This is a genomic window from Rhodoflexus caldus (assembly GCF_021206925.1).
GTDB lineage: Bacteria > Bacteroidota > Bacteroidia > Cytophagales > Thermoflexibacteraceae > Rhodoflexus > Rhodoflexus caldus.
Map to the genome: position 1 here is coordinate 1 of NZ_JAJPRF010000001.1, position 230,686 is coordinate 230,686.

Sequence of the window (230,686 nt, forward strand, 5' to 3'; positions counted from 1 at the left end):
AAGCAGAGTGAAGCAAAAAGAGCAGATATTAGAAAATTTCCAATTAACCGCAGGCTTACATAATTACAAGTTGAAATTTTCAATCAATTGATTTTCAGTATTTTAACTTCCAAAAAGTCTAATGTATGATTTCTTATGCTATTTTTTCTGAAACCTACTTTTACATCAGAACTTAGTTTGTCGCTCTGCCAAATTCCTAATGATGTGCCTGTAAAGGCAAATCGTAAGAATTCTAAAAATTTCGCATATCCAAACTTAATCGGGTCAAAACCAATAACACTAACATTTATTGCATCTTTGAGAACGGAAGGACTGCAACCCGATATTCTCAAATCAGAACTAAACTCTGTATCGTTTTCAATCCAACTAATAACTTCCTTAACTTTTTTAAGAATGACATCTTGGCTTTCTGATGCTTTTATGCTTTGTACTTTCCTTTGCATTCTTTGTACTCTTGGGTCTGACGCTTGCACATCTGCATAGTTAGCAATTTGCTTCAAATTTGCAGAGTTTAGCAAGGTATAACCTGTGAGTTTACGGTTTTTATATGCTACTCTTACTTCTGATGGTGGAATTGTATAAACAGACAAGTCTGTCCCTTCAAAAGCCTTGTTGAGAAATTCAACAAATTTGCCGAATCCTAATTTTGTATGGTCAAAGCCCTTTATGACACCATTTATTAGTTCTCTAAGTGCTGCGGGATTTATACCGACTTCTAACTCTTGTCTATATTCACTTGAACTTTGAAATACAACTAATATCTCTTTAATCTTTGCCCAAATATCAGTTTCAGAATACGTTGCATCTATTTTGAATATCTTATCAATCAATCTTAATGCACGGCTGTCTGTAATCCTAATGTTTGAGGCATCGTCCCCACTATCTTCTGGGTCTTCAATCCATACAAAATTGTCGCAAACGGCTTCAAAGACTTTGTTTGTCGCTTTTTCGTATGCACAGCCTATTACAGTTTTACCATATTCGTGCAATTTCTTTGCAAGTGAAGCATAACCACCATCTCCTGACACGATTACAAAAGTTTCAAGTGTTGGGTGTGTATGCACTAAGTCTGTTACTTCTACTGCCAATTGAATATCTGCTACATTTTTATTGCCACCATATGAAAAGCCAAAAACCTGTATAGGTTCTATTCCTAACTCCAAAAGTTCGTTCTTCATAAAACCCAACCTAACATCACTCCAATTTGCATATGCACGCTGAATTGCAACTTTTCCGATGGCTTCCGTTGCCTGAATTTGTTTAAAAATTTCTTTGAGGGACAAACCTTGTATTATTCGTTGTCCAAAACCATAGCCCTTTAAGAGGTTTTCTATGTCGTAAAATATCGCTGTGTTAAATTTCATTTCGCTGTTGTTTTTCGTTTATGCTTGCCCACAACATATAAATATACGCAACTCACGCACTTCTCTGCAACAATGTTGCGTATCAATCAACACATAAGTAAGCAATTTCCTAACAACAAGTAACTTGCTCATAGTTAGGCTTTTAGCCGCTATTGACAATATGAAATACGCATTGCGTCAATACAACCTGCCTGATAAGGACATGTACTGCATGTACCCAACTGACAATACAAATGCGCAACATCATACACGCAACTTTTCGGCTCACTTTATGCTTACAGCAATACTACTTATTTCTTTGCCAATAAACAAGACTAAAACACGAGAAATTCATCACTCCACCAGCGCCTCCCGCAGAATCTCTGCGGGTTGCTGTGCCGTGCGCCCCGTGCCATCATGGATTTGGTGGCGGCAACTCGTGCCGGGCGCGGCTATCAGTGTACGGCTGTCGGTTTTTTCTACCGCAGGGAAAAGTACCAAGCCGCCAAGTAGCCCATAGGTTATTACAGCATCTCTTTGAGATGTTTCAGTGAAGATGCAACTTTCCGCCCTGAGTGCCCAAGCCGCCCAACACAATCCTTTTTGCGAGAGCTTGGCTTGCCTGAGGTTCAATGACAGTTTGCGGACAGCTAACAACTGCCTTGCAGGGTATTTTGCGCCGAGATGTCGGTTTGACGGCGGTGCTGTTCTTTGCAATCTCAAAAAAATCAACAAAACCGCCCTTCCCTTCTGCAAAAAAAATCACCCGATTTTTGCTCTGCGAACAGTTTACGAACAAGTCCCCAGCGCATTCCAAGCGAGTTTTTGTCGTTTTTAGGGCTTTTGCAGGTGGAAAGAGCACTTGAATGCCTGTTTTTGGGTGATTTATTTTGCAAAATACCCGTTCTGCCTCATGAATCCCCGCCTTTTTTTGCCGCATCCAACTGCCTCAGCCAGCGCTCTAAGGCATCTTCGGGTGTATTGACGTACTTCATGAGCGTTTCTACATCGTCATGCCCCGTGAGGCGCTGCAATACATTGAGCGGAATGCCCCGCGTGCCCAATATCGTAATTGCCGTCCTTCGTGCGCAATGGCTGCTCACCAATTCGTACTTGGAGCATTCAATTGTTACCAACTGATTGCCGCTGTATCGTTGGATGCGTGCGGTTGCCGTAATACCCGCTATCTGACACACCTCTTTGATGAGGTGATTAAAACGATGCTGCGATATGTGGTTAGGTAGGTTGCCGTTGTATTTATTGAGGATGTCCCAAGCACCGCCGCACCAGCCTACCAACGGCACGCGGATAAAATCTTTGGTTTTGTAAGAGGTAAATTCCCAGTAATTGCCTTTTATCTGTTCGGGTCGGAAGGCTTCCACATCGCTCCAGCGTTGTGCCGTATAGCAGGCAAAGAGAAACAAATCCCGCACTTGTTCCAGTTGCTTGCGGGTGCTGAAATCATAGTCGCGCAGTTGTTCAAATTCCTCTTCGGTCAGTACGACAATATCATTTTTGCCCCCGCTGCGGGGTTTATCGTTCCGTCGGCTTGCATTGAAGTTGCGGAAGGCTTCATTGTCGTGGTAGCCCTTTTCCAATGCCCATTTCATAAATGCCTTGAACTTGCTGAAATACTTGGCGATGGTGGCATTCAAAAGCCCTTCGGGAACGCCTTTTTCCTTGTAGCGGGAAGTTTTGCGTTGCAGCAGATAGGCACGGAATTTATCTTCAAAGGTTTTGTCGATGCGCTTGAACGTCAGCTGATAGCCTGTAAGAGTTTCAAACTCTTGCAACATGTTAATCAGCGTTCGGGTGGGTTTCAATGTCAGTTCAGGCGTTTTGTTTTCTTGCTGCCATTGGTAGTAGGCTTCCAGATAGTCAAAGAAGTTGTAGAGGCTGTCGGCATTGTTTTTCAGGGTGTTGCGCAGGTGTAGGCGGATTTCTTCGGGCGTAGGCAATTTTTCTTGTTCAAGGGCTTTTTTGTAATAGGCAATGACAATCTGTTCTACCCGTTCCAGATAGATTTTGTAAGTGGTATAGTGGGCGGTGCTTTTTTTGGGTGCTTGCTTTTTAAAATCCCACATGTGGGTTTCAATGCTGATGCCTGTTGAACAGGTCAGCGCCCGACTGTGGTAATAGAACCGCAGGTAGATGGCGGACTTATCTTTTTTGGGATGCACCAAGTAAAAATGGACATTTTTATCGGGCATAAATCTTTGCTAAATGGTGGAAATGCTATACGCGAATTTAGATGTTTTTTGTGAATTTATATGGTTTTGTTTTGCTTAATTGTGCTCAAAACCTTAATTTAGAGCGTTCAAAGGGCTATTTGGCAACAATAAGAAGTAAAGAAAGATATATTTATAGTGAAGGGAGTACTCTGACTCACTTTTCGCACAAGTGATGGTTAAATAAGACTTGTCGCAATCCATCTCTTATTGAAGGGAGTACTCCGACAGACTCTGCGTTACCTACACGAGATGAATAAAAACGTCGCAATCCATCTCTTATTGAAGGGAGTACTCCGACTATGAAAAACCCATCGCACAATTTTTTCGCGACGGTCGCAATCCATCTCTTATTGAAGGGAGTACTCCGACACAATTCCTCCGTACGCATGTGCGAATGGTTTTATGTCGCAATCCATCTCTTATTGAAGGGAGTACTCCGACAGTCTGCCCCAAATACATAACAATTTGGGGTAAATGTCGCAATCCATCTCTTATTGAAGGGAGTACTCCGACGGTGGCAAAACGGTGATTGCATCGGAAATCATCAAAAGTCGCAATCCATCTCTTATTGAAGGGAGTACTCCGACGAAGTGAGTTAGGAACCATGCTCACAAATAGTACGTCGCAATCCATCTCTTATTGAAGGGAGTACTCCGACTCTCAAAAAGCTCGCTATTGAACAAGGCATTAATGTCGCAATCCATCTCTTATTGAAGGGAGTACTCCGACACTAAAACAATATTATATGCACAAAATTGTAAAGGTCGCAATCCATCTCTTATTGAAGGGAGTACTCCGACCTGTTCAGAGGTGTGTGACCAAGAGGTCACATTAAGTCGCAATCCATCTCTTATTGAAGGGAGTACTCCGACAAAAACAACTTATTCGAAAAAGGCTCCAAGCCTTGTCGCAATCCATCTCTTATTGAAGGGAGTACTCCGACAAGTCAGGTAGAAGAAGAGCAAGCTGCTCCTTCATGTCGCAATCCATCTCTTATTGAAGGGAGTACTCCGACCTGTAGATTTTAATATCCAAGTTAGAAGCGATATTAAGTCGCAATCCATCTCTTATTGAAGGGAGTACTCCGACGGTCGCAAAGGGGCTCTACATGAAGTCCTAATAGGTCGCAATCCATCTCTTATTGAAGGGAGTACTCCGACTATTGTGGTAAACCATGCTAAGACCACGTTAAAATAGTCGCAATCCATCTCTTATTGAAGGGAGTACTCCGACTGTACTAAAAACTTTATATATATGTATAACAAAATAGTCGCAATCCATCTCTTATTGAAGGGAGTACTCCGACCTTTTTGAGGTTCCGGCATATTATTAATGGTTTCCGGTCGCAATCCATCTCTTATTGAAGGGAGTACTCCGACAGTACCCGAGAATATAATGGGTAGAAAGTCTCTCGTCGCAATCCATCTCTTATTGAAGGGAGTACTCCGACTTGACTGTACTGTCAAAGAGAAGGTTCGATTCCTTGTCGCAATCCATCTCTTATTGAAGGGAGTACTCCGACTCGGTATAAAAACGTACTTGCCGAAGGGCTGTCAGTCGCAATCCATCTCTTATTGAAGGGAGTACTCCGACGGATTGGATTATCCGTGGGCACACACAAAAGAGAGTCGCAATCCATCTCTTATTGAAGGGAGTACTCCGACGTAATAACTGGAGTTAGATATGAAAATGATACTAAGTCGCAATCCATCTCTTATTGAAGGGAGTACTCCGACCCTTGTAGGTAATATCCTCTGTTAGTTACGGTTAAAGTCGCAATCCATCTCTTATTGAAGGGAGTACTCCGACAACTCTGGGTAGTTTTAAAATTCAGCGATCTTTTGTCGCAATCCATCTCTTATTGAAGGGAGTACTCCGACCATTAGCCACATGAGGTAATGGCACAACCATACACAGTCGCAATCCATCTCTTATTGAAGGGAGTACTCCGACTAGTTTACATAGGCTTAGCCTAGGTACTATAGTGTCGCAATCCATCTCTTATTGAAGGGAGTACTCCGACAAAGTTTACATAGGCTTAGCCTAGGTACTATAGTGTCGCAATCCATCTCTTATTGAAGGGAGTACTCCGACAAAGTTCTTAAGTAATCAAAAATTGGAACAAGTTGTCGCAATCCATCTCTTATTGAAGGGAGTACTCCGACTGACCAGAGCGTGGTGGAGCTTCCACCATCTGTGGTCGCAATCCATCTCTTATTGAAGGGAGTACTCCGACTGGAAGAATATAACTCTTTATATAGCTGCGAGTGTCGCAATCCATCTCTTATTGAAGGGAGTACTCCGACTGGAAGAATATAACTCTTTATATAGCTGCGAGTGTCGCAATCCATCTCTTATTGAAGGGAGTACTCCGACTACAAGCTACTATTGCAGAGAAGGTTCGATTCCTGTCGCAATCCATCTCTTATTGAAGGGAGTACTCCGACCGGGAAAGGGTCGGTATAAAAACGAGATGCTAAACGGTCGCAATCCATCTCTTATTGAAGGGAGTACTCCGACTTACTTGCATCCAGTCTACCACTGAACGTAAGTCAGTCGCAATCCATCTCTTATTGAAGGGAGTACTCCGACGAGTTACCCATTTGTACGTAACAAAAGATACGGAGGTCGCAATCCATCTCTTATTGAAGGGAGTACTCCGACTTTCTTTTATCTTAGTATCGATTTGATCCATTAGTCGCAATCCATCTCTTATTGAAGGGAGTACTCCGACACTCTATGTAATGTATAACAAGATAACGGTGGAGTGTCGCAATCCATCTCTTATTGAAGGGAGTACTCCGACGGGTTCCCTGCGGGGGTTAGTGTGCCATACTCATTGTCGCAATCCATCTCTTATTGAAGGGAGTACTCCGACTAAAGTTTAATTAAATATTATAATTTGGCTTATATTGTCGCAATCCATCTCTTATTGAAGGGAGTACTCCGACCACACTTACATTGTGGGCTAATCTCTTTGCAGGTGTCGCAATCCATCTCTTATTGAAGGGAGTACTCCGACTTGAACTAAAATTAATTAAAATGTATAACAAGATGTCGCAATCCATCTCTTATTGAAGGGAGTACTCCGACCTCTATCTTTAATAATAAAGATATAAGAGGATAAAGTCGCAATCCATCTCTTATTGAAGGGAGTACTCCGACACTATAGTTTCCCCCCCCCAAAGGGGCCCCTCACGTCGCAATCCATCTCTTATTGAAGGGAGTACTCCGACTTTTACACACAGGTTTCTCCATTCCCTGTACTATTGTCGCAATCCATCTCTTATTGAAGGGAGTACTCCGACTAGTTACCATCATAGGCGCCTTCTCCTCAAAAGAGTCGCAATCCATCTCTTATTGAAGGGAGTACTCCGACATTAAAAAATTATGTATAACAAGATAACAGTGGAGTGTCGCAATCCATCTCTTATTGAAGGGAGTACTCCGACTCTCCGTGAAACACGCGTGGTATTATTTTTTAGCGTCGCAATCCATCTCTTATTGAAGGGAGTACTCCGACACACCTTGGCTGAAGCCCTCCCCGTTGAAATAAAGTCGCAATCCATCTCTTATTGAAGGGAGTACTCCGACTATTGTACAGTTCAACAGTAGTAGTCTCCGTGAAAGTCGCAATCCATCTCTTATTGAAGGGAGTACTCCGACATTAAGAGAGAAGAGAGTCTCTTACGGTTAAGACAAGTCGCAATCCATCTCTTATTGAAGGGAGTACTCCGACATTAAGAGAGAAGAGAGTCTCTTACGGTTAAGACAAGTCGCAATCCATCTCTTATTGAAGGGAGTACTCCGACAACACCTTGGCCGACGTCCTCCCCGTGGACGTTAGTCGCAATCCATCTCTTATTGAAGGGAGTACTCCGACGCCTGTTCATTGCGAACCACGTGTCAGTCTTCGGGTCGCAATCCATCTCTTATTGAAGGGAGTACTCCGACTTCAACAGTACAAGTGAACTTACACCCGGCCTCGTGTCGCAATCCATCTCTTATTGAAGGGAGTACTCCGACAAAGTGGCCCTCTCACTTCTGACAAATTTATTGTGTCGCAATCCATCTCTTATTGAAGGGAGTACTCCGACTCGCAATCGCTTTCCATGTTGGAGGCGATTATCCTCTGTCGCAATCCATCTCTTATTGAAGGGAGTACTCCGACTATAGCAAAGTCATAGTGGAGTCGCCCGGCAAGATGGGTCGCAATCCATCTCTTATTGAAGGGAGTACTCCGACAGCGAGGAAGCCCCTTCATAATAAATAATGAAAAAGTCGCAATCCATCTCTTATTGAAGGGAGTACTCCGACGGATAGAAATATATCGTGGTATCATGCTAAGACGTCGCAATCCATCTCTTATTGAAGGGAGTACTCCGACTGGCGCCGTTCATGACTTTTCTTCTTCAAGACTAGCGTCGCAATCCATCTCTTATTGAAGGGAGTACTCCGACTATCCATAGGTTTTAGCACCGTAAGGTGATGAGGAAGTCGCAATCCATCTCTTATTGAAGGGAGTACTCCGACAGTTATAGTGGAGTCGGCCGGCAAGATGGCCGGGCGTCGCAATCCATCTCTTATTGAAGGGAGTACTCCGACTTCGGATAAAGATTCCACTCTTTCCTCACTACGGGAGTCGCAATCCATCTCTTATTGAAGGGAGTACTCCGACTTCAACAGTACAAGTGAACTTACACCCGGCCTCGTGTCGCAATCCATCTCTTATTGAAGGGAGTACTCCGACATCATAGTATAACTATGGCGTATCCTTGGTGCTTAGTCGCAATCCATCTCTTATTGAAGGGAGTACTCCGACTTGAAGTATAAAACAGTATAGTTATGTATAGTAAAGTGTCGCAATCCATCTCTTATTGAAGGGAGTACTCCGACAAATTTAAAAAAGATGTTTAACAGCAAAAAAAACAGTCGCAATCCATCTCTTATTGAAGGGAGTACTCCGACATTCAAACGACGAGTGTATTTTATGACCATCTCACTTGTCGCAATCCATCTCTTATTGAAGGGAGTACTCCGACAAGAGGTATTTATAGATTTCCATTAAGATCTTATTTAGTCGCAATCCATCTCTTATTGAAGGGAGTACTCCGACTAGTTATGTACAGCAAAGTAACAGTAGAGTCGGCAGGGTCGCAATCCATCTCTTATTGAAGGGAGTACTCCGACTAAAATAATGAATATTTCAAAAATCATTAGAAAATCGTCGCAATCCATCTCTTATTGAAGGGAGTACTCCGACCGTACAAATCTTTATCGGAGAGCTCGCCTTTCCGAATGTCGCAATCCATCTCTTATTGAAGGGAGTACTCCGACACGGGGAGGATTTTCGCCAATTCATTTTTATACCGTCGCAATCCATCTCTTATTGAAGGGAGTACTCCGACAGCGTTAGCAAAACTTGTATCCGGAAAGTTCTTAGTCGCAATCCATCTCTTATTGAAGGGAGTACTCCGACTAAATGCAAGAAAAAATGAAACAAAAAATCACAAGTCGCAATCCATCTCTTATTGAAGGGAGTACTCCGACTCTCACCCACCAAAAAAAAGATTGGTGGAGAGTGTCGCAATCCATCTCTTATTGAAGGGAGTACTCCGACGAAGAGATGTTAGATGCTACTTCTAGCGCTTTGAGTCGCAATCCATCTCTTATTGAAGGGAGTACTCCGACGATAATCCAATCCGATGCAAATCCGTCCGGCCCGGTCGCAATCCATCTCTTATTGAAGGGAGTACTCCGACGACTACCGCTATGTCCGCCTTTCCACCGTCGAAGGTGTCGCAATCCATCTCTTATTGAAGGGAGTACTCCGACGGGAGGATGGTTTCGTTCATTGTAATTGCCAAGCCGGTCGCAATCCATCTCTTATTGAAGGGAGTACTCCGACGGTAATCTTGTAAATCAAAAAAAGAATCAGCTGGTCGCAATCCATCTCTTATTGAAGGGAGTACTCCGACCAGGTTGTAGTTGTAAATGAAGTTGGGAGAACTGTGTCGCAATCCATCTCTTATTGAAGGGAGTACTCCGACACAGCTTTCTTTAAGCTATAAGCACCAAGAATACACGTCGCAATCCATCTCTTATTGAAGGGAGTACTCCGACATAGTTAAACACGGAAGGCAGGTCGAAGTCTATAGAGTCGCAATCCATCTCTTATTGAAGGGAGTACTCCGACATTCTCACAATTAATTTTACAAGACCCGTTTACACAAGTCGCAATCCATCTCTTATTGAAGGGAGTACTCCGACACAAGTCAGAGTATCAACATTCAAATTTGACAGATGTCGCAATCCATCTCTTATTGAAGGGAGTACTCCGACACTCTGAATTGATTCAGAAGTATCTTGATAGGAAAGTCGCAATCCATCTCTTATTGAAGGGAGTACTCCGACTCAGTCAGTTTCGCGTCCTTGGCCCGTATGATTACGTGTCGCAATCCATCTCTTATTGAAGGGAGTACTCCGACTTAACAACGTTGAATACGTTCCGTCTGAAACAATGTCGCAATCCATCTCTTATTGAAGGGAGTACTCCGACCTAAACACTCAAAATCATGGCTATTGCAAATTCCGTCGCAATCCATCTCTTATTGAAGGGAGTACTCCGACTATCCCCCGATGACACCTTTGTTGGTGGCTTCTTGGTCGCAATCCATCTCTTATTGAAGGGAGTACTCCGACCGAATGACATTCTTCAGAGGGAAAGACGATCCCTGTCGCAATCCATCTCTTATTGAAGGGAGTACTCCGACACAACCTGTCCAACAGGCATTCGCAGGGTATCAAAGTCGCAATCCATCTCTTATTGAAGGGAGTACTCCGACACAAAGAAGGGTAGAGTAAATCAAACCCTTCTTGTAGTCGCAATCCATCTCTTATTGAAGGGAGTACTCCGACACTTGTGATGTGGTCATGCCTGAAATAATAAGGGGTCGCAATCCATCTCTTATTGAAGGGAGTACTCCGACTTTTTATCCAATGACACACAAAGAGATAGAAGCTGTCGCAATCCATCTCTTATTGAAGGGAGTACTCCGACATTTAGGAATAAAAGTTTTAGTTTTCAAATCAAAGTCGCAATCCATCTCTTATTGAAGGGAGTACTCCGACCGGGTAGTAGTTTAAGTAAAAGTAGTGGTAACCAGTCGCAATCCATCTCTTATTGAAGGGAGTACTCCGACTATATGACAAGGTACAATCGTAAGGATTATCTTTGTCGCAATCCATCTCTTATTGAAGGGAGTACTCCGACTTGATTTGTTATATTAGATGGCCCAAATATAGGAGGTCGCAATCCATCTCTTATTGAAGGGAGTACTCCGACTCTCTTCTTCCAATCCATAAACTCACACCCATATAGTCGCAATCCATCTCTTATTGAAGGGAGTACTCCGACTGAACATAGTTCTCTGTCCACACAATTTTTTATTGTCGCAATCCATCTCTTATTGAAGGGAGTACTCCGACAGACTTGGGCTCAGGTATTACAGCTACGTTCACGAAGTCGCAATCCATCTCTTATTGAAGGGAGTACTCCGACAACTTTCGTCGTAATATAAATTGCTTATCGTACCAGTCGCAATCCATCTCTTATTGAAGGGAGTACTCCGACTCAACACCGCCCTATCTCGCAATGAGGACATTTTGTCGCAATCCATCTCTTATTGAAGGGAGTACTCCGACAGATACCTAATACCATTGGAAAAACATGCTAAAAGGTCGCAATCCATCTCTTATTGAAGGGAGTACTCCGACAGAGAAAACAAAGTTAATAATAAAAAGTTAAATGTCGCAATCCATCTCTTATTGAAGGGAGTACTCCGACTTTCGTGATAGTTTTTACTATCAATTGGAAAAATGTCGCAATCCATCTCTTATTGAAGGGAGTACTCCGACAGCAATCTCTGCAAATCGGTCTGATAACCAAATACTTGGCTTGAAATTTTCCCCAAACTTTTTTGCAGCCACTGCATTTATCTTATTTTTTATTTGACTTTTCCAATAAGCCAAAGAGCGGAGTGGTCGGTTTTCCGCCCCCTCGTTCGGTAATGCAATTTACGCTAAAAAAACAAAGTATTAGCCCGCCCCAGTGTAATTTCCATGTCCACTTCGCGCCCAATCAGGCGCATGGAGCGGAGGTCTTGTTCGGCAACGGGCACAATCATAATCGTATCCTCATTTTCATAGGCGGCTTGCAGGGCGTGCATGGTTTGGTAGATTTCCTGATAGGCTTTTTGGTGCAATTGTCCCAGAAATACTGACTTTTGCACGCGCTGCAAACCTTTCTCAATCAGATAGTCCGCTATTTTTTTGCGGATGCGGTTGTCTTCAATGTCGTACATAACAAAGCAAAGCATATAGCCAACGGGTTTGGGTTTGAGTTGCGCAAAGTAACTTTTTAAGGCTTCCACGCGCTCGGTAGCAGCCGCCAACTGGTCGCTGTCGGGTTTGGGCATTCCTTGCGGGCGACGCGGTGCACGTTTTTGTATGGTCTTTTCGGCAATGGCCGCAGTTTGTTCTACCCATGCTTCATCGGGTTGAGGGGGAGCATCGTCTATCAGGAAAAACGATATGCCGAACACATCCGTAGGTGTGGCGGTATCTTCGGCAGTATCTTCGGGGGGGGACTGAGGCACATCGTCGGGCAGGGGTGGCTCCTCTGCTGTTTTTTGGGGCACATTTGTTCCCATCAGGCGATTGTGAATCGCTTGGTTGCGCCTTTGCAGCGATTTATTGAGCTGCCGCATCAGTTCAACGGGGTCTTTCATAGGCGATTGCCAATGGTTATTGGGGCAGTTACAAGCAATGCGCAACGGGCACACCTCTTCCCTACCCTACACATTTTCAGTGTCCATTTTGAGCAGTTGCTGCGCCAGTTCGTGGGCATCGTCCTGAATGTGTGTCAATCGGCTGCGGCGGCGATGATTGTAGTCTATCACTTCGGCCAGATAGTCGTTGAAAGCCGTAGCCAGCAGGCGCTTGCCGTCGGGCTCCATCCAGTAGCCGCCTTGCTGAAATATGGCCATATTGGGCGTAAGCAAGCGGCGGAAGCAAAGTTGCATCAGTACTGCCTCTGCCCAGTGGCGGTAGCGTTCTATGCAGTCGTAGGCAAGTACGGGGCGGTTGTACTCGTCGGCGTGCAGCACGCCCAAGTAGGGGTCTATGCCTGCTTTAATGAGTGCCCCCTCTACGTTACCGTACAATATGCCGTACAGATAGTTTAGGGCAGCATTGAACAGGTCTTGTGCCGGGCGACGGCTGCGGGCTTCAAAGCGGTATTGTTCGGGCAAAAGTTCCGAAAGCGTTTCAAAATAGATGCGCGATGAGTTACCCTCGTAGCCTCGCAAAGTGGCTGCCCACTCTTGGGTGGCTGTTGGCGGCAGTTCGCGGATGCGGTCGGCAAAAGCATCTTTGCGGGCGAGCACTTCGCTGATGAGGCCTTCCTGTGCGGGGCGGTCGCGCCCGATAGCCCGCAAAATGGACTGTTGTGCCCTGATGCGATGAATGGCGGTTGCCTTCACCCACTCGCCGCCGGCAGGGCCTTTGGCAAATACAATTTGCTGCTTGCGGATGGTGCTGATGCTGCCGTATTTATGACTCCATACGCGCCCGACAGGGTGGCCGCGGCGGTCGGTAAACAGGATTTCAATTTCGTTTTCAATGGCCAGCAAAACGGCATCCGAACTGATACGGGCGGCAGTGCTGATAACTAAGCTGCGGATTTTGTCGGGCGAAATGCGCGTTTTGTTTTCCTGTGTAACAATTTCAAAACTGCCCTGTACCCTGTGGACGGCAGCGCCGTAGGTATTGATGTGTATCTGTGTCATGGCTGATTGGATTTGTTATAGCGTTCAATGGCTTTGCGAATGAACCAGCCCACTTGCAAAAAGGCCAGCACGATGATAAGAATATCAACAAAAATGGCGGCAGGATGACGGCTTTTGTAAAGCCATCCGTACATCTGTCCGTCTTCAATCATGGCTTGCTGCTGATAGGGAGATGGGTAGGGCTGCTCCAACGGAATTGCCCGATAGTTGCCGCGCCGTTTTTGGCCGGGTGCTATCTGCACAAGTCGTTCCAGCGGTGCATCGGGGGGCGTTCCCTGCGGCCCGTAGAGCCAGAAAGCAACACCGCCATGCCCCGAGCAAGTGCCGCTATTGACCGAGTAGCTGCGCGTGCCGTCTTTGCAGAGTGCCCCCACACGGATGTAGGTGCGCATCGTTTCAGGGTCGGGTTCGGGTGCGCCCTCTTGTTGCCGATTGCCGTTGCTTGCGTTGCTGCCGTTGCTTTTGCCGTTGTTGGGTGCAGGTTGAATCCGAACGGGCAGGTTTTCATTTTCTTTGTCGCCGAAAAAGCCGGGCGGCACGTCGGTATCGTTCTGGGCAGTGGCTGTGCCTGCCACCACAAGCAGGCACAGCATCCAAAAGAAGCGTTTCATCGGGCAAAACAGTTAGCGACGCAGAGCAAAACCTAATGCTAAGTTGTTGTAATACGCATACAAATACCATTGGTCGCTGTCATCTTTATCTACAATGATGCGCACCGTACATCGGATACCTTCTTCGTCAATGGCCTCATAGTCAAAATAATCGTCCCCGTCGCGGTCTTTGCCGGTATCGGTCTGGTCAAGTAAATCAAATTTGGTTTCTGCCTTGTTGTAGAATTGAATAACCATTTTGTCAAAATCCATGACTACTTTGATGGTACTTTCAATGTCTCTCCATTCGGAAAAACGCGCATCGGTCTTCTTCTTTTCGCATCCGGCGATATAGCGAAACACCGCAACATTCTTCTGCGCCCAAAGGCTTTGTCCGCTTACAAGGATGAATAAAAACAGGCTCACAGCCCATACAATCGGATTTTTCATGTTGATAATCAGGGTTTTATGGTAGGATTAAAAAATTTTACGGGTTAGGTTGCCATTACGCCGCATGAAATACATGCGGCAGTTCGTTGCGCAACAGCGCACGTACATTGTTAATGGCGCGGAATTTTTGCTTTTTGGCAGCGTTTTCGGAAGACAATCCAAAATGATGGGCAATTTCTACCATGCTCATCTTGTCAAGGTAAAAGGCCGTCAGAATTTGCTTGCTGCGGTCGTTGGGCAGGTTTTCAAAGGCACAAAGTACCTGTTCTTCTTCGTAGGCACAGCGGGCGGCCTGTTCTTGTTCGCGATGCCATTTCAGCAGTTGGCTGTGTCTTTGGGCAATGCGGCGGCGGCGGAGTTCTTTCATCCACAGCCGACATGCCACAGCACATACGTAGGTAGCCGGTGTGGCCTTATCGGCCGGTTTGCCCTTACTCAGGTAAATCAAAAGTGCATCAGACAGAATTTCTTCGGCATCTTCCAAAGAGCCGCTGTTACGAATAACCATTTTTTTCACGAAAGGCAGGCAGGCATTGCGCAGCACATCAAATTGGATTTCCATAAGGTGAACGTATGTTTTCTGTTATTTGCCAATGTTTAATAACAGAAATGTGCCATCCGTTCCCAAATACCCGCAAAAAATCTTTTAACTCACTGATAATCAGTAAGAAAAAATTTTTTTGATGTGCTGATTTAGGCGCAAAAAGAGGCTAATTTTTCAGTTTTTGATAGTCAATATTCAAAAATTGACAGGTTATATTTTATTGCCAATATGAATTTCAATTACTACCGATATGCAGCACCTACGGCGCAGGGAGCATATTTGGTTAACTTTCGGCAGTAAATTTCCCGTAGGGAATCAATATCGGTAGTATCATATAATGCTCTACACTACTGCTCATAACGCCGGAATCGGCAGTGGCGGAACACGCGCTGCGTAACCACCGAACCGTCGGGCTGCACCGCATCCACCGATCGGCGCTGCGTAGTGGCATAAACGGGCGTTCCCAAACGGTTGGAGATGCAATAGTGCACCAGCGACACGGTTACGCCAAAATCCCCCTGAATAAGCACAAAATCAGCGGGTTGCACGCGCTCTGCCAGCCATTGGCGCACAGGTTGCAGGTACTCCCGCAGCGATTCCAAGTCGGGCGGCACATTGCTGAACAGTGCTTGCAAGTCGGCAGGCAGAGCTTCCAATCGGCTCACGCCTAACGAAGCCTCCGCATCGGCTTGCTGTTCGGGGGTAATTTGGTGAGAAAATAAGAGGTAGAGGGTGGGCATGGGATGATTAGAATTTTTCAAGAAGGAATTTTTGGAAGGTTTGCTCGGTTTGAAGGGTTTGGTAATCTACGGGTTTGTTGATGCGTAAAAGCTCACAACGCTTTTTAATGGCTTCAAAAGAAGTCGGGTTGGCGGTCAGATTGTTAGGCGTAATAAGAAATGCTTTGGCATTCAAACCCAATGGCTGCTTAATAGCCGCTAATTTGTAGAGATGACTATGAATACTGCTTACTCCTTTTGATTGCTGCAAATTCTTTGCTTTTGTTTGACTTGTGTAAACCTTACATTCCATTATGTAGAAGTAGTTATTGCGTACAAAACACACATCAATGTCGTTATCCTTGTTATGGTTCATTTGTATTTCTTCATCACTATCAATCGGGTAGAGTGCTGCGCTGAGTGCTATTTTCGCATCGCTTAGTTTGAGATGTTGTTTAATGGTTTGATAGACATACAACTCAAACCACTGACCGGTATAAAACACCTGTTGTTCAGCTAAGTTTTTAGTTGTATTGATTTTTTCCTTTAACATCAGACTTTCCCCTACAATCCCGTTCACTCTTCTACATTCTTTCATGATTGTAACAGATTCTTGCAGATGCAAAGGGTCTTGCAGCTTAGGGTTTGCCATAGACTTAAATACCCGCCCGTGTGCAGCCAAATATTCGCTCAAACTGACTTGGTAGTTAATCGGATACAAACTGCTATCGGGAAACAACTTCTGAAAATGTTTGTTATCCACTGCCAGATAGAAAATAGCTGCTTCGTGGCGGGCGAAGAAGTCAAAGGCGGCAATGGACATGAGCTTATTACCGCCCGTGATGTTCACTTGCCAATCGGCAGAGGGTTGCAGCCCTGCATTTTCCAAACTTTGCAAAATGCTGCCAAAGTCATCCTGATTCACGGTGATGCGTTGCACCTTTTGGGGCGCAATACCTGCAGCACGCATAATCCATTCGCTGCGCTTTTCCTGCTCCATTTTGGCGGTGGTGATAAACACGTGCCGCTCGGCAGGAAACTCTTTGATAAACAGCACATTAGGCAGCGTCTCGGCAGAAATTAGCAGGACTGAGGCGGTGGGCATGGGGGTTGTTTGAATAGGAAAATGTGATGTTTGTTTACAGAATAGATGCCTTGATTGGATCTGTTAAGCCAAACAGCGACTTTTGCTTCTGTATTTTCATACCATCTATTACGGTTTCATGTAACCGTAACCGATGGCGGTTTTTGCGCCGATGCCGCGTTCTTGCAGAGCTTCTTTGAGAAAGTCCGAAACTACCGAAAGCATATCACCTCTTTTTGACCCTAACGTAATATGTGCATTTTCCATGCCTTTGTGCAAGCCTACCATAAATTGGAAAGTGAGGTTTTCAACGGTGAGGAAAATGATGGGGTTCAATTTGTGATAGTCGGCAGGTGGTGCTTCGCCGTTGTAGTAGGGCTGATAATGGTTGTTCATTATATCTGCCTTGATGCAACCTTGCGGGCTGCGGGTGGGGTAGGCATCAAAGAAGATGACGCTGCCTTGCTCTGTTTTGTCAGACAGGATTTCAGGATTGACAGGATTTTTTTGGAAGTCTTCTTCGCTGTAATGTGTGCCGAATATTTTTTTGATGTTAGCTAAGTCTTCGTTTGTTTTGGCGTTTTCAAGGGCGTAATGGTGCGTGATGCCTTTAATAGCACTTGCCGGAATATACGGAAATCCGTAAACGTGATGCAGAGAGATAGAGGTTTCAAACACTGAACCGCTGCCCAAACCTACAGCTAATCGCCAATCGGGTTTAAATTGCAGATCATTTATTTGATTGTTGTCATACACTTTGGGCAATAAATTACCACCTGTGAGTTGTAATGCGTTGCGATGATGGCGAGTGATGAAGTTTTGATAATACTTTTTAACTGCTTCATCTTCACTGTCCCCAAAAGCAGTTTGACAATCTTCGCCTCGCTTTTTTAACATGCGATTTTCTATTTTAAAATTCGTATCGTCAAAAATCTTCTCCTTGTGAAGTTTGAGAGCGAAGTTTTCTAATATCAACTTTTTAGCCAATGCTTTTAATGAAAGAATAGTCCAGCTAGGTTTTCCCTTATATTTAGTTGCCTGAATTTCAAGCTCAAACTCGTCGCCTTTTTTAGGATTTAAATTTGTAGATTTCTTTTGCTGTAAGGTTGCATAGTTTATAAAAATATCCGGGCTTACATCTCTTGCAACAAGCCAACCATTCTTAGCATTGGTATCCCAACTGCTCACAGTAGCAAGTACTTTTTTCATTTCTGCCATAGTTATTCCGATTTAGCGAACCTACGCAACCAATTGAGCAAGGCTAATACTTCGGTGGTGAGTGCAATATGTTGTTTTGTATCTTCACATTGACCCACAAGAGTTTCCATTGCAGATTTCCTGAAATCATTAAGAGATTTTATCTTCCTCTCAACTTCTTGTTTTTCTGCCTCTGATAATTTTTTATCTTTATCTTTCTCTTTTTTCCGTATTTCTAAGGCTTCTTTAGGCTTTATTGGCATTTGAAGCGTGAAAAATGGATATTTATCACCTTGATTATTTCCCGTTAACCATTCAATAATCAAAAGGAAAACACTTTCGTAATCTGCTTTTGAATAGCAAAAAGCCATTGTATTGAGCAAACCATTGGTTTTGATGTAAGTGGGTACTTTATCAACCGATGTTGAAAATTTATCACTTCCTAAATCCTTCGCACATTCCCACGCAAATTTTGCTCGTGCCTGGGCGATGCTTTTCATGGTTGAGAGGTTTGACATATTGTTTTGAGTTTAAAGTTTTTTATTTCTGACAGGATTGCAGGATTAACAAGATAAATTTGAAATAAAAAAATCCTGTAAATCCTGAAATCCTGTCTAACTCGCTTTGGGTTTATACACCCGATACTTGCGTTTTACCTCTACCGACGAGCCGAAGTTTATCAGCAAGCCTATGTCAAGCCCTGTGCCTTTGAGGTAATTGACCAACTGCGTTTCGTGCAGCGGGTGTAGGTTCTCTACGGCTTTTAATTCTATAATCACTACGTAATTCACCAACAAATCGGCATAATACTCACCTACCAACTGCTTTTCGTAATATACATCAATAGGGTATTGTTGATAGACTTCAAAACCATTGTTTTGTAACTCTATCTTTAAAGCGTTTTCATACACCTTTTCCAAAAAGCCCGCCCCCAATGTATTATGCACCTTGTAGGCACAGGCAATGATTTGTTTGGTGAGTTCTTCGTGCTGCATACGTTATTGTTTTTGACAGGATTTCAAGATTTACAAGATTTCTTCTATCCTGTTAATCCTGAAATCCTGTCTGTTAAGTATTTACAAATTTAGTTCTCACAATTCCTTTACCTAAGGTAGCGTTTCCGCCGATTTGTACGATAGACGGTAATTGTCCGAAAAACTCTTCTACCTGCGATGCCGTCATCTTTCCTTCTTTATCTGAAAACTCATCCGAAAACATTACCAAAGAGTACATAACGCTCTCGGCGGGAAGATATTCTTCGCTGAACAATGCACTTTGCTGTACCGTACCTGTTTCGTTGTTGATTTTGGTGCGGGTAATCACTTCGGTAGCAAGGGTTACGAAGTCGCGGAAGTCGTTGTCGTCAAGGACTACGATGTCGGTTTTGATTTTTTCAGACCAATAACTTTGGTCATCGTTGAATAAGGTTTTTGAAAGCCAAATACCTAACTTATTTACTTCGTTATCAGAAGTAACAGGATTCACTTTTGAAAAAACAAATTCTTCTAATTGCATCTTTTGCCCTTGGCCAAAAAGAGCAGAGCCATTAGCCACCATTGCACCGTTAATTTCTTTGAAATCAAATTGCAAATCGGTCAATCCCAAATCCGAAATAAACTTCTTTATCACTCTCGGACAGGTAATCCACGCAAATACGCCGTACAAAGACTTGACGGGAAACAACAACAAGCGGGCATCGGTCAGGGCTAATGCTCCTGAGAATTGGGAATTGTCTTTGAATGCTTCTTTTAAATGGTCTTTCGCAGAGAAACGTTTTTTTACATCAATGCCTAACTCTCCATCATCAAAGCCAAAAGCTTTGTTAATTTTGATTAGGTTATTTTTTGCTTTATCATCGTCTTTTTCAGACAAAACTAATTCACTCTCAAAAGCCTCTCTCAACGCACCTTTGAGCGAAGAGGCTTCTATCTTGGGGAAATTGGTGTGCCTTTCGCGTTGGATAGGCAAATCTACGATACCTAAATCTGAGCCGCTGCCTACGTGCAGGGGCGTTTCACAGATGAGGAATAAAGGCTTGGCATTTTTGTACATCGTGTTTTAAGATTTTAGTTTATTCCAATACTTGATTTCGGTTTGAAAGTGCTTTGAGATTTGCAACAAGGAAACATTTTGTTGGGGTTTCAAATGTTGTATGTTCTCATCGGCTATGTCGTCTATGAAAATCAAAGCTCTTTGAAAAAGGGTTTTGCTTAGGTTTTTCTTTTTGACGGTAGTCATTTCAAACAATTCTTTGAGCGAAAAATGCTCTTTATTTAACACGTATAAATCGTAATAATCACGAAACTTTGCTCTCAAAAATAAGGTATTCACTTTCATCACCGCCAAAACAGGCAATTCGGCGATGTACAGAAAATCAAATAAATGATTTCTGTTTTTAAGCTCCTCCCAACCATTGGCAAAAAAAGTCACTTTTACTCCATCTATCACAAAATCGGCTTGTTGCGGTGATAAATTCACGATTCTGATAGTTTCAAATTTGCCGCTGTTTTGTAAATTGTTTTGTATAGTCGTGGCTTGTAAATCGTTTTTCCAAGTAAAAAAATTAAGGTCTTCGCTATGACGACGCCCCAAATAAACCGCCAATGCCGAACCGCCTACAAAAGTAAAATATTGCAGTAAGGGCATAGTGGCTAACCGGCGCAGCACTTTTTCGGTATCAGACAGTAAATTGTCTAATCCTTTCATAGCGACTGTATTTTTTTTGTAACGGCAAAATGTGCCTTTTCGGGTTTTGAATGTTGAAAAATATGGCTGCCAAATAGAAGTTGTGCCTGTAAATCCGCTCATCGGGCAGCATTTTTTCACGCCAAATCCTCTTGATTTCTTTGACGGAAAACATTTTGAACAAAGTTTGCAATTCCTCCACATCTCCCCACCGCAAAGCTTCCTCTATCAATACCTCGTCAGAAATTTCGGCATCGGGGGCATAGCTCCAAAATGCTCCGAGCTGGCGCAGGCGAGTGATGAATAAAGACTTGGCGTTTTTGTACATCTTGTTTTATGGTTTTAAATGTTTGCTCTCGTTTTCAATCAATAATTTCTCCCTTTCCAATTCCATAATCAACTCATTTTCGGTAGGCAAGTACAATACGTATTTGGAAGCAAACAACTGCTTGCTTTCGCTCAAAACGGAATATTTTACAATCGTTTGGTCTTTGTGTGTGCAGAGAATTAGCCCAATGGTTGGGTTGTCGTCAGCGTTTTTGTATTTGTCCTCATACAAGCGGACGTACATATCCATTTGCCCGATGTCTTGGTGAGTGAGTTCGCCTACTTTGAGGTCTATGAGTACAAAGCATTTCAAGATGTAGTTGTAAAAGACCAAATCAATATAAAAATGCTTGGTTTCGGTGCTGATGCGTTTTTGCCTGCCCACAAAGGCAAAGCCCTTACCCAATTCCAACAAAAACTCATTGAGTTTGTCCATCAATGCCTGCTCTAATTCGCTTTCCAAGTAGGTTTTGCTGTCTTTGAGTTGCAAGAACTCCAAAATGTATGGGTCTTTCAAAAATGTTTCGGGTTGTAAGTCTTTGGTTTTTTCCTGCATTTCTGCCTTTACTTCGTCTCGGTTTTGGGACGAAAGCAGGCGTTCGTAATACAAAGACTTGATTTGCCTGTCCAAAGCCCTTGTACTCCAATGGTTGGCAATGCTTTCTTGGATATAAAACTCTCTTGCTTTTTCGTTTTCTACTCTTAACAAAGTTCTATAATGCGTCCAACTTAATTCTGAACGCACTGCGTTCAAAATCGGGAAAGTGAGGTAAAACTGTTTGCAGTAAAGCAAATTACGTTCGCTGTAAGCATTGCCAAATTCGTCTGAAAGTTTATCAGCAAGATGTTTGATAAGGTTTTTGCCATACTCAGCTCTGTTTTTTCCCTGCTGCTCGTCTTCTACTATGTACCGCCCTATCAGCCAATAGGCTTCCAACATTGCCACATTGACCGTAGCAACTACCTTCTGCCTTGCCTCCAAAATCGTGAGGCGGATATTTTGATAGAGCGTTTCCATTTTGTGTTTTTAGGACAGGATTTCAGGATTTACAGGGTTTTGGTTTTGTTGTGTTGAAAATATTTCACATACATTCCCAATGGTTGAACGCATAAACTCTTGGTATCTGAGCCTATTTCTGTTTCCGTCAATGACGTTCTGATTGATTGTCATTTTCTTTATCTTGAAAACAATGTTAGGAAATTCAGTTATAACTTCTTGATTTAGCACACTTTGGCACCAATTCAATTCATTCTGAAACGGGTTACTTTGAAACTCATATAAGATTATCCAAAACTCTTGCAAACTAACTTGTGGATTTAATTGATTGATAAGCCCAATGTTTTTACGTATTTTACTACGCATTGCTTTCGCACTTATTGAAGATGGTTTTATTTCAACGGCAATAACATTGTTATTTCCTTCATTAGAAAACCACAAGTCGGCATCTTCTAAATCTCTGTCAGGTTCATCTGAAAGTTTGAAACCAAGTATAACATTTGTATAACCGTGAGGCTTGTTTGCAACAAAGTATTCATAAAGTTTGTATTCAACGAAGTAACCCATTGTGGTTTTTTCAAAAGGTAAATCGTCAGAATTGAGTTTGTTTTTTATCAATTCACCAATTACTGAGAGTTCTGCGGGGATATTTTCAGACTTCAAAAGTCCTAATTTGAACATTTGATTTACAATAGCCTGATGATTAACACTCAATAAGTTAGGGTTTATGATAAAATTCACGTAGTTCTCAATGTAGCCCAAGTCAAAATTTATCGGCAAATTCCCCACCGTTACCAATTCATTGGTTTTATCCAATTCGGTTTCGTTGTAGATGTACTTCAAAGGAATTTCTTTGAGTTGTCCGTAGAGCGTGAGGATAGGGATAATTGCCTTATAGCCTCCCGTGATGTTGAGAATGTCGTTTTTACTTAATTTGAGTTTGTCTAACTGTTCAATCAAGTTCATAAAACCTTTTTCGTAGTTGCCTTTGCTATCTACTCGCAGGTCTTTGATGATGTGGGTGTCGTTGTGTGCAAAATGAACCGTTATTTTCTGTGTTACTGACTTATAATTTTCAAACCACTCCTTAATCAACTCACAAGCCAATACACTCAATACCGTATCAGTCGCCATGAGATACACTTCTGTATCTACTTGTGCTTCTTCCGTTATCTTGAGAATGGATTTTATTTCGGCGGATGCATTGTCATCTGATTTTATGTTATTAAAAACGTTTTTACGTAAGCCATTTTTTTGGCTTAAACCTTTTGTTCCTTCAATGCACTCTATTACCTGATTATCATTCCACTTATCAAAAGAATGATTTGCCTTATCAAGCGTATCATAATCATTTTTAAAAGTTGCATTTTTCCCGTCTTTAAAAAAATTGCTAAAAATGGAAGTCCCGACAGTGGTGATTATTTTTTTCATTTTCCGATATAAGTTATGCCAAAACCTTCTTTGGCGGTATCACATTCTGATATGGATTTAAAATGAAATGCTTGGATAGCATCTTGATACGTACCCTCTAAAATTTCAAAATAATACACCGAACCCGCAGGAACATATTTATTCATTTCTTTGGGTTGTGCATTTTTTACATCAAAGCCACCTAATGAAATAGGTTTGCCCAAAGCGGTAGTCAATAATTTTACTTTTAAGATGCTTTCAGGAAAAGTGCCTATGAGCGTATTTTCGTCAATCCAATTGGGCAGCCAACCTTTTTTGAAAAGGGCGGGGGTTGTCAGACATACCCGAAAGATATTATTTTCTATTGTTTGCGGGTAGTCAATAAAACCATTTTCAGGAATTGCTACATTTTCCAATTCATAAGAAAAGGTCTTACCCTCACCGCCAATTTTTGAAATGTATTTTTCGGGCAGTTCTAAGTTTTCAAACAGAACTACAATCTTAACACCATCTTGCAAACGTAACATTTCCACCCTATACAGTCGCCCTTCTTCCGTTGCTCTGCTTGCCTTGTTTCGTGCAATGCCTACTTTAGGCTCTTTGAATAAAAATCCTTTCTCTTTCACAGAAAGTTGTCCGATGTGTTGCTTTGCTAAAATATTTGTAAAATTTGCTATATTTGTCAATCCTTCTATTCCTTCTGATAAAGCATTGGCAACGAGCACCTTATCAGTTTTGCAAGAACTGTAAGTTGGTTTGTTTTCTAACTTCAAAAAAGCAAATGTGTTGGTGTCTTTTTCTTTCACCACATCCTTCGGGACAGGCAAATAAACATCACCGTCTATTTGAAGGTAAATACCTTTTATCTTGAAGTCTTTGGTAAGTTCGTCTAATGCTTGTTTTGTCAAATCAAGTTTGCCATTATATGCAAAAAACAAAGTCCTCAACGCCCCATAAATCACACTAGGCGAGGGCGGAAACACACTGTCAGCCCAAGACTCATCTCCCATATCAAAAGGTTTTCCGTCCCGAAAAAAGAAAGTATCCAAAGGATTGATGCGTATAATCATGTCGTTTATTGGTTTTTAAGTTCTTTGTTGATGAATTTGCTAATGTTGAGCAATTCCGAAAACTTGTGAAAGTGATAATCTACACTTGCCAATAACAAGTCTGCTTTGCCGCTTAGGTTTGCTACTTTTTTGGCTTTTGCTTCTCCCGTAAGGTTGCAACTTCTGCTCAAAAGCCTTTTCATTTCGGTTTTAAACATTTCTCGGTGTGTCAATTCAAGCATGCCTTTTTCATTTGGTATCAGTCTAAATTCTTCTTGAATGTTTTTTATCCAATTTGCCGAAAAATCATTTTGCAAACTTTCCGTAATCTCTTTGATACGAATTAAGTTTTCAACATTTTGCTCCCATGTCAATACAGTTTCGTGGCTTTCCCCCGAACGTTTGAGTACCGAAATCGCAAAAGCATTTCTGCCACCACCTCCCTTTGCTACATCTTCTTTGGCTTTATGTTCCATTGCTTTGGCAGTTTTCAGCACAATATTCAAAGGTGTTTTGTAGTGGGCAATGCAAATGCCTGCGGAAAAAGTAAAGTCCTCTTGTAAAGGATAAACTTTTTGCAGTTCTTGGTTTACCTCTGTATCAAACCTTTGTCTTAACTCTTGCAATACAGCAAACAAATGATGTAAATTGACGAAACCCAAAAAGTCATCACCGCCTGCATAAACGGCTTGCCCATTATTATTTCTCTCATCTAAATACCCTTTTGCCCAATTTGCATACGTACCCAACAAAGAAGAAATTTTATTTTGGTAGGCTTGTAAATCGGCATTTTGGTCTTGCAATAATTCGCCTGAAAGCATTTTGCCCATTTTATCGCCATCAAAAACCAACAAAGCGTAGTAGTTCGTTTTGAGATACTTCTTTATTTTGTTGTGGTTTGCAATGATGTTGGGCAATTTGTCTAAATATTTTTCCAAACCGTGATTTTCAAAATATTTTTGAGTTAGATTTTCCTCAAAAAGCAGTTGCTCATCAAAATCTTTGTCGCTAAAAAATTTTTTATAGCAAGCAAACACTATTTTGGCATCAGCATCTTTTTCATCTTTACTGTTTTCCAATTTATTGATGTCGTGCATCAAAGCAATTTTAGCCGTAGAAGGAAAACCTCCACTGCCATAAAACCGCTTTGTCAGGCTTACGGCACTTAATCCTTCGCCTTTGGCTACTTTTACCTCGTCTGTGCCGCCTAATTCTACCGCACCGCTTTGTTTGTTCCATTTTGTTTCAGTCCAAAACTTGCTGTTTGTACCTTGTCCGAAAAACAAAGCATTCCTTTCGCCGTCCAAACTGCATTTTCTGCCTGATTCGGGCATTTGCTTGAAAGTTCGTACATTTTTGATAGCCCCTAAGTTTCTTTCTATGTTTTGATAGGCGGTTTTGTAGGCTTCGTTTGTATCGTCAGCGATAGGTTCAAAGACCCAAAAGATTTCCAAGTGGTTTTCTATCTGTGTATCAAAAGCACTTGGTTTGTTATGCTCTTTACCTGCATTTTTCAAAGCATTTTCGGATAATGCTTTGAACTTATCCCTTACGGCTTTCTCCACTTTTTCGCCTAAGCCTTTCAAGTCATCACAATTTGCAATTTTGCCCAAGAAACGATTGGGCTTAGAATTATTACTTACGTTTGGAAAAATGATGTTTGCTGCTCCAAAAGCATTTATTCCTGCCTCTGTCAATTCAGACAAAATCTTGCTCCCCGCCCACAAATCTTGTGTTTTGCGTGCCTGCGAGATAAAACTCTGGACAGGGGTAAGGGTGAATAGGAATAGGTGGGTCATAGTTACACAAGATTTAATTTTTCTTGAAGTTTTTCATTGAATTTTTGAGTGGCGGCATCATATGCTTCTTGAACAGAACCTAAATTCTGTATTTCTCTACCATTTCTATCTTTATATTCTTGTAAATACTTATATGGCAAAAAAAGTATTTTCCCTTGATAAGGTTTTTGTGTATTGTTAGTTTTATGCAAACTCAAAAAATATGGCTTAGTGTGCCTTTCAAGCTGTTTTAATGGAGGCGTTGAGCCTTGCATTGGTAAAGCAATGTATTGTTTTTCACTTTGCTTTAAAGAACTTTTAGCGTGATGATAAGCAACTGCAATCTCTGATAAAGCCTCGTAAGGACTAGTAAACTCTTTTCCTTTATATAATTTGCTGAATTTTGAAAAGGAGGTATAACTTTTCAAATCTCCTTTAAACAGTTCTTTTACTTCAATGTCATTAAATCCATTATAATTAATGGAAATAGAACCCAAGCCGTTACGGCTTTTAGCACCCAATCCGCCAAAATAAGAAAAAACAAAGAGTGTTTTTAAAATTTCTTCTTGTAAATTCTCAGGAAAACTTAATACTAAGTCAAATTCTTTTTGGCTACGTAGATACTCTCGGTTGAAACTTTTTTGTGGGTCAAAATTTTCAATTCCATAAGCCAAATAATCAATAGCGTGCATTGTACCAAGACCCACATTTACAGAATATCCTTTGGGCAAAAAATCTTTTTGTTTAGTGTTTTCATTTGTCAGACGTCGTTTTCCAATTCTCATAATCACCTTACTCCTCTGAGCAGGCTCGGTTCCGCCAAAAATCTCACTTTCTTTTTTCTTTAATTCTTCAAGGCTTAAATGCCCATTCATAGCTCTCCACCAAAAGCGTAATGCACCTTTGATGCTGGGCGGTCTCAATTCAGGTGTGCTGGCATCTGCTCCCGAAAGGAACATCGGTGTAATGGTTTCGCATGTAAAAGTTATCGTTTTCATATAGCTCATGTCGTGGTTTCAATGGTGGATTGTTACTTACTTCCCTTCCCAACAAAAGGTACCTACTCTTTTTTGCGTGCCTGAGTAACAACGCCGTAGCCGATGCTCACGTGTCGCCCTAAGCCGATGAGGTTGGGCAGCGATACGTTGGTTTCAAAGGTAGCATCGAAGGCAAGCAGGCGGGCATCGCGGATGGTGTGGCGCACAGGCTCGCTCAGGTGCAGCAAACGGCACACCACGGGGCGTTCTTCTTTGGGCGGCAGTTGCCATGCCACGCCTTTGGCAAATGCCATGATTTGCCCGCGCAAAACAGCTTCTAACAGTTCGCGGCGCTCGGCGTCGGTGGTTTTGCTGCGGTAGGCGGCATAGCTTTCCGAACTGAAAGGCAGCCAGCGGCGAATCTGAAAGCGGATGGGCGCATCCCAGATTTGCAAGGGGTGTTTGCGGGCATCCAAGCGCTCGATAGACATTTCTACGTATCGCCTGCCGATGCGCAAGTCGTACGGTCTGCCGGCTTGGAACAAGTGGCTGATGGCTTGCGTACCTTCACCTATACAAACGATGCTCGGTTTGCCGCCGATTTGCTTGTATTGAATCAACGGGTAGGCATAGCGGAAACCGTCTTCGGTGTGGTTGTGGAATAAGGTGTGTTCGTAGCCTGCGGTTTGAGCGACTGCACCGCGAAACATTGGGATATCGCGCCCGTCAATGGGGGCATTGAAGCTGATGCGCAAATAGGGAAGAGCGAGTAACATAGGTTGTTTTTAGGTTTAATGCCGTTACCCGCCAAAGGTTCCGCCTGAAAGGCCAAAAATCTTTTGTAACGTGTAACAATTTTGCAGTGCCTCAAAATAGTAAGAGGATTAATCGTGAGCAAGTGTTATGTGAATATTTTTTTATGCTTGTATGTTTGGCAGGTCATACTTATCGCTGTGCATGAATTTTTTTATACTGTATAGGTTTTTTGTGCCGATAAATCCCCGATATGCGTTCGTAGATGAAGAAATCAAATAGGTAAACAGATTTTATCTGCACATATGTAGATTGATACACTTAAAAATGTATATTACTCTGTTACAAAACACGCATAGTGATAACTTTTTTAGTTGTATGCTTTGTGGCAGTGGTTGCGATGTTGCCCAATGCCAAAACAAGAAGCAGTTAAACAGTAGAGTGCGGCAAGCAGGCAGCAGACATGCACTTGCGCAGATGTTGTTGTAAACCCGCTTTTTTATGGCGTATCTTTAAGCCATTCATTACCACAAACCACATGAAAGCAAAACTTACCTTTTTGTTGCTGTGGGTGGCGGCAGTAGCGGCGGCGCAAAGCCCGCAACTGAGCGTCTCCTACATCATGCGCGACCCCAAATGGATAGGCATTTCGCCCGAAAATATCCGCTGGGCTGATGACGGCAAAACGCTTTACTTTGATTGGAGCGATGATAAAAGCCTGCACGCTGCCGACCCTGTAACGGGCAAATGGCGCAAAGTGCCTTTGGAAGAGGAGTGCAATCTTGCATTTGGCGGGCAGTACAATGCCGCCCGTACCCGCCGCGTGTATGCCAAAGACGGCGATATTTTCATCAAAGACATGACTTCGGGCGCGGTTACGCAACTCACCCAAACCGTTGAAACCGAATCCGTGCCCCGCCTGAGTGCCGAAGGCGACCGCGTATTTTTCCAACAAGGCTTGAATCTGTTTGCCATACATCTCAAATCGGGGCGATTGGAGCAACTCACCGACTTCCGACGCGGCAACAAACCCGCCGAAACTAAAAAAACTGAGCAGGCACTTTGGTTGGAAGCCGACCAGCAGCGGCTGTTTGAGGTACTGCGGGAGCGCAAAGCCGCCGAGGATGCCCGCAAAGCACGTCAGGAGCTACTGCGCCCCATTCGCCCGAAGGAGTACTATTTTCAGGAAAAGCAGTTGGATAACTTCACCGTCAGCCCCGACGGCAACTTTGTGCTGTTCCGCGTAGGCACGCGCCCTGCCGGCAGCAAACCCTCCGCCGTACCGGACTATATGGCAGCATCGGGCTATACGGAAAACCTCAATGCGCGCCCCAAAGTCGGCGACCAACTGCCCACCTACGAAATTGCGCTCTACGACCGACGCCGCGATACGCTGCTCTACCTTTCCACCGCCCAACTGCCGGGCATTGACGAGCCGCCCGCCTACCTTGCCAACCCGCAGAAAAAGAAGCGCGAACTTACCCCGCTGGGGATGCAGTGGAGCGAAAACAGCCGCTATGCCCTGCTTGTGCTGCGTGCGCAAGACAACAAAGACCTTTGGATAACCGTTTTAGACCCGCAAACCGCCGCGCTGAAAACCATTGACCGCCAACACGATGACGCATGGATTGCCGGACCGGGCATCGGCTTCAACAACGGATGGATTGACAACCGCACCGTTTGGTTTCAATCCGAAGAAACGGGCTGGTCGCACCTCTACACCGCCGATGTGGAAACAGGCACAAAAAAAGCGCTGACCTCGGGCAAATATGAAGTTCGCTTTGCCCAACTCAGCCGCGACAAAAAACATTTTTACATCGCCACGAGCGAGGTGCACCCGGGCGAAGACCATTTGTACAGAATTCCCGTAGCGGGCGGCGCTATGCAGCGGCTCACCTTCCTAACAGGCGGCAACGAGTTTGCCATTTCGCCCGACGAGCGGTTTATTGCCATTCGTCATTCGTACAGCAACCGCCCTTGGGAACTGTACGTAATGGAAAACAAACCCAATGCCGTGCCGCGTCAAATTACGCAGTCGCAATCGGAGGAATTTAAGAAGTATGCTTGGCGCGAACCCGAAGTGCTGACCTTCAAAGCATCGGACGGTGCGGATGTGTACGCGCGACTCTATCAGCCCAAAGCGGACGTTAAAAACGGTGCTGCCGTAATTTTCGTACACGGCGCGGGCTATCTGCAAAATGCCCATAAGCGTTGGAGTACCTACTTTCGCGAGTACATGTTCCACAACCTGCTGGCAGACAAGGGCTACACCGTTTTAGACATTGACTACCGCGGCAGCGCAGGCTACGGACGCGATTGGCGCACGGGCATTTACCGACACATGGGCGGCAAAGACCTCAGCGACCACGTGGACGGGGCAAAATTCCTTACCGAAAAATACGGCATAGACCCGCAGCGCATCGGTATTTACGGCGGCAGTTATGGCGGATTTATCACCCTGATGGCAATGTTCACCACACCCGATGTGTTTGCGGCAGGTGCGGCGCTTCGCCCTGTTACGCATTGGGCGCACTACAACCACGGCTACACGAGCAACATCCTGAACACGCCCGTGCTGGATAGTGCCGCTTATGCCAAAAGTTCACCGATTTACCACGCCGAAGGGCTGAAAGGCTCATTGCTCATCTGCCACGGCATGGTGGATGTAAATGTACATTTTCAGGATGTCGTACTGCTGGCGCAACGTCTCATTGAATTGGAAAAAGACAATTGGGAAGTAGCGATTTATCCCGTAGAAGACCACGGTTTTGTAGAGCCGAGCAGTTGGACGGACGAATACAAGCGAATCCTGAAACTGTTTGACGAGAAGCTACTCAAACGGTAGCCGCACTAACGGAACAACTGTTTCAGGCTGACTTTTAGCACTTCGCCCATATTTTTACATTTGAGGAACTCGTCGCGCTTGTAATGGCGGGCGAGTTCTTCTTTAAGTTGGTCAACATTTTCCTGCGGGGCAATGGTATCCTGCAACATTACTTCCATTACGTCTTTGAGTACATAGCGCGAAGTGCGCAAGCGGTTTGCCATCAGCGAGCGCTCTTCCAATTGATACTGCCGCACGCTTTCAGGCGTCAGCACATCGTAGCCCAATTCAATAATCGGGTTGTTTTGTTTGAAATATTGCGGCAGGTAAATGGATTTGCGCCCTTCATAGCTTTGCTGGTCAAAGTCAATGGCGCGGATGCGGTAGTGCATTTCCTCAAAGTCGGGCGTGGTGTCAATCACAAAGTTGCTGGAGTGCATATCGCCCAGCAGGCGCACAAAACAGCGCTCATTGAACTTGACAAACTCTTTGGCCAAGCGAATTTTATTGACATCCGACAAATGCGTGCGGATAAATTGGTCGGCAGGGATGCCCAAAATGTGTTCTTCTATGAGCGTATCCTTGTGCAACAGATAGCGTACCCGATTGGGAGAAAGGATATCTTCCAGTTCCATTCCGTAAATGCGCGAAGCATCCGCAACTTTTACGTAAAAATAATCAAAATTATCATTGACTTTATTGACTATTCGCACGCGAAAGGGCTTGGTATTGCCATAGGTGCAAAGGTCTATGCGGTCTATGTAGAGGTGGTCTATTACCGAGAGGTTGCCTGCAATTTTTAGGTGCGCATAAATTTGTCGCAGGCTGGTAAAAATATATTCTTGGTCGCTTTCCGAGTAATAAACGCTTACCCACAGCGTATCGTTTCCTTGGCGGTCGTAGAGAGTGGTTGCACCGATAAACCGACACAAGTCCTGATATTGCAACGGAATAGCGATTTCCTTGCCGTATTTGTGCAGCAATCGGCGGAGTTTGTCCCCTACTTTGTAGGGTACTTTCTTTTTGCTGATAATCGCCATAGCAGGAGGGGGTTATTGCAAAGTGTATTGCCAATGAAAGTTGGTTGCATTCAATAGACAATCGGTAGCGGCTGTTAGTTCATTTCCCAAACGCCATAAGCCAAATTTAAGCAATGCACATAAAAAAACCCGACAGGTTTCGGAAATCTGTCGGGTTTTGGATGCGGGCAGAAAGTATTATGCCCAACCGTCAATCACGCGGCATAGGTTGGCAAAAATTTCTTCGATTTCGCCAATACCGTTGATAGAGGTAAACTTGCCTTGTGCGGCGTAGAAATCGGCAACAGGGCGGGTTTTGGTGTTGTATTCCTGTACGCGCTTTTGCACGAGCTCTTCGTTTTGGTCGTCGGGGCGGCCCGAGGTTTGCCCGCGCAGCAGGAGGCGTTTAACAAGTTCGGCTTCGTTTACTTCCAGCGCAATCATGCCCGAAATGGCTAAACCGTTTTCCTGCAACATTTTGTCGAGCGCTTCGGCTTGTGCTACCGTGCGCGGGAAGCCGTCGAAGATAAAGCCTTTAGCACTGCGGTTATCCTGAATTTTATTGCGAATCATGCCAATAACCACCTCATCGGGTACGAGTATGCCTTGATCCATCAGCTTTTTGGCAGATAGCCCAAGCTCGGTTTGTGCGGCAATTTCGGCACGCAATAAATCACCCGTAGAGAGGTGAATCAGTTGGTATTTTTCTATGAGTTTTTGGCTTTGTGTGCCTTTGCCGGCACCCGGAGGGCCAAACAGTACCAGATTAATCATGTGAAAGGTTTGTATTTATTTGCCAAAGGTTGATTTACAATTTGTTCATATAGCACAAAGGAAAGGAGCAATCGGTAAAAAATCAAAAATCCGATTTGAGATATTCATAATCGTCTAATGCTTTTGCCTGTTTGTAGTAGCGTTGAGCAACGGGCTGATTGCGTTGCTGCTTGTAGTAGCGGTACAGTCCGGCGTAGGTATAGAGTTTGTAAGGGTTGGCATAGCCGATTTTTTCGGCCAGCAACAGGTTCTCGGCCGCCTGATAAAATTTAACGGCTGCGGTCAAATCTTTGCGTTGAAACTCGGCCAGTATACCGTTGAAAACTTGGGCGGCTGCCATAAAAAGCGGTCTTTGCGATTTTTGCAAAGCAGGCAACATTTGCGCTGCCTCATCGTAGCGTTTGGTGAGCAGTGCAGTTTCTATAAAGGCAGCCACGTAGTGCGGATTGTTGGGAAAGCGCTGTGCCAGTCGGCGGCTGTGGGCTAAGGCTTTTTCGTGGTTGTTTTCGTAGCGCAGGTAAATGTGCGTTAAGTAGCCCGCTGCTTCGTTGGCTGTAAAAATGGCTTTTTGGGTGCAGGTTTCCAGATTTTCCAAGCCTTCTTTTTTGTTGCCTTCCTTGAAAAAAATGACAAACGGCCGATAAACAGGGTAGCGCTCGGGATAGTATGCCCTGTAATAGCTGTACAGCCCCGTCATGAAGTTGAGTTCAACATTTTGCGAACGCAAATCAAAAGCGGTTTTAATCAGGCCATAGAGTTGTTTGGCTTCTCCTACGGCTTGCATGGATTCGCCGCGTTCGTTGTAGTGCTGCATGAGCAACCCGCGGGCAGTGAGCATAAAAAACACGCCTTCCACATCATTGGGATTAACATCCAGCATTTTTTGCGAAGCGGCAATGGTTTTTTCCAGAAAATAGCTGTGTTGTTTAAAATTTTTACCCTCAAAATTATCAAACGGCATATGTTGCCAGAAAATCAACAGCGCGTTGAGCAACGGCGTAACGGGATGTTCGGGATGGCGCGCTTGCACTTCGGCAAAATAGCGCTGCGCCTGCGCGAAGTCGTGCCCGTACATGAGCGGCAAGCCTTTTTCCAATAGCTCCAACGCGGTTTTATCGGAGAGCAGTGGAGGTATTACAACTTTTTTCTGTTGCCCTGCCGCGGGGTTTACTTCGCCAACAGACAAGATGAGTGCCCAAGCAAAGAGCAATAGAAACAACCGGATTTTTGGTAGCATCATTAAACCGTAACAACTTATGCCAACAGCGCGCTGATGTCGCTTGCCGTCAGTTGCTTGACAAAATTTTCTTCGGTGAAAATCAAACCTTCTGCGAGTTTACGCTTTTTTTGCTGCAACAGAAGAATTTTTTCTTCCACTGTATTCTGTGTGATAAACTTATAGACCATCACCTTGTTTTCCTGCCCAATCCGATGCGCACGGTCTATGGCCTGCGCCTCTACAGCAGGATTCCACCATGGGTCTAACAAGAAAACGTAATCTGCGGCGGTGAGGTTCAGGCCTGTGCCTCCGGCTTTGATGGACAGCAGAAAAACAGGTACATCGGGGCGTTGCATAAACTTGTCCACTTGTGCCTGACGGTCGCGAGTGCTGCCGTCTAAGTAGGCATATTGGTACTTTTGCTTTTCCAACTGCATGCGCAGAAGTTCTAAATGCTTCACAAATTGACTGAATATCAGAACTTTATGACCTTCGGCAACGATGCTTTCCAAGCGATGGAGCACATCGCGCATTTTGCCGGAGTCGCCGATGTAGTCTTCCAGCACCATTTGCGGATGGCAGGCCAATTGTCGCAACTGGGTCAGCCCCTGCAAAATCAGGATTTGCGATTTTGCCAGCCCGTTTTTCTCGATATGCGCCAAAATTTCATTTCTGTATTTGGACTTTATTTTCTCATACTCCTCGTTTTGGCGGTCTGTCATTTCGCTGTAATGTACCTGCTCCATTTTTTCGGGGAGGTCTTTGGCTACTTGGCTCTTGTGCCTTCGGAGAATAAAAGGCTTCACAAGCGACTGCAACTTGTAAAGTTTTGCCGTGTCGTTCTTTTTTTCTATCGGGGCAACAAAATGTTGTTGAAAGTAGCTTTGCGAGCCTAACAAACCCGGATTGACAAACGCCATTTGCGACCACAAATCCAGCGTGCTGTTTTCTACGGGCGTGCCGGTAAGCGTGAGGCGGTGCTTGCCGTTGAGTCGTCGCACAGCCCGTGCTATTGCCGAATCGGGGTTTTTAATGGCTTGTGCCTCATCCAGAATGATGTAGTTGAAATAGTATTTTTCCAATAGGTCGTCTATGTCTTGCCGCACGATGCCGTAGGAGGTAATGACCAAATCGTACTTGTTGAAAATAGCGGTGTTTTTGTAACGGAATACGCCCGTGTATTTGAGTATGCGCATTTTGGGCGTGAACTTGCGTGCTTCCATTTCCCAATTGTAAATCAGGGAGGTAGGCAAAATCAGCAGAGAAGCGTGCGAAGGTGTTCCTTCTGCCGCAAACCGCTCTTTTTCGGCTTGCAGCAAGGCCAGCGTTTGTACGGTTTTGCCCAAACCCATGTCGTCGGCAAGGCAGCCGCCGAAATTGTAGTCGCGCAGGAAGCTGAGCCAGTTGTAGCCTGCCTTCTGATAGGGGCGCAATTGTCCCTTAAATTGTTCGGGCAGCGGGTAGTCTTCGGGTTGCTCAAAATTGCGCAATTGTTCCAACTTGCGGCTCATGTTTACGGTAGCGACTTCTTGTCGTTCCAACTCGTGCAGCAGTGCCACATGGTGTTTTTGCAGAATCAGTTGTTCGGATTTTTCTTCGGTGAAATACAAAAACTCGGCAAAACGGGCAAACCATGCTTCGGGTATAAGTGCCAACTCGCCGTTGGGCAGTTTAAACTCGCGCGTGCCTGCAAGAATGTACTTGCGGATTTGTATAAAAGGGATTTCGTATTCGCCGAATCGGATTTTTGCCTGAATGTCGAACCAGTCGTTTGCTTCTTTGACTTGCAGGTCAAAACGGCTTTCACCAATGAAATATTTTTTTGTTTCCTGATTGGTCTGCAACAGACGGATGCCGTGTGCGGCTGTTTGGTTTTGGTGGCGTTGTAACCATTGCAGCGCTTCGCGGCCTTCCATAGTAACTTTGCCTGTGCCTATTTCCAGACCGTTTGATACGAGCCAGCGCAACTGTTCCTTTTCTTGCTCGGGCGAGCGGATGATTTTATGGAATACGTAATTGCCGGCCTTGTTTTCTATGCAAACCTCACAGGCTTGCTCCTGCCCGGGTCTGAATTTAAATTCACCGTAGCGGAACTGTAAATCAAATTGTATTTTGAAGCAGGACGCAGCTTCTCTGTTGCCGTTTACGCTTTCCTGAAAAAGTCCGGTTTGTACAGGTACGGGCATTTCCGCAAAGCTCAGCGTTGTTTCCAGCGGATGTTGATGCACGCGAATGTCCAAACCTTCGGCGGTAACATCAAAACTGCTCAGAAATTGCGGCAGCACATTCTTGAAATACTGCTCTTCGGCCTGCTTAGGGATTTTCAACTCGTCCTTTTTCAAAAAAGGATACAGTTTTTTGCCGTCTAATGGCTGTGCAAAGCGATAGATATTTTGCCCGATGAGCAACCATGCGGGTTGCGTACAAATTACGATGCCGCTTTGCTCGGGAGTCATAGAGAGGCGAAGGCCGCGGTGGAAAAGTTGCAGAAAAAAACTTGTGCCTTCGCTGTGGCGGCGGTAGTGCGGCCGTACTTCTATCGGTTCGGGCATAAACGTCAGTTCTTTGTAGGTAGGGTTGCCGTCTTGCGCCATAATGAAGAATCGCTTGTCGGTCAGCCCTGCCAGATAGCTCGCGCGCCGCTTTTCCATGGCTTTATAGATAGCTTCCTGTACCTGCCGATTGCCTTTTTCTTTGTCGTATGTTTTCAGGAAAAAATCCTGTGCAGTCATTTTTTTAGTGGCAAATCGCCTTGCGACTGCTTCGGGGTGCATTTCTTCCGACAGGCGGATGAGTTCGCGGTCTTTTTCGTCTATCTGCGCGGCAAACTCGGCAACGTTCATGGATGAGAGTTTCTGATAGCGCAGCGAAAGTTTGCCGTCGGCATCTAACTGGACGGCGTAAGGGTCTATCAGATAACCCAAATATTCATGGCGGAGCAGTGCATAAACAATCGCAAAAGGTTGTGTGATATCTATTTTCATACAGACGCAAGAAAGGATTGCAGCGCTTCCAGCAGCGCGGCAGGTTGTTCGGCATGTACCCAATGCCCGGCATCGGCAATGGTTACTAAACGGCTATTGGGGAAGATGTTTGCTATTTGCGCAGCGTCTTCATCGGTGATGTAGTGCGAGCGGCTGCCCCTGATAAACAATGCGGGTGTGGTAATCGGGCGGCTGTACACAAGCGGTTGCCCCACCTCGGCAATGTGCGAAGTGATAACGGGCAAGTTGAAACGCCACGCAAATCGGTTGTCTTCGGTGCGGTAAAGGTTTTTGAGCAGAAACTGACGTATGCCCCAGTCCATACCATGGCTTGCCAGTATATTTTCTGCCTCTTGGCGGCTTTGCAGCGTAGCTAAGGGTATGGCATTCAATCCTTCTAAAATGTGCTGGTGATGCAAAGGGTAGGCACGCGGGGCAATATCTACCACTACCAAGCGGTCTAACCGCTCGGGAAAATCGGCGGCGAGTTGCATGGCTGCTTTTCCTCCCATCGAGTGCCCGATAACGGTTGTTTGTACGGGTTGTATCAGGTCAATGAGTTGCGCCATATCGGCCGCCATGTCGGTATAGCGCATACTTTCCGCGCGGAAACTGCGCCCGTGATTGCGCATATCGGCCATTACGACGTGATAGGTATCAGCCAGCGTTTTGGCCAGCGTTTGCCAGTTATCTAACAGCCCAAACAATCCGTGGAAGATGAAAAGACTGCCGTTGGCGCGGTTATTTTCGCCCAGTTCTTTAAAATGTAAAACTTGTGCTTGCAAGGTTGTCGGGTTTTGTTGCTACGATTGTTATTAAAAATCCGACCTGAAAGGTAGTAGTTTTTTGAAAAATATGGCGCATTGTTTTTAGAAAACATGCCAACTTGCTATATTTGCCCCTCATTTGGCATAAGCAAACACTTACACCGACATAAAAGTATGATTATCATCAACATCAAAGAAAACGAATCCATTGATAAGGCCCTGAAGCGCTTCAAGAAGAAATTTGAAAAAACAGGCGTAATGAAAGAACTGCGCGCCCGTACTTTCTTCGAAAAGCCTTCTGTTCGCAAGCGCAACATTCGCCTGCGTGCTGCCTATCGTCAGTCTATCATTGCGGAAAGCAACAAGGCATAATTGCGGCTCTCCGGTTTAATGCATTAAGCAGTTGAGCAATTTAAAACGCACTGTATAAGTATGCGGATTGTTTCGGATGGCACGGTTTTCCGCTGAATTAAATCCGAAATACCGAATCCCTGTTATGAAATGCTGTTTTACTTTGTTCGCTCATTTACCTCCTAAGCTGTTCTATTTGCTGTTTAGGAGGTTTTTTATTTATCATTTTCCCGAAAAGTCAGCGCTCTGATGGAGTTGTCCTCAGAAATTTTCAAATGGTTTACCGACCCGGAATACATCATCCTGTATGGTGGCCTTGCGCTCATTTCCGCAATCATATTTGCTGAAAATGGCGTTTTTTTTGCCCTTTTGCTGCCCGGCGAATCACTCGTTTTTCTTACCGGCGTATTTTGCCACATGGGCTTATTGCCACATTCGCTGCCTGTTACTTTGCTGGCTGTTTATGCAGCCGCATTTGGCGGCCACCAGTTCGGGTACTATTTCGGTGTGCGCAGCGGGCAGTGGCTGTTGCGGCAGGAGGACAGTTACCTCATTAAACGCAAACACTTGGCGCTCGCACGTGCCTATTACCGCAAATATGGCGTGTGGACTATCCTCGTAGGGCGTTACATACCGGTTGTCAGAACGCTGGCGCCTATTTTGGCGGGCAGTTTTGGCATGAAACACAGCGTTTTTACACTATATAACTTCATCAGCACCACCTTGTGGGCAATCCCATTCCTGTTGCTCGGTTACTTTGCCGGGGCAGTAGTACCCAATCCGCAGCGTTATTTGCCGCTTGTTTTTATCGGCTTGGTAGTCATCATTCTGATACCGTTACTGAAACCACTGATACCCAAAAGCTGGCTTGCCTTTTTTCAACATCGGGCAGAGGAAAACGATAATTAAACTTATCTATCCCGACACAAAATGTTACAACAAAAAGAAGAAGTATTGATTTTGGGCGGCGGGCTGGTTGGTTCTTTGCTCGCCGTGTTATTGGCAAAACGCAGCTATCGGGTAACTGTTTTTGAAGGTCGGCCTGACCCGCGCGAAAAAGGCTACGAACGAGGCAGGTCTATCAACCTTGCACTCAGCGACAGAGGCTGGAAAGCGCTGGAAAGCGCCGGCGTTGCAGAGGCAGTAAAAGACATTGCCATCCCCATGTACGGGCGCATGATGCACAGCCTCACGGGTGAACTGACCTACCAGCCCTACGATGATACCGGCAAAGCCATTTATTCCGTTACGCGCGGCGTGCTGAATCTGGCATTGTGCAACGAAGCTATTAAGCACGGTGCGGTTTTTAAATTCGGCTATCGCAGCACCGAAGTAAACCTGAAAACCAATCAGGTTATTTTGCGCCACACAGAAAGCGGTGAAATTATTACGGTTCAACCCGATATTTTACTTGGGGCAGATGGTGCTTTTTCGGCTGTGCGACAGGCCATGCAGCGCACCGACCGATTTAATTATTCGCAGCACTACATAGAATACGGCTACAAGGAACTTAGCATTCCGCCCACCGCAACAGGCGGTTTTCATTTAGAAAAAAATGCGTTGCACATCTGGCCGCGCGGCAACTATATGCTTATTGCGCTGCCCAATGGAGACGGCAGTTTTACCTGTACTTTGTTTTTCCCTTTTGAAGGCGATGTTTCTTTTGAAAAACTGACATCCGACACTGCCATTAGCGAATTTTTTCGGCAAAATTTCTCCGATGCAGTGCCCTTAATGCCAAATTTATTGCAGGAGTTTTCGGAAAATCCTACTTCATCGCTCATTACAGTTCGCTGCAATCCTTGGACATACGGCGGGAAGGTCGGCCTTGTGGGTGATGCCGCCCATGCCATTGTGCCTTTCTATGGTCAGGGAATGAACGCCGGTTTTGAAGACTGCCGCATCTTAACCGAGTTGTTAGACAAACATGCCGGCAATTGGGCAATAACTTTTAAGGACTATGAAAAAGCCCGCATTGACAATGCCAATGCCATTGCAGACCTTGCGTTGATGAATTTTGTAGAAATGCGCGATTTCGTAGCCAATCCTGCTTTCTTACTGCGCAAAAAAATTGAGGCACACCTTCATCAGCTATTCCCTGACGAATGGATGCCTCTTTACACCATGGTAACTTTTTCTGACTTGCCTTACAGCGAAGCCTTGCGCATCGGTCGGATTCAAGACAAGATTATGCAGCGGGTGATGGCAACAAAAGATATTGAGCAAATATGGCAAAGCCTTGATTTTGAGGCTATTAAGAATGAGTTGCTGCAAAGTATTTAGCGCAACCCCAGCCATTTTTCGGCATCTTCCACATTGTCAAAATAGCGCAGGCGTTCATGTGCATCGGCCGAGCCCACAGATGTCTCTTCAATGGTCTGTTCAATAGATACATGCGCAAAAAAGTCCTGACTCATTACAATAGCTGAAAAAGTATCTGTCGGCATGGAAGGGTCGGCATATAACTCCTGAAATTTTTCGCTCACCCATGTTTGTAAATCGGGAGTTACCGTAAATAAAAACTCCCGCAAGTCGTTCATGTAAATCAAGGGCTTGTACTGTTTCAACAAGGCAATGTAGTTGAGTAACTCTTTTTGATAAGTAATCTCATCCATTTCTTGCGATGCCGCTTTCCATGTAATATAAATTGCCCTTTTGGCACTATCATAAGCCAAATGTTGATAAGAACTGTTGTAAATTTCTTCCATTCTACTTCGCATCGGTTGATTGAACGCAATTTATATTTTTTTCAACAAAATCTTGTAAACATTATTTGTGCAGGTGTTTAACAACATTTAACGCGGATGATACAACACCTTTTGCACGGGCGGCGTACATCTGTTTAGCATGAGTAAATGAGCAAAATAAATCGGCATTGCGGAATTCAGATTCAAAAAAACGGTGCAAAACCGTCTTATCCGCAACAACCCTAATAGGCTTAACTTTGCTCAAATGCTTAATTTTGCAGTACTTATTGTATCGTTCTTTTTACAGCTATTTTTATGAATCCATCCGTTAAGACAGTACTCATAGGCACTTTGTCCGGATTTTTAGGCGCTTATTTGTTCCATTTGAGCGGGCTTGGCATAGCTGAGTCAAGCTCTTCGCAACTAACCGACACAGCTCAGGCCGTGCGCTTCACTGACTATCGCCCACAATTTGCAGGACAACAGGCAGGCGATGCGCTCAATTTTACCGAGGCAGCCAAAGCAAGTACCGAAAGCGTGGTTTATATTAAAACAACCGCACTCAATCAGCGCAGCTATACATTTTTCGATTTGTTCTTTGATGCCCAGCCCCGCTACGACCGAGTGATGGGTTCAGGTTCGGGAGTTATTTTTTCTAAGGACGGCTACATAGTAACCAACAATCACGTGATTGCCGGTGCAACGGAAATTGATGTGGTACACAACAAACGCACCTATAAGGCCAAAATAGTGGGAACTGACCCCTCTACTGACTTGGCACTGTTGAAAATAGACGCACAAAATCTGCCTGCCATCCGCATTACTTCCTCCGAAACGGTTCAGGTAGGCGACTGGGTGCTGGCAGTGGGCAATCCTTTCAACCTGAACTCGACCGTAACGGCAGGTATTGTGAGCGCCAAAGGCAGAAGTATCAATATTTTGGAAAACGCGCCGTTCCCCATAGAATCGTTCATTCAAACCGATGCAGCCATCAACCCCGGCAACAGCGGCGGTGCATTGGTAAACACCCGCGGCGAGCTTGTGGGCATCAATACGGCTATTTTATCGCGTACCGGTTCTTATGCGGGTTATGGCTTCGCCGTACCTGTTGATATCGTAGTAAAAGTGATAGCCGACTTGAAAAACTACGGTCAGGTACAAAAAGCATTCTTAGGCGTAGATGTAATTGACGTTACCGAAGAAGTTTACAAAGATTTGAACTTAGACGAAATTTCAGGTGTTGTAATTACGTATATGGAACCCAAAGGTGCTGCCGAAAAGGCAGGGCTGAGAAGAGGAGATGTGATTGTGAGCATTAACGGCAAGCCAATAGACTCAAAAGTAAGTTTTGATGAACAATTGAGCTATTACAAGCCGGGAGAGAAGGTAAATGTACGTTTTAAGCGCGAAGGGAAGATAAACGAACGTCAGGTTGAACTGACCAACATAGACGGCTCAACTTCCATTTTTAAACGCGAAATCTATAAAGCCGAGCGGATTGGTGCAGAGTTAGAACTTGTTCCCAAAGCAGAGCGAACAAGGTTGAGTATTGAAAGCGGCGTGCGAATCAGCAAAATTACAGGGGGCTTGATGCGCCAAATGGGAATTGAAGAAGGATTTATCATTACTTCCATCAACGAACGTCCCATTCAGTCGCCCGAAGAATTGGCCGAAATTCTGGAGCGCATCCGCGGCAGAGTCATCATTAAAGGGGTAAGCAGAAACGGTACGAAAGGTTACTATTCGTACATGTTTTAGAAGATATCAATTTGCAGTCTGAGGTAAGTGTTTCTTGTCCAGACGGAGATTGTAAGTTTAGGTTTATTAATAGGTTTGGGTTCTCGCTGTTGCTTTTAGCAGCAGCGAGTCTTTTTTTGGTCTAATTTTGCGCCATCATGCTAAAAACTATCAGATAAGATGAAACGAGTTATTGTATATGTGTTGGTTATCGGTGCGCTCGCGCTTGCATTATTGCCCGGTTGCTCTTATTATGATACCGAAGAAGAAAAAGCCGATAAAGCGCTGTTGAGCAGCCACAAGTGGGCGTATGATACTATTGCAATGCGACTACTGATAGATTCTGTTTTTTATGCACACATGTTTTTGAAGCCAGAAGATACCGTTGGTATGAATGCCCGCATCAAAAACCTGCAAGTGTTTATGGTGCATATGGACAAGTTTGCCATCGAGTTTCGCCCTGACGGTATTTTTTGGGTAAAAGGCTCAGGAGCCAAGGAAGGTGCCACCGGCCAATGGACATTGGACGGCAAAACCATTCAAACAGAATTGACCGGAGCCAATGACATTAAAATTAAGGCGGAAATGACTATCCAGTCGCTGGATAGTGGCAAGTTTGTAGCCATTAACAAGGCACTTGAGAAAGATTTAGGACTGACAACGTTTGTTATGCGACCGGCGAATTAGAGGCAGGCATACTGACTTCTGATGAAATGAGTCATCCCAACTTTATGGAATGACTCATTTTATTTTTATCCTTCACGCTTCACAATGGTGCTGTTTGCCTGTGCGGTAGGCAACAGCAGTACCTCTGCCACATTGACGTGTGCCGGTCGGCTGGCAGCAAACCATATCACATCGGCCACATCCTCAGCGGTGAGTGGTGTCATGCCGCGATATACATTTTTTGCCCGCTCCGTATCGCCTTTGAAGCGCACAACGGAAAACTCGGTTTCTACCATGCCGGGGTTAATGGAAGTAACTTTGATATTGTGCTGATTCAGGTCTATTCTCATGCCTTTGGTAAGAGCATCAACGGCAAACTTGCTGGCACAGTACACGTTCCCGTTGGGATACACCTCCTGACCTGCCAGCGAACCGATATTAATAATGTGTCCGCGTTTGCGTTCAACCATTTGCGGAATAACAGCCTTAGACACATACAAAAGCCCCTTCACGTTAATATCTATCATCGCATCCCAGTCTGCAATTTCGCCTTCTTGAATTGGCATCAGCCCGTATGCATTACCCGCATTGTTTACCAGAATATCAATTTGGCGGAATGATTCGGGCAGAGAGGCAATTTTTGCCGCTGTGTCATCAGCATCGCGCACATCAAAATTGAGCGTATGCACCCGTACCAAAGCACCCAGTTCGGCAGCAAGGGCATCCAAACGTTCCTGTCGCCTGCCGCAAAGCACCAAGTCAATACCGTTGCGGGCAAAGGTGCGCGCAGTAGCCAGCCCGATTCCTGAGGTTGCGCCCGTAATAAGAGCTGTGAGTGTCATGTTCTACCGTTTTAAACTTATTGATGAGGTAAAGTTAGTTGCCCAAAGAAACATAACAGCAACCAAATCACACGCGTTAATTTAATCCCTAACTGTCAGATTAAGTGTAAACTATTATGCCATCACCTGCCCCCAATCAGCGGTGCATACGGCCTTCTTACAGCGTGCGTATTTTAAATTGCGCTTATTTACTCCAAAACAATCTCCGGAATTTCGCCTTCTATAATCAGCTTTCCTTCCGTTACCGAGCGGATGTAGTCCACGCTTACGCCCGGGGCGCGTTCCAGCAGTTTGAATCCGCCTTCAGGCAACACATCCAGCACTGCCAAATCGCTGACGATTTTCTTAACGCAGCGGATGCCCGTCAGGGGCAATGTACATTCTTTGAGAAGTTTAGATTTGCCGTCTTTGCTGCAATGCTGCATGGCTACAATGATATTTTTGGCAGAAGCTACCAAATCCATTGCGCCGCCCATGCCTTTAACCATCTTGCCGGGAATTTTCCAGTTGGCGATGTCGCCATGTTCGGACACCTCCATTGCACCGAGGATGGTCAAATCAACATGCCCGCCGCGAATCATGGCAAAACTGTCGGCAGAACTGAATAAACTCGAGCCGGGTATCATGGTTATGGTTTGCTTACCCGCATTAATCAGGTCGGCATCTACCTCCTCTTCCGTAGGGAAAGGGCCGATGCCAAGCAGTCCGTTTTCCGATTGCAGAACTACGTCCATTCCTTCGGGAATATAATTGGCCACCAGTGTCGGAATACCGATACCAAGATTTACATAATAGCCGTCTTTCAGTTCGCGGGCAATTCTTTTGGCGATTCCGTTTTTATCAAGCATGGTTTAAGTCGGGTTGTATGGGTTGCAACAAGTTAATTTTTAGCCATTTTCGCATTAAAGTTGGCTTTTCCTGCATCTAAGAAGCGGACAAAATTATCCACATTTTCATCGTATGCCACAGGCGTTACGAGCGGCAATTCGTCATGCCCCAGTAGCACATAGTAGGGCTGGGCGTTGTTGTTAAATCTGCTGATTTGCAGGTCGGCATTAATTTTACCGATAGTTTTTTTCACTTTACCGTCATAGGTAGAGGTAACCCATTCGCTTTCAGGAAGTTCTGTTGGGTCATCTACGTACAGCGCCAAAATGATGTAATCGTTTTGCAAACGTTGGAGTACTTCGGGCTTAATCCACACGTTGGCCTCCATCTTGCGACAGTTCACGCAACCGTGTCCCGTAAAGTCAATAAAAATGGGCTTATTTTCCTTTTTGGCGGCTGCAAGTGCTTCTTTGTAGTCAAAGTAACCTTTCAGTCCGTGCGGCAATTTGAATTTGTCGCCATACTTCACGTTCTGCGGCACATTGCTGTTATTAACTGCTGCTACGCCTGCGTTTTGGCGAATGAGGCTTACCAAATCAAAATCGTGGGTGGTTTGCGGAGGCAAATATCCTGAAAGTGCGGCTAACGGCGCGCCAAACATACCGGGCAGCAGATAAATCACAAAAGCAAAGGCCACCATAGCGGTCAAGAATCGGGGCACCCCGATTGATTCCACGGGGCTGTCGTGCGGCAGGCGAACCTTACCCAACAGATACATGCCGGCAGTCAGTGCAATGGCAATCCAGATGGCAATAAATATCGGGCGGTCGAGTAGTCCCCAGTGGTATACTTGGTCGGCCACGCTGAGGAATTTGAAAGCCAGTGCCAATTCAATAAAGCCAAGCACCACTTTTACCACGTTCAGCCAACCTCCCGATTTAGGCAGCCCGCTGAGCAGCGAAGGAAAGATGGCAAACAAAGCAAAAGGCAGCGCAAAAGCCAATGAAAAGGCAAACATGCCCAGCGCAGGTTTAAACAATGAGCCGCCTGCTGCTTCCACAAGCACCGTGCCCACAATAGGGCCTGTACATGAGAAAGAAACCACGGCCAGCGTTAATGCCATGAAGAAAATACCCGCCAAGCCGCCGCGGTCTGCCTGTGAGTCAATTTTGGTTGTCAGGCTGGCCGGCAGCACAATATCGAACATGCCGAAGAAAGACAGTGCAAACACAAAGAAAATCAGGAAAAACAGCACGTTGGGCAGCCAGTGAGTAGCCAACAGATTGGCAGCATCTGCACCGAAAATCAGCGAGAATATAATACCAATCAGCATATAAATGCCAATAATGGAAAGGCCGAAAATGATGCCTTTGCCGACAGCTTGCGCCCGCGATTGGCTCTTGCGGATGAAAAACGAGACCGTCATCGGAATCATCGGGAACACGCAAGGCGTAAGCAGGGCGAGCAGGCCGCTGAGAAAGGCTGCTATCATAAAGCCTGCAAGCGATTCCTCCGTAGTTGCTGCGGGCACGGTCGCCGATATGGTTGAAGCATCTTGCGTTGCGGTTGTATTGTTGACAGAAGCAGGCAGACTATCAGCGACAACTTCTCCTGCTTTTTCATTGGGCTGTGTTATTTCTGTAGGGGCGGTGGTTGGGGCTGTTTCCTGCACAACAGGCGCTCCATTGGCAGCAGGCAGCACTTTTACATCGCCGCCACCGATGGCAAAGTCATCTTCTAAGGGGATGCAACGCCCATCAACATCGGTACAAACCTGATAATTAACATTGGCCACTACGTTGAACCGCTCGCTGAGCACCCGCACAGTTTGCCGAAACTCGGCTTTGCGTTTGAAATAGGTGTATTCTCCTTCCCAAATAGGGTCGTATTTTTTCTTGGCACCAACGGGCTTAATGCCGCCTACCAATTCGTAGGATGAATTGGGAGTAAACTTAAACGTAGTAACTGTAGGCCCCAAATTAGGGTCAAAATCGGAAGAGTACAGGTACCAATCGCCGTCTATGGTGGCGGAAAAAATGATATCTACGGTGCTGCCAACCGCAACCTGTGCTTTATCAACTTTGGCAGTCCAGCTGATAGGTTTTTGTACTTGTGCCTGTGCGCCAATACCTATGAACAGCCAAAAAATAATGGCAATACTTTGCAAGTTTTTCATGCTTACAAAGTTAGTCAATTTTATTGTGCCTTTTGTATCACCAAAGTTACATAGCCGAAGTCAGCGGCACAGTTCTTTACCTTTTGGTAGGCTGCCGCAGCAGATTCCGGAATGGTTGCTTCGGGGAAATACTCCTCTACCGTAATAATCAGGGTATTGCCTTCCATCTGACCGGAGGCATGAAAACGGGCATAAACCGTATTTTCATGTTTGAGTATGGCAGATTTGTTTAATTCATCTGCATTAGCCACTTGCCAGCCTTCGGGGATTTGCAGACGTATTTGATAATGTCGCCCAAAAGGGTATTCGGGAGAGTTGTTTTTAATACCTGTTTCTACCATTTTCCCAATGCGCAACAGGCGATTTTCTCCGGCATATTCCAGCAGGCTGCCAGCTTTTAGATTAGCGCGAATGACCATGCCGGGCAAATTGCCGGTCAGGGATGTTTCTTCCCATGAAAGCCCCGTAACGGTTGCCTGTGGTATGTGGTATTGCACCACCTTGTGCATCAGCGCTTCAAATTCCTCCGTGCTTGCCTGACGGTGCCATTTGCGCAATAAGATAGCCAGATGGCCGGTAAGCGAACGCTCCCAGTAGGCATTTAAGGTTTCCATTGCCTCATCGGCTTGCAGGTGCAGGCAGTTTTGGTCTATGGACTGTGAAAAATCGCTTATGGGGAGGCTGTCAATCAGTTGTTCGGTAATGGGCTCCTCCCACTCATCAAACGGCGGGGTAACTACTAATGCCTGATTGCCCTGCAACATGGCAGGAATAATACCCGGCTCGTATTCTGCATATATTGGGGCAAAATAGCGGTCGGAGTTAGTGAAATGAAAAACAAACTCTTCCAGCGAATAGAGCGTTACAAAGTCGCTGTCAAAACCCATCCGATTGCGGTCGGCCGTTACAAGTATCTGATGCGGAATATCGGCAACGGTAAACAGCATGGCGTAGAGTTGAATAATATCCATGCGGCCGCCGATGTGCGTTTCCACAGTTGCAAGAGGCGATTCATGCAGGCGGTCTTCGTTGGGTTCTATGCGGACATTATCGGTAACAAATTTGATAATGGCATCAATTTTTTCCGCTTCACTGTTGGCATCTTTCACAATCGCTAATGCCTGTTGGCGCATCTGATTGATTTGTGCATCGCCAAGCATCCCGAAGTCATACACCATGTTGCGTATCATGCGCGAAATATCAGCCCATGTGTAAAGCGGTGTATCTCCTTCAAGGGCATTGTAAGACAATTTGTAATCTACCCGCATCAACTTTGCGGCTCTTTCATTTGCCTGTGTCATCCCCTGCATGTGTGCGTACAAAGAGTTTTTGCCCGGGTAGCGCAAAGGCAACATCCGCAAATCGGGGAAGTTGTTATAGCTTTTGGCCTCGAAAATGAGGTGTTCGGGTGTGATGATTTCAAATTCCAGATGCCATATGGGAACGGCAGTTTCAAAGGTTGCTCTGCCAAAAAATTGCGAATCTCGGCGGAGTTGGTAAATATATTCTACTTCGCTGCCTTGCTCGAGCCCCTCCAAAGCAAATATCAGATAAGCCCCTGTGTTGTCCACGTTCTCGAGCGAGCGCATAGCCTGCGATTCCACCTCCGTAATTTTTCCGGAAGGATGAACGGTGCGTGCTTTAATGGCAATCACCCGATTCACATCGGCCAAAGAGATATGTACTTTGTTGAAACGGTTGATAGCATCGCGGTTATTGATGCGAATGATTTTATGTACCGTTTCGTAGATATACATTTTTTCGTTATCCGCTTGCGAATATTCCAGAACGCGACGGTCGTTAATGACCACCGCATCGCTGTAAGACGTGTTGAAAGGGATGCCAATGGGGTTACGTTGCTCTTGCCAATCGTAATTTTCGTTTTCAAAAGTGCCGGTTGCAGATATGGCACCGGTTGCAACCTTGCCGATGGGTTTAGAGAACAAGTCGGCACTGAGGCCACCTGTCAGTACAGAGGCTTCAGATGTGTGAATATGGCAACATTGCAGACCTAACAGAATGCTGCAAATGATAAGTGTCGAAATTCGGAAAGTCAAGTTTCAGGCGTTTTGAGGTATAAACGTATGAATGTACGAATTATTTGTTTACTGGGTTAAAAATAATGTTTTGCCTAACGGCTATGTTGTAAGATTCTGCAAACTTTTGCCATGCGGCAATGCTGTCGGCAGTAATAGATAGCGAATTAACAAAAATAGTGCGCACAATCATTATACCGTCGTTTTTTTTCTCGTAGCGAACGGAAAAGCCGAAATCGGGGTATCGGCTGTCGGCATCGGGCGGCAGAAAAGCAACCTCCCATCCTTCGGGCAACTTGATAAATTGCTTGTGGATAAGTGTAAAGGCATATTCTAACTCCCAATGATTGAACAGAATGGCCGTCGGCAACCATTTTTCCTGATAACGGGCTGTTATGGCATGAGGATTAAAAAATATCTGTCGGTTTTGATGAATCATCGCATGATGCGCCGTATAACTGTATTGTATTTGCTTGGCCGTATCGGACGAAACGGGTTGTGTTTGCCACACTTCCGTTGCAATATTGCGGCTGTTAAACAGAGGCTGCCTGTTGTGAAGTTCGCCTTTAAAGTAGCCGCTCCCACTCATGCTACCTGTTACTCTGATTGTATCGGCAGGCATGAGCATAACTACGGCGCTGTCTTGTAAAACATTGTGCCTTGCCTCCGCAATCGGTACGGTTCTGATTTCATAGCCGTACCGCGATTTGCCTATGAGCGCTTCTTTGCCCTGAATCATGGCAGAAGGCATACCGAAAGGCAAATCGGGGTCTGTAGCATCCAGAAAAAACAGGCGGTTGTCTATCTGCACGGCAGCAATCATATGGTTATCTGCCATGGGCGTGGGTAACTCTGTATAGCGATAGGGCAAGCGGCGTGTGCCAATCCACGTAAAATAGGCTTCAATGCCTGCTCGCTTCATGAGTGCCACCAGCAGGGCAGTCATGTCTTTACAGTCGCCATAGCGTTTGCGCAGCACGTCGGCGGCCTTTCTCGGAATCAGCCCACCGTACCCGTCCTCAAAAGCAATGTATTGAATATTGTGCTGCACCCACTTAAAAATGGCGCGTGCTTTTTCTTCCGACGATTGTAAGCCTGCCGTCAGGCTGTCCGCTGTCTGTTGTAAAAGGTTGCCATTGTTTTCTTCATCTGTGCCGGAAACCAATCCGCCATACCACGAGTACAAGTCGGCCACATTGGACAGCATCGGTATTTTTAGTTTGTCGGATATGCGGTAATAAGCAATCCGCGGGATAATATGCGGTGCTCGGTAGCTAATCTCTTGTTCTCCCTCTTTTTTTCGGAATACAGGTATGTTGCTTGCTTTCCAAGTGTACACCCAATCTTTCCGATGCTTTTTTTGCTGAAATACAACTTGTGTGGTATTAAAAGTTGAGAAATTGAGCTTAATGTGTCGGTCGCAGTGGATTTCAAACTCACTCTGCTGAACGGGCAGCGCAGCATTGAAATAGTAAGCCCCCAAAAAACGCGGCTCTGAGAGTTCCTCCGTGTAGTGGAGGTAGGAGGTTGCGCCGCTGATAACCCCCTGAAAAAGGAAGGTGCGCTCCATGTAGTCGTCATAGAAAATGCCCGATTGCACGGCGCTCTGGTCGCTGAATCGGGTAACATGAAGCGTATCGCCTTTGGGAGTTACGGTAAAGGCTTTGACGGTCAGCAGTTTGTTAAATTTAGAGTAGCCGATTCGTTCTATGGCCGACAGGTTAGCACGCTGCGTACCATGCCTGATTATCAGCAGATTTTCGGCTGAAACTTTTATTTGCTGCTGAACAAATCGCAAATATAATATGCGCTTTTTATAAAGAATAACCGTAGGAACTTCCTTTACTTCTGCATAGCCGATAGCGGCCGGCAGCAGGAACAAAATAAAATTAACGATGCGATAAAATCTATTTCTAATCAATATCATTCAGGCTGTTGGTAATACCAAAGCGCTTCATCGACTCTTCGTTGTAGGCTTTTGCCGCAGCTTCCGGGGTATCAAAAACTCCCAGATAAATTCTTTCGCCTTTGTCGTAAATAACGGCACGATACTTTTTACCGTCTTTTGAAACGCCTCGGTAGTGATGATGCGAACTTTGCTGCCGCCTCAGATTCGACATTGTTGTCCATTCCAAGTTTTCTATGCGGCAGTCCAGCTTGTTGCCGTTTTTCATTCTTACGAAAAGTTTCTTGCCTGCGTTGGGCTTTTGCAGGAATTGGTCTGCCAGTAGTTTGTGCATGTAGTAAGTTTGTATGCGCCCAAATTGGGTAAATTGAAGCACCGCATAGCCGGCAGAATGGATACGCCAGCCCTGATCCATGCCTTTCTTTTTGAGAAAAGAGAAACCTTGGCGGCATAGCTTAACCTTGCAGTCGGAGTTAATCAGTTGCAGATACATACGCAGATAGCCTAAAAAATGTGGATTGAAAATTTGTATGCAACTAATCTATACAAACGAAAAATTACTTGCAAATATTCAAGTGATTTATTGCCTACAATTGCTGTTTTTTTGCTTTGTATTGTGCTGATATCTGCTTGATGCGCTCATCAAACGGCGTTTTTTCAAAGTCAAAGTCCTGATAATGAATAGCTTTCAGATAATTCATCACCTCCGGATGGTGCATCTGCTTTTTACCGGTTTTAATATCCACATATTTTAAGGTTGTCCACAAAAGCGACTTAAAAGTTACATCCTCCTCACAAGCCATTACGTATTCAATCACGGCGGTATCGTCGGTGTAATGAATCAGGCGTGAGTAGATAGTAACCCATTCGCCTACCATGGCCGAGCGGACATAGGCAATCTGATGGTTGTAAACTACCCACGCTGCCTGAAACTGCTGAAAAATATCCAGCGGATTGAGGCCGTACAGTTTAGGTACTTGGTCTTCGCGTGCGTTGAAAAAATAGTCAAAATACTTGGCGTTGTTCAGATGCTTCAGCGGGTCGCAGTCCTGAAAACGAATGATAGACCGTGAAACGGTTTCTTTTGGGTAGATTTTATTTGGGTCTATTTGCAACATGGAGCAAAAATAAAAAACAACCTTGACAAAGTAGTTTCTTTGACAAAGTTGTTTGTAAAAAAAACTATCGTATAATGGCTATGCCTTTGCATAGAAAGACTCAAAGTCTTTCAGCGTGATTTTTCCTTCGTAGAAGGCCTTGCCGATGATGGCTGCATAGATGCCCATATCTTCAAGTTTGCGTATATCGTCTAAGCTGCTGATGCCGCCGCTTGCCATAATGCGCAAGTCGGGAAAACGTTTCAGCAATTCGGCATACAGGTCAAAGGCAGGGCCGGAAAGTGTGCCGTCTTTTTCGTTGCTGGCACATTTGAGGTACAGCAGGCTTTGATTGTAGAACTGTTCCACAAAATCAAACAGGTCTATGTTGGTGCCCTTTTGGCGGCCTTTTACGGCTATTTTATTGCCTGCTATTACGTCTGCACTCAAAATCACTTTGTTGCGGCCGTAAGTAAACAACCACTCCGTAAAGATGTTGGGTTGATGGGTTGCTATAGAGCCTACGGTCATCATTTTGGCACCATACTCAAAAACAGTGGCAGCTTCGCCATCGTTGCTGATGCCGCCGCCAAAGTCCACTTCTATATTCGTGTGGCGGGAAATCATACCCAGCACTTCGTAGTTAGATACTTTACCGGTTCGTGCGCCGTCTAAGTCTATCAGGTGTAACCTGCGAATGCCGTGTTCTTCAAACTGCTGTGCCAATTCCAAAGGGCTTACATCGTAGGTGGTATAGTCGTCGTAATTGCCTTGTTTCAAGCGCACGCATTTACCACCTAAAACAGACATAGAAGGGATTAATTCAATCATTTCTTTTCGTTTAGAGGTTCAATAACAACCCAATTTAAGCGAAAAAAACGCAAATCCCTATTCTCGCCGTTAATTTTTATGCTATTAATTTTTTGTGAAGGTATTTATGCGTTGTTTACAGGTTCTTCACAAGCGGAATCCGATAATAGATGTGGTAGTTAAACGACAACTTCATGTTGCTGCGTATGGTGCCGAATCCGGGCACTTCGTTGGGGAGCAAACGGTCGGTATCGCTCGGGCGCCCGGCAAATTTGATGCGGAACGTATAGCCCAGATACAACTCGCGCCATACTGCCACGCGCAGCCCCGTAGTCAGTTCCATCCAGCGATAGTTCAGGCGGTCGCTGATTGTTTCCGAAAATAAAGGAGCAGCGGGCGTGCCATTGAACCCCCATGGGGTGCTTAGGGCGGTGTATGCGGCTTCTTGCGCAAAATTGGCGCGGGCATAGCGCCAACCAATCAGGACGGCGTTTTTTCTGTCGGTAAAAGTTTTGTGCAATACGTTGTAGTCAAAACCTATGCGCCAGTAAGTGCCTGTATTGCTGTAACTGACATTGCGAAGGCTGTCTGCCGCATTGCGTTCCCGAGAGGTAGATGAATAGCCGACATCAGCAATCAGAAAATTTTTGTTTCTATTGAAGGCCATGTCGGCGGTAAGTTCAAAACGAGTGGTATTGGCATAAAAATTTTTCAGGTTTTCGCCAATGGTATTTCGGCCGAAAGGTGCACTTACCGCGCCATTCAGCCAGTAAGATAAGTCTGTGCCTACACGCAGGGCATATGGCCGAAACGATTGAGCTTTTGCCCATGCTTTCAGCCGTTTGCTAATCGGCTCGCGCAAGGTATCAAGCGTAATGGGTTTGGGTTGAGCCTGTGCGGAAAGGCATAGTAAAACAGCCGCAACGAATAGTAAAAAAGATTGTCGGAATATCATTACCAGAATAAGCGAATATGAACGGTATCGGCACGTAAAACAACAGGTCGTGCAGCAATTTGTGCCGAGTCATACGGATTTTTGATAATCTGCAAGTTCTCAATGCGTCGGTCGTAGCCGCAGTCAGGAGAAACAATGCTCAGGATGCGTTTGTAAGTCAGCACTAACGTATCGCGTCGGGCGGGCGAGTCGGCAGGTGCGCCCGGTCTTCTGCCAAAAAATACAAACAGCGACGTATCCCGCGAGGGGTCTAAGGGCAATACCACACTGTTTGGCACGGGATTTTCGGAAGTGATGCTGCTGTACAGAATGCGACCGGCACGGTAAATCGTAATACCTTTACCCGTTTGTACAGAATCAAACCCCGGAGCGAGCACGCGCGTGCTACCCTTCCGATAAAATCGCACGATAGGTTCGCTGGAATGACGCGAAGTGAACACACAATCTTCACAAGCAGCCAAAACCAACAGACCGTACAGGCAAACAAAACCGCGAATCAGTTTATTCATGAATGCAAAACTATTGAATTTGGCGGTTTAGCAGCCTTGCAAGGTTGTTAAATAACCTGAAAGATAGGTACTTTGAAAACGAGTGAGTAAATTGCAGATATATTTTTTGGCATGGAACGTTCGGGAAGACGCATTTTAAGAGGTGTATTCAATCAGTTAGATTTACCACTGCTGATATTGTACTTGGTGCTCGTGTTTTTGGGATGGATGAATATTTATGCTGCCGTTTACGACCCGGAAACCAAACGCTCTATTTTTGATTTGACCATCAACTCCGGTAAGCAGTTCGTCTGGATATGCTGTGCCTTAATCATCGGCCTGTTTATTCTGATACTGGATGTAAAACTTTACGTCAAGTTTGCTTACGTGTGGTATGCTGTGGTAATGCTTACCTTGGTAGGTGTTTTGCTGTTCGGTCGCGAAATCGCAGGCTCAAAGTCGTGGTTTGATTTGGGTTTCATGCGTTTTCAGCCCTCAGAACTTGCCAAAATGGCAACGGTGCTGGCACTTGCCAAATTCCTCGGCGACAACAACACCAAACTGATGCACCCCGGCAATCTGATTACGGTTTTAGTACTGGTTGCCATTCCGACGGGGCTTACCTTGATGCAAGGCGACACGGGTTCTGCGCTGGTATTTGCCTCCCTGAGCATCATGCTGTACAGAGAAGGCCTGCCCGGTCAAATATTGGCATTGGGGCTGTTGGCAGGTGCTCTACTCGTCCTGACCTTATTTTTTAAAGCCTACATTCTGGAACTGATGCTTGGCATTGCCGGCTGCGGGCTTATTTACATTCTCCTGTTTAATCGCCGTAAATGGAAAGATGTCATTATCACGGTGTTATTTACCGGACTTGCCATCGGTATCGTTTTCAGCGTAGATTTCTTTGTTTACAAAGTATTAAAGCCACATCAGCAAAAGCGCATAGAAGTACTTATCAACCCCGATATAGATGCCAAAGGCATTGGCTGGCAGGTCAATCAGTCCAAAATTGCCATTGGTTCAGGCGGTTTGCTGGGCAAAGGCTTTCTGGAAGGTACACAAACCAAATTCAACTTTGTACCCGACCAAAGCACCGACTTCATTTTCTGCACCATCGGCGAAGAACGCGGCTGGTTAGGCAGTTTGTTGCTCATCTCTCTTTTTGTGGTATTGCTGAATCGCCTGCTGCTGGTTGCCGAGCGTCAAAAGTCACGTTTCAGCCGTGTGTATGCCTATGGTGCTGCCTCCATACTTTTCTTTCACTTTGCGGTAAATATCGGTATGACCATCGGTTTGTTTCCCGTAATCGGCATTCCCCTACCCTTTTTCAGCTATGGCGGCTCTTCCCTGTGGTCATTCACGCTGCTGCTTTTTGTGCTGCTCAAATTAGACATGCACCGAAAAATGCAGATTACGGGCAGTTTTTTCTAACTTGCGCTGCAATTGACTTTTACTTTTTTTTTCTTTACTTCGCTGTAAGTTTTTAACTACCTATTGAACATAGATGGCAAACACCGGAAAAAAGTTTCAATCTGTCATGCTGATTGACGACAATGATATTGATAACCTGATTAATCAGAAAATGATTGAGTCGGCCAATATCTGCGAAAATATTTACACCCACTCGGGTGCCAAAAGTGCGATAGAGTTTTTAAAAAACATGGAAAAACTCTCCAAGCTGTTGCCAAACACACAGATTTTGCCGGAACTAATTTTTCTGGATATTGACATGCCGCTTATGGATGGCTTTCAGTTTTTAGACCAATTCGATAAACTCAGCGCCGACACCAAGCGTCATTGTCAGATTGTAATGCTTACTTCGTCTATCAGCCCGCAGGATGAAAGCAGAGCCAAATCGTACAGCTATGTGAAAAGGTACATCCGCAAGCCGCTGACACTCGACGAAATCCGCAAATTGATTCAACAATAAGGCTTTACTGATAAGTTGTATAACAAAAAAGGTTTCAAATGGCTGTTACACTCACTTGAAACCTTTTTTGCGTATCTACTTGCTTACAAAGTATTGTTCAAAATCACATTCATACTAAGCGCTTTCACATAGCTTTCTGTTTCCTGCGACTTCCGGTGCGTATCGAAGTGCTTGTCGCGGTGGCAGTCGCTGCCGATAAAACTCACCATTTGACGGTCTATCAACTGCTCGGCCAATGCTTTTGCCTCGGGGCCGTAGTAGCCGACCAGTGAGCCTGAATTAACCTGCATCAACACGCCTTTGCTGTGCCATTCTTCCAATCTATGAAACTGTCCGTGTAAGTAGCCATACCGTTCAGGATGTGCCAACACAGGCTTGTAGCCGTTGGAAAGCATCAGAAAAATTGCATGCTCCATGTAAGGAGAGTAGTTAATAAACGATGTTTCAAACAGCAGGTATTGATTGCCGAAGGTGAGTAATTGTTCTTTAACTTCTAATTTTCGCACAAAAAACTCGTCCAGATAGTACTCGGCGGCTGCTTCCAGACTAATATCTATGCTCAATTGACGAATGATGTCGTTCAGTTGGTCTAACTTACGAAGGATGATTTCCGGCGTATTCCGGTAAAAATCGCTCATGATGTGTGGCGTAATGACGAGTTTTTTATAACCCAGCTTTTCAAACCCGCGGATTATCTCGATAGACTGCTCAAAAGTTTGGACACCATCATCGATACCGGGCAGCAAATGCGAGTGCATATCTACCGTCAGCGGACTGACAGTGCCGTAAGTCGTTTTTTTGGTGCGAAAGAGTGAAATCATTTTTTAAGTAAACGTTTTATTAAACTTTTTAACCAATGGGTTTCTTTGTCGGCTTCTTCGTAATAGCCCGCATTTCCCTTGTCCTTGTAGCCGTAACCGTAGCCATAGCCATAACCGTAACCATAGCCGTAGCCGTAACCATAGGCAGGTTTTTGCCCAAATGCATTGAGTACAACGGACATTTTATTGAAATTATTACTCATAATCAGTCGGTTGATATTGCTCACGTAGTTAAGACGGGAGAAATCGGCACGCACGACATATATGGGTAAATCTACATTTTTCATTACTAAAATGCCATCGGTAACAATGCCTACGGGAGGCGTATCCATTACTATGACATCATAGTGTTGTTTGAGTTCGTCTATTAGGGTGGTCATTTGTTCAGACATCAGCAGTTCTGCCGGATTGGGAGGATGCGGCCCTGCGGTGATATAGTCTAATCTGGGAATATCCGATTTGCGCACACAGTCCTGCCACTTGCTTTGACCAATCAGCACCCTACTGATTCCGTCCAAATTTTCCACGCCAAAAGCCAAATGTACTTTAGGCTTCCGCAAATCTAAGTCCAAAATGATGGCGCGGGTGTTAGAAAGTGCAATAATTCCGGCAAGGTTTACGGCAATAAAGGTTTTTCCTTCCCCGCTGACCGTAGAAGTAACCGAGATGGTTCGTTTGCCCATCCGCTGGCTCATAAAATCCAAGTTGGTGCGGAGGCCGCGCAACGATTCCGAAATGGAAGATTTGGGGTTGAGATGCACCACCAACTGTGAGTTCTCCATCCGTTTGCGCACGAAGTAAGGCACAACGCCCAACAGCGGCGCACTGGTAAGTCGCTCTACTTCCCGCACGCTGGTAATCTTATTTTGCATGAAATAGCGCAGGGCAACAAATGCAACGCATAGCGCAAGGGAGGCTACGGCCGCATACAAGTAAATACTTTTTTTGTCGGGGAAAATAGGTACTGTCGGCAGGTTGGCATAGGACAGAATCTGAAAGTTGGGTACCGTACCGGCTTCCGATACACCCATTTCTACCAATCGGTTAAGCAGCAGGTTGTAGGTTTCCGTGTAAGATGCCAGATAGCGTTGCTTTTTGCGCAGTTCCATATCGGCTTCGTTGGAATTGACCGAAATCTGCTGTTCCAACTCGCGCATGCGTTTATCCAGCTCATACATCTTGTCCGTCAGGTTGGTGCGGTTGAAGCTAATGAGCCGAAGCAAATCTTGTGTTTGCTTTTGCAGGTCTTGCTGCCTTTGCTGAACGGCAAAAGTGGTAGGTTTATAAGATTTCAGCAGCCTTTCCAAGTCATCCTGCTTGTTGTAGAGCAAGCGAATATTCTCAGCTATTTTTTCATCGGAAATGGTTGTTGCAACGGCTGCGGTAATCAGATAGCCCGAGTCGGCGGCTATGAAGTCAAGCACTTTGCGGTATGCCCGCAACTCTGCGCCAAGTTTTAGTTTTTCTTCTTGCAGTGCGCCTATCTTCTCAAATACCTCAGCCATTTTTGCTTTGATATCCACATTTTCGCGGGGTATGCCATTGGCATCCATATAGTTCTGGATGTCGCGCTCCGTGCGTTCAATATAAGCCTCGGCAGTATCTAACTGTTGCTCCAAATAAGCGATGGTCTGCTTGGTCTGTTTGTTTTTATTGTCCACACTGCGTTTCAGGTAAGCGTCGCTTATGGCGGCTACAATTGCCTGTGCTTTATAAGGGTTGGGGTCTTTAAACGTTACGTTGATAATGCGGGCTTTAATGTTCACCGCTGCCGCCGTGATATTGGACGCAATATAACTTTGCAGATAACCGATATCGTGGAGGTAGAAGTAGAAGAGGTCGCTGCCTGTATAGCCTTTGATTGCGGGCGTTATTACGCATTCAAATTGCGGCAAACGAATCGTATCGCCATAGGCATATTCGGCCGTAAACATATTCGGCGAGTTATTGTCAAACGAGAGCTTAAAACTTGTCCCGTTCTTGTATTGCCAATAAATTTTTTTCGTATTGTAAAAACTCCCGTCGTTTACCTTAAAGTAGGTAACTTTAAAGGGCGCTGTATTGAACTTTTCGTCATCAATAATTTTGCCTTCCACATAATAACTCACCCAAAGGTTGAGTTTTTCAATCACATCGGTATAAATCACATTGGAGCGGATAAACTGTGATTCGCCCTCTAAGTAGTTGGTTTGCGACTCTTCATCGCGGTAGATACCTATGGAAAGAGTGGGCGCAATGCCTTTCATTTCCAATTGCAAACTTGCTACCGACTGATAAATGGGCTTGGTATAGCGAAGGTAAATGTATGCTGCCGCTGAACAAACACCTACTATCAAGAGCAGCCAGAAGATACTCCTTCTGACAACCATCAACAGTTTTTGTAAGTCCAGCGTTGAGAGAAAATCGTTATCACTATCATCAGTGAAGAGCGTTTTTTCGCTGCTGTATTGCCCGGGCGCGTTAGAAGTCATGGCAGGTTAATTAGCGGTTGCGTAAAACGTCTATGAGTACAATCGTGTTAATAGTGGTGGCTATAATGCCAAGTACGGAGGTGAAAATATTTGTAAAACTTGTAACATCGGCGAGTGTTTCGCGTCGGACAACCCCTCTGCGCGGCTCTATGTAAATCACATCGTTGGGCTCTACTCGCAAACTGGCCGCCTGCAAACCCTCCCATGTGCTCAGGTCAATTACCTGCATAACGGGTTTGTCTAATACATGGCGTATCAATTTAATTTTGTCGTTTCGGGAGCGGCTGTCGGGGTTGCCAATCAGTGCAATTACTTCCAACAAATTCATGTTATCGTTGGGCAAGAGTACAACGCGGTTGCCCAAAGCACCCAAAACAGTTACCCTGCGGTTAATAACATTGCTGATAACGTAGCTGTCTTCAAAAAACTCACTGTAACGCTTGCTGAGCAGGCTGTCTGCCTGATACATTTTCAGGCCGGCAAGCGGCGTTGCTCCAATCATCGGCAGGTAAGCATTGTTATCTTCATTAATCAGAAAGGTACGCAGCACGGAAAAATTTACTCCGGTACTTCCTGCACCGGGTACTCCGCCAATTCCTACACCGCCCATGCCGCCTGCATTAGGGTTAGTGTTCTGATTAGTACCCATGCCGCCTACGGGCTGGTCTCCTGCCATCCGAAAGAAAAACTCGCCGTTCGGGTCAGGAATGCGCTCACCTTTGTTGGTAAATACTTCAACCGTGATTTTATCAAAAGGTTGTAATACATAATTTCTTTCTGCCGCTTTGAGGCTTGCCTGAAATTTGGCGTTACTGAAATCATCTGCCGTTTTCAACAGCACCGATTTCTGATAAACACCGCAACTGCTCAGTAGAAAGATTGCCGCAAGCAATCCCAAAGGATTCAGTATGTGCATACCTGCTATTCTGTTCATTTCTAAGTCATTTTATCCTGCATGATAGACAGCAATTGGACAGGCTGCATCATGCCGGCTGCTGTTTTTTCAAAAAATATATGTTGCAGGCCGTTGCTGATAGCAAGCGCCTGTGCCGCTACATGATGCTGATAGTGCAATACCTGTTGCAGCACGGCCTCATCAATTGCTACATGGGCGGCCTTACACTCTACAATCAGATAAGGTGTTAAAGTAGTGGCCGTATATACCACAATATCGGCACGAAAAGCCTTCACACCTTCACCAATACTTTGTTCAACTTTGATGAGCGATTTGCTGATACCCAAATCTTTGGTCAAATAATGTACCCAATGCTGCCTTACCCATTCCTCGGGAGTCAGTTTTACCCAACGTTTGCGGCAAATGTCAAAAACCAACGTTTGCCGTGAAACGCTGCGAAGTTCCAAAGATGCAGGTGGCAGATTAAGTACTTGCAAAGTGCTGTTTGTAAGGTGTAAAATTATTGGTTTTTTATAAATTTATCCCTTGAAAAGGCAACTTCTGTATATGCCGATGCGTAACACCAAGCAATTGCTACTGTATCCATCATGGAAAGAGAACTCGGAAAAGTACTTGTTATTGACGACAACGAAGATATTTTGCTGGCTACCAAACTACTGCTGAAAAAATATGCCAAACTTGTGCAAATAGAAAAAGACCCGCGCAAAATCCCGTTCCTGCTCAATCAGGACAAGTACGACGTGATTTTGCTGGATATGAACTTTACCAAAGACACTGCCACCGGCAAAGAAGGTTTTTATTGGCTGGAAGAAATTCTCACCCGCGACCCGCAGGCAGTAGTGGTGATGATTACAGCCTATGGCGACGTGGAAATGGCAGTGCGTGCGCTCAAAGCCGGCGCCACCGATTTTGTGCTCAAACCTTGGCAAAATGATAAATTGGTAGAAACACTCTACAACGCAGTAGCAACCAAAAAAGGAAGCAAAACCGCCGCAAAAGACAACAGCAGCACCTCTGCGGTGAAAAAAGACAAAGTTGCCGGAGCAGCAGTCAATCCCTTTGAGGGAATCATCGGCAAAAGCGAAGCTATGATGAACCTATTCACCATCATTCGTAAAGTTGCCATTACCGATGCTAACGTGTTGATTTTGGGTGAAAACGGCACCGGTAAAGAAGTAATTGCCCGTGCCATTCATCAGGCCTCACAACGCAATTCCCATCCTTTTGTAAGCGTGGATATGGGAGCCATTACGGAAACACTTTTTGAAAGTGAACTTTTCGGCCATAAAAAGGGCGCTTTTACCGATGCCAAAGAAGACCGCGCCGGACGCTTTGAGGCTGCCAACAAAGGAACGCTGTTTCTGGACGAAATCGGCAACCTGCCGCTTGCGATGCAGTCTAAACTGCTGACCGTTTTGCAACGCCGCGAAGTAACACGCGTAGGCAGCAATCAGGCTACCCCCATAGATATTCGCTTGGTGTGTGCTACCAACATGCCGCTGTATGAAATGGTGGAAGAAAATGAGTTCCGGCAGGATTTGTTGTACCGCATCAATACCGTAGAGCTGCACCTGCCTGCACTGCGCGAAAGACAAGAAGATATTCCGCTGTTGGCAGAACACTATGCCGAGGTTTACAGCAAACGCTACAACCTCCCTCAGAAATCATTTTCGGCTTCTGCCATGCGCAAGTTGCAGCAGTACCATTGGCCGGGCAATGTGCGCGAGTTGCAACATGCCGTTGAGCGTGCCATTATCATGAGCGATGAAGATGAGTTACAGGCCGGGGACTTCCTGTTTCTGCTGCAAAAAAGCGAAAGCGCCGAGTTGGATATTGACGACTACAATCTGGAAAATGTGGAAAAGTTGGTCATACAAAAAGCCATCAGCAAACATGCGGGCAATATATCCAAAGCAGCCAAAGCACTGGGGCTTACCCGCGCCTCACTCTATCGCCGTTTGGAAAAACACGGCCTTTAAGCAGGGGTAGCTTATCCCCTAAAATTTAGGCCGATGATAGCAGTTATAAATACATAAATCCCGACAGATTTTGCCAATCCGTCGGGATTTATTGTGCTTATTATCAACGTTTGAGCTGTTTTTATTCACATTCGCGCGGTTGGCATAGCGGAAGGATAAATCCTACTATAAACGGCGCGTTACTTTTTCCATCATTTGCTTTTTCCATTCGCCGAAGGTGCCTGCCAAAATATGCTGCCGTGCCTGCCCGACCAGCCACAGGTAAAAGCTGAGGTTTTGCAAACTTGCAATTTGCCCGCCCAGCAGTTCGCCTGCCACAATCAGGTGGCGCAAATAGGCTTTGCTGTAAAAAGTATTCACATAGCCGCCCACTTGCGGGTCAAGCGGCGAAAAATCGCTTTTCCATTTTTCGTTTTTGATATTGATTATGCCTTCGGAAGTGAACAACATGCCGTTGCGTCCGTTGCGGGTAGGCATTACGCAATCAAACATATCCACACCCAGCGCGATACACTCCAAAATATTGGCAGGCGTGCCCACGCCCATCAGGTAGCGGGGTTTATTTTTAGGTAGAATTTCGCAGACCAAGCCCGTCATTTCATACATCTGCTCTGCCGGTTCACCAACAGAAAGTCCGCCTATGGCGTTGCCTTCGCGGTCTAAGGAAGCGACTTCTTCGGCAGAGGCTTTGCGCAGGTCTTTAAAAACACTCCCCTGCAAAATGGGGAAAAGTGTTTGGTCGTAGCCGTAGCGCGGCTCGGTGCTATCAAAGCGTTTGATGCAGCGGCGCAGCCAGCGATGTGTCAGCTCCATTGATTTTTTGGCATAGCTGTACTCGCAAGGGTAAGGCGGGCACTCATCAAAAGCCATGATGATATCCGCACCAATGATGCGTTGAATATCCATCACCTTTTCGGGCGTAAACAGGTGCTTCGAGCCGTCAATGTGCGATTGAAACATGGCACCTTCTTCGTTCAACTTGCGGCGTTCGGAAAGCGAAAAAACCTGATAGCCGCCGCTGTCGGTCAAAATGGGTTTGTTCCAACCGTTGAATTTGTGCAGACCGCCTGCCTGTTCTAAAATAGAAAGCCCGGGACGCAGGTAGAGATGGTAGGTATTTCCTAAAATAATTTGCGCCTTTACGTCCTGTTCAAGTTCGCGGGTGTGAACCGCTTTCACGGTTGCCACTGTTCCTACGGGCATAAAAATAGGGGTTTGAATGGTGCCGTGGTCGGTTGTAATTTCCCCGGCACGGGCGGCGGTGGCGGTATCGGTTGCCTGTAATTGAAAAGAAAGGCGTGGCATGGGCGTTTAACAAAAATAAGGTGCAAATATCCTTTGAAATTCGGAAATCCGCACCTTTGCAAGATGCCTTTGCACGTTGCCGACAATCGCGGAGTTTGGCAATTTTTTAAATCCGAATCCCGAAATCCCAAATCCGCACTCCGAAAGGTCGGTTTGTTTTGCTTGATTATTGAGTCGGTATCGGCACAAAAAAAGGTTGCTGCTTGGGGCAACAACCTACGGTTATACGACCAATCGGTACGAATTACTTTTTGGCTTTCTGGGCTGCCAACATTTCGTTGTATGCTTTCAGTTGGTCGCCTTTCAGCACTTTTTTAATAGCTTCCTCAAAGGTTGTTTTCAAGCGCTCGGGCATGGCTTTCAGGTCTTCCTGCTTTTCCTTTAAGGTTTCACTTCTCTTGGCAAGAGCTGCTTTCTCTGCATTGATTTGCTCGGCTTCCTCATCGCTGGCAGCTACTTTTTCGTTGAGTTCGGCTGCTTTGGCTTTAATCTCTTCTGCTTCTTTGGCGATTTCTGCTTTAATCATTGGGATGCTGTCCGAGCCGATTTCATAGGCTATGCGGGCATCGGTCATCTCTTTCTTCTGGGCAGCGGTGAGTTTTTTGGCTGCATCGGTAATTTTGGAATCAATGTACTTAATCACCGGCTCAATTTTTTTCTTGGCTCGGGCTTCCGGAGTTTCGGTTTGTGCATAGCACAAGGCAAAAGCAAACAGCGAAAATAAGAGGGTGAGGCTCAGTTTTTTCTTCATAAAAAAGCTAATTTTAAAGAATGGATATGCTGCAATTTATGCGAAGGCAACGAAAATTGCACCTGCATCTTTGTTAATCTTTACAAAAATAAAACCAAAAGCTGCCGCATGTTAGCACAAATTCAATATTTAGCCCAATCTGTTGCAGAACGGGTAATCGGTCATCGCCGTCATCTCCATGCATATCCCGAACTGTCGTTCCATGAGTTTCAAACAGCAGCATATATTGCCAATGAACTGAAAAACATAGGCTTATCGCCACAGCCGATGGCAAAAACGGGTGTGGTGGCGCTGATAGAAGGCCGCAATCCCGACAAGAAAACTGTGGCACTGCGCGCAGACATTGACGCACTGCCCATTAAAGAAGCCAACGACGTGCCTTATAAATCTACGCGAGAGGGAGTAATGCACGCTTGCGGCCACGATGCCCACACAGCCTCTTTGCTCGGCGTAGCGCACATCTTGCACCAACTGCGCCATGAATTTGAAGGAACGGTCAAACTGATTTTTCAGCCCGGCGAAGAAAAAATTCCCGGTGGGGCTTCTCTGATGATTCAAGAAGGCGTGCTGCAAAACCCTGCACCTTCGCACATCATCGGGCAGCACGTGATGCCGCAACTGCCGGTGGGCAAAATCGGTTTCCGCGAAGGCATGTACATGGCAAGTACCGATGAGTTGTACATTCGCATTATCGGCAAAGGCGGCCATGCAGCCATGCCCGACCGCCTGATTGACCCTGTGTATATGGCGGCACATCTGGTGGTGAGTTTGCAGCAGGTAGTCAGCCGCATGGCACCGCCGCGCATTCCTTCGGTGCTTTCTATCGGGCGTTTCATTGCGGAAGGCGTAACCAATGTTATCCCCAATGAGGTGCTGATGCAAGGCACTTTCCGCACAATGAACGAAGAGTGGCGCGAAGAGGCGCACCAACGCATCCGCAAACTTGCCACCGAATTGGTGAGCAGCATGGGCGGCGTTTGCGAAATAGAAATTCGCAAGGGCTACCCCTACCTGACCAACGACCCCGAACTGACCGCAAGGATGCGCCAAGCCGCACAAACCTATGTGGGCGAAGAAAATGTGGTAGAGTTAGACCTTTGGATGGCAGGGGAAGATTTTGCCTACTATGCACAAGAAATCCCCGGCTGTTTTTATCGCCTCGGCACCCGCAACGAAGCACGCGGCATCGTTTCGGGCGTACATACCCCCACGTTTGATATCGACGAATCGTCGCTGGCCATCGGCTGCGGCCTAATGAGCTGGCTGGCTGTGGAAGAACTCAGGCAGTAGCACAACTTTCGGCATCATTATACGCAAACCTGACAGGTTTAAAAGACCTGTCAGGTTTTAAACACCTGTTTTTCATAGATTTACACAAAGCATTTTTGCAAACCACTTCTGCTTTCATATATCAAATTTGTAAAGCAAACTTTCAAACAAAAAGATGCGCATATGCTGGATGATATGCCCGACAAATGGAATTGTAATATTTGGTTTAAAAAAAGTTTTCAGGAAGAAGCCGAAGCGCTGTCAAAAGACTACCCGTCTTTACACGCCACACTAAAAAATTTGCAGGAGGTATTGGAAATAAGTCCCTACATGGGCGAGCCATTGGGCGATGACTTGTGCATCATTCCCTTGAAACTTCGGCATGTCGGCAGCGGCCAAGAGAACTTGTTACACGTGATTACCTATGTGTTTGAGTTGGTATTCCCACTTGGCAAAAAGGCCGACGAAGGGAGTATCTGGGTGCTAATGCTGGCTATTTACGACACCTCGACAATGCCTGAAGAAGAGTTTGAAAAACTCATAGAAAAACTTCTGAACAGCCTATCCAATATCCGATAGAAGTTCTGAATAACTTTTGCTAACTTACCACACATGCGAATAACAGCCACGCTATCTTAATTTTTTGTCTTCAAGCCTTTATTAAACGAAAATGAAACGCATTCACAACTTCGAAGAGTACCTGCATCAGTACCGCGCAAGTGTTGAGAATCCTGAGCAGTTTTGGGCAGAGGTAGCCCAAAGTTTCCACTGGCGCAAACCTTGGGACAAAGTTTTGGACTGGAGTTTTGAGGATTATTATGCCCAATGGTTCATCGGCGGCAAGCTCAATATCTGTGAAAATGCCTTAGACCGCCATTTGCCCGAGCGCGCTCATCAGACCGCCATTATTTGGGAGGCCAATGCCCCCGCACAACCCGCTGTAATGCTTTCTTATCAGGAACTGTACGAACAGGTTTGCCGCTTTGCCAACGTGCTGAAAGCCAATGGTGTACAAAAAGGCGACCGCGTGTGTATCTACATGCCGATGATTCCCGAGGTAGCCGTTGCCATGTTGGCTTGTGCGCGAATCGGGGCGGTGCACTCGGTCGTATTTGCGGGCTTCTCGGCGCAGTCGTTGGCAGACCGCATTTTGGATGCGGACTGCAAAGTGGTTATTACTTCCGATGTGGGCGAGCGCGGTGCCAAACAAATCGGTATCAAAGAAATTGTGGATGAAGCACTGACCCAATGCCCGAATGTACGGCGCTGTATTGTTTTTAAAAAGGGCACGCAATCGGTTGCCATGACCGCAGGTCGCGACGTTTGGTGGCAGGATGAAATCGCAAAAGCAGATGCGCACTGCCCCGCCGAGGAGATGGATGCGGAAGACATGCTGTTTATTCTCTACACATCGGGCAGCACGGGTAAGCCCAAAGGCGTGGTGCATACTTGCGGCGGTTATATGGTCTATACGGCTTACACGTTTCAAAATGTGTTTCAATACCGCGAGGGCGAGGTTTACTGGTGTACGGCTGATGTGGGCTGGATTACGGGACACTCCTACATCATTTACGGGCCGCTGCTTTCCGGCGCTACCACGCTCATGTTCGAGGGTATCCCAACCTACCCAGATGCCGGGCGATTCTGGCAGGTTTGCGAAAAACACGAGGTCAATATTTTCTACACCGCCCCAACGGCTATTCGTTCGCTGATGAGTTTCGGCGAAGCCATCCCGAGTCAATACAACTTGGCCTCGTTGCGAGTTATCGGTTCGGTGGGTGAGCCTATCAACGAGGAAGCATGGCATTGGTATCATGAATACGTAGGCAAAGGCCGCTGCCCGATTGTGGATACGTGGTGGCAAACCGAAACAGGCGGCATGATGATTTCGCCGCTGGCAGGCATTACCGTACAAAAACCGACTTATGCTACGCTGCCGCTGCCGGGCGTTCAGCCGATTTTGGTGGATGACAAAGGCAATGAAATACAAGGCAACCCTGCGGAAGGCAACCTCTGCATTCGCTTCCCATGGCCGAGTATGCTGCGCACCACCTTCGGCGACCACGAACGCTGCAAACAGACGTATTTCAGCACCTACAAAGGATTGTATTTTACAGGCGATGGCTGCCGCCGCGATGAGGACGGCTACTACCGCATCACAGGCCGCGTAGATGATGTTATCAACGTTTCGGGACACCGCATAGGCACGGCGGAAGTAGAAAATGCCATCAACGAGCATCCGTTTGTGGTAGAAAGCGCCGTAGTAGGCTATCCGCACGACATCAAAGGTCAGGGTATTTATGCCTTCGTCATTTGCTCCGATACGCCGCCTGATATGGAGCTTTTCCGCATGGCGGTACATCGCGAAGTTACGCGCGTCATTGGCCCCATAGCCAAACCCGATGTAATTCAGGTGGTGGACGGGCTGCCCAAAACCCGTTCCGGCAAAATTATGCGCCGCATCTTGCGAAAAATAGCCGAAGGCGACACCTCCAATTTGGGTGATACTTCTACGCTGTTAGACCCCGGTGTGGTGGACAGAATCAAGGCAGGAGCCGCTGCACTGCGAGAAAAGGTATAACAGCCTTGCCGAGGCAAAAATTAAAATCCCGAGAGGTTTTCAAAGCCCCCTCGGGATTTTTTTACGATAACTATGGCTGAGGGGTAAAATCCTGATTGGGCAGACCTGCACCTTGCGGTACTTTAATGCGGATGATGGATTTTCCTGCTGCTTGGTGGCACTGATTGCAGGAAGTGGTCAGTTTCTCAAAAGCTGCACTGAAAGCAACAGCATCTTTTTGCTCAACTGCTTTTTCCACGTTTTCAACTTGCGGCAATGCCATTGCCTTTATCAGTTCGGCTATTTTGATACCCTCATGTTCGGGGTGCAGTTTTTCTACATCTTCCAACGCTTCTTCCAATTCATGGGTGTAGTAAGAGGCAAGTTCCCAGTTTTTGGCAGCTCCTGCAAAATAGAGTTTGGCATGGTAAGTTTGTACTTGTACCATAGCCCAACCTAAGTGCGGAATATACTGTGTTTTCTCTAAGGCAGCCTGTTTGGTTTTCAGGTCGGTGAGTTCGTTACGCAGCGCTGCGGATTCGTTAGAGGCAGGCTGACAGGCAGCCAGTGTTGTTACGGCTAAGAGAATGAGAATGAGTTGTTTCATGATATACGGACGCGTAATACAGACACAATGACAGGACGCAAAATTATTGCATCAATACTCAAAATTACGGTAAGTTTCAAATAGCTTTGCACCCAGTTGATTTTTCCATAAATAAAACCAAACTGCATAGATATGTCAACGCAAAAAACCCCCATTACGGTAGCCTACGGTGATGGTATCGGGCCGGAAATCATGCGAGCAACGCTGGATATTATTCTGGCTGCCGGCGCTCAGATTGAAATTGAGGAAATTGAAATCGGTGAAAAAGTTTATATGCGCGGTGTTACTGCCGGTATCGAAGACTCTGCGTGGGATTCTCTCCGCCGTACCAAGGTGTTCCTCAAAGCCCCTATCACAACTCCTCAGGGTGGCGGCTTCAAGAGTATGAACGTTACTACGCGCAAAACACTCGGTCTGTATGCCAACGTGCGTCCTTGCGTAAGCTACCATCCGTATGTAAAAACCAAGCATCCGGTAATGGACGTGGTTATCATCCGCGAAAACGAGGAAGACTTGTATGCAGGTATCGAACACCGCCAAACCGACCAAGTATATCAGTGTCTGAAAATTATCACTCGTCCGGGTACTGAGAAAATCGTTCGCTATGCATTCGAGTATGCACGCGCCAACAACCGCAAGAAAGTTACCTGCTTCACCAAAGACAACATTATGAAACTGACCGACGGTCTGTTCCATCAGGTGTTTGACGAAATCGGTGCAGAGTATCCTGAAATTGAAAAAGAACACTGGATTGTGGACATCGGTGCAGCCAAACTGGCCGATACTCCTGAGGCTTTTGACGTAATTGTGATGCCTAACCTCTACGGCGACATCTTGTCTGACGTAGCGGCTCAAATCACGGGTTCGGTAGGTCTGGCAGGTTCTGCCAACATCGGCGACCAGTGCGCAATGTTTGAGGCCATTCACGGCTCTGCACCTCGCCGCGCCGGACAAAACTTGGCCAACCCTTCCGGTCTGTTGCTGGGTGCAGTGCTGATGTTGAACCACATCGGCCAGAACGACGTGGCAACCAAAGTACACAACGCATGGTTGAAGACTATTGAAGACGGTATCCATACGTACGATATCTACAAAGAAGACGTAAGCAAAGAAAAAGTCGGCACCAAAGAATTTGCACAAGCCGTTATCGCGCGTCTGGGTCAAAAACCTTCTTCACTGAAAGCTGTGGATTATGGCGACCCTCGTCCGGTAGAGTTGAAGCCTTTCGTATTCCGTCCGCATACACCTGCCAAGAAAGAAACCGTAGGCGTGGACGTATTCATCAACTTTGAGGGCTCTCCTAATGCCATTGGCGATAAGTTGAGAACTTGCGATACAGACCGCCTGAAATTGGTAGTTATCAGCAACCGCGGCGTGAAAGTATATCCCGACGGTCTGCCTGAAACCTTCTGCACCGACCACTGGCGCTGCCGCTTTGAAAGCCCTGACCACAGCCCGATTTCACACAACGACATTATTGACCTGTTGGTGAGAGTAAAAGATGCCGGTTTTGACTTCATCAAAACTGAGAACCTCTGCTACTTTGACGGCCAAAAAGGCTACTCTTTGGCACAGGGTCAATAATCGGCTTTGTAAGTGCTTGATAAAAAGTGTAATTCCGACAGGTTTTCAAAGCCTGTCGGAATTTTTTTGCTTATTTACCGCATTTCTGATTGAACAACACCATGTCTCTTCGTTTTGCCCGCGCCGCTGTTGCCGCTATGTTTCTGATTAACGGCTTTGCCTTTGCCACATGGGCTTCGCGCATCCCGCTCATACAGCAGCACCTGCAACTCAGCGCAGGAGAATTGGGAACTGCTTTGCTGGGGACTCCCATAGGTTCGCTTTTATCTTTGCCGCTGGCAGGATGGCTGACGGCGCGGTTTGGCAGCAAGTATGTAACCATTATAGCGGCTTTTATCAGTTGCTGCATTTTGCCGCTGATAGCGCTGGCTCCTTCCGCATTGGCACTGGCGGCTGTGTTGTTCCTCTTTGGCAGTGCAGGCGATATTCTCAATATCGGCATGAATGCGCAGGCGGTAAGCGTAGAGAACCAATGGGGCAAACCGATTATGTCCTCCTTTCACGGGCTGTACAGCGCAGGCGGAATGTTGGGTGCGGCCTTCGGCGGCGTGATGGCAGAGGCAGGGTTCATGCCTTTGCAACATTTTACGATAGGCGGCATCATAGGCATGGTGCTGCTGTTCATCTTCTTTCGGTGGCTGCTGCCTAACGATTCGCCCGCAGACAAAAGCAAGCCCCTGTTTGCCAAACCCGATGCCGTTTTGTGGTGGTTAGGGTTGATAGCTTTCTTCTGTATGTTGAGCGAAGGCGCAATGGCTGATTGGAGTTCGGTATTTCTGGCGGAGGTAAGCGGCACTACCGCGGGGCTTTCCACACTCGGCTATACGGCTTTCACCATGGCGATGATGAGCGGCCGTTTTCTTGGCGACCGATTGGCACAGCAACTCGGACAGGTGCGCCTCATCCGCCTGAGCGGGCTGCTGGCAGGCAGCGGCATGTCGCTGGCGCTACTGGCGGCTACGCCCTTCTGGGTAGTAGTCGGGTTCGGCATGGTCGGGTTGGGGCTGGCAACCGTCGTACCGATGGTTTACGGCGCAGCGGGTCGCTCGCAAACCATGCCCGCAGGTGTGGCAATTGCTGCCGTTTCTACCGTGGGCTATACGGGTTTCCTCATCGGCCCGCCAGTAATTGGCTGGGTAGCAGATTTTTTTAACTTGCGCACGGCACTCATTATTGTTGCAGCGCTGGCGTTCGGCATGGCTGTTATGGCCTCCAAAGCCCGAAGTTAGGGTTGCAAACGCACGCCTACCACCAGTACATCATCTACCTGCGCTTGATTTTGCTTCCAGTTGTCAAATATTTCTATCAGGTGTTGTGCTTGCGTTTCTACTGGAAGTACAGACAGCGAGCGAAGTGTTTCTTTAAATCGCCTTACCATGAACTTCTTGCTGTCTGCCCCGCCAAACTGGTCTTGATAGCCATCGGAGAACAGGTACAACATGGCAGGGTGTTGCAACACAAGGCGGTCATGATAGAAAGTAATAGCCTCGCTGCTGCCGCCAATGGCTTTCTTGGTCGGTCTGAATTCGTAAAATGCTTGGTTGCTGATGCAGTAAACAGGATTCATTGCCCCCGCATAGTGAACGGTTGTGCTGCCGTTGGCTTTCTCTATGGTAATAATGCTGATGTCCATTCCGTCTTGCGACATCATATCGGCATTGTGCCGCAGTGCCTGATAAATGCCTGCATGTAGTTCCGACAGGATTTGCTCGGGGCGATATACCTGTTTTTCTGCAACAATTTGCCGAAGCAAAGCAGTGCCCACCATGCTCAACAAAGCACCGGGCACGCCGTGTCCCGTACAATCGGCAACCGCCAGAATGGTGGTGCTTTCGGTATGGTGTAACCAATAAAAATCGCCGCTGACAATATCGCGGGGGCGGTAAAAGATGAAATGCTCGGGCAGCGCCTGTTTCAACTGCTTCTCGGAGGGCAAAAGTGCCTGTTGAATGTGCCTTGCATAGTGCATGCTTGCGGTCAGTTCTTCATTGATAGCCTGAATGTTGCGCTTTTGCTGTTCTACCGTTTCCAGCGCAGAGGAAAGTTCTTCGTTGGCCTGATTGAGTTCCTCGTTCTTCTCCCTGATTTCTGCTTTTTGTTTTTGAAGCAGGCGGTTGTCGCGTTGCTTGACGCGATACGCCCAAATCAGGATAGCACCTGCCGCCAGTAAAAGCGCTGCTATGGCAATGGAGGCTATCAGTTGCAACTGTTTGTTGGCATTGTCTTTTTCCAACAGCAGAATGGCTTGCTGTTTTTTGTCAATCTCTATTTGTGCCTGCAATCGCTCTACTTGTTTGGTGTTTTCCTGATTGACAAGGCTGTCTTTCAGGCGGGTAAACTGCTCATGGTAGAACAGTGCTTTTTCAGGTTGGCGAAGTGCCTTGTAGGCTTCATAAAGGGTTTCGGAAGACTCGCGCATGTAGTCCATTGCGCCCATTTGCTGTCCTGCCGTCATCGCGGTCTCGGCAGCACCGATGGCACCCGGCAAATCACCCAACATGAGTTTTACTTTGCCCAAAGAGTTGTTGTTAGCTGCCGCAAGGTAAGGATTGTTCTTCTCGGCAGCTATCCGATTGGAAAGCGTAAGATATTCCAAGGCTTTGGCGGCATCTTTCATGGCAATGTAAATGCTGCCGATATTGTGATAGATGCTGCCCAAGCTGTAAGGGTCGTTAAACTTTTTGGCAAGACTCAAAGCCCGCATTTGCGTTTGCAGGGCTTTTTCCAATTGCCCGATTCGTTTTTCTTCAATGCCTATGTTGCTCAGGATGTAGAGTATGCGGCTTTCCTCTTGGCCCTTAGAGAGGCGTTCGGCAATTTCCAGCGCTTTTCGGTAGTAGTTCAATGCCTCATGCGGCTGCCGCAAATTTCTGCCGTAAACAATGCCTATGGCGTTGTAAGCATCTGAAAGCCCGAGGGAATCTTTGAGGGTTTCAAATGCTTTGATGGAAGTCAGTAGCTGTTCTACCGCCTGCGGGGCTTTGCCCTGAATATCGTAACCCTGCCCAAGTATCAGCGCGAGGTCTGCCTCGCCGCGTTTCCAGCCCTGTGCTTGTGCGAGCTTTAATCCCTTTTGGGCAAAAAAGATGGCAGTATCCGTATGATTGTACAGCATCAGGTCTGCCAGCCGAAAAAGGGTTTTTGTGTAGAGTGTATCTATGGCTTTTTCCTGCTCCCGTGTTTGCAGCACCTTTATCAGGCTGTCAAACCTGCGTGGCGCCTGTGCCGATACATGGAGGGGAAGCAGTACGGCAAGTGCCGTGATTATGTGAAGCAGTAGTTTCGGCATGGCTGTTCGGTTATTGGAAAGGGTTGCAATTACCGCCAAATCGGGCTATTTTTCAACAATTTAAACAGGCTGTGTGAAAATGAAAAACGTATGTGTTATCGGCGCAGGCCCTTCGGGCATTACGGCTGCCAAAAATTTACTGGATGAAGGTTTACAAGTTACGGTTTATGACTATGGCAAAGAGGTAGGCGGTAACTGGGTTTTCAGCGAAGATGAGTCTCACTCAAGTGTATTTGAAACAACACATATCATCAGTTCCAAAACACTTTCGCAGTATGCGGATTTCCCTATGCCTGCCGACTATCCCGATTATCCTTCCCACAAACAACTGGCTGCTTATTTCCAAAGTTACGCACAATATTTCGGCTTATACCCGTTTATCCGCTTTCAAACCGAAGTAAAAGAAGCGGAACTGACTGCCGACGGTAAGTGGCTGATTACCACCGAACATCGGGGACAAACAGAAACAGCGATATTTGATGCGCTGGTGGTTTGCAACGGCCATCATTGGCAACCTCGGTGGCCTTCCTATCCCGGTCAGTTTGCGGGGGAATATATCCATTCACACCATGTGAAAAGGTTCAGCCGCTTTAAGGACAAGCGCGTGCTGGTTATTGGCGGAGGCAACTCTGCCTGCGATGTGGCGGTGGAGAGCAGTCGTGTTTCTGCCCGCACCGACATCAGTTGGCGACGCGGCTATTGGATTACCCCAAAATTCCTATTTGGCGAACCTGCCGATGTGGTGGGCAAGCGCATGAAATTTTTACCGCGCAGCCTCTGGTCGCGAGTGTCGGAGTTCAGTATTCGCCTCAAATTTGGTTCGCACAAGCACTACGGGCTGCCTGAACCCGACCACCGCTTCGGGCAAACACACCCGACCATCAACGATGAATTGTACTATTTCATGCGGCACGGCAAAATACATCCCCGCCCCGAAATTGCCCGTTGGGAAGGTCATACCGTTTACTTTACGGACGGTTCGCAGGCCGAATATGATACGGTAGTTGCCTGTACGGGCTATGTTATCGCACATCCGTTTTTTGACAAGTCCTTTATTGACTATTCACAAGGCGAAGTGCCACTCTACCTGCGCATGATGCACCCAACGATTCAGAATTTGTATTTTATCGGGTTGTTTCAACCTTTGGGCTGCATTTGGCCGGCGGCAGAATTACAGGCAAAAATTGCCGCACGCGAATTAGCGGGTAAATGGCAACGGCCGTCCAACATTCAAGCCCTGATAGACAAAGAATTAAAAAATCCTGATTTTCAGCAGATTAACACACCGCGTCATACTATTACGGTGGACTTTCACCGTTTTTCGGAACGCTTGCTCAAGCATTTGCCCAAAGATTATGTGCGAAAAGAGCCTCGGCAAGCCGTTGCGACTGCTTCGGAACTTATCACCAACAGCAGCGCATCCTGATTTGCTGACTTCGGCAACAATAATTTTCGGGGGAAATGGCCACGCCTTGCCCCCGAAAATCAGAACGCCATGCGCGGCATGGGGCTGACTTCTTGCCCGCAAAAATCGCCCGCAAGGTATTTGTAGTAGGCAGCCATTGCAATCATTGCTGCGTTGTCGGTGCAGTACTCAAAGCGAGGTACATAGACCTGCCAGCCTTCGGTTGCGCCCATTTCGGCCAGAGCTTGGCGCAGCCCAGTGTTGGCAGAAACGCCGCCTGCAATGGCAATGTGGCTGATGCCCGTTTGTCGGGCTGCTTTGCGCAATTTTTTCAGCAACATGGTAATAAGTGTGTGCTGCATGGAGGCGCAAATATCGGCGAGGTTCTCGGCAATGAACGCAGGATTTTTTTGCTGCTGCTCCTGCAAAAAGTAGAGAAACGCCGTCTTGATGCCGCTAAACGAAAAGTTCAGTGCGGGCGTGCTTACCTCAGGAAAAGTAAAGCGCAACGGATTGCCGTTTTTGGCGTGTTTGTCTATCAGCGGGCCGCCCGGGTAGGGCAATCCCAGCATTTTGGCGGCTTTGTCAAAGGCCTCCCCCACGGCATCGTCTTGCGTTTCGCCGATGATTTGCATATCGGTCGGGCTTTTGACGTGCACAATCTGCGTATGCCCGCCACTGACCGTGAGGCACAAAAACGGGAACGGCGGCTTGGGGTCTTCAATAAAGTGCGCCAATACGTGTGCGTGCATATGATGCACGTCTATGAGCGGAATATTGCGCGCCAAAGCCAATCCCTTGGCAAAAGAAGCACCCACGAGCAGCGAACCCAACAGCCCGGGGCCTCGCGTAAATGCGATAGCCTGCAAATCATCAACGGTAACGCGGGCTTGTTGCAGCGCGGCAGCTACTACGGGCACAATGTGTTGCTGGTGCGCCCGCGAAGCAAGTTCGGGTACAACACCTCCGTATTGGACGTGCACTTCCTGATTGGCGGTTACGTTGCTGAGCAGTTGCCCGTTGCGCAAAACCGCCGCAGAGGTTTCATCGCACGAAGATTCTATGGCAAGCAGAGTGATGTGGGTGTTCATAATAATTCAAAGAGGCGGATGTTCACCAACGGTGAATAACAACCTGCGAAGTAATTTTAGCGGTTCCCGATTCAGTTTTAGTGTTTCTACGGTAGCTCTGCCAATTGCAGTGATACCTATAATCTCTTCTACATGATGGCTCCATGCGAAGTGTTCGTTCCATTGTTGCTGTCGCGAATGGAACAAAGGTACATCCTGTTGTGATACGGAATCTTTGCCTTGTATTTTATTGTATTTGTGGTTGTTACATCCCTGGCAAGCAAGCGCGCAAGGTTGTCCTCTGTGGTGTTACCTCCTTTGCTTTGGGGAATAACATGTTCTATTACAAAGGGTTGTAATGATATTTTTGCCGGACTTTTACAGTATTCGCACAAGCCATTTGCCCGGAGAAATACCAACTCTTGCAGCCTGTCAGCAGACATACAAATCAGGTTTGATATTGAGCGACTGAATAACTGCTTCCAATGTTGTATTCCGCAGTTTTGCCAATTCTTTCATTCTATCAGATAACCCAGCCTTTTCGCATCATGGTATTCAAATAAAATTGGTCAGTTCCATCAACCCCTGATATTCGGCCTCACTGACGGATTCTTCGGCACGTTTGGCATTTAGCAGTGCATAACGGCTTTTAATATCCACAGGCAAGTCGGCATTGATTTTTTGTAGCAGTTCTGTTTCTTTCTGCGAAAGAAAATGCGGCATTTTTTGCTTCCTGATGGAAATTAGCTCCGCAATCAGTGCATCTAATTCAGGGAGACTGAGCCGGTCTTTTGAAACTTGTAAAATCTGTGAATAATCGGTTTGCATGCCAAATAGATATTTAAACCTTTTCCACCTGCACCCCTGCAAACTGTTCAAACAGTTCTTCGGCTTGTTGCAGGGCGGTGGGCAAGTGGTCGTTGAGCAGAATGACATCAAACTTTTCGGCATACTGAACTTCGCGGCGGGCTTTTTCCACACGTTCGCGGCGTTTTTCTTCCGACTCGGTGTTGCGCCCCATCAGCCGCCGTGCCAGCTCGTCTATGGAGCTGACTTTAACAAAAACGGCCAGCGCATCATCGCCATACTGTTTTTTTATGTTCAAACCGCCGATTACATCCACATCAAAAATGACATGTTTGCCGGCCTGACGGATGCGCTCAACTTCGTTTTTCAGCGTGCCGTAGAGCGTACCATTATAGACCTGCTCATATTCCAGAAAATCGCCTGCGGCAATATGCGCCTGAAAAGCTTCCGGACTGATAAAATAATAGTCTTTGCCGTCAACTTCGTATGGCCTCCGCTCGCGCGTGGTTGCCGAAACCGAAAAGGACAGCAGCGAAGGATATTTTTGCAGTAAGTGTTTAACAATGGTTGTTTTGCCTGCTCCCGATGGAGCCGAAAAGATAAGGAGCTTTCCAAGCGCCATACAGTGCCGGATTAGGTTTTAGAAACAGAAAAATGATATTGAATTTGCTGTTGAATAGTCGGAAGCAGGTCGCGAGGCGGCTGCTGGCGCGCCACGCGGGTTTTGATAACCTGTTTGATGGCGTTTTCCTGCTCGTAAAGCTGTCTGCAATTAGGGCAATCGCCTATTTGCTTGTGGAAAAAGGCTCGCTGGTTTTCGTCTGCTTCACCATCTAAAACCAACGGAAGAATCTCTTTAAACAAGAGCCTATTGGGGTCTTGACTACTCATAGTGCTTTGAAATTAAAGTACATGTATTTAATTGCCGGCATAACCCATCTTGCGGGCATATTCGCTTAACTTACGCTTTAATAAGGTGCGCGCACGGTGCAATCGCGAACGAACCGTACCAATGGGTATATCCAATATTTTTGACATTTCCTCGTATGTAAATCCTTCCAAGTCGCATAGAATAATAACGGTTCTGAAATCAACAGCCAACGAGTTGATGGCGTTGGTTACTTCATCCCCAATCAAATCCTGCACTGTTTCGGAACGCAAATCTACTGTTATATTTTCATCTACGTCTTCGGAATTATATACGCTTTCTACTTCTTGATAGTCAACTTTGGGGGGTTCTTTGGATTTCTTGCGGAAATCGTTAATAAAGGTGTTTTTCAGTATTCTAAACAACCACGCTTTTGCATTAGTTCCTTCGGTAAATGAATTAATGAAGCGAAAAGCTTTTAAATAGGTATCCTGCACCAAGTCCTTGGCTGTGTCTTCGTCTAATGTGAGTTTATAGGCAAAGTTGTACATCGCATCAATATGCGGTACAAACTCGCGGTTGAAAAGTTGCAGGTTTTCCTGTTCGGAACGCGGAACGGGCGTTGGGTTGTCTGTCATTGGTTAGTAGTTATTGGTTACGTCCTTTGCCAATATAATAAAATTATTGTTTTGGAGTTGCCTGTTTGTAGTAAAAGTCGGGGTATTGCGGGTGTGGCCGATACCATCGGCGCAGAATCTGCAACCGGTCAAACAGGCGTATTTTATCGGTTATCTGCGGGGCACAAATAATCAAGTCGGGCATGTCGGCCATGATATTCAAATAAACGGCCTGTGCGGTTGCGTATCTGTCCAGCATTTGCAAATGAGGGGCTGCCAGTTCGGGGCGCAGATAGGGAGTGGCTAACTGTCGGCGATAGTAATATTGCCAGCGGTTATCCAGCACCAATATGCGCTGTGCGTTTTGCGGCAAGGGCAAGGGGGCTTGCGGCAGTATATAGCCGTATCGGACGGCCGGTTGCATATCCGCCTGTTTGTTCAAGATAACCCACCCGATGGCAGGCAGTGCTGTTATAAGCATCATGGCGGTTATTTCAGTTGTCCATTTTTTGCTGAGCAGCAATATGTAGTGCGTCATAAAAAAGGCATAGGACGCGGCAAGCAATATCAGCGAGTTGCCCGAAAAACCGCCTGCAAAAACAAAGGCCGAAACACCCACCGTCAATAACCAAAAAAGCATGATGCGATGAGTGGTTTGCTGGAAATTAATGAATGACATGCCGCTTGCATATACTTTGGATACCGCCGGCAAGAACGACACGGCAGGCAAAGCAAGCAATAAAAACAACAGGTTGTTGTTTAAAAGAAACCGCTCCGGCAGAAAGAGCGTGAACCAGTAGTTGCGGAGCAACAGTGTAAATCCGTTGGTGTAATAATAGTAGGTAAATATTGGCAGTGCCATAAAAACCACTCCCAAGCCGATAACCAAAAACTGGCGGGGTGAAAGGCTACGCAAGAATACGGCAGAAATCAGAGCAAAGAGGATAAATAAAGCCGTTGGGTAATAAAACAGTATAGCACTGCCTACATATACGCCAAGAGAAAAGAGGCGCTCATTTTCTATGCGGTCGCGCAGGCCAAAAAGGTTGTCTAACATCAACAACAGCGGAACCGTTGCCAACAACGGCGGGGACAGCATGGCCATGTCAAAACTTACAAGTGCAAACAGGCAGTAGAACAACGCCGGCAGGTAGTTTTTTTCGTTGTAGAGGTTGTAGCGCAACGCCATTCGGTTGAGCAGCCCTGCCTGCACAATAACCAGCAGCGCCCCGATAATAAAGTAGGCTGATTGAGAGTGCCCGAACAGCAAATGGACAAGCCAAAAAATGCCTGCCGAAAAAGGCGGAATATTTTCCCAAATATCTACGTACAACTGTTTGCCCTCGGCCATGCGTTCGCCTATAAGCTGATAGAGCATATCGGCACCTGTGGCGGGTTGTTTGCCGTAGAACAAGCCGAACCGAAGCAGCAGGAAAATTACTGCTGCCAGCAAAAAACGCAGAGGGTCGTTAATTCGGAAAAGAGAAAGCACGCCGCGCTCAAATGGTTTAGGTTATTCCTCAGAGTCTTCCGCTTCTTCAGCCGGAGCCGGGGGAATATTCAGCCCGGCGAGCAACTGATTGATGCGCATGGCTTCTTCTTCTGTATCGTCTATGAAAAATTGCAGTTCGGGAATGATACGCACCTGATGGCGGATACGGGCAGCTAATTCCTGACGGATTTGCTTGATGTTTTCGCGAAGCATATCTATTTTCTCGGTCTTTCCTTTGTCGGGCAGGAAGCTCAGATATACTTTGGCAATACCCAAATCGGGCGAAACCCGCACAACGGTAATGGTTACTAAATGATTGCCCGTGATTTCTTTCAGGTCTTTTTGAAAAATATCACCCAGTTCTTTCTGTATCAGGCGGGCGAACTTGCGCTGGCGAGTGGATTCCATGTAATTTGAACTTAATTTAGTGCAAAAATACAGTATTTCACCGATACTCACCCGATACTCATATGGCGACCGATAAAAACAGGCGTATGCGCCGCATTTTCATCCCTCTTGCAATCATGATTGCCGTGCTTGTGCTGTGGGCGCTGCTCAACGGCAGAGACCGAACACCCGGCTACGAGCTGTCGCTGCGGATTACTCCGCCCGAGCAACCGGTCTTGCGCGTAGGTTTTGCCAAAGTGGATATTACACCGATTGTATCGGATACGTGGACAGATGCCAACGGAGATGCCCGATTTGATAAATCGGAGGGCGACCGATGGGAAGATGTCAATAAAAACGGGCGATTTGATGCGGTCTGGATGGCAGGTTTTCAGAATAAAAAACCTGCACAAGGCGTACATGACCCGCTTTGGGCGCGTTGCATGGTGATTGATGACGGCCGTTCGCGGGTGGCGCTTGTTGCATTAGATATCATCGGGCTGGGGCATAACGAAGTAGTCAAAATCAGGGAGCGCATTGCGGCTTCTACGGGCATTACCTATGCCATCATCACCTCTACACACGTGCACGAAGGCCCCGATACCATTGGCTTGTGGGGCGAAAATTACTTTTTCAGCGGTGTAAATCCTGAATACATGGAAACCGTGCGCCAAAGTACGGTGCAGGCCATAGAAACAGCTGCTGCCAATTTGCGACCTGCGCTGTTGCGATTGGCTACCGATTCGGTGGGTGCTGCGCCCATGCTGGCCGATACCCGTCCGCCGTTAGTGTTTGACAAAAGCCTGCACATTATTCAGGCCATTGATGCACAAGCAGACACTACGCTGGGAACGTTGCTTTGCTGGGGCAATCATCCTGAAACTTTGTGGAGCGGTAACCTGCTCATCAGTTCAGACTTTCCGCACTATTGGCGCGAGTATGTAGAAAAAGGCATTTACAAAGGAGATAGCCTGATTGCCAAGGGATTAGGCGGCACGGCAGTCTTCTTTACCGGTGCTATCGGCGGGTTGATGACCACCCATCCCGATATTGCCATCACAGACCCCGTAAGTGGTCAAACTTTTACCAAAGGTTCTTTTGAGAAAATAGATGCACAGGGAAAACAACTGGCACTGCTGACTTTTCGGGCGTTGGACAGCGCCGCCCGAATCCCCGAAAATACCGTCCGTTCTGCCGGTATTGCGCTGCGTGCCCAAACTTTTACCATTCCGTTAGACAATAAACTTTACAAACTTGCCGTAGCACTTGGCGTATTAGACCGAGGCTACAGTGGCTGGAATCAAATGCGCACGGAGGCTGCTTATCTGCAAATCGGTGATGCGATTGGTTTGCTGTGCGTGCCGGGCGAAATTTACCCTGAAATAGTAGATGGCGGCATAGAAAGCCCTCAGGGACAGGATTTTACCCTTAGCCCACAGGAAATACCGCCGCTTCGCAGCATGATGCAGGGCAGACAGCGCATTGTGCTGGGGCTTGCCAACGACGAAATCGGCTACATCATGCCCAAAAGCCAGTGGGATGCCGATGCCCCCTACACCTACGATTACCAGAAAGCGCCCTACGGAGAAATTAACTCCACCGGCCCAGAGGCAGGGCCGATTGTGCACAAAGCGTTGATGAAGGTTATTAACAAGTAGCTTGGCAAATTTTTTTAAAAAAACCGATGATGCGGGTGTATGCGGATTTTATTTTCTTCTTAAACATCTTCCGCAGGCGTTCATCTGTATTTTTTTGCATAAGTTGCTGAAAAGGAGCTATTAAAACCCGACAGGTTTTAAAGTCCTGTCGGGTTTGCGTATACGAATATCTGTCAAAATCCATTAGGGGATTACCGGAGCGTTACTAATGTAATGCCTGCCCCGCCACGGTCGGCGTGTTCGTCTTCCAATCGCAGCACTTCCTTGTACTTGCGCAGATGGTCGCGGATGAGGGTGCGCAAAATACCATCGCCTTTGCCATGTACAATGCGCAAATGCTGATGGCTGAGCATAATTGCATCGTCAATAAACTGAGAAACCTCTGTCAGTGCTTCCTCGGCACGCTTGCCGCGCACATCCAAATCAAAGCTGAAATGCGACATCTTTTCGTTCAAATCGATACCTACATTAGACGAAGGAGCGGCTTTTTCGGGCATCAATTGGCGATAGCTCTTGCGGCTGATTTTTTCCAGACGATTGATTTTAACCGTTGATTTTAACTCGCCAATCACGATAGAGGCCTCCTTACCTTTGACAGCCACTACCTCGCCCACGGTTTCCGTACCTTTCAGTCGGATATAATCGCCTACTTCAATCGGGCTGTCATCCAATTCTATTTCCGATTTTTCAACATTGGCGGGTTTGCTAATCGTTTTTATCTCTTCGGGCTGTAATTGTCGGCTGAAAGTTTCCAGTTCTTGCCGAAGTTGTTTGGTGCTTTCTTTCTCTGCCTGCTGCTCGCGTATTTGGCGAATAGTATTTTCTATTTTTTGGTTGGCTTCCTGCACAATGCGCTTGGCCTCGGCCTTCGCCTCGTTGATAAGTTGCTTGCGATTGGTTTCTATAAAATCGCGCAGGCGGTTATACTCTGCCTGTGTTTTTGCCAGCAGTTGCTTTTCGGTTTGCAACAAATCATTCTTTTCTTTGTAGAACTGCTTTTCTATTTCAAGGTCTTTGAGCAGTTTTTCTATATCAATTTTGTCTTTGCCAACTTTTTGGCGGGCGCTCTGCGTAACAACGCGCGGCAACCCGATTTTTTGAGCAATCTCGAGCGCAAATGAGCTACCCGGTTTACCTATTTCCAGTTCAAAAAGGGGCTCCAACGCTTCTACATTGTAGCGCATGGCACCGTTAATAATACCCGGCGTATTTTCGGCATAAAATTTCAAATTGGCATAGTGAGTAGTTATAACCCCATATACCTTGCGCTCGTTCAGTTGTTCAAGAATGGCTTCGGCAATCGCACCGCCAAATTGAGGCTCGGTACCTGTTCCAAATTCGTCAATCAGGCAAAGCGACTGATTATCGGCCAGTTGCAAAAATGCCTTCATGTTTTTTAAGTGCGAACTGTACGTACTCAGGTCGTTGTCAATGGATTGTTCATCGCCGATGTCTATGAACAGATGCTGAAAAATACCTGCACGCGAACCCTCTTCCACAGGGATGGGAATGCCGCACTGCAACATGTACTGTAACAAACCGGTTGTTTTCAGGCAAACCGATTTACCGCCTGCATTGGGGCCTGAAATGAGCAGGATGCGGTTTTTATCATCTAACCGAATATTGAGCGGCACTATATTTCTGCCGACTTCCTGCAAGTGTTGTTGTAAAAGCGGATGCCTTGCGCCTATCCATTGCAGCATGGGCTTTTTATGCAATTCAGGGAAAATCGCCTTGAAGTGCATCGCAAATCGGGCTTTAGCCCTGATGAAATCCATCAGTCCAAGAAAGAAATAGCCTTTTTTGAGGTCTTCCACATGCGGCCGCAAGCGCGTGGTAAGGCGTGTAAGAATGCGCACGATTTCGCGCCTCTCCTCGGCCATTAGTTCACGGATTTCGTTGTTGATTTCCAATACCTCGGCAGGCTCAATAAAAACGGTTTGCCCGCTTGCAGAAGTATCGTGTACAAAACCTTTGATGCGTCGTTTGTATTCCACCGGTAGCGGAATAACAATCCTGCCTTCACGTACAGTCAGTTGTGCCTCGTCGGAGGCTATGCCCTCTGCTTTGAGTGAGCGCAATATCTGCTCTATTTTCTTGCGAACACTGGCCTGTTCGCGCAGGATACTGCCGCGGATGTCGCGCAGTTCGGGAGAGGCATTGTCGCGCACTTTGCCGCGCTCGTCTATCACCCGCTCTATTTCGGAAAGCAGCAGCTTGTCTATTGCCAACCCGCCGCTGAGTTCTTTCAGGTGCGGAATTTCTTTGTCGTCTTTTTTAGCAATAATTTCTAAACATTTGTGAAGCGTACCTAAGGAGAGGCGGAGGTCAAAAAACTCCTCTTCGCTTAGAAATGCGCCCTCAATGGCTGCTTTCTGCAAACTTTCGCTTACATCCAAAAAGTTTCCTTCGGGAAAGGCTTCTCCCGCGGCAAGCAGTTTGCGAAATTCTTCGGTTTGACTTTGCAACTTGTGCACAACGTCGTAGCGTTCACTGAAACGCATACGCTGTACGAAAGCACGCCCCAGAGACCCACTGCAGCATTCGGCTAACTGCTGACGGATTTTGTCAAAGCCGATTTTATCTTCAAAGTTCTTCGGATACAACATTTACCGCAAAGTTAGGGCATTATGGAAAGAGGCTTTCCAATCGAGCTGAATTTACTGCAAAATTGCATGATGAGCTTCATACAAAAAACCGACAGCAAGCCAAAATAAAATCCCGACAGGATTTGAAAACCTGTCGGGATTTGTTCTTTATAACCTAATTACACAAACAAAGGCAGATTAGTAGCCCGGGTTCTGTGTTATGTTAGGATTGGCATTCAACTCAGGAGTTGGAATAGGCCAAGTCCAGCGAGGGCTGTTAGGAGCCAGTGAGCACTGAGTAGCCGGAGGCGTACAGTTCTGGCGGTTGATAGTGCGGGTAGTGCGCTTCAAGTCAAACCAGCGGTGGCCTTCCAAGAACAGTTCGCGACGACGCTCATCGGCAATTGCTTGTACCAGAGCTGCACCTGTTTCAGTTCCCGGAACAAAGCCTTGGATGCGGGCTGCACGCAAAGTGTTCAGGTCTTGCAGAGCACCTGCGGCATCACCTGAGCGCTGACGTGCTTCTGCACGAATCAGGTACATTTCGCCGGTACGCAATACTTTGAAGTCGGTTACGCCGTCGCGGTTGTTGCCTTTACCCAAGTATTTGATAGGAATAAAACGCGTAGCAGGACGTGGGGCACGGGTGCTGAAGCCGGCGGCCATGTAGCTGTTGAAACGGATGTCATTCACGCGGTCGTACAAGGCTACCATGTCAGGAGAGGCATCAAAAGATGCGCGGTCGTTACCGGCAGGAGAATATACTTCCAAAGCGGGGCCACCTTCACCGGGGTTGAAGCGAATCGCCCATGCTACTTCAGCAGCGGTTTCATCGCGCCAAATGGCAGGGAATTGTGCACGGGTTGCCAGCGGCAGAGCGTTAATAACCGTTGTTGCAAAGCGTATAGCGTCTGCATTCAGTCCGGCATACAGCGATACACGAGCCAGCATCGCATTAACGGCAATCGCATCGATGTTCACACGGCGAGAAGCAGTGTTAATCGCACGGTCTACGTCGCTCAACAAACGCAATGCCTCATTCAAATCGTTGAAAATGCGGTCGTACACTTCTTTTACGGATGCACGAGCAGGGCGCGCATTGGGGTTGGTGCTGGAAACGGTTGTCATAACAGGCACGCCCGGGTCATTAGAGTTGCGGTCGTAGTTATTGGCATACCATTTCAGCAGGTCAAAGTGCAGCCATCCGCGCAGTGCCAATGCCTGTCCTTTGATGCGGTTAGCTGTACGCTGGTTGGCAGGAGTTGTGAAAGCATCAATACCATTGATAACTACGTTTGTAGAGTTGATGATGGTATATAAACCGAGCCATCCGTTGGCAACTTCGCCATTGTCTGCTGCATATACCCAGTCCACCATGCCGCGAGTGCCTTGTGGCAGGTTTTCGGGCGACTCTTTCAGGTTGTCGCTCATCATATCGGGAATAGAAGACTGGTTGCGTCCATAGGCATTCACACTGCGTAACTGAGCGTAAGCGCCGTTAAGCGCTGCCTCATAGTTCTCAATGGTTTTGAACGCATTGGAAGTATCCAAAATGTGGGTTGGATTGACCTCATTAACAATATTGGCACAAGAGGTGGCAACAAAAATTGCCGAAGATGCCAAAGCGTATTTTAATAGTTTCATTTCTGTTCAGGAATTTAATTTTAGAAGCCCAGATTCAAACCGAAAGTTACGGTACGCATGGCAGGGTACTGAGCGCCTGTCAGCTGACCACCGGTAATTTCAGGGTCAAAGCCCAAGAAGTCGGTGATGGTGAATACGTTCTGCCCTTGTACGAACATACGCAATGAAGAGATTTTAGCTTTGCTCACCAGCGTTGAAGGGAAGTTGTAAGCCAGCATAACGTTACGCAAACGCCAGAAGTCGCCTTTCTCTAAGAAACGGGTTGTACCACGCTGCATTTCTTGTGTAGGACGCGGAATGTCTGTAATATCACCCGGACGGCGCCACTCTCTCAACAAGGCACGAGATACGTTGTCGATAAAGTAAGTAGGGTCTTCAACGTTTGTACGGTCGTTGTTGTAAACTTTATTACCCAGTACAAAGCTCCACAAGAAATTAAATTCTAAGCCTTTGAAAGAGAATGAGTTGGTAATACCGCCAAAGTAAGGTGCATCGCGCATACCAAAAATCTGACGGTCGTTAGGGCTGTAGTTTTCGGTAGTTTCGCCGTTGATATTGCGATAAACGGAGTTGCCGTTCTGAGGGTTCACACCAACGTACTCAACCAAGAAGTTGCTGTTTACAGGGAAACCTACGCGGTTAATAACCAAGCCGCTGATAATTTCTTTTTCGCCTGCCAAATCAACGATTTTGTTGCGGTTGATGGCAAAGTTGATGTTGGTGCTCCATGTGAAATCGCCTGCTTTTACGTTTACAGTGTTCAGCGACAGTTCTACACCACGGTTGCGCATTTTACCCGCATTGCGGTTTTGGCTGGTAAAGCCTGTGGTACGGGAAAGTTGCACCGGCAAGAACATATTGGTAGTCAGGTTGTCGTAGAACTCAATACCGCCTGAAATACGGTCATTGAACAAACCGAATTCAATACCTGCGTTAAGCATGTTCTTCTGTTCCCAACCCAAATCAGGGTTTGCCAACTGTGCCAATGTCAAGCCCGCTACACCATCATAAACGGCAGCAGCAGAGAACAACTCACGTGAAGCAAAGTCGCCGATACCGAATGAACCGAACGCACTGGTGAAACCTGCTTGGCTACCTACTGTACCATAGCTGGCTTTCAGTTTCAGCAATGACAGCGTGCTTTTGTCGATGCCCGACATGAAGTTTTCGTCAGACACAATCCAGCTGCCGCCCAATGACCAGAAGTTACCCCAACGCTTGTCGGCACCGAAGCGGGAAGAACCATCGCGGCGAACAGTAGCGCTTACAAAGTAGCGGTCTTTGTAACCGTAGTTGGCAGTCAGGAAGTAAGACATCAACACGCTTTCAGAGCCGTTACCGCGTACGATAGGAATAAAGTTGTTGGTAGGGCTACCTTGTGTGATACCTGCTTCGTTTTGCAGGTTGCCGGTCAGGCCAAAGCCTGTGAAACCAAACGTACCGAAGCGATTTCGCACTACTTCTTGGAATAAACCTACGTTCAGGTTATGGTCGCCAAAGGTTTTAGCATAGTTTACGGAAGTAGTACCTGTCCAACGGGTGTTGCGGAAGAAGTTGCGGTTCAGCGAACCGTTACGGCGGTTGGCAGCCGACTGACCAACTACTGAAAAACGGCTGAAGTAAGTTGTGCTTTCCTGATTTTCATAGTCCACACCCCATGCCGTACGGGCAGAAAGACCTTGCAGGAATGGAAAGTTGTACTCGATAAATACGTTGCCTACGCCTTTAAATTCTTTGGTTCCGCGGAAAGTTTCCAGCATTTCCTGCACAGGGTTTGGCTGACCTGAAAGGAATTGAGAGTAGCGACCGTCGGGAGTGAAAGGGGTTTCATAAGGGTTTGCCCAACGGATAGCGTTCAAAGGAGAGGCAATACCTGAGTTAGCTTCTGTTGTGTTCTTATAGTCAGAGTAGCCTGCGGTAGTGTTCAAACCGAAGCGCAGATTGCCTGCATTGTGCTCAATATTCACGCGGCCGGTGTAACGGTCTAAGCCGGTGAAGCGCACAGTACCGGTTTGTTGGAACAGGTTGCCTGAAATGTAGAAAATGGTCTTTTCATTGCCGCCTGAAGCACTGATTTGGTGCTGTGAAGTTTTACCTACCTGAAACAGTTCTTTCTGCCAGTCGGTTTCAATGGTGCGCAAGCGTGCAATTTCGGCAGGTGTCAAATCTTCCAGAGGAGTACCGCCCTGAAGCAGTTCGTAGTCAATTTTTTCATTGGTATTCATCAACTCCAAACGGTTGGGAGGGAAGAAAGACATACCGTACTGACCACTGTATTCAATTTTGGCAGCACCGGCCTTGCCACGGCGGGTGGTAATAACGATAACACCGTTAGAACCGCGAGAACCGTAGATAGAAGTTGCCGCTGCATCTTTCAAAACGTTTACAGACTCAAAGTCGGCAGGGTTGAGTGTAGCGAAGTTCTGTGCAGAAATTTGCACACCGTCCACAATGTACAGCGGTTCGTTGGTACCGTTGATAGAACCTACACCACGGATACGAACGGCAGCAGGTGCGCCGGGCTGACCTGAGTTAGCCTGCACAAGCAAGCCCGGAGCCTGACCTTGCAACATCTGGTCAAAAGAACCCAGAGGAACGGCGCGAATAACTTCCGCTTTCACAATGGCAGCAGAGCCGGCCAGCGCTTTCTTTTCTTGTTGGCCGTAACCGGTTACAACTACCTCTTGCAGAGTTTTGGTATCCGGCATCAGCGCAACGTCAATAGTTGTGCGCGTGCCAATTTCCACCTCTTGCGAAACAAATCCTACAAAGCTGAAAACCAAGGTTTTGGCATTCGCCGGTACATTGATGCGGTATTTACCGTCCGCATCGGTTGTTGCTCCTGAGTTTGTTCCTTTAATCAGGATGGATACGCCCGGAAGAGGCACTTTCTCTGTACCGTCGGTAACAGTACCGGAAATTTGTCTGTCCTGGGCAAATGCTGCAAATCCTGTGAGCAGCATTACCACATACAGCAGTAAGTTTTTTTTCATTGCAATTGATTTTAAATTATTGTTAAATCACAACCACCCGCAATTTTAAGGATTTAAATTTTACAGTTCAAAAAAGATGTGTTAATTAACACAGCATAAGCCAAGTTGTTGCCCGATTTGTCAAAAAAACGACTTTATATTGCATACTCATCTATTTGCCGTGTACGTATGATACCTGTTGCCGATACCCATTGCGACTTACTGAGCTACCTGCAAAACGTGGCCAATGCCTCCCCTCTCTCCGACGAGTCGCGATGCAGCTTGCCTTTATTGGAACAAGGAGGCATTGTTTTGCAAACCACCGCTGTTTTTACCGTAACCAAACCCGGAAGTACCTATTTGGCAGCGGGACAGGTAGAAAAATTAACCGACTTACTGCAAAACTATCCTGAAAGGGTATATGCCCTGTTGCAAACTGAGCAACTTCCCGATGTGCCTTTTACAGGAAAAACAGCCTTGTTGCCCGCCATTGAAAACGCCTCCGGTTTGTGCGAAGAGCACGAACCGCTCAATAAATGCTTTGAAAGGTTAGACAAAATGCGGCAGCAACTGGGACGCATTTTTTACATCAGTCTTACACATCATACAGAAAACCGTTTTGGCGGCGGAAATCAAACCAATATCGGCCTGAAAGATGACGGCAGAAAACTGTTAGACTACTTGGCGCGCCAACCGATTGCCATTGATTTTTCGCATACAAGCGATGCCCTTGCAAACGATATTCTGTTACACATAGACAAGCACCAACTGCCCTTGCAGGTAATTGCCAGCCATTCCAATTTCAGGGCGTTGCACAATCACCCGCGCAACCTGCCCGACGATATTGCCAAAGAAATCATTCGCAGAAACGGCATCATCGGGCTGACGTGGCTAAAAGCTTATCTGGGAGATAATCCGCTCAACTTGTTTGAACACCTCCGCTACGGAATAGGCATGGGTGCCGAGCATCAGATGGTGTGCGGTGCCGATTTGTTTTATTACCTGCCCGAACATTTTCCGCAAGGTGTATTTTTTGACCGATATTCTAACGCGAGTCATTATAGAACGCTAATTGCAGACTTAGCAGCGCAAGGGCTGCCCGAAAGCACGCAGAAGGGTTTTCTACATCGCAATTTGCTGCATTTTTTGCAACGACTGTGGCAAAACAACAGCTGACAGATTGCATAAAACACACGTAAAAGCATATTTCCGACACGGATATTACATCGGCGAATCTAACAAAGTAAAACTTTGATTCAATAGGATGGCAGATTGTGCGTTGTTACAAGCAATAATCCCGACATCCTATGGAGCAATACTATTCCGCAATTGCACGGCGATTGATTTACCCCGCTATCTGTCTGTTGTTCTTTACTTCTACTGCTAATGCCCAGCAACACTCCATTCAGGAGATTCTGGTGTTGTTGGAGCGCGGTCAGTTTTCTTCCGCGAGCCACATGTTGCAGGCCAACCTCCAATCCGACCCCTCCGATTCGGAATCGCGCATTCTGTTGGGGTCGCTCATGGAGCACAACGGCCTTCGGATGGAAGCCATCCGATTGTGGCAAAAAGGATTGCAAAACAATGAAAGCGATTACCCTTTGCTGATGTCCATAGGCGAAAGCTACCTGAATGAAGCCGAAATACAATTACAGGAAGACACTACGCCAAGTTCGCTCCTGCCTGTCAGTACCCCGACAACGGATTACGCTGCCTATCTGGATTCGGCAATAGCACATTTTCAGCAAGCAGCCGCTTATTACCCTCACGAGGCCGACCCTTTGCATTTTCTGGCAAATGCCTATCAAATAAAAGGCGACTATGAACAGGCTTTGTATTATGCCAATCTTTTGGCGAGGATTTTTCCTTCCGATGAAAAAAATCATACACTGGCAGGGCTACTGCTGATGCAGGCCGGTGATTATGAACAGGCAAAAAACGCACTTCAAACAAGCCTTTCGCTGAACCCCCGATATACCGCCGCCCTGAAAGGACTGGCAGAACTGATGTTGTTCTACGACCGCGCGGAAGATGCGGCCTTATTTATGCGGCAGGCAGCCTTTTATGATTTTATTCCGTCGTTTGTGCGCTTGTCTTTCCATGATAACAATTATGAAATTTATTCAAACCTGACAACTGCTGCCGGAACAGAAAACGAAGATGAGTTGCGCAGAATTTTCCTTTCATTATTAGACGACAAATCCGATGAGAGCACGCAATGGATGGCACTCATGTTTTGGCATCAGTTAGTGCCTGCCGACTTGGACGAAATCGGCTGGGATGATTTTGCCCAACGCGGCATGGAAAGCCAACGCCTGATTATGGAAATGGCACAGCGTACCGAAAACTGGGTGTTGCTTGGCAGACTTTGTAAAAAAATGGTGGCACTGAACATTCCCGGCACATTTGAACTGCTGACTACGCTGTTGCCCAAAGACAAAATGATGGATTCGCCGCTCCGCATTGCCTACTGTTTGGCAGCCTTGGGAAATGAACTTGCCATTCCCTACCTCATCCGCGAGTTGCAATACGATGACACCGAAGACGACAACGACGGCTATCATTTCAGCAAAGAAGGCAGACAGGCAGCCCGCCAGCGTGCTATTTTAGCACTGTCTTACTTCAATACTGCCACCGCCATTGAAACGCTGCAAAAAGGTCTGCAAAACAGCGAAATCAAACCATATTGCGCCGCTGCCCTGTACCGGCTGACCATGGAGGAACAATATCTTGAACCGCTGCGCCAAATGGCCTATCGCAGCGAAAAAGACCTTGAAATTGCACATTTTCTGCGCTTTATCGGTACACGCGAAGCAGACCAAATTGCGAAGCTGATGGAATAGCGCCAAAAAGGATGTATTTTTAGGGCATGTTAGCTGCAAAAATATCACAGGCGCTGAACGACTACCTGCACCGGCAGCCGCCCATGCGCTGGAAAATCCCCGAACATCCCGCACCGCGCATTGCTTCCGTACTAATTGCACTTTTTCAGGAAGGTGGCGAGTGGCACCTTCCTTTTATATTGCGCAATACCTACAAAGGCGTACACAGCGGTCAGGTTGCTTTCCCCGGCGGCAGGTACGATATGACCGACGAAGACTTGATTGCCACAGCCCTCCGCGAAACACAGGAAGAAATCGGAGTGTGCGTCGGCCGTTCGCAGGTGGTAGGCAGACTGCACGAACTTTACATCCCTCCCAGCCACACAATTGTACACCCGATAGTAGCCGTATTGCCCGAACCGCCCGTGTTCAACCATGACCCGCGCGAAGTGGCAGAAGTTTTTACCTTGCCTGTCTCCTACTTTAAAAGACCCGACATCAGAGGCGTTCGCGAAGTGATGCTGCCCAACGGCAACAGCATGCCGTTTACTACTTTCCGCGTAGCCGAAAAAGAAATATGGGGTGCAACAGCCCGTATGCTCACCGAATTTTTGGAGGCCGTCCAACCCGTTCTGTGAACATATTGGCCGGAAGACGTGTTAATTAAACGTTATATTCCGTAAAATGGTTATCTTTACAACGGCACATGCCGCATATCAACTACAACCGCCGTCATTGTATTTCCCGTACCTCATTTTTTCTGATTTATGAGTCTTTCAACTGTCAGTATCAGAAGGCCTGTTCTGACTGTCGTGCTTAACTTGGCAATCGTTATTTTCGGCATCATCGGTTTCCGCTACCTCGGCGTGCGCGAGTATCCGAATGTGGAAACACCTGTGGTTTCCGTATTTACCTCATTTACAGGCGCTAACGCGGAGGTTATAGAATCGCAGATTACCGAACCGCTGGAAGAAGCCATTAACGGCATCCCGGGCATTGCCTCTATCACCTCCACCAGCAGCGACGGTCGCAGCAGCATCAACATTGAATTTGATTTGGAAACCAATATAGATGAAGCAGCTAACGACGTGCGCGACAAAGTTTCCGGTGCGGTTTCGCGTTTGCCCGCCGAGTGCGACCCGCCGGTAGTTGCCAAAGCCGATGCCAACGGCAGTTTCATCATCAGCCTCTATGCGCAAAGCGACAAACGAAGCACGTTAGAAATTACGGCCATTGGCGAAAAACTCATCAAAGAACGTCTGCAAACCATTCCGGGCGTATCGGGCATCCGCGTATGGGGCGAAAAAAAATATGCCATGCGCCTCATTATCGACGTGGATAAACTGGCCGCCTATCAACTGACCCCGCTGGATGTACGTCAGGCACTCCTCCGCGAAAATGTGGAGTTGCCATCGGGAAGAATTGAAGGCAACAATACAGAACTCACCGTAAAAACATTCGGACGGTTGGTATCGGAAGATGACTTCAACAATTTAGTCATTAAGCAAACCGGAGAAAAGGTAGTAACCTTTGCCGATATAGGTAAAGCCAAACTGACTGCGGAAAACGAAAAAACCATCTTCCGCCGCGACGGGCGCTACATGGTCGGCTATGCCATAGAACCGCAGCCCGGCGCCAATCAAATTGCCATCAGCGATGAGTTCTACAAGCGATTGGAGCAAATTCGCCGCGACCTGCCCGAAGACATAGACGTTTCCGTAGGTTTTGACGACACCAAATATATCCGCGCTTCTATCGCCGAGGTGCAGGAAAGCGTTTATATAGCCTTCGCATTGGTTGCGGGTATTATCTTCCTGTTTCTGCGCGACTGGCGCACAACCGTCATTCCGCTGGTTGCCATCCCTGTTTCCCTGATTGGTGCGTTCTTCATCATGTATGTGGCAGGGTTCACCATCAACGTACTGACCATGTTGGGCATTGTGCTTGCCATCGGTTTGGTAGTAGACGATGCGATTGTGGTATTGGAAAATATTTACGCCAAAATAGAAGAAGGCATGACACCGATGGAAGCAGGTTTTAAAGGCGCCGAAGAAATATTCTTTGCCGTTATCTCCACAACCATCGCGCTGGCTGCCGTATTTATGCCGGTAATATTTCTGCAAGGCATCACCGGTAAATTATTCAAAGAGTTTGGCGTAGTAATCGCCGGTTCGGTAATTATCTCATCATTTGTTGCCCTTACGCTGACAACGATGATGTCGTCTCGCCTGCTCAAACGCCGCGTGAAACACAATTGGTTCTACAACAGCACAGAAGGCTTTTTCGTATGGCTGAACAGGCAGTATGAACAGTCGCTGGAAAGTTTCATGCGCGTGAAATGGCTGGCGTTTCCGATTATTGCCCTTGCCATTGGTCTAATGGTGGTCATATTCAAAAGTTTGCCACAAGAACTTGCACCGTTGGAAGACCGCTCGAGCATCCGCATTTCCATTACAGGCCCCGAGGGTTCTTCTTTTGAGTTCATGGACAGCTATATGGTGAAGTTGTTGGACACCTTGAAAAAAAATGTGCCGGAAGCCAACGCCGTAATTGGCATTACATCTCCGCCATTTATGTCGGGTGCAGCCAACACAGGCATGTCGCGACTGGAACTTTCCGAGCCTACGCAGCGCAAACGCAGCCAGCAGGAAATAGCCGACATGCTCAATAAAAAACTACGCGGCCTGAGTGAGGCTCGCGCCATCGCCACCCAATCTCCTACTATCGGCAACAGGCGCTCCGGCCAACCCGTGCAATTTGTAATTCAAGCCCCAACATTGGAAAAATTGCGCGAAGTACTGCCCAAATTTCTTGCCGAAGCACAAGCAGACCCCACACTTACGACAGTGGATGTAAACCTGAAATTCACTAAGCCGGAAATCAGGCTCAGCATAGACCGCGACAAAGCCAATACAATGGGTGTAAACGTATTGGACATTGCCCAAACGCTGCAATTAGGCTTCAGCGGTATGCGCTTCGGCTATTTTATTATGAACGGCAAGCAATATCAGGTGATTGGCGAAATGAGCCGCGGCGACCGCAACGAACCCTTAGACCTTCGCTCGCTCTACGTAAAGAACAGAAACGGCAACCTGATTCAATTGGACAATCTGGTAACGCTCAAAGAAGAAAGCAGCCCTCCGGCTTTGCTGCGCTACAACCGATTCGTGTCGGCCACCGTATCGGCAACACCTGCCCCCGGCAAAACCATCGGCGACGGTCTGGATGCCATGTATGCCATTGCCGACCGAGTATTGGATGAGTCGTTTACCACTGCACTGGCAGGACAGTCCAAAGAGTTTAAGGAAAGTTCTTCAAGTTTGTTGTTTGCGTTCGGGCTTGCGCTGGTGCTTATCTACTTAGTGCTGGCAGGACAATTTGAGAGTTTCCGCGACCCGCTCATCATCATGTTCACCGTGCCGCTGGCACTTGCCGGAGCATTGCTTTCGCTGTGGTATTTCAAACAAACGCTTAATATATTCAGCCAAATCGGGATGATTATGCTCATTGGTCTGGTAACAAAAAATGCCATCTTGATTGTGGAGTTTGCCAACCAGAAAAAAGAGCAGGGCTTAAACAAGTTGGAAGCGGTTAAACAAGCCGCCGAGCAGCGTTTTCGCCCCATTCTGATGACGGCACTTTCCACCATTTTGGGTACGTTGCCCATTGCGCTGGCATTGGGTGCAGGTGCAGAAAGCCGCGTTTCCATGGGCATTGCTGTTATCGGCGGTATGATGATTGCCACAGGGCTGACCCTCTACATCATCCCCGCCATCTATGCTTTCTTCTCTAAGGAAACTTCCAATACAGAACAGAAGCAGGTTCAGCAAGAACCCGAAGAATTGGCCGTTGGATAGTTTCACGCACAAAAAAATCCCGACCGGTTTTGTAATCGGTCGGGATTTTTATTTTCGGCATTCAGCAAGCCTAAATCTGTTCCAGCTCATCGGCAACTTCATCCATCGTGCGATTATTCTCGGGGTTTTCATCGCGGATGGCCTCCATTTCCTGCTGTACGATGCGCAAGATGCGAGCAATATAGGCTGCGTGCCAGCGCTGCCGCTCTTCTTCGCTTTTTGGGTCGGGGCGGTAGGCTTCTATGTCGGCGCGAGAGAGCGTACCTTTGGCTTCCAACAGGCGCTCAATGGTATCTAAGCGTTCGTGTACGACGGCCAGTTCGCCGGCTACTGCCATGGTAATGTTCAATACGCGCTCTACTGCTGCATCGTCAAAAAAGTAAGGACGTTTGCCCTTGGCCTTGCTGTTGGCAAGTACTATGTCGTTGATTTCCATATCGTTTCGTTATTTTTTCCATGCCCCGAATACATTCCATACCGCTGCTCTGCCGTGGTCTTCCGGCTCGGGAGCACGTGGTTTGGTGTGGTCTTCGTTGTCGTTCACTGCCCGCACACCAATTTGGAAGAAGTTTTCTGCTTTGAAGCCCGCTTGGGTCATCAGTTCTACCGTATCAATGTCGTGCATTTTAGACCAGAACGGCTCGTTGTTGTAGAATGCATCCCAATCGCGGATGAATTGCTCGTACAAATCCATTTCGGGTGTGTACTGCGGTTGCTCAATGTGCATGGTCAGACCGCCCGGCTTCAGCATCCGATAAATTTCCTTCATAATGCCGTGGATAGATTTACCGGAAGTTTCGTGCAGGAACATAGTCGTCTGAATCCAGTCAAAACTTTCATCGGGGAAACCCGTAAACTGCCCGTCCATTTGGATAAACTTCACGTTGGTAATGCCCATGGCTTGTGCGCGGGCGTGTCCATAGCGTAACATGGGTGCACCTACATCTATGGCAATCACCTCTGCATCGGGATAAGCCTGTGCTATCGGCAGAACGTTGTGCCCCAGCCCACAACCGATGTCTAAAATGCGCTTCGGCTTGAACTCAGGATGATGCGAAAGCAACCATTGTGCAATGGCTTTTCCGCCGCCATCGTTGAAACGCCCCAGTGCTCCACCTGTGGTAACAAACAAGCCCATGTCGTAGTTGGCAGCCGCCGAAACGTCGCCCTCAAATAGTTCTGTGTGATAGCTGCCCGGCATGAGGTGGTTGTCCACTTTGGCAATATAAGGCGGAATGGTCAGGTTGGGGTTGAGTTGGAGGGTATCTTTGCCCGCATTGAGCTGCGCTGCCTTTTCGGCCAATTGCTTTGCCTGACGCAGCACAAGCGAACGCCCTGCCTGCTGACGCATTTCCATAGCCGCGCGGCGCAGCGCACTCCACGTTTGGAAATGAGGGTCTCTCAACATGGCTTCACGCACCTCGCGGCGGTTTTCAAAATCGCGCCCTTTTTCACGGCGAAAACGCGGACGCACACGCTTGTCAAAAGCAATGCGGTTGCCCGGAGAAACCATTGTTGCCAAATGCTTATTCAAATTGGACAAGAAATTGAAACGCGCAATTTCGTCGTGGCTTGCCTCCGGTGCCACCTCGTGTTTGCCGATGCGATGCCATGCAGGCGGCACATTAATTGGTGCTTGGTTCATACTGATTCAGGCTTTTATTGTTGAACAAATAGTTAATCACATTAATTATTGTATATAAGCGTAAGTTACGCGAAATTGTTTGGCTTTAAAAGCAAAGAAGAAAACTTCAAGGAAAGTTTTCTTCTTTCAGATTGACACATCTTGATTGTTGTAATTTAAACTTGGGTAATGAACTTACCCAAGCCTAATCAATGGCTTCCTGAGGTGCTACACGGCGTTCTTCAATCATCGTGAGCCCTTCAAATTTTCCGTTGCGGCTGTGCTGCCAAGTACGCATCCGATGCCCGTCTTCCAACAAAGTAATAATCTCGTACAGGTGCGTGCCGGGCTGTTCATTGTATTGCCATTCCAAACAGATAACATCGCCTGCTTCCCACGCCTTGCCGATGATGCGCTTGTTGTCGTAGTGCAGAATGCCCTTCTCATCAAAAGGCGATGCGCCGAAATCGTGAACTTCTTTTTTTCCGTTGTCCCATGTGTATTCATTTTTCTGAATCCACTGGTTGTCCTTCATTTTCAGGAACAAACGGCTTTTGTGGCGGTCAATAACCTCTCCCTTTTCATTCAGGCGGGTGTAAGTGCCTTCCCAGATACCGGTGTGAGCTTCAAAAAGTGGCAATTTCATGGCTAAAAATCGTTTTAGTGTAAAAGGAATGTTTGCTGGTATAAAGGTAAGCATTTTTCCTAAAATAGTTAATTAGATTAACTATTTTTTTGAAACAATTTTATTGGTAAACGGTTATGGAATTTTCGGCTGACAAACAACCACTTTATCCAATTGCCGCTTCTTTTGTTTTTCCTCTCACAATAACCATGTTACAAACCGTTATCAGCAATAAATACATTCTTGCAGGCTGGATAGATGATGGTCATGTGTTTTATTACACATGGAAAGGCTTTGTGCCTCCTCACGAAATGAAAATCCTTTTGGACGAAGTACTAATACACTTGCAAACAGGCAACAGCTCGCTGATGTTGCAGGATTTGCGCACCGCACAGGCTGTAGGCACAGAAGTTCAGGAATGGTTAATCAATGACTGGGTGCCGCGTGCCGTAGCAATTGGTTTGCGCAAAGTAGCATTACTAACGCCACAGTCCCTTTTCGGGCAGCTTGCCGTTAATCAAGTGCGCAATAAAGTCATAATTAATGGCATAGAGCTTGACAATCAGTTTTTTGATGATGAAGTCAAGGCCATTCAATGGCTCAGGGATGGCAGTAAGGCATAGCACGCACAGATAAATTTAAGCAGTTTAAAATGTACTTTTGAACGCCGATTTTGGGCGGATGATATGGTTTTATACAAAAGTACAAGCGATTTGCGAAAAATATTTTCGCGTAAGACATTGAAATACAAATATTTAAACCTGACAGGTCTCTGAAACCTGTCAGGTTTGTGTACAACTGCTTTAAAAACACAAATCATGCTTCGGATTGCACTCATTGGCGCAGGAAATGTTGCTTGGCACTTAGCCGACGCCTTAGAATCGGCAGGGCATCGCATTACGGAGGTGTTCAGTCGCCGCCGCAAAAATGCCGTAGCACTTGCCGAGCGATTGTATGAGGCTGCCCCGCTTGCTAAACCCGACTTATCCCGCTCGGCAGCAGAGTTGGTTGTTCTCTCGGTTACTGACTCGGCACTGCCCGAGTTGCTGCCCGAGTTGCAATTGCCGCCGCGGGCAGCCGTGGTACATACTTCCGGCACATTGCCCATGAATCTGTTGGCAAACCTGAATTGCCCGCACGGTGTTTTTTATCCGCTGCAAACTTTTTCCAAAGCAAAGGCGGTAGACTGGCAGCCCGTGCCTATTTGCATTGAGGCCTCTGACCGAATGACACTTGATATGCTTGCTTCGCTTGCTTCCGACATCAGCACCCGAGTATATGAAATTAACTCCGACGAACGCAAGCAACTGCATTTGGCAGCGGTTATCGCCTGCAATTTTGCCAATCACCTGTGGCATATGGCTTCGCAAGTGCTCAAACCCATAGGCATAAGCCTTGAAATATTGCATCCGCTGCTTCAGGAAACGTTGGAAAAGGTCACGCAAATGCCTCCTCACAAAGCACAGACAGGGCCGGCAGTGCGGGGAGACTTACCCGTGATAGAGCAACATATGGCACTCCTGCAACCTCATGCTCCACTGTGGGCAGAGATTTATCGCCTGATGAGTCGCAGCATTGCAGAATCATCCCCTCATCACTCGACAAGCAGATGACCCGCAATTGAGCAGCCTGCCGGAGATTGGATTTTTGTAGATTTTTTACTTAATTGCAGAAAGCAGTTGGGATTATTTGGGTACATTTTTTAACAAACCAAATCGTCAGCCATGTTCGCCAAAAACTTTTCTATGGCAGGCAGGCATACATAAGCAGGCAGGGGGTTGCATATGAGCACACTCAAAGACAAACTTTATGATTTTCTGCATGAGCAGCCGGATGTTTTTGATTTTCTGCAAGTGCACGCACCCGATGGCTGCTGGTATTATCATGCCTCCCATCCTGAAAAGCTATGGATAAACCCCCGATTCAAAAACTGCTTGGGCTATACTGCCGAGCGGGATATTCAATGGGACGCTATCAAAAGCCACGAAGAGGCAATTCTTGAAAATTTTACGACATATGCGGCAAGTGCTCCCAACGGCATAGAATATCGTTTCAGGCGGCAAAATGGTGCACATATATGGTTCAAAGTGATGGCAATGCCCGACCGCCTTGACCCCGAGGGTCTTGTCATCGGCTTTACTGCTATGCGCAGCGCAGAAGCCATAGGCATGGCAGGCAGCAAGAACGCCATCATGAGCCTGCTGACCGAATACGAAGGCGATTCCATTATCATTACCGATACGGATGGATATGTGCTGTGGGTGAATAAAGGCTTTGAACAACTGACCGGCTACACGCTTGCAGAAATACGCGGTCGCAAACCCAAGGAGTTGCTGCAAGGAAAAGACACCGACCCCCAAGTATCCCGTCGGTTGGGTGAAGCTATCCGTTCTCGCCAGCCTATCCGCGCCGAGCTGATTAATTACCACAAAAGCGGCAAAGCCTATTGGTTAGAAATGCACATTTCTCCCGTTTTTGATGACAACGGCGAATGTACGGGCTTTATGTCGGTGGGCAGAGATATTACCCGCAGGAAAGAAAAGGAGGAAGAAGCCCATTTTCAGGCACAACTGCTGGAAAAAGTAGGGCAGCCGGTGATAGCAACCCACCCCGAAGGTTACATATTTTACTGGAACAAAAAAGCAGAAGAAGTTTACGGCTGGAAAAGAGAAGAGGTACTGGGGCGCCTGATTATGGACATAGTGCCATTAACAGAAATCAGTGCTGAGGAACGCGCGGCCATCCACAGGGAAAACTTCGGCAAACTGTGGGTACGGGAGTTTACCGCGCAGCGCAAAAACGGCGAGCAGTTCCCCGTACAGATAACCAATCAGCCTATCCTAAACGAAAACGGCGAACCGATAGCCTTGGTTGGTATTTCGCAAGACATCACCGAGCGAAAGCAATACGAAGAAGCGCTGAAAAGACAGGCACAACTGCAAAACATGCTCATGCGCCTTTCTACACGCTTTATCAACCTGCCGATTGAACAATTGACCGAGGCATTACAAGAAGCCCTTGCAGAAGTCGGAACATTCTTTAACACCGACCGCGCGTACATCTTTGAATACTCTTTTGACAAAAATATTGCTATTAATACCCACGAATGGTGCAAGGAAGGAGTTCCTTCCCAAAAGCAATATTTGCAGGCCGTTCCACTGAAAAAATTGCCCGAGTGGTTGGCAGCACACCTCAACGGTGAGAGTGTACACATTGCAGATACCCGACAAATTACCAATGACTACCTGCGCGAACTCTTGTTGTCGCAAAATATCAAAAGCCTGCTGACCATCCCCATGCGCAACGGCAACCAGTGCATCGGGTTTGTCGGGTTTGACTCCGTGGAGCATCTGCATACATTCAGCGAAGATGAGTGCCGCTTTCTGACCGTATTTAGTGAGCTGTTGGTCAATGTATGGCTTCGCAAACGCATGGAAAACGAACTGCTCCGCACCAAGCAGTTACTCGAGCAAACCAACAAAGCCGCCCGCATAGGTGGCTGGGAGGTAGATTTGGTGCAGAATACAGTCTATTGGTCAGACCTAACCAGAGCCATCCACGAAGTTCCGCCCGACTACCAACCCAAGTTAGGCTTCGACGAACTTTTGCAAGAACGCATCAACTTCTACAAAGAAGGTTACAGCAAAGACCGAATTAATGAAGTGCTTCAAAGAGCCATCCGGTACGGCACACCTTTCGATGAAGAACTGCAAATTGTAACTGCCAAAGGGCGCGAGGTGTGGGTGCGAGTGATTGGTGAGGCACAAATGGAAAACGGCGTTTGCAAAAAACTCTATGGCTCATTTTATGACATCGACGCGGCGAAAAAGGCAAAACTTGCCCTCATTCAGAAAACAGAGGAGTTCAATGAACTGGTGGCACTTATCCCGATGGGCGTATATAAATACGAAGACAGTCATCGGTTCGTATATGTCAGCCCTGTTTGGTGCAAGTTGAACAACCTCACTGCAGAAGATGTATATGCCAACCCCGATTTACCGATTGGTTTAATTCACCCTGATGACAAAGAACGCTTCATAAACGCCAATAAGGATGCCATCCGTAAGAAAGCAGACTTACATATTGAGGTACGCAAACTTACGGGCGGAGAGGTGCGCTGGATGCGCATTGCTTCCCGTGCTAAAACAGATGAAAACGGGCATACGGTATGGTTTGGCACACAAACCGATATTACGGATGAGAAGTTAGCTGCCTTAGCCCTTGCAGAAGCCAAAGAGAAAGCCGAAGCTGCCAGCAAAGCCAAGTCGGAGTTTCTTGCCAATATGAGCCACGAAATACGCACGCCACTCAACAGCATCATTGGTTTTGCAGGTCTGTTGGTAAATACACCGCTCAATACGCAGCAATATGAATACATAGATTCGGTCTATCATTCTGCCCAATCGCTGCAAGCACTCATCAACGATATTCTGGATTTCTCTAAAATAGAGGCCGGCAAACTGGAACTTTATCCTGAAACGGTTCATATCCCCGCTTTGATTCACCAAACAGCGAAGACCATCAGCTATCAGGTAAAAACCAAAAACCTTGACCTGATTACCGATATTGATTCTCGCATTCCACCGTTGCGGGCTGATGTTGCCAAACTGCGCCAGATACTCATCAACCTGCTGGGCAATGCCGTCAAGTTTACCGAAAAAGGCATGATATCCGTTAAAGTCAAACTGACCGATATCAAAGACGGCACGGCATTGCTCCGCTTTTCCGTGCGCGATACAGGCATTGGCATTGCGCCTGAAAATCAGCAGAAAATTTTTGATGCCTTCGTACAGGCCGATTCTTACACCACCAAACGCTTTGGCGGAACAGGCCTCGGTTTGAGCATTTCCAATAAATTGTTGCATCTGATGGGCAGCAGTTTGCAATTAGAAAGCGAACTTGGCAGAGGCAGCCATTTTTTCTTCGATTTGGCACTGCCGATAGAAGCTGCAACACCTCAAACGGTATCTGAACACCCTCAAAATGCCGTTGAATCGCTTCTGCAACAGCAGTCGTTTAATATTTTGTTGGTAGATGACAACCCCATTAATCTCTTGGTAGCGCGGCGGATTATACAGCACATAGCGCCGCAAGCACACATACAAGAGGCTTCCGGCGGCAAATTGGCGGTTGAAATGTTCAGTCAAAACCCGCCCGACATTGTACTGATGGACTTGCAAATGCCAGAAATCAACGGCATTGAAGCAACCGGCATGATACGTGCATTGGAAAGCAGCCAACACAAGCACACGCCCATTATTGCCGTAACGGCGGGTACTGTCAAGGGCGAGCGTGAAAAATGTTTAGCCGCAGGTATGGACGATTTTATGCCTAAACCCATCGACAAAAACGCTATGCAGTTGATGCTGGAAAAATGGCTGTTCGGACAACCCAACCATGCAGCCGATGAACCGCTCCCCGCATCGGGAGATGATGATGATTTCAGCACTTTGCGGCAATATCGGCAAAGCGACAAGGATTTTTCAAGTGCACTGGAACAAGAGAGTCGCATACAACTGATGGATATTCTCGGCCAAATTGACCAAAGCATCCAAACGCGCAGTTTGCCGCAATTGCAAAAACTGGGGCATAATCTGCGCGGCACTGCGCTCAATTTGGGCTTAGAAAAAATAGCCGCCACAAGCCTTGCTATAGAAAACCTCCCCGAGTGGCAAGAAGCAACCATAAAACAGTTGCAAACGCAGATTCACGCACAAATCGCTGACGTGATTCGTTGGATGGATACTGCACAGTAGCAGAGCAGAGTAATTGAGCGATAACGAGTTTTGTTTGCTCCGAATGCTCCCTCCTATTAACCGAGTTCCTGCTGCGGGTCCCAGAAAAGCTCTTTGAAATTTACCACGCGGTCGTCTACAACCTGCACTCCCTCAGCTTGCAGGGCTTCCTGCATGGCCGTAGGAGTGCCGAAATGATGCTTCCCCGTAAGTAGGCCGCTCCTGTTTACAACGCGGTGTGCAGGTACTTCCGGGCGTGTGTGTGCGGCATTCATTGCCCAGCCTACCATGCGGGCGCTCATTTTACTGCCTAAGTATTTGGCAATGGCACCGTAGCTGGTTACTCTCCCCCGCGGAATCAGACAGACGACTTCATATACATCCTCGAAAAAATTATTTTTCACGAAACCTATTGATTTTGTTAAAGTTTGCTAAAAAAGGCTTACATTTGGGCAAGTTCTTTTTTTAATTTAAGTTCAATTTAATGAAAACCGGTAAAATTAAGTTCTTCAACGAGTCGAAGGGCTATGGTTTCATCGTAGATGATGAGACTCAAAAAGATGTGTTTGTTCACATTAGCGAGTTGGGCAATGCTACAACGCTCACTCAGAATGACGCAGTGCGTTTTGAGGTAAAAATGGGCAAAAAAGGCCTCAACGCTGTCAATGTAGTGAAACTCTAATGAAATTCTCCATAGATTTTTCCTTAGTGAAGTAACAAAATTGAATTCCGTGCAAAAGAGCATTCCGTTTTGGGATGCTCTTTTTGCTTTACAGGCAAATAAGTAATCACATTAACGCGTTTTCTACCGCAGCGTTCGCAAAGGCTCAATTGCGGAGTATACCAAGAAAAGATACTTATACACAAACCTGACAGGTTTTAGAGACTTTTCAGGTTTAAATACCTGTATATCATCAATTTAAACAAAGCATTTTTTCGCAAACCTCCTGCGCTTTTGTATAGAAAATTTAAGCCCATAACCACGCTGCACGTGCTGCCGTTGGCTCAACTGCCTGAACCGTTTTAAAATGCCAGCAGACTCTCTACCTGCTTGTTGAGCTGTCGCAGATAGTTTTCGTTTTGGATGCGATTATCGGCCATACTTTTTTCTATGAAAGGCATTTTAACGCGATGCGCGAGCACGTGAATCCCCAAATAGTGCAGAACGTCGGTAAAATGGCTGAGAGCAGGCGCAGCTCCTTGCGGCCCCGACGAAATGCCCACTAATGCCGCTTTGCGGTTTTTCCAAGGGTTAGGATAAGGCATCCCGTCCAGAAAAGTTTTCAGCACGCCGGGGAATGAGCCGTTATATTCGGGAATGATGAAAACAAGTTTGTCCGAGTCGGCAGCCTGCTGATGAAAAGCAGTGAAGGCAGGGTTTTGTCCGCCCTTATCGTACAATGCAGAAAATGCAAAATCGTGCGGCAGTTGCGAAAGGTCTAAAATCTGTGCAGGTGCGCCATGCGTTGCCAGCAGTTCCTGATACAATTGTGCGATGCGCAGTGTCAGCGAGCCGCTGCGATTAGTGCCTGAAATGATGGTAATCATCCGTTTGGGTTGGTTCTGCAAAGGTAACCTGTTTAGGCGTTAATTGTTTGTCGTGTGCCCCGATTACGCTTATCGGTAGGCAGCGCATCAATCCCACAAAAAATAATCACTTTAAAATATACAATTTAAACTTTTTTTCGTTACATTAATACCTAACTACATCTATGGTATTACCTTAACTCAACTGTTGCCCTATGAAAGCAAGGGTGTACTTCTTTTTCACCGTATCGCTTCTGACAACCATTACTGCCTTAGCACAGCAGCCGCAATGGGGCATTGATGCACGCCTATCGGTCAATATTGAAAACGGCCTGAGCCACAACAACGTGCTGGCCGTGATGCAGGATAGCCGCCAATACCTTTGGATAGGTACACAAAACGGGCTGAATTGTTACGACGGTCGCAGTATTCGCAGTTTTACACCGCTGCCCGGTAAGTCGTTGGAAATACGCGCCATTCTGGAAGACAAGCAGCAACGCCTCTGGATTGGCACCAACGCAGGGCTTTTCCTTTTCCATCGGCAAACCGAACAATTCTCTCATTTTCAAAAAGATACGGCCAATGTCCTTTCCCTTTCCGACAACAGCATTTTCTGTTTGGCAGAAGACCGCGCCGGACACCTCTGGATTGGTACAAGTACAGGGGTTTCGCGCTTAGACCCCGATAAGCAGACTTTTTTCAATTATCCTTTTCAGGGCGCTTATACGCAGGGTTTAAGTGCCGTTTACAGCATCACCACCGATGCCGACGGCAATATTGTTGCCTCATCGCTGGGGCAGGGCATACAGGTGTACTCGGCGGCTGAAGAAGTATTTATCTCTTATCCGCTCTATCCTCGCCAATTTCAACGCGACTATGTTACCCGCTTGCTCAAAGACAGCAAAGGGTATTTGTGGGTAGCAACTTTGCAAGGCGTTCGCCGAATAGATACCCGCACAGGCAATACCCGCTCTTTTACTGAAACCGACGGACTGCCCAACAACTACGTAACTGCCCTTGCTTCCGATGAAAACGGGCGAGTATGGGTGGCTACCAAACAGGGCGGTCTTGCCTATTTTGACGAGAACCGATGGACAACCATTCAGGATTCAAAAGGCGAATACAGCCTTGCGGCAGGAAAGGCCGTGCAAACACTGACTACCGATTCAGGAAATATTTTATGGGCAGGAACCGCCGGTGGCGGACTTGCTGCATGGAAAAACGAAGCCAATTATTTTACCATCCGTCCGGAGTTTGGGGCAATAACAGCCATGACGCAGCAAGGCGAGAGCTATTGGGCGGCTACTGCTGCCAAAGGTCTATTCAGGCTCAACGGCAACGGGGAGGTAACGGCACATTTTGAGCCGGGTAGCAAAGGCTTTCCGCAAGGAACCATCCGCGCTATACTTGCTTCGCGCAAGGGCGAAATTCGGGTGGCCAACGAACAAGGCATCTACCTGTACAAAGAAGGACAGTGGCAATACCTCCGCCCGGGCTGGGAAGGCCCCGAAGAGGGAACAGTTTCCACCCTTTTTGAAGACTGCAAAGGACGTATTTGGGTCGGTACGCAGGAAAGCGGCCTTTACGTTACGGGCGACCTGCCCAATCAGTGGTTGGTGTTCCGCCACAATGTCAAGCGCCCGCAAAGTATTGCCGATAATCACATCCGCTGCATTGCGGAAGATATGCAGGGCAATATCTGGGTCGGTACGGCAAGCGGTGGACTGAGCCGCTGGGACGGCAACGACGGTTTTGTCAATTTTAGGAATGAAGCAGGCAACCCGTATTCATTGCCGCACAACAGCATCAAAAGCCTGTTTACCGATGAGCAGGGCAATTTTTGGGTAGGTACTTTTTCGGGTTTGGCACGTTGGGAGCCGCAGCAAAAGCATTTCCGCACCTTCCGATTCAATCATGTGGCACTGGGGGAAGTCATCCACGACATTCGCGCCGGCAACGAGCGCATGTGGGTGTTTACCGAGCATACACTGATGCAATTTGACCGCAAAAACGGCCTCTTTGTCCCATATCGCATTGCCTCGCCTGCTTCGGGTTTGCAGTACACCACGCAGGGACTCATCAGCCCCGAAGGCGATTTGCTCATTGGTACAAATCAGGGCTTGGTGAGCATTCGCGCGGCCATTGCCGACCTGTACGCAGGGCGCTCGCTGCCGCGGGCTTTTTTCCGTTATGCCAACTATCAGGCAGATACGTTGCAGGTGCAAGTACCCTTAGACGGCTTGTCGGAACTGACCATTCCTTATCAGGCAGCCAATATCAGGGTATCATTTGCCTCTCCGCATTTTGGTTATCAGGCTGCCCCTGTGTTCAGCTATCGGTTGAGCCCTTCCAACAGCCGATGGTCAGAACCGACTACCGACAGCGAAATGACATTGGGCAAACTTGCCCCCGGCGATTACACACTCTACCTGCGCGTTTTAGGCCCAAAGGGATGGAGTTTGCCAACGGAAATACTGATTCGGGTACGTCCGCCGTTTTGGGAAACGTGGTGGTTTCGCTCGGCGGGTATGTTGTCGCTCATCGGGCTTGGGTTTATTACCTACCGCGCCCGCGTGCGCCGCATAGAGCAGCAAAATGAACAATTGGAACGCGTGGTAGAAGAGCGCACCTCTCAAATTGCCAGCCAGAAGAACCAATTGGAGCGTGCTTACCACAACGTGCGCACCATCAGCGAAATCGGGCATCGGATTACGGCGCAGTTGCACAGCGAACAGGTAGTCGGAGAGGCTTTTGCAGGTGTGAGCGAACTGGTAGAGGCTGCCCTGTTCCGTGTGGGCATTTACGACGACAGCAGCCGCCAATTGTTGTTTTACGGCTTCCGCAACGGCGTGGCTATGCCGCTTGTCCGCCATGAAATTGAGGTGGGGCAAAAACGTCTTTCTGCGGTATGCTTTCAGTACCAAATGGAAATTGTGATTAACGATTTTGAGAAAGAAGCCCCCGAATACGTAGCCGATGAACACATTGAATACCAAACCGAGCAGCCGCTGTCGGCCATTTACCTGCCTCTGACGCTGAACAAGAAAGCTATTGGCGTATTTACCGTGCAGAGTTACCGCAAAAATGCCTATCAGGCAGCCGATGTGGACTTCCTGCGTGCCTTGGCAACCTATCTTTCCGTGGCGATAGACAATGCACGAGCTTATGACCGCTTAGACGAAGCCCGCCGCCAGATAGCCCGTCGCAATGAGCAAATGGTAAGCAGCATCCGCTATGCCGAGCGGATTCAGAAGGCTATTCTGCCTGCCGAATCGGACTTGCAGGCCTTGTTTGAGAAATTTTTTATTTGGTATCAACCCAAAGACATTGTTTCAGGCGATTTCTATTGGTGTCACAGCGAAGGGCGGCGCAAATGGGTTGCCGTAGCTGATTGTACCGGACACGGCGTTCCCGGAGCGCTCATGTCTGCCATCGGGCACAGCATCCTGACCGAAACAGTGGCCCGCCGACGCATCGCACAACCTGCCGAAATTTTACAAACCGTCCATGCGGAAATGCGAAAAGCGCTGCAAACCGAAAACGGCACCCACGACGACGGTATGGACATCGCCCTCTGCCTGATTGAAGGCAACGAAGTAACTTTTGCAGGAGCTAAACGACCGCTATATGCGGTCAAACCTTCGGGCAACCCAGCCGAAAACCGCTTAGTAGAGTTGCGTCCCAATCGGCAGTCCATCGGCGGCAGATTGCGCAGCAGCGAAACAGCTTTTGAACAGCACACGGTTTCGCTGCCTGCCGGAACGATGCTCTACCTGACCTCCGACGGCTTAGCCGACCAGCCAAACACCAACCGTGAAAAGTTGGGCAGTATGGCAGTGAAAGAGTTGCTTATGGCACTTGCCCACCTGTCCGTAGAGCGTCAGGCAGAAGAATTATCCGATATTTTTGACGAGTTCCGGCAAGGCGAAAGCCAGCGCGACGACATCTGCGTGCTGGGGATTCGGTTGTAGTTGAGCACACTCAGCCTGATATTTTGTCATACACAACCCCGAAAGGTCTTAAAGACCCGTCGGGATTAATTTTCAGCGATTGGAGAAATGGAGACTGTCAGCAATTTTTATGAATCAATGCAGATGAAAACTCTTTGCGTGCGCCGCGGTAAGTAAGACAGGTCTGCCTCCCAAACACAAAGACACACAGAGCCACATTTTTCCAAAAATCGTTTGGGTATAATTTAACTGATAAAATCTCCAAAGTATCCGCCATATATCAATCTTTTTGCATCGGGTAAAAATATCGCAAACTCATCCTGATAATTCCGAGATTTTGCACACCAAATCTTATATTGCCTTTCCGTTAATATCCACATTTTACAATTTTTTTTTAAACAAAAAAGTTGCTCATGTGGTTTAATTGCTTAAAGTTTTGAAACACTAACACAACTTCACTTACTTACAACTATGCTACAAACAGTTATCAACAACAAGTACATGCTTGCAGGGTGGATAGGCGAGGGTAACATTTTTTACTACGCATGGAAAGGCTTTGTTCCTCCCAACGAAATGAAGCAAATGCTCGAGGAAGTACTTTCCCATCTGGAAGCCGCAAAAACTCCGCTGATGCTGCAAGACTTACAGCAAGCGCAGGCAATAGCTAACGATATGCAGGAATGGATGGCTGCGAGTTGGTTGCCGCGCGCTGCTGCCGTCGGTTTGCGAAAAATCGCACTGCTGACTCCTCGTTCTGTTTTTGGACAAATGGCTGTCAATCAGGTTAAAAATAAAGCCAGAGTGAATACTACCGAAATAGAAAGCATGTTCTTCGATGACGAAGCAAAAGCTATTCAATGGCTTAGACACAGCCGCACGGCATAGTTCATTTGCACAAAAAGGGAAAAACCGTTAGCTTAGTAAAAAACCATCGTACTATGTTAGCGCTCAGATTTTTTCCCTGCCTGCTCTTAGGCTGGTTCATTTTTTATGCACCGCGCGCACTGTCGCAAAGTTTTTGTGAATTAGGTGATTTTGCTTTGGAAAACGGGCAAATCATTAAACAATGCCGCATCGGCTACCGCACTTTCGGCAGGCTGAATGAGGACAAAAACAATGCTATTCTGTTTCCCACCTATTTTACGGGAAAGTCGGACGCACTGCGAAGCTATGTGGGCGGCAAAGGAAAAATGCTGGACAGTACACGCTACTTTATCATACTGACCGATGCTTTGGGGAACGGGGTTTCTTCTTCGCCTTCCAACTCAACGCTGCAAGCGGGGCGCGAGTTTCCGCTGTTCACCATTGCCGATATGGTGCGCACGCAAGAAGCGATGATTCGCAAGCAGTGGGGCATTGAAAAACTCCATGCCGTTATCGGTATTTCCATGGGGGGTATGCAGGCGTTTCAGTGGATGGCGGCCTTTCCTGCAAAGGTTGGCAAAATGATTTCTTTGGTAGGCACACCCAAGTTGGGTTTCAGCGACTTACTGCTTTGGCAAAGCGAAATACAGCCCATAGAAAAAGCCCTGCAAACCAATGGCAACCTGCAACAAGCCATGGAAACAACCGTGTTAATCCATGCTTACGCACTGTATACGCCTTCTTGGCGCAATAAAAACCAAAAGACCGCCGATTTTCAGAGTTTTGTTCAGGCAGAAATTCAAAAATCGGCGAGTTTTTACCCCTTGGATTGGGCATGGCAGGCCAAGGCAATGATGGCACACAATGCCTACAAAACCCTACCCTTGGATAAGCTCGGAGAGCTGCTGAAAGCCCGCGGACTGATAGTGTATGCCTCACAAGACCTGATGGTAAGCCCGCAAGCCTGTGCCGATTTGGTACAGTATAGCGGTGCGGAACACATCGTACTTACAGACGACTGCGGCCATTTGGCAACAGGTTGCAACATGGGGCGCATCAGCGAACGGGTACAGGCTTTTTTGCAGAAACAGTAGTTGTGCCTATTTGTTCCCCCTGCTGAAAGGAAACTTCAGCGGTTCGCGGGTTAGTTCTACTTTATTGTGCGTAAACCGAAACGAAAGCGATGTTTTATTGCCGCCCGGCGGCTCAAAGGTAAGGTCTGCATTGCACACAAAAGGGAAAAGCATGTTTTCTACGGAAGTAAAGTTGCCGTAAACTGCTTCCAAGCGATTGGGTGCGCTAAGGTCTTTCAGCGAAAGTTTTTCCATGCGGGCTGTTTGCTTGCCCACGTATCCTATCACGTCTATGTTGGATTGCTGCTTGCGCAAGAGGTACTGTTCGCCTTCGGGAATGGGGTTGGCTTGTCCCAAATCATAAGGCAAATTACCCAGCAGCGTATTTTGAATCAGTTGAAAATCAACGGGAATATCTAACCGTTTGCTGAGCGAATCGAACGTAAAGCCCAAAAAGTCGTTATTGAGCTTGTCCATGATGCGAACCGAATCGGGTGTGATGAAAATGCGGGCTGCCTCTATGCCCAATCCGGGGCGCAGGGAAATCCATATCGCACTGTCTTTCTTCATGCGAATATCTGCATTTGCATTAACATCGCGCCCGTTATTGACAAACACTAACCTGCCTTTGGCAGTGAGATAGGTGAAATCAAAAGCATTGAAATGATAGACACTTTCTTCCTTGCGGGCAGGAATGGGGGGGGGAGTGCTGCCTGTGGTAGCTACGGGAGGTTTTTGGCAAGCACTCAGCAAGGCCATCAGTGCCATGCCGGTATAAGCAAAGCGTTTTATCAGCGGGTAAATTAACATTGTCGGAAAAGATTTACTCAAACAGTTTTTTTTCTGCAATTTTTCGGTCTAACCACTGGCTGCCGGTGCCGTTTTTCTTGGCCAGTTGCCAATATTTCAGGGCTTCTTCGTTTCTGCCGACCTTATACAACACATCGCCGTAATGTTCCAGAATAGTGGGGTTGGAAGGGTTCAGGCGGGCTGCTTTTTCTAACAGCGGCAATGCGGCCGCATATTCGCCGCGTACATAGAGCACCCAACCATGCGTATCCAGATAGGTAGGGTTATCGGGCTCCAACTTAATCAGGCGAGCGGATAACTCCTTGGCCTTGTCCAGATTTTCACGGCGCAGCGAAAGGTAATAGCTGTAATTATTCAGCACGTAGCGGTTGTTGATGTCATACGTCAGTGCTTCCTCATAGGCTTTGTCGGACTTTTGGTATTGCTTTTGTCCATTGTAAGCATCTCCCAATTGCGGGTAGATGTTTTGCAGAAGTTCCTGATTGCCTATGGCCAACAATCGGCTTTGTTCCAAAGAAGCTACGGCCTCGTCATAGTTGCGATTGACCAAGTGGGCAGTACCGTTGTAGAACCAAAAAGTAGCATTGTTGGGGTAATACTCAATGGCCTGCTCGGTGTGGCGGGCAAGGTCTTTGTAGTTTTGCAGCATCAGGTCGGCGCGTACAAGGCCTACCCATGCCTGATAGTTATCGCCATTGAGTTTGACCGCTTTTTCGTAGTAACTTTTTGCTTCCGCGGCCTTGCCGTTTTCCAGCAAAATGGCGGCATATAAGCCCTGCATTTGCGGATGGTCGGGGAAAATCTGCATGGTTTTCTCCGAAAGCGACAGCAAAACGGTTTTCAATTGTGTATCATTGGTTGCGCTTGCTTGGTCGTACAAATCGGAGAGGACTTGGAGGCGAAGTTCTATTTCTAATTGCGGGTAGTCAAATGCTTTCTCGAGTGCCCTGATTTGTGCCTCTTTTTTGCCACTGCTTTTTGCCAAATCGGCACTCAACAGCAATACACGCGGCTCGTTGGGGAAAAGGTTCTCCAATTCCGCAATTAGTTTGCGTGCTTCTTCTGTTCTGCGCGTATTCATCAGCAGTTCTACCTGCGTAATGTAAGCGTCGGGGTCATCGGGCATGGCTTCTATCAATTTTCTGCCTTCTTTCAGTGCACCTTCGGGCTGATTCATTGCCAGATAGAGTTTTTGTTTGCGCTGAATAACGGCAGGTTCTAAGCCAACCTTTTTTTCCAATTCGTCATAAATGCGGATGGCCTCTTTGAACTTGTTTTGATAGAGCATCGCATTTGCCAAGTCGTAGTAATAACCCGGTTCATTGGGCTTTAAAATGACTAATTTGGCAAATATTTTTTCGGCTTCATCGTACCGTTCTTGTTTTTCGTAAATTTCTGCCAGCAGGCTTAAATAATTGGGATTGTCTTTGGAAAGGTTGAGTGCTTGCTGTATCAGCCGAACGGCGTTTTTATAGTCTTCCATTTTCAGATAGGTGCGTGCCATCTGATAGGGAATGGCCGAATTATTGGGTGCCAGTTTTCGGCTTTCTTCCAGCGTACGCAGGGCTTTGCTGTAATTTTCGGAAAGGAAGTATTGCATGGCTTCCGTAAAGAAATACTCGGCGCTGTTTTCTTCTACTTCCCGTGCCATTTCCAACGAGTCGGCCGGTGGCTGAACGACCTGCTTTTTAGGCTTCTGTGCCCGGCCATCAAAAAACACCAATAGGCTTAACAGCGCTGCCAAGCCTATTGATGTACGTAAAAGACCTTTTCTGTTCATCAGAGTTTTACTTGCGTATAGTCGCCAATGCTTAAATCGGAAGCACGGCCTTGATATTTAACATGGCTGCCCAGCATAGAGTTTCCTATTATCGCGTTTTCAATCAGGGTATTCTGCTGAATCAGTGAGGAATGTACCACGCTGTTTTTTACAACCGAATGAGCCCCGATGGAAACATGCGGCCCGATAACGCTGTTGTGCAGTTGCACATTTTCCCCGATATAGACGGGCGGAATAATGATGCTGTTGTGATTTTTCACGGATGCTGCCACCAATGACTCCTGCAATTTCCCTGCCGACTCGCGCTCGTGCAAATAGTCCAAATAGCGGCTGTTGGTGCCTACCGTGCTGTCTTTATTGCCGCAGTCTAACCACTCGCTGATGCGCCCGGGAACAAATTTGAACCCTTTTTGCTTCATATTTTCCAGCGCATTGGTCAGTTGGTACTCGCCCTTGTCTTTAATATCGTTGTCCAGCAGATATTGCATCTCATCGCGAAGCATATCGCCGTTTTTCACGTAATAGATGCCGATGATGGCCAAGTCGGATACAAAGTGTGTGGGTTTTTCCACAAAGTCGGTGATATAGCCCTGTTCATCGGTCTTGATAACGCCAAACGAAGAGGGATTTTCCACACGCTGCACCCAAATGATACCGTCTTTGGTTTTGTCTAATGTAAAATCGGCTTTAAACAGTGTATCGGCAAAAGCAATTACCACAGGGCCGGTGATAGATTCTTTGGCACAAAGCAAAGCATGAGCTGTACCCAGCGGCTGGTCTTGGTAGTAAATCTTTGCCTTGGCTCCCATGCGTTCGGCAATAGCCGAGAGGTCGCGCTCAACCTGTGCACCAAAATCACCGATGATAAAGGCGATTTCTTCAATGGGTTCGTTGCAAACCACGGCAATGTCTTCCACCAAACGCTGAACAATTGGTTTTCCGGCAATTGGTACTAATGGTTTGGGAACGGTGAGCGTATGTGGACGCATTCGGGTTCCTCTGCCTGCCATCGGGATGATAATCTTCATAATCTGTTTGCGAGGTTAATAAGTGTTTTTGCCGAATATATGCGAAAAGGATTATTCCTGCAAAATAATCTGCACCCATCCTTTAAGTGTTTCACGGCTTACTTCGCGGCTAAGGCGACGGAATGTTACTACCGCTTCGTAGTAATACACACCGGCCGGCAACTTTGCGCCCGAATTGCTTACACCACGCCAGTTGATGAAAATATCGTTATCACTTTCATAGACCAATCCACCCCAGCGGTTGAATACTTTAAACTCCACTCGTTCTACAAATCGCGGGCAAACCAACGGACGGAAAGTATCGTTTTTGCCGTCTCCGTTGGGCGTAAATACATTCGGCAGTTCATAGTAGGGGCAGTTGTCGTTGCAAACAACGTTGCTCAGGCGGCTTTCATTGCCTGCACTGTCTAAGGCGGTTACCGCATAACAACCTGCTACCGTATTGATTTGCTCGTGAATAAATCGGGTATCGCGGATGTTGCGTCGCAAAATGCGCAGGGTATCACCTTCAAAAGGTGCAAAATACAGGTTGTAGCTTGCAATGCCCGTATCGCAAGGCGGGGTGAGATTAGGCCGCCAAGTCAGTTCATTTTTATAGACCGAATCGGCGCAGGTTGCGGGGTCTTTGGGGTTAAACCGTGAACAATCCAGCGGCACCAAGCTCAACACGGGCGGGCATGGGGCTGTCGTATCGCGCAAGGTTGAGCAGGCAATCTGCGACTTATTCAGCAGCGGCTCAAATATGTTCGGGTTGTCGTAAGTGCCTCGGGTGGTAACGTAGTAGCAGTAGCGTTCACGCTCTTGTAACGGTTGATTTTGGAAACGCCCGCGGTCGGTGTAAGTAAAGCCCCCTGTGCTGACATCCACGCTGTCTATCAGGTCAAAAGTGCCGCGCTGCGTGATGCGTTCCCTGTAAATCAGGTGACGGCGGAAACGTGCGGAGTTGTTGTTCCAAGGTACTTGAGCATTCCATGTGAGGTTGATAGCCCCGGCGGCAGGCTGTGCGGTCAAGCGCACCGATGAGGCCACTGCCGAACTGTCTATCAGCCGCCCTTGTGAGAAGAAATATACCCGATAGTTATACACGCGATTCTCCGTGTCCAGATTGCGGTCGGTAAACGACGTATCGTTTTCGGCGAATGTTTGCGGCAAGCGTATCAGGTTAGTGGTTGTGCCAAAACCTTCCGCGCGTGCTACCTGATAAGTCCATGGGCGGGGGAATCGTTCGGGTGTGATACCGATAGGCTTTACCCAACGCACAAAAATTTCTCCGGTGGCGGTGGCCGTGCGTTCTACGCTCACATTGGTAATCAGCGGCGCATTGGTTTGAACCGTTACGCAAACTTCTTGCGAAGCAATGCTTTCGCCGCCTTTCGGTTCGGGGAAGGTAGCAAAAATGCGGTAGCAGTAGGTAATCCCGGGTTGCATACCGCGCCCGTTGTTGTTGTCTATAAAACGACCTGTGGCAGGGTCTATTCTGCCGATGAGTTCATAGCCTGCCGATGCGGGGATGCCTGTTTCACACTGCCCCGGATTCCAGCCCGAAGTGCCTATGCGCCTGTAAACCAGCATATTGTTGGCATTGGGGCAGGTATAATTAGCCCAAGTGAGTGTAACGCTGCGGGTTTCGGGATTATACACCGCTTGCTGCAAATTGGGTGGCGGCCCTATCACGCGGATGCGATAGGTCAGATAGTCGGCCAATTGGTTGCGAATGGGGTTAGGGAAATCACGCGTAATGAAGGTGGCTACATACGGCTGTCGGCTGACATCGTTGCAAGTTGTTTGCCAGCGAAAAATGCTGCGGGCAGTACCTGCGGGCGGCTGCGAACGGATACTGTCCAAAGTGGCGCGGTTACTCGGTGCGGTAAGGTTGAACAGTTGCCCCGTGCCAAATATTGCCACGCCGTGGCGGTCAGCATCGGTGGCAACAATTAGGTCTTGCACCAGTGCTCCGGCAACTACGCAAGTATCTTTTGTGCGATTGGTAAATAATGGCGGACGGTTTACGCACTCGCGCACCAGAATCTGCATATCGCGGTTTACCGAGCCGATACGGATACCGTTGCGCCATTCATCTACAAAAAACGCTACGTTATATTCGCCCGGTTGAAGCGGTGCATCCCAAACCAAATCGCCTGTGACGGGGTCTAAGGTCAGGGTAGCAGGTTGATTGCCTGCTTCGGTAGTTGCATTGATACCGGGCACCTGATTCAGCGGATAATAAATATCTACGTTTTGGTTCAGGCTTTTTTTGGAAATGGTAAAACGGTACGACAAACTGTCGCCGTCGGGGTCAAAAGCACCGGGGTTGTGTTTGAAGCGGCGGCGCGTACATGCCAGAAAGTCCACCGGCGGGTTGGTCAAAATGGGTGAGGAATTTAGCCCCAAAAAAGGCGAAATCAGGAAAGTGGACTGAATGGCAAAAGATGTATTCACCGAATTGGGAATATTTACCACGCCCGCATTTCGGTTGCGGATAACCACACCCACGTTAAACTCGCCCGGCCCTGCAAAAGTATAGGTGGTGCGGTAAATATTTTCAGTCGTCAGGTTGCCCACAGAGCGAAAAGCCGTACGGCGTATCAGGCGCGAGGGTGAACCATCGCCAAAGAAAATTTCTATTTCCTCATCGGGCGGCACCCCTTCGTCGTCTGTATAAATAGTTACGGTAAACTCATAGGTGAGTGAGGTTCCGGGCAGTCTGCGGGCAATTAAATCCCCTGCCCGAATGTGTGTAGCATATACCGTCTGCGAAAAAGCCAACAGCAGCCATGCAAAACAGAATAAGGCAATGTGCCTGAAATATTTCATCATCTGATTTTCGGTTTAATGCAAATCCGCTACAAGGAGTTTTGTACAGGATAGGCTGATACAATATGTTCTAATTTAACCACTTGGTTGCGCAAAACAAAGTCTGCCATGACTAAGGCTGCCATTGCCTCAACAATGGGTACTGCACGAGGTACTACGCAAGGGTCGTGCCTGCCTTTTCCCGATACAACGACTTGTTCTCCGCTTTGGTTAATGCTTTCTTGGTCTTGCATGATGGTAGCTACGGGTTTGAAAGCTACGCGGAAGTAAATATCTTCTCCGTTGCTGATGCCGCCCTGTATGCCGCCCGAATGATTGCTGCGAGTGCGCACCTGACCTTTTTCATCTGTATAAAAAACATCGTTGTGTTGCGAGCCAAGCATTGCCACCCCATCAAAGCCGCTGCCGTACTCAAACCCTTTCACAGCGTTGATACTCAACATGGCTTTGCCGAGTTCGGCATGTAATTTATCAAATACAGGCTCTCCCAAACCGGCAGGCGCACCTTTGATTACGCAACTGACTACGCCTCCGATGGTGTCACGGTTTTTGCGAACCTCATCTATCAGGGCAATCATTTGTTCGGCCATCGCCGAGTCGGGACAACGGACGATGTTGCTTTCAATGGCAGCCTCCGAAAGGTCAAGTTGCAGGTAACTTTTATCAAGTTTCAGTGCGCCTACCTGCGATACGTAGGCTGCTATGCGAATACCCAAATGATTCAGAAATAGTTTTGCAACAGCGCCGGCGGCTACTCTGGCCAGTGTTTCGCGTGCCGAACTGCGCCCCCCGCCCCGATAGTCGCGAGTGCCGTATTTGGTTTGCCAAGTGTAATCGGCATGGGAAGGGCGGTATTTATCTGCAATATGCGAATAATCTTTGCTGCGTTGGTCTTCGTTCCAAACGGCTAAGGTGATGGGCGTTCCTTGCGTGTACCCCTCAAAAATGCCGGAGAGGACTTTTACTTCGTCGCCTTCTTGCCGCTGGGTAGTAATTTTGGACTGCCCGGGGCGACGGCGGTACATTTCCCGCTGTATAAAATCCAAATCAAAAGGGATACCCGCCGGACAGCCGTCTATCACCACACCCACTGCCGTGCCGTGCGATTCTCCGAAAGTAGTAATGCGGAATATTTTTCCGAAAGTATTGCTCATTTGCCAAACTGATTTCAAACAAAGATATAATCAAGTTTTGGCTTTGGCGTATAAATGGCTTACTTTTGCGCTGCATTTTAGCGTCGCAATTATTATTTCACTATAAAACAGCCTTTTACCATGAATAAAGCTGATATCGAAAAGCGCCTGCACGAGCTCAATGTGAAGCAGAGCAACATCATGAGCCAGAAAAAACAAAACCGCAACATGGACGAGCTGAAAGCCGTTCGCGAAGAGATGGACAGCCTGAAAAAACAATTAAAGGCTTAATTGGCACAGTCGGGTAATTGTGCCCGACTTTTTCACTTGCCTGAACCAACAAGCGACCCCGTAAGTTGCTCATTCCCAATACCTGAATTTTACATCTCAAAACATATTTCAATTATGTCTATTTCTGCATCAGACGTAAACAAATTACGCCAAATGACCGGCGCGGGCATGATGGATTGCAAAAAAGCCCTGACCGAAGCAAACGGCGACTTTGAAGCTGCGATTGATATTTTGCGCAAAAAAGGCCAGAAAGTGGCTGCTTCACGTGCAGACCGTCAGTCTTCTGAAGGTTCTGTATTCCTGCGCACCAGCGCCGACAACAAAGAAGGTTTTGCTATCTCTCTGAACTGCGAAACCGACTTCGTAGCTAAAAACGAAGACTTCGTAGCCATGGGCAACAAAGTAGCTGATATGGTAGCTGCTCATAAGCCTGCCGACATTGCAGCCATCAATGCCATGAAAATGGAAGACGGCCGCACCCTTGCCGAGCACCTGACCGACATGATGGGTAAAATCGGTGAGAAAATTGAAGTTGTAAACTATGCGCACGTTAAAGGTGAGCGCGTGGTAACTTACATCCACACAGGCGCTAAAGTAGGCGTGTTGGTAGCTATGAGCTCTGCATCAGAAGCTGCTGAGGCTGCCGGTAAAGACGTTGCCATGCAAATCGCCGCTATGCGCCCGCTGGCACTGAACCGCGAAGGTGTAGATGCTGCCGTTATTGAGCGTGAAATTGAAATCGGTAAAGAACAGGCTCGTGCAGAAGGCAAACCTGAAAACATGCTGGAAAAAATTGCAATGGGCAAGCTGAACAAATTCTACAAAGAGAATACCCTGCTCGAGCAGGACTTTGTAAAAGACAACAGCAAAAACATCAGCCAGTATTTGGACAGCGTTGAAAAAGGTCTGACCGTAACCGACTTCAAGCGCATCAGTATTGTAGGCTAATTTTGCCGAAAGTCAAACCTCATAAACAAATACCCCGAAGATGCATTTCAATCTTCGGGGTTATTTTTTTGCACGCAACCGCACGCATATGAGTAAGTTGGTCATTATACAAACAAACCTGACAGGCATCTAAGAGCTGATAGGTTTAAACATTTGTTTTTCAGCAATTTACACAAAAAATTTTTTTCGCAAGCCACTCGCACTTAATATATAAGCACGCAGATTAGGGCACGGATGGTCGCTGATTTAGGTACTCATACGAACAAATTCACGTCATCCGCAAAAAAAGAGTGTAAAAATTTGCTTGCTTACTCAAACAGCGGCAGCGTATCAACCGCAATACCTATTTTTTAGGTGCTAATACTTCATCAATCAGACCGTAGGCTTTGGCCTCTTCCGACATCATCCAGTAGTCGCGGTCAGAATCATTCCAGATTTTCTCGTAGGGTTGTCCGCTGTGTTTAGAGATGATTTCGTAGAGTTCCTTTTTAATCTTTTGAATCTCACGGTGAGTGATTTCAATATCGGAGGCCTGTCCTTGTGCGCCGCCCAGTGGCTGGTGAATCATTACGCGGGCGTGGGGTAAGCCCGAACGCTTGCCTGCCGCACCTGCACAAAGCAACACGGCACCCATGGATGCCGCCAGCCCCGTACAAACCGTAGCTACATCGGGTGTTACTATCTGCATGGTATCGTAAATAGCAAGGCCTGCATACACCGAACCGCCCGGGCTGTTGATGTACATAATAACATCTTTGGAGGGGTCGGTAGATTGCAGAAAGAGCAACTGCGCTACTACTACGTTGGCTACTTGGTCATCTATGGGAACTCCAAGGAAGATAATCCTGTCTTTCATCAGGCGCGAAAAAACGTCCATCTGAATCAGGTTCATGGGGCGCTCTTCCATAATGTAAGGAGTAAAATTGGTGATTGAGGTATCTATGTACTTATCAACCACCATGCTGCTGATGCCTTGTCCCTTAACAGCATATTTGCGAAATTCCTGTGAATAATTCATGCTTCAAATTTGATTTAGAAGTTTGGATTCCGTTCAAATGTAACGAAAATTAATCCAAAACCGCAAGGCTGACAAAATGGCTGTTTAGCGCTGTCCCTGCCTCAATTGCTCCAATTCTTTCATCAATTGGGCTCTTTCTTTGTCCTTTTTTACCTGTTCGTCAATATCGCGGAGGTAAATGACAAACTCGTCGGCATTGAGCTGATGAACGGTCATTTCGGCCATAAACACTGAGCGGTCTTTGCGCGTGATTTCCTGTATGTATGTTTCGCCCGATTTGAGCGTTGCAGGATTCAACTGCTTGGCAAAGCGGACGATGTTAGTGCCTAACAGCGCCTCGCGCGAGTAGCCGGTCATGTGGCAGAGGTTGTTGTTCATTTTCAGGATGTACCAATCGGCATCTACTTGCACAATGGCATCGGGCAGGCTTTCAATGATTTGCTCGAGCGATTCGGAAGAAGATTTGGCCATTTCCATATTGCGTGCCGATTGTTCCTGAGTGGAGAGCAACTCTTCCAAATTCTGGCGCATTTCTTCTTCCTGTACGCGCAGTTGCTCGGAGATGCTTTGCGACTCTTGCAGCAACCGCTGGGTGCGCTCGGCTACGAAAGTGGCGGCCAATGTGGAGGCAATATTCTCGGCAACGCGCTTCAAAAATTCCACACGATAGGTCGGTAAAACAGAAAATGAGGCTAACTCGATAACGCCGTACACCTCGTCGTTGAAAATCAGGGGAACGGCTACGATGTTTTTCGGGTTGGCATCGCCAAGGCCGGAACCTATCTCGATGTAGTTTTGAGGGATTTCGGTAATGAATAGGGTGTCTTTTTCAGCCCAAGCTTGGCCAATCAGTCCTTCTCCCCATCGCACGGTTTTGTTGCGCACTCTTTGGCGATTCCATGCAAAGGTTGCCATCAGTTCCATTTGCGGCTCCTGACTTTGCTGGTCTATCACAAAGAAGCAACCTTGATTGGCTTCTACATATTTAATGAGTTCGGACAGTACAACCTTGGTCAGGTTAGGTATAGAGTGGTTGTTAGCCCGCAGCAAATCAGCAAATTTGGCAGCACCTTCGTTTGCCCAGTTGCGGCGCGCATCTTCAATGGCCAGTTGTTTGAGGTTGTCGCGCATGGTGAGCAGGCTGTTGCCCAAGACATCATTATCGCCCAATTTACGGTAGCTGATATCGTAATCGCCGTTGCCGATATGTGTGGCAAACTCGCTCAACTTAGAAAGCCCGCCAATCAGTTGGTTGATGGCTTTCCCTATTTCTCCTATTTCATCGTTGGAAATAGTGGTAACAGGCGGGGGAATTTCGCCAATACTCAGGGTGCTCAATGCGCTTTTTATCTCGCGGATGGGTTTTATAATCTGACGGGAGGAGTACTGCCAAATAGAAATTGCAACAACAACTACGAATATGGCTGCAACCAATTCAAGCGACTTCTCGGATTGCAGATATCCCATAAAATTGCTGCGCACTTCGTTGCGGGCTACTTTTTCCTGTACGATTAGTCGGTCTAACCGTTGTGTGAGGTCGTTGGCCAGCGGTACGATTTTAGAGTTAAACAGGGTTTCCGATTCAAATCGTTTGATGGGGTCTTCGTAGTCGGTATCTGCATTGAGTGTTTGCATCACTACTTTTTGATTAGTAAAAAGTGTATCCACCCTTCGCATAATACCCTCCAGCAATTGCGATTTGTCAATCTGGCCGCTTTTTTCCAGATTATCGCTTATTTGTTTGAGTTCTATTTGCAGGCTTGTGAAATCATCGCTATGTATTTTGCGCAAAGTAAGTTTGCTCCCAATGTCTTTTTCGCGATAAATCCAGTCGCCGGTATATAGTTGCGACTTGATAACCAACGTGCGCAACTCTGTCAGTTGCAGCATGGCGCGGTCTTTCGTAATGTAATCCTTAGTGATGCTGTTAAGTATCTGCTGCGAAAAAGTATAGGTAGCGATTGCATTCACCAAGAAGATGAATGCAATCAGTAAAAGTCCCGCAGCAATTTTCAGTTGGACGCTGAAGAATGATTTATTCATAGATACCGCTCGTATGTCCCCCCTAAATTACACTTTTCAGGACATTTTCAATAACTCATATCGGAAAAGGCAGAAATGCCAGCAGTTGCTCATCCCAATTGCTCCTGTTGCCCCATTTGGAGGCGCGGTGATATTCGGGTGAGGGATGATAGATATATAAGCACGTGCCGCCTTTGATGGTTGAAATAATATCTTCTGCCAAATGCTCCGGAATGGCGGGGCAACCTTGGCTGCGCCCGATACGCCCCATTTTGGCGATGTGTGCTTCGCTTACGTAGTCGGCTGCGTGCATAACTACCGCGCGTTTGCGGGCATTGCTGTTAAATTCGCCCTCCTGCCCGTCTAAGTAAAGAGAAAGGCCGTGTTTTCCCTGATAGGTTTCACCTGTAATATAGAAGCCCAAACTGCTTTGATAAGAGCCTTCTTTGTTGGAAAACTTTTCGGCATAGTGCAGGCCGCTGTTTACTCCGTGTGCCACTAATGAATGGAACAGCACTCGCTGGGCGGCCAAATCAATCACCCAAAGGCGCGGCTGATGAGAAGGCAGCGAAAAGTCTATTACGGTCAATAAGGTTTTCCCCGATAATTTGTTGAGTTGCTTGAACTGCAAGTACCCAACCAGTGCTTTTCTGAATGCATCCGGATGCATTCCCTGACGGGCAAGGCCAAGTTTATCATACATAAACTGCACAGCCTGTTCCATTGGCACAATTACATGCCGCCATGATGAAAGAATGCGTGGGGTAGCATTTGCGGTGGAAGTAGTGCTAAGGCTAAAAAATACACATGCTGCGAGCAGCGCCAAATACTTGCGTACCATAGGATATTGTGTTGGTTAGAAATACTTGATTGCCTGTAATTTAACAGCAGAGTAAGTGTATTATTGCTAACCAACTTTTTTGAGAGAGAAATGTTTGCGTAAGATTCACTTTCGTTTTAACAAAAAAGCTGTGTAAAAAATGCTGTTACATAGGGTTAATTCGTGTTAAAACCCTAAAAAAAGGTCAAAAAAATATTGGTTAGATGCAACAAATGCTTATCGGGGACAAAAACTAACCATGTAAAGTTTATTGATGATAATGTAAGCCGTTGCACGGCTTTCGCTTTGGTTGCAATCTTGTTGTAATTTTGGGCATGGATTCAACTGTTGCCAAACAAGTCGCCGCCATGCTGCTGGAAGCCGGCGCTGTCAAACTCAGCCCGCAAGAACCTTTCACTTGGGCATCGGGCTGGAAGTCGCCTATTTACTGCGACAATCGCCTGACATTATCATTTCCGGCTATTCGCACCTATATCAAGCATGCACTTGCCGATGCGGCGCGCACCTATTTCCCTGAAAAAGAGGCTATTGCAGGCGTAGCAACGGCGGGTGTGCCACAAGGGGCGCTTCTGGCCGACTTGCTCAATCTGCCTTTTTTATATGTCCGCCCCAAACCCAAAGACCATGGTCTGGAAAATCTGATTGAAGGCAAAATCATTCCAAATGCCAAAGTACTTTTGGTGGAAGACCTCATCTCTACGGGAGGCAGCAGCTTGAAAGCAGTGCAGGCCGTTCGCTCGGTAGGTATGCAGGCCTATGGGATGCTGGCAACTTTCAGCTACGATTTTGACATTGCCCGCCAAAACTTTGAACAAGCAGGCGTGCCACTCCATGTGCTTTGCACCTACCCTACCCTGCTTATAGAGGCGGTTGCCAAAGATTTTATCGGTGAAGAAGATATGGCATCGTTGCAGGAGTGGCGCAAAGCTCCCGATGCGTGGCAGGCATCATAAAAAACGCGCTTTCAACTCAGGGGTAGGCATACGGCAGGCATCACGCTTGCCAAACCATCGGTAGCGGTTGGCAGCAATCCATCGGTAAATACCGTCGCGCAGCAGTGGCGGGATGATGATGGCTCCGTATGCCAACCGCCACATACCGCCCAATTCGCGGACTACTTCCAGCGCTGCCCGTGAGCGGGTATAAGTGCGTCCTTTGCTATAAAAAACAAACGTGTCAAAATCGGCGGTATCCATACCAAACCGCATGAGTATTTGTTGCCCCGTTTCCGATTGCAGAGAAGCAAATTTCAGCCGATTCCGATGGTCTGCGTCTATCAGAAAATTAACAATACCGTTGCATAAGTTGCAAACCCCGTCAAACAAAACGACCGATTCCGACTCCCAATGATACATGATGGCTGTGTTACCTGAATCAGAAACAAAACTACGGCCTGATTGTTACAAATTGCTTATTGATAGCCTTTGGCTTGTAAATGAAAAAGTTCGGCATATTTGCCGTTGAGTTGCAGCAGTTCCTCGTGCGTACCTATTTCTTTGAGTTCGCCCTTTTCTAAATACAAAATCCGGTCTGCCATACGCACAGTGGAAAATCGGTGCGAAATCAGTACGGCGGCCTTACCTTGCATCAGTTCGGAAAAACGCACAAAAACTTCGTGCTCGGCGCGTGCATCCAATGCGGCGGTAGGCTCATCCAGAATGAGCAGTTGCGCTTTGCGCATATAGGCACGGGCAATGGCGATTTTCTGCCACTCGCCGCCCGAAAGGTCGGTACCTTCCGAAAATCGCTTGCCCAGCATCTGTTGGTAGCGCAGCGGCAGGCGTTCTATCAGAGGCTCTGCCAGACTCTTACGGGCGGCATCAGCAATTTGCGGTTCATTTTCGCGGTCGTTAATACTGCCAATGGCGATATTTTCGGCAGCAGTCATGGAGTAGCGCACAAAATCCTGAAAAATAACGCCGATATTTTCGCGCAAATCAGTCAGGTCGTAGTCGCGCAGGTCTTTGCCGTCCAAGAGGATGCACCCTTCGGTAGGGTCGTAGAGTCGCGCCAGCAGTTTGACAAGCGTCGTTTTTCCGGCACCGTTTTCGCCCACTAATGCTATTTTTTCGCCCGGACGCAGGGCAAAGGACACATGGCGAATTGCCCACTTTTCGCTGCCCGGATAGCGAAAACCTACATTTTCAAATACAAAACCCGATTGCAACGGCTGATTGACCCGAAGCGCATTTTCAGGCGCTTTAATTTGTGGCTGAATGTCAAAAAACTCAAAATAATCCTGTAAATACATGGCTTGCGACGCAATACTCGTCAGCCGATTCATTTGCTCCTGTAACAATTCGCGAAGCCTCAGAAATGAACCCGCCAGAAAAGTCAGTTGCCCGATGCTGATAGCTCCTTGCACGGCTTGCCATAAAATCATCCCATAAGCACCGTAGTAGGCCAATGTGCCCAAAAGAAAAAACAGGGCGCCCAAAATGGAAGTGCGTACGCTCAGCTTCGCACTGTGTTGATAAAAGATTTTGGAAAGCTCGTCGTAGCGGGCAATCAGAAAATCGGAAAGATTGAAAATTTTAACCTCTTTGGCAGTCTGGTCGCTTGCACCCACATAGCGGATATAATCCAATTGTCGGCGTTGAGGTGTCCACCAACTGTAAAGGCTGTAGCGTTTGCGGTTGAAATAGGTTTCGCCAATGAAAGAAGGCAGCACCGCCACTACCAGAATGACAATCAGCCAAGGACTAAATGCAACTACGCCAACCGCCAGCGAAATAAGGCTGATGAATCCTTGCGCTTGCAAAAGCAACTCGGAGAGCAATGCTGTGCGCACATTGGTTTGCTGGCGGGCTTTTTCTAATTTATCGTAAAAAACAGGCTCTTCAAAGTGATATAAGTCCAGCAGGGCTGCGTGGCGCATCAGTTCTATTGTGCTTTGGTTGGTAAAAAGCATTCCCAGCAGCGTATCGGCCAGCCCTACGGCACGCCGCAACATATCGCTCGTAATGGCAATTGCCAACTCTATGCCCACCCAGCGCCACAGTTGCTGTGTATTTGAGTGGTCAGCATTGCTCAATGCAATTACTTCGTCTATGATTTCTTTGGCCACATAGAGCATTGCCAGTGGCGAAAGCGATAAAAGCAGGCGGATAGCAATATTAATAGTTGTGTAAGTCGGGCTGGTGCGCCAAATGAGCCGCAGCAAGCGCGGTACAAATTTCAGCGATTGCAGTTGTTTGCGGGTTTCGGCAGGTTTACCGGCATTATAATCATAAGAACTGCCTTCCAGCCACCAACGCAGTGCTCGGGCTATTCCGTCAGAAAAAAATTTTAAGTTCATGTTGTGGTTGATAAAATCTGATTATCAATCAGTTTGGCATTACCGGCACATTATTCCGCTCAATAACGGGTCAATTTATGCAAAAAAATATGGGCAAAGGTATTGCAAGTAAAAAATGAGCTTTATACTTTTGCATCACAATTGACAGTTACTCCTCCTTAGCTCAGCTGGTTAGAGCACATGACTGTTAATCATGGGGTCCTAGGTTCAAGCCCTAGAGGGGGAGCAAAAACCTCAAAAACCACCGCCAAACGCAACAGAACAGCGTTTGGCGGTTTTGTTTTGGTACACACTGAAAGGAAATCGGTACACACACGTTACAAGACCCTTAACCAATCGTTTACGTCCTTGAACGTTCCTAAAATTTTGCGACAATCTGCGTGCTTCATTACGTATTCTGTCCGCTCAACTGCATAAAAACCGCACAAAATCTTAAATTGCTTGAAAAGACTTTTGTATGCGGACAATCTTTGCTATTTTTTGCCTGCTGGCGGTTGTGGAACTCAACGCCCGCCAGTCTGCCATGACAAGCCATGAAATTGCACCTTTCAGCGAAGTAGTTTTCAGCGTCGGCAATTTGAGCCGTACCGAACGTTTTTATACAGATGTTTTAAAATGGCAGGTTGTCCATCGCGGCAACACCGACCGAAGTGTGCTGCAAGCATGGCGATTGCCCGCGTCTGCCACTGCCCGCGAGGTAGTGCTGGCTTCACCCGATAAGCCCGAAAACGGTCGGCTGCGGCTCATTGAGTTTGAAGGCATACCGAAGGCATACATCCGCCCGGGCGGCAAAATCTGGGACACGGGCGGCATCTACGACATAGACCTGCGCTGTGCCAATATCCACGCCCTCTACGACACCCTGCGCGAACACGGCTGGCACGGGCTTAGCAACCCCATCCGCTACAAAATGGGGCCTTTTGAGGTGTGGGAACTGCTCATCAAAGGACACGACGATATTGTGATTGCCTTTATTGAGCGCATTCAGCCGCCGCTGCCCGAACCGCCGCCGCGCAATTGGGCTTTCGGCAATATCATCAATTCCGCACAAATTGTTAAAAATTACGACCAAGCAAAAGATTTTTACATCAACAAACTTGGCTTTGTGCAAATTTTAGAAACAACCATCCGCAATGAACAGCCCGGGGAAAACATCCTTAGCCTGCCCTACAATTTGAGCACGCAAGTAGCCGCCAAACTGCTGCTCTTTTCGCCCAACGGCAAAAGCGAAGGCATGATGGAACTGCTGGCAATGGACGGAGCAACGGGCGAAGATTTCAGCAAAAATGCCGTTCCTCCCAACCGCGGCGTGCTGATGTGTCGCTATCCGGTCAAAAATTTGAATGCCTATTACGAAAAAATCCTAAAAAACGGCGTTCAACCCGTTGTCAGCCTTCAAAAGGTAAGTTGGGGCGGCATTGGCGAGGTGCGCATGTTTGCCGTGCAGTCGCCCGAAGGGGCATGGATTGAGTTTTTTGAAGCCCTCTAAGTTGTATGCAACGGCAAAAATGGCTGCTTTTCGGGTTTTTATTGCCGATAATTTTAACCGTTGCCCATGTTCGGGCATCGGAACTGCCCGTAACACACCTGACGGCAGACCAACACGAGCGGCAAACAGTGGCTTATCAACGGCTAAGCCCCGAACAATTTGCCAGCAAACAAACCCTTGTTACTGCAAAAGCATCTGATAATCAACGGTATTACTTCGGTTTTACTCTGAAAAACGATTCGGGCAGCCCGCAGTGGCTGGCGTTGGATGTCGGGCGGTGGGGGCAAATAACAGCCCTTGTGCAACGCGGCAACCGGTGGCAGCAGTTGCAAAGTGGCGGCGAACTGCCCATGTCGCAACGCAGTTTTGCCCACTACTACCCGCTGATAGCCCTTTCGCTGGCGGCAGGCGAACAAGCCGAAGTGCTGGTGGCAGCAGGCGGAAAGTTCAGCTATTTTGTGCCGCAGCAGCCCCAAATCAGTTTGCTGACCCGCGCCGCGTTCCATGCCGAACAACAACAACGTTGGATAAGTCAGGGCATTTTTTTCGGCGTTATTTTGGTGATGGCAATTTATAACTTCCTGATTTACACCATCGTGCGCGACATCAGCTACCTTTGGTTTGTGCTTTCGCTAATAGGTGTGGGCGTGTATTTTGCCTTTTTCTACGGCTTTACGATAGAGTTCATTTGGCAGGAAAGCCCCCTTTGGGATTTGCACAGTTTTGCCTTTGTGCTGTCGTTTACGGGTCTGGCGCGGCTGCTTTTTACGCAAAGCTACCTGCATACAGCCGAAGAGTTACCGCTGATTAACAGGCTGTTGTACCTTTTGGCAGCCCTCTACCTGATTCCGCTGACGCTGGCAACGGTCAGCCTGAGCGGCGGCAGTGACTGGGTGGCGGAATTGATTCAAATCATCGGGTTGCTGGGAACTGCCGTGCTGCTCATGATGCTGCTGGCGGGCATTGCAGGCTACCGCAAAGGCTACAAACCCGCACTGTTTTTCATCATTGCCAATGCTTTGTTCATCGTAGGGGCAATTTTGTTCATTTTTCGGGAAACAGGCTGGTGGAGTGATAATTTTTTCACGCGCTATGTCGCTCAAATCGGCATTATTGCGCAAGTAATCATCTTTTCTTTGGGTTTGGCATATCGGCTCAACCGCGCACAGTTGGAGCTTGCCAACGAAAAATTAGCCAAAGAGCGTTTGGCTGCCGAACAGGCGCGGGAAAAATCGGCACTTATTGCCCGGCAAAAGCAAGCCTTGGAGCGCGAAGTAGCCGAACGCACGGCAGATTTGCGCCAAAAAACGGCAGACTTGGAAGAAGCCTTGCAGCGCATTTCCGATTCGGAACATCACTTGCGCGAGCTCAACCGCGTAAAAGACAAGTTGTTTTCCATCATTTCCCACGATTTGCGCAGCCCCGTAGTAACGCTGGATTCGTTCCTGAACCTCATCAGCCGCCACGCCGAACGGCTCAGCCCCGAAGAGATGCGCAAACTTTCCGTAAAAACACGGCAGGCGCTTAGTAATTTGTCATTTTTGCTGGAAAATTTACTGCATTGGTCTAAAACACAGATGGCACATTACGCCGTGCAGCGTGAACGGCTGGACATCGGCGACCTGATAGAAAAAAACCTGCTGCTGTTTGACTACCGGTTTGAGGAAAAAAACATAGACCTCTACCGCCGCATGGTGCAGCCTTCGGAAGCCGCAGCCGACCGCGCCATGACCGACATTGTATTGCGCAACCTCATCAGCAATGCACTCAAATTTACGCCCGAAGGCGGAGCAATCACCGTAGAAACTTTTTTAAACACTGAAAATCAGTTGGTTATTCGCATATCGGACACGGGCAAAGGCTTTTCCGATGCGCAATTGCGCTCAGTGCTGCAAGGCAACAAACCCGAACCCGAACGCGGCACGGCAGGCGAAAAAGGAACGGGGCTGGGGCTGATGTTGGCGCGGGAATTTGTAGCGGCTAACGGCGGCAGCATCAGTTTTTCCAACCTGCCCAAAGGCGGGGCAATGGTAGAGGTGCGCCTGCCTTATGAGCCGTAATGTGCGGCAATTTTTTCTACAATCTGCGCCACGGCAGGGCAAACAGCTGCATTGCGGGTTGTTAAATCCAAAATTTGGTGCATCCGTTTACGGTCGGTGTGCGGGTATTCGCGGCAGGCAGTCGGGCGGTGCGCATAAACGGTGCAATAGTTGTCAGCATCCAAAAACGGACAAGGTGCAGTGCGCAGCACATAGTCGCCGTCTTCGTCAATTGCGAGGTATTGCTCAATGAGTTCGGAAGGCTTCATGCGCAGATGTTTTGCCAGCCGCTCAATATCGGCAGGGCGAAAAATCGGGCTGGTGGTTTTGCAGCAGTTGGCGCAGGTCAGGCAATCGGTATAGGCAAAAACTTCATCGTGGAAACGCTGAAACTGACGGTCTAAGTCTTTGGGCTTCAATCGTTTGAGTTTTTGCAGGATGGAAGTATCGGGCGTTTGCATCGCAATTGATTGTTAAGTATGCAATCAAATTAAATTTTACCGCAGAGAACGCAAAGGTTCAATCGCAAAGTAGGCAGAGAAAATAATCGTTAAAAAAGCACTTAGCGGGCTTGGCTTAAAACTTAGCTGACTTGGCGGTTGAAAATTTAAACTGCGCTTTTAGATTGCTCAGTTACTTACATTACCTTCACGAAAGTGCGGTACTCACCCGGCGACATCCCCGTTTTTTGTTTGAAAATGCGGGTAAAATGTTGCGGATAGCGAAATCCCAATTCGTAGGCAACTTGGCTGACCGACTTATTCGGGTCAAATATCTTTTCTTTGGCAAGATTAATCAGTTTTTCCTGAATGTGCGCCATTGCCGACTGCCCGGTTTCTTTTTTGATGAGGTCGCCGAAGTAATTGGCTGAAAGATTCAGCGCCGAAGCAAAGTAAGCCACGGAAGGCAAGCCGACCGTCTGCGGTTTATCCGATTGGAAATAATCGTCTAATAAAGCCTCAAATCGCGTCAAAATGCTCTTATTGGGTACTTCGCGGGTAATAAACTGGCGGTCGTAGAAGCGCGTACAGTAGTCTAAAAGCAGTTCAATATTTGCCGAAATCAGGCGGCGGCTGTGCTTGTCAATGGCATGTTCCAACTCATATTGAATTTTGGCAAAGCAATCCAATACGATTTTCCGTTCCCGTTCCGAAATGTGCAGCGCTTCGTATGAGTGATAACCGAAAAAGTTGTATTCCTTCATGCGCCGGGCAAGCGATGTACCGGGCAACAAATCGGGGTGAAAAACAAGCGCATAGCCCTTCGGTTGATAGATTTCGCCGTTGTCTGCGATGCCTGCCGTTTGCCCGGGCGCAATAAACACCAAAGTTCCTTCCTGATAATCATAGGTTTGCCGTCCGTAAATCAAATCGCCGCACTTGACCTCTTTCAGAAACACCGCATAAAACCCAAACTGCATTTGTGAACCCTGCCTTGGGGCTGCCTTAGACAAATCCACTACGCTTACCAGCGGGTGCAGGGTTTCGTTGTTGTTAAAAACGTTGTACTGATGTACGGTTTCAAATTTTCGCAACATGGCTGCCGTTGGTCAGGTGATGATACGCCAATTTAAGCAATGCAGACAGCCGACGAAAGCCGACTGTAAAAATGGTAGTACAATCCGTAATTTATGCACAAAAACACGCCGCAAATAATGGCATCTTTGCAAAACCATTATCAACACAATTTATGAAGAACGTATGGCTGCTGATGAGTTGCCTTTGGATAGGCGCAATCGGTATGGCTTCGGCGCAGTCCCGCAGCGAAGAACAATACCTGACAAACCTTTCCCGCACCAAATGGCGCTGGATGGCAAACAAACAAACCGATTCCTTAGAACGGCTTTTTCATGAAAAGTCCATGTTTGTACACATGGGCGGCAACATGGACAAGACGCAGGAACTCAGCGTTATCAAAGAAGGCAGAATTTGGTACAAACAGGCAGAAGTGTATTCCGTTTCGGTCAGGATGGCGGGCGGCACAGCCATCGTGTTGAGCGATATAGACTTGGTGGCAGTGGTAGGCGGCAATGAGGTGGTCAATCCTTTTACGGTTACGGAAGTTTTTGTCAAAGAAAAAGGGCAATGGAAATTGGGTTCGCTGACTTTTTCGCGCCTTTCGCGCCCCGTCCGAATGAGTCATCAGGCACTTGATATTAATACGTTCCTGAGCATCAGAGAGCAAGGCAGCTTTGCCGTAGGGGGCGGCATCAGCAAAAACCCCGGCACGTTTAACCCCTACCAACCCACACCCGAAGGGCAAACCTATCGCGGCGACCATGCCTACGTATTTTACCAGATACCTGCCAACGCACGGCGCTACCCGTTGGTGATGTGGCATGGCTTCGGGCAATCGTCCAAAACATGGGAAACCACACCCGACGGCAGAGAAGGCTTCCAAAATATTTTCCTGCGGCGGCGTTTCCCCGTTTACCTGATTGACCAACCCCGCCGCGGCAAAGCCGCAAGAGGCATGGCACAGGCTACGGTCAGCCCTATACCCGAAGAACAACAAGTTTTCGGCACGTTCCGTTTAGGCATTTGGCCTAATTTCTTTGAGGGCGTACAATTTTCCCGCGATTCGGCTGCTCTGAATCAGTTTTTCCGACAAATAGTCCCCAATATCGGCCCGATTGATATTTCGGTCAACGTCAAAGCCGTTTCCGAACTTTTGAACAAAACAGGGGCTGCCGTTTTGGTTACACATTCCCATTCGGGCGGTATGGGCTGGCTGACAGCCATTGAAAACCCCAACGTAAAAGGCATTGTGTCCTACGAACCGGGCAGCGGTTTTGTCTTCCCCGAAGGCGAAGTACCCGCACCGATGCCAAGTTCGGCAGGAACGCTGGAAGCCGTAGGCATCCCGATGGCAGACTTTATGAAACTGACGAAAATCCCTATTGTTATCTACTACGGCGATTATATCCCCCAAGAACCCAGCCCCAATCCCGGGCAAGATAATTGGCGCGTTCGGTTGGAAATGGCAAAGAAATGGCGCGACTGCGTCAATCGGTACGGCGGCGATGTTACCGTAGTGCATCTGCCCGAAATCGGCATCAGGGGCAATACGCACTTCCCGTTTTCTGACCTGAACAACGTGCAACTTGCCGATTTGATGTCGCAATGGCTCAATGAAAAAGGATTGGACAAGTAGGATGTTGCCCCGATATATCAAAACCCTGCTTGTTGTCGCCTTATGGATGGTATCCGTTACAGTCGGTTGGGCGCAACCGTTGGATAAGTTGCACCAAAGCATCATCCCGATTGCTGCCTATGCAGCCCAAGGCAATTTACAGGCATTGAAAACCGCTTTGCACAACGGTCTTGACAATGGGCTTACCGTCAATCAGACGAAAGAAATCCTGATTCATTTGTATGCCTACTGTGGTTTTCCACGAAGCATCAGAGGTTTGCAAACACTGATGGAGGTATTGGAAGCACGAAAAGCGCGTGGCATAACAGACCTTGCAGGTGCGGAAGCCTCACCTGTTGCGGTACCAGTCAGCAAGTATGAACGCGGCAGGCAAAATTTGGCAAAATTGACCAACGCATCCCCCGATACGCCACCACGCGATTATGCACTGTTTGCGCCCGTAATAGATACCTTGCTGAAAGAACACCTGTTTGCCGATTTGTTTGACCGCGACGTGCTGACCTACGCCCAGAGGCAGTTAGTAACCGTTTCCGTACTGAGTACCATTGGCAAAGCCGAACCGATGTTGCGCAGCCATTTCAGGATTTGCCTGAACGTAGGCATCAGCCCCGAACAGTTGCGGGAGTTTACGACCCTCATACAGCCTGTTATCGGCAAAAAGGCAGCGCAATCGGTACGCAGCCTGTTGAACGAAGTACTGCAAAATACCCCTTAAATCTGCTGTTTGGCTTCACTCTTAAACCTTGTCAATCATGATAAAATCTGTTGCAAAATCCCTGTTGTTGTGTTGCAGCATTTTCGGGTTTGCTTGTACGCAAAGCACATCGGAAAGCCGCGAATCTGTTTTCCCGAAGGGTGAAAAAATCACCAATAATAACTTCACGGGCACAGCCTACCTGCAAATGCTGATTGAGGCAGACAGCCTGAACCCTACCTCTGTAGGCAGCGTAACTTTTGAACCCGGCGCACGAACCAAGTGGCACAGCCACCCGGGCGGACAAATTCTATTGGCAATAGCGGGCATTGGTTACTATCAGGAAAAGGGTAAGCCCTTGCAAATCCTTCGCAAAGGCGATGCGGTCAAATGCCCGCCCAATGTGTTGCATTGGCACGGCGCAAGCCCCGATTCAGCCTTTATTCAGGTGGCTGTTACCAACACACAAAATGGCAGCACACAGTGGTTTGAGGCTGTAACCGATAAAGAATACAAACAGTAGTTTGCCGTTGGGAATGCGGTTAAATGTAATTTAACTGGTGTTTGAAATAGCTTTCTGCCAGCAGATAAATTTTGCGTTTGTCTGATACGCGGATGCGTTCCGAAAGCACTTTGGCAGGGGCTGCATCCTGTATCTTCTTGAACAGGCGCAGATAATATACGTAGGCCAAGTAAACGCCTAAGCGCGCAGTGCGCGGCAATTGGATAATGCCTTTGTAGGCATCGTCAAAATCTTTCTTGATATCAGCTTCAATGGCACGTTTTACATCGCCGTCAAATCGGTTATAGTCCACACCCGGGAAATACACGCGACCGCGCTCGTAATAGTCGCTCTTCATATCGCGCAGGAAATTGACCTTCTGGAAGGCAGACCCAAGGCTGCAAGCCGCCGGTTTCAATCGCTGATACATGGCCTCGTCGCCATCGCAAAATACACGCAGACACATCAGCCCCACAACTTCGGCAGAGCCGTAAATATATTCGTGGTAGCGGTCGTCGTTGTATTCATGGAAATACAAATCCATTTCCATGCTGTGCAGGAATGCATCAATCAGTTCCCGCTCAATGTTATAGCGATTAACTGCCCACTGGAACGAATGCAATACAGGATTCAGGCTCAATTGCTGCTCAATTGCTGCATAGGTGTCCGCTCGGAATTGGTCAAGCAGCGCTTTTTTATCGTGGCTGTGGAACGTGTCCACAATTTCATCGGCATAGCGAACAAAGCCGTAAATGGCATAAATAGGCTTGTGAAGCACAGGGTCAAACATGCGAATGCCCAATGAAAAGGAAGTGCTGTAACTTTTGGTTACAATTTCGCTGCACTTGAGTGTTGTTTTGGTGAACAAGTCAAACATACCGACGATTTGCGTTGTGTAAAAAGCTGATTAATCGTGTGTTAAACTGTTTACTTGCCTGTTTAGTTTGAAGCAATATAATATTTTTTTGCGAAACTTTATCGCACCGTGCGTTCAACAACTTGTGCAACAACCCTGCCCGAAATGAGCGAAGGCGGCACACCCGGCCCGGGAACAGTCAGTTGCCCCGTATGAAAAAGGTTGCTCACTTTTTTGCTGCGCAATGAGGGTTTGAGGATGGCGGTTTGCGTCAGCGTATTGGCCAATCCGTAAGCATTTCCCTTGAAAGAGTGATACTCGCTTACAAAATCCTGATACGCAAAGGTTTCTTTCACTATCACATGCGGGCGGATTTCCTGACCTGTGCGCTGTTCCAATCGTTCCATAACGATGTGGTAATATTTCTCCCTGATTTCGGGTGTATCGGGCATACCGGGGGCTATCGGAATCAGGAGGAACATATTTTCGCAGCCCTCGGGGGCAATGCTCGGGTCGGTCAGCGAAGGTGCGGAAGCGTAGAACAGCGGACGCTCAGGCCAACGCGGCGTATCGTAAATTTCGGCTGCATGGCGGTTGAAGTCTTCGTCAAAAAACAGGTTGTGATGCAGCAGATTTTTCAGTCGCTTATTGATACCTAAGTAGTACAACAGGCTGGAAGGAGCCATTACGCGGGAGTTCCAGTAGTCGTCCGAATAGCTGCGGAAAGCAGCAGGCAGCAAGGCCGTTTCGCAGTGGTGATAGTCGCCGCTGTTGATGATTACATCGGCGGTGAAGGTGCCGTTATCGGTTACTACGGCCATAATTTTTCCGCCTTTGACCTCCAACTGCCGCACAGGAGTGTTCAATTGAATTTTCACGCCTTTTTCTACGGCAACGGCAGTCATTCCCTCGGCAATTTTGTGCATCCCTCCCATCGGATACCATGTACCCAACTTGATGTCAGCGTAGTTCATCAGGCTGTAAAGGGCAGGAATAGTTTTTGCCGTTCCGCCCAGAAACAGCACGGGAAACTCCATGATTTTAATCAAGCGCTCGTCTTTGAAAAACTTGCGCACATGTGCCGACATGCTTTTGAGCAAATCCAGACGGAAAACTTCCAGCAAAAGGCGCGGGTCGGCAAATTCGGTCAGGGAAAGGCTCGGCTTATAGACAAATTCGTTGATACCGACTTTGTATTTGTAAGCAGCCTGTTTAAGGAACTCGTCTAATTTAGGGCCAACGCCCGGCTCTAATGATTCGCAAAGTTTGCGAAATTCTTGATAGTCGGCAGGTAAATCCACGCGCTCGTTTCCTTCCAGAAATACGCTGTACGAAGGGTCTAAGCGCACCAATTCGTAGTAATCGCTTACTTTTTTGCCAAACCAGCCGAAGTAGGTTTCAAATACATCGGGCATCCAATACCAACTTGGCCCCATGTCAAAGCGGAAGCCGTCTTTTTCCATGATGCGGGCACGTCCGCCGGTTTGGTTGTGCTTTTCCAACAGGGTAACGTCCCAGCCCATATCTGCCAGATGAGTGGCGGCGGAAAGCCCCGAAAACCCCGCACCGATTACTATTGCTTTTTTTGCCATGCAGAAAGAATCAGAATTTGCTTCAAATATACGCTTAACTACAAATCGGCTGCCTTGGTTTGGAAAACGGCAGCAGGCAGTTGAAAATGTATCGGATAAAGCACCGGCTCGCATTATTGCCAATGACGCGGTTTTATACTGACTTTTTACCTCCGAAATCCGAATTCCGAAATGCCAATTCCAATTGCCTGCTTACTTTACCACACCCAACTCACACTTAGCCCACCAAAGAAATTGCGCGGTGCACCCGGGTAGTAGTAGCGCGGCACATTGCCAGTCGCATTGACCAGAATCATGCTTGCATAGCGCTCATCGGTTAGGTTTAGGCAGCCGCCGTACAGGTGTAACGCCAGATGTTCCCAAAATGTGTGCCTGTACCCTACACGGCTGTTCAGCACGCGGTAGGCATCTGATTGCAGGGCGTTATCGTCGCGCATGGGCATTGCACCCACTGCCTGCAAGTTCAGCGAGGCATAGAAGCCGATGTCTGTTTGCAGGTCTAAGCCTGTGGCGAGTACGTGACGCGGCACACCTGTCAGCGGATTGCCCGAATAGTCCGCATCCAAATCTTTGAAATCCTCAAAGCGGTACGGAGAATAGCTGTAATTGGCAAACACCTGTAAAACAGGTTGTTGTCGGCGGCTTTTCAGCAAAGTATATTGCAGCGCTGCCTCTGCGCCCGCATGTAGCGTTCGGCCTGCATTGATGCCCACGAAAGCATCATCGCCGGTGCGGCGCGCCACTAACAGGTTGCGGATATCCATTGTATAGGCCGAAAGGTCATAGTGCAGGTTTTGCCACTCGCCCCGCCAGCCGATTTCGTAGTTCATGCCTGTTTCGGGGCGGATGTCGGGGTTGATTTGTCCGCTCGGGGTGAGCGTTTCTGCCAGTGTCGGCGGTGAAAATCCGTGGCTAATGCTTGCAAAAACTGCCTGTTTATCGGCAAAAGCATGATTCAGCGCAAGGCGCGGGGAAAATATTGCACCAAAGTTGCGGCTGCCCGAAAGGTCGCGGTTGCCGGAGCGGAACAGGTCTGTGTAGTCGTAGTTGGTTTGGTTCAAATTCAGCCCTGCCACCAGCGTTGTGCGTTCTTTCCAGATAATTTCTGCCTGCGTAAAAAGGTTGAGGTAGCGGCGTTGTTCCTCATTGTCGCTGATGATGGCTCCCTGCCTGCCGCCTGCGTTGCGGTAGGTTTGCCATTTGTAAAACTCACCGTAAATCTCCGTGCCCAGTAAGGCCTTGAAAGTCAAGCCATTGCCATTGTCGGCTTTGTATTGCAGTTTACCTCTGCCGCCCGTTGCCTGAGCCGATTCACGCAGAAAATTGAAAGGTCGCGGTTCGTCGTTGGTGCGCTGCTGTATGAACAGGCTGCCCGTCAGTTCCCAGCGTGTACCGAAACGATGCTCTACCGAAGTGCCCGCCAGTGTTTTTTGGTAGGCTTCATAACCGCGCAGCGCAAGCCAGTTGGCAGCAGCAGCGCGTGGATTGTTGCGGAAAGTCGCCTCATCAATTGAACTTGGGATATAGGCTTTTACCTCTATTCGGTTGGCCAGCAAGCTGACGGTCGTGCTTTCGCCCGCATAGAACTGCCCGTGCAGCGAAAGCAGGTTGCGGAAATAGGCGCTGTTTTCGCGGAAGCCGTCGGCTTGCTGATAGCTATGCACTAATCGGATGTTAGCGCGCTCATTACCCGACTGCGCATGGCTTACGATGCGTTGCAGCCCAAAACTGCCTGCCATGTACTCCGTCCCTACTTGCGATTGCTTGAACCCCGACCGCGAAGCACCGAGCAGCAGCGTACCGCCCAGCCCCGCACCATAAACCGATGAAGACGGCCCTTTGATAACTTCTACCCTATCCACAATGCCCAGGTCAATGTCTTCTAATGTGGTTTCACCATCGCCCGTGGTGAGCGGAATATCATTGAAGTAGGCGCGAATTTTATTGGTAGAAAACAACGAACGCGAACCTATTCCCCTGATAATCAATTTATTGGTATTCAGTGTTCCGCTTTGCATCAATACCCCCGGAATGCGGTTCAGTGCGGGGGCAATAATCACGTTGTTGTCGCGCTGCAAATCGCGAAGGCTGAGCACTGCTACTGCCGCCGGCACGCGCAACAGCGGTGCATCGGCTTCCATGCCCGTAATCAGTACTTCGTTGAGCGTAGTGTAGGTAGCTTGCAAGGCAATGGTAAAACTTCCCGTAGCGGCAGGCACGCGCCACAGCAATGTTTCATAGCCTACGTGCGAAAGCCGCAACGTATCACCGGCTTTGATTTCCGCAAGGTTAAAAATACCTTTGTTGTCCGTTGCCGTTTGCTTTTGCCCATATTGCACCGAAACCTGCGGCAAGGGAAGGTTTGTGGCAAGGTCAATTACATAACCCCTGATTTGTGCAGGGGCAGGCAGCGACAATGCCGCTATTACAATCAAACAAAGCAGATATTTGTACGAATCATTAAACATTCCGGCAATTTTAAGGGTTTATTTGACAGACTTTTACAAACAACCTTTAAAATCGGTTTGCAGGTTTTTTTGTTCATTTTTATTTTGCCGACCGTTTTTTACTCCATACCGGTATAGCCCCTCTTGCACAAAAGTCCCGACTATCGGAAAAAAATATGTGTTCAGACAATAGTTAATTTGCTTAATCATTCTTAACTTTTCACCGTTCTTAAATCTTTACTTACTCACAATTGTAATCAGCAATGAAAAAACTTTTCACTCTTCTTTTCACGTGGGGCATACTGCTTGCCTCCCATGCCGTTATGGCACAACGAGGTACCGTACAGGGTACTGTCAAAGATGAAACCGGCGAAATAGCACCGGGCATAAACGTAATTGTTATAGGCACAAGTACGGGAACTGTCGTAAAAGCAGACGGTACTTACATGCTTTCCGTTCCGGCAGGTAATCTGCAATTGCAGTTTTCGGGTATCGGCTACAAAACGGTAGTCCAAAACGTCAGTGTAAAAGACGGCGAAACCGTAACCTTAGATGTTACCATCAATACAGGCACCAGCGTATTGAACGACGTAGTGGTTTCTGCCACCCGCCAGCCTGTTCGCAAAATTGAGGCAACAACGGCAGTAAGTGTATTGAACGCCGATGAACTGCTGAAACAAGTAGCTCCTACCATTGGTGATGCCTTGCGCTTCACGCCGGGTATATTTGTAGCTTCGCAACGCGGACGTGTGCGCGCCAACATCATTATGCGCGGCTTCCCTGAAAACCTCGGCACAGAAGACAAATACACCACCATGCTGATTGACGGTTTACCTGCCTATGCGGGCAGCGGTAACCCTTACGATGTGTATTTCCAGCAGGATTTAAACGTAGAACGCATTGAGGTGGTGCGCGGTGCAGCAGCCACGCTCTTTGGCCGTTCGGCTGCCGCCGGTGTTTACAACATCGTCAGCAAAACAGGCGGCGAAAAAACGCATGGTACCATTGAGCAGATTTTAGCACCCTCTCCTTCCGCTAAGGGTGGCATGATGACCCAAACAGGCATCAACGTAAACGGTGCCATTACGCAAAAACTGCGTTATAACGTAGGCGGCTTCTATCTGAACGACCCCGGCTTCCGTACACAAGCCGGCCCTGACAAAGGCTATCAGTTTCGCGGCAATTTTGATTATTTGTTTGACAAAGGCAGCATCCGCTTGTACGGCACCCTGCGCAGCATGGATTTATTCAACAACGTTGCCGTACCTACCCGTGTGAGCGACCTGAAAATGGACAGCCGCTTTACCAATCGGTTTACCGACTGGGGCGATGTTTGGAATGGTGTAAACTTCACCCGTCCGACGGGCATTACAGCAGCTACCGTGCCTCTTTTCCAAGGCAGCACCGAAACCATCAGCGGCAACCCGAACAACATAGAACAAGTTAATGTCGGCAAAGCCAACGAACGCGGTAACTACGGCGACGTGCGCTCCATCGGTCTGCGTTTTAACTACAACTTCGGCAGCGGATTCTCCATGCAGAACAACCTCCGCTACCAACGCGCCGATTTGGGTACGAAATTCATTACTGCTACGGCTTATGTTACCTCAACTGCTAACCCCAATCAGTTATGGGCTAACGTATTCAACTCTACCGGTGAGCGCACCATGTTTGATATCATTGATGAGTTGATTTTGAAGAAAGAAGCTACCATCGGCAACAGCAAGCACGTATTGACCGCCGGCGGCTATTTGGGTTACTATGAGCAACGGGCACTGGCAAGCGGTGTGTTTCTGGCCTCTGACCTGAGCGATGGTACGGTAAGATTGCGCACGCCGTTCCCGGGCGCAATACCCGGCATTTTGACTACTAACCTGCTGCGCGGCTCCGATACTTATTCGCAAGTAACCAACACTTCGGTATTCGTGGGTGATGAAGCCTCTTTTGCAGGCGATAAATTAAAAGTCAATCTTGGCTTGCGCTTTGACAACAGCAATATTAACATCCTACACTTCCTGCCCAAGTCTGCTAACGGACAAGTTACAGGGCCTTTGTTTGTATCGGGCTTTACCGACCGTCGCGAGGTGAGCATCGGTGCATTTAGCGCAACGCTGGGTATGAACTACTTAGTGGGCAAAAACTCCGCTATTTACGGCAACTTTGTGCGCGCGTTCCGTGCTCCCGACGAGCAAATATTCGTGAATATGCTCCGCGGTGTACCCGGACAACAACCACCACCTGAGCAGTTAGGCCCGGGCTTGGTAAACTATCGCCCGATTGACCCGACCAACCGTCCTTTTGTAACACAAATAGACAAACCGGAAACCATTTACAATGCAGAAATCGGCTTCCGTACTTCGGCACTGAACGAAGATTTAAGTTTTGACGTAGCCGGTTATTACACACAAATCAACGACCGTATCATTTCCGGCTTCCGCGATGTCGCACCGGGCTTCCCGCCGCAATCAACGTCTATCAGCGAAGGTTCCGTAGCCATCCGCGGCTTTGAAGGAACGGTAACTTATACGCCTTCTTGGGCAAAAGGGCTATTACTGCGCACTTCGCTAACCCTCCAAAGCAGCGAGTTCCTGTCCATCCCGAACGGCTTGCGCCTGACTTCCGTATTCACTATTCCGGAAGCCGAACTGAAAGGCAAAAAAATCAAAAACGTGCCCGGCACCATCTGGAACTTCAACGCACAGTATGAGCGCAAATTCAGCAAATCATTTGCCGCAGGTTTGGGCATAGACGGCAACTATATGGCCAACCGCTACGGCGACGAATTGAACCGATTCAAACTGGCAGATGTGATGCTGCTGAACGGCAACGTATTTGCCAAAGCCATTCTGAAAAACGGCAATGATATCCGCTTCTCGGTTCGCGTGAGCAACCTAACCGATACACAGGAAATTTTGTGGCTGCTGGACGTAACCAACCCGATTGTAGCGACAAGTGCACCAACCAATGCAACCATGATTCCGGGTATTCCGTTCCTGCCGCGCCGCACCTTTTTTACAGTGGCTTACAGTTTCTAAGTTTCTGGCAAAAAACGGAAAGCCGTATCGCAATTCCGACAGGTTGTTAAAACTTGTCGGAATTGTCTTTCTTGACAGACACATGAATAACCTCACTTAACGAAGATTTTACCATGCATTACAATCGTCTTGCACCGCCCGAAAATAGTCGGCTGGTAGTTGTCGGGGGCTGTGGCGGCATCGGGCGCGCAGTTGTCCGATTGGCTCTTGCCAACGGCCTCCAAGTAGCCGTTGTAGACTTGCCCCAATCTGTGGAAATGTTTCCGCCGCCTGAGGGTGTCATAACAATTACCGCAGATGCTACACAAGAATCGGCCGTCCGTCAGGCTTTTACCCAAATTGGCGAGCAATGGGGCGCAATAGACGGGCTGGTTAATTTGGCAGGCTTCCTCACCACTTTTGAAACAGTAGAAAACATCAGTGCTGACCAATGGGAGTATATCTCCGACGGCAGCCTGCTGACAACGCTGTTCCCTTGCAAATATGCCATTCCGCTGCTTCGCAAAAGCGAAGGCACAGCCGCCATTGTAAACATGACCACCGGCATTGCCTATGTAGGACGCGCCCGCTATGGCCCTTATGCGGCAGCCAAGGCAGCGGTTATTTCACTAACCAAAACACTGGCCGTAGAAAACGCCCCAAAAATTCGCGTCAATGCCGTTGCGCCCGGTGCCGTAGATACCCCCTTTCTTTCGGGTGGAACAGCCCACGGAGGCACAGAAGGAGGCAGTGCCCGCCGCGTTAATATGGGCGAATACCTGAAACTTGTACCGATGGGGTATCTGGCACAACCCGAAGAAGTAGCCGAGCCGATTCTTTTCCTCCTCAGCAATGCCGCCCGATATATCACCGGACAGGTTTTGCACATCAACGGCGGCGCTTTGATGATTTAAAGAACGTTACCGTCGGCTAGGGCAATGTGGCAAATTCCATAATTTTTTAGGCTTTTATTCAGGTTTTATGCCATTTGCAGGCTAATTTGTGGCTATTACAAACTACGAAGAAAAATGAGAACAATCGCACTCTTTCTGATGGCTGCCCTGCTGCTGGCAGCGCCCGAGGTATGGGCACAAAAAAATAAAACGGCGGCTGTGGCGCGTTTAGACCCTGCCAAAGCCGAGGATGCCGTTAAAATTATGCGCAAGTTGCAAAGCAGTTTGAAAGACGATGAAGATGTGGTGTACTGGTGGGAAGGCAGTGTTTACAGCCGCGTGCCGGGCGAAAAAGACCGTTTGCTGTTCACCTATCAGGCCATGAACATCCGCCGCAGCGCTACAGTAACCGACCCGGAAAAAGGCTACGGCTACCGCATGGTATCCCGCGAACTGCTGTTCTACCAAGACCCGCAAACCAAAGAAATTATGCGCACATGGAAAAACCCATGGACAGGCAAAGAGGTAGAAGTTATCCACATTGCCAACGACCCTGTGAACTCGCGCCCGACTTTTGCCGCAGCTAACAGTGCCAACCCCTACAAACTGCCCGGTACTTTTAAAGACGACATGTTCCTGATGACCTTTGAGGTGCCGCTGTTCTATACCAACCCGCTTGCCGGCGACTATCAGGAGTATGTAGGCGGCACTTATCAGGCAATGGAAATTTTTAATTTCGCCTGTGATGCCAATGACTTATTGGATGCCAACAAAAACACCGCCGAGAAAGCCATCGTAGCATGGAACCGCGTTTCCAAATGGTTGCCGTGGATGGAAATGGGCGACCGCACCGGCCAACTGATTTTCAGTGGCTTAGGCAAAAAACTCAAAAGTTGGGACGATTTGCCCGAGGTAGTGAAAAAAGAAATCAAAGCCAACTACCCCGCTTACGTAACCGCACCGCCGACCAACGACGAGCGCCCCAACGAAACCAGTTGGACAGTGTTCAAAAAATATATTGACGCTAAAAGACAGAAAAAATAAGGATGGAAAGCACGCATAACCCGTGGCAAACCCTTTCTTCCAGAGTCGTTTATGACAACCGATGGATTTCCGTGCGGGAATACCAAGTAATTAATCCTGCCGGAAATCCCGGTATCTACGGTGTAGTCAGTTTTAAAAATATTGCCATCGGCATTATTCCCATTGATGCCAACGGCTACACGTGGCTGGTCGGACAATACCGCTATCCCCTCAACGAATACTCATGGGAAATTCCGATGGGCGGAGGCCCCAAAGAGCAGGATGTTTTAACTTCGGCACAGCGCGAGCTCAAAGAAGAAACAGGTTTTACCGCTCAAAAGTGGACTTGCCTGATGAAATTGCATACCTCTAATTCAGTTACCGACGAAGTAGGTTACGTATTCCTTGCCGAAGACTTGCAGGCAGGCGAAACCGAATTTGAAGAAACCGAGCAACTGGCGCTGTGGCATTTGCCGTTCAGCGAAGCGGTGGCAATGGTGATGGACGGGCGCATTACCGATGCCATCAGCGTGGCGGGGCTGCTCAGAGCGGCGGCAGCTTTAAACAAGTGAGCGCAACCAAATGACAATTCGGATTTCGGATTTTAAAAAAAAGAACGTAAAAAAATTTGCCCAACTGTTGGAAGCAACATCCATGAATCAACGATTGGTACAGATAGCCCTCGTCGTACGCGATTATGACGAGGCTATTGATTTTTATACCCGCAAACTGGGGTTTGAATTGATAGAAGATACCCTCATGAGTGAAACCAAGCGCTGGGTAGTGGTTGCCCCTCGCGGTGAAGGAGGCTGTCGGTTATTGCTTGCCAAAGCAACCAATGAGGAACAAACCTCACGCATTGGCAATCAAACGGGCGGGCGGGTGTTTCTGTTTCTGCATACAGACAACTTTGACCGCGATTACCAACGGCTTATCAGTGAAAACATCACCATCGTTCGCCCTCAATCGGAGGAAAGCTACGGCAAAGTAGCTGTTTTTGCCGACCTCTACGGCAACCTTTGGGATTTGATAGAACCGCGCTGAGGAGCGTGCAGCCAAATCATCCGCTGCCGCCAGTCAATCGTGAGGAGGTAGCGGCGCAGAAATGCCAGCCCTAACAGTCCGTATCTGCTTTGCGAATGTATCACGGGCAAGTCATCAAAAGTATGCAACCCCTCCATGCGCAGCGAATCCATCACCAAGCCCTGCCCTGATGTAACGCCGTGTATGCTGTAAGGCAATTGCATTGGCTGCAATTCATTGTCATACATGAAAGACGTATGATTGGCTGTAAATTCTGCATCCAGTAAAATGCCACCCCAAAAGCCTGTACTCAATTGCATCACCAATTGATAAGGAAAGCGGTTAAACTGCACCTGCCATTTGGGGCTGCGGTAAATCGTGCGGTTAAAAGGCAGCGCGATTGTTTGCGGCAAACCGATGAACTTTTCGGGCGAAGGCGCAATAATGACGCGGTTATTTTCCCAGTCAAAATGCCAAGTGCGGTGCTGCATCAGGTTTGCACCTATAACCCCCTGAATGCCTTTTTGTTGCAGTGCGGTTTGCAGGCCGTCCGTCAGCAGGCCGCCGCCTATGCCTTGAAAGCTGCCGTTACCCATGTGCAGCGGCGGCATAACGCCAAAACTTTCTGCCAGCGTATCTCCCGCCGCATTAATGAGTGGAATGCGGATATGGTTGTCCGATACCTGTGCACCTGCCCATAAACAAGGCAAGGCCGTATCAATCAGCCAATGCTGCCGCTGATTGCCTGCCCTGATGCTAACGATGGGAAATACGGAATCGGTAAACAAGAGCGTATCATAACCGACGTGGTTGGTTGCTCCTGCCCGCATGAGTTGATGCAACTGTTCATGGCGCGTTTGACAGCCGCTCAACCAAAAAAACAAGGCGGCTAAAAGTGCCGCTCCGATGTATTTTCTACCGATAAGAAGGTACAACTTTTGGCGGCAGTTTGTGATTGAGCTCATAAGGCATACTGCGCAACGTAGGGTCTGTATTGGCAAGGTCTAACATGCCATAGCCGGCAGTAGTGGCTTCTCCCAAGCCGCAGAAAAAGACAAATTCCTGCACTTTGGGGTCAGCATAGAGCGAGAAAGGCATGGTATAGCCTCTCACTTCGGTTTTTTTATGATGATTGGGCAGCGTATAAATTCTGGCAAATTTTTTTGATTCTTTGGTAATTTTGGAGAGATAATATTGATCAGGGACAATCTGAAACTTGAAAAAACTTGCTACTTGCTCGGGCGTGTACAAGCCCGAACGCTCAATGCGATTCATGGTTGATTCGTAGAGCAAGTCGGAGAACTGGTCGGTATCAGGCATAATGAACTCCTTCGCCCCCATTTCGTTACCGGCCTGCATGGTGCAAACCAACGGCGAAAGACAGATGTACTTCATTTCCTCGCTAAACTCGGGGGTATGCTCGCGTTCCACCATTTCGGGCGACAAAATCAGCCCACCTACCTCAATAAACTGATTACTGAACAGTTGTTGCAGGAAGTAATCCATAAATTGTTGGTCTACACACGCAAACACCAGCGTTACACGGCTTGAAAAATATTGAAGCCCGTTGCGGCTGACTTTGGTTTGCCCCTTGATGCCGGAGAAGTTGTAGAACTCACAAGCAGGATAGTGGCTACCTGCACTGCCCGATGTTAAATCTTTAATCATAGCAGCCAGCAGGTGCTGATGATGGAAAGGCAATACCCCGCCTTTGTTTCTTAGCTTAAAAATAATTCTCGTCCGTAACACAATTCGACATGGTTTAACCGCTTTCGCGAAAAAATTACTGATTCAGTTTTTTTAACATGTGCAAACGTAAATTGTTTGCCAAAAGTTCAACTTTCTTACAACTTTCTTACAATGTATCGCGGCTTGCTCACGGGACGGGGTCGTACCCACTTCCGCCCCAAGGGTGACAACGCCCGATGCGCTTCAGCCCTAACCAAAAACCTTTCAGTATCCCGTGCTTTTCCACCGCCTGCACCATATACTCCGAGCAGGTAGGCGTAAACCGACAAGCAGCCGGATACAGCGGGCTGATAGCTGCCTGATAAACCCTCAACAAAAAAATAAACGAACGCCTGAGCATGAGAGATAAAAGTAAGAGATTTATCTGCAAGATTCGTGCGCAAATGCAACCCGAAAACCCTATTTTTGCCGCAAACTTAATCAATGCCGTCCTAATGAGCGTTTTAGTCAATAAATCTTCTCGTATTATCGTACAAGGGTTTACCGGTTCGGAAGGAACCTTTCATGCCACACAAATGATTGAGTATGGCAAAGAGTTTAACGGTGCACAGGTAGTTGGCGGCGTTCGCCCCGGCAAAGGTGGTACTACCCACTTAGACCTGCCCGTTTTTGACACTGTGAAAGATGCCGTAGCAGCCACAGGCGCAAACGTATCCATCATCTTTGTTCCTCCCGCAGGTGCTGCCAATGCCATTTTGGAAGCAGCCGAAGGCGGTATTGAATTGGTGGTATGTATCACCGAAGGTATCCCTGTCAAAGATATGATGAAGGTAAAGCACGCCCTGAAAGGCAGCAAAACCCGCCTGATTGGCCCTAACTGCCCGGGTGTTATCAGCGCAGGACAGGCGAAAGTAGGCATCATGCCGGGCTTTATCTTCAAAGAAGGCCGCGTAGGCATTGTTTCTAAATCAGGTACTTTGACCTACGAAGCAGCCGACCAAGTAGCCAAAGCAGGTTTAGGCATCTCTACCGCTATCGGTATCGGTGGCGACCCCATCATTGGCACTACCACCAAAGAAGCCGTTGAACTGCTGATGAACGACCCCGACACAGATGCCATCGTGATGATTGGCGAAATCGGCGGACAATTGGAAGCCGACGCTGCCCGCTGGATTAAGGCAGACGGCAACCGCAAGCCCGTTATCGGCTTCATTGCGGGACAGACCGCACCCAAAGGCCGACGCATGGGTCATGCCGGAGCTATCATCGGCGGAGACGACGACACTGCCGCCGCCAAAATGCGCATCATGCGCGAAAACGGCATCACCGTTGTGGAGTCGCCCGCGCTGATAGGCGAAACCGTTGCCAAAGTTTTAGGAAAATAAGTTGCTCATTATAGAAAGCCGTTTGTAACTTCAACAAACGGCTTTTTTATAGGCTTATGGAAAAATTGCGATTGTTAGACGGGCAACTCTTAGACCTGACCATGCAGCGCCTCTGCCACCAATTGGTAGAAAAACATGAGGATTTTGCCCATTCGGTGCTCGTGGGTATGCAGCCGCGCGGGCGCTATTTTGCCGACCGCATCAAGGCGCGTTTAGACCGCATCACGAGCGGCAATGTGCCTATCGGCTACTTGGATATCACGTTCTACCGCGACGACTTCCGCCGACGCAATGAACCCTTGCAGGCAAGCGAAACCCTGCTGCCTTTTGATGTGGAAGGTAAGCATGTCGTACTAATTGATGATGTTCTGTTTACGGGCAGAACCATTCGCGCCGCGCTGAGTGCGCTGGGCGAATACGGCAGACCTGCCTCAGTAGAACTGCTGGTACTGATAGACCGCCTGTACAGTCGCGATTTGCCCATTCAGCCTGACTATACGGGGCGCACCGTTAACAGCATTCTTTCGCAGCGCGTAGTGGTAGAATGGACGGAACAGGGCGCTGCCGAAGATGCCATCTGGTTGGTTACCAAGTAGTTTTGAAGAATGTGGACAACCGGCGTATGACGCAGGTTTACGCTGATTTTTTAATCTACACATCTGGATGGCTAATAATTGCAACGAGCATACAAAAGCGCAATTGATTCGCAAAAGCGACTTTTTGTAAGTTATTTAAAATCACATACTTGAAACCTGACAGTTCTTGGCAACCTGTCAGGTTTGTCTATAACCGTTAATTGCAGGGACACACAAAATTGACAATTTTTATATGGCTGCGCTTTCCGTTAATCACTTGCTGGGCATCAAAGGGCTGACCACCGAAGACATTGAGCTTATTTTTGATACCGCCGATAAGTTCAAAGAGGTGCTGAATCGCCCGATTCGCAAAGTGCCTTCGCTGCGCGATATTACCATTGCCAACGTATTTTTTGAAAACTCTACCCGCACGCGACTTTCGTTTGAACTCGCGGAAAAACGGCTTTCGGCAGATGTCATCAACTTTTCGGCTTCGGGCAGCTCAGTGAAAAAAGGTGAAACGCTGCTGGATACGGTGAACAACATTCTGGCCATGAAGGTAGAAATGATTGTGATGCGCCATGCAAGTCCCGGAGCACCGCACTTCCTTTCGCGCCATATCAAAGCAGCGATTGTTAATGCGGGCGACGGCACGCACGAACACCCGACACAAGCACTGCTGGATGCTTACTCCATCCGCGAAAAACTCGGCTCGGTCGGCGGCAAAAAAATCGCCATCATCGGCGACATCAGCCACTCGCGCGTGGCACTTTCCAATATTTTCTGCCTGCAAAAATTGGGGGCAGAGGTTATGGTTTGCGGTCCCGCCACGCTTATTCCCAAGCACATGGCAAGTTTAGGGGTAAAAGTGGTGCACGATACACGGCAGGCGTTGGAATGGTGCGACGTAGCCAACGTATTGCGCATTCAGTTAGAGCGGCAACAGGGCAAAAATTTCCCCTCGTTGCGCGAATATGCCCGCTACTACGGCATCAACGGCAATCTGTTGCGGCAAATCGGTAGGCCGATAACGATTATGCACCCGGGCCCCATCAATCGCGGCATAGAACTGACCAGCGACGTAGCCGACTCGGCGCAATCCATCATTTTAGACCAAGTGGAAAACGGCGTGGCTATCCGCATGGCGGTGCTGTACCTGTTGGCGGAGAAAATCAAGGTCTATGGCGCAGGCAAGGCGGCGTAACGGATTGCCGGATTTTGCGTAATTTTTGGGAAGTCTTTCGCGCGAATACCTGTAATTGCACAGTTGAGTGTAACCAAACACATGGCATAAGCACGCAGATTGCAACAGATTACACGGATGCTCCCCGATTGAGATGTTTAAAAACGCAGCACTTTGTATAAGCTCTCATCAAGAAAAATGCAGCCGAAAGGTAGCGCCGCGCGGACAAAAAGTTTGAAAGACCTCGGTTATGAGAATTGAAAGCATTCGGATAAAGAATTACAAGGTATTTAAGGATGTTGAACTGAACGACTTACCCGAATTAGCCGTTTTCGTTGGGGCTAATGGTGTCGGTAAAACCACCTTATTTGATGTATTCGGCTTTCTGAGCGATGCACTGAAAAACAATATACGTCAAGCAATTGCGAAAAGAGGCGGCTTTAAAGAAGTTATCAGCAGAGGACAGCAAGGCTTGATAGAGTTTGAACTGCAATTCCGATTAACCATAGCAGGGAAGAACAGACTTGTTACCTACCGATTGGAAATCGGGGAAGAAGAAGGCAAACCGTATATTGAGCGTGAAATATTGCGATACAAAAGAGGGGCTTACGGCTCGCCTTATCATTTTCTGGATTTTTCAAGAGGTTCGGGATACGCTATCACCAACGAAGAAGATTTTGATAAGCCCGATGAAGAGTTGGACAGAGAGCAGCAAAAATTAGGCTCGCCCGATATATTAGCAATCAAAGGATTAGGACAATTTGAGCGGTTCAAAGCAGCAAGTGCTTTTAGAACTTTTATAGAAAATTGGCATGTTTCCGATTTTCATATTTCCGTTGCACGTCCGAGCAGAGAAGCCGGCTATGCAGAGCACCTTTCCCCAACAGGCGACAATTTGCCGCTTGTAGCGCAATACATGTTTGAAAATCAGAAAGATGCATTTAATCTGGTGCTTGAGAAAATGAAAAGAAGAGTGCCGGGTATTCAGGATGTTAAAGCAGAAGCGACAATTGACGGAAGAATAGTACTGCGCTTTCAGGACGGCTCATTCAAAGACCCTTTTATTGCTAATTATGTTTCGGATGGCACTATCAAAATGTTTGCCTATCTGATTTTATTGCACGACCCTAATCCGCACCCACTGCTGTGTATAGAAGAACCTGAAAATCAATTATATCCAAGTTTGCTGTTTGAACTTTTGGAGGAGTTCAGAGCATATGCCAAAAGCGGAGGGCAGGTATTTGTATCATCACACTCACCGGATTTGCTGAACGGAGCTACACCTGATGAGGTCTACTGGTTAGTTAAACAGGACGGCTATACACGCATTGAACGTGCGTCGCATCATCAAGAGATAGTAACACTGTACGAAGAAGGTGAAAAACTCGGTTACTTGTGGAAGGAAAACTATTTCAAAGGAAGTAACCCCGAATGAGTTGCGGCTATGAACTACAAGGCATTGGAAATATTGACGGAAGAGCCTTCTATGGAATACTTTCTCAGGGGGCTGCTCCCGCGAATATTACCCAAAGAATATGTATTAGATGAAAATTGCTTTATTCGCCCACATGAAGGCAAAAGCCATTTGCAAAAATCCATTCCCATAAAAATGCGGGCATATGCACGATATCCCTACCCCGTGAAGGTACTCATTGTTCACGACCAAGACTCAAACGATTGTAAAGTTCTCAAAAACAAACTGATAGAGTTAGCGGGGGCATCTAAAATTCCCTGTCTTGTCCGAATTGCGTGCAGGGAACTTGAAAATTGGTACTTAGGCGATTTTGAGGCAGTTGAAAAAATCTATCCCGAAATTCGCGCCGAGCAACAGGTCAAAAAGGCCAAATTCAAAAACCCGGACTCGGTATTCGGTGCGCATGAAATAGGATTGCTCACCAAAAATTTCGGCAAAATTCATGCTGCCCGTTCGTTGGGCGAAATCATCAACATAGAAGCTAATACTTCGCCAAGTTTTCGGCAATTTATTAGCGGGCTTTCAAAACTTTTGAGTAATTCATGAATAAAAAACAATTGTTGTATGCGTAGAAGCACAATCTCATGCCATTAACCTAATCAATGCTAACCACCCTCCTTGCCAAAATCATCAGTGGCGCTTATGTCGGTTATGCCACCAACGACTTAGCCATCCAAATGCTGTTCCGCAAACGCTTTGGGCTGGGGGGCATCGTGTTGCGCACACGCGATGAGTTTATCGCTAACATCAGCCGCTTGGTAGAGCGCGACATCATCAATCACCACACGTTGAGCCGCGAACTGGCCGAAAACCCCGGGGCTTTTCAGGACAGCCTCGCCGATGCTTTACAAGACTTGACAGGGCGCAGCCTTTGGCTATATCTGCCTGAAAATGAACCTATAAACTCTCTGGCAGGATTTGATGCCTCTATTCAACGCATTGCCGACAGTGCATGGCAGCTGTTTCGCGACAAGGATTTACAACAGTCTTTACGGCACATTATCGGTGCGGCCAATATGGAGCCGCTGCTGACAGCGGATTTACTCACCGCATTAGAAAACCGATTGAGGCAGTTGTTGCAAGAGGCTCAGCAAGCCCATCCTTTGCTTGCCGATACACTTACATACGCTGACTTTCAACACCTGACTTTTGCCGATATACTTTTGCCAAAAGACTATGAAATATTGGGCAGACAACTGGCACAACCGCTGCGGCAGCTCTACACCGTAGCAGGGCGCGAAAGCACCGAAACCTTTTTTGAAGCCGCCGAGGTGTTGCTGCTCAGTCCCGAATGGCTGAACCCTGTTGCCGAAAAACTGCGCTCGCAAACTTTGGGGGCTTTGCTGGGCGAAGAAAACGGCAAAGCATTGGTTAATACCCTCGCCGAGCGATTGGTAGCAGTAGTAGAATCGCCCGAAGGAAAGCAGGTACTGGAAAATTTTGCTCAGTTTTTCTGGGAAGTACTTTCACAGGAAAAAACCACTGTTTTTTCGTTGCTGAATGAAAATCTGGCTGAACGGTTTGATTCATTTCTTCGGGGCTACTTGCCCATAGTGCTGCAAAAGTTGATTGAGTGGCTCCAATCGCGCCGCAATCGGTTGGAGGCCATCATAGACAGTACTTTCCGCAAAAACATCAAATGGAAGTTTCAGGACATTATTCTACAACTGTTCGTCGGAAGCATCAGCCAATATGCCGATGTGGTGCGCCGCATAACCGATATTTTGGACAAACACAGCCAAAATCCTAAGGAAACCGCAACCCTGCTCACCGAGCAGATTATACGTTTTCTTAAACAAAACACAATCGGGCAGATTGTCAGTCAATTGCGCCAAAACGATAAGCGCCTGCAATTGGCAGGTGCAAACCCTACCTTTACAGGCGACCCGCTGGCAAACTTGCTGCAAAAGGCAATTATCGGGTTGTTGCGGTCTCCGACTGATTCTGTTTTGCGATTTTCCGCGCTGGCAGAGCGCCCGCTGGGCAATTTTATTACACAGGAAGAAACGGTCAAGCTATTGCAGCAAGCCATTTGCTATATCTGGCAGGAACAGATAAAAAAGCGATGGCTGTATGCGCCTCGTTCGGGTGCGCAACTGGAACGACTGGCAGTTGCTTTCCAAGAAACGGCGTATCACCGTCCTTGGGGAGAGTGGGTATCCGAAACGCGATTCCGCAGCCTTTTGCAGCAGGCTGATAACCGACTGCCTGATTGGGTGAAAGGCGCTTTGTTGCAAAATAAGGCTGCTATTGCACACCGAATGCAACTGTGGATAGCCGATTTATCACCCGATGCGCAGGAAGCAGCTCAACTGACGGCTGCATACATAGACACAAGTTTGCGACGATTAGGCACACAGCCGTGGGGCAGTGCCCGTGCCGCATTTGATTCATGGTCAATTGTATTGCCTGCACGCTTACAGCAACTGCTGCTGCAAAATTTGGAATTTCTGCTTACGGGGCGCATAGAGGCGGTAGTTCGCAACAGCCTCCAAAAAATGCCTAATGAAAAGCTGCTGGACTTGGTAGAGCGATTCATGGGGCGCGAATTGAAACCCATTACGTTGCTGGGGGCACTGCTGGGCGGCATTGCAGGCGGAACGCTGGCATTTATACCTGCTTTCAATACCGAAAACCTGATTTCGTGGGAAGATACGGCACTGGCTGCTGCTGCTTACGGCCTCACGGGATATGGCACTAATTGGCTCGCACTGCGAATGATTTTTCGCCCCTATCGCCCGATAGAATGGGCAAAAGGTCGGGCATTGCCGTTTACGCCCGGTGTAGTAGCCAAAAACCAAGGGCGTTTTGCCGAAAACATGGGTAAGTTCGTAGCGGGCGGCCTGCTCAATCCGCAAAATATTGCCGCTACTTTTGACGATAAAAAAGAAACCATCCGCAAACAGGCACGGGAATACATCGCACAACCGCACTTGCTGATTCCCGAAAAGTGGTTACAGGAAAACCGTACGGCCATTGCTGCCGCCCTAACCGATTGGGCAGCACAATCGGTGCAAAAACACTCGCACACGCTCAGCGCAAAAATCGGGCAACGAATCGCCGCATTTTCTGCGGAAAATCTGCCTTGGGAGCATATCAATCGGGTGGCCGCAGAGCAGTTGCAAAATGCCGATAGCAGGGAGCAACTGGCGGCAAAAGTGGCAGAAACCATACTGAAACAATTGCAAAACCCCTCTACGTTCAGCGAGCTTTGGGGCAGCAAGCGGAAAAATTATGCAGGCAAACTGGCCAATGAGGTGCTGCCTTTTGCCATGCACACAGCCGAAACCCTGACCGCAGATGATTTGCGCAAATCGTTATTGCCACCCATAGAACAAGTGTGGCAGCGGTTCAATGAAGCACCGCTCGGGCAATATGTGGGCACTTTGCAACAGGAAAAACTCAAAATGCGGCTGCATGTTGCGTTAGAGCAGCAACTGGCAGACGAATCGCTGCGCGGGTTGCTGTACCAACTCATCGAGAATCGGCTGTCGCAGGAGTTTAGCCCCCATCGGAAAATCAGCGAATTGTTTGACGGCAAGTTGATGGAAGTAATTACCCGCAACTTGGACAGTGTATTAGATGGGTTTATTACCATTGGTTTAAGCTGGTTGCAGGACAACAAAGAACTACTCGCCGAAAAAGTTTATGAACAGGCCTATGCACAAAGCAAGGCAGGAGCATTTGTTTACAAAAGCACCATCAAAGACAGCGTTATTGAACTGGCCAATCAAGGCATCCCTGAGTTTTTCCAGCATGAATCTGCAAGTTTAAAAGAACTTATCGGTGAATGGGCGGGGCAACTGGGCGAAACTCCGCTTTCGGCAATCGGCATAAAGGTTGATGAGTTGTATCTGAAACAACTCACCGATACGCTGCTGGCCAAACCCGAACTGCGCGATGCTATCATGCGTGCACTCAATCTGCTGGTAGATGAATTGGTAAAAATGCCGGTGGCCTCATTTGCGGGCGTGCTCCAAATTACCGATGCAGAAAGCCTTTGGCAACGCACAGCACCCGTAATGGCAGTTGCTTGGCAGGAATTGCAAGCACCTTTGCAGCGGCATTTGCCGGAACTATTGCCGCTGTTGATGCAGGCGGCATTAGAAATAGCCGAACAACTCTGGGGAAAACTTTCGCCCCGCGAAATAACTGCATCGCTCAATACCGATGCCATTGCCAATCGTTTGGAAGTAGCTGTACGGCATTATCTGTCGCAACCGACCACCCGGCAGTGGCTGCAACAAACTTTACGGGAGTGGCAACATCAACTTGCCAATGAACCGCTTGATAAGATATTGCCTGCCAACCATTTGGCCTCGCAAGTGGTTGCGCTGCTGCAACAACTGCTGACCCATGCAGACAGCCGCCATGCAGTGCAGCAACTTGCGGAAGAATTATTAAGTGCGCTGCTGCCGAAGTTGCCGCACAGCCTTGCTCCTGAAACCCTGCAAACTCTTGCCGATGCGTTAGTAAGCGCAGTATTGGAAACGGCACAGCAACATTTGCCCGCCATTGTAAATGCGGTGGATATCCGCAAAGTAGTCATCCGCGAGGTATCGGAAATGAACCCCAAAGAAATAGAAAGCCTGTTTTACAGTTTCGCCGAGCAATATTTCAGACAATTAATTAACTACGGCTTCGGGTTTGGAGTCATTTTCGGCTTGGTGATTGACCTTGCCTTGGGCATGGGCTTGCGCTTGGTTGCAGGCCAGTAGCCGCCCAATCAACCGATTCTTACGGCAAGTACGGTCATGTCATCCCGCAGCGGGGCGCCTTTTCTGTGCTCGTGAAGCGCTTTTTCCAAACCTTCTTTTTGGTGCTCCATGCTCATATGCCCGTAAGCAGAAATCACCTGTTTAAGCTGTTGATAACCAAACTTATCAAGCGATGGATTGGGTTGGTCGGTTATGCCATCGGTAAATAAGTACAGCGAATCTCCCGCATTGACGGTGATATGATGGTCTTGGTAATGATGGTTGAGGTCTTTCTTAAACCCTCCGATAGGTTTGCGGTCGCCGCGTATTTCTTCCAACGTATCGGTTTGTGCTCTGTATATCAGCAAGGCTCGCTTGGCACCCGCAAAACAAACATCATGGCCTTCTATCAGGCAAATACCTACATCCATGCTATCGTTGTTTACCTTTTGCTCCTGACGAAGGACAATGCGCAGGTTTTTGTCCAAGCCGTCCAAAATTTGGGAAGGTTTGGAGAACCCGTGTTGCTTGACTTGCTCGTTCAGTAGGTTATAACCTATCAGCGACATGAAAGCGCCCGGCACACCATGCCCCGTACAATCTACGACAGCAATCAGGGTTTTATTGCCGTCCGAATAGCACCAGTAAAAATCCCCCGATACGATGTCTTTGGGTTGATAATAGACAAAATAGTCTTTAAAGGCTTCCTTAAAAGTGCTTGCAAGCGGCAGAATCGCATTTTGGATAGACTCTGCATAGCGAATACTGGTCGTAATCTGGTGATTTTGGCGTTCAATTTCAGTTTTTTGGGACTGTATTTCCAAATATGCTTTTTCCAGATTTTTGTTTTTCTCTTCAATGCTGTTGCGCTGGCCGATAATTTCTTCTTTCTGTTTTTTGAGTTTTTGAGAAACGCTGTAAGACGCAACGGCTGCTCCGGCAAGCCCTAAGGCTACCAAAGCAATAATCAACAAACGGGCGCGGTAGAGTGCTTCAATGGCTTCTTTCTCCTTCACGGCCGCCTCTTTCTCCGCAGCGATGGTTTCTATTTTCTGAACGGCTGCGGCATTGATTGAGTCTTTGGACATTACCTCTAATCTCATGCGCTCAATCACCTGCTTTATTTTCTCCTGTGCACTTTCGTAAGCAAGGTCGTTTTCTATCAGTTGTTTCTCCAATCGGTTGAGGTATTTGCGGAGTTCTTGTTTGGCCTCATCGGAAAGTTGCTGGTTGCCAAGTTGTGAGGCTATTTTCTCTATTTCATCCCGAATTTTAATGCTGCGCTCATTGAGAAACTGCTTCTCCATCTCCAATTCGTTGAGCACATTGGTGAAGTCTTGCCTGATAATCTCCGAATCGGCTTTTTCGGTGCTTGGCAAAAGTTTTTCCTCCGGTTTGCTGCCGGTGGTTGGTTGCGGCTGCGTGGTTTCCTGCTTGGCCACGGTTGATGGTTTTGCCCCTTTCAGGTAAACAAAAAAACGCCTGTTGGCTGCTGTGTAGTAGGTGCTGCTGACCTCGTAGCCCTCAACGGAGATTGGCTCGCTGTCGAGCTCATCGGCTTTAAAATAGGGCGGGCTGTTAAACTCTACACAGCCTTTTTCATTGGTTCTGAATTTCTTCCCCTTTATAGTAACGGCAACCTGTGCAGGCAGCGGCAGGCTTCTTTCATCAAAAAACTCTATCAGTTGCACAACCCCCTCGGGCAATTCTTCTTTCAATTTGATTATCAAAGTATTGGCTGCCGCATTGTAAGCATAGCCGCCACGCTCTATTTTTTTATTGCCCACATAGACAGCCGTTTGCCCCAAAACAGCAAAAGAGGCAGGCATCGGCAGTTCAAAGTTGCCGTTTCCGTCTGTTTCATCCACAATATTATTGAAGCCCTCAAAGAAAACTTTTACCCCTTTGACAGGCTGATTGTCCGTATTGACAACCTGACCTGAAAACAGTCTGGTTTTATTGCCCTGCGCACCTGATTGCCCCGAATGGAAAACGAATAAAAACAAATAACAAAATACTACTATGATGAACTTATTCAGAGATTTCATTACTTTGAGTTTGAAGGGCAATTTAGCGAAAAAGCGACGAAAAAGGAAAGGATTTACTAACTTGGGTAGTTGATTGTCCGTTAATGAGAAGGGGTATCTTCCGAGCCATTTCCAAAATAAACACCTATGAAGCAATTATTTACTTCTCTTTTTCTGTCTTTCATCTGCTATCTCGCATGGGGGCAACCACAAAGCGGGCTGGATTACTATGTTAAAGCCTCGCAAGCAAAAAAATCAGGCCAATACGAGCAGGCCATTCAAAACTATGACTTAGCCTTGCAACGCGAACCGAGCAATCACTTCTACTTGTACGAAAAAGGGTTGTGTGAATATTTGCTGAAACGATACCCCGGCGCAGCCTCTACGCTTTCTTCGGTTTTAAAGTTGCAGAGCGATTACACGCCCGCTTACATTCTGCTCGCCAAAATAGCCGTAGCCTCCAACGACTCAAAAAAAGTAGTGGAAAACCTCAACATGGCGGCCAAATATGAAAAGGACAACAACAAAAAAATCAATTACAGGCTGTATGCCATGAGCCGCTTGGTGAGAGACGGCGACTTGGCACAAGCCTACGAACAGGTAAAACAGGCATACCAAATTTCGCAGGAAGACACTTCGGTAGTTTACTTCTATGCCAAAATGAATAACATCCTCGGCAAATACGCCGAAGCAGAAAATGCCATCCAAAAGTTTCTGCCCAAAATTGCCAAAAATGCCCCTCCCGCAAAGGCAAAGTATTACTACGAACTTGGTTTTGCACAATTTCAACAAGGGCAATACGAAAAAGCCGCCGCTACGTGGAAACAGGCAGAGTATGGCGTTTTCAAGTCGCGTATAGAAAAATATTCTGCCAAAAACTTTGCAGCCATTGCCCTTACCTACTTCCGCATTTATGAAGACAGCATTTCCAATTACTATGCTGAAAAAGCACTTGCCATGGAAAAGGGATATCCTAATGCGCACGTCATTTTGGTACAACTTGCCAAACGCAAAGTAGATCACAGCGTAACCCTACCCCAATTACAAAATGCCGCCCAACACGAAAGCAACCCTGTCAAGAAAAAGGAAATGCTGATGAACATTGGCGAACAGCAGTTGCAGTTAGGCAGATATGAGGAAGCTAACCAAACCTTAGGACAACTGCTCAGCACAGACCAAGACAATCAAAAAGCACAATTGCTTCGCTTATTGATTCCTTATCTCCAAAAAAATTATCGCGCAACCATTACCGCAACAGAGGCCGCCATTAAGAAAATACCCGATTTTAATGCACAGGCGCCTTTCATCTTCTTACAGGCAATGGCGCTTAAAAAAAGCGGACAAACCGAAAATGCTCTCAGAACTTTCCGCCGCTTGCTTTCCACCCCGTTGGCAGGAGCCGCCACGGCAGAAATAGACCAGATGACGCAGCAGACCAACTACGATGACGATTTCAACCTGCGACTCATCGACCCTCCTGAAAATGCAAAATAGTGCGGATTACCTATTTTTGCCTTATCAAATACCTTTTGCCACTCTGAAATTCTTATGGAAAAACATTTCCTGCAAATCGCCGGCGAACTGACCATCGCCCCAAGGCAGGTGCAAGCTACAATTGAGTTGTTGGACAGCGGCGCTACCGTACCGTTTATCTCCCGTTATCGCAAGGAAGTTACCGGTAGCCTCGACGAAGTAGCCGTAGCAACCATTCGCGACCGAATAGCCCAACTGCGCGAACTGGACAAGCGCCGAGAAGCTATTTTGGAGTCTATGCGTGAACTGGGCAAACTTACGCCTGAACTGGAAGCGGCTTTTATGGCTGCCGAAACGCTGGCACGGCTGGAAGACTTGTATCTACCCTATCGCCCCAAAAGGCGCACCAAAGCCACAGAAGCCAAAGAGAAAGGACTGGAACCCCTTGCCGACATCTTGCAGGAACAAGACAGCAATACAGACCTTTTACAGGCCGTATTGAGTTTTATCAACGAAGAAAAAGGCGTTAAAACCATAGAAGAAGCGCTGACCGGCGCACGCCACATTATTGCAGAACGAGTAAGCGAAGATGCGCAGGCGCGTGCCAACATGCGTGAACTGTTCCTCAAAAAAGGAAAATTCAAAGCCAAAGTATTGGCAGGAAAAGAAGCCGAAGCGCAGAAATACAAAGATTATTTTGACTGGGAAGAAGATATTGCCAACGCTCCTTCGCACCGCATACTGGCCATGCGCCGCGCGGAAAAAGAGAATTTTATTTCCCTGACCTCATTTCCCGAAGAAGAAGAAGCGCTGTTTTTGCTGATTAATCAGTTTGTAAAAGGCGACAGCCCAAGCTCCGAACAGGTAAAAATGGCCGTAGTAGATGCCTATCATCGCCTGTTGGGGCCTTCTATGGAAACCGAAATCAGGGCTATTACCAAAAAGCGCGCCGATGAGGAGGCTATTAAAGTTTTTGCTGACAACCTGCGCCAGTTGCTGCTTGCCTCCCCCTTGGGCGAAAAACGCGTGCTGGCCATAGACCCGGGCTTCCGCACAGGCTGCAAAGTCGTTTGTTTAGATGCACAGGGCAAACTGCTGCACAACGACACCATCTACCCGCACGAACCGCAAAAACAAACCGCCGAAGCGGGTATGAAAATTCGCAAACTATGCGAAGAATATGACATTCAGGCAGTTGCCATAGGTAACGGAACAGCAGGACGCGAAACCGAACAGTTCGTAAAAAACATTCACCTACCCAAAAATATTCAGATAGTGATGGTGAACGAAAGCGGTGCTTCGGTGTATTCCGCCTCCGACGTTGCCCGCAAAGAGTTCCCTAACCATGATGTAACCGTGCGCGGTGCTGTCTCCATCGGTCGCCGCCTGATGGATCCGCTGGCAGAGTTGGTTAAAATAGACCCCAAATCTATTGGTGTAGGGCAGTACCAGCACGATGTAGACCAATCGGCACTGAAACATTCACTGGACGATGTAGTCATAAGTTGCGTAAATGCGGTTGGGGTAGAAGTCAATACGGCAAGTAAAGAATTGCTCACCTACGTTTCAGGGCTGGGGCCTTCGTTGGCACAAAACATTGTAGATTACCGCAACCTATACGGGCCTTTTAAAACACGCAGCGAACTGAAAAAAGTACCCCGCTTAGGCGACAAAGTATTTGAGCAGGCCGCAGGCTTTTTGCGCATTCGCAACGGGGAAAACCCCTTAGATGCAAGTGCGGTTCATCCCGAAAGCTACCATATTGTTGAGCAAATGGCTGCCGACCTGCAATGCACCGTACAAGACCTGATTCGCAGCGAAGATTTGCGCAAAAAAATTGACCTTAAAAAATACGTAACCGATAAAGTCGGGCTGCCCACTTTGCAGGATATTTTGAAAGAATTGGCTAAACCGGGGCGCGACCCGCGCGAGCAATTTGAGGCTTTTGCCTTTGATGACAGCGTGCACAGCATCAGCGACCTGAAAGTAGGCATGCGACTGCCGGGAATAGTTACCAACATTACCAATTTTGGTGCTTTTGTAGATATTGGCGTACATCAGGACGGCCTCGTACACCTCAGCCAAATGGCAGACCGTTTTATTGAGCACCCAAGCGAGGTAGTAAAAGTACACCAACGCGTAATGGTTACGGTTACTGAGGTAGATGAACCAAGAAAGCGCATTGCCCTAAGTATGAAAGGATTGCAGGCCTCGCCTCCTGCTGCCGAGAAGAAAGCCAAAACCAACAAAAATGCCGAATCGGGCAACCGGCAGGGTAAGCGCCCGCAAACCAAACCGGAGCCTGAAGAAGATATGAGCATCCTGCTGGCAAAACTCAAATCCAAATTCAGATAATCTTCGCGTGAATCGTTATGTAACATTCTACGGCATTGTGGTTATTGTTCTGACAGCATTTCTCTGGTGGATATTTCATCAGGGAAATGCTTTGGAACAGGCTAAAACAATTATTAGTGCCTCCGAACCGGCAACCGTCCCCGACCTTTCCATAAGCGAATTTTGGCAGCCCTTTGCCGAAAATCTTCATCATCCTGTTGCGCTGCTGCTCGTTCAGGTAATCGTGATTGTATTTTTTGCCCGTTTAATGGGCATTTTAGCCACCCGCATCGGGCAACCTTCTGTTGTGGGTGAAATAGTCGCAGGAATTATTTTAGGCCCCTCGGTAGTGGGCGGCATCTTCCCCGAATTTTCAGCCGTACTTTTCCCTACTGAATCTCTCAAAAGTCTGCAAGCACTCAGTCAGTTTGGGCTGGTGCTTTTTATGTTTATTATAGGCATGGAGCTCGACATCTCCATTTTACGGCATCAGGCCAAATCGGCCGTAATTGTCAGCCATGCAAGTATTTTGTTCCCTTATGTGTTAGGGGTCGGTCTGTCCTATTTTTTGTATGTTGAATACGCACCCGCCAATATCAGCTTTACGGCATTCGGCCTGTTCATGGGCATAGCCATGAGCATTACCGCCTTCCCCGTCCTTGCACGCATCGTACAGGAAAGGGGACTAAGCAAAACGCCCGTAGGAAGCATGGTCATCACTTGTGCGGCAGCCGACGACATAACCGCATGGTGTATTCTGGCAGCAGTTATTGCCGTAGTTAAAGCAGGAACAGCCGTCAGCACACTGTTTATCATCGTGGCTGCCCTTGCCTATGTACTGGTCATGCTCTACGTCGTCCGACCTTTTCTGGTAAAATTTGCCGAAGTGTATGCGTCCAAAGAAAACATTAACCGAACGGTTATTGCCTTTATCTTTTTGCTGGTACTTATCTCCTCATTTATTACCGAACTGATAGGTATTCATGCACTGTTCGGCGCATTTCTGGCAGGGGCTATTATCCCGCATAATTTGCGATTCAAAGAAATTCTGGCAGAAAAAATAGAAGACATCAGTTTGGTATTGTTGCTGCCCATCTTTTTTGTGTTTACGGGTTTGCGTACACAAATAGGGCTACTGTCCGACGGCAACCTGTGGAGCATCTGCCTGCTTGTCATTGCCACGGCAGTTGTCGGCAAGTTCTTCGGGAGCGCTCTTCCCGCGCGAATTGTCGGGCAATCATGGCACGACAGCTTCGTCATAGGCGCGCTGATGAATACCCGTGGACTCATGGAACTCGTAGTGCTGAACATCGGCTATGAACTGGGCGTACTGTCGCCTGAAATTTTTGCAATGATGGTGCTGATGGCCGTACTCACTACCATGATGACCGGCCCCGCTTTAGACCTGATTGAAAAACTTTCCGAACGGCTGCGCCCTGCCCAAAACGCCCATGCAGCAAGCGACCGCTACCATATCCTCATCTCTTTTGGCGTACCGGCTATGGGGCGCAAATTATTGCAATTGGCCATGCAAATGGGGGCACCTCCGTACAATAATTTACAAATCACGGCGTTACATATTACACCAAATTCGCAAGTCAGCCCGATTGATGCACAGATATTTGAACAGGAAGGTTTTGCTCCCGTAAAAGAAATGGCAAACCAATTGCACATAGATATCAACTGCATTTATCGGACAACCGACGATTTGGTGAAAGAAGTAGAAGATACGGTAGAAGAAGGCAAATTTGATTTTCTGCTGGTAGGCAGCGCACGTTCTTTATTTACCACAGACAGAACCGGCGGCATTGTACAGCGCTTTCTGCATGAAATAGATACCGAAATCGGTATTTTGGTGGACAGAGGCTTAGACAAAATCAAAAAGTTGCTGTTATTGCTCGATGCGCCCGGCGATATGGCACTGTTGCCCTACGTGCAGCGATTTGCCGAAGGCGGCGCCCAACACCTCACGGTGCTTCAAACCGACCAGTACTTGTCTGATGAAAAAAGTTTGATGCAGAAAAACTTTTCCGAAAGTTTCGCTGTTGATATACTGGAAGTTACGTCTGCAACCGTAGATTGGCCGCTAAAAGGCTATGATTTGGTGCTAATTAGCAGGCGTACTTACGAAAAACTAACCGAACAATCGCCTGAATGGGTAGCAAAGTGTCCTAACATTTTGATCATCAGGTCTGTAAACTAAACAAACGACATGAAAAAAGCGCGCAGTTATTTGCATCGTATTTGTTGCTTTTTCTAATTTTGCGCCCTTACTTCTTGTTACTTACAAACAAACTATCTGTTAATCAACTGCTTGCATGTAAGTTTCCTGTATTAGCTTAGGGAAATTGTACTTACGTGCCTATGGGCCAAGAAACTATTTACTATGTCGTTATTGTTACCACTATAAAACATTTGCAAGCCAATGCGTCAGTTAAAAATCACAAACACCATTACCGACCGTCGCGAAAGCGCTACCCTCGAGAAGTACTTCACAGAAATCAGCCGTATTGAGATGCTGACCGTGGACGAGGAGGTAGAACTTGCGCGTCGCATTAAGCAGGGCGACAAAGCCGCATTAGACAAGCTGACCAAAGCCAACCTCCGATTTGTAGTATCGGTGGCCAAGCAATATCAGAATGGGCATATGCCTTTGAATGACCTGATTAATGAAGGTAATTTAGGTCTGATTAAGGCTGCCCAAAAGTTTGATGAAACTCGTGGCTTTAAGTTTATTTCCTATGCAGTTTGGTGGATTCGTCAGTCCATTATGCAGGCAATTGCCGAAAACGGTCGTATCGTACGCTTGCCGGCCAATAAAACCAACGCATTAAACAAATTGAAAACAGCCACCGGCGAGTGGGAACAGCAATATGAGCGCGAGCCAACTCCCGAGGAATTGGCAGAAATCCTTGAAATGGATTTGAAAGAAATCAAAGGCATTATGACAACTTCGGTTCGTCAAGTGTCTGTGGATGCGCCTTTTGACAACGAGGACGGCGGCACACTGCTGGACGTTATGTCGGACGACAGCACCGAAAGCACCGACAAAAACGTTGAGTACAACGAATCGCTCAGCATTGAAACCGAACGTGCGTTGTCTATTTTGAGCGAGCGCGAGCGCAAAATCTTGAAGTTATTCTTCGGTATTGGTATTGAGTCGCCCATGACTTTAGACCAAATCGGCGAAATTATGGGTACTACCCGCGAACGTGTTCGCCAAATCAAGGAAAAGGCTTTGAAGAAAATGCGTGCTTCTTCTAAAGCCGGACAACTGGCTGAATATCTGGGATAATTCGCCCGATACGGCTAAGATGATTCTCTTTATGCATCAAAGGCTGTCTTTTGCAGGCAGCCTTTGATGTTTTTATGGGTTTATCCCTTGTTTCCTTCCCGCTTGGCACTCAGGTAGGCATTGCCCAAATTGAAAAATCCGAAATTATTGCGGTAGGCTTTTACGATGTGTCGCACGTAGCGGTCATAGTAGGCCGCAAATGCCAGCGACATTTTCGCTTTTATCTCTGCGTCTTCTTCAAAAATGGCCAAGATATTCACCTGTGCCAGCACCCACAATTCGCACACCTCTGAGGCGGCAATTGCGTTGAAATTGCGTCGTGCTCCTTCCAAAATAGCATTGTCGCCAAAGGTATCGCCGCGGGTGAGCGTAATGAGTTCCTCAAAGTTATCTTCTACATCTAAGTTGAGCTTTACCTCCCCTGACTTGATGATGTACAGTGCCTGACTGGGGTCGCCGCGAAAGAAAATGGCCTCATTTTGCAAATAGCGGCGCGGATGCAAATGCGGAAGGAACAACGCCAACTCGTCATCGGTCAGGTTGCGGAATATATCGCTGCGACGCAAAAAGCGAAACATGACTTTTTCGCGCGGAGAATACGATTTCTGGTCAAAAAAGCGAAACATGCCGAAAGCTATCAATTATTTCATGCTTGTACAATTTTACTGCCTTTTCGCTCTTTAATGACCTCAATTTTGGCGGGAATCCGCTCTTTGAGTTCACTTACGTGCGAAATAATGCCGACAAGTCGTTGGCTGCCTTCCAGTTCGGCAAGGGTTCGGATGGCTAAATCCAGCGTTTCGCTGTCCAGCGTACCAAAGCCCTCGTCTATGAACATGGACTCTAAGGCAATGCCGCCGCTTTGCGAAGTAATCACATCCGTGAGCCCCAGTGCCAGCGCCAGCGAAGTAAAGAAAGTTTCTCCGCCGGAGAGGTTCTCAACGGGGCGCGTGGTGCCGGAGTATTGGTCAAAGACTGCCAGTCGCATCCCATCTTTGCCGCGCCCAACGGTTTCATCGTTCAGCAAGGTATAGCGCCCGCCCGAAAGTTGTTCCAATCGCAAATTGGCTTTGGCAAGTACTTCGTTAAAATAGAAACGAAGGACGAAGTGTTGCAGGCGAAGTTTATCCGCATTGTCGCCCGAGGCAAGTGCAAAAAGCTCCCGCAAAGGCTTAACAACGGCTTCTTTGTCGGTAATTTGTTGTCGCAGGGCGGTCAGTTGCTGTTGTAAATCCTGCAAACGCTTGATATTGTTGCCAATTTCGCCCGACTTGCTCTGATAATTGCGCAGCGTTTGGGCAGCGGCTTGGGCTTTCTGCGCAGTGGTATCCAAGTCGGGTTTTTGCTTTCCTGCTACTTTTTTTTGAGCTTCGTTGAACGTTGTTTGCAGGGTCAGTTCCGTTTTTTCCCAATCTTCAATCTTTTGGGCAAGGTCTTTTAATGTCTCTTCGGAAAACTCTTTGACCCAAGCCACAACCTCATTCATGGCGGTAAATCCTTTGGCCAAGCAAGCCTGCTTGGTTCGTTCGCGCAGTTCGTTGAGCTGCTGCTCTTGCTCATTCAGTGCTGTTTGCTGTTGTTCGGCCGTGGTTTGCAGGCGTGCGTATGTTTCGCGGGCTTCATTGAGTGCCTTTTCTAAGGTCTGCTGCTTTTTTTCCCATTGCGCATATTGGTTAGCCGATGCAGCAACCTGTTTTTCTGCGGTTGCCGCATCGGGGATGCCCGCAGGAAGCCGCTCTGTAACGGCCTGCCAATTGCTTTGCAAACCACTCAAAGCAAGCTCATGCTTACGCACCTCTTCTTCCGCAGCTTTTGCTTGTGCTGTTTTATCTTGCTGCTGCTGTTTGAGTTGCTCGGTTGCTTGTTGCAATGCTTGCCACTGCTTTTGCGCCGCTTCGGCATTTTTGCGCTGTCGGGCGGCCTGTTGCCACTGCTGCTCCAACGCTTCCTGCGAAGGGATGCCGTCGGTAAAACTTGCTGCCAATATTTGGCAAGTGTTCTCCTGCATTGCCTGCTCGTTCTTTGCGTCTTGGTAAGCATTTCGTGCCTCCTGTTCGGCTTTTTCGGCCTTTTCTTTGGCTTGGTGGGCTTTTTCTAATTCAATATCATCCACACGCTTATCGGCAGGTTGCGCAGGATTCGGGTGCTCGGTTGCACCGCAAACGGGGCAGGGCTGTGCCGGTTGCAGCGTTTCTGCCAATAAGGCTGCCTGACTGCTGCGCCACAATCGCTCGGTTTCGCGGTAGTGTTGATGGGCTTTTTCTGCCGCTTTTGCCGCCAAGTCATACTGCGCCGCCATCTTGGCAGTAACTTTTGCGGCTTCCTCTGCTGCAGCCTGCGCTGCCGTCAATTTCTGCAAAGTCTCCCGAAGTGCGTTCAGGTCTTTTTCTTCGCGCTCGTACAATGCCAATTGTCGGGCGGTTTCGTGCAGTTGGCTCAGTTGCTTATCATTGGCAGCAATTTTTTCCTCTATGTTTGCAATTTCTTTTTGCAACGCATGTAAATTGTCCGATTGGGTAGCCAATTGTTGCTGCGTTGCCGCAATTTGTTGCCGCAATTCCGCAGCTTTGGCAAAATCGGGCAACTTCTCTCGCAGGCTTTGTGCGGCTTCCCGCGCCTGTTCGGCAGCATTTTTTTGCTCGGCATGATTAACCAAATCCTGCTCGGTTTGCTGCAAGCGCTTCTGTTCTTGCTGTTTTTTCTCTATGGTTTTTTGCTGTGCTTGCTGCTTTTCATCTATGCTGTGTTTCAATTCAAAGCCACGGTCAAACAGCGGCTTTAAATCGCGTACATTTTCCAAACGGGCTTTTTGCTGCTTCAACTGCTCGTAGGCTTCTCGGCTTGCCAAATGCGCATGGAGTTGCTGCCGTATTTTTTCAAAATGCTGGAAATCATCGTTTAAAGCACGTTCGGTAACTAACTGCTGCTGTGCTGCATTATTGGCTGCCTCCAATTCCTGCAAATAGTCGGCAAGTTTTTGCGCCTCTTCGTGCAAACTTTGCAGACGGTTTTCTATGCTCTCGCCTTCAGACAATTGCCCATTGGCAAGCAATGTTTTCTCGGCGGTTTGCAGGTTTTGGAGCTCCCCTGATGCAGTGTTCAATCGCTCTTGCAGGCGCTTCTGAAACTCTGTAAACCGCTCGGTGCGAAAAATTGCACTCAGAATTTTAGCCTTATCATCGCCGTTTGCCCGCAAAAAACGCTGAAATGCGCCCTGTGGCAGCACCACAATCTGCAAAAACTGCTCTTTGGTAAAGTGTAAAATGTTGCTGACCTCGTTTTTAATCTCGTCTTTCTTGGTCAGTATTTTTTCATCGGGCAACGGGTTGCCGTTTTCATCGGAGCGATAGAATTGGCGGTCGTCATCAAAGCCTTCGCTGCGCTTTTTCTTTCGTTTTTCGTAATACGCTACGTAGAAATTACCGCGCTGCCTGAAACAAAACTTTACGATAGTAGGCTGATTATCAGCGGCAAAGTCCGAGCGCATTTGCTGGTGGTCGCGGTCGCCGGTGGTATCGCCAAACAGCGCACAACTCATGGCATCAAAGATGGTGGTTTTGCCTGCACCCGTCGGGCCGTGCAAAAGGAACAGGTTGTTGCCCGAAAACTTGCCGAAATCAATGCGCTGATGCTCTATGTATGGGCCGAATGCCTGTATTTCAAGAAAGTGCGGTCTCATGCTTTGGGTTGAATTTCGCGGATAATTTGGGTGATAATTTCTTCGTGTGCCATGTCCAAAGCGGGTAAATAGTGCAGAAAAAATTCGCGGGCTATCTCCCTGTCATCCATTTTGGAGAGTTGTTCGGTGGAAAGGCAGCGTTCCGATGTGTTGCGGTAAGCGTTGGGTTGCCGCAGCTCGAGCGCATAGGTATATTGCCGCCGCACAATTTCCATGGCATTAATAACGGGTTCTTCGTTGAGCAGTGTTACTTCCAGCAAGTCATCCTGACGAACAGACGACTGATTATCAACCAATTGAAATACTCCATCGCGTACGTAGCCCTTAACGCGGCGGATGTCCTGTTTGTGCGCAATCGGAATTTTTTCGGTTTGCACATTGCCTTCCCCGTCCATTTCTATCATCAAAAATACTTTTTGGTGGTCGGCTTCGGAAAAGGAATATTTGAGCAGTGAGCCGGAATAGCGCACTCGCCCGTCCATGAATGACTGCGGGCGGTGTAAGTGCCCTTGTGCGGTATAGTGGAACGGCGTAAAGATTTCGGCAGGCACAACAGAAGCCCCACCAACGCTCAGCAGCGCCCGTTCCGATTCACAACCCTCGCCGCCACTGATAAAAGCATGGCCAATAGCCACGTGCCGCCCCTGTGCCGACATACCATTCGCAATATTTTTTACCACATGGCGCATGATGGCCTCGTGGCTGTCAAAAAAAGCATTGTTATTTTCGGGCAGGCGCAAGTCGGTTGGCTCGGTGTAGGGTATGGGGTGAAAATGCACCTCACCGTATGCATCGTGCAGTATAACAGGTTTGACAACACCGGGCATACCGAAAATATGCAAGCCCTGCCGCTGTAAAATTCCGTTGAAGTAGTCAATGCGCTCGGCGCTGTCGTGATTACCCGCAATGGCTATCACGGGTACTTTCAGCCCCAGCACAATTTCCGACATCACCTCGTCAAACAATTCCACCGCACGAGCAGGCGGAAGCGCGCGGTCGTAAATATCGCCCGCAATAAGCAACACGTCGGGTTTTTCGCTGCGGATAAGGTCTGTAAGCTGTTGAAGAGCGTATTGCTGCCCATCCAGCAAGTCAAAGTTTTTTAAAGATTTGCCTAAATGCCAGTCGGCCGTGTGAAGAATGCGCATAAAAAAGCGTAAAGGGTTTTTACCACTTTACGCCAAATTTACCCTGAAAAAGTCGGTTTTATGATAGGGATTTCTCAATTTTTTTGGCTTCCAACTGTCTGAGGCGCACCCGCAGCGAAGTAATCCACACGCCGAGCAGTGTCCAGCCGATTACGGCCGGGTAGAATACCAAGCGCAGTTTAGAGTCTAAGTCGTAGGCATTGAACCCGGGATTGCCACCCGAACCCGGGTGCAGCGAATCGGTCAGTCGCGGCAAAATCCAGATGAGGGGAATGTAGGCCGCAAAAGCAAAAATATTGTACACCGCACTAATGCGCCCGCGCTGTTGGGGGTCGGAAAATGAGCCGCGCAGCAACCCATAGGCCATGTAAATGAGCATGGCAATGGCTGAACCGTTTTGCTTAGGGTCGCCGTGCCAAGGGTCGCCCCATGTGTAGGTTGCCCAAAACATGCCCGTGAGCAAGCCCAAAATGCCGAACAAAATGGCTGTATTGGCAGATTCAGCCGCCCATTGGTCGTATTTTTCCAGTGGATTGCGCAGGTATTTAATGGAATAGACCACCGAAACCGTCAATAAAATCATCATACCAAACCACATCGGTACGTGGAAGTAGAGGTTGCGAATGGTTTCATTGAGGATATCTAAACGCGGCACGTCCAACAGCAGACCGCCCAGCAGGGTATAGAACAGCAGGACAATGGTCAGTAATTTCCACCAAGCTAATTTCATGGTTATTGGGGGTTAGTTTGCAAAGTTACGTTTAACGGAAGGTTTTATTACAGGGAAACTATGATTTTCCATTTATTCACAGTCTCACTCACTCACCAGCAACTTCTCTACCGCTGTTTTGCCGCTGCTTGCTGTCAAGCGGATGAAATACATACTGCGTGCGGTGGGCAGTTGCAGGGGGTGCTCTCCTGCGGCAAGGCTGAACTGCGACCATGTACGCCCTGAAAGGTCTGTGATGCTGACAGCAGCAGGTTCGGCAAGTTGCAGGCGCACCCTGCCCTGTGGCGCAGGATTCGGGCTGATGCTGTACCAACTGCGCGGCAGCAGGTTTTCGGCAGGCAGCGAAGTCGGCACATCCTGCTGAAAACGAAGCAGTTGCAATCCTCCACCGGCAGTTCCTAAAATCAGGTGATTGCCTAAAACAGCCGGCAGTACCTCTCTGCCAAAGTTTTTTTCTTCTAACCGATTGGTCAGACGATTGAACAGCAGGTTGCGCACCGGTTGCGGATTACCGTTCAGAAAGTTGTTGTAAAAAAGCAACTCACCGCCGCGATTGGACGCAATTAAGTCTAATCGCCCATCAGCATTTACATCGGCTACGGCAATACTCAGGCCGCGTTTCAAAGCATCGTTTTCAATGCCTGCCACGTTACTACTGCGCAAAGTAAAGTTCAAGTTGCCCGTGTTTTCGTAGCGCTCGAGCGCGCCCTGAAATTTAGCCACTAACAAATCTGCGTCGCCATCGGCATCCGTATCGGCAAAAAGCAGTTCATCACCAATGGAAAGCGTGCTGACTGTCAGGTCGGTAGCATTGGCAAGGCTAAACTGCACGGGTTCATTGCGGCGTGCTGTGTTGAGGATATAGGCAAAGCGCCCGCGATTGTCGCTGTTGCGCTGTGCGGAAAATGCCAAGTCCACCGCCCCATCGCCGTTCAGGTCGGCAACCGTAATTTTGAGTTGGCGCAAATTGGCGGCGGCAAATCCTGCAAAATTGTCATTGGCCAACCTGAAAGCAGGACGCGCGTTGTTGCCCGTGTTTTCAAAATAGTAGATGCGGCTGACGATTCGCTCCAACTCGGCGGGGTTGGTATCGCTGCGCTGCCCGATGGTACTCAACAGCAGGTCTAAGTCGCCGTCGCCGTCCACATCCAGCACGGCAGGGCGGGCAGTTTCGCCAATTTCCACCATATCGGCCTGCAAAAAGTTGCGCTGCCGAAAGCGAAAATCGGGACGCTGCAAAGTGCCTTCGTTTTTGTAGAACCACGCCGAGCGCGTAAAGTCCAGCGAGGGAGCAGCAGCAGGCTCATTGATGAACACGTTGGGTGCTGCCAGCAAATCGGGGATGTCGTCAAAGTCCGCATCTTCGTAGAAAGCAGCCGGAAACAACTGAAAATCAACGGGATTAACAGCAGGAAACGCCTGCTGAAAGCTATTAAAATTGGCGTTAGCGGGCGTTCCTACGTTGAGCATGGCCACCAAGTTGCTGCAACTCACATCGCCAAGCAACAGGTCTTTGGTATTGTCGCCGTTCAAATCTATGGTCAGCAAAGTGGAGCCTGCATGTTCCACCGCCTCAACGCGGCAAAAACTGTTGCCGAAAAGAAATTCGTTGCAGTTGGAACACTCTTCAATATTGCCCCAGCGCAAAGTGGCCTTCTCAAATACAAGGCTGTCGGAGTGGCCGAAGCGTTCGCGGCTCAGGTTGCGGTTCCACTCTATGTTGAAGCCGCTGGCAGGAATAAAATTCAGAATATCCAAATCGCCATCGTTGTCAATATCGGCAATTGCGGGTATGTCGGTGAGGTCTATGCGAAGGTTGAGGTTTACGGCCGAAATGCCTCGAACCTGCAAGGGGTCGCGCAGGGTTTGAAATTGCAGCCTGCCGCCCTGAGGGGTTACGTTGCGCAACACACGGATGCCGAAATTGGTGGTTGTGAATATGTCTTTGCGCCCGTCGCCGTCATAGTCTGCCAGCAGACACCAAGCATTCAAATCCTTCGGGAAAAGCGATTCGTATTCGGGTGCATATTGCCAACGGTTATTGACATTCAAAAAAGTACTGACTTTGTTGGTGGTGCGGTCAAAAATGAATAAGTCGCTGCGCCCGTCGCCGTTGAGGTCTATGGTGGAAAACTGCGGAGCATTGAAACCTCCTGCCCATGCCAGCGGCAAATTGCGCCCATTGATTTGCACGGGGATAGAATCGGAAAAGACAAAAGCCGGATTCTGTGCAGCAGCCGCAACCGCTAATATCCACGCAAACAGAAAGAGTAGGTATTTCATAGCCGTCCAATGTTTACATAACTGTCAGCGGTACAAAGTTGTTCCTGACTGACCATTACAAAGCTAATACAAACGCTGTACGATGAGCCACAGCCAACCGCGAAGAATGCAGAAAGACAGGATTAACTTTTTGTGATGCCCGATTGTACGGAACTCATAAAAAATCAGCAGCCCGAAAACCTTTCAGTCTTCGGGCTGCTGTCATGAAAACGGTTTGAAAACTATTATTGCATAACTTTGGGAGCTACGGCCTGCTTGGAGTAAAAGTTGGTTGACGGGTCTTTTACCAATTCGTACAGCGTGCTGTCGCCCAGTTGGCGGAAGTAGAAGCCGCCTACGCGGAAGTTACCCCAAACAGTATCTTTGCCTTTTACCTGATATATTGTTGTATCCCAAGTAACGGCCACATCTACCAGCACATCGCCGAATCGCTCTTCCTTCATTTTTACGGGTACGTAGGCCATAAAGTCGCTCAGCGGAAATACTTCTTTGGTAGGCTCGCCAATGGTAATATTCACCATTTGGCGGATGTTGTTGTCAAAACGCACAAATTTGCCGGAGTCGCCGCCCATCATTTTCAGTTCATTGGTAACTTTTGCGAGGATGGAATCTACACGCGTCCAATCGGCTTTCAGTTCATACTGTTTCTCTTTTTTGCCGCCACCGCAGGCATACGCAAAAAGCGCAATTACAAATAAGATAGCAATCTTTCTCATAGAATGTAACGGGTTTAGGTTAAGTTTATCGTGAAAAAGATTATTGCAACAACTTGGCTTGCTTGATGTAATATTCGCCCTGCTTCACCCAGCTGTAACGCTCCTGCCCTTTTATGGCGCGGATATCGGCTGCAATGAGTTTGAGGTCGCCCATTGTGCTGTCATTTACCTTAATGTTGGGGTCCCATTGCAATTTGAAGTCCACTTTCAAGGTATCTCCGTTGAGGCGGTTTTGCATCAACACACCCAATACCGCCATATCTTCACCCACGAGATAGTTTACGGAGTCGTAAGCCAACGGAAAGGTAATAATTGAGAACTGACCGGTATCCATTACCTCAAAGCCGGCTTTGCCTTGCTTTACTATCATCTCCTCAATCATTTTGTCCACCATGCGAATGGCTCGTTTGTTATTGGCCAATTCTTTTTTGATTTGTGCTTTCAACTCGGCACGTTTTTCTTCGTCCGACTTGCCGCAAGACCATGCCAACAAGGCAACAGCTATCAGGATATAAACTTTTTTCATGAGCAATACTTTTCAGGTTGAGTGATTTTTGGAAATTTCTGTCCGCCTTTCAAAATGGGCGCGCAAAGTTAGTGCACTACCAACTGAGCGACAAGGTTTTAACAATATTCAACAATTAATTGTAGGTAACGTAGTGCTCCCACTTTTCCAGCACGGCGCGGAAGTCGGCAGGCAACTCGGAGTCAAACTGCATGTACTGCTTGCTGACGGGATGCTCGAAGCCCAGCGACTTGGCATGAAGTGCCTGCCGCGGCATCAGACTAAAACAGTTTTCCACAAAAGCGCGGTATTTTGAGAAAGGCGTACCTTTTAAAATCTGGTCGCCGCCGTAGGTAGCATCGTTAAACAACGGATGCCCCAAGTACTTCATGTGTGCCCTGATTTGATGGGTTCGCCCTGTTTCGAGTCGGCATTTCAGCAATGAGATATAGCGCAGCGATTGGATTACTTCGTAGTGCGTAACGGCATGTCGTCCGTATGGTGCCATATCGCCCTCATAAACCATGGTAATGCGGCGGTCTTTGGGGCTTCTGCCCAGCGGCGCATTGATAGTGCCTTTCGGCTCTTTGGGCTCTCCCCATACAAGGGCGTAGTAGGTGCGCTCGATAGTATGATGAAAAAACTGACGCGCCAAACTCATCATGGCGACTTCGGTTTTGGCAATTACCATCAGCCCGCTGGTATCCTTGTCTATGCGATGAACAAGCCCCGGGCGGCCTTCGTTGCCTTGCATTTCGGGCAATTGTTGGAAGTGATACACTAAGGCATTGACCAGTGTACCTTCCCAATTGTTATAGCCCGGATGTACTACCATACCCGGCTCTTTGTTCAGCACAAGCACGTGTTCATCCTCAAAAACAATATTGAGCGGAATGTTTTCAGGCTTCACCTCTCCGCTACGTGGCGGCTCGGGCAATGAAACGGTAATAACGTCCAACGGATGCACCTTGTAGTTAGGCTTAATCGGCTGATTATTGACCAGAATAAAGCCGTTGTGAATGGCATCCTGAATTTTACTGCGCGAAGCGTTGGGCAGGCGGTCGCATAAAAACTTGTCTATGCGCAGCAAAGATTGCCCCTTGTCGGCCACAATGCGGTGGTGCTCAAACAGTGCGTCATCGTCCTGCTCACCCGCAAAATCGTTGATTTCCTCGCTCATTGAATTACCTCCGATGATTGGGCAGCCGATTTTTTATTACTGATAATTTTTAGCCTTTGTTTCACCAAAGCTACTTTTTGAGGCAGTTCTTCCGTCGTATCGGCAAGGATGGTAACGTGCCCCATTTTGCGGAAAGGCTTGGTAATGGTTTTGCCGTAGAGGTGCACATAAACGCCCGAAAGCCCCAAGACTTTTTCCATGCCCTTGTAAACAGCCTCGCCCGTGTAGCCCGGTTCGCCGAGCAGGTTTACCATAGCGGCAGGACAGCGTGCGGCAGTATCGCCCAGCGGCAGGTTGAATATGGCACGCAGCAATTGCTGATATTGCGACGTATAGTTGGCCTCTATGGTGTGATGCCCACTGTTGTGTGGGCGCGGTGCTACTTCGTTCACCAAAATTTCGCCGTCTTTGGTAAGGAACATTTCCACTGCCAACAAACCGACAAAGCCCATCGTTTTAACTACTTGCTCTGCTATTGTCTGCGCTTTGCGGGCAAGGTCAGCAGAAATATCGGCAGGTGCAAAAAGGTACTCTACCAGATTGTGTTCGGGATGAAAAACCATTTCCACTACAGGGAAAGCCTCCATCTGCCCCGAATGGTTGCGGGCAACCATTACAGCCAGTTCTTTTTCAAAATCAATTTGCTTCTCTAATACGCCCGGCGCATCAAATGCCTTTTCCCAATCGGCCGATGTGTTGATTTTTTGCACACCGCGCCCGTCGTAACCTTCCTTGCCGAGCTTATGAACGGCAGGCAACATGTCGGCATACAGGCGGACATCCGTGCGTTTTTCCGTCAGTACGAATGGTGCGGTAGGAATGTCGTGCGCCTTGTAAAACTGCTTTTGCAAGCGCTTGTCTTGAATCAGGCTAATCAGCTTGGGGTCAGGATAAACGGTTTTGCCTTGTGCCTGCAAGGTTTCCAATGCCTTTGTATTGACATTTTCAATCTCAATCGTGATGATATCTACATCCTGACCAAAGTTTACTACCGTTTGGTAGTCCGTCAGCGCACCGCAGACAAATTCGGATGCCAGCGAACGACACGGGGCATCGGGTGCGGGGTCTAACACTTTCACGTACACATTCCAATCGGCGGCGGCTTGAATCAACATTTTGCCCAACTGACCGCCTCCCAAAATACCTAACCGAATCTGCTTAAATGCCATGATGAAAAAAATGAAGCGCAAAGTTCCTCATTTTTCCTTACTTTACGCCCTGTTTATGTGCTTTTCACATGTTTATTGAGCCTTATCATCCTAACAAAACACCACACGGGTGGATTGAAGTTATTTGCGGGTCAATGTTTTCGGGCAAAACCGAGGAGCTGATTCGTCGGGTCAATCGGGCGCTGATAGCCCGCCAAAAAGTGGCTATTTTTAAGCCCGCCCTCGATGTGCGCTACGACGAAGTAAAAGTTGTTTCACACAACAAAACGGAAATCCACTCTAACCCCGTTCAAACTGCCAAAGAAATTCTGTTGGTAGGTCGCGACTGCGATGTGATAGGTATAGACGAAGCCCAATTTTTTGACGAAGGATTGATTGAAGTCTGCGAAACCTTGGCGCGCCGCGGCAAAAGAGTGATTCTTTCAGGGTTGGATATGGACTTTGAAGGTAAACCGTTTGGCGTAATGGCTCCGCTGATGGCTATTGCCGAGTTTGTTACCAAAGTGCACGCCATTTGTGTGCGTTGCGGCGGCATGGCTTCTTTCTCCTATCGTTTGAGTGCTTCGCGCGAGCGCCTACTGCTTGGCGAACAAGATGCCTACGAACCGCGCTGTCGCAGTTGCTTCCTCAAAGGGAAATCAGTTGCCGAAGGCGAAGGAAGAAGGGATAGCTAAACGCTGCTTTTTAGAAAAGCAACTTTGTTAGGCTGCAAAGCAACAACAGCAGCAAGGCCGCGGGAGTCAGGTATTTCCAGCAAAGCGACATGAGTTGGTCTATTCGCAAACGCGGGTAAGTCCAGCGCACCCACATTTGCAGGCCAACCAGCAGTAAGCCTTTGCCAAGCAGCCAAAAAGCACCCCAAAGCCATGCGGAAATATGCCCGGGTGTGCCGCTTGTCCATTCGGCCAAGCGCAATTCCCCTACATTCGGGAGTGGCGTATTCCATGCACCAAAAAACAACACTGCCGAAAGCAGGCTGACCAACAACATCATGCCATACTCACTTAACATCAGGATGCCCCAGCGGAAACCCGCATACTCTGTCTGATAGCCTGCCACTAACTCCGATTCGGCTTCGGGCAAGTCAAAAGGAGCGCGGTTGCACTCTGCCAGCGAGGCTATAAAGAATATCAGAAATACAGGCAGCAACAGCGGGTAGCGAACCACATACCAACTGAAAACGCCGCCCCATGCGTTGCTTTCAATAGCAAAAATGCCTTGTTGCCATGCCATTTCCTGCAAATTGAGCGTGCCTGCGCAAACGGCCACGCAAAGCACTGCCAACCCGAGCGGCACTTCATAAGATACGATTTGTGCCACCGAACGCATGGCACCCAACATGGAAAACTTGTTGTTGCTCCCCCATCCGGCCATCAGAATGCCCATTACATCCAGCGAAACAATGGCAAGCAGCGCAAAAATGCCGGTAGCACTTTCCGAGCCGATGCCCTGCGGCGCAAGAGGTATAAAACAGAACCCTGCAAACACCGAAGCGAAAATAACAAAAGGAGCAGCCCTGAAAAGCACGCCATCTGCACCGCGCAGTACGATATCCTCCTTCTGCAACATTTTCAGCAGGTCGGCGACAGTTTGCAACAGCCCGTAGTAGCCTGTTTCCATCGGGCCGAGGCGGTCTTGAATAAATGCTGCCATTTTCCGCTCTGCATACACGGCAAAAACGGTGTAGAGTAACAAAAAGCCCAAGAAAAACAGAAAGAGCAGTATGGTGGTGGGCATGGGTTAGGTGGTCAATCCGAATATAAAGGTTACAAATATTCATCCGTCCATAGCGAATGGTTTGCAAACCATTCGCTATGGACGGATGAACGGACGTTCACGTATGGGAGATATGTACAATTTGCCTGATTTTATTTAATTCATCCTCAAAGGAAATTTGCCTGTGGTGTACTTCCTGATGACTGATATAATTGCGCACAGCATCAACTTGTGAAGGACTAACGGTTAATGCCCCGTAGCCATCTTGCCAGCCGAATTCATCGCCGCAAAATCCTTTTTCTTTCACCCAAAAGTAGCTGTCCCGCTTAATATCTCTTACAATATCGCTTATGGCATATTGCGGCTTAGGTGATAACAGCAGGTGAACATGGTCTTCAATGCCGTTAATGAAGTCCAAATGATAGCCTTTTGTTTCGCAAAAATCTCTCATACGACCGTATAATTCCCATTTCCAAGCCCGCTGAATAAATGGTAAACGATGTTTGGTTGCCCATATCAAATGGTACCACAAAGCCAGATAATTCTGCTGCTTGGACATGAGGCAAAAGCTATTTTTTCAATCTTCAGCGAAGAGAATTTCACAAATTTACAGGAATATATCCGTAGCGAAAGGTTTGCAAACTCTTTGCTACGGATAATGGCTAGGCTACAAAATATAACGGCTCAAATCGCGGTTTTGCACCAACGAGCTCAGGCGCTGCTGCACCATTTCCCGATTAACCACCAGTTTGGAGTTGGGCGGGATAGTATCGGGAACTTCAAACAAAAACTCGTTGAGCAGGTGGCTCATCACCGTATGCAAACGACGTGCGCCAATATTCTCTACTTCCGAATTGATGGCAAAAGCTACTTCTGCAATGGCTTCCAGCGCATCATCGGTAAAACTCAACTCTACATCCTCGGCAGCCAACAGCGCCTGATACTGCTTGGTAAGTGCGTTTTTTGGGGTTTTCAGAATCTGGTAAAAATCGGCTTGGCTGAGGCTTTGCAACTCTACGCGGATAGGGAAACGCCCTTGCAGCTCGGGAATGAGGTCGGAAGGTTTGGATACATGAAAAGCCCCTGCCGCAATGAACAGGATGTGGTCGGTGTTGATGATGCCGTATTTGGTATTGACTGCGCTACCTTCTACAATAGGCAGCAGGTCGCGCTGCACACCTTCGCGGCTTACATCGGGGCCGCCCGATTTACCGGAAGAGGATGCGATTTTGTCAATTTCATCAATGAATATAATGCCCACGTTTTCGGCTTTTTGCAGGGCAATCTGTTTTACTTCGTCCATATCAATCAGTTTGGACGATTCTTCTTCCATCAAGATCCGGCGTGCTTCGGCAATGGCTATTTTGCGTTTGCGGCTCTTTTTAGGCATCATGTTGCCTATCATTTCCTGCAAATTCATCATGGAGACTTCATCAATAGCGCCGCCGATGATGCTCATGCCGCCTGTGTTGTTTTCTACTTCAATTTCTATTTTGCGGTCTTCCAGTTCGCCGTTGCGCAGTTTTTCGCGGAATCGCTCGCGGGTGCGCTCGTTGAGTTCCACGTCCGAATCGCTGACCTGAAAGCCTATTGTTCCTTCGGGCTGGCTGCGTTTTGACTTTACGGGCGGAATCAGCGCATCCAAAATGATTTCTTCCACCGCTTCGGCTGCTTTTTCCTGTACTTCGGCGCGCTTCTGCATCTTCACCATATTTACGGCTTGCTCAGCCAAATCGCGCACCATGCTTTCCACGTCGCGGCCTACATAGCCCACTTCGGTAAACTTGGAGGCTTCTACTTTCACAAAAGGTGCATCGGCAAGTTTGGCCAAACGGCGGGCAATTTCGGTTTTACCCACGCCCGTGGCGCCAATCATTAGAATATTGTTGGGTACAATTTCGCGCTTCATATCGCCGGGGGCGTTCATGCGCCGCCAGCGGTTGCGCAGGGCTATGGCTACGTTGCGCTTGGCCTCGTGCTGCCCGATGATGTATTTATCTAATTCGGCAACGATTTGCTTCGGGGTCAGGTATTCGGGTTGTTCAAGCATTGACTATCGGCTTTAACTATGGACAAAAATACAATAAAAAAGCCATCCTGAAATGGGACGGCTTTTTTGCTTTGCATGTATGCCCAACCGGCGGCAAGGGCTTACATGAGGATACACTTATTATCTTTCAGGTCTTGTTCAACGTTTTTGAACTTGGTTTCTACCACCCGACCGTCCATATAGCGCACGGTTACTTTATCGTTGCGCCCCGGCAGTTTTTGTGAGATAACCGGCTTGGTAACTTCCACGTTTTGGCGGTTGGTCGTACTGTAAGCAGTCTTGTTATCGCTGCGGGTGCTTACGGTTTCGGTTTGCGGCTTATTGGCCGAAAGTTTAGCCTGCTGCTGCCGTTGGCGATTCATGGCTGCCATGGCTTCCGCATTCTGCACGGCATTCTGTCCCTCGTCGTAAGGCATGGCGCGGAACAGGAAGGCCGTAATTTGCGAGTTCAGTTCGCCAATCAGGTTTTTAAACAACTCGAAGGCTTCAAACTTGTAAATCAACAGCGGGTCTTTCTGTTCCAAAGTGGCAAACTGTACCGACTGGCGCAGGTCGTCCATTTCGCGGAGGTGCTCTTTCCAGTACTGGTCAATCAGTGCGAGCGTAATCGCCTGCTCCATGTTCTGAATCATGGCCATACCGCCTGTTGCAACGGCCTGTTGCAGGTTGGTAACGATGTTAATCATTTTCCTGCCGTCGGTAAATGTCAATGCAACATCGCGGAATACGGCACCCTGCGTTTGGAAAGCATGGTTCAGTACAGGGAACGTCATTTCTGCCAGATGCTTGTTCTTTGCCGTATAGCGCCCGTATACCTCATCATAAAGCATCTCGGCAATGGCAGCGGTGTTGTTTTTAGCAAAGCTCTCGGCTGTGATGGAAACAGTAAGGCCGAATTGTGAAAGCACCGCCAATTTGAAACCTTCGTAGTCGCCTTTGTTGTTCTCGGCAATTTCCTGACAGGTGTCGTAGAACATCGTCATGATGTCTAACGACAGACGCTCGCCAAAGAGTGCATTGCGGCGACGGCGATAAATCACCTCGCGCTGTGCATTCATTACGTCGTCGTATTCCAGCAGGCGTTTGCGCATACCGAAGTTGTTTTCTTCAACTTTCTTCTGGGCGCGCTCGATAGACTTGGTAATCATGGAGTGCTGGATTACTTCTCCCTCTTCCAAACCAAGCCTGTCCATAATGCCTGCAATGCGCTCTGAGCCGAAAAGGCGCATCAGTTCGTCTTCAAGGCTGACAAAGAATTGTGAAGAGCCCGGGTCGCCTTGACGGCCTGAACGACCGCGGAGCTGGCGGTCTACACGGCGGCTTTCGTGGCGCTCCGTACCAATAATTGCCAAACCGCCTGCCTGTTTGGCTTCGGGTGTAGGTTTAATGTCCGTACCGCGGCCTGCCATGTTGGTAGCAATTGTTACCGTGCCGGGGATACCCGCATTGGCAACAATCTCTGCTTCACGGGCGTGCTGCTTGGCGTTCAGTACCTGATGCGGAATTTTGCGCAATTGCAGCATACGGCTGATAATTTCGGAGTTTTCTACCGAAGTAGTACCTACAAGCACCGGCCTTCCGGCTGCCACCAATTCCTGTATTTCTGCCACTACGGCGTTGTATTTCTCGCGAACGGTTTTGTAAACCTTGTCTTCATGGTCTTTGCGGATAACCGGCTTGTTGGTCGGTATTTCCACTACGTCCAATTTGTAGATTTCCCAGAACTCGCCTGCTTCGGTGCTTGCCGTACCGGTCATGCCGGCCAGTTTGTGGTACATGCGGAAGTAGTTCTGCAAGGTAATGGTAGCATAGGTTTGTGTAGACTCTTCTACCTTTACGTTTTCTTTGGCTTCCAATGCCTGATGCAGGCCGTCGGAGTAGCGGCGACCTTCCATCACACGGCCGGTCTGTTCATCTACAATTTTTACTTTGCCGTCCACCAAGATATAGTCCACATCGCGCTCGAAGAGTGTATAGGCTTTGAGCAGTTGGTTTACGCTGTGGATGCGCTGGTTCTTAACGGTGTAGTCGGCCAATACTTGGTCTTTAGCGCGCAGTTTATCGTCTTCGCTCAGCTCGGGGTTGGCATCTATGTTGGCTATTTCAACGCCGATATCGGGCAATACGAAGAAATGCGCATCTTCGCCCGCTTCGGTAATGAAATTGATACCGTTTTGTGTCAGCTCTACCGAATTGTGTTTTTCATCAATTACGAAATAAAGCGGCTTGTCGGCTTCGGGCATCATTTTGGCGTTGTCTTGCAAGTAGAAGTTTTCTACTTTCTGCATTTTTGCTTTAATGCCCGGCTCGCTGAGGTATTTAATCAGCGGCTTGTTGTTGGGCAACCCTCTGTAAGCACGGAATAATGCCAAACCGCCTTCTTCGTCTTTGCCTTCTGCCAATAATTTTTTGGCTTCGTTCAAAAACTTGATAGTCAGTTGCTTTTGGGCTTCTACTAATCGGCTGATGCGTGGTTTGAGTTCGTAGTAGAGTTGCTCGTCTTCGCTGCCTGCGCCGACCGGCCCCGAAATAATGAGCGGCGTACGGGCATCGTCTATCAATACGGAGTCTACCTCGTCCACCATGGCGTAGTGGTGCTTGCGCTGCACCAATTCGGCCACCTCACGCGACATGTTATCGCGCAGGTAGTCAAAGCCAAACTCGTTGTTTGTGCCGTAGGTAATATCTGCCATGTAGGCACGACGGCGCATGGGTGTATTGGGTTGGTGCTTGTCTATGCAATCTACACGCATACCGTGGAACTCAAAAAGAGGCCCCATCCACTCGCTGTCGCGGCGTGCCAGATAGTCGTTTACGGTTACTATGTGTACTCCTTTACCACCCAAGGCGTTCAGGTAGGCGGGCAAAGTCGCTACAAGTGTTTTACCTTCACCGGTTGCCATCTCGGCAATTTTGCCTTGGTGCAACACAATGCCGCCGATAAGTTGCACATCGTAGTGCACCATTTCCCACGTTACCAAATTGCCGGCAGCCATCCATTGGTTGTGCCAAATGGCTTTATCGCCATCAATGGTTACGCCTTGACGTGTGGCGGCAATTTCGTGGTCAAAAGGTGTGGCCGTTACAACCAATTGCTTGTTGGTAGTCCAGCGGAAAGCTGTTTCGCGCACAACGGCGAACGCTTCCGGAAGGATGTTCATCAGCACTTCTTCCAGTTTTTTGTCGTGCTCTTTTTCCAGACGGTCTATCTGTTGGAAAATCTGTTCTTTTTCCTCGATATCCATCGTCGGATTTTCTGCCACTCGCCGGTGTAAATCTGCCAGTTGGCTTCCCAAATCGGACAATTCTCTTGCAATCAGCTCTTTAAAGGCAAAAGTTTTGCCCCGCAGTTCATCATCGCTCAACGATTTGAGCTTGGCATATTCCTGATTGATGGAAGCAACCAGGGGATAAATTTGTTTCAGGTCGCGCTCGGACTTGGTGCCAAACAGTTTGGCGAAACCTTTGGTAAGAAAGTCTAACATAGTAGTTTACAGGTGGTTCAAAAACGTGCCAAACAGCCACCCGACTGACATTTTGGCTGTGAACTCGCAAAGTTACGAATCCGATTTGGGATTTCCTGCCTATTTAACGTATTTGCAATCGGTTAATGAAAACAAAACGCTTCGCGTACCTATTGCTTTATGGAACTGAATTGGATTGACTGGACAGTTATCATCGCTTTTTTGCTCGTTTCGCTCGGGATTGGCCTTCGCTATGCCAAACAGGCAGGCAAGGGAGTAGAAAATTTTTTCTTGGGAGGGCGTAACCTGCCCTGGTGGATTGCCGGAACTTCTATGGTAGCAACTACTTTCGCTGCCGACACGCCGCTGCTGGTAACTGAGTTGGTAGCCAAAAACGGCATCAGCGGCAACTGGCTGTGGTGGAACTTCCTCATCGGAGGTATGCTCTCCACCTTCTTTTTTGCCGACTTGTGGCGACGCGCTAATATCATTACCGATGTGGAACTGGTAGAAAAACGCTACAGCGGCAAGCCTGCCGCCTTCCTGCGCGGCTTCAAGGCGGTCTATCTTGGCATTTTTATGAATGCTGTCATTATTGCATGGGTAAATTTGGCATTAGGCGCGCTGCTCAAAATTTTCTTTAATATCCCCGATAATGAACTCCTTTGGTGGGTTGGCGCTGCCATGCTGATGGTGGTGGTCTACTCGAGCCTTTCAGGCCTGATGGGGGTGGCCATTACCGATTTTGTACAATTTATTATCGCCATGTCGGGATGTATTCTGCTGGCCGTGCTGGTCGTCGGCTCGCAAAAAATAGGCGGCATCAGCGGCATGAAAGCACAACTGCCCGAATGGACACTGCATTTTTTCCCTTCGCTTGATTTTAGCAGTTCGTCTGCCGCAGGTACGACGGCCAAAGCATTCAGCCTTGGTTTAGGCAGTTTTTTGGCATACGTAGGTATGCAATGGTGGGCAAGTTGGTATCCCGGGGCAGAGCCGGGCGGCGGCGGCTATATTGCCCAACGCATGATGAGTGCCAAAAATGAAGAACATGCCGTAAAAGCCATGTTGCTTTTCCAAATTGCACACTATGCGCTGCGCCCGTGGCCGTGGATTTTAGTAGGCTTGTGCGCGCTTGTGCTCTATCCGGAACTGCCCGAAGCAGACAAAAAACTCGGGTATGTGTTGGCCATGAAAGACTTCTTGCCGGCAGGGCTGCGCGGACTGTTGCTCGTTGCTTTTTTGGCAGCCTACATGAGCACGGTTTCCACACAGTTAAACTGGGGGGCAAGCTATATCATCAACGACCTTTACAAGCGATTCATCCGCCCTGAGGCCAGTCAGGCGCAATTTGTGAAGGCTTCACGCCTGACAACTTTCTTGCTGATGATTGTTTCGCTCATTATCACCTCGCAAATTGAAACCCTCTCGGGTGCGTTCAATTTCATGATTGAATGTGGTGCAGGTTTAGGCTTGGTGCTGATTCTCCGCTGGTATTGGTGGCGGGTGAACGCTTGGAGTGAAATTGCGGCAACCCTTGCACCTTTCATTGGCTATTCGGTTTCGCGCTATGTATTCCACATGGAATTTCCCGACAGCTTTTTCCTGACCATTGGTTTTACTACCGTCGTATGGCTGGCGGTAACATTCCTGACCCCGCCAACCGACCGGGCACATTTGCAGCAATTCTACCGCGATGTTCGCCCGCAGGGAGCATGGAAACCTATTGCCGACTCCCTCCAAATGCCCGTAGAAAATAAACTGCCCGTTCTTTTTGCCAAATGGGGTACAGGCTTGCTGCTGTGCTACTCGGCACTGTTCGGTATCGGCAAGGCAGTGCTGTTAGAGTGGTCGGCGGCAGCCGTGTACGGCTTGGTATTCGTGGCGGCAGCCCTGCTGCTGAACAGGCTGTTGAAGCAATAACGTGTGCAGTCGGCCAAATAAAAAACCTGACAGCAATCAACATCTGTCAGGTTTTTTTGCAAGTTGCGGTTGTTGGTCAGGCCAATACCACCGATTTATTTTTTCTCGGCACGCATTTTATCAAAGGCGTTCATTACCTCTTTTACGTGTCCGCGGGAAATTTCCAGCAATTGCTTTTCTTCATCATTTAGTTGCAGCTCGATGATGCGCTCGATGCCGTTTTTACCCAACAAGCAAGGCACACCGAGGTAGCAATCTTCAATTCCGTATTCGCCTTCCAGCTTCACGCACACAGGCAGGATGCGTTTCTGGTCGCGAACGATGGCTTCTACCATTTGCGCAGCAGCAGAGCCCGGCGCATACCATGCAGAAGTACCCATCAGTTTTACCAGTTCGCCGCCGCCGACTTTGGTGCGTTCCACAATTGCGTTGAGGCGCTCGCTGTCAATCAGCTCGGTTACAGGGATACCGCTCACGGTTGTGTAGCGAGGCAGCGGAACCATTGTATCGCCGTGGCCACCCAAAATCATTGCCTGAATGTCTTTCGGAGAAACGTTCAGCGCTTCGGCCAAAAATGCTCGATAGCGGGCAGTATCCAAAATACCGGCCATACCCATTACGCGCGTGCGAGGCATTTGCGAAGTGATATGCGCTGCATAAGTCATTACGTCTAACGGGTTAGAAACCACAATGATGATGGCATTGGGTGAGTTCTTTACCACGTTTTCAGTAACCGAAGTAACAATGTCGGCATTAACGGCAATCAGGTCATCGCGGCTCATACCGGGTTTGCGCGGCAAACCGGAAGTAATAACCACTACGTCAGAACCTGCCGTGCGAGTGTAGTCGTTTGTTACGCCTACGGTGCGGCTGTCGTACAGGTCAATCGGGGCTTTTTGCCAGATGTCCAGCGCTTTGCCTTGCGCCATACCATCTTTAATATCTACCAGTACAATTTCATTGGCAATTTCCTTATATGCCAGAACGTCGGCGCAAGTAGCTCCTACATTGCCCGCTCCTACAACGGTTACTTTCATAAATTTATAGCTGTGTAATGATTGGTTTGACAAAACGCTGCAAGTTACGCACTGCCCGCAAAAATGGAAATAGATAAGCAATCCTAACGGCGCATTTATTAATTTTGTGTAATCTAAACTCACAATATGCACAGTTCATCGGATAACGACTCATTCCTGCACGCCTTCTACTCTAATTTGCCCTATGAAAATTACGAAGAGCGGGAACGCATTGCGCTCAACACACCGCATGGCGACAGTATGGCGGTTATGAATGAGATGTATCTGCACGATTATCGCCTGTATTTCAAACTGTTCGGCAAGTTCCCTAACCTCTACCTGATTAACGGGCTGGATATTGCCAAAGCGATTGAGTTTTTCAAAGAACATTTTGCGGAGCGAATCGTCCATTGCTATTTCAAGAAAGAGTACCGCTGGCGCAAAAAGAAATTTGAGTATGCCGAAATTTTCTTCGTATTGAACGACGATACGATAGTTTCTTTCAACGAAGGAACCAACTGCCGCGTGATGCACTATCATCCGGCGGCCGGCTGCTATGCCGAAATTTCCAAAAAACTGTTGCCTTTCAAACTCAAAGAGCGGCAGCGCCGACCGCATGAAATCAACCTGATTACGGTTTCCAACATGGGGCTGGAACTGCACAGCATGGACATTAAGCGCACCCGTTTAGATTTGAACAAGAACTATAACGACGACTTTCTGCCGGTGCATCAGCAAATTATGAAGCGGCTCAACCGCCGGAATGATAAAGGCATCGTACTGTTGCACGGCGTACCGGGAACGGGCAAAACCACCTACCTACGCTATCTTATCGGGCTGTTGCGCAAAAACATGATGTTTATCCCGCCCAATATTGCGGTCAATTTGGCCAACCCCGATTTTATCAACATTCTGATTAACAACCCCAATTCGGTATTAATTATTGAAGATGCCGAAAACATCATCATGGACAGAGGGCAAAGCCACAACTCGGCCGTCTCTACACTGCTGAACATATCCGACGGCCTTCTCTCAGACTGTCTGAACATTCAGATTATCTGCACGTTCAACATGCCGATTCAACGCATAGACGACGCATTGCTGCGCAAAGGTCGGCTCATTGCCAAATATGAGTTCAAAGAACTTTCGGTAGCAAAAGCACAACGCATTTCCGATGAACTCGGCTACAAGCGCACCATTACTCAACCGATGACACTCAGCGAGTTGTACAATCAGGATGAGCCCGACTTTGGCAAACAAGAGACCCCGAAAATCGGTTTCCAATAGAGTTGTTTCATTGGCATTTACTTTTACCCCACTACTGTCCTTCAAATTATTGTGCTGAATATCAGGAAGATGAATTTCTTGAAACGTTTCTTTGTTCAACGACGACTGCGGCAGACACTTCAAAACAAGAAGCGCCGCTTTGCGCCTTTGTTCTCAGAAGCCAAACAAATAGGCATTTTGTTTAATGCCGAAAATCAGGCCATAGAGAAGCCGCTGGCCGCTTTTATCCGCCAATTGGAAAAAGAAGGCAAAAGCGTTTCATCGCTTACCTACTTTGACAGCGAGCGGCAGGCTGCTTTCCAATTTCCGTATGAAGTATTCACCGGCAGCGATATAGACTGGCTGGGAAATATCAAGTCGGAAAAAGCCAACAAGTTCATGGAAAAGAAGTTTGACTACCTGTTTTGTTTTAGTGCACAGCCCACGGCAGTAACAGACCTGCTGCTGGCCAACAGCGAAGCAAAATGCAGAATCGGGCTTTATCAGGAAGGCAGGGAGGACTTCTACGAACTGATGCTCATTCCCGATAAAGGCGCAAAAGAAGAGCAAATGATACCCTTAGCTTTGGAATACACCAAAAATATTTGTCAAAACTAAAACCCAAAATGACCGACGTAACAACAGTTTTGTATGGCACAGGGGTAGCCCTTGTAACCCCTTTTGATGCAAACGGACAAATTGATTTTGTTGCTTTGCACAAGCTGCTGGCGTTCACTGCCGAAGGCGTAGATTACTGGGTAGTGAATGGTACTACCGGAGAATCACCCGTCCTTTCTAAGGAAGAACGAAAGAAACTGTTGGCGTTTGTCAAGGAAAACAATCCTAAGAAACTGCCCATTGTTTGGGGTATGGGCGGCAACCATACGCAGGAACTCGTTGCACAAATCAAAGAAACCGATTTGAGCGGCGTTGCTGCCGTTCTTTCCGTATCGCCTTACTACAACAAACCATCGCAAGAGGGCATTTTCCGCCACTACACGGCCGTTGCCGATGCCTGCCCCGTGCCTGTTTTGCTCTACAACGTACCCGGCAGAACCGGCTCTAACATATCGGGAGCAACCACCGTGCGGCTGGCTGCACATCCGAATATTATCGGCACCAAAGACGCTTCGGGCGATTTTGAACAATATACCTACATAGCCAAAAACGCACCCGAGGGCTTTTTGCTCATTTCAGGGGATGATATGCTCACCGTGCCACTCATTGCCATTGGCGGCAAAGGAGTCATTTCCGTATTGGCCAATGCCTTTCCCGTATCGTTTGCACAAATGACACGCGCCGCTTTGCAAGGCAACTTTGCCGAGGCAGCGCAAATGATGTACAGCTTTGCCAATATTAACGGCCTGCTCTACAAAGAAGGCAACCCGACAGGCATCAAATATGTGCTGAGCCGTTTGGGCATTTGCGAACCGCATTTGCGGCTGCCCAACGTGCTACCTTCGGAAGAACTCAGCAACAAACTGGATGCGGCGCTGGCTGCCATAACTGCCGAAACCCAACAGTTAGTAGGCGCATAAGTAAGCCAATTTCTTCTAACTTAAACCCGACAGGTCTTAGAAACCTTTCGGGTTTAAACACTTGTTTTACAGTAAGTTGCAAAAATATTTCCTGCCAGTCACTTGTGCTTTTGTGTAGATACGGTTGTGGAGGGACAACACGGTTTTTTGCTGATTTTTTTCAATCCGAATACCGAAACGTTGGTTTATTTTGCTCAGTTGCATAAATTCAGCCCCATCAAATACTTTGGGCTGCATGATTTCAATCGTAGATTACCCGACATTCAAAATCAATTTTGACGAGGTGAACCGAACGCTCATTGTCATAGACACCACATCTGCCGAAGTGCAAGAGGATGACATCCGCAACATCATCAGCACAATTGAGAAAATCATACTCGAGTACAAGCCTGTTAATTACCTGACCGACAACAAGTTAAGAAAATACGTTTTTAGCGTTGAAATGCAGGAATGGGTAGCCAATACACTTTTGCAGGCTTGTTTGGCAGTAGATTTGAAAAAGTTTGCCGTTGTGCAGCCCGAAGAGTTGGTGGCAAGCCTTTCCAACGAACAAGTGGCCGATGAAGCAGGCGAAAATCCGGTACAAGTCGCCTTTTTCCACACCATGGAACAAGCGAAAAAGTGGTTAGGCATTTAACCCAAGTTCTATGAAATTTCGCATAGCGGCATGGTTAGGGCTTTCTTGGCAGGAAATGAAAGGCTTCGTGCTGACGCTTTTGGCAATGACGCTGGTGTTGGCGCTGCCTCATGTTATCGCCTCCGCACAGGAAACCCCCGCTTACGATAAAGCAGCGGATGAAGCGGTACTGGACAGCCTGCTAACGGTAATGCAGGTTGATAAGCCAATAATGCCGGAAGAAGAACACGAGGCCGCTCTTAACGAAGCCTCTGCCGCACATGAAATCAAACCCTTCAACCCCAATGAGTTAGACGTTTCGGCATGGGTAAACCTTGGCCTAAAACCCTACCTTGCCGAACGCGTAGTAAAATATCGCACAAAGGTTAGTCTGTTTCGTGCCAAAGGTGATTTGCTTAAAGTTTATGGCTTCCCCGAACGGCTCTACAAGCAATTAGAACCATTCATTCTGTTGCCTGAAACCGCTTCGGCAGAAACAGCAAAGACCAACCAACCGTTGGAAAAAACGGTTGAACCTGCCGCAGACCCTGCACCTGCTGCCTCCGATTTCAAAGAAAGCCGTCCCCTACGCAAGCAGCCCCAAAAATTTGACCTGAATACGGCAGATACAACCCAACTGATGGCACTGAAAGGCATCGGAGCAGCTACCGCAGGGCGCATCATCAAACTCCGCGATGCGCTGGGCGGCTTTCACAGCCTCGAGCAACTCAACGAGGTATATGCCATTACGCCCGATGCACTGGCATCATTGGCTGCTTACGCCGAAATTTCGCCCGGCACGCACAAAAAAATAGCCATTAACACCGCCGATGCGGAAACACTCAAAAAACACCCGTACATCGGCCATAAACTTGCCGAGGTTTTAGTAAACTACCGCAAACAGCACGGCGCTTACAAAAACGCATCCGACCTGCAAAAAATCCGCATCCTCACACCCGAAAAGTTGGAAAAAATATTGCCCTATTTGGAGTTTTAAGCGGCGTTGCGCCCTGTTTTGGCAACCATTTTGTACCTTCGGGAGTTGTTGTAGTTAAAACATCCGATACAATATGAAACAATTTGCAGCCAAAACAGGATTCGTATTGAGCACGTTTTTATTTTGCTTAATTTTGACCAGTTTTTCACACAAAACCTCTAAACCAATGGCATTTGAACTCCCTAAATTAGCCTACGCGTACAATGCGCTGGAGCCTCATATTGATGCGATGACTATGGAAATCCACCACAGCCGTCATCATCAGGCCTATGTAAACAACCTGAATGCAGCTATTGCAGGCACAGAAGCCGAAAAAATGAGCATTGAAGACATCTGCAAAAACATCAGCAAGTTTTCAATGGCGGTTCGCAACAATGGCGGCGGCCACTATAACCACACTTTCTTCTGGGAAATTATCGGCCCTAATGCCGGTGGAGAACCCAAAGGTGCTTTAGCTGAGGCAATCAACAAGAAATTCGGCTCTTTCGCTGCCTTCAAAGAAGAATTTACCAAAGCTGCTATCGGCCGTTTCGGTTCAGGATGGGCATGGTTAGTAGTGGACGGCGGCGAGTTGAAAATCGGCTCTACTGCCAACCAAGACAATCCACTGATGGACATTGCCGACGTAACCATTAAAGGCAAGCCTGTTCTTGGCATTGACGTTTGGGAACACGCTTACTACCTGAAATATCAAAACAAACGCCCCGACTACGTAGCCGCTTTCTGGAACGTGGTAAATTGGGATGTGGTAGGTGCTAAGTACGAAGCTGCGATTAAATAATACAGCCTGAAGCTGTTTAATTAAAGCCTAACCTGTCAGGTGCCAACATGCCTGACAGGTTTTTTTATGTATCCGGTTGCTGTTTGATTACCTGCTGCCTGCGCTTGTAAGATTTATTTGCAAAACAACCAATTATGGGCTAACATTGCCCTACATGTTTTATCTTAAACCTTCATTCATCAACACATGAAAAAACTATTCTTCTTCAGCCTCGCCTTGTGGCTGACGGCAATAGTTGCCTATGCTCAGCCCAAGAGCTATGAGTGGAAAACCGGCAAAACCGGCAAATACACTTACCGCTACGTAACCAATGATCCGTTTGGGGCGCGTTTCTACAAGTTGGACAACGGCCTGACCGTAGTGCTTAGCGTAAACAAGCGCGAGCCGCGCATCTACACCATGATAACCACCCGTGCAGGCGCAGTAAATGACCCCCGCACCGATACCGGCCTTGCGCACTATCTGGAACACCTGATGTTTAAAGGTTCAAGCAAGTTTGGCACTACCGACTGGGAAAAAGAGAAAGCCCTGCTCACCAAAATTGAAGATTTGTACGATGAGTACGGCAAAACCACCGACACAGCCAAGCGCGCCGCCATTTACCGCGAAATTGACCGTGTTTCCAATGAAGCTGCCAAATTGGCAATTGCCAACGAGTACGACAAACTGATGTCCAGCATGGGCTCACAGGGAACAAATGCCTTCACCGGTTATGAGTACACCAGCTATCTGGAAGACATCCCTTCCAATGCCTTAGACCGCTATTTGGCCGTACAATCCGAACGCTTCCAAAACCCCGTGTTCCGCATTTTCCACACCGAATTGGAAACCGTTTATGAGGAAAAGAACATTTCATTGGACAACGACGGCCGCAAAGCAAGCGAAGCCCTGTATGCTGCCCTGTTTGAGAAATACCACCTCAATAAGTCCATCCTCGGCGACCAAGAACACCTGAAAAACCCTAACCCGCGCCGCATCCGCAAGTTCTACGAAACCTACTATGTGCCTAACAACATGGCCATCATTCTGGCAGGCGACTTGAACCCGGAAGAGGTAATGCCTAAGGTAGAAAAGGCGTTTGCTTGGATGAAAAGCAAACCGGTGGAAGACTACAAGGCCGCACCCGAGAAAGAAATTACCGAGCCGATTGTGCGCGAAGTATTCGGGCCGACACCCGAAAACGTAATATTCGGCTTCCGTATGCCCGGTTTGTTAGACCGCCGTGCTTCTCTGTTGCTAACCGTAGCCGATGACATTATGTCTAACCGCGGTGCAGGTTTGTTAGACCTGAACCTGAACAAAAAACAGTTGGTACAAAACAGTTTTTCAGGCGCTAACCAAACACGCGGTTACAGCGTATGGCAGTTTGGCGGAACGCCCAAAGCAGGACAATCGCTCGAGGAAGTACGCGACCTGATTTTGGGTCAGTTAGAAAAACTCAAAAAAGGCGATTTTGACGAATCTATCATTCAAGCCATTGTCAATAACGCCAAATTGAGCTACCTGCAACAGTCGGAGAATAACAACGCACGTGCGCTCACCATCATGCGTTCTTTCAGCTTAGACTATGCCAACTCTTGGGATGCCTACCTGCGTCAATCCGACGAAATGAGCAAAATCACCAAAAAAGACATTGTTGATTTTGTAAACAAATATTGCGGCAACAACTACGTAATCGTTTACAAGCGCAAAGGCGAAGACAAAAACGTGCTCAAACTGGCGAAACCACCTATTACACCGGTTTCACTGAACCGCGACGCACAGTCTGATTTCTTCAAGCAGGTAAGCAACATTCCGATGGCAGAAGTAAAACCGGTGTTTGTGGACTTTGAGAAAGACCTGAAACGCAGCAAAATTGCCGACAAAGTAGAGTTGCTGTATGCACAAAATACCGATAACCAACTGTATCGCCTTATTTTCCGCATAGAAGGTCTTGGTTCTTGGAACAACAAACTGCTGCCCTACGCTTTCCAATACCTGCAATTCCTCGGTACGAACAAGTACTCTGCCGAAGACCTGAGCAAAGCGTTCTATGCCCTTGCAGCAAGCTATAACGCCAATGCCGGCGGAGAAACTACTTCGTTGGTGGTGAGCGGTTTGCAGGAAAACATGGAAAAAACACTGGAACTTTTACAGCACGTACTGCGCAATTGCAAAGCCGATGAACAGGCATGGCAAATGCTGAAAGCACGTATCATCAAATCGCGCAACGATGCCAAACTGAACAAGCAGGCGATTATGCAAGGGCTGCGCAGCTATGCCACTTACGGCGCAAAAAATCCGTTCAATACAACATTGAGCAATGACGAAATCAACGCCATTACGCCACAACAATTAGTGGACATTCTGCACACGGTGCTCGACTATCCGCACATGGTCATCTATTACGGCCCCAAAGCAATGAACGAAATCAGCGCCGATGTTGCCCGCCTGATGCCACTGCCGGCCGAGTTCAAACAATTGCCTGCACCTGTAACTTACAACCGCATTCCTACCGAAAAAAATCAGGTATTGTTTGCCGACTATAACATGGTGCAAGCCGAAATTTCGTGGATTCGCGTAACCGAACAATACAACCCAACGCTTACGCCAACCGTGCAAATGTTCAACGAATACTTCGGCGGCAACATGAGTTCGGTGGTGTTCCAATCGCTGCGCGAAGCCAAAGCATTGGCATACAGTACTTTCGCCACCTACGGCCAGCCTTCCAAAAAAGAAGACCGCTATACGCTGACCGGTTATATCGGTACGCAAGCCGATAAAATCCACGATGCAATGGAAGGCATGAACGAGCTGCTGAAAGACATTCCCGAAGCTCAAAACATGTTTGAACTTTCACGCAAGAGCCTGAGAAAGTCTATTGAAACCGAACGCGTAACCCGCGACGGCGTTATCTTCGCCTACTTGTCGGCCAAAGACTTGGGGCTGAAAGAAGAAGCACGCAAAGCCACCTACGAAGCATTGGAGAAGTTTACCTTTGACGATGTGAAACAATTCCACAAAGAAAAACTGTCCGGCAAACCGTATGTGTATTGCGTAGTAGCTTCCGAGCAAAAAATCAAGTTGGACGAACTGAACCGCTACGGCGAAGTGAAAAAACTGAGCTTGGAAGAAATCTTCGGCTACTAATTGGCTTTTGAAGTAGTATCCGCGTCAAACCCGACGACTCTTTGCGAGCTGTCGGGTTTGTTTTAACTTTCCACTACATATCACCGCATTACCCGCTGTGTTGCAAAGCAACAGAATCATGGGCAGATAGGCGAATACGGAGGCATTATGTAAGCCAATGAGCCATTATACAAAAACACAAGAGGTTTGCGAAAAATGCTTTACTTAAATTGCTGAAATACAGGTATTTAAACCTGACAGATATCCAATACCTGTCAGGTTCGCGTATAACACAGTTTTCGCCGATTTTTAAATCCGCCCCCATCCGGATTCCGAAATGCCGATTTATTTTGCTACTGATTTACTTTTATCATGGTACCTCCTCAAAATCCCCTTTGGCATCTCCTGACCGCATTGCCTGCCGCCTTGTATGGCAGCCTCATGCGCTTCCGCAACCACCTGTACGATATCGGCAACAAGCCCGAAATTCACTTTGAACTGCCCGTTATCAGTGTGGGGAACTTGGCAGTAGGCGGAACAGGCAAAACCCCCATGACCGAATACCTGATTCGGTTGTTGATACCTGAGAAGAAAATCGCGGTTTTGAGTCGCGGCTATGGCCGAAAAACCAAAGGCTTCCTGTTGGCCAATGCAGAGGCAACCGCCGCAACCATTGGCGACGAGCCCATGCAGTATTTCACCAAATTTGGCAATCGGATAGTTGTGGCCGTTGGTGAAGACCGCGTAGCAGCCGTTCCCGAAATTTTGTTTGCCCACCCTGAAACAGAGGTGATTCTGTTAGACGATGCCTATCAGCACCGCAAAATAGGTCGTCGGCTCAACCTGCTGCTCACCGAGTACAGCCACCCGTTCTATGAAGACTTTGTGATGCCGCGCGGGAGTCTGCGGGAGTCGCGCAGCGGGGCTAATCGCGCCGATGCCGTTATTGTTACCAAATGCCTGCCAACCATCACAGCGGACAACAGAAGCCAAATAACGGCAGCCGTTCGCCGATATGCCAAGCCTGAAACACCCGTCTTTTTCACCGGTATTACCTACGCTCCTCCGCAATTTTTTTGGGGAACAACCCCAAACCTTAATCGAGGCGAAAAGGTTATACTTGTGTCGGGCATTGCCAAACATCAGGCTTGGGCAGATGCCATGCAAAAGCAATTTGCCATTGCGGCAGGTTATCACTTTGCCGACCACCACCAATACCAAATGAAGGATGTGGCGACAATCATCAGTGCCTGCCAAAAACACGAGGCCGTATTGCTATGCACCGAAAAAGACATGGTCAAACTCAAACCCTTGCTACAACAAATACATGCGCCTGTTACGGCGTTTTTTCAACCCGTCAGTGTACAGTTTCTTTCCGATGAATCACTTTTTAAACAACTGATTTTTAACACTTTACAGCAATGACACAACTCAATTTAGACAAATCGTATTGGAGCAACCGCTACCGTGCCTGCGAAACAGGCTGGGACATTGGCAGCATCAGCACACCGCTGAAAGCATACATAGACCAATTGCCCGAATCGGCCAAAAACAGCCGCATCCTCATTCCCGGAGCAGGCAACGCCTACGAGGCAGAATACCTCTGGCAGCAAGGCTTTCGCCATGTGTTTGTGGCAGACATTGCCGCCGAGCCATTGGAAAACCTGCAAAATCGCATACCCGACTTCCCTGAAAGCCAGTTGCTGGAAACCGACTTCTTCCACCTGAAAGGCTCATTTGACTTGGTGATAGAGCAAACTTTCTTCTGCGCCCTACACCCCAACTTGCGGACGGACTATGCCCGCAAAATGCACGAAATAATTGTTCCCGGGGGCAAACTGACCGGCGTACTGTTCAATGCGCCCATGAACAGCGACCGCCCGCCCTTTGGCGGACATGCGGACGAATACCGCCGCTATTTTGACCCCTACTTCCGCTACCGACATTTCGCACCCTGCTACAACAGCATCCAACCTCGCCAAGGCAACGAATTATTTATCTGCTTAGAACGTTTTTAACGAATTTTAGGCATCTGATTAGCGGGCAATCGGGGCTTAGTTCGTAAATTGCCGCATAAACTTTCCCGATACGTATGTTGTTAAAAATTGCCAATGGCTTACTGGCAAGCATTTTCGCCCTGTTTGCATGGTTTCAACTGAACGACCCCGACCCCTATTTGTGGGTAGCTATATACGGGTATGCGGCAGTTGTATCCTTTCTGGCAATATTTCGCTTTTATCAACTGTGGATGATTACAGTGGGGCTGGTTGTTTATACGGGCGGCATTTTGTATTTGCTGCCAAGTGTTTTTGATTGGCTGATGAATCATTCCGACGTAAGCCTGATTAGCGGCATGTCGGCAGAGCGTATGTACATAGAAGAATCACGCGAGTGTTTCGGGCTGATGATTACGCTGGCTTGTTTTGTTTTTCATTATTTTTCGGCAAAAAAATTGAATTAAATGGTTGGCATTATCATGGGGAGTAAATCTGACCTACCCATTATGCGGCAGGCGGCAGAGGTGTTGCAAGAAATGGAAATAGCCTACGAGCTAACCATTGTTTCGGCACACCGCACCCCATTGCGCATGGTAGAATATGCACAAAGTGCGCGGGAAAGAGGCTTGAAAGTCATTATTGCGGGTGCAGGCGGAGCAGCACACCTGCCCGGCATGGTGGCTTCCATCACCACGCTGCCCGTAATTGGTGTACCGGTCAAGTCTTCCAACTCCATAGACGGCTGGGACTCAGTTCTTTCCATCTTGCAAATGCCCGCAGGCGTACCGGTTGCTACCGTAGCACTGGACGGCGCTAAAAATGCAGGTATTCTGGCTGCGCAAATCATCAGCACCTACGACCGTCGGGTAGCCGAAGCACTTTCGCTTTTCAAACAATCGCTAACCGATAAAGTTATGGAAACCGTTCAAGAAGTAGAACACTTAGGAGGGCTTAAACAATGAACCGAATAATTTACATAATAGCAGGGCTGCTGTTAGTTACAGGACTGCTTACCGCAACACACGCACAGGCGCAAGGCGAGCGCAAAGTAATTACCTTTTCGGGCATCATCGTAGAAGGCGACAGCTCTTATGGCGTGCGAGGCGTACACGTATATGTACCCCGCGCCGGACGCGGTACCGTAACCGACCAGTTCGGCTACTTCTCTATGCCTACGCTGGTAGGCGATACGGTTGTTATCAGCGCCGTTGGCTACAAAACACACAAAATGGTTATTCCACGCCGCGAAGACAACGCTTTTTCGGTCATGATTAACCTCAAAATAGAAACCACCTTCCTGCCCGAAGTAGAGATTTTGCCGTTCCCTACCGAAGAACTGTTCAAAGAAGCGTTTATCGCGCTCAAATTGCCCGACCAAGAAAAATATGAAAACATGGAACGGAATTTGGCACAAGAAAGATTGGTGCGCATGTCGGCAGCCATGCCCATGGACGGCAGCCTGAACTATCGTAACTACATGAACACAAGTATTAACACAATGGCTAACCGCAACTTTGCAACAACTTTGCCCCTGTTAAATCCCTTTGCATGGGCACAGTTTATACAATCCATTAAACGGGGAGATTTGAAGAAAAAGAAAAACGATTAAGCTAAGTTAAATTGCATAGTTTTGCACTGCCAAATAAAAAATAATCAAACGCCGATAAAGTAGAGTAAGAGATGGGACTTTTTGACATGTTCTCCAGCGACATTGCCATAGATTTAGGTACGGCAAATACGCTGATTCTGCACAAAAATAAGATTGTGGTAGATGAGCCGTCTATCATTGCGATGGACAAAACAACCAATAAGGTAATTGCTATCGGCAGGTCGGCAATGATGATGCACGAAAAAACGCATGAAAACATCAAAACCATACGCCCGCTGCGCGATGGCGTAATTGCCGATTTCCACGCTGCCGAGCACATGATTCGCGGCATGATTAAGATGATAGACACCGGCAAGCGTTTGATTACTCCTTCTCACCGCATGGTTATCTGTATCCCTTCGGGCATTACCGAAGTAGAAAAACGCGCCGTTCGCGACTCTGCCGAACATGCCGGCGCCAAAGAGGTGTACATGATTCACGAGCCTATTGCAGCAGCCATCGGTATAGGTATTGACATAGAAAAACCTGTGGGTACTATGATTGTGGATATTGGCGGCGGTACTACCGAAATTGCCGTTATCGCGCTTTCTGGTATCGTTTGCGACCAATCGGTACGCACCGCAGGCGACGTTTTCAACCGTGATATTTTGGACTACATGCGCCGCCAACACAACCTGCTCATCGGCGAGCGCTCTGCTGAAACCATCAAGATAGAAGTCGGCTCAGCCCTTGCCGAATTAGACAACCCACCCGACGACTACGAAGTGCGCGGACGCGATTTGATGACCGGTATCCCCAAAGTAGTGAAGGTGTCATACCCCGAAATCGCCTTTGCCATTGACAAGTCCATTTCCAAAATTGAAGAAGCCATTCTCAAAGCGTTAGAAAGTTCACCTCCGGAACTGGCTGCCGATATTTACGACAACGGCATCCACCTAACCGGCGGTGGTGCACTGCTGCGCGGTTTAGACAAGCGCCTCTACATGAAAACCAAATTGCCTATTCACGTAGCCGAAGACCCGCTGCGTGCCGTTGTAAGAGGTACAGGCATTGCGCTTGCCAAACTCAATGAGTACAAAGGTGTTTTGATGACTTAATTCTGACTTGGAACAGTGCGGCAATTACTACTTTTGCTGGCGCGTTACAGAAACTTCTTTTTGTTTTTGTTTTTGGAAACGATAGCCTGGGGGCTGATACAAGGTAGCAACGCATACCAAAGTGCCTTTTTTTTCACATTGACCAACAACATAGCCTCCTCCTTTAATCAGGCAAGGGAGTCGGTATTTCAATATCTCTACCTGCAAAAACAAAATGAGGTATTGGCAGAAGAAAATGCGCTGCTCCTGAAAAGGCTGGCGCAGCGCAGCACAGCAGGCAGCGAAAAACGCCCCGATTCACTCTATACCGGAGGATACAGTTTTATTGCCGCACGTGTCATTCAAAATTCGGTAGCCTTTGAAAACAATTTCATCATCCTTGACAAAGGAACCAACGACGGGATAGAACCCGGCATGGGGGTTATTACGGCCAATGGCGTGGTTGGCAAAATACGGTCGTGCACGCAGAACGCATCTGTGGCCTACTCATTTCTGCACAACGACCTAAGCGTATCTGCACGAGTAAAGCGGTTGGGTGTTTTAGGCACGCTCAAATGGGGGCGCAGCAACATCACGGAAGCCGACCTGCTCTACATAGGTCAGCACGAAAAAATAGCCCTTGGCGATACCGTTGTTACTGCCGGTTTCAATGCGGTTTATCCCCCCGATTTACCGTTAGGGGTTATCTCTCATATCAACTACGGTTCTTCGGCTATCGGAGGAAATGCCTTTTTGGACTTAAAAGTGCGGCTCAACACCAACTATGCTACGCTGAACCATGTTTACATTGTCAAACATAAGCTGGCCGAACAAATCAACAAGCTCAAACAACAGGTAGCCATCCCAAAAACAGATTAATACAACAATCCAATGATTGAAAAGTACCCCGCTATACTCATTCGGTTTGCTGTCTATCTGTTGCTGCAAATCGTCTTTTTTAAAGACATTGCTCTTTTCAATCGGGCTGTCTGTTTGGTTTATATTCTGCCGCTGCTGTTGTTGCCACTGAATACCAAGCCATGGCAGCTTATGCTCATTGCATTTGCCTTGGGCTTCCTGACCGATGTTTTTTATGCAACCGGAGGGCTGCATACAGCCGCCTGCGTACTACTGGCATTTGCCAGACCTTATATACTAAACCTGATTGTGCCAAGCGGAGGCTATGACATGTCGGCCGAACCCTTCCTTTTTTTAATGGGTATGCGCTGGTTTTTGACTTACGGTTTTATCACGGTCGCGCTGCATCATCTCAGCCTTTTCCTTTTTGAATCACTCACCCTCACCAATATTTTCCAAACTATCCTGACAGCACTGCTCAGCAGTTTATTTACACTGACGGTTATTGTCATTTTGCAAGTGCTTTTCCACCGAAACTAAACTTTTCCCTGCCATTATGTCAGGCTTATTGCTAAAATACAGGCGTGGCACATGCCTTGCGAAACTGTAATAAAGCGTTTTTTACGCGTCTGGATTACAGCGTTCAATCTTACAACAGCAATAAAACGACAAACAATTATGGGAAAAATCATAGGCATTGACCTTGGTACAACAAACTCTTGCGTGGCAGTAATGGAAGGTAACGAGCCTACCGTTATTGTAAACAGCGAAGGCAAACGCACAACGCCTTCCATCGTAGCTTTTATGGACAACGGCGAACGAAAAGTTGGCGACCCTGCTAAACGTCAGGCAATTACCAACCCTAAAAATACGGTAATGTCCATCAAACGCTTCATGGGTAAAAAATTTAACGACGTGCAAGGCGAACTTGCTACCGTTTCCTACACAGTGGAACGCGGTAACAACGATACGCCACGCGTGCGTATCAAAGACCGCCTCTACACGCCGCAGGAAATTTCTGCTATGATTCTTCAGAAAATGAAGGCCACCGCAGAAGAATACTTGGGCACTACCGTAACCGAAGCGGTTATTACAGTACCTGCTTACTTCAACGATGCAGAACGTCAGGCAACCAAAGAAGCCGGACAAATTGCGGGTTTGGATGTAAAACGCATTATTAACGAGCCTACGGCCGCAGCATTGGCTTACGGCTTGGATAAGAAGCACAAAGACATGAAAATCGCCGTATTTGACCTTGGCGGCGGTACTTTTGATATTTCCATCCTCGAACTTGGCGATGGCGTATTTGAAGTAAAATCTACCGACGGCGATATCCACTTGGGTGGCGACGACTTTGACCAGTGCATTATCAACTGGCTGGCAGATGAGTTCCAGAAAGACGAAGGCGTAGACCTGCGCAAAGACCCGATGGCACTCCAACGCCTGAAAGAAGCGGCTGAAAAAGCTAAAATAGAGTTGTCAAGTTCTTCAACGGCAGATATCAACCTGCCTTACATTATGCCTGTAGACGGCATTCCGAAGCACTTGGTACGCACGCTGAGCCGTTCTAAGTTCGAGCAGTTGGTTGACCACTTGGTACAGCGCACATTGGAGCCTTGCCGCCGCGCCATGAAAAATGCCGGTATGACTCCTGCTGATATTGACGAGGTGATTTTGGTAGGTGGTTCTACCCGTATTCCGAAAATTCAGGAAGAAGTTGAAAAATTCTTCGGCAAAAAGCCTTCTAAGGGCGTAAACCCCGACGAAGTAGTGGCGATTGGTGCAGCTATCCAAGGCGGTGTATTGACAGGTGAAGTAAAAGACGTACTCTTGCTGGACGTAACTCCGCTGTCGTTGGGTATTGAAACCATGGGTGGCGTATTTACCAAACTGATTGAAGCAAATACAACCATTCCGACCAAGAAATCACAGATTTTCTCTACGGCGGCCGACAACCAGCCTTCAGTGGAAATCCACGTGTTGCAAGGCGAGCGTGCCATGGCAAAAGACAACCGCACCATCGGTCGCTTCCACTTGGATGGTATTCCACCTGCACCGCGCGGTGTTCCGCAAATCGAGGTAACATTTGATATCGATGCCAACGGTATCCTGAACGTTTCAGCGATGGATTTGGGCACACAGAAGAAACAGCACATCCGTATTGAGGCTTCTTCCGGTCTGACCGAACAGGAAATCCAGCGCATGCGCGATGAGGCACGCGCCAATGAGGCAGCAGATAAGGCTGAGAAAGAGAAAATAGAGAAAGTCAATGCGGCAGACTCTATGATTTTCCAAACCGAGAAGCAGTTGAAAGAATACGGCGACAAGCTCTCGGCAGGCAACAAGTCAGCCATTGAAGCAGCTTTGGCCGACCTTCGCAATGCACATGCGCAGAAAGACGTGGCAGCCATAGACCGCGCCATGGAAGCCCTGAACGGTGCATGGAACGCAGCATCTCAGGAAATCTACCAAGCCGCAGGTGCTAATGCCTCAACCGATGGCAACGCAGCAGGCGCAAACGGTACGGCAGGTAACAGCAGCAACCCGGATGTTACCGATGTAGATTACGAAGAAGTACAGAAGTAATCAACCAATAACCAATAAAAAAGCCACCCTGAAAATCGGGGTGGCTTTTTTTATTACATCATAACTGGTGGAAATAAAAAGCTAATTCATATTAGTGGCGTAAATGCTCAGTTTTTCCTTCAACTCTTTGCGGGCAATATGGATGCGGTTTTTTACCGTACCGATAGGTATTTGCAATTTATCTGCTATTTCATGGTATTTAAACCCGCGGAAATGCATCATAAACGGCATACGATAAGTCTCATCCAGATGTTCGATAGCTTTATTGATATCAGCCATCATAAATGCGGAAAATGCCAAATTATGCGTAATGTTTGCCGATGAATTGATGTAGTGCAAATTCTCGGTAGAGTCAATAAACGTATTACGACGTACTAATCGCTGATAGTTAGTAATGAAAGTATTCTTCATAATCGTATAAAGCCATGCTTTCAGGTTAGTACCTTCTGCAAACTTTTCACGATTGATAAAAGCTTTCAGCATCGTTTCCTGTAAGAGGTCATTCGCCTCCTCCACGTCTTTGGTGAGCTTCATCGCAAATGGTTTCAGCGATGAAGTCATATCTTTAATTGAATGGCTGAATTCTGATGCTGTCATGGCGATGATAATTTTTGTTTAAGCAAATTTAAAAATCGTTAAACACAATTGCAAGAATTTGTTTAAGTTTTTTCAAGCATTGGTTTAACAAAATTCACATCATTAACGCCTGCTTTTGGTTCTTATTGTGCAAAGGCAGCATTAAACATTGTTTTATCCGCCCTACACTTGTGCAATGGCCGGTCTTGCAAGGCTAAACAACGCTGCCAAAGGCTTTTTACCTGTAATAATTTGCGCTGCCCATTCGCCAATAGCAGGGCCGTGTTTGTAGCCGTGCCCGCTGCCGCCGCCTAAAAACCAACAGTTTTCTGCCTCAGGATGACGGTCTAAAATAAAGTTCCCGTCGGGGGAGTTCTCATACTGACACACGCGCGCCTCTGCCAGCGGTGCATGAGCCATCCCCGGAAAGCGATGTGCCAAAAAAAGACGCGATTTTTCTATCAGTGAAGGGGTTGGCTGCCGCTCCATGTGCGTAGGATGCACCTCTTCCCCGCGCTTATCGTAAGCCACCTTAAAACCCCGATGCCTACTGCCGGGGATGCCATAAAAAAACTCATCGCCATTGTCCCAATCTATCCATACCGGCAGTTGCTCCCATGCCTCCGAAGAATTTTCGGGAACGCCAAAATAGTACACCTCCTGACGGGTAGCTGTAATCACCTTTCCCAAAATTTCGGGGAACAGATAACCCAACCACGCACCACATGCCCATACATATGCCTGCGCCTGTACAGTACTGCCATTGGATAATTTGATGCCTGCTAACTGATTGTGATTGACAGACATAGGTGCAGCCTGTGCCTGTATGTAACGCCCGCCCTCTTCTATAAAGGCTTCAGCCACTGCTCGGCATCCCTCGCGCGCCATTAAATAGCCTGCATCCGCATCAAAAACCGCATGATGAAGGTCGGTGAAATTAATCAGCGGGTAGCGGTAAGCGGCCTCATCCGCTGAAAGGTATTCATAAGCGAGCCCGTGCTTCGCCATAAAAGGCATGGTAGCTTCAATAAAGGGCATTTGCTCATGGTAACAAAGCCATAGAACCCCTGTCCGATGAAACAGTTTCTTGCCCCATCGCTCCTGATTTTCCTGCCAGAGTTGCAAGGCGCGCCTGTTGAGGTCAAAATAGGTTTCATTGGCTCCGTAAGTGCTGCGAATCACACGGGTTTCATCGCCTGAGCTCGCTCGCGAGTTGCCAGGGCCGAAAGCATCTATCAGCGTTACGCGGTAGCCCTGCCGCAACAGATGCAAGGCTGTCCAACCACCAAAAGCACCTGCCCCGACAACGGCAATTTCCGATTGCGCTTTCAGTTGAGGAATGGCTTTCAGTTGCAATACAGGGCGCACTTCGGGTGGCGCAAAAGTTCTGATTTCCATCAAACGTAACTGTTTTAGAGGAAAGCAAAATAAACAAAAAAGTCGTCCTGAACAGTTCAAGACGACTTTTGAGAGTAGCTCTGTTCTATTTTACAGGGTAATGCCCATAAAGCTCAAAAAGCCAAGCGACATCAGACCTACCAAAATAAAGGTAATACCCAGTCCTTTCAACGGCTTAGGCACGTTGGAATAGCGCAGTTTCTCACGGATAGCCGCAAGCGCCACAATGGCAATCAGCCAGCCGATACCGGAACTGAAACCATACACAGTTGCCTCTGCAAAATTGTAGGGGCGGCCTTGCATAAATAATGCCGCACCCAAAATTGAGCAGTTTACCGCAATCAAAGGCAGGAAGATACCCAAAGCGCCATACAGGGCAGGCGCAAATTTCTCTACCGCCATTTCTGTCAATTGCACGAAACCGGCAATAACGGCAATGAATACGATGAATGAAAGGAATGACAAATCTACTTCCGCAAATTGGGGGCTAATCCACGACAAGGCTCCGGGCTTCAACAGATAGTTTACGATAAGCCAGTTCAGCGGAACGGTTGTTGTCAGTACGAAGATAACCGCCAACCCCAAACCTAAGGCAGTAGGCACCTTTTTAGATACGGCCAAATAAGAGCACATACCCAAAAAGTAGGCGAAAATCATGTTGTCTATGAATATGGAGCGAACCCCTAAGCTAATCAGTTCCATGTTTGCAAACAGGTTTACAGAGTGATAATGAAATCAGTTGGATTAATGGTCTTCGGAGTAACCGTTGCGTGCACGTTGTGCCCAAATCAGCAGGCCAATGACAATACAAGCACCGGCAGGCAACATCATCAGGCCGTTGCCCTGATAAGGCAGACCGGTGAGGCTGTCTGCGCCCAGCAATTTGATGCCGAAAACAGAGCCTGAGCCTAACAACTCACGGAAGAAAGCTACAATAATCAGAATCACACCGTAGCCGATACCGTTACCGATACCATCAAGGAAAGAAGGCCATGGCTTATTGCCCAAAGCAAAGGCTTCCAAACGACCCATGATGATACAGTTCGTAATAATTAGACCAACGAATACAGAAAGTTGTTTGGAAACATCATATACATAGGCTTTCAGCACTTGGTCGACAATAACTACCCAGCTTGCCACTACCGCCAACTGCACGATGATACGTATGCGGGTAGGAATCGTATTGCGGAGCAGTGAAATAAACAAACTGGAGAAACTTGCAACGAAAGTAACCCCCAATGCCATTACAAAGGCAGGCTTCACTTGCACCGTTACCGCCAGTGCCGAACAAATACCCAATACCTGAACGGTGATGGGGTTGTTGCCATCTAACGGGTCAACTAATAGTTTGCGATTTTTCTTTGAAAAAAGCGGCTCAGACGGCTGCGCTTTTACCGCGGTTTCAGTTTGTGCGCTCATTTTGGAATCGTGATTATTGGTTGAGACTTACTTTGTTGGTTTTAGACTTGATGAAGTTGTAATAACCGCCGAAATACTCCAACAACATTTTGTTTACGCCTTTACCGGTAATTGTAGCACCGGACATGCCGTCCACTTGATGCGGGTTGTTGCTGTAATCTTGGCCTTCACCTTTTTGCATTGCTACCGAAACAATTTCGTTGCCCTCAAATATCTTTTTGCCGACATAGCGAGCTTGAATTTCCTCGGTTGCGATGCGAGCACCTAATCCCGGAGTCTCACCCTTGTGTTCAAATTTTACACCCTTGATAGTATTCATGTCTTCCTGCAAGGCAACAAAGCCCCAGATATTGTCCCAAAGGCCGAAACCATACACAGGGAATACATAAAATTCTGCCTTGTTGGGGTTGGTCTCGGAAACAATTTCATAAACCGGATACAAACGGTCTTCTTTGGGCTTCTTGTACTCGTCGGCAGCCACAACGCTTTCAGCCTTAACACCCTCTTTCACTTCTCCTTCAAAATCAACCACATAAGACTTCACGCGTTTTTCATAGATGGCTTTTACATCGTCTGTTTCTTTGAGCGTCATTACAGAAGCAAGAATGTTTCTCTTCTGCTCCAGAGCGATGTTTTCATCTTGACGGGGTTTCAATCCGGTTGCTGTAACCGCCAGCAACAGGCCGCAAATAATGGTAAGGCCTGCTGTATAAGCTAAGATATAAAAATTAGACTGTTGCACGGCTCAATCTCCTGTTTTTGTTTGCTTGAACTACGTAATAATCAATCAGTGGAGCGAATACATTCATCAGCAATATTGCCAACATGATGCCCTCGGGATATGCCGGATTAAATACACGGATAATCACGGTAAAGAAGCCGATAAAGAAACCGTAAATCCACTTTCCTGTTTCTGTATGAGCGGCCGATACAGGGTCAGTTGCCATAAAGACCGCACCAAATGCCAAACCGCCAATTACCAGATGATAGTGAGCAGGCAAGTCCATATAGGCATTAACGGCTACTGCATTTACAAGCAGACCTGTCAGATAAGCTCCTGCAAATACGCTCACAATAATTTTCCAACTGCCTACACCCGTAGCAATCAAAATAGCTGCACCGATTAAGCACATCAGGGTTGAGGTTTCACCGATAGAGCCCGGAATTGCGCCCATGAACAAGTTCTCAAAAGAGAACAGGCCGGGAGCCCATGAAGTACCGTTCAGTGCTGCTACGGCAGCGCCCGGTGTAAATCCACTTCCCTGAGCCGTAGAAGTTTCGGCGATGATGGCAAGGGCTGTTGCACCTGAATAACCGTCTACGGTAGATGCACCGTCCAGCAGCGTCCATACAGAACCTGAAATATCGGTAGGATAAGCAAAGTAGAGGAATGCACGGGCTGTCAGAGCAACATTGAGAATATTCATGCCTGTACCGCCAAATACTTCTTTGGCTACCAATACGGCAAAAATAGTTGCTACGGCAACCTGCCACAGAGGAATGGTAATAGGCATTACCAAAGGAATCAGCATACCTGTTACCAAGAAACCTTCATTGATGGGGTGTTTGCGCATAACCGCAAAAACAGTTTCTACCAAACCACCGGCAGCATAGGCAACCAATATGATAGGCAGCGTATGTTTCAAGCCCAGCATAAACTTGGTCATGAAGTCAGCTTCCTGACCAATTGCCAGATAGTGCTGATGGCCGGCATTCCACATACCGTAAATCAAGCACGGCAACATGGCAACTACTACGGTCATCATCATTCGCTTCAAATCAATCGCATCACGAATTTGCGTGCCGCGAGCCGGAGTGGTTGACGGAGGCGTAAACATGAAAGTTTCTGCTGCCTCAAACACGTAGTAGAATCGTTCAAATTTGCCGCCTTTTTCAAAAAGCGGGCGTTGCTTTTCTAATAGATGATGTAAGAAATTCATAGTCTTTTGGCCGGTTTACTCGTTAGGATTCACGCATCATATTGATGCCTTCACGAATGATTTGCTGGATGGGTTGTTTAGACACATCTATAAACTCACATAGCGCAAGGTCTTCTTCGGCTACTTCATAGATGCCAAGCGCTTCCATGCCGTCATAGTCGTTTGCCAGAATGGCTTTTATCAGGTGCATCGGAAGGATATCCATTGGCACAACCTGCTCGAAAGTGCCGGTAGCTACGAATGCACGCTCTTCGCCGTTAGTGCTTGTGTCGAGCACATATTCTTTATTGCTGCCGTTCAGGAATGACAGCAAACCAAGCGCACGATGGAAGCTCAAACGCTTGGCAATAGGCGCTAACCAACCGTCGGTCAGGAAGAAGCGAGGCTTATCACCCTCAGGAATGACGGTAAGCATGTGGTCATAGAAACCGATGTGCCCGTCGGCAGCAATTTTCTGACCACACAGCACATTGCCGCTGATATAGCGCACGTGGTCGCTTTTCAGGTTGCCGGCAACTAATTTGCTGATGTTTGCTCCCAGAACGGTTCTGTAATATTGCGGCTGTTTAACTTCCGAACCAACAACGGCAATGGTTTTGGAAGCATCGTAGCGGCCTTCCATAAACAACTTACCGATTTGAATAACGCCGTAAGGATGGAGCGTCCAAACTACATCTCCTTTATTAATAGGGTCTATGTGATGAATTTGCACACCTACGTTTCCGGCAGGATGAGGCCCTATAAATTTGTGCAACTTGGCATTTTTTACACCGCCAAATACTTTGGAAACCTCTGCTCCTGCATTCAGACCGATGTGGACATCGCACTTGCCTACTTTACGCAGCACATCTATACCTGCCTGAAAATATTGCTCCTGTCCTTTAAACAAGAAGTCATAGTCGGGAGCTAAGGGACTGGTATCGAAGGTAGAAATGAAAATGTTTTTGGGTGCTACGTCAGGGTCAGCCACAATCGCATAAGGGCGCTGCACAACTTGTGGCCATACGCCGCTGCCTACCATATGGTTAAGCGCATCTTCGGCGCTCATGCTCGCAATATCGGATATGGTAAATTTGCGATGTTCTACGTATTCTGTCGTTTTGTCGCACAAAATAACGATTTCGATGGGCTTGCGTTTTTCGCCGCGCTTAACAGCCACCACCTCACCGCTCACAGGAGAAGCATAAATGACTTTTTCTATGGCCTTGTCGAAGAACAGAGGCGCGCCTGCTTTTACTGCATCACCTTCTTTTACAAGGATTTTCGGACGATATAAACCCGGAAAATCATCAAATTTAATGGCTACTGTTTCGGGAGTATGTTCAGCAAGTTGGGTAGCCGCCTTACCTGCTAAGTTGATATTGAACCCTTTTTTGAGCTTGATTACCTCTGACATCGTAAAGTAAGTTCTTTTTTTGGCACGCAAATCTAATAAAGAGACGTTATCAAAACTAATGAATGTAAGAGTATGTTTGCTTTACCTTCATTTTTTGTGAACGCTCCTTTTGCCTGATAACCAAGCCTCTATCTCTGCCAGTGAAAAGGCGTTCAAAATGTGGCGGCTTTCCGCACCGCCTTTGCGGGCAATCGGCAGCCCGTAGCGCATGTCGTACAGCCCGTCGGTTTCGTGTGCATCGGGGTTGATGCTCAGCAAACAACCGGCCTCAATGGCACGATGTACCCAACGCCAGTCTAAATCTAATCGCCAAGGGTTGGCATTGATTTCAATGACTACGCGATGCTCGGCACAAGCTGTAATAATTTCTTCATAATCAATCGGGTAGCCTTCGCGGCGGAGCAACAGCCGCCCGGTAGGATGCCCTAAAATGGTGGTGTAAGGATTTTCTATGGCTTTCAGTAATCGGCGGGTGGCTTTGGCTTTATCCATTTTTAAACCTGAATGAACGGATGCTACCACATAGTCAAAAGTTGCCAGCACTTCATCGGGATAGTCTAAGCTGCCATCTGCCAAAATGTCCGATTCAATGCCTTTCAATATTTTGAAAGGGGCTAATTGTGCATTGAGTTGGTCAATTTCTTCATGCTGACGCTGTACGCGCTCTATGCTTAAACCATTGGCATAATATGCCGAAACTGAGTGGTCGGCAATGCCAAAATATTCGCACCCCATCGCACGGGTTGCCTCTGCCATTTGCCGCAGGGTATGTTTGCCGTCCGAATAGGTAGAGTGGTTGTGCAGAATCCCTTTCAGGTCTTGTAGCTCAACGGGGCGGGGCAATTGATTGGCTTTTGCAAGTGCTATTTCAAATGTTCCTTCCCGCATCTCGGGAGGCACGAAGGGCAGCCCAAGTGCTTGGTAAACAGCCTCGACAGAACCAAAATCGCTCTGTTTTTTCAGCAGTTCAGGAATGCCCAAACCGTTGAGGTGTGCAGGAGTGGCGCTGTTTTTCAGGCTCTCGGCAGCAAATCGCATCGGCGTTACCCATTTGATTTCGGAGGGAATGAGCCTTGTGCCGTCGGCCTCATTCAGCAACCAACCGCGCCATGCAAAAGGCGAGCAGGCCGGCCAATCGGTTTCAATGGCTGTGTTTGCGCTTGTCCATTGCTGAAAGGCAAGTTCAAAATCGGTAACTGCCGCAGTGAGTTGCAGCAGGTCTATTACCTCCAAGCAGCGCGCTACTTGACCCGTTACTGCCACCTGCACGGGAGTTGTTTTTTCTTGTAACAATTGCAGCAGACGGGCTGCCATTGGCTCGGCATCGGCATAATGCCATTTTTCAGCATTGGCTTCCATGAACTGAATCTGTTCCACAATAGCCGCCTGCGTTTTTTCACCGAAACCTTTCAGTTCGGCTACCTTGCCGGAACGACAGGCTTCGGCAAGTTCATAGAGGCTTGTAATGCCCAACTCCTGCCAAAGAGCACGCACTTTTTTAGCACCGATGCCTTTGATATTGAGCATTTCCACTACCCCCTCGGGGGTTTGCGACTTCAACTCTTCCAACTCATCAAACGTGCCTGTTGCAATAATAGCCTGCGCTTTCTGCGCCATATTTTCGGAAAGCCCCGCAGCTATTAACTGCTCAACAGTGATTTCATCGTCGGAGAGTTCGGCTTTTTCCAATGCAAAAACCGCATTGGTATAATTGCGGATTTTAAACGGGTTGGTCTCGTGCAACTCCATCAGTGCGGCTGCCAGTCGGAAGCCCTTAATCACAGCTTTTTTTGACATACTGCGAAGATAATGCATGAAGCCGTTTCCATCGCCTTAACTTTGCAACCATGCGCCCACACTATTTGCTTGCGCCTGTATTCGTGCTGCTTTTGCTGCTTTGCATAGCCAACGTTGCTGTGGGAAGCGTGTATATCCCCCTTGGAGAGGTGGTCGGTATTATCACAAAAAGCATTGCGGATTCTAATAATTACCTGATTATCTGGGAATTTCGCATTCCGAAGATGCTGACGGCAGTTTTGGCCGGTGCTGCACTGTCGGTCAGCGGACTACAGATGCAAACGCTTTTTCGCAACCCGCTGGCCGGGCCTTATGTATTGGGTATCAGTTCGGGAGCAAGTTTGGGGGTTGCATTGGTGGTAATGGGCGGCAGCTATTGGGGCTTGCGCTGGAGCGGTATTGGGGGGAGTTGGCTGCTCATTGGCGCCGCTGTTACAGGAGCAATATTGGCACTGCTGTTGATGATGCGCATGGCTGCCCGTATGCAGGCCGGACAAAATACGGCCTTGCTGATTGCAGGGCTTATGCTGGGAAGTACGGTTAGCGCCATTGTCAATTTACTGGAATATTTCAGCACGTCGGAAGAGTTGCAACGCTATGTGATGTGGGGCTTTGGCAGCCTGACTGCCGTAGATTGGCAGAAGATGCAGGTGCTTGCTCCTTTCGTGGGCGTAGCGCTGCTTATTTCGCTGTTGTATTTCAAACCTTTGGATGTGCTGCATTTGGGCGAATTGTATGCGCAAACTTCGGGGCTTCATGTGCGCAAAGTGCGTCGGCGATTAGTGATTTTGACAGGTCTGCTGGCAGGCGGCATTACTGCTTTTTGCGGGCCTATTGGTTTTATAGGGCTGGCCGTACCGCAAATAGCGCGATTGCTTGCACGAACCGCACGCAACAAAGTTCTGCTCCCGCTTAGCGCCATGCTCGGCGCGTGCATGTTGCTGCTCTGCGATATGCTTTGCTACCTGCCGCCTCGCGGACAGGTATTGCCTATTAATGCCATTACTTCGCTCATTGGCGCACCCATTGTCATATGGCTGGTGCTGCAACGCTGGAAATAATACTTTTTAGAGACTGTCAAGTAAACCGAGCCTCATTCTCCGGCTGAAAGAAAAAGACTTACAGCTAACAACGGGGGTTAAATGTTAAATATTGTTAAAAAGTGTTAAAACAGTCTAAAAGCCTGCCCCAAGCCCGAATTGCGGAAAATGTTGTAACCGGTTTTCAAAATGTGTAACCTGAGTGTGAACCTTTGTAACCAAAAAGAAGCCGCCAAACGCTGTTAGAATGCATTTGGCGGCGCGTGCAACGGCGCGTGCAACGGCGCGTGCAACGGCGGTTTTTTGCGTTCCTGTGGGCCCAACAGGGCTCGAACCTGTGACCCCCTGATTATGAGTCAGATGCTCTAACCGACTGAGCTATGGGCCCCTTTGCGTTTCAGTTGTGCTGAAAACGCTGCAAATATAAGCCTTTTGCCCGTTTGTAAAACAATGCGCTTGTTTTTTTATTTCGCAGGGCGGGCTACGGTGTAAAGAAAGCCCACATTCAGAATCTGATTCCACTGAATAGCCGTGTCTTGGTCGGTGTCGTAAAGCAGGGTTGCCCCAAAATTGACTTTGATGTACTTATTCACTGCCATTTCCAGCAGTGCATCCAAACGGTGGTCGGGGTCAAACTGTTGATAATTGGCAAAAAGCAGGTAACGCGCTTTCAAAGAGATATTTTCAGCCAATTTAGCGTTGATATCTGCCTGAATTTGTGCGGCGGCAATTTCGCTGCGTACTGTTTTGCCTGCCTCTACGCCGTAACGCCTGCCGTCGGGAGAAGTCGGCAAGATGCCGTTGTCGGTAACAATGGTGAAGCGTGGCGAAAAGGGGCTCATTTTCAGCGAAAACCATGGCTTAGGCTTGTAATCAAAGCCAATGGCAAAAGTCAGGAAGGCAGGCGCGAAAAAGTTGGAGATGCGCGGCTGGTCGGTTTTGGCATAGTCAAAACCCGGCGCAAATTGCGAAAGGAAATTCCCCGAAAGAAACACATCCCAGTGGTTGGCGATTTGGTAGCCTGCCACGCTGTTCAGAAAAATGCGGTCTGCATTTTTGCGCTGCCCGATGCCGTCTGTCCAAACTAAGCCGTAGAGCAACTCGGCATCGTTTGCCCACGACCATTTCGCTTTTTTGTAGTTGGCTTTGGCGGTAAAAACCGTTCCTACGGCAATGGAATTAGTGCCGCCTGCCTTCCAGTTACTGCTGAACGAGCCCTGATTGAAATTAATGCCAAGGCTCATTTTTTTGTCCCAATAGGTCGTGTCTTGGGCAGTTGTCGCATCGGACTGTGCATGTAAGATATTTGCCCACATCATCAGGCTGTACAGGCACGCGGCAAGCAGCACGCGTCTAAAAAATCGGTTTGTTTGCATGGTACAGTTTAGTTAGCTTTTGCGAAAGATAAACAGGCTACGCGCTAAAAACGTACTTTTGCGGCATGTTTTTCATCCGATTGATTTCGCGTTTGCCTTGGGCTGTGCTGCACCGCATCAGCGATTTTCTTTTTGTGCTCACCTACTACCTGATTGGCTATCGGAAAAAAGTTGTCATGCACAACTTGGTGCTTGCCTTCCCCGAAAAAACAGATGCCGAACGCAAGGCTATTGCCAAAGAATTTTACAAACATCTGTGTGATATTATCGTGGAAATGGTGAAAACGCTGACCATTTCGGAGGAAGATTTTCGCGAGCATATCTACATGGAAAACCCCGAGCTGTTGGCAAAATATCTTGAGCAAGGGCAGTCGTGCATCATTATGGCGGGGCACGTATCGCATTGGGAGTGGACACCGCCCATTCTGAAACTATTGTTTCCGAAATACGGCGGCTTGCCTGTGTACAAAACCTTGTCCAATCCTTTTTCCGACCGTTTGGTATTGCAGATTCGCTCGCGCTTTGGCGTAACCCCCATTACCAAAGAAAACACCCTGCGCGAAGTGGTGCGCCGCAAGAAAGCGGGCGAAACATTTATCCTTGGGTTGGTAGCCGACCAAAGCCCGGCCGGCCATGAGCTGGATTTTAAAACCAATTTTTTCAATATTCCGACTTATTTTTATACAGGCAGCGATAAGCTGGCACGGCAAACAGGTTTTCCTGTTTTTTATTCGGAAATTGAGCGACTTGCCCGCAGCCGATATGTGCTTCGCCTGCAACTGATAGAGCCGCAGCAGAATTATCCGAATGAAATTATAGAAATTTATGCACGGTTATTGGAAGCCTCTATCCGTAAGCACCCTGCCCACTGGCTGTGGAGTCATAAACGTTGGAAATTTTTAGCGCATGAGAACTAAGGTCATTCTTTCGGCAACTCTGCTTATATGGAGCAACTTGGTTGCTGTCTTGGCACAAACCGATGGCATTCGCTTTGAGGCAGTTGCTTTTGAGGCTGCACTCGCAAAAGCACAGGCAACCAACAAATACATTTTTGTAGATGTGTACACCGAATGGTGCGCACCTTGCAAAAAGTTGGAAAAAGAAGTTTTCACCCATCCGGAAGTGGCCTATTTTTTCAACCAGAACTTTATTAACCTGAAAATCAATGCCGAAAAGGGCGAGGGTGTTGAGTTTTCCAGCGTGTTTGATGTCAATGCCTACCCCTGCGCCTTGTTTTTTTCGCCCGATGGCAAGTTGGTGCATCGCACCGTAGGTTATTTTGAATCGCAGGCGTTTATTGAAAACGGCAAAAATGCGCTCAATACTGACCGCCAGATAGTTACATTGAGTCAAAAATATGAAAGCGGCGACCGCAGCGAGCAGGTTTTGCGCAATTATGCCTATGCGTTGCTGGCCGCCGGGGATATCAAAGCCTCTGCTATTGCAAGGGAGTTACTGAAACAGCTAACCCCTGACAAATGGCATCAGCCCGAAAACTGGGAGCTTATCCAAAAAATGGAACTGGATATGAACAGCCCCGTTTTTGATTATGTGGCAAAAAACCCTCAGTTGTTTGCTCCTTATGAACCCGAATACAGCGCCTACATCCACTTGGTAACGGGCAGGGCGATGTTTATGGCAGGCAGAAGCCAAAAACCGGAACGATTGCGATTGGTAAAACAAGTTTTGAAATACTACTTTCCGCAAGATTCGGCAAAATATATGGCCAGAGCCGATTTTTATTTTTACACCATCGGCAACCACGATGAGAAAAAATATGCCGCTGCCGTCCGTTATTTAGACAACTATTGCAACGATTGGCAAGAACTTAACGAGATGGCATGGAACTATTACGAGCAGGAAGAAACACAACCGCAACTGCAAAAAGCGCTGCAATGGGCAGAAAAATCGGTGCAGTTACACAAAACCTATCAGAATTTAGACACAAAAGCACATCTACTGTATAAATTAGGGCAAAACGGAGCCGCCGCAGCGACCGCACGAGAAGCCATCACGCTGGGAGAATCTGCCAAAATGGATGTTAGCATGACCCGAGAACTGTTATTGAAAATAACACAGCCTAAAAAGTAAACTGCAAACAACTTCCGGCTGTTATCAGATTACTTCTTAAAATTCATTCACCTACGCTTACACATGAAAATTCTAAAATTTGGCGGCACTTCGGTAGGAAGTGCGCAGCGGATTCAAAATGTTGAAAAACTGATTAATACGCCCGAGCGAAAAATCGTGGTGTTATCGGCCATGTCAGGCACTACCAATGCCTTGGTAAAAATCAGTGAGGCATTATTTGCCAAGAACTATCAGGAGGCACATAAACAGATTGACGAGCTGGAAGCCAAATATCACGCAGTAGTAGCGGAATTGTACAAAACCGAGGCAGGCAAAGCCAAAGGAACACGACTGATTTACGACCATTTCGGTTACATGCGTGTATTGGCCAAGAATATGTTCAATGCACGAAAAGAAAAGGCAATGCTGGCAGAAGGCGAAATTCTTTCTACCCACCTGATGCTGTATTACCTCGAGGAAATCGGCGTAGATGCAGTCCTGCTCGATGCGCTGGATTTTATGCGCATTGATGAAAACGAAGAGCCCGATTTGCCATTCATCTCCGAACAACTCAACGCAGAATTAGCCAAATATCCTGATAAGCAACTGTTTATCACACAGGGTTACATCTGCCTTAACTCCTACGGAGAGGTAGATAACCTCAAACGCGGCGGCAGCGACTACACAGCCTCACTCATTGGTGCGGCAATCATGGCCGAAGAAGTGCAGATATGGACCGATATTGACGGTATGCACAACAACGACCCGCGCATTGTGGAACGCACGGTGCCCGTTGCCGAGCTGTCGTTTGATGAAGCAGCAGAGCTTGCCTATTTTGGTGCAAAAATTTTGCACCCGCAAAGCGTAAACCCCGCGCGATTGAAGAAAATTCCGGTGCGTTTGCTGAATACAATGCAGCCCGAACAACCCGGTACGCTCATCAGCGACCATGCCGCCGGCCACGGTATTAAGGCAGTCGCAGCGAAAGACAATATCACGGCCATTCGCGTACAGTCGGGGCGCATGTTTCTTGCCTACGGATTCCTCAAAAAACTTTTTGAGGTATTTGAGCGCTACAAAACACCTATTGATATGATTACCACTTCGGAAGTGGCCGTTTCGCTTACTATTGACAATACCGCACACTTACAGGAAATAGTGGCCGATTTGCAGCAGTTCAGTACGGTGGAAGTAGAACATGACCAAACCATCATCTGCGTAGTAGGCGATATGATGGAACAAAAGCAAGACTATGTAGCCCAAGTGTTGGAGTCCGTAAAAGGAATTCCCATTCGCATGGTTTCGTATGGCGGCAGCAAAAACAATATTTCCCTGTTGGTGCACAGCAGCCGCAAAGCCGATGTGTTGAAGGGACTCAACAAAGGCATTTTTGGGTTGTAATAGATTATGGATAATCCTGACAGGTTGGTAAAGCCTGTCAGGATTAAACTTTTGACTATCAACAACTTCATCACAAATTTCTCCGCCAAATCATCTGCACTTGTGCGATTGCGGTAAGTCTTAAAGTTCCTCGCGGCCTTTATAATTTTTGCTGTTGCCGCCCCGCTTGCCTAATTCAATGACTTCTAACTGACCAATACTTGCCAGCCCCTGTTTTTCGGTATCTATGGCAAACCGGAGCAGTGTACGCACCTTATGAAAGCCTTCTTGCCCCGCAGCCCCGGGGTTCAGGTGCAGCAGTTGCCGCTCCGCATCGGGAATGACTTTGAGGATGTGCGAATGGCCGCAAATAAAAACATCGGGACGAATGTCGGCCAATTGCTTTTTTAAAGCCGCCGTATAGCGGGGTGGATAACCGCCAATGTGTGTCATCCATATTTTCAGATTGCCGCAAGTAAAAATCTGGTTTTCAGGATATTGCTGACGAATAATCAGATTGTCAATATTGCCGTAAACGGCTCGCAACGGCTTAAATGCGGCAAGTCTTTCGGCAACAGCCCAATCGCCAATATCGCCTGCATGCCAGATTTCATCACAGGCAGCGAAATAATCAAACACACGCTCATCCAAGTAGCCGTGCGTATCGGAAATTAAGCCAATGCGAATCAAGGTCATGACTCTTTTTTGCAGCAAGTTAAGGGTTAGCTGTCAAATGCTTTCGCCTCTTAGCAGCAGGTATCGGCAAAATAAATCGGTATCTCAGATTCAAAAATATGCCATCCGAAAAAATCCATTCGCTTGTGTCGTGCGTCGGGAAATGAATAAACACACTTATATCCTCACCGAAAACCCGATAACAAGAACGTCGTCCTGTTGCAACTCTGCTCCTTTCCAACTGCTAAACGCATTGCTGACGTGCTGTTCCTGTTCGTTCATAGGTAGCTTGGCAGCCTCTTGCAGCAATTCTTTGAAACGACGCGATGAGAATTTTTTATTGTCAGTACCGCCGAACTGGTCGCGGAAACCATCGGAAAAGAGGTAAAAGTAATTTTCGCCTGCTTTCAAGGGAACGAAATGGGTTGTAAACAGTTGCTCATCTTTGCTTTGCGAGCCGCCAATGGACTTTCTGTCTGCCTTCAATTCTTCTATGCCGCTGTCGGTTAAGTAATAAAGCGGATTTCTTGCTCCCGCGAAAAATAACTGCCTGTTTGGCTTATCAATGGTGCAGAGTGCAATATCCAATCCATCCAAATTATCGGTCTGGTTTTGTTTCAATACAGTCTTAATTTGTACGTGCAGTTCCTGTAAAATATAACCCGGGTCGGTTATGCGGCGCGTGGCTACAATTTCATTCAATAAATTATTGGCAATCAACGACATGAAAGCACCGGGCACGCCATGTCCGGTACAATCTACGGCAGCAATCAGGCGCAATCCTGCCACTTCGGCACACCAATAAAAATCACCGCTGACAACATCCTTTGGCAGATATACAATGAAAGACTGAGGGAATAACTCCTTGAACTTTTCTTGGGTAGGCAACATTGCATCCTGAATGCGCTTAGCATAGCGGATGCTGGACATTACCTTGTGGTTTTGCTGTTCCAACAACAACGATTTATGACTCAACTCTTCGTTTCGCGCCTCTATTTCTTCTTTCTGCTGCTTGATTTCCTCTGTGCGCTCTGCTACAATGGCTTCCAAACGGTTTTTTTCGCGCACCAGTCTGATGGTGTAAAGTTTAACGGCTATCGCAATGATGCCTGCCAGCGCCAACAGATATGCCAGAATTGCCCACCACCGAAAATAAACGGGCGGCTGAACAACAAAGCGCAGTTGCAAAGGTTTACTGATGTGGAAAGCGCCCTGTTGCAAAGCCCTGATTTCCAAGGTATATGTACCTGTTTTTATTTGTGGAAACAATAATTCTCTGCCGACAGGTTGCCACGGTTCGTTCCCTTCCGATGCCAAGCGGTATTCATACTTAATCTTATTGGCAGGATAGGCAAGCGAGGCAAAAAAGGCTTTTAAATAGCTGTTGTGTGCAAATTGGTAGATGCTGTCTTGATGAAAATAAACAGTCCGACCGTTATTCTCGATATGCAAGAATACAGGACGCGGTGTTTCCTGAACGACAGCATTCCGCTGCTGGGTATATGCCACGCCGTCGGCTGTGCCTATCCACAATCGCCCGTCCATATCTGCCATGATACAGCGGTTAGCTATGTTCTTGGAAGGCAAGCCACTGCTTTCGTCAAACAGCAGCATCTCGCCGCGGCGATGCTGGTATTGCAACAAGCCCATATTCGTACCTAACCATATGCTACCGTTAGTGCCGGCACAAATCGCCTGCACTTCCGTATCGGTTGCCAGTGGAATTTGACGGGTTGAATCACTGCCGTATTGTAATAAGCCATAACTGCCGCTCAGCCATATCTTCCCGTCGGTATCAAAAGCAATATCCTCTATGCGAACCTCAACCTGCCCCTGCGTAGCGAGCGGTTTGCTAATATTGACAAACCTGTCTTGGCTGCGGTCATAACGGTACAAATACGCCCGAGGACTGCCTCCGCCTGCCAAAAGGTTGCCGTCCTTGTCTTGACGAACCACATATACATTAGAAGTCAAACCTTGACTTTTACCGTACAATTTGATTGCCAACTGTGGTGTAATCTTGACTACATCGGCATTTGAACACACCCAAATATTGCCTTCGCTGTCGTTTTGCATATAGACAATTTTGGATATCATCGCTGCAAGGTTGATTTCATCTGTTTTATTGCCCTGTATCCGAAAAATGCGTGCATCGGAAGTGCCCACCCAAAGCCCGTCAGCAGTTTTCAGCACTGCAAAAATATCTTTGGAGTTCAGTTGCGATGATTGCAACAACCTGCTGACATCGCCTGTATTGCGGCTGTTGATACGGCATAAAACAGCCCCCTCGGTTGCATAAATTAAGCCGTCGTTGCCTTGCGTGATGGCAAGCACATAGCTGCGCTCGAAGGGCACAACTAAGGGGGCAAAGTAGCTGCGATGGAGTAAAGCAATGCCTTCATCGGAACTCACCCAATAATTTCCCGCCTCATCTATGACAACATCGTTGATGACTTTGTAAGGTAAACTGCCAAATGCAAGAGGTTGCAAGTTACCCTTGCGCATATCTGCGAAGAAAAGCCCTTTATTCCAAGTCCCAATCAAGCACTTGCCCGAAGCATCGGCACGCAAGAAAGAAACATTGGGCATGTCAAAAAGCTGTTGTACCTCGGCAGTTCCGTCTGCTGTCGGCTTAATTTCAAACACGCCCTTTTCCGTACCTATCCAAAGCACATTGCCATTGCTGATAAGCGCACTGCATACAGAAAAAGGAGTATTCACCAAATTTACTTTGACAAACTGATTGGTTGTTTCGTCAAATCGGAAAAGGTTGCCGCGCTGTGAGGCCACATAGATGCTGCCATCAGAGGTTTCAGCCGGCGAAAATGAGCGATTCCAACTGGTAGTGCGGTCGTTAATGGTAAAAAAATAGTGCGCCACCTCCCCATCGGCACGCACACAGGAAACAGCTTGGTCTTCACCTACCCACAGCCGTTGCCTGCTGTCTTCAAACAATGCTTTGGGAGAGGTAATGGCTCGCGGAAGGGGCTCGGAGGTAACCACTAACCAATCGCTGAAAGCAACCGTATCGGGCAGACTAACGATTCGGGTTACGCCTTTGTCATGTGCAATCAGCAAATCGCCATTTTTGCGCCGTATAATGTGCTTGGCATAGTTGCTGGGTAATACTTTATTGAAATGGCGAAACTCTTTCCCGTCAAAGCGCACAACTCCCGCATCGCAAGCAATCCAAATAAAACCATGAGCATCATAGCTGATTGATTTTGTCAGATTGGTAGGCAGCCCCTGCTCTACTTGGTACAACTCAGCCCGATAATATTGGGCTGTAACACTGCCGGAGTAGCAACCAATACATCCGAAAAACAGGATATACCATAGGGGCGTTGCAATACTGATGTGCGAAAGCATATTGACCTGAAAATCTGATTTTTTTGATAAAAATCGCTATTTCCAAATATATTGTTTTTGTACCCTTTCCAAAAAAACGCTGCAATAAAAAAAACCGCCTGAAAATCTTCAGACGGTTTTCCGTAATTATTCAAAGCATTAATTATATGTCCTGATAGTCTTTTGAGCGCACTTTAAACGCCTCTTTAGACTCCTGCATCTGGTCATAATCCTCTTTGGAGAACACCCGATTGTTTTGGAAGACTCTCATGCCCGTACCGGCAGGAATCAAATGTCCTACAATAACGTTCTCTTTCAAGCCTGTGAGGAAGTCGGTCTTACCGCGGATGGCAGCCTCGCTCAGCACTTTGGTAGTTTCTTGGAACGACGCGGCAGAAATCCAGCTCTTCGTACCCAATGATGCTTGCGTAATACCTTGCAAAGTTGGCTTAGATACGGCAGGTTGTGCGTCGCGCACCTTCACTAACTTCTGGTCTTTACGCTTCAGGCTTGAGTTCTCATCACGCAGTTTGCGGGCGCTGACAATCATGCCTTTTTTCATTGTGGTTGATTCACCGGCATCGGTAACAACCTTCTTGTCAAGAATGGAATCATTGGCTTCGCGGAACGTCCACTTGTCTACCACTTGTCCGGGCAGGAAGGTAGTATCGCCAGGGTCAATGATTTCTACTTTCTGCATCATCTGACGAACGATTACCTCGAGGTGCTTGTCGTTGATTTTCACACCTTGCAAGCGGTAAACTTCCTGAATTTCATTCACCAGATACTCCTGAACGGCGGTCGGGCCTTTGATGGCCAAGATGTCGGCAGGCGTAATGGCACCATCGGAAAGCGGCATACCTGCTTTTACGTAGTCGTTTTCCTGCACGAGGATGTGCTTAGAAAGCGGCACCATGTATTTCATCTGTACCCCTTCACGGCTCTTTACATAAATTTCGCGATTACCGCGTTTGATGCTGCCGTAGCTTACCTCGCCGTCAATTTCGCTTACAACGGCAGGGTTAGACGGGTTACGGGCTTCAAACAATTCCGTTACACGTGGCAGACCACCGGTAATGTCGCGGGTTTTGCCGATTGCACGCGGAATTTTCACCAGTACCTGACCTGCACGTATATGCTGGCCATTCTCAACTACCAAGTGAGAACCTACCGGCAAGTTGCTGCTTGCCTGCTCTCCGGTTTGCGGATTGCGAACCGTAATCGTCGGGTTTTTAGAACGGTCTTTGGTTTCAATAATTACTTTTTCGCGGTGACCGGTCTGCTCGTCGTACTCTTCTTGGTAAGTAATGCCTTCCTCAATGGCCTCAAACTCAACGATACCGTCGTACTGTGAAAGGATAACGGCATTGAATGGGTCCCAGAAGCATATCTCCTGTCCTTTCTCTACCATATCGCCTTCTTTTACGCGCAGGAATGAACCGTAAGGCACGTTGTTGCTAATGAGTACTTGGCCGTTTTCAGGATTAACGATGCTTACCTCCGCAGAACGCGCCATCACTACATCAATGCTTTCACCTTCGGCATTGGTGGTAGTAACCTTGCGCATTTCTTCAAACTTGATTTTGCCGCTGTATTTGGCAACAATGCTTGAATCTACGGCAATGTTAGAAGCCGTACCACCCACGTGGAAAGTACGCAGTGTCAGCTGAGTACCCGGCTCACCGATAGACTGGGCAGCTACTACGCCCACCGCATCACCTATCTGAGCAAGCTTGCCTGTGGCCAAGTTGCGACCGTAGCACTTGGCACATACGCCCTGCTTGGTTTCGCAGGTCAGCACCGAGCGAATTTCAACAGATTCAATGCTGGTTTCCTCAATACGGCGTGCAATGTCCTCATCTATCTCTTGGCCTGACTCAACAATCAGTTCGTCGGTCAGTGGGTCGTACACATCGTGCACGGATACGCGCCCCAGGATACGCTCGGAAAGTTTCTCGATAACGTCTTCTTGGTCTTTCAGGGCTTCTACGGTCAGGCCGCGCAGTGTACCGCAGTCCTCTTCATTAACTACTACGTCTTGCGCAACGTCCACCAAACGACGGGTCAGATAACCGGCATCGGCGGTTTTCAAAGCTGTATCGGCCAAACCTTTACGCGCACCGTGAGTAGAAATGAAGTACTCCACAACGTCCAAACCTTCCTTAAAGTTAGAAAGGATGGGGTTCTCAATAATTTCACCCACCGAACCTTGCAGGTTTTTCTGAGGTTTCGCCATCAAGCCCCTCATACCGCCCAACTGACGGATTTGCTCGCGAGAACCACGTGCACCGGAGTGCATCATCATGTAAATGGAGTTGAAGCCGCCTTTGTCTTCTTCCAGCTGCTTCAACAGCGTATTGGTGATGCTGTTGTTCACGCGTGTCCAGATGTCAATAATCTGGTTGTAACGCTCGTTGTCGGTAATCAGACCCATGTAGTAGTTATTCCACACGGCATCTACTTCTTTCTTGGCTTCGGCAATCAGTTTGTGTTTCGATTCAGGAATCATAATATCATCCAAACCGATAGAAAGACCGCCCTTGTAGGCAGTTTGGAAGCCAAGCTGTTTGATATCGTCCAAGAACTGAGCCGTGCGTGCCATACCCACAATTTTGAATACGTGGGAAATGATACCCTGCAACTTTTTCTTGGTCAGTTCTTCATTAACAAAGCCTACTTCTTTGGGCACTACCTGGTTGAAAATTACGCGACCGGCAACAGTTTGTACTAATTTGGTTTCCAGTTGCTTGGTCTGCTCGTTGCGTACAGGTACGCGCACTTTGATATAGGCGTTCTTATCGAGTTGCCCTTCGTTGATAGCAATAATTACCTCTTCGGGAGAGTAGAACGATTTGCCATCGCCTTTTACAGGATGCTCAGGCGTAGATTTACGTCCTTTGGAGAGGTAATACAAGCCCAATACCATGTCCTGAGAAGGTACGGCAATAGGCGAGCCGTTGGCAGGATTCAGAATGTTGTGAGAAGCCAGCATCAACAGCGATGCTTCCAGTATAGCCTCATGCCCCAGTGGCACGTGTACCGCCATTTGGTCGCCGTCAAAGTCGGCGTTGAAAGCCGTACAAACCAATGGGTGCAACTGAATCGCCTTACCTTCAATCAGTTTTGGCTGGAACGCCTGAATACCTAAACGGTGGAGCGTCGGAGCACGGTTGAGCAGCACCGGATGGCCTTTCAAGACGTTTTCCAGAATATCCCACACCACAGGCGACTTGCGGTCTACTATTTTCTTGGCAGATTTTACGGTTTTAACGATACCGCGCTCAATGAGTTTGCGGATGATAAACGGCTTAAACAGTTCAGCTGCCATATCTTTAGGCAAACCGCACTCGTGGAGTTTCAACTCAGGGCCTACCACAATTACCGAACGGCCGGAGTAATCCACACGTTTACCCAACAGGTTTTGGCGGAAACGTCCCTGCTTGCCTTTCAGCATGTCTGAAAGTGATTTCAGCGCACGGTTGCCGTCTGAACGAACAGCATTTACTTTACGTGAGTTGTCAAACAGCGAATCAACCGCTTCTTGCAACATACGCTTTTCGTTGCGCAAAATCACCTCCGGCGCTTTAATATCTATCAAACGCTTCAAGCGGTTGTTGCGAATAATTACGCGGCGGTACAAGTCATTTAAGTCCGAAGTAGCAAAACGTCCGCCATCCAGAGGCACCAGCGGGCGCAGTTCAGGCGGAATCACAGGCACCATGCGGATAATCATCCACTCGGGGCGATTTTCCACACGCGAGTTGGCGCTGCGGAAAGCTTCTACCACTTTGAGGCGTTTCAAGGCTTCTGACTTGCGCTGCTGAGAGCTGTCATTGGCAGCCATATCGCGCAGTTCGTAGGAAAGTTCATCCAAGTTCAATCGGGAAAGCATCATTTCCAATGCTTCTGCACCCATTTTGGCAATGAACTTATCAGGATTGCTGTCTTCCAGTTGCTGATTTTCACGAGGCAGCATATCCAGTTTTTCCAAGTATTGTTCTTCGGTCAAGAAGTCGCCTTCTTTCAAATCCTTATGAATACCGGGCTGAATAACTACATAACGCTCGTAATAAATAATCTGGTCCAGTTTTTTTGTGGACAGACCTAACAGATAGCCGATTTTGTTGGGCAATGAGCGGAAATACCAGATGTGAGCCACCGGAATAACCAGCTGTATATGTCCCATACGCTCGCGGCGGACTTTTTTCTCCGTTACTTCTACACCGCAGCGGTCGCAGATAATGCCTTTGTAGCGAATACGCTTGTATTTGCCACAATGACATTCCCAATCTTTCACCGGGCCAAAAATGCGCTCGCAAAACAAGCCTCCCATTTCGGGCTTGTAAGTGCGGTAATTAATGGTTTCGGGTTGTGTAACCTCGCCGTGAGAGCTTTCCAGAATGGATTCAGGAGAAGCAAGACTGATCGTGATTTTCGTAAAGTCGTTGCTAAACTTCTTGTTTTTCTTGAACGCCATGTATAGTGATGCAGTTTATGCTTTGAACCAGCAAAGTTAGTGTAAAAAAGCATTTTAACCATATTTGCAAGTTTTTTTCCGGTTTTTTTTCAGCATTTATTGCTTAAATTTCAACGAGATAGCGTTGTTTTTATGTAAAAGATACTACATTTGCAGTCCTTTTTTGAAGGCATGTAAATCCGTAGCGTCATGAACGATTTGATAAAATTAGTAGAAAAAGAGTATGCAGGCAAAAGAGCTGATATTCCTGCATTCAAAGCCGGCGATACCATCAATGTACACGTGAAAATTGTGGAAGGCAATAAAGAGCGTATCCAGCAATTTCAAGGCGTAGTGATTCAGCGCAAGAATACCAGCACCAACGGCGAAACTTTTACCGTGCGTAAAATTTCTAACGGCGTAGGCGTTGAGCGTATTTTCCCTATCATTTCGCCAAGCATTGATAAAATTGAGTTGGTACGCCGCGGTTCGGTGCGCCGCGCAAGAATTTACTATCTGCGCAGCCTCTCCGGCAAAGCCGCTCGTATCAAGGAAAAACTGAACTAATTGTTTTTCCCTCAATGGGGTCGCCAACAGTTGCAAAGCTGTTGGCTTTTTTTGTTTACTTGCAGTTAAAATAACTACACTACTGGCTTATGACTACCCGTCCGCCAAACAAAACGCTCTTTTTCATCTAATCCATTCTTGGTGGCATATTCGTTTTTGCACTGGCAGTCCTCCCTACCCACAGCCTTTGTGGAAATCCGATTGAATGCGGCTGATGCGCGCCCCATAGCAAGGAAGACTTGCTTTATTTCCTATTGCCACTATTCAGTGCTCCGGTGGGGGCTTTGCTGGGCGGCATTTTGCTTGGCGACATCGCAAAGAACAAAACTTCAAGGCTGTACTGAAGGAATTGGGCATTGCGGTAATTGTGTTTTTTGTGGTGCTGGTGCTCATAGCAAGCAACTTCTGCAAGTGAATCGGCCGCTGCCATAAAAAAATCCCGACAGTTATATGCCTGTCAGGATTCTTTTATATGCAATTTTTAAAAGATTAATACTCCCAAAGTTGCGCCTCAAAATCAAGCAACGCATACTCTATTTGTAAAGAAGCATACAGAGCCAAATCGCCGTCGCCATAGATATCTATAATGGTTGCATCTTCGCTGTTAGAGTATTTAGTCAAATGCGCAGCAAACAGTCGCAAATCAAATGCCTCTGCCATATTGCGGTGCTCTTTCGGGTTCGCATTATTGAACCATATCGCATCAGGATTATCCTTAAAAACGTTTTCTACGAGCTCCTTATAAGAGAAAGATGCAATGGGAAGGTCGGCTTTTTGATTGATTTCAAAGGGTACAAGTAATGTGATACTCTGTATATCCCGATACATGCGCGAACGCTTTTTATCAAAAATCAAATCTTCTTTTAATTCTAACAAGTACAACTCTTTACCGGGAAGATATGTATCAGGGCCTGCGGGCGTTGCATTGTCGTCTCCGTCGCTAAACTCATTACCCCAACCGCCCCCATCATCTTCTACCCCAAAACCAAGCGCTTTCTCTTCTTCGGTAAGACCGTCTCCGGCAGAGGGTCTTGTGATTTTAGCCATAAACTCCTCATAGCTCAAACGAGTTTTCAAAGAGTCGTCCACAAATGGCCTGATGATACCTGTCTTTACAGCTTCAATAATAATTCTTGTAATTTCATGTCCCTTGGCATTTAATGGCTTGTTCTGTTTTTCACGCAAGTCTATACGCCACCAAAGCCTTTTGCTAAATAACTGATCGTGGTACTTGATAGGACGAAGCGAGTTTGAGTTATACCCGAATTCATCTCTTTCCTGCGCATAGGATATGGTTGCAGAAACCATTACACATGCTGCTGCTACTAACCTAATCAACGATTTCATATGATAGATATTTTAGACATTCATAACAATAAATATGCCGCTCGATAAAAAGAAAGCCCTTTTCATGAAAGATGAAAAGGACTTTCTTTATACAAACCGCAAAACTGTTATTGAGTTATTTGGAAGCTGATAGCATCTACGTTTGCTTTCACATCCAAAATGTCGCCTTTGTAGTTACGACGTTTTACTTGTTTCACCTCAATAATCAGGCGGTCGCCTTCTTTTGCTTGTGCACGGAAGTCAGCCAAGTTAGCCTCTTCAGTGGTGAATTTACGCTCCGGAATAATCGGACGACGGCCGCGCACCAGCATTACAGTCCATTCTGTAACACGATAGTTAGCATCTTTCGGAATTACATCGCGAATGCTTGGGTCGCCAAGTGCACGTGCTTTCAGCGAAGTAGGACAAGCACCACCGTTTTTCACATCCAAAGGTTTGCCTCCATTCAGAATTTCAACCTTAGGTTCAGGCAACAGTTTTACCTTGAACTCCTTAGGCTCAATCAGGTTGCCATCGCTGAATACTTTAAGCACTACTTTGTTGGCAGTAGGTACAACGATAACTTCACTCTTAGAAGCACCTTTGATTACCTCAGCACCTTCAGCTTGGAAAGACGGGTTGTAAGCGGCACCTAATGCAGGTACGTTTACTTTCAACTCGTTACCGCACTGGAAGTAGAGAGCAGAAACGTTAGCTGCCTGAATATCTACCACAGGTTTAGCCACGATATACTCTTCTTTCACGCGGAATACAGTGTCTTCGCCGTCGGCTTTCTTGATTTTGATAGTACCTTCCCAAGATTTTTTCAGATTACCATCTTTATCATAGTTGCCGCCCTGAGCAGTAAACTCTACGGTACCGATACCATTTTCAACTTTTACTGCACCGGCTGTAGAAGACATTTGAGGCACGATATTAGAAGCAGAGGCAGCTAAGAACATAGTTGCGCGATATTTTGTACCGGCAGCTACAATCTTAGATTCTGCGCTTACCATAGCATTGATGCGGTCAAATTTAATTTCCACACCACCTACTTTAGAACTCAGCTTCTTGATAACATCGCTCTCCGCACGCACAACATCTGACTGGAATTGGCTAAGAATAGCCAAACAAGCTACTAAAGGAGTGCGTTCGAAGTTAATTTGCGCAAAATCCTTGTGGTTTTGGTTGCCGTCGTTTTTGAAGCGAGGCATTTCCTTAGCATCCAGCGCAATTTTCGCAATCTGAATTTCTTTGTCGTAAGTGCTCATTTTTTCGGCAAACTCATTGAGTCGTTTTTTCAACTCATAGGCTTTACCATTTTTTGAGCCTTCCGGACCAATAAGAAATGTAGTGGACTTATCGTAGTTTTTCTCATCTACATACTTACCGTCGTCTTTCATACCGCCGGTGTACTCGATTAAGTCTTTGCGTATTTTCTCGATGAAGTCCATCATTTCCGATGTCTTCGCCTTAGCGTCTTCTGCCTGAGCAATAATTGCCAAATCTTTTGGCTTATTGCCTTCTTTGGCCACTTGGGCTTTCATGCCCTCTAATGTTTTATTGGTTGCTTCGCGAGCAAGACTGTTGGCATAACGGAGACTGTCATCCATATAATAGAACTTCTCCAATACCGTGTTGCTCACTTGCAAGGCCAACAAACAGGTCAGTACGAGATACATCATGTTAATCATCGCCTGCCTTGGTGTTACCTTACCACCTGCCATAACTCAGTTCTCTTTTTTTGGTTAGAAAATTATTGAAATTAATATGACAAGGTATTAGCCTTTCATTGCGGTCAGCATGTTGCCGTACACTTTGTTCAGAGAAGTCAAATTGGCTGTCAGTTTTGA

General features: G+C 47.6%; 183 protein-coding genes, 2 tRNA genes, 1 pseudogene and 1 CRISPR repeat array (1 of these 187 cut by a window edge). Of the genes and pseudogenes, 74 read left to right on the forward strand and 112 right to left on the reverse strand.

What is annotated here, in order from left to right; translation table 11 throughout:
* Positions 1–83 precede the first annotated feature (83 nt).
* From NDK19_RS00005 to NDK19_RS00110, 22 genes are all read right to left on the reverse strand, one after another.
* Positions 84–1,364, reverse strand: a complete 1,281-nt coding sequence (locus NDK19_RS00005) for an NYN domain-containing protein (protein WP_250629768.1) — start codon at positions 1,362–1,364, stop codon at positions 84–86.
* Positions 1,365–1,697: 333 nt separating this feature from the next.
* A complete protein-coding gene (locus tag NDK19_RS00010) occupies positions 1,698–1,976 on the reverse strand; it encodes a hypothetical protein (RefSeq protein ID WP_250630200.1) in 279 nt (92 codons plus the stop codon).
* Positions 1,977–2,254: 278 nt separating this feature from the next.
* Positions 2,255–3,553 (reverse strand): site-specific integrase, encoded by a 1,299-nt coding sequence (locus NDK19_RS00015; RefSeq protein ID WP_250629769.1) that lies wholly within the window; start codon positions 3,551–3,553, stop codon positions 2,255–2,257.
* 210 nt (positions 3,554–3,763) lie between these two features.
* A CRISPR array of direct repeats spans positions 3,764–11,491; the repeat unit is 37 nt; unit sequence GTCGCAATCCATCTCTTATTGAAGGGAGTACTCCGAC.
* Positions 11,492–11,655: 164 nt separating this feature from the next.
* Positions 11,656–12,363, reverse strand: coding sequence for a CRISPR-associated endonuclease Cas2 (gene cas2, locus NDK19_RS00020; RefSeq protein WP_250629770.1), 708 nt, complete (start codon positions 12,361–12,363; stop codon positions 11,656–11,658).
* Between the two features lie 66 nt (positions 12,364–12,429).
* Complete coding sequence (gene cas1, locus NDK19_RS00025) at positions 12,430–13,422, reverse strand: CRISPR-associated endonuclease Cas1 (protein WP_250629771.1); 993 nt, start codon at positions 13,420–13,422, stop codon at positions 12,430–12,432.
* A complete protein-coding gene (locus NDK19_RS00030; protein WP_250629772.1) occupies positions 13,419–14,033 on the reverse strand; it encodes a DUF3761 domain-containing protein in 615 nt (204 codons plus the stop codon). Before NDK19_RS00030 ends, cas1 begins: the two co-directional genes overlap by 4 nt.
* Positions 14,034–14,045: 12 nt before the next feature.
* Positions 14,046–14,462: a hypothetical protein gene (locus NDK19_RS00035; RefSeq protein WP_250629773.1), complete on the reverse strand. Its 417-nt coding sequence runs from the start codon at positions 14,460–14,462 to the stop codon at positions 14,046–14,048.
* Positions 14,463–14,517: 55 nt separating this feature from the next.
* Entirely contained in the window at positions 14,518–15,024 is a 507-nt protein-coding gene (locus NDK19_RS00040) for a sigma-70 family RNA polymerase sigma factor (protein WP_250629774.1), read from the reverse strand.
* A gap of 329 nt (positions 15,025–15,353) precedes the next feature.
* A complete protein-coding gene (gene csx20 / locus NDK19_RS00045; RefSeq protein ID WP_250629775.1) occupies positions 15,354–15,746 on the reverse strand; it encodes a CRISPR-associated protein Csx20 in 393 nt (130 codons plus the stop codon).
* A gap of 7 nt (positions 15,747–15,753) precedes the next feature.
* Positions 15,754–16,830: a Card1-like endonuclease domain-containing protein gene (locus NDK19_RS00050; protein ID WP_250629776.1), complete on the reverse strand. Its 1,077-nt coding sequence runs from the start codon at positions 16,828–16,830 to the stop codon at positions 15,754–15,756.
* 108 nt (positions 16,831–16,938) lie between these two features.
* Positions 16,939–18,027 carry a type III-B CRISPR module RAMP protein Cmr6 gene (gene cmr6, locus NDK19_RS00055; protein WP_250629777.1) on the reverse strand — a complete coding sequence of 363 codons (1,089 nt, stop codon included), beginning with the start codon at positions 18,025–18,027 and terminating at the stop codon, positions 16,939–16,941.
* 2 nt (positions 18,028–18,029) lie between these two features.
* Entirely contained in the window at positions 18,030–18,506 is a 477-nt protein-coding gene (gene cmr5, locus NDK19_RS00060) for a type III-B CRISPR module-associated protein Cmr5 (RefSeq protein WP_250629778.1), read from the reverse strand.
* Between the two features lie 114 nt (positions 18,507–18,620).
* Positions 18,621–19,001 (reverse strand): GxxExxY protein, encoded by a 381-nt coding sequence (locus tag NDK19_RS00065; protein WP_250629779.1) that lies wholly within the window; start codon positions 18,999–19,001, stop codon positions 18,621–18,623.
* Between the two features lie 73 nt (positions 19,002–19,074).
* Positions 19,075–20,058 carry a type III-B CRISPR module RAMP protein Cmr4 gene (cmr4, locus tag NDK19_RS00070; protein ID WP_250629780.1) on the reverse strand — a complete coding sequence of 328 codons (984 nt, stop codon included), beginning with the start codon at positions 20,056–20,058 and terminating at the stop codon, positions 19,075–19,077.
* Positions 20,059–20,064: 6 nt separating this feature from the next.
* Positions 20,065–20,712, reverse strand: a complete 648-nt coding sequence (locus tag NDK19_RS00075; protein ID WP_394801666.1) for a nucleotidyl transferase AbiEii/AbiGii toxin family protein — start codon at positions 20,710–20,712, stop codon at positions 20,065–20,067.
* Positions 20,684–21,019, reverse strand: coding sequence for a hypothetical protein (locus NDK19_RS00080; protein WP_250629782.1), 336 nt, complete (start codon positions 21,017–21,019; stop codon positions 20,684–20,686). Before NDK19_RS00080 ends, NDK19_RS00075 begins: the two co-directional genes overlap by 29 nt.
* 6 nt (positions 21,020–21,025) lie before the next feature.
* Positions 21,026–22,036, reverse strand: coding sequence for a PDDEXK nuclease domain-containing protein (locus tag NDK19_RS00085; protein WP_250629783.1), 1,011 nt, complete (start codon positions 22,034–22,036; stop codon positions 21,026–21,028).
* Between the two features lie 9 nt (positions 22,037–22,045).
* The gene (locus NDK19_RS00090; protein WP_250629784.1) at positions 22,046–23,446 is read right to left on the reverse strand and encodes a hypothetical protein; all 1,401 of its coding nucleotides are present in this window, start codon (positions 23,444–23,446) and stop codon (positions 22,046–22,048) included.
* Positions 23,443–24,495, reverse strand: coding sequence for a type III-B CRISPR module-associated protein Cmr3 (gene cmr3, locus NDK19_RS00095; protein WP_250629785.1), 1,053 nt, complete (start codon positions 24,493–24,495; stop codon positions 23,443–23,445). Before cmr3 ends, NDK19_RS00090 begins: the two co-directional genes overlap by 4 nt.
* Positions 24,496–24,500: 5 nt before the next feature.
* Positions 24,501–26,273 (reverse strand): type III-B CRISPR-associated protein Cas10/Cmr2, encoded by a 1,773-nt coding sequence (gene cas10 / locus NDK19_RS00100; RefSeq protein WP_250629786.1) that lies wholly within the window; start codon positions 26,271–26,273, stop codon positions 24,501–24,503.
* 2 nt (positions 26,274–26,275) lie between these two features.
* Complete coding sequence (gene cmr1, locus NDK19_RS00105) at positions 26,276–27,250, reverse strand: type III-B CRISPR module RAMP protein Cmr1 (protein ID WP_250629787.1); 975 nt, start codon at positions 27,248–27,250, stop codon at positions 26,276–26,278.
* A gap of 62 nt (positions 27,251–27,312) precedes the next feature.
* Positions 27,313–28,005 carry a CRISPR-associated endonuclease Cas6 gene (locus NDK19_RS00110; protein WP_250629788.1) on the reverse strand — a complete coding sequence of 231 codons (693 nt, stop codon included), beginning with the start codon at positions 28,003–28,005 and terminating at the stop codon, positions 27,313–27,315.
* Between the two features lie 515 nt (positions 28,006–28,520).
* Between NDK19_RS00110 and NDK19_RS00115 the strand changes: the two genes are divergently transcribed.
* On the forward strand, positions 28,521–30,827 hold the full coding sequence (locus tag NDK19_RS00115; protein ID WP_250629789.1) for a S9 family peptidase: 2,307 nt from the start codon (positions 28,521–28,523) through the stop codon (positions 30,825–30,827).
* Positions 30,828–30,832: 5 nt separating this feature from the next.
* Here NDK19_RS00115 and NDK19_RS00120 read toward each other — a convergent pair whose 3' ends face one another.
* The 5 genes from NDK19_RS00120 to NDK19_RS00140 form a co-directional block, all read right to left on the reverse strand.
* On the reverse strand, positions 30,833–31,846 hold the full coding sequence (locus NDK19_RS00120; RefSeq protein ID WP_250629790.1) for a hypothetical protein: 1,014 nt from the start codon (positions 31,844–31,846) through the stop codon (positions 30,833–30,835).
* A 177-nt stretch (positions 31,847–32,023) separates the two neighbouring features.
* On the reverse strand, positions 32,024–32,599 hold the full coding sequence (locus NDK19_RS00125; protein ID WP_250629791.1) for an adenylate kinase: 576 nt from the start codon (positions 32,597–32,599) through the stop codon (positions 32,024–32,026).
* A gap of 82 nt (positions 32,600–32,681) precedes the next feature.
* Positions 32,682–33,839 (reverse strand): tetratricopeptide repeat protein, encoded by a 1,158-nt coding sequence (locus NDK19_RS00130; protein ID WP_250629792.1) that lies wholly within the window; start codon positions 33,837–33,839, stop codon positions 32,682–32,684.
* Positions 33,840–33,853: 14 nt separating this feature from the next.
* Positions 33,854–36,802 (reverse strand): DEAD/DEAH box helicase, encoded by a 2,949-nt coding sequence (locus tag NDK19_RS00135; protein ID WP_250629793.1) that lies wholly within the window; start codon positions 36,800–36,802, stop codon positions 33,854–33,856.
* On the reverse strand, positions 36,799–37,587 hold the full coding sequence (locus NDK19_RS00140) for an alpha/beta fold hydrolase (protein ID WP_250629794.1): 789 nt from the start codon (positions 37,585–37,587) through the stop codon (positions 36,799–36,801). Before NDK19_RS00140 ends, NDK19_RS00135 begins: the two co-directional genes overlap by 4 nt.
* Before the next feature lie 156 nt (positions 37,588–37,743).
* Here NDK19_RS00140 and rpsU point away from each other — a divergent pair, with 156 nt between their 5' ends.
* The 3 genes from rpsU to NDK19_RS00155 all read left to right on the forward strand — a co-directional run bounded on the left by rpsU (position 37,744) and on the right by NDK19_RS00155 (position 40,203).
* The gene (rpsU, locus tag NDK19_RS00145) at positions 37,744–37,941 is read left to right on the forward strand and encodes a 30S ribosomal protein S21 (RefSeq protein ID WP_250629795.1); all 198 of its coding nucleotides are present in this window, start codon (positions 37,744–37,746) and stop codon (positions 37,939–37,941) included.
* Positions 37,942–38,169: 228 nt separating this feature from the next.
* Positions 38,170–38,829, forward strand: a complete 660-nt coding sequence (locus NDK19_RS00150; RefSeq protein ID WP_250629796.1) for a DedA family protein — start codon at positions 38,170–38,172, stop codon at positions 38,827–38,829.
* 21 nt (positions 38,830–38,850) lie between these two features.
* The gene (locus NDK19_RS00155) at positions 38,851–40,203 is read left to right on the forward strand and encodes an FAD-dependent oxidoreductase (protein WP_250629797.1); all 1,353 of its coding nucleotides are present in this window, start codon (positions 38,851–38,853) and stop codon (positions 40,201–40,203) included.
* On the opposite strand, the gene NDK19_RS00160 is transcribed toward NDK19_RS00155, so the two are convergent.
* Positions 40,200–40,640, reverse strand: a complete 441-nt coding sequence (locus tag NDK19_RS00160) for a hypothetical protein (RefSeq protein WP_250629798.1) — start codon at positions 40,638–40,640, stop codon at positions 40,200–40,202. The two genes, NDK19_RS00155 and NDK19_RS00160, sit on opposite strands and share 4 nt — an antisense overlap.
* 282 nt (positions 40,641–40,922) lie before the next feature.
* Between NDK19_RS00160 and NDK19_RS00165 the strand changes: the two genes are divergently transcribed.
* Together NDK19_RS00165 and NDK19_RS00170 are read left to right on the forward strand one after the other, a co-directional pair.
* Positions 40,923–42,365 carry a trypsin-like peptidase domain-containing protein gene (locus tag NDK19_RS00165; RefSeq protein ID WP_250629799.1) on the forward strand — a complete coding sequence of 481 codons (1,443 nt, stop codon included), beginning with the start codon at positions 40,923–40,925 and terminating at the stop codon, positions 42,363–42,365.
* 159 nt (positions 42,366–42,524) lie between these two features.
* On the forward strand, positions 42,525–43,031 hold the full coding sequence (locus tag NDK19_RS00170) for a hypothetical protein (RefSeq protein ID WP_250629800.1): 507 nt from the start codon (positions 42,525–42,527) through the stop codon (positions 43,029–43,031).
* A gap of 65 nt (positions 43,032–43,096) precedes the next feature.
* On the opposite strand, the gene NDK19_RS00175 is transcribed toward NDK19_RS00170, so the two are convergent.
* From NDK19_RS00175 to NDK19_RS00220, 10 genes are all read right to left on the reverse strand, one after another.
* Positions 43,097–43,852 (reverse strand): SDR family NAD(P)-dependent oxidoreductase, encoded by a 756-nt coding sequence (locus tag NDK19_RS00175; protein WP_250629801.1) that lies wholly within the window; start codon positions 43,850–43,852, stop codon positions 43,097–43,099.
* Between the two features lie 188 nt (positions 43,853–44,040).
* A complete protein-coding gene (locus NDK19_RS00180; protein ID WP_250629802.1) occupies positions 44,041–44,700 on the reverse strand; it encodes a CoA transferase subunit B in 660 nt (219 codons plus the stop codon).
* 32 nt (positions 44,701–44,732) lie between these two features.
* Positions 44,733–46,856 carry a protein-disulfide reductase DsbD family protein gene (locus tag NDK19_RS00185; protein ID WP_250629803.1) on the reverse strand — a complete coding sequence of 708 codons (2,124 nt, stop codon included), beginning with the start codon at positions 46,854–46,856 and terminating at the stop codon, positions 44,733–44,735.
* Positions 46,857–46,876: 20 nt separating this feature from the next.
* Positions 46,877–48,913, reverse strand: coding sequence for a DUF3857 domain-containing protein (locus tag NDK19_RS00190; RefSeq protein ID WP_250629804.1), 2,037 nt, complete (start codon positions 48,911–48,913; stop codon positions 46,877–46,879).
* Between the two features lie 40 nt (positions 48,914–48,953).
* Positions 48,954–50,813 carry a DUF3857 domain-containing protein gene (locus tag NDK19_RS00195; protein WP_250629805.1) on the reverse strand — a complete coding sequence of 620 codons (1,860 nt, stop codon included), beginning with the start codon at positions 50,811–50,813 and terminating at the stop codon, positions 48,954–48,956.
* On the reverse strand, positions 50,806–51,291 hold the full coding sequence (locus NDK19_RS00200; RefSeq protein ID WP_250629806.1) for an HNH endonuclease: 486 nt from the start codon (positions 51,289–51,291) through the stop codon (positions 50,806–50,808). Before NDK19_RS00200 ends, NDK19_RS00195 begins: the two co-directional genes overlap by 8 nt.
* 94 nt (positions 51,292–51,385) lie before the next feature.
* Complete coding sequence (locus NDK19_RS00205) at positions 51,386–51,916, reverse strand: acyl-CoA thioesterase (protein ID WP_250629807.1); 531 nt, start codon at positions 51,914–51,916, stop codon at positions 51,386–51,388.
* A gap of 78 nt (positions 51,917–51,994) precedes the next feature.
* On the reverse strand, positions 51,995–52,726 hold the full coding sequence (locus tag NDK19_RS00210) for a 1-(5-phosphoribosyl)-5-[(5-phosphoribosylamino)methylideneamino]imidazole-4-carboxamide isomerase (RefSeq protein WP_250629808.1): 732 nt from the start codon (positions 52,724–52,726) through the stop codon (positions 51,995–51,997).
* 115 nt (positions 52,727–52,841) lie between these two features.
* Positions 52,842–53,660, reverse strand: a complete 819-nt coding sequence (locus NDK19_RS00215) for a DUF6048 family protein (RefSeq protein WP_250629809.1) — start codon at positions 53,658–53,660, stop codon at positions 52,842–52,844.
* Positions 53,660–54,169 (reverse strand): DUF6452 family protein, encoded by a 510-nt coding sequence (locus NDK19_RS00220; protein ID WP_250629810.1) that lies wholly within the window; start codon positions 54,167–54,169, stop codon positions 53,660–53,662. The genes NDK19_RS00215 and NDK19_RS00220 overlap by 1 nt, the downstream gene beginning before the upstream one ends.
* A gap of 111 nt (positions 54,170–54,280) precedes the next feature.
* Between NDK19_RS00220 and rodA the strand changes: the two genes are divergently transcribed.
* A complete protein-coding gene (gene rodA / locus NDK19_RS00225) occupies positions 54,281–55,582 on the forward strand; it encodes a rod shape-determining protein RodA (protein ID WP_250629811.1) in 1,302 nt (433 codons plus the stop codon).
* 73 nt (positions 55,583–55,655) lie between these two features.
* The gene (locus NDK19_RS00230; RefSeq protein WP_250629812.1) at positions 55,656–56,081 is read left to right on the forward strand and encodes a response regulator; all 426 of its coding nucleotides are present in this window, start codon (positions 55,656–55,658) and stop codon (positions 56,079–56,081) included.
* Positions 56,082–56,164: 83 nt separating this feature from the next.
* On the opposite strand, the gene NDK19_RS00235 is transcribed toward NDK19_RS00230, so the two are convergent.
* From NDK19_RS00235 to NDK19_RS00250, 4 genes are read right to left on the reverse strand one after another with little or no spacing between them, the layout of a single operon-like run.
* On the reverse strand, positions 56,165–56,902 hold the full coding sequence (locus NDK19_RS00235) for a tyrosine-protein phosphatase (protein ID WP_250629813.1): 738 nt from the start codon (positions 56,900–56,902) through the stop codon (positions 56,165–56,167).
* Complete coding sequence (locus NDK19_RS00240) at positions 56,899–59,373, reverse strand: GumC family protein (protein ID WP_250629814.1); 2,475 nt, start codon at positions 59,371–59,373, stop codon at positions 56,899–56,901. Before NDK19_RS00240 ends, NDK19_RS00235 begins: the two co-directional genes overlap by 4 nt.
* 10 nt (positions 59,374–59,383) lie before the next feature.
* Positions 59,384–60,307, reverse strand: coding sequence for a hypothetical protein (locus NDK19_RS00245; RefSeq protein ID WP_250629815.1), 924 nt, complete (start codon positions 60,305–60,307; stop codon positions 59,384–59,386).
* 2 nt (positions 60,308–60,309) lie between these two features.
* Positions 60,310–60,765, reverse strand: a complete 456-nt coding sequence (locus NDK19_RS00250; protein WP_250629816.1) for a type I restriction enzyme HsdR N-terminal domain-containing protein — start codon at positions 60,763–60,765, stop codon at positions 60,310–60,312.
* A gap of 111 nt (positions 60,766–60,876) precedes the next feature.
* Here NDK19_RS00250 and NDK19_RS00255 point away from each other — a divergent pair, with 111 nt between their 5' ends.
* Positions 60,877–62,268, forward strand: a complete 1,392-nt coding sequence (locus NDK19_RS00255) for a sigma-54-dependent transcriptional regulator (RefSeq protein ID WP_250629817.1) — start codon at positions 60,877–60,879, stop codon at positions 62,266–62,268.
* A 165-nt stretch (positions 62,269–62,433) separates the two neighbouring features.
* Here the strand turns inward: NDK19_RS00255 and tgt are convergent, their stop codons facing one another.
* Complete coding sequence (gene tgt, locus NDK19_RS00260) at positions 62,434–63,573, reverse strand: tRNA guanosine(34) transglycosylase Tgt (protein ID WP_250629818.1); 1,140 nt, start codon at positions 63,571–63,573, stop codon at positions 62,434–62,436.
* A gap of 244 nt (positions 63,574–63,817) precedes the next feature.
* Entirely contained in the window at positions 63,818–64,324 is a 507-nt protein-coding gene (locus NDK19_RS00265) for a hypothetical protein (protein ID WP_250629819.1), read from the reverse strand.
* A 108-nt stretch (positions 64,325–64,432) separates the two neighbouring features.
* Between NDK19_RS00265 and NDK19_RS00270 the strand changes: the two genes are divergently transcribed.
* The 3 genes from NDK19_RS00270 to acs all read left to right on the forward strand — a co-directional run bounded on the left by NDK19_RS00270 (position 64,433) and on the right by acs (position 68,174).
* A complete protein-coding gene (locus NDK19_RS00270; RefSeq protein WP_250629820.1) occupies positions 64,433–65,614 on the forward strand; it encodes a M20 metallopeptidase family protein in 1,182 nt (393 codons plus the stop codon).
* Positions 65,615–65,776: 162 nt separating this feature from the next.
* Positions 65,777–66,172 (forward strand): hypothetical protein, encoded by a 396-nt coding sequence (locus NDK19_RS00275; protein ID WP_250629821.1) that lies wholly within the window; start codon positions 65,777–65,779, stop codon positions 66,170–66,172.
* A gap of 91 nt (positions 66,173–66,263) precedes the next feature.
* The gene (gene acs, locus NDK19_RS00280; RefSeq protein ID WP_250629822.1) at positions 66,264–68,174 is read left to right on the forward strand and encodes an acetate--CoA ligase; all 1,911 of its coding nucleotides are present in this window, start codon (positions 66,264–66,266) and stop codon (positions 68,172–68,174) included.
* 70 nt (positions 68,175–68,244) lie between these two features.
* Here the strand turns inward: acs and NDK19_RS00285 are convergent, their stop codons facing one another.
* On the reverse strand, positions 68,245–68,760 hold the full coding sequence (locus NDK19_RS00285) for a hypothetical protein (RefSeq protein ID WP_250629823.1): 516 nt from the start codon (positions 68,758–68,760) through the stop codon (positions 68,245–68,247).
* Between the two features lie 132 nt (positions 68,761–68,892).
* Between NDK19_RS00285 and NDK19_RS00290 the strand changes: the two genes are divergently transcribed.
* Both NDK19_RS00290 and NDK19_RS00295 read left to right on the forward strand, forming a co-directional pair.
* Entirely contained in the window at positions 68,893–70,344 is a 1,452-nt protein-coding gene (locus NDK19_RS00290) for an NADP-dependent isocitrate dehydrogenase (RefSeq protein WP_250629824.1), read from the forward strand.
* 101 nt (positions 70,345–70,445) lie between these two features.
* Positions 70,446–71,573 carry an MFS transporter gene (locus NDK19_RS00295; RefSeq protein WP_250629825.1) on the forward strand — a complete coding sequence of 376 codons (1,128 nt, stop codon included), beginning with the start codon at positions 70,446–70,448 and terminating at the stop codon, positions 71,571–71,573.
* Here NDK19_RS00295 and NDK19_RS00300 read toward each other — a convergent pair.
* Positions 71,570–73,633, reverse strand: coding sequence for a SpoIIE family protein phosphatase (locus tag NDK19_RS00300; RefSeq protein ID WP_250629826.1), 2,064 nt, complete (start codon positions 73,631–73,633; stop codon positions 71,570–71,572). The genes NDK19_RS00295 and NDK19_RS00300 overlap by 4 nt on opposite strands.
* 79 nt (positions 73,634–73,712) lie before the next feature.
* Between NDK19_RS00300 and NDK19_RS00305 the strand changes: the two genes are divergently transcribed.
* A complete protein-coding gene (locus NDK19_RS00305; RefSeq protein ID WP_250629827.1) occupies positions 73,713–75,059 on the forward strand; it encodes a flavin-containing monooxygenase in 1,347 nt (448 codons plus the stop codon).
* Between the two features lie 59 nt (positions 75,060–75,118).
* On the opposite strand, the gene tsaD is transcribed toward NDK19_RS00305, so the two are convergent.
* From tsaD to rbfA, 8 genes are all read right to left on the reverse strand, one after another.
* Positions 75,119–76,129: a tRNA (adenosine(37)-N6)-threonylcarbamoyltransferase complex transferase subunit TsaD gene (gene tsaD / locus NDK19_RS00310; RefSeq protein WP_250629828.1), complete on the reverse strand. Its 1,011-nt coding sequence runs from the start codon at positions 76,127–76,129 to the stop codon at positions 75,119–75,121.
* 128 nt (positions 76,130–76,257) lie between these two features.
* Positions 76,258–76,551, reverse strand: a complete 294-nt coding sequence (locus NDK19_RS16980) for an HNH endonuclease (protein ID WP_394801667.1) — start codon at positions 76,549–76,551, stop codon at positions 76,258–76,260.
* 112 nt (positions 76,552–76,663) lie between these two features.
* A complete protein-coding gene (locus NDK19_RS00315; RefSeq protein WP_250629829.1) occupies positions 76,664–76,936 on the reverse strand; it encodes a hypothetical protein in 273 nt (90 codons plus the stop codon).
* 13 nt (positions 76,937–76,949) lie between these two features.
* Entirely contained in the window at positions 76,950–77,537 is a 588-nt protein-coding gene (gene gmk, locus NDK19_RS00320; protein ID WP_250629830.1) for a guanylate kinase, read from the reverse strand.
* Between the two features lie 11 nt (positions 77,538–77,548).
* Positions 77,549–77,806 (reverse strand): zf-HC2 domain-containing protein, encoded by a 258-nt coding sequence (locus NDK19_RS00325; RefSeq protein ID WP_250629831.1) that lies wholly within the window; start codon positions 77,804–77,806, stop codon positions 77,549–77,551.
* A gap of 27 nt (positions 77,807–77,833) precedes the next feature.
* Entirely contained in the window at positions 77,834–78,421 is a 588-nt protein-coding gene (locus NDK19_RS00330; protein WP_250629832.1) for a sigma-70 family RNA polymerase sigma factor, read from the reverse strand.
* Positions 78,422–78,464: 43 nt separating this feature from the next.
* Entirely contained in the window at positions 78,465–79,892 is a 1,428-nt protein-coding gene (locus NDK19_RS00335; RefSeq protein WP_250629833.1) for a glycosyltransferase family 39 protein, read from the reverse strand.
* A 21-nt stretch (positions 79,893–79,913) separates the two neighbouring features.
* Entirely contained in the window at positions 79,914–80,300 is a 387-nt protein-coding gene (rbfA, locus tag NDK19_RS00340; protein ID WP_250629834.1) for a 30S ribosome-binding factor RbfA, read from the reverse strand.
* A gap of 62 nt (positions 80,301–80,362) precedes the next feature.
* Here rbfA and NDK19_RS00345 point away from each other — a divergent pair, with 62 nt between their 5' ends.
* Positions 80,363–81,937: a neutral/alkaline non-lysosomal ceramidase N-terminal domain-containing protein gene (locus NDK19_RS00345; RefSeq protein WP_250629835.1), complete on the forward strand. Its 1,575-nt coding sequence runs from the start codon at positions 80,363–80,365 to the stop codon at positions 81,935–81,937.
* A 191-nt stretch (positions 81,938–82,128) separates the two neighbouring features.
* Here the strand turns inward: NDK19_RS00345 and NDK19_RS00350 are convergent, their stop codons facing one another.
* The 3 genes from NDK19_RS00350 to NDK19_RS00360 form a co-directional block, all read right to left on the reverse strand.
* Positions 82,129–84,546 carry an endonuclease MutS2 gene (locus NDK19_RS00350; protein ID WP_250629836.1) on the reverse strand — a complete coding sequence of 806 codons (2,418 nt, stop codon included), beginning with the start codon at positions 84,544–84,546 and terminating at the stop codon, positions 82,129–82,131.
* Positions 84,547–84,723: 177 nt separating this feature from the next.
* Positions 84,724–86,169, reverse strand: a complete 1,446-nt coding sequence (locus tag NDK19_RS00355) for a RagB/SusD family nutrient uptake outer membrane protein (protein ID WP_250629837.1) — start codon at positions 86,167–86,169, stop codon at positions 84,724–84,726.
* Between the two features lie 20 nt (positions 86,170–86,189).
* Positions 86,190–89,162 (reverse strand): SusC/RagA family TonB-linked outer membrane protein, encoded by a 2,973-nt coding sequence (locus NDK19_RS00360; RefSeq protein WP_250629838.1) that lies wholly within the window; start codon positions 89,160–89,162, stop codon positions 86,190–86,192.
* A 168-nt stretch (positions 89,163–89,330) separates the two neighbouring features.
* Between NDK19_RS00360 and NDK19_RS00365 the strand changes: the two genes are divergently transcribed.
* The 4 genes from NDK19_RS00365 (at position 89,331) to NDK19_RS00380 (ending at position 95,820) form a co-directional block, all read left to right on the forward strand.
* Positions 89,331–90,317, forward strand: coding sequence for a dipeptidase (locus NDK19_RS00365; RefSeq protein WP_250629839.1), 987 nt, complete (start codon positions 89,331–89,333; stop codon positions 90,315–90,317).
* Positions 90,318–90,448: 131 nt separating this feature from the next.
* The gene (locus tag NDK19_RS00370) at positions 90,449–91,984 is read left to right on the forward strand and encodes a tetratricopeptide repeat protein (RefSeq protein ID WP_250629840.1); all 1,536 of its coding nucleotides are present in this window, start codon (positions 90,449–90,451) and stop codon (positions 91,982–91,984) included.
* Between the two features lie 26 nt (positions 91,985–92,010).
* On the forward strand, positions 92,011–92,601 hold the full coding sequence (locus tag NDK19_RS00375) for an NUDIX hydrolase (protein WP_250629841.1): 591 nt from the start codon (positions 92,011–92,013) through the stop codon (positions 92,599–92,601).
* 129 nt (positions 92,602–92,730) lie between these two features.
* Positions 92,731–95,820, forward strand: coding sequence for an efflux RND transporter permease subunit (locus tag NDK19_RS00380; RefSeq protein WP_250629842.1), 3,090 nt, complete (start codon positions 92,731–92,733; stop codon positions 95,818–95,820).
* A 70-nt stretch (positions 95,821–95,890) separates the two neighbouring features.
* On the opposite strand, the gene NDK19_RS00385 is transcribed toward NDK19_RS00380, so the two are convergent.
* The 3 genes from NDK19_RS00385 to NDK19_RS00395 all read right to left on the reverse strand — a co-directional run bounded on the left by NDK19_RS00385 (position 95,891) and on the right by NDK19_RS00395 (position 98,090).
* Positions 95,891–96,256 (reverse strand): hypothetical protein, encoded by a 366-nt coding sequence (locus tag NDK19_RS00385; protein ID WP_250629843.1) that lies wholly within the window; start codon positions 96,254–96,256, stop codon positions 95,891–95,893.
* 9 nt (positions 96,257–96,265) lie between these two features.
* Complete coding sequence (locus tag NDK19_RS00390) at positions 96,266–97,465, reverse strand: class I SAM-dependent methyltransferase (RefSeq protein WP_250629844.1); 1,200 nt, start codon at positions 97,463–97,465, stop codon at positions 96,266–96,268.
* Positions 97,466–97,649: 184 nt separating this feature from the next.
* On the reverse strand, positions 97,650–98,090 hold the full coding sequence (locus tag NDK19_RS00395) for a DUF3598 family protein (RefSeq protein WP_250629845.1): 441 nt from the start codon (positions 98,088–98,090) through the stop codon (positions 97,650–97,652).
* Positions 98,091–98,278: 188 nt separating this feature from the next.
* On the opposite strand from NDK19_RS00395, the gene NDK19_RS00400 reads away from it, so the two are divergent.
* The 3 genes from NDK19_RS00400 to NDK19_RS00410 all read left to right on the forward strand — a co-directional run bounded on the left by NDK19_RS00400 (position 98,279) and on the right by NDK19_RS00410 (position 103,825).
* Positions 98,279–98,692: a hypothetical protein gene (locus NDK19_RS00400; protein WP_250629846.1), complete on the forward strand. Its 414-nt coding sequence runs from the start codon at positions 98,279–98,281 to the stop codon at positions 98,690–98,692.
* Positions 98,693–98,887: 195 nt separating this feature from the next.
* On the forward strand, positions 98,888–99,682 hold the full coding sequence (locus NDK19_RS00405; RefSeq protein WP_250629847.1) for a Rossmann-like and DUF2520 domain-containing protein: 795 nt from the start codon (positions 98,888–98,890) through the stop codon (positions 99,680–99,682).
* Positions 99,683–99,853: 171 nt separating this feature from the next.
* The gene (locus NDK19_RS00410) at positions 99,854–103,825 is read left to right on the forward strand and encodes a PAS domain S-box protein (protein WP_250629848.1); all 3,972 of its coding nucleotides are present in this window, start codon (positions 99,854–99,856) and stop codon (positions 103,823–103,825) included.
* Positions 103,826–103,881: 56 nt separating this feature from the next.
* Here the strand turns inward: NDK19_RS00410 and NDK19_RS00415 are convergent, their stop codons facing one another.
* Complete coding sequence (locus tag NDK19_RS00415) at positions 103,882–104,217, reverse strand: MGMT family protein (protein ID WP_250630193.1); 336 nt, start codon at positions 104,215–104,217, stop codon at positions 103,882–103,884.
* Between the two features lie 71 nt (positions 104,218–104,288).
* Here NDK19_RS00415 and NDK19_RS00420 point away from each other — a divergent pair, with 71 nt between their 5' ends.
* The gene (locus NDK19_RS00420; protein ID WP_250629849.1) at positions 104,289–104,486 is read left to right on the forward strand and encodes a cold-shock protein; all 198 of its coding nucleotides are present in this window, start codon (positions 104,289–104,291) and stop codon (positions 104,484–104,486) included.
* Positions 104,487–104,827: 341 nt separating this feature from the next.
* Here NDK19_RS00420 and NDK19_RS00425 read toward each other — a convergent pair whose 3' ends face one another.
* The gene (locus NDK19_RS00425) at positions 104,828–105,352 is read right to left on the reverse strand and encodes an NADPH-dependent FMN reductase (RefSeq protein ID WP_250629850.1); all 525 of its coding nucleotides are present in this window, start codon (positions 105,350–105,352) and stop codon (positions 104,828–104,830) included.
* A 194-nt stretch (positions 105,353–105,546) separates the two neighbouring features.
* On the opposite strand from NDK19_RS00425, the gene NDK19_RS00430 reads away from it, so the two are divergent.
* From NDK19_RS00430 to NDK19_RS00440, 3 genes are all read left to right on the forward strand, one after another.
* Positions 105,547–109,302 (forward strand): two-component regulator propeller domain-containing protein, encoded by a 3,756-nt coding sequence (locus tag NDK19_RS00430; RefSeq protein WP_250629851.1) that lies wholly within the window; start codon positions 105,547–105,549, stop codon positions 109,300–109,302.
* A 450-nt stretch (positions 109,303–109,752) separates the two neighbouring features.
* Complete coding sequence (locus NDK19_RS00435; RefSeq protein WP_250629852.1) at positions 109,753–110,166, forward strand: STAS/SEC14 domain-containing protein; 414 nt, start codon at positions 109,753–109,755, stop codon at positions 110,164–110,166.
* Between the two features lie 53 nt (positions 110,167–110,219).
* Complete coding sequence (locus NDK19_RS00440; RefSeq protein ID WP_250629853.1) at positions 110,220–111,239, forward strand: alpha/beta fold hydrolase; 1,020 nt, start codon at positions 110,220–110,222, stop codon at positions 111,237–111,239.
* Between the two features lie 6 nt (positions 111,240–111,245).
* Here the strand turns inward: NDK19_RS00440 and NDK19_RS00445 are convergent, their stop codons facing one another.
* The 5 genes from NDK19_RS00445 to aroC are packed head-to-tail and all read right to left on the reverse strand — an operon-like array spanning position 111,246 to position 118,804.
* Positions 111,246–112,028: a DUF4292 domain-containing protein gene (locus NDK19_RS00445; protein WP_250629854.1), complete on the reverse strand. Its 783-nt coding sequence runs from the start codon at positions 112,026–112,028 to the stop codon at positions 111,246–111,248.
* A gap of 13 nt (positions 112,029–112,041) precedes the next feature.
* Positions 112,042–113,808 carry a tetratricopeptide repeat protein gene (locus NDK19_RS00450; RefSeq protein ID WP_250629855.1) on the reverse strand — a complete coding sequence of 589 codons (1,767 nt, stop codon included), beginning with the start codon at positions 113,806–113,808 and terminating at the stop codon, positions 112,042–112,044.
* Positions 113,808–114,836 carry a sugar phosphate nucleotidyltransferase gene (locus tag NDK19_RS00455; RefSeq protein WP_250629856.1) on the reverse strand — a complete coding sequence of 343 codons (1,029 nt, stop codon included), beginning with the start codon at positions 114,834–114,836 and terminating at the stop codon, positions 113,808–113,810. Before NDK19_RS00455 ends, NDK19_RS00450 begins: the two co-directional genes overlap by 1 nt.
* A gap of 51 nt (positions 114,837–114,887) precedes the next feature.
* Positions 114,888–117,653 (reverse strand): T9SS type B sorting domain-containing protein, encoded by a 2,766-nt coding sequence (locus tag NDK19_RS00460; RefSeq protein ID WP_250629857.1) that lies wholly within the window; start codon positions 117,651–117,653, stop codon positions 114,888–114,890.
* 26 nt (positions 117,654–117,679) lie between these two features.
* Complete coding sequence (gene aroC, locus NDK19_RS00465) at positions 117,680–118,804, reverse strand: chorismate synthase (protein WP_250629858.1); 1,125 nt, start codon at positions 118,802–118,804, stop codon at positions 117,680–117,682.
* A 120-nt stretch (positions 118,805–118,924) separates the two neighbouring features.
* On the opposite strand from aroC, the gene NDK19_RS00470 reads away from it, so the two are divergent.
* On the forward strand, positions 118,925–119,074 hold the full coding sequence (locus tag NDK19_RS00470) for a hypothetical protein (RefSeq protein WP_250629859.1): 150 nt from the start codon (positions 118,925–118,927) through the stop codon (positions 119,072–119,074).
* Between the two features lie 114 nt (positions 119,075–119,188).
* Positions 119,189–120,022, forward strand: coding sequence for a translation elongation factor Ts (gene tsf, locus NDK19_RS00475; RefSeq protein WP_250629860.1), 834 nt, complete (start codon positions 119,189–119,191; stop codon positions 120,020–120,022).
* Between the two features lie 343 nt (positions 120,023–120,365).
* On the opposite strand, the gene clpP is transcribed toward tsf, so the two are convergent.
* The 3 genes from clpP to NDK19_RS00490 form a co-directional block, all read right to left on the reverse strand.
* On the reverse strand, positions 120,366–121,040 hold the full coding sequence (clpP, locus tag NDK19_RS00480; protein WP_250629861.1) for an ATP-dependent Clp endopeptidase proteolytic subunit ClpP: 675 nt from the start codon (positions 121,038–121,040) through the stop codon (positions 120,366–120,368).
* 84 nt (positions 121,041–121,124) lie between these two features.
* On the reverse strand, positions 121,125–123,083 hold the full coding sequence (locus NDK19_RS00485; RefSeq protein WP_250629862.1) for a GAF domain-containing protein: 1,959 nt from the start codon (positions 123,081–123,083) through the stop codon (positions 121,125–121,127).
* A 55-nt stretch (positions 123,084–123,138) separates the two neighbouring features.
* Positions 123,139–123,903 carry a murein L,D-transpeptidase catalytic domain family protein gene (locus NDK19_RS00490; RefSeq protein WP_250629863.1) on the reverse strand — a complete coding sequence of 255 codons (765 nt, stop codon included), beginning with the start codon at positions 123,901–123,903 and terminating at the stop codon, positions 123,139–123,141.
* A 314-nt stretch (positions 123,904–124,217) separates the two neighbouring features.
* Between NDK19_RS00490 and pyrE the strand changes: the two genes are divergently transcribed.
* Positions 124,218–124,856, forward strand: a complete 639-nt coding sequence (gene pyrE / locus NDK19_RS00495) for an orotate phosphoribosyltransferase (RefSeq protein WP_250629864.1) — start codon at positions 124,218–124,220, stop codon at positions 124,854–124,856.
* Here the strand turns inward: pyrE and NDK19_RS00500 are convergent.
* Positions 124,851–125,258 (reverse strand): thiol-disulfide oxidoreductase DCC family protein, encoded by a 408-nt coding sequence (locus tag NDK19_RS00500; RefSeq protein ID WP_250629865.1) that lies wholly within the window; start codon positions 125,256–125,258, stop codon positions 124,851–124,853. The two genes, pyrE and NDK19_RS00500, sit on opposite strands and share 6 nt — an antisense overlap.
* A gap of 56 nt (positions 125,259–125,314) precedes the next feature.
* Positions 125,315–127,201, reverse strand: a complete 1,887-nt coding sequence (locus NDK19_RS00505) for an ABC transporter ATP-binding protein (protein WP_250629866.1) — start codon at positions 127,199–127,201, stop codon at positions 125,315–125,317.
* 152 nt (positions 127,202–127,353) lie between these two features.
* On the opposite strand from NDK19_RS00505, the gene NDK19_RS00510 reads away from it, so the two are divergent.
* The 3 genes from NDK19_RS00510 to NDK19_RS00520 all read left to right on the forward strand — a co-directional run bounded on the left by NDK19_RS00510 (position 127,354) and on the right by NDK19_RS00520 (position 130,750).
* Positions 127,354–127,427, forward strand: a tRNA-Asn gene (locus NDK19_RS00510).
* Between the two features lie 231 nt (positions 127,428–127,658).
* Positions 127,659–128,690: a VOC family protein gene (locus NDK19_RS00515; RefSeq protein WP_250629867.1), complete on the forward strand. Its 1,032-nt coding sequence runs from the start codon at positions 127,659–127,661 to the stop codon at positions 128,688–128,690.
* Positions 128,691–128,695: 5 nt separating this feature from the next.
* The gene (locus NDK19_RS00520; protein WP_250629868.1) at positions 128,696–130,750 is read left to right on the forward strand and encodes a sensor histidine kinase; all 2,055 of its coding nucleotides are present in this window, start codon (positions 128,696–128,698) and stop codon (positions 130,748–130,750) included.
* Here the strand turns inward: NDK19_RS00520 and NDK19_RS00525 are convergent.
* Complete coding sequence (locus NDK19_RS00525; protein ID WP_250629869.1) at positions 130,738–131,190, reverse strand: YkgJ family cysteine cluster protein; 453 nt, start codon at positions 131,188–131,190, stop codon at positions 130,738–130,740. The genes NDK19_RS00520 and NDK19_RS00525 overlap by 13 nt on opposite strands.
* Before the next feature lie 176 nt (positions 131,191–131,366).
* The gene (locus NDK19_RS00530; RefSeq protein WP_250629870.1) at positions 131,367–132,266 is read right to left on the reverse strand and encodes a helix-turn-helix domain-containing protein; all 900 of its coding nucleotides are present in this window, start codon (positions 132,264–132,266) and stop codon (positions 131,367–131,369) included.
* 152 nt (positions 132,267–132,418) lie between these two features.
* Between NDK19_RS00530 and NDK19_RS00535 the strand changes: the two genes are divergently transcribed.
* From NDK19_RS00535 to NDK19_RS00545, 3 genes are read left to right on the forward strand one after another with little or no spacing between them, the layout of a single operon-like run.
* Positions 132,419–133,882 (forward strand): DUF4440 domain-containing protein, encoded by a 1,464-nt coding sequence (locus NDK19_RS00535; RefSeq protein WP_250629871.1) that lies wholly within the window; start codon positions 132,419–132,421, stop codon positions 133,880–133,882.
* 1 nt (position 133,883) lies between these two features.
* Complete coding sequence (locus NDK19_RS00540) at positions 133,884–134,597, forward strand: carboxymuconolactone decarboxylase family protein (RefSeq protein WP_250629872.1); 714 nt, start codon at positions 133,884–133,886, stop codon at positions 134,595–134,597.
* Positions 134,598–134,634: 37 nt separating this feature from the next.
* Positions 134,635–135,099 (forward strand): cupin domain-containing protein, encoded by a 465-nt coding sequence (locus NDK19_RS00545; RefSeq protein ID WP_250629873.1) that lies wholly within the window; start codon positions 134,635–134,637, stop codon positions 135,097–135,099.
* Positions 135,100–135,118: 19 nt separating this feature from the next.
* Here NDK19_RS00545 and NDK19_RS00550 read toward each other — a convergent pair whose 3' ends face one another.
* The 3 genes from NDK19_RS00550 to NDK19_RS00560 form a co-directional block, all read right to left on the reverse strand.
* Positions 135,119–135,955 carry a phytoene/squalene synthase family protein gene (locus NDK19_RS00550; protein WP_250629874.1) on the reverse strand — a complete coding sequence of 279 codons (837 nt, stop codon included), beginning with the start codon at positions 135,953–135,955 and terminating at the stop codon, positions 135,119–135,121.
* 98 nt (positions 135,956–136,053) lie between these two features.
* Entirely contained in the window at positions 136,054–137,526 is a 1,473-nt protein-coding gene (locus NDK19_RS00555; RefSeq protein WP_250629875.1) for a phytoene desaturase family protein, read from the reverse strand.
* 197 nt (positions 137,527–137,723) lie between these two features.
* Entirely contained in the window at positions 137,724–139,994 is a 2,271-nt protein-coding gene (locus tag NDK19_RS00560; protein WP_250629876.1) for a TonB-dependent receptor domain-containing protein, read from the reverse strand.
* Positions 139,995–140,236: 242 nt separating this feature from the next.
* On the opposite strand from NDK19_RS00560, the gene NDK19_RS00565 reads away from it, so the two are divergent.
* The 5 genes from NDK19_RS00565 (at position 140,237) to NDK19_RS00585 (ending at position 145,947) form a co-directional block, all read left to right on the forward strand.
* A complete protein-coding gene (locus NDK19_RS00565) occupies positions 140,237–143,008 on the forward strand; it encodes a TonB-dependent receptor (RefSeq protein ID WP_250629877.1) in 2,772 nt (923 codons plus the stop codon).
* Between the two features lie 113 nt (positions 143,009–143,121).
* Positions 143,122–143,901, forward strand: a complete 780-nt coding sequence (locus NDK19_RS00570) for an SDR family NAD(P)-dependent oxidoreductase (protein WP_250629878.1) — start codon at positions 143,122–143,124, stop codon at positions 143,899–143,901.
* Positions 143,902–144,015: 114 nt separating this feature from the next.
* The gene (locus NDK19_RS00575; protein WP_250629879.1) at positions 144,016–144,924 is read left to right on the forward strand and encodes a DUF1838 family protein; all 909 of its coding nucleotides are present in this window, start codon (positions 144,016–144,018) and stop codon (positions 144,922–144,924) included.
* 2 nt (positions 144,925–144,926) lie between these two features.
* A complete protein-coding gene (locus NDK19_RS00580; protein WP_250629880.1) occupies positions 144,927–145,475 on the forward strand; it encodes an NUDIX domain-containing protein in 549 nt (182 codons plus the stop codon).
* 82 nt (positions 145,476–145,557) lie between these two features.
* Complete coding sequence (locus tag NDK19_RS00585) at positions 145,558–145,947, forward strand: VOC family protein (RefSeq protein ID WP_250630194.1); 390 nt, start codon at positions 145,558–145,560, stop codon at positions 145,945–145,947.
* Here NDK19_RS00585 and NDK19_RS00590 read toward each other — a convergent pair.
* The 3 genes from NDK19_RS00590 to yidD all read right to left on the reverse strand — a co-directional run bounded on the left by NDK19_RS00590 (position 145,911) and on the right by yidD (position 148,015).
* Positions 145,911–146,891 (reverse strand): hypothetical protein, encoded by a 981-nt coding sequence (locus NDK19_RS00590; protein WP_250629881.1) that lies wholly within the window; start codon positions 146,889–146,891, stop codon positions 145,911–145,913. The two genes, NDK19_RS00585 and NDK19_RS00590, sit on opposite strands and share 37 nt — an antisense overlap.
* On the reverse strand, positions 146,842–147,675 hold the full coding sequence (cas6, locus tag NDK19_RS00595; protein ID WP_250629882.1) for a CRISPR-associated endoribonuclease Cas6: 834 nt from the start codon (positions 147,673–147,675) through the stop codon (positions 146,842–146,844). The genes NDK19_RS00590 and cas6 overlap by 50 nt, the downstream gene beginning before the upstream one ends.
* 127 nt (positions 147,676–147,802) lie before the next feature.
* On the reverse strand, positions 147,803–148,015 hold the full coding sequence (gene yidD / locus NDK19_RS00600) for a membrane protein insertion efficiency factor YidD (protein WP_250629883.1): 213 nt from the start codon (positions 148,013–148,015) through the stop codon (positions 147,803–147,805).
* Between the two features lie 94 nt (positions 148,016–148,109).
* Here yidD and sucD point away from each other — a divergent pair, with 94 nt between their 5' ends.
* The 6 genes from sucD (at position 148,110) to NDK19_RS00630 (ending at position 156,950) form a co-directional block, all read left to right on the forward strand.
* Entirely contained in the window at positions 148,110–149,000 is an 891-nt protein-coding gene (gene sucD / locus NDK19_RS00605) for a succinate--CoA ligase subunit alpha (RefSeq protein WP_250629884.1), read from the forward strand.
* A 56-nt stretch (positions 149,001–149,056) separates the two neighbouring features.
* Complete coding sequence (gene pyrR / locus NDK19_RS00610) at positions 149,057–149,596, forward strand: bifunctional pyr operon transcriptional regulator/uracil phosphoribosyltransferase PyrR (RefSeq protein WP_250629885.1); 540 nt, start codon at positions 149,057–149,059, stop codon at positions 149,594–149,596.
* Between the two features lie 232 nt (positions 149,597–149,828).
* Positions 149,829–150,779, forward strand: a complete 951-nt coding sequence (locus tag NDK19_RS00615) for an aspartate carbamoyltransferase catalytic subunit (RefSeq protein ID WP_250629886.1) — start codon at positions 149,829–149,831, stop codon at positions 150,777–150,779.
* Between the two features lie 229 nt (positions 150,780–151,008).
* Positions 151,009–152,193, forward strand: a complete 1,185-nt coding sequence (locus NDK19_RS00620; RefSeq protein WP_250629887.1) for an AAA family ATPase — start codon at positions 151,009–151,011, stop codon at positions 152,191–152,193.
* A gap of 9 nt (positions 152,194–152,202) precedes the next feature.
* Positions 152,203–152,778 carry a DUF4276 family protein gene (locus NDK19_RS00625; protein ID WP_250629888.1) on the forward strand — a complete coding sequence of 192 codons (576 nt, stop codon included), beginning with the start codon at positions 152,203–152,205 and terminating at the stop codon, positions 152,776–152,778.
* Positions 152,779–152,834: 56 nt separating this feature from the next.
* A complete protein-coding gene (locus NDK19_RS00630) occupies positions 152,835–156,950 on the forward strand; it encodes a DUF445 family protein (protein ID WP_250629889.1) in 4,116 nt (1,371 codons plus the stop codon).
* 8 nt (positions 156,951–156,958) lie between these two features.
* Here NDK19_RS00630 and NDK19_RS00635 read toward each other — a convergent pair whose 3' ends face one another.
* A complete protein-coding gene (locus NDK19_RS00635; protein WP_250629890.1) occupies positions 156,959–158,977 on the reverse strand; it encodes a PP2C family protein-serine/threonine phosphatase in 2,019 nt (672 codons plus the stop codon).
* A 126-nt stretch (positions 158,978–159,103) separates the two neighbouring features.
* Here NDK19_RS00635 and NDK19_RS00640 point away from each other — a divergent pair, with 126 nt between their 5' ends.
* The 4 genes from NDK19_RS00640 to NDK19_RS00655 all read left to right on the forward strand — a co-directional run bounded on the left by NDK19_RS00640 (position 159,104) and on the right by NDK19_RS00655 (position 166,058).
* Complete coding sequence (locus NDK19_RS00640; protein WP_250629891.1) at positions 159,104–160,450, forward strand: tetratricopeptide repeat protein; 1,347 nt, start codon at positions 159,104–159,106, stop codon at positions 160,448–160,450.
* Positions 160,451–160,504: 54 nt separating this feature from the next.
* A complete protein-coding gene (locus NDK19_RS00645; RefSeq protein WP_250629892.1) occupies positions 160,505–162,784 on the forward strand; it encodes a Tex family protein in 2,280 nt (759 codons plus the stop codon).
* Positions 162,785–162,791: 7 nt separating this feature from the next.
* Positions 162,792–164,966 (forward strand): cation:proton antiporter, encoded by a 2,175-nt coding sequence (locus tag NDK19_RS00650; protein ID WP_250629893.1) that lies wholly within the window; start codon positions 162,792–162,794, stop codon positions 164,964–164,966.
* A gap of 222 nt (positions 164,967–165,188) precedes the next feature.
* Positions 165,189–166,058 (forward strand): sigma-70 family RNA polymerase sigma factor, encoded by an 870-nt coding sequence (locus NDK19_RS00655; protein WP_250629894.1) that lies wholly within the window; start codon positions 165,189–165,191, stop codon positions 166,056–166,058.
* Between the two features lie 80 nt (positions 166,059–166,138).
* On the opposite strand, the gene NDK19_RS00660 is transcribed toward NDK19_RS00655, so the two are convergent.
* The 9 genes from NDK19_RS00660 to NDK19_RS00700 all read right to left on the reverse strand — a co-directional run bounded on the left by NDK19_RS00660 (position 166,139) and on the right by NDK19_RS00700 (position 177,468).
* The gene (locus NDK19_RS00660; protein ID WP_250629895.1) at positions 166,139–166,684 is read right to left on the reverse strand and encodes a cyclic nucleotide-binding domain-containing protein; all 546 of its coding nucleotides are present in this window, start codon (positions 166,682–166,684) and stop codon (positions 166,139–166,141) included.
* Positions 166,685–166,704: 20 nt separating this feature from the next.
* On the reverse strand, positions 166,705–169,737 hold the full coding sequence (locus NDK19_RS00665; protein ID WP_250629896.1) for an AAA family ATPase: 3,033 nt from the start codon (positions 169,735–169,737) through the stop codon (positions 166,705–166,707).
* Complete coding sequence (locus NDK19_RS00670) at positions 169,734–170,885, reverse strand: exonuclease SbcCD subunit D (protein ID WP_250629897.1); 1,152 nt, start codon at positions 170,883–170,885, stop codon at positions 169,734–169,736. Before NDK19_RS00670 ends, NDK19_RS00665 begins: the two co-directional genes overlap by 4 nt.
* Positions 170,886–170,943: 58 nt before the next feature.
* Positions 170,944–171,615, reverse strand: a complete 672-nt coding sequence (gene ccsA, locus NDK19_RS00675) for a cytochrome c biogenesis protein CcsA (protein WP_250629898.1) — start codon at positions 171,613–171,615, stop codon at positions 170,944–170,946.
* 84 nt (positions 171,616–171,699) lie between these two features.
* On the reverse strand, positions 171,700–173,898 hold the full coding sequence (locus NDK19_RS00680; RefSeq protein ID WP_250629899.1) for a T9SS type A sorting domain-containing protein: 2,199 nt from the start codon (positions 173,896–173,898) through the stop codon (positions 171,700–171,702).
* Positions 173,899–174,122: 224 nt separating this feature from the next.
* The gene (locus tag NDK19_RS00685) at positions 174,123–174,614 is read right to left on the reverse strand and encodes a hypothetical protein (RefSeq protein WP_250629900.1); all 492 of its coding nucleotides are present in this window, start codon (positions 174,612–174,614) and stop codon (positions 174,123–174,125) included.
* A gap of 40 nt (positions 174,615–174,654) precedes the next feature.
* A complete protein-coding gene (locus NDK19_RS00690) occupies positions 174,655–175,140 on the reverse strand; it encodes a hypothetical protein (protein WP_250629901.1) in 486 nt (161 codons plus the stop codon).
* 115 nt (positions 175,141–175,255) lie between these two features.
* Positions 175,256–176,299: an RluA family pseudouridine synthase gene (locus tag NDK19_RS00695; protein ID WP_250629902.1), complete on the reverse strand. Its 1,044-nt coding sequence runs from the start codon at positions 176,297–176,299 to the stop codon at positions 175,256–175,258.
* A complete protein-coding gene (locus NDK19_RS00700) occupies positions 176,296–177,468 on the reverse strand; it encodes a 5-(carboxyamino)imidazole ribonucleotide synthase (RefSeq protein ID WP_250629903.1) in 1,173 nt (390 codons plus the stop codon). Before NDK19_RS00700 ends, NDK19_RS00695 begins: the two co-directional genes overlap by 4 nt.
* Before the next feature lie 68 nt (positions 177,469–177,536).
* On the opposite strand from NDK19_RS00700, the gene NDK19_RS00705 reads away from it, so the two are divergent.
* Positions 177,537–178,142, forward strand: a complete 606-nt coding sequence (locus NDK19_RS00705) for a thymidine kinase (RefSeq protein WP_250629904.1) — start codon at positions 177,537–177,539, stop codon at positions 178,140–178,142.
* A 10-nt stretch (positions 178,143–178,152) separates the two neighbouring features.
* Here NDK19_RS00705 and NDK19_RS00710 read toward each other — a convergent pair whose 3' ends face one another.
* The 4 genes from NDK19_RS00710 to secA form a co-directional block, all read right to left on the reverse strand.
* Complete coding sequence (locus NDK19_RS00710) at positions 178,153–179,205, reverse strand: complex I subunit 1/NuoH family protein (protein WP_250629905.1); 1,053 nt, start codon at positions 179,203–179,205, stop codon at positions 178,153–178,155.
* Positions 179,206–179,302: 97 nt separating this feature from the next.
* The gene (tnpA, locus tag NDK19_RS00715; protein WP_250629906.1) at positions 179,303–179,743 is read right to left on the reverse strand and encodes an IS200/IS605 family transposase; all 441 of its coding nucleotides are present in this window, start codon (positions 179,741–179,743) and stop codon (positions 179,303–179,305) included.
* Positions 179,744–179,851: 108 nt separating this feature from the next.
* Positions 179,852–181,234, reverse strand: a complete 1,383-nt coding sequence (gene hslU / locus NDK19_RS00720) for an ATP-dependent protease ATPase subunit HslU (RefSeq protein WP_250629907.1) — start codon at positions 181,232–181,234, stop codon at positions 179,852–179,854.
* Positions 181,235–181,335: 101 nt separating this feature from the next.
* Positions 181,336–184,719 carry a preprotein translocase subunit SecA gene (gene secA, locus NDK19_RS00725; protein WP_250629908.1) on the reverse strand — a complete coding sequence of 1,128 codons (3,384 nt, stop codon included), beginning with the start codon at positions 184,717–184,719 and terminating at the stop codon, positions 181,336–181,338.
* A 159-nt stretch (positions 184,720–184,878) separates the two neighbouring features.
* On the opposite strand from secA, the gene NDK19_RS00730 reads away from it, so the two are divergent.
* Positions 184,879–186,621: a sodium:solute symporter family protein gene (locus tag NDK19_RS00730; protein WP_250629909.1), complete on the forward strand. Its 1,743-nt coding sequence runs from the start codon at positions 184,879–184,881 to the stop codon at positions 186,619–186,621.
* Between the two features lie 95 nt (positions 186,622–186,716).
* On the opposite strand, the gene mdh is transcribed toward NDK19_RS00730, so the two are convergent.
* The gene (mdh, locus tag NDK19_RS00735) at positions 186,717–187,658 is read right to left on the reverse strand and encodes a malate dehydrogenase (protein ID WP_250629910.1); all 942 of its coding nucleotides are present in this window, start codon (positions 187,656–187,658) and stop codon (positions 186,717–186,719) included.
* A gap of 126 nt (positions 187,659–187,784) precedes the next feature.
* Here mdh and NDK19_RS00740 point away from each other — a divergent pair, with 126 nt between their 5' ends.
* The 3 genes from NDK19_RS00740 to dapA all read left to right on the forward strand — a co-directional run bounded on the left by NDK19_RS00740 (position 187,785) and on the right by dapA (position 190,441).
* Entirely contained in the window at positions 187,785–188,924 is a 1,140-nt protein-coding gene (locus tag NDK19_RS00740) for an AAA family ATPase (protein ID WP_250629911.1), read from the forward strand.
* Positions 188,925–188,993: 69 nt separating this feature from the next.
* Positions 188,994–189,521: a DUF6913 domain-containing protein gene (locus tag NDK19_RS00745; RefSeq protein ID WP_250629912.1), complete on the forward strand. Its 528-nt coding sequence runs from the start codon at positions 188,994–188,996 to the stop codon at positions 189,519–189,521.
* Positions 189,522–189,529: 8 nt separating this feature from the next.
* Positions 189,530–190,441: a 4-hydroxy-tetrahydrodipicolinate synthase gene (dapA, locus tag NDK19_RS00750; protein ID WP_250629913.1), complete on the forward strand. Its 912-nt coding sequence runs from the start codon at positions 189,530–189,532 to the stop codon at positions 190,439–190,441.
* Between the two features lie 66 nt (positions 190,442–190,507).
* On the opposite strand, the gene NDK19_RS00755 is transcribed toward dapA, so the two are convergent.
* Positions 190,508–190,678 carry a hypothetical protein gene (locus NDK19_RS00755; RefSeq protein WP_250629914.1) on the reverse strand — a complete coding sequence of 57 codons (171 nt, stop codon included), beginning with the start codon at positions 190,676–190,678 and terminating at the stop codon, positions 190,508–190,510.
* Between NDK19_RS00755 and NDK19_RS00760 the strand changes: the two genes are divergently transcribed.
* The 13 genes from NDK19_RS00760 (at position 190,677) to dnaK (ending at position 204,069) form a co-directional block, all read left to right on the forward strand.
* Complete coding sequence (locus tag NDK19_RS00760) at positions 190,677–191,078, forward strand: STAS/SEC14 domain-containing protein (RefSeq protein WP_250629915.1); 402 nt, start codon at positions 190,677–190,679, stop codon at positions 191,076–191,078. The two genes, NDK19_RS00755 and NDK19_RS00760, sit on opposite strands and share 2 nt — an antisense overlap.
* A 10-nt stretch (positions 191,079–191,088) precedes the next feature.
* Complete coding sequence (locus NDK19_RS00765) at positions 191,089–192,054, forward strand: ComEA family DNA-binding protein (protein ID WP_250629916.1); 966 nt, start codon at positions 191,089–191,091, stop codon at positions 192,052–192,054.
* A 166-nt stretch (positions 192,055–192,220) separates the two neighbouring features.
* Positions 192,221–192,835, forward strand: a complete 615-nt coding sequence (locus tag NDK19_RS00770; protein WP_250629917.1) for a superoxide dismutase — start codon at positions 192,221–192,223, stop codon at positions 192,833–192,835.
* Positions 192,836–193,021: 186 nt separating this feature from the next.
* Positions 193,022–195,964 (forward strand): M16 family metallopeptidase, encoded by a 2,943-nt coding sequence (locus tag NDK19_RS00775; protein WP_250629918.1) that lies wholly within the window; start codon positions 193,022–193,024, stop codon positions 195,962–195,964.
* A gap of 351 nt (positions 195,965–196,315) precedes the next feature.
* The gene (lpxK, locus tag NDK19_RS00780) at positions 196,316–197,368 is read left to right on the forward strand and encodes a tetraacyldisaccharide 4'-kinase (protein WP_250629919.1); all 1,053 of its coding nucleotides are present in this window, start codon (positions 196,316–196,318) and stop codon (positions 197,366–197,368) included.
* Complete coding sequence (locus NDK19_RS00785) at positions 197,365–197,961, forward strand: methyltransferase domain-containing protein (protein ID WP_250629920.1); 597 nt, start codon at positions 197,365–197,367, stop codon at positions 197,959–197,961. Before lpxK ends, NDK19_RS00785 begins: the two co-directional genes overlap by 4 nt.
* Positions 197,962–198,035: 74 nt before the next feature.
* On the forward strand, positions 198,036–198,404 hold the full coding sequence (locus tag NDK19_RS00790) for a transmembrane 220 family protein (RefSeq protein WP_250629921.1): 369 nt from the start codon (positions 198,036–198,038) through the stop codon (positions 198,402–198,404).
* Positions 198,405–198,902 (forward strand): 5-(carboxyamino)imidazole ribonucleotide mutase, encoded by a 498-nt coding sequence (gene purE, locus NDK19_RS00795; protein WP_250629922.1) that lies wholly within the window; start codon positions 198,405–198,407, stop codon positions 198,900–198,902.
* Positions 198,899–199,549, forward strand: a complete 651-nt coding sequence (locus NDK19_RS00800; protein ID WP_250629923.1) for a carboxypeptidase-like regulatory domain-containing protein — start codon at positions 198,899–198,901, stop codon at positions 199,547–199,549. Before purE ends, NDK19_RS00800 begins: the two co-directional genes overlap by 4 nt.
* A 71-nt stretch (positions 199,550–199,620) precedes the next feature.
* Positions 199,621–200,646 carry a rod shape-determining protein gene (locus tag NDK19_RS00805; protein ID WP_250629924.1) on the forward strand — a complete coding sequence of 342 codons (1,026 nt, stop codon included), beginning with the start codon at positions 199,621–199,623 and terminating at the stop codon, positions 200,644–200,646.
* Between the two features lie 72 nt (positions 200,647–200,718).
* The gene (gene mreC / locus NDK19_RS00810) at positions 200,719–201,504 is read left to right on the forward strand and encodes a rod shape-determining protein MreC (RefSeq protein WP_250629925.1); all 786 of its coding nucleotides are present in this window, start codon (positions 200,719–200,721) and stop codon (positions 201,502–201,504) included.
* 12 nt (positions 201,505–201,516) lie between these two features.
* A complete protein-coding gene (locus tag NDK19_RS00815; protein ID WP_250629926.1) occupies positions 201,517–202,023 on the forward strand; it encodes a hypothetical protein in 507 nt (168 codons plus the stop codon).
* A 138-nt stretch (positions 202,024–202,161) separates the two neighbouring features.
* Positions 202,162–204,069: a molecular chaperone DnaK gene (gene dnaK / locus NDK19_RS00820; protein ID WP_250629927.1), complete on the forward strand. Its 1,908-nt coding sequence runs from the start codon at positions 202,162–202,164 to the stop codon at positions 204,067–204,069.
* 81 nt (positions 204,070–204,150) lie between these two features.
* On the opposite strand, the gene NDK19_RS00825 is transcribed toward dnaK, so the two are convergent.
* The 8 genes from NDK19_RS00825 to NDK19_RS00860 all read right to left on the reverse strand — a co-directional run bounded on the left by NDK19_RS00825 (position 204,151) and on the right by NDK19_RS00860 (position 212,595).
* A complete protein-coding gene (locus tag NDK19_RS00825; RefSeq protein WP_250629928.1) occupies positions 204,151–204,666 on the reverse strand; it encodes an RNA polymerase sigma factor in 516 nt (171 codons plus the stop codon).
* Between the two features lie 162 nt (positions 204,667–204,828).
* Complete coding sequence (locus NDK19_RS00830; protein ID WP_250629929.1) at positions 204,829–206,043, reverse strand: NAD(P)/FAD-dependent oxidoreductase; 1,215 nt, start codon at positions 206,041–206,043, stop codon at positions 204,829–204,831.
* Positions 206,044–206,133: 90 nt separating this feature from the next.
* Positions 206,134–206,745, reverse strand: coding sequence for an NADH:ubiquinone reductase (Na(+)-transporting) subunit E (nqrE, locus tag NDK19_RS00835; RefSeq protein WP_250629930.1), 612 nt, complete (start codon positions 206,743–206,745; stop codon positions 206,134–206,136).
* 42 nt (positions 206,746–206,787) lie between these two features.
* Positions 206,788–207,462, reverse strand: a complete 675-nt coding sequence (locus NDK19_RS00840; RefSeq protein ID WP_250629931.1) for an NADH:ubiquinone reductase (Na(+)-transporting) subunit D — start codon at positions 207,460–207,462, stop codon at positions 206,788–206,790.
* A 13-nt stretch (positions 207,463–207,475) separates the two neighbouring features.
* Positions 207,476–208,204: an NADH:ubiquinone reductase (Na(+)-transporting) subunit C gene (gene nqrC, locus NDK19_RS00845; RefSeq protein ID WP_250629932.1), complete on the reverse strand. Its 729-nt coding sequence runs from the start codon at positions 208,202–208,204 to the stop codon at positions 207,476–207,478.
* Positions 208,191–209,402, reverse strand: coding sequence for an NADH:ubiquinone reductase (Na(+)-transporting) subunit B (locus NDK19_RS00850; protein ID WP_250629933.1), 1,212 nt, complete (start codon positions 209,400–209,402; stop codon positions 208,191–208,193). Before NDK19_RS00850 ends, nqrC begins: the two co-directional genes overlap by 14 nt.
* Before the next feature lie 22 nt (positions 209,403–209,424).
* Positions 209,425–210,798 carry a Na(+)-translocating NADH-quinone reductase subunit A gene (locus tag NDK19_RS00855; protein WP_250629934.1) on the reverse strand — a complete coding sequence of 458 codons (1,374 nt, stop codon included), beginning with the start codon at positions 210,796–210,798 and terminating at the stop codon, positions 209,425–209,427.
* An 87-nt stretch (positions 210,799–210,885) separates the two neighbouring features.
* Positions 210,886–212,595: a DNA polymerase/3'-5' exonuclease PolX gene (locus tag NDK19_RS00860; protein WP_250629935.1), complete on the reverse strand. Its 1,710-nt coding sequence runs from the start codon at positions 212,593–212,595 to the stop codon at positions 210,886–210,888.
* Positions 212,596–212,645: 50 nt separating this feature from the next.
* On the opposite strand from NDK19_RS00860, the gene NDK19_RS00865 reads away from it, so the two are divergent.
* Positions 212,646–213,656, forward strand: coding sequence for a FecCD family ABC transporter permease (locus tag NDK19_RS00865; RefSeq protein WP_250629936.1), 1,011 nt, complete (start codon positions 212,646–212,648; stop codon positions 213,654–213,656).
* Positions 213,657–213,949: 293 nt separating this feature from the next.
* Here the strand turns inward: NDK19_RS00865 and NDK19_RS00870 are convergent.
* Together NDK19_RS00870 and NDK19_RS00875 are read right to left on the reverse strand one after the other, a co-directional pair.
* Positions 213,950–214,023: transfer RNA gene (locus NDK19_RS00870), tRNA-Ile, on the reverse strand.
* 76 nt (positions 214,024–214,099) lie between these two features.
* A complete protein-coding gene (locus tag NDK19_RS00875) occupies positions 214,100–215,011 on the reverse strand; it encodes a DUF3078 domain-containing protein (protein WP_250629937.1) in 912 nt (303 codons plus the stop codon).
* Positions 215,012–215,073: 62 nt separating this feature from the next.
* Between NDK19_RS00875 and NDK19_RS00880 the strand changes: the two are divergent.
* From NDK19_RS00880 to NDK19_RS00890, 3 genes and pseudogenes are all read left to right on the forward strand, one after another.
* Positions 215,074–215,928, forward strand: a pseudogene (locus NDK19_RS00880) (lysophospholipid acyltransferase family protein); the annotation flags it as partial.
* The gene (locus NDK19_RS00885; RefSeq protein ID WP_250629939.1) at positions 215,918–217,102 is read left to right on the forward strand and encodes a thioredoxin family protein; all 1,185 of its coding nucleotides are present in this window, start codon (positions 215,918–215,920) and stop codon (positions 217,100–217,102) included. The pseudogene NDK19_RS00880 and the gene NDK19_RS00885, both read left to right, overlap by 11 nt.
* A 63-nt stretch (positions 217,103–217,165) precedes the next feature.
* Complete coding sequence (locus NDK19_RS00890; protein WP_250629940.1) at positions 217,166–218,482, forward strand: aspartate kinase; 1,317 nt, start codon at positions 217,166–217,168, stop codon at positions 218,480–218,482.
* A 120-nt stretch (positions 218,483–218,602) separates the two neighbouring features.
* Here NDK19_RS00890 and NDK19_RS00895 read toward each other — a convergent pair whose 3' ends face one another.
* The 3 genes from NDK19_RS00895 to rpoC form a co-directional block, all read right to left on the reverse strand.
* Positions 218,603–219,157, reverse strand: a complete 555-nt coding sequence (locus tag NDK19_RS00895) for a metallophosphoesterase family protein (RefSeq protein ID WP_250629941.1) — start codon at positions 219,155–219,157, stop codon at positions 218,603–218,605.
* A gap of 156 nt (positions 219,158–219,313) precedes the next feature.
* Entirely contained in the window at positions 219,314–222,505 is a 3,192-nt protein-coding gene (locus tag NDK19_RS00900) for a two-component regulator propeller domain-containing protein (protein ID WP_250629942.1), read from the reverse strand.
* Positions 222,506–222,647: 142 nt separating this feature from the next.
* On the reverse strand, positions 222,648–226,961 hold the full coding sequence (rpoC, locus tag NDK19_RS00905) for a DNA-directed RNA polymerase subunit beta' (protein ID WP_250629943.1): 4,314 nt from the start codon (positions 226,959–226,961) through the stop codon (positions 222,648–222,650).
* A gap of 189 nt (positions 226,962–227,150) precedes the next feature.
* On the opposite strand from rpoC, the gene rplS reads away from it, so the two are divergent.
* Positions 227,151–227,507: a 50S ribosomal protein L19 gene (rplS, locus tag NDK19_RS00910; protein WP_250629944.1), complete on the forward strand. Its 357-nt coding sequence runs from the start codon at positions 227,151–227,153 to the stop codon at positions 227,505–227,507.
* A gap of 489 nt (positions 227,508–227,996) precedes the next feature.
* Here the strand turns inward: rplS and porN are convergent, their stop codons facing one another.
* The 3 genes from porN to porL all read right to left on the reverse strand — a co-directional run.
* Complete coding sequence (gene porN / locus NDK19_RS00915; RefSeq protein WP_250629945.1) at positions 227,997–228,854, reverse strand: type IX secretion system ring subunit PorN/GldN; 858 nt, start codon at positions 228,852–228,854, stop codon at positions 227,997–227,999.
* A gap of 107 nt (positions 228,855–228,961) precedes the next feature.
* A complete protein-coding gene (porM, locus tag NDK19_RS00920) occupies positions 228,962–230,560 on the reverse strand; it encodes a type IX secretion system motor protein PorM/GldM (protein WP_250629946.1) in 1,599 nt (532 codons plus the stop codon).
* A gap of 54 nt (positions 230,561–230,614) precedes the next feature.
* A protein-coding gene (porL, locus tag NDK19_RS00925) for a type IX secretion system motor protein PorL/GldL (RefSeq protein WP_250629947.1) crosses the window boundary here: on the reverse strand, positions 230,615–230,686 show its end. 747 nt of this gene lie beyond the right edge of the window; 72 of the gene's 819 nt are visible here — the last part of the coding sequence; its start codon lies off the right edge, out of view — the gene reads right to left on this strand; it ends in the stop codon at positions 230,615–230,617.

What these genes read in the sequence shown, in the direction of transcription:
- NDK19_RS00705 (WP_250629904.1), top strand. Translation starts at nt 177,537, where the DNA reads ATGTTTATTGAGCCTTATCATCCTAACAAAACACCACACGGGTGGATT.
- NDK19_RS00710 (WP_250629905.1), bottom strand. Translation starts at nt 179,205, where the DNA reads ATGCCCACCACCATACTGCTCTTTCTGTTTTTCTTGGGCTTTTTGTTA.
- NDK19_RS00365 (WP_250629839.1), top strand. Translation starts at nt 89,331, where the DNA reads ATGATACCTGTTGCCGATACCCATTGCGACTTACTGAGCTACCTGCAA.
- aroC (WP_250629858.1), bottom strand. Translation starts at nt 118,804, where the DNA reads ATGAGCAATACTTTCGGAAAAATATTCCGCATTACTACTTTCGGAGAA.
- cas1 (WP_250629771.1), bottom strand. Translation starts at nt 13,422, where the DNA reads ATGACACAGATACACATCAATACCTACGGCGCTGCCGTCCACAGGGTA.
- NDK19_RS00185 (WP_250629803.1), bottom strand. Translation starts at nt 46,856, where the DNA reads ATGAAAAACTTGCAAAGTATTGCCATTATTTTTTGGCTGTTCATAGGT.
- NDK19_RS00375 (WP_250629841.1), top strand. Translation starts at nt 92,011, where the DNA reads ATGTTAGCTGCAAAAATATCACAGGCGCTGAACGACTACCTGCACCGG.
- NDK19_RS00785 (WP_250629920.1), top strand. Translation starts at nt 197,365, where the DNA reads ATGACACAACTCAATTTAGACAAATCGTATTGGAGCAACCGCTACCGT.
- NDK19_RS00635 (WP_250629890.1), bottom strand. Translation starts at nt 158,977, where the DNA reads ATGAAATCTCTGAATAAGTTCATCATAGTAGTATTTTGTTATTTGTTT.
- NDK19_RS00235 (WP_250629813.1), bottom strand. Translation starts at nt 56,902, where the DNA reads ATGATTTCACTCTTTCGCACCAAAAAAACGACTTACGGCACTGTCAGT.
- NDK19_RS00460 (WP_250629857.1), bottom strand. Translation starts at nt 117,653, where the DNA reads ATGATGAAATATTTCAGGCACATTGCCTTATTCTGTTTTGCATGGCTG.
- NDK19_RS00485 (WP_250629862.1), bottom strand. Translation starts at nt 123,083, where the DNA reads ATGAATAAATCATTCTTCAGCGTCCAACTGAAAATTGCTGCGGGACTT.
- NDK19_RS00875 (WP_250629937.1), bottom strand. Translation starts at nt 215,011, where the DNA reads ATGCAAACAAACCGATTTTTTAGACGCGTGCTGCTTGCCGCGTGCCTG.
- NDK19_RS00760 (WP_250629915.1), top strand. Translation starts at nt 190,677, where the DNA reads ATGATTTCAATCGTAGATTACCCGACATTCAAAATCAATTTTGACGAG.
- NDK19_RS00015 (WP_250629769.1), bottom strand. Translation starts at nt 3,553, where the DNA reads ATGCCCGATAAAAATGTCCATTTTTACTTGGTGCATCCCAAAAAAGAT.
- rplS (WP_250629944.1), top strand. Translation starts at nt 227,151, where the DNA reads ATGAACGATTTGATAAAATTAGTAGAAAAAGAGTATGCAGGCAAAAGA.
- cmr4 (WP_250629780.1), bottom strand. Translation starts at nt 20,058, where the DNA reads ATGTACAAAAATGCCAAGCCTTTATTCCTCATCTGTGAAACGCCCCTG.
- NDK19_RS00615 (WP_250629886.1), top strand. Translation starts at nt 149,829, where the DNA reads ATGGCTGCGCTTTCCGTTAATCACTTGCTGGGCATCAAAGGGCTGACC.
- NDK19_RS00745 (WP_250629912.1), top strand. Translation starts at nt 188,994, where the DNA reads ATGAATTTCTTGAAACGTTTCTTTGTTCAACGACGACTGCGGCAGACA.
- NDK19_RS00205 (WP_250629807.1), bottom strand. Translation starts at nt 51,916, where the DNA reads ATGTTGCAAATAGACCCAAATAAAATCTACCCAAAAGAAACCGTTTCA.
- NDK19_RS00090 (WP_250629784.1), bottom strand. Translation starts at nt 23,446, where the DNA reads ATGAAAAAAATAATCACCACTGTCGGGACTTCCATTTTTAGCAATTTT.
- rbfA (WP_250629834.1), bottom strand. Translation starts at nt 80,300, where the DNA reads ATGGAATCCACTCGCCAGCGCAAGTTCGCCCGCCTGATACAGAAAGAA.
- NDK19_RS00665 (WP_250629896.1), bottom strand. Translation starts at nt 169,737, where the DNA reads ATGAGACCGCACTTTCTTGAAATACAGGCATTCGGCCCATACATAGAG.
- NDK19_RS00065 (WP_250629779.1), bottom strand. Translation starts at nt 19,001, where the DNA reads ATGCAGCACGAAGAACTCACCAAACAAATCATTGCCTGTGCCTACAAG.
- NDK19_RS00050 (WP_250629776.1), bottom strand. Translation starts at nt 16,830, where the DNA reads ATGCCCACCGCCTCAGTCCTGCTAATTTCTGCCGAGACGCTGCCTAAT.
- tnpA (WP_250629906.1), bottom strand. Translation starts at nt 179,743, where the DNA reads ATGTCCAAGCAGCAGAATTATCTGGCTTTGTGGTACCATTTGATATGG.
- NDK19_RS00180 (WP_250629802.1), bottom strand. Translation starts at nt 44,700, where the DNA reads ATGCTTGATAAAAACGGAATCGCCAAAAGAATTGCCCGCGAACTGAAA.
- NDK19_RS00620 (WP_250629887.1), top strand. Translation starts at nt 151,009, where the DNA reads ATGAGAATTGAAAGCATTCGGATAAAGAATTACAAGGTATTTAAGGAT.
- NDK19_RS00075 (WP_394801666.1), bottom strand. Translation starts at nt 20,712, where the DNA reads ATGAAAGGATTAGACAATTTACTGTCTGATACCGAAAAAGTGCTGCGC.
- NDK19_RS00420 (WP_250629849.1), top strand. Translation starts at nt 104,289, where the DNA reads ATGAAAACCGGTAAAATTAAGTTCTTCAACGAGTCGAAGGGCTATGGT.
- NDK19_RS00405 (WP_250629847.1), top strand. Translation starts at nt 98,888, where the DNA reads ATGCTTCGGATTGCACTCATTGGCGCAGGAAATGTTGCTTGGCACTTA.
- NDK19_RS00840 (WP_250629931.1), bottom strand. Translation starts at nt 207,462, where the DNA reads ATGAGCGCACAAACTGAAACCGCGGTAAAAGCGCAGCCGTCTGAGCCG.
- NDK19_RS00035 (WP_250629773.1), bottom strand. Translation starts at nt 14,462, where the DNA reads ATGAAAAATCCGATTGTATGGGCTGTGAGCCTGTTTTTATTCATCCTT.
- NDK19_RS00885 (WP_250629939.1), top strand. Translation starts at nt 215,918, where the DNA reads ATGAGAACTAAGGTCATTCTTTCGGCAACTCTGCTTATATGGAGCAAC.
- rodA (WP_250629811.1), top strand. Translation starts at nt 54,281, where the DNA reads ATGGAACGTTCGGGAAGACGCATTTTAAGAGGTGTATTCAATCAGTTA.
- NDK19_RS00530 (WP_250629870.1), bottom strand. Translation starts at nt 132,266, where the DNA reads ATGTTGCGAAAATTTGAAACCGTACATCAGTACAACGTTTTTAACAAC.
- NDK19_RS00895 (WP_250629941.1), bottom strand. Translation starts at nt 219,157, where the DNA reads ATGACCTTGATTCGCATTGGCTTAATTTCCGATACGCACGGCTACTTG.
- NDK19_RS00455 (WP_250629856.1), bottom strand. Translation starts at nt 114,836, where the DNA reads ATGAAGATTATCATCCCGATGGCAGGCAGAGGAACCCGAATGCGTCCA.
- dnaK (WP_250629927.1), top strand. Translation starts at nt 202,162, where the DNA reads ATGGGAAAAATCATAGGCATTGACCTTGGTACAACAAACTCTTGCGTG.
- NDK19_RS00395 (WP_250629845.1), bottom strand. Translation starts at nt 98,090, where the DNA reads ATGAAATTGCCACTTTTTGAAGCTCACACCGGTATCTGGGAAGGCACT.
- NDK19_RS00695 (WP_250629902.1), bottom strand. Translation starts at nt 176,299, where the DNA reads ATGAGCGAGGAAATCAACGATTTTGCGGGTGAGCAGGACGATGACGCA.
- NDK19_RS00430 (WP_250629851.1), top strand. Translation starts at nt 105,547, where the DNA reads ATGAAAGCAAGGGTGTACTTCTTTTTCACCGTATCGCTTCTGACAACC.
- NDK19_RS00470 (WP_250629859.1), top strand. Translation starts at nt 118,925, where the DNA reads ATGAATAAAGCTGATATCGAAAAGCGCCTGCACGAGCTCAATGTGAAG.
- NDK19_RS00680 (WP_250629899.1), bottom strand. Translation starts at nt 173,898, where the DNA reads ATGAAATACCTACTCTTTCTGTTTGCGTGGATATTAGCGGTTGCGGCT.
- NDK19_RS00830 (WP_250629929.1), bottom strand. Translation starts at nt 206,043, where the DNA reads ATGGAAATCAGAACTTTTGCGCCACCCGAAGTGCGCCCTGTATTGCAA.
- NDK19_RS00450 (WP_250629855.1), bottom strand. Translation starts at nt 113,808, where the DNA reads ATGAACAGAAAAGGTCTTTTACGTACATCAATAGGCTTGGCAGCGCTG.
- NDK19_RS00545 (WP_250629873.1), top strand. Translation starts at nt 134,635, where the DNA reads ATGATAAAATCTGTTGCAAAATCCCTGTTGTTGTGTTGCAGCATTTTC.
- tsf (WP_250629860.1), top strand. Translation starts at nt 119,189, where the DNA reads ATGTCTATTTCTGCATCAGACGTAAACAAATTACGCCAAATGACCGGC.
- NDK19_RS00215 (WP_250629809.1), bottom strand. Translation starts at nt 53,660, where the DNA reads ATGATATTCCGACAATCTTTTTTACTATTCGTTGCGGCTGTTTTACTA.
- NDK19_RS00900 (WP_250629942.1), bottom strand. Translation starts at nt 222,505, where the DNA reads ATGCTTTCGCACATCAGTATTGCAACGCCCCTATGGTATATCCTGTTT.
- NDK19_RS00325 (WP_250629831.1), bottom strand. Translation starts at nt 77,806, where the DNA reads ATGAGTAGTCAAGACCCCAATAGGCTCTTGTTTAAAGAGATTCTTCCG.
- NDK19_RS00360 (WP_250629838.1), bottom strand. Translation starts at nt 89,162, where the DNA reads ATGAAAAAAAACTTACTGCTGTATGTGGTAATGCTGCTCACAGGATTT.
- cmr3 (WP_250629785.1), bottom strand. Translation starts at nt 24,495, where the DNA reads ATGATTATACGCATCAATCCTTTGGATACTTTCTTTTTTCGGGACGGA.
- NDK19_RS00400 (WP_250629846.1), top strand. Translation starts at nt 98,279, where the DNA reads ATGTTACAAACCGTTATCAGCAATAAATACATTCTTGCAGGCTGGATA.
- NDK19_RS00290 (WP_250629824.1), top strand. Translation starts at nt 68,893, where the DNA reads ATGTCAACGCAAAAAACCCCCATTACGGTAGCCTACGGTGATGGTATC.
- sucD (WP_250629884.1), top strand. Translation starts at nt 148,110, where the DNA reads ATGAGCGTTTTAGTCAATAAATCTTCTCGTATTATCGTACAAGGGTTT.
- NDK19_RS00410 (WP_250629848.1), top strand. Translation starts at nt 99,854, where the DNA reads ATGAGCACACTCAAAGACAAACTTTATGATTTTCTGCATGAGCAGCCG.
- tgt (WP_250629818.1), bottom strand. Translation starts at nt 63,573, where the DNA reads ATGCCACGCCTTTCTTTTCAATTACAGGCAACCGATACCGCCACCGCC.
- NDK19_RS00220 (WP_250629810.1), bottom strand. Translation starts at nt 54,169, where the DNA reads ATGAATAAACTGATTCGCGGTTTTGTTTGCCTGTACGGTCTGTTGGTT.
- NDK19_RS00390 (WP_250629844.1), bottom strand. Translation starts at nt 97,465, where the DNA reads ATGAACCAAGCACCAATTAATGTGCCGCCTGCATGGCATCGCATCGGC.
- NDK19_RS00425 (WP_250629850.1), bottom strand. Translation starts at nt 105,352, where the DNA reads ATGATTACCATCATTTCAGGCACTAATCGCAGCGGCTCGCTGACACTG.
- NDK19_RS00330 (WP_250629832.1), bottom strand. Translation starts at nt 78,421, where the DNA reads ATGACAGACAACCCAACGCCCGTTCCGCGTTCCGAACAGGAAAACCTG.
- NDK19_RS16980 (WP_394801667.1), bottom strand. Translation starts at nt 76,551, where the DNA reads ATGTCTGCTGACAGGCTGCAAGAGTTGGTATTTCTCCGGGCAAATGGC.
- pyrR (WP_250629885.1), top strand. Translation starts at nt 149,057, where the DNA reads ATGGAAAAATTGCGATTGTTAGACGGGCAACTCTTAGACCTGACCATG.
- NDK19_RS00865 (WP_250629936.1), top strand. Translation starts at nt 212,646, where the DNA reads ATGCGCCCACACTATTTGCTTGCGCCTGTATTCGTGCTGCTTTTGCTG.
- NDK19_RS00520 (WP_250629868.1), top strand. Translation starts at nt 128,696, where the DNA reads ATGCAACGGCAAAAATGGCTGCTTTTCGGGTTTTTATTGCCGATAATT.
- yidD (WP_250629883.1), bottom strand. Translation starts at nt 148,015, where the DNA reads ATGCTCAGGCGTTCGTTTATTTTTTTGTTGAGGGTTTATCAGGCAGCT.
- NDK19_RS00295 (WP_250629825.1), top strand. Translation starts at nt 70,446, where the DNA reads ATGTCTCTTCGTTTTGCCCGCGCCGCTGTTGCCGCTATGTTTCTGATT.
- NDK19_RS00170 (WP_250629800.1), top strand. Translation starts at nt 42,525, where the DNA reads ATGAAACGAGTTATTGTATATGTGTTGGTTATCGGTGCGCTCGCGCTT.
- NDK19_RS00275 (WP_250629821.1), top strand. Translation starts at nt 65,777, where the DNA reads ATGCTGGATGATATGCCCGACAAATGGAATTGTAATATTTGGTTTAAA.
- NDK19_RS00210 (WP_250629808.1), bottom strand. Translation starts at nt 52,726, where the DNA reads ATGATTGAATTAATCCCTTCTATGTCTGTTTTAGGTGGTAAATGCGTG.
- NDK19_RS00740 (WP_250629911.1), top strand. Translation starts at nt 187,785, where the DNA reads ATGCACAGTTCATCGGATAACGACTCATTCCTGCACGCCTTCTACTCT.
- mdh (WP_250629910.1), bottom strand. Translation starts at nt 187,658, where the DNA reads ATGAAAGTAACCGTTGTAGGAGCGGGCAATGTAGGAGCTACTTGCGCC.
- NDK19_RS00535 (WP_250629871.1), top strand. Translation starts at nt 132,419, where the DNA reads ATGAAGAACGTATGGCTGCTGATGAGTTGCCTTTGGATAGGCGCAATC.
- NDK19_RS00160 (WP_250629798.1), bottom strand. Translation starts at nt 40,640, where the DNA reads ATGCGAAGTAGAATGGAAGAAATTTACAACAGTTCTTATCAACATTTG.
- lpxK (WP_250629919.1), top strand. Translation starts at nt 196,316, where the DNA reads ATGGTACCTCCTCAAAATCCCCTTTGGCATCTCCTGACCGCATTGCCT.
- tsaD (WP_250629828.1), bottom strand. Translation starts at nt 76,129, where the DNA reads ATGAACACCCACATCACTCTGCTTGCCATAGAATCTTCGTGCGATGAA.
- NDK19_RS00890 (WP_250629940.1), top strand. Translation starts at nt 217,166, where the DNA reads ATGAAAATTCTAAAATTTGGCGGCACTTCGGTAGGAAGTGCGCAGCGG.
- NDK19_RS00645 (WP_250629892.1), top strand. Translation starts at nt 160,505, where the DNA reads ATGGAAAAACATTTCCTGCAAATCGCCGGCGAACTGACCATCGCCCCA.
- NDK19_RS00670 (WP_250629897.1), bottom strand. Translation starts at nt 170,885, where the DNA reads ATGCGCATTCTTCACACGGCCGACTGGCATTTAGGCAAATCTTTAAAA.
- NDK19_RS00115 (WP_250629789.1), top strand. Translation starts at nt 28,521, where the DNA reads ATGAAAGCAAAACTTACCTTTTTGTTGCTGTGGGTGGCGGCAGTAGCG.
- nqrE (WP_250629930.1), bottom strand. Translation starts at nt 206,745, where the DNA reads ATGGAACTGATTAGCTTAGGGGTTCGCTCCATATTCATAGACAACATG.
- NDK19_RS00315 (WP_250629829.1), bottom strand. Translation starts at nt 76,936, where the DNA reads ATGCAAACCGATTATTCACAGATTTTACAAGTTTCAAAAGACCGGCTC.
- NDK19_RS00110 (WP_250629788.1), bottom strand. Translation starts at nt 28,005, where the DNA reads ATGTTACTCGCTCTTCCCTATTTGCGCATCAGCTTCAATGCCCCCATT.
- NDK19_RS00490 (WP_250629863.1), bottom strand. Translation starts at nt 123,903, where the DNA reads ATGGTACGCAAGTATTTGGCGCTGCTCGCAGCATGTGTATTTTTTAGC.
- csx20 (WP_250629775.1), bottom strand. Translation starts at nt 15,746, where the DNA reads ATGCCCACCCTCTACCTCTTATTTTCTCACCAAATTACCCCCGAACAG.
- NDK19_RS00755 (WP_250629914.1), bottom strand. Translation starts at nt 190,678, where the DNA reads ATGCAGCCCAAAGTATTTGATGGGGCTGAATTTATGCAACTGAGCAAA.
- NDK19_RS00255 (WP_250629817.1), top strand. Translation starts at nt 60,877, where the DNA reads ATGGAAAGAGAACTCGGAAAAGTACTTGTTATTGACGACAACGAAGAT.
- dapA (WP_250629913.1), top strand. Translation starts at nt 189,530, where the DNA reads ATGACCGACGTAACAACAGTTTTGTATGGCACAGGGGTAGCCCTTGTA.
- NDK19_RS00685 (WP_250629900.1), bottom strand. Translation starts at nt 174,614, where the DNA reads ATGAGAAAGATTGCTATCTTATTTGTAATTGCGCTTTTTGCGTATGCC.
- NDK19_RS00445 (WP_250629854.1), bottom strand. Translation starts at nt 112,028, where the DNA reads ATGTTAATTTACCCGCTGATAAAACGCTTTGCTTATACCGGCATGGCA.
- NDK19_RS00125 (WP_250629791.1), bottom strand. Translation starts at nt 32,599, where the DNA reads ATGATTAATCTGGTACTGTTTGGCCCTCCGGGTGCCGGCAAAGGCACA.
- NDK19_RS00560 (WP_250629876.1), bottom strand. Translation starts at nt 139,994, where the DNA reads ATGTTTAATGATTCGTACAAATATCTGCTTTGTTTGATTGTAATAGCG.
- NDK19_RS00300 (WP_250629826.1), bottom strand. Translation starts at nt 73,633, where the DNA reads ATGCCGAAACTACTGCTTCACATAATCACGGCACTTGCCGTACTGCTT.
- NDK19_RS00270 (WP_250629820.1), top strand. Translation starts at nt 64,433, where the DNA reads ATGTTAGCACAAATTCAATATTTAGCCCAATCTGTTGCAGAACGGGTA.
- NDK19_RS00730 (WP_250629909.1), top strand. Translation starts at nt 184,879, where the DNA reads ATGGAACTGAATTGGATTGACTGGACAGTTATCATCGCTTTTTTGCTC.
- NDK19_RS00765 (WP_250629916.1), top strand. Translation starts at nt 191,089, where the DNA reads ATGAAATTTCGCATAGCGGCATGGTTAGGGCTTTCTTGGCAGGAAATG.
- NDK19_RS00590 (WP_250629881.1), bottom strand. Translation starts at nt 146,891, where the DNA reads ATGAGCTCAATCACAAACTGCCGCCAAAAGTTGTACCTTCTTATCGGT.
- NDK19_RS00800 (WP_250629923.1), top strand. Translation starts at nt 198,899, where the DNA reads ATGAACCGAATAATTTACATAATAGCAGGGCTGCTGTTAGTTACAGGA.
- NDK19_RS00505 (WP_250629866.1), bottom strand. Translation starts at nt 127,201, where the DNA reads ATGAACTTAAAATTTTTTTCTGACGGAATAGCCCGAGCACTGCGTTGG.
- NDK19_RS00805 (WP_250629924.1), top strand. Translation starts at nt 199,621, where the DNA reads ATGGGACTTTTTGACATGTTCTCCAGCGACATTGCCATAGATTTAGGT.
- gmk (WP_250629830.1), bottom strand. Translation starts at nt 77,537, where the DNA reads ATGGCGCTTGGAAAGCTCCTTATCTTTTCGGCTCCATCGGGAGCAGGC.
- cas2 (WP_250629770.1), bottom strand. Translation starts at nt 12,363, where the DNA reads ATGAAAGACCCCGTTGAACTGATGCGGCAGCTCAATAAATCGCTGCAA.
- hslU (WP_250629907.1), bottom strand. Translation starts at nt 181,234, where the DNA reads ATGCTTGAACAACCCGAATACCTGACCCCGAAGCAAATCGTTGCCGAA.
- NDK19_RS00285 (WP_250629823.1), bottom strand. Translation starts at nt 68,760, where the DNA reads ATGAAACAACTCATTCTCATTCTCTTAGCCGTAACAACACTGGCTGCC.
- acs (WP_250629822.1), top strand. Translation starts at nt 66,264, where the DNA reads ATGAAACGCATTCACAACTTCGAAGAGTACCTGCATCAGTACCGCGCA.
- ccsA (WP_250629898.1), bottom strand. Translation starts at nt 171,615, where the DNA reads ATGAAATTAGCTTGGTGGAAATTACTGACCATTGTCCTGCTGTTCTAT.
- NDK19_RS00855 (WP_250629934.1), bottom strand. Translation starts at nt 210,798, where the DNA reads ATGTCAGAGGTAATCAAGCTCAAAAAAGGGTTCAATATCAACTTAGCA.
- NDK19_RS00345 (WP_250629835.1), top strand. Translation starts at nt 80,363, where the DNA reads ATGGCGACCGATAAAAACAGGCGTATGCGCCGCATTTTCATCCCTCTT.
- pyrE (WP_250629864.1), top strand. Translation starts at nt 124,218, where the DNA reads ATGGATTCAACTGTTGCCAAACAAGTCGCCGCCATGCTGCTGGAAGCC.
- NDK19_RS00640 (WP_250629891.1), top strand. Translation starts at nt 159,104, where the DNA reads ATGAAGCAATTATTTACTTCTCTTTTTCTGTCTTTCATCTGCTATCTC.
- cmr6 (WP_250629777.1), bottom strand. Translation starts at nt 18,027, where the DNA reads ATGGCAGAAATGAAAAAAGTACTTGCTACTGTGAGCAGTTGGGATACC.
- NDK19_RS00515 (WP_250629867.1), top strand. Translation starts at nt 127,659, where the DNA reads ATGCGGACAATCTTTGCTATTTTTTGCCTGCTGGCGGTTGTGGAACTC.
- NDK19_RS00540 (WP_250629872.1), top strand. Translation starts at nt 133,884, where the DNA reads ATGTTGCCCCGATATATCAAAACCCTGCTTGTTGTCGCCTTATGGATG.
- NDK19_RS00500 (WP_250629865.1), bottom strand. Translation starts at nt 125,258, where the DNA reads ATGTATCATTGGGAGTCGGAATCGGTCGTTTTGTTTGACGGGGTTTGC.
- NDK19_RS00030 (WP_250629772.1), bottom strand. Translation starts at nt 14,033, where the DNA reads ATGAAACGCTTCTTTTGGATGCTGTGCCTGCTTGTGGTGGCAGGCACA.
- NDK19_RS00555 (WP_250629875.1), bottom strand. Translation starts at nt 137,526, where the DNA reads ATGGCAAAAAAAGCAATAGTAATCGGTGCGGGGTTTTCGGGGCTTTCC.
- NDK19_RS00850 (WP_250629933.1), bottom strand. Translation starts at nt 209,402, where the DNA reads ATGAATTTCTTACATCATCTATTAGAAAAGCAACGCCCGCTTTTTGAA.
- porM (WP_250629946.1), bottom strand. Translation starts at nt 230,560, where the DNA reads ATGGCAGGTGGTAAGGTAACACCAAGGCAGGCGATGATTAACATGATG.
- NDK19_RS00380 (WP_250629842.1), top strand. Translation starts at nt 92,731, where the DNA reads ATGAGTCTTTCAACTGTCAGTATCAGAAGGCCTGTTCTGACTGTCGTG.
- NDK19_RS00770 (WP_250629917.1), top strand. Translation starts at nt 192,221, where the DNA reads ATGGCATTTGAACTCCCTAAATTAGCCTACGCGTACAATGCGCTGGAG.
- NDK19_RS00815 (WP_250629926.1), top strand. Translation starts at nt 201,517, where the DNA reads ATGATTGAAAAGTACCCCGCTATACTCATTCGGTTTGCTGTCTATCTG.
- NDK19_RS00825 (WP_250629928.1), bottom strand. Translation starts at nt 204,666, where the DNA reads ATGACAGCATCAGAATTCAGCCATTCAATTAAAGATATGACTTCATCG.
- NDK19_RS00155 (WP_250629797.1), top strand. Translation starts at nt 38,851, where the DNA reads ATGTTACAACAAAAAGAAGAAGTATTGATTTTGGGCGGCGGGCTGGTT.
- NDK19_RS00165 (WP_250629799.1), top strand. Translation starts at nt 40,923, where the DNA reads ATGAATCCATCCGTTAAGACAGTACTCATAGGCACTTTGTCCGGATTT.
- NDK19_RS00200 (WP_250629806.1), bottom strand. Translation starts at nt 51,291, where the DNA reads ATGTATCTGCAACTGATTAACTCCGACTGCAAGGTTAAGCTATGCCGC.
- rpoC (WP_250629943.1), bottom strand. Translation starts at nt 226,961, where the DNA reads ATGGCGTTCAAGAAAAACAAGAAGTTTAGCAACGACTTTACGAAAATC.
- NDK19_RS00150 (WP_250629796.1), top strand. Translation starts at nt 38,170, where the DNA reads ATGGAGTTGTCCTCAGAAATTTTCAAATGGTTTACCGACCCGGAATAC.
- cmr5 (WP_250629778.1), bottom strand. Translation starts at nt 18,506, where the DNA reads ATGAAAAGCATCGCCCAGGCACGAGCAAAATTTGCGTGGGAATGTGCG.
- NDK19_RS00435 (WP_250629852.1), top strand. Translation starts at nt 109,753, where the DNA reads ATGCTACAAACAGTTATCAACAACAAGTACATGCTTGCAGGGTGGATA.
- NDK19_RS00085 (WP_250629783.1), bottom strand. Translation starts at nt 22,036, where the DNA reads ATGGAAACGCTCTATCAAAATATCCGCCTCACGATTTTGGAGGCAAGG.
- NDK19_RS00135 (WP_250629793.1), bottom strand. Translation starts at nt 36,802, where the DNA reads ATGAAAATAGATATCACACAACCTTTTGCGATTGTTTATGCACTGCTC.
- NDK19_RS00655 (WP_250629894.1), top strand. Translation starts at nt 165,189, where the DNA reads ATGCGTCAGTTAAAAATCACAAACACCATTACCGACCGTCGCGAAAGC.
- NDK19_RS00040 (WP_250629774.1), bottom strand. Translation starts at nt 15,024, where the DNA reads ATGGAAATCCAATTTGATGTGCTGCGCAATGCCTGCCTGCCTTTCGTG.
- NDK19_RS00790 (WP_250629921.1), top strand. Translation starts at nt 198,036, where the DNA reads ATGTTGTTAAAAATTGCCAATGGCTTACTGGCAAGCATTTTCGCCCTG.
- NDK19_RS00120 (WP_250629790.1), bottom strand. Translation starts at nt 31,846, where the DNA reads ATGGCGATTATCAGCAAAAAGAAAGTACCCTACAAAGTAGGGGACAAA.
- NDK19_RS00525 (WP_250629869.1), bottom strand. Translation starts at nt 131,190, where the DNA reads ATGCAAACGCCCGATACTTCCATCCTGCAAAAACTCAAACGATTGAAG.
- NDK19_RS00585 (WP_250630194.1), top strand. Translation starts at nt 145,558, where the DNA reads ATGAATCAACGATTGGTACAGATAGCCCTCGTCGTACGCGATTATGAC.
- NDK19_RS00550 (WP_250629874.1), bottom strand. Translation starts at nt 135,955, where the DNA reads ATGTTTGACTTGTTCACCAAAACAACACTCAAGTGCAGCGAAATTGTA.
- secA (WP_250629908.1), bottom strand. Translation starts at nt 184,719, where the DNA reads ATGTTAGACTTTCTTACCAAAGGTTTCGCCAAACTGTTTGGCACCAAG.
- NDK19_RS00305 (WP_250629827.1), top strand. Translation starts at nt 73,713, where the DNA reads ATGAAAAACGTATGTGTTATCGGCGCAGGCCCTTCGGGCATTACGGCT.
- NDK19_RS00630 (WP_250629889.1), top strand. Translation starts at nt 152,835, where the DNA reads ATGCTAACCACCCTCCTTGCCAAAATCATCAGTGGCGCTTATGTCGGT.
- porN (WP_250629945.1), bottom strand. Translation starts at nt 228,854, where the DNA reads ATGAAATCGTTGATTAGGTTAGTAGCAGCAGCATGTGTAATGGTTTCT.
- NDK19_RS00240 (WP_250629814.1), bottom strand. Translation starts at nt 59,373, where the DNA reads ATGACTTCTAACGCGCCCGGGCAATACAGCAGCGAAAAAACGCTCTTC.
- NDK19_RS00660 (WP_250629895.1), bottom strand. Translation starts at nt 166,684, where the DNA reads ATGTTTCGCTTTTTTGACCAGAAATCGTATTCTCCGCGCGAAAAAGTC.
- NDK19_RS00440 (WP_250629853.1), top strand. Translation starts at nt 110,220, where the DNA reads ATGTTAGCGCTCAGATTTTTTCCCTGCCTGCTCTTAGGCTGGTTCATT.
- NDK19_RS00565 (WP_250629877.1), top strand. Translation starts at nt 140,237, where the DNA reads ATGAAAAAACTTTTCACTCTTCTTTTCACGTGGGGCATACTGCTTGCC.
- clpP (WP_250629861.1), bottom strand. Translation starts at nt 121,040, where the DNA reads ATGAATTATTCACAGGAATTTCGCAAATATGCTGTTAAGGGACAAGGC.
- NDK19_RS00690 (WP_250629901.1), bottom strand. Translation starts at nt 175,140, where the DNA reads ATGAAAAAAGTTTATATCCTGATAGCTGTTGCCTTGTTGGCATGGTCT.
- cmr1 (WP_250629787.1), bottom strand. Translation starts at nt 27,250, where the DNA reads ATGAAAACGATAACTTTTACATGCGAAACCATTACACCGATGTTCCTT.
- NDK19_RS00130 (WP_250629792.1), bottom strand. Translation starts at nt 33,839, where the DNA reads ATGATGCTACCAAAAATCCGGTTGTTTCTATTGCTCTTTGCTTGGGCA.
- NDK19_RS00860 (WP_250629935.1), bottom strand. Translation starts at nt 212,595, where the DNA reads ATGTCAAAAAAAGCTGTGATTAAGGGCTTCCGACTGGCAGCCGCACTG.
- NDK19_RS00370 (WP_250629840.1), top strand. Translation starts at nt 90,449, where the DNA reads ATGGAGCAATACTATTCCGCAATTGCACGGCGATTGATTTACCCCGCT.
- NDK19_RS00625 (WP_250629888.1), top strand. Translation starts at nt 152,203, where the DNA reads ATGAACTACAAGGCATTGGAAATATTGACGGAAGAGCCTTCTATGGAA.
- NDK19_RS00575 (WP_250629879.1), top strand. Translation starts at nt 144,016, where the DNA reads ATGAGAACAATCGCACTCTTTCTGATGGCTGCCCTGCTGCTGGCAGCG.
- NDK19_RS00350 (WP_250629836.1), bottom strand. Translation starts at nt 84,546, where the DNA reads ATGTTGTATCCGAAGAACTTTGAAGATAAAATCGGCTTTGACAAAATC.
- NDK19_RS00355 (WP_250629837.1), bottom strand. Translation starts at nt 86,169, where the DNA reads ATGAAACTATTAAAATACGCTTTGGCATCTTCGGCAATTTTTGTTGCC.
- NDK19_RS00580 (WP_250629880.1), top strand. Translation starts at nt 144,927, where the DNA reads ATGGAAAGCACGCATAACCCGTGGCAAACCCTTTCTTCCAGAGTCGTT.
- NDK19_RS00775 (WP_250629918.1), top strand. Translation starts at nt 193,022, where the DNA reads ATGAAAAAACTATTCTTCTTCAGCCTCGCCTTGTGGCTGACGGCAATA.
- NDK19_RS00245 (WP_250629815.1), bottom strand. Translation starts at nt 60,307, where the DNA reads ATGAACAGAATAGCAGGTATGCACATACTGAATCCTTTGGGATTGCTT.
- NDK19_RS00265 (WP_250629819.1), bottom strand. Translation starts at nt 64,324, where the DNA reads ATGAAGAAAAAACTGAGCCTCACCCTCTTATTTTCGCTGTTTGCTTTT.
- NDK19_RS00385 (WP_250629843.1), bottom strand. Translation starts at nt 96,256, where the DNA reads ATGGAAATCAACGACATAGTACTTGCCAACAGCAAGGCCAAGGGCAAA.
- NDK19_RS00700 (WP_250629903.1), bottom strand. Translation starts at nt 177,468, where the DNA reads ATGGCATTTAAGCAGATTCGGTTAGGTATTTTGGGAGGCGGTCAGTTG.
- NDK19_RS00080 (WP_250629782.1), bottom strand. Translation starts at nt 21,019, where the DNA reads ATGTACAAAAACGCCAAGTCTTTATTCATCACTCGCCTGCGCCAGCTC.
- NDK19_RS00175 (WP_250629801.1), bottom strand. Translation starts at nt 43,852, where the DNA reads ATGACACTCACAGCTCTTATTACGGGCGCAACCTCAGGAATCGGGCTG.
- cas10 (WP_250629786.1), bottom strand. Translation starts at nt 26,273, where the DNA reads ATGACCCACCTATTCCTATTCACCCTTACCCCTGTCCAGAGTTTTATC.
- NDK19_RS00230 (WP_250629812.1), top strand. Translation starts at nt 55,656, where the DNA reads ATGGCAAACACCGGAAAAAAGTTTCAATCTGTCATGCTGATTGACGAC.
- purE (WP_250629922.1), top strand. Translation starts at nt 198,405, where the DNA reads ATGGTTGGCATTATCATGGGGAGTAAATCTGACCTACCCATTATGCGG.
- NDK19_RS00005 (WP_250629768.1), bottom strand. Translation starts at nt 1,364, where the DNA reads ATGAAATTTAACACAGCGATATTTTACGACATAGAAAACCTCTTAAAG.
- rpsU (WP_250629795.1), top strand. Translation starts at nt 37,744, where the DNA reads ATGATTATCATCAACATCAAAGAAAACGAATCCATTGATAAGGCCCTG.
- NDK19_RS00570 (WP_250629878.1), top strand. Translation starts at nt 143,122, where the DNA reads ATGCATTACAATCGTCTTGCACCGCCCGAAAATAGTCGGCTGGTAGTT.